The following is a 176,194-nucleotide window of genomic DNA, read 5'->3' on the forward strand; positions in this document are numbered from 1 at the left end:
TACACTACGGCCTGCCGCAATTTTTCTTTCACGTAACCACCGCCTATGGCATCTTGAGAAATCAGGGTGTTGAGATAGGAAAAATGGATTACATGGGAAGAATTCCCTAGTCCCGGTTTATTTATAGTCACCGGCTAATGAAAGATAGATTGGTTGGCAGATGAAGTTGTCTTCAACGAAATCCTTGTGTCAGGATTTATTCCTTTTGCTGGTTTTTGCAGGTTGGGCGCCTCGCCCAACAGCGCCTGCTCATCACAGATCGGGGCAAGGGCGCGACCTGTGATGAGCAGGGGGTCTGATATCACCATAACGCAATCCCCAGGCAATCGCTTCGGCCATGTTTTTACAGTCGAGTTTTTGGAAAATTTTGTCAGGGTGGGTTCTGGAATGCCACCTTGCAAGCATGTTCTGCAAGCATTACAGAACCCTTGCATCTCACACCATAATCCATTGTTCCTTTTATTTTTTAGTCAGTTACCTACTCGCGTCAGCTATCAATTTTACGCCAGAAACAACCGTGGAAAACCGCAGAGAAGAACTTTTTTCAAGCCGCTTTCACACGCACTTTCCTCGAACAGCATTTATAGATAAAGTGTTGATATCCTTTTTTCACCGAATCAGTGAAGAATCTCCCCGGAATTAGGAGAGCTCCCACTGCGTTTGAGATAACGCCGGAGTGAGTTACAAGTCTATGTACCATTTTTATCGCACCTTTTTAATCACAGTAATTTGGCTTTCCCTATTGACCGTACCTTATATGGTTGTTGCTTATGCCTGTTATGCAGGCTTATGCGGTGGCTCCGCAGCAACAGAAATTAGAAACGAGCATCCGCACTCTATTTCAATCATCGGCTATTCGATCTGGCTCTACCCACTGATCGCTCTTTATGCGCTCTATCACTCTCGCAAATTGGCTGAAAATGCTTATCGTTCTACAGCTATCTTATGGCTTCCTTTACTTTGCCTGCTTCCTTTTATTGGCGTGATGTATAAAACCAAAGAGATAGAGGCTCAAAAGAAACAGCAGAGAGAAGCTTACTATCGTGCCCAACCTAACGATTTCGTCTGCGCTCCGGGGAAATTTATCCGTTTTGATCCCTTACAACCTGAACACACCTATTTTTTTACGGGAACCCCCGATGGGAAAGGGTCAACTGTCTCTTATTTTTATAAAACTGACGAGTTAAACGCGTTTTTAAAAAACAACAAGATAGATGGTTCGCAATGTAAAAATCAAAAAGGAATTCCATTCAGCAATTTTATCAAACCCTAAAGCGTGGGGCTCAGCAGGATACCCTGCATAAAGGATGTCAGGTAAATAAACCCCTGGTTTTTTGCTTATACTTCCAATTAGACTTAAGTTTTTGTTACCGTTAACCCTAGCGTTCGGGCAGAGACGGCGCATAGCGCATCCCAAGCCCGAACGCTATGGGTTAGTAATTTAGACCATTTAAACTGCCCTTGCCCTCAGGTCATTATGAAAAATAATACACAGCAATCACTCACTCAATTTATCGTTAGTCTTTTAAAGCCTTATAAAAGTTATCTGGCCATTTTTGCCTTTGTCGCCCTCGTTTGGGCAATAACAAATACCCTGCTGCCTTATATTCTTAAAATCATTATTGATAAGGCAGTGGCAACGGCTGGCGATCGCTCATCCTTTGCTCTAATTCAACCTTACATTTTTTTATATATCGCGGTATGGATAGGCCTATGCCTTGATATGCGCCTTTTGGACTGGGTCAAAATGAAGTTGTTCCCCAATCTTCGCCAGGACACCATGGAAAAGATGTTTGCCTACTTAAACCAGCATTCTCACCAATATTTCCAAAACAATTTTGCTGGTAGTTTAATTAATAAAATTTCCGATATGCAGGGTGGAATTATTGAAATTCTTACTACTCTCGATGATATGTATGCCCAATTATTAGGCCTTATCATCGCTATCACTACCTTACTGCTAATTCATCCTGTCTTTGCCTTCATTTTGATTGCCTGGGTTATCAGTTTTCTACTCATCACTTTTTTATTTTTAAAACCGATTGAAAATCTTTCCCATGTCTTTGCCGAAGCACGTAGTTCTGTAGTCGGTAAAATGGTAGATAGCATCAGTAATATTGTGAATATTCGGTTGTTCGCCAAACATGCTTATGAAAACTGTTATATCAGCAGAGCCATTGTTGACACCGTACAAAAAGACAGGAAGATGCAGGCGAAGATCATCCACATGAGAATTTATTGGGATATCAGTATCGTTGCCTTATTAGGCTTCAATCTTTGGTTATTAGGGCGGATGTACAGCCAAAATCTGGTAACGGTAGGCGATTTTAGTTTTATTATTAGCTTATCCATCAGTATATTATGGAATCTCTGGTTTATTGCCGGTCAATTCGTTGCCTTTTCCGAGCAAATCGGTAAATGCAAGCAGGCCCTTTCTATCATTAATGCCGTTCATGACATTGTAGACGTTAAGGATGCAAAACCCCTGGTTGTTCATCAGGGTGAAATCCAATTTGAAAATGTCAGCTTTCATTATGATAAAGGATCGCGTCTTTTTAAAAATAAGACGATTGTGCTTCATCCTAGTGAAAAGGTAGGCCTTGTTGGTTTTTCAGGAAGCGGCAAAAGTACTTTTGTAAACCTCATTTTAAGACTATTTGCGGTTGAATCCGGCCGGATAACTATTGATCAGCAAAATATTAGTGAGGTCACGCAAGAGTCATTACGAGAAAACATTGCGTTAATACCTCAGGATATTTCTTTATTTCACCGTAGCTTAATGGAAAATATTCGCTACGGACGTTCGGATGCCAGTGATGACGAGGTCATTAGCGCCTCTGAAAAAGCCCATTGCCATGAATTTATTAGCCAGCTTTATGAAGGGTATCAATCGATGGTGGGAGAGCGGGGCATCAAATTATCCGGCGGGCAACGCCAGCGCATTGCGATTGCAAGAGCAATATTAAAAAATGCACCCATTCTCATTTTAGATGAGGCCACTTCAGCACTTGATTCGGTAACCGAAAAATACATTCAGGATGCCTTACACCGTTTGATGCAAGGAAAAACGACCCTTGTTATTGCTCATCGCTTATCCACTCTCTCTGCAATGGATAGAATCCTGGTCTTTGATAATGGCCAGATTATTGAAGATGGAACTCATCAAGAGTTAATCGGGCTAAAAGGACATTATGCCAAAATGTGGCAAATGCAGGCCGGGGGGTTTTTACCAGAAGAACCGCTAGGGTAATCACCAATAACGCCAGAGCCCCCCTCGATGAGGGGAGTTTTTGGACAAAAATTATGAATTGGTAGGGCCAAGACCGCTACTAAGGTTCTGCTGTTGTTCATCTTCATCAGGGTCTTGAACTGCAACAAACGGTGCAATAAAACCTGACTGGTTCAATGCTTTTGTTGGCGCGCTAGAAACATCTTGGAAGAAATTACTTTTTCTTTGAAAAGTATCAGAAAGAGAAATTCCAATAACAACTAAAACGCTCGAAATCGTAGCAAGAAAACTATAAAAAGCAGATTTAATTTGCGCATCGCTTTCGATAGCGTCTTTATGCATTGAACATACAAGATTTATTTTTCGCTCAAAATTCGCAAACTCTTTGATTTGCGCCTCAGGGGACAATGTAAAATGCTGGTCAACGATTGCTGTTAATTTAACAAAAGCACTCTCTAATTCTTGCAGATATGGATTTGCCCCAGCTTTTAATTGTTGGATGCTTGCATCGATTAAATGTAATTTATCTCGCGCAACTTGCTCAGGATTAATTAAGTTATTTCTCAAGTACATCTCTAGAGCCATATTTAAAGCATGAAAGGCCTGGTATTCTTCTGGTTCATCCGCGAAGCTTATTTCACGTTTAAATGAGTCTAGAATCTTTCCAAGCTCCGGATGTATTTTAATTCCACTAACTGCCGGCTTAATAATGCTATCCATATGCGCCAAATATTTATCAGGCTCATAAGTAGATTTCTCGAGGGACTCTCTAAGTATTGCAACTGATATCGCAGTTAACTCTTTTTGATTCACTGCATTATCAGGATTCTTCAAATACTTTATCAGCGATGCTCTGAACTGTTGGGTCAATTCTTTAGACATAATTTACAGTTATTAATTTATTTAAAAATAAGCATAGCAAGTGAATATTAAGACAATGTTAAGAAAAGACCAGTTTGCCACTTAAAAGGACTGCATGTGGATAAAAATTTGGCGCGATCCCCGCAATACGTCTGTTTGCACAGGACTCTTGCGGGGGTAGCAGAAAAATGAGATTAATTTTCCTGAAATTTGGTTATCAACCATTTTTGAGAGGAATCACTATCCTTAGGCACGGGTTCTACAACAATCGTTTGGACTAACGGCGGGTTAAAGGGACCGCTCGAAGTAGCCCATTGATAAGTAATTTGAAATTGCCAGACATTCTTAGCTTTTGACGTCTCTTTAATTTCATAAGAAGTAATCCAGGGACTGGATGTCCCAGATACCCAATAAGGCCAATTGTCTTTGTAGTTATTTTTTAGGGGCGGAGAAAACAACATAAATTGCACAGCACCATTGCGATCTTTATTGGCCTTGGCAAATAAAGCAGCGACGTTAGCTGGGCTATCAGGTGCCAAAGCTTTTTCCAGCATTGCAATGCGAGCAGCATCGGACTCCGACTGCGAAACGGCCTCGGCAGCATTAACTGGGAAACAAGAAGCTAGAATAACCGTGCAGAAAAAAATGAAGGGCAATTTTGAGGTTTTCATAACGATCCCAGGCAAAAACATTCAAATTGTCCACCGAGTTTATCCGTTTAATGATGGCTATTCTACCGATATTTCTGTATTAATTACGGGATTATGATCAAGGTGCTGCAATCCTTCGCATTACCTCAACTGCAGTGGGAAATCGCTGGAGATTGAACCCTGCACTAGTTTTCTAGCTTATGCCCAAGAGGTAGTATTTTTCATCATTTTCCCGTAAAATTCCCAGCCATTGGATTGAATGGGGCATTTACTGTTCCTACAGGACGTAGGCATGCCATTGCAAAATAATTAACCTATTATTGGAGTTCATGATGACAAAACTTGTTCAGCCTATTTTTGAGGAAAAAGACCAGGAATTACTTCAATCCACAAAACATCGTTTTTTTACTATGTTTACTCCTATCCAAGGATATAAAGATCAAAGTGGTAAAAAAGTAAAAGAGTCTGATTTCCTTGCATACCTGGCAAATCCAGTTATTGATACTTATTTAGAGCCTCTCTTCGCACTTGACGCTGCAATTCATCTTGCAAATGCTATTGTCTCTTTAGCTAAAGGATTTTATACCTGGTCACTTAATCAGCAAAAAACAAAAGAGCTCGTCGATAGAGATTCCGCAAGAGAATTTAGTGAAGCGTGGTCAAGCACATCGCATGCAGGGTCAATGATGATAGCTCAAACTTTAAATACCCTTTTCAGCATCATTAGCCTCTTTACTCGTCCAGTAGCCTCTCTTGTTCAAGAAGTTATTGACGATACGTCTTCCTACTCACCTCGTTACTCATCATAAAAAAAACCCGGATGCTATTCACTGCATCCGGGATATCCCCCTTGCTCATCGATCCGTTGTTTCGGACGCCGCTACAACCGTTTTACAATAAATCCAGAACCAGGATAATCCTTAACAGTTACTTGGATTTCTTAAGGCATTTTTCAAGCACTTTATTAGCTTGTACAGCATTGCGGAGATCTCTGGATTTAACCGCTGCGAGCAAATATTCCGATATGATACGTATCGGCTTAATGACTCCTACCATCTGCTTCAAGGCTGCCATCGTAGCCGGCGAAGCATTCTTCGCATAGATTTGAAACAGGTGATCGAGTACCGAATACTCTTGCTTGCAATAGCGCGCTACACTACAAAAGAACAGCCAGATATCTCTTGCCTGTGCTTGCGCGAGGCTCATTACTGCCACAGGATTTTCTTCCAAATCAATCAAGAAGACCGTGTCGTTTTGCAAAGTCATATCGCGTAAAGAAGGCCGGCCATGACATAAATTAGCCTGGTGTAAATGGGCAAGTGAAGACATTGCTTTTTCAAACAAAGCAACTCGTTCTTCGCGATCGGTGAGTTGCTCTGCTAACTGCTGTAAATTTAAACCAACATCACTGGTAATAATGTAACCGGACGTTGATGCTAAAACCTCCGGTACTGGCAAGCCTTTTGTAGCAAATAAACGCAGGCGCTCTGCTTCCTGGACCAGACTATCCGATTTATCTGTCACCACTGTAGGATAAAAAGTAGCGATGGGAATTAGGTAAGTTAGCAGCGAGGCCAATCGGTGCCACTTCGTTTTTTTAGAGGGTGGACGGCGTTTTATCCAGATGGTTTGACCTTCCACGTCGATACGACTTAACAATTCTGAAGGATGCTTTTTTATATACTCATCCGCTATTTGAAGAACTTGCATTGTTGACTGCATTTTTTTACACCAATATAACTGGCGAGTACTATATTTAATAGTCACTAAATTTGCAAATAAACTCTTGGTATCCACAACTGCATCAGAGAAATCTTTCTTGGGGTCTTCACCTCGAATTTTAACCGCCGGTTTTCCACCCTTATTTATCGTCATTTTTTTAAGAAAAATAGCTCGCGATTTATTCTTTATTCATGAAAAAGAAAATTATGTCATCCAATGAATCCTTTGTTAGGCAGGGAAATCCCGACCTATTTTGCACAAACGAGTTTTAGGGCTATAGGCTTTTAATTTGCCGATTTAATCCAAGGCGGGAACCACCAGATTCCCGTCTGCCGAAAAGGATAAACGTTGTCTTCCTGCGCAATGTGGCCAGTAGATAAGTTGGGCGCATCGCCCAACACCATGATGCCTAGGATAAACAGCCTCTATTTTTTTGCCATGGATGCGAAGAAGGCCTCGGCCCGCTTCCCAATTTCATGCTGGGTCAAATCTTCTTTATGTGTCGCGATCATCCAGGAATAACCAAAAGGATCTTTAAGATGCCCGGCACGATCCCCCCAAAACATATCGGTTACTGGCATGGTCTCCTTGCCCCCGGCAATAACAGCCTGCTTGAAGAATTCATCCACATTAGTGACGTAAAGAAAGAGTCCTACTGGTGAGTTACCCAGTGTTTCGGCACTTTTTGCACAATTTTCCCCACCATTCATCTCATCACCCATCATAATAATCGAATTACCGATTTTAATTGTGGCATGCATAATTCCTTTTCCGTCAGGATTAGGAAAAAGATCAACAATTTGGGCATTAAATGCTTTTTTGTAGAATTCAATGGCTTTTTGACTGTCTTTAAAAGTGAGGGTTGGTGTAACCGTATGAAATCCCTCTGGAACTGCCTGGGTCATGTTTCTTCTCCTTCCGTTTTTATAAAATTCCGGGCCAACGTTGTACGTTCGCCTAAACGCTTAATCTGATAAACAAAATAGCTTAAAACATGAAGAATACAAAGTCTTGATGCTCTCATCCTGCCAACAATTAGCGCCCCGCTTGCTTCCAAATCCAGATTAACTCCTGTTGCTATTCATTAAAAACTCCGCAGTGAACCAATAAACAAGGTTATCCGGCTCCTACCTTACCTGATTTTAATTTTTTAAAAAGATTACCTATACTCCAATAACTAACCCCATTGGAGGAACTGTAATGGAATGCACCTGCAACAAATGCGGAATGGGTGTAAAAGGCTTAACCTGCAGTAAATGCAATACGTCCTTGGTTAAGGATACAATTAACAAAGATAACCATAAAATACAGGTGGCAAAATGCCCGAAAGGCTGTGGCATGATTAAATCACCCGTCTGCTGTGGCCAAGACATGACTTGCTCAAGCTAAGCGCCAGATGAGACTCTTGCTGGCGAATAAATGGATTGCTGCCAGGGTGGCCTAAAAATTTTTAGGCCTCTTTTGGCATAGCCTCCATATCGGTATAAAGGGTCCCAGCACATACCTGCGACAACACTTGCCTAAATTAGGCTGTTTAGCAAGGTTGCTAGTGAATTGCTAAAGCAATATTAACGGATCTATAAGAAAATTGGCGTCCCAGCCTCATAAAATACTTTGTTGTTCTCCTGATTCACGCCATTACGTGCGCAAGTCACCTAATAATTTGCCAAAAATATTAACTATGAAAAACATTTCTTTGATACCATTATTTCTCAAATTCTTGACTTAACCAGAGAAGGCCAATGAGCAAATTTTTTAAACGTACCAAACTACAATTAGTTGGTGATGTTACTGTTGGCGCTATTGGCGGTGCAAAAAATGGTTTTTTTGGCAGCCTTTTGTTGGCCGCCGGAAACCATATGGCTACTGTTGAATCACTCAGTACCCTGGCTGGGGCATGTGCCCTTGGGGGAGCACTAACGATCATTCCAGCGATGATCGCCCACAACTGGTTATTTGCTAATAAGAAAAGTGATACGTCTTTTCTTATGCAGATAGCAACAGTGGGCTTCAGAGGAAGCTTTGCTTTTATTTCAGGTTGTACCGGAGCAGCTATTTTAGGATTGGCTATTATGCCTACCGGGCTAACCTCCCTTACAGCGTCGTTAACGTTTAGTTTACTTGTCTTAATGACTCGGATGATTGTGGAAGCGACTGCTCCAGCTCTACAGTCCCAAACAAATAAAAATACAGCTATGAGCATTGCTTATTAACTATTTTTCTTTGTCGGGTACGCGTGTTTTATTATAAGGAGGCCTTGCGAATTCCCTAGCCCCCTCTCTTCTTACTAACGGATTTCTGAAAGAAACTTGCCATTCCTCCACAGCAGGGTAATATAAATGTTAGGGAATTGACTGAGGGAATAAAGATGCCAACTATTAAAGCCAATGGTATCGATATTTATTATGAGTCACATGGTAAAGGCGAACCATTGGTCTTGATTGCCGGTTATACCGGAGATCATACGTTTTGGCGCTTGATAGTGGATGAATTGGCAGAGCAGTTCCAGGTTATTATCTTTGATAACCGCGGCGTAGGCCAAACAAAAGATAGGGGTTTATCCTTTACCCTGGATACGATGGTAGAAGATACCATCGCCCTAATACAACAATTAGGCCTTGTACGACCGCATATTATAGGACAATCAATGGGTGGAGCGATTGCCCAGGGCATTGCCAGAAGACATGCCGACAAGATCAACAAGTTAGTCATTCTTAATTCAACATCCCAATTTACTCGCCGTTCAATGATGGCAGTCGAAACCTTCTTACATTTTCAGCAAGAAAATCTATCTTTGGATTCGTTTGCAGAAAGCTGTATGACCTGGTTTTTTTCGAGTACCTATCTGAGTCAACCGGAAAATATTGCCGCGTTTAAAGAACTGTTGAAAAATAATCCCTATCCTCAATCTCTTGCAGATCAGAAACGTCAATTTGAAGTTTTATTATCATTTGATTCCAGTAAATGGCTACACGAAATAATCTCCCCCACTCTGGTTATTGCCGCAAAGGACGATATCATCACGCTGCCTACGGAGGGTGAGTTCCTGGCAAAGGGGATAGCGAAGGCACAATTTAACCTGATACCTGGCGGCCATTCCAGCCCGGTAGAGCAAGTCCAGGAAATGAACAGGATTCTAATTAAATTTTTAACCTCTTAGGTCAAGCTACACGTTCGATGAATCCTCTTTTTGTCCAGGGCAAAGATTATGGTCTTTGAGTGCTTTGACAATCGCATAATTAATTTCGCTTGAAACGACCCGTTTTAAGTCGACATTTTTAATGAAATACCACAAATCAATAACAACATATAAAATACTATGCGACGGCGTTAATTCAAAGAGCACCACAGGCTGATGGGGAGGCTCCTGGATAACATTAGGATTGTTCTTGACTACCTCAAGTAAAAGTTGCTTGGCTAGCTCAAAATCACTGTTACTATCAAGAATAATCTGGCTATTCATGCGACACATTTTATTGTTATGGTAGGTATAATTGGTAAAGGATTTATTAATCAGACTCGAATTGGGAATAATGACATCAGCATGGGTTAAAGTCGTTATTTGTGTGGATAATAAACGTATTTTTTTTATGTAACCTTCCGTGTCATCAATGATGACCAGATCACCCGGTGTAACTGGTTTACGCATTAGCAAAATGATGCCGCTGACAAAATCACTGACAAGATATTGTAAACCAAAACCCATTCCAATAGATAAGGCACCCGCAATGACGGCAAGGCTCATGAAATTAACACCAGCCATTAGCAGGCCCGATATAACAGCAATGACAAAAACAATATAAGTAATAAGCGTTGCAATCGTATCCTGGCGATATAATTCACCTTTAAATGCGCTACGGCGTGCCACATAAGTGGACAAGGCCCTACCCAACATAATCAGTATACAGAATAGAATGGCGCCTCTTACTATTCGTTTTGGCCAGATGGAAATATCAGCAATAGTGAAGCCATTAAAGTAAAGTGCTTTACCCGTATCAATGTAATATTGTGAAACGCCCCATATCTTCATAAAAATGAAGAGCATAAATAAAATGAAGCCCGCATTCAGAATCATTCTTATAGTGAATAGTTCAATGAGTTTTTTGTGGGGCTTTAACCCCATCCAGGCATGAATTTTTTGCGAAAGAGGTTGTTCAGGAGCACTTAATAAAAAATAGACCTTTCCAAATAATTGCGTCACCTTCCAGGTGACCCATATCAACAAGATGCTGGCAAAGACGTTGGGGAAAAAATGAATGGCAAAATTAATATAGCCTAGCCAAGCCATAACAATAGTAAATAAGCTCATACCGGCTAATAAAATTTTAGCCAATTTAGCTTTAAGAGAAGAGATTGTTTTAAAAAAAGGAGGCCGCAAAATAAGCCATCCTAACCAACAGGCAGCCAGGCTAAGCAAGGTAATGAAAAGAGTAATGCGTAGCTCTAAAAGTTGAGGGGGAACCCATTGCCCCCGTATTAAAATGGCGCCTATAGCCCCGCAAAGCAGTAAAGTCATCAGAACAGTATAGCGTTTCAGTAAAACCGCTCTTAGACTGTCCGTCATATAGCTTAAATAATTTGCGCCTATAAGTAGAACGAATCTTAACAGGGCAATAGCAAGCAGATAGTAGAATAATGCATTGAATAATAAAATAACGCCTGGATACGGTACCACTCCCGCCAAAACCCAATGAAGATATAAATTAGCTAGCAAGACAGGAAAAAGGAACGATAACGGCCATTGAAGGATAGGAATTACCTCTTTGATAAAAAATGGTTTTTTAATATTATTCCTGATAAAATTAATGCTAACTAAAACAAAAAAAATGCCGCCCAGCAAGATACTAATCAATACGACAAGATGGGTACTATTCAACTGTTGAATGCCACTATACTGATAGAACGTTTGCTCATTGAGCGGGAGTGTGAAAAATTGGCTATCAATTTTCTCCCAAATCGGCGATGTTCTGGTTAGAAGGTTGGATAAGCGGGTTTTAGACATTCTGGTATTAATTTCATTAATTACCTCCTGAGCCCTATAATCAAAAAAAATACATTCTGCAGTTAGTTTTTCATTGAGACTTCTCTGGTTAATTAAATATTGATAGCGCGTATCTTTTTCTTGCTTTAAAACCGTCAATACGGAGTTATTTTTCAGCATCCCATCAATTTTTTGTAATTCTGATTTTCCTTTTGATATGCACTGATTAGCGTGCTCTTTGAGTACATTAATCGTTTTGACCGCCTCGTATAACTCACTATAATTCACCTTCGTTGCCAATTCGCGATTTATCTCTTCAAGCTGGGTAAGAGCCTGGGGTGCATTAAAGCCGATGTTAGACTGAAATTGCGATTCGGCCGCATGGGCAGCAGATAAGAGTAATAAAACAAAAAGCAGAATAAATACCGTTATTCTATATATTGGCATTGCTGCTTACTCCAACTCACCTATAAGCTCGCGGGTTACAACAAAAATCTGTTGCCATTGCAAACAAAGTGAAGCAAACCAGTCCCTGTTTCTAACAAAGTATCGCTTTGGGTTGCTTCAAGGCTCACCATGACGACAGTTACATACCCTGTGAACGCTTACACCCGCCGTTAAGATCTTATTGTAATAATAGCAGTTAGAAATATAGATAAAGCAAAAACTTAGGATTTGAAGGTTAATCGTTCATTGAGAGAGATTAAACGTTAAAGGACACACAAACAGGCAAAATACCGACTAAACCGTTTTCTCCATCATCCTCGTGAATAGAAAATAAAAACCCTCACAATGAGGGTTTCTAAGATAAAACTCTAGTTTTTATGCCTCTCTTATAGGCCAATGCTCTTTGGTGGACAGATATAGGCATTACCCATATTGGTAACATTGGTTTGGGACATATGGCCACTCATGTTACCGTCAAAACCACTCATTGAACCGGTATTTCCGGCACGATTGGTAATGATTTGAATATAGTTGGCTCCCAAACGGCTTGCCTTATTTTTCAAATCATTCATTGCACCTTCTTCAAGATTTTTATTGGACGTCCAATCCCCGGTGAAGAAATTACCTTGATTTCCAACCACCTGCCCTACGTATTTACACCCTTTAGGCGCTGCATTGGGTGATGCAATGACACGTGCCGCTTGTGGCTCCAGTTTTATAGATGCACAAGCACTCATCAGTACAGAAACCGCAATAATAGAGCTCATTTTTTTCATTTAGAACGCCCTCACAAGGTTAAATGAAGGACAATTCTAAATACAAATAAAATTCAAATCAACTTGTTCAATTGAAGATTATTCCGCCCGTATAAAAGCCAAGGCCCCGTTTTAATGCTAAAGCAAAATGTTCTCTCTTTACTCCATTTTTAAACCTCTTTGTGGTTCCACTTCTTCGTGACCTTTTATCGCGTTCAATTGGCTTTTCATGTTTTGGACTGTTCCAGCGGCAGTGAAGACTGGTTTACAGTCAAGAGCCCTGCAAATATCATTAATTAACCCTTTAAAGCCCGAAGTAACGGGTACTTTTGTTTCCAGCTCTCTCGCGGATGTTAAATGCCCTGCTATCTTATCTTTATGATTTTTTATAATCTCTTCGGGTGTAGTTACCGCCACTCCTGCCCCGGTTGCGGAAGGTGCAGTTAAAGCGGCCAGAGTCGTTTTAATTTCCCTACTCAACGAATCACACAGACTATTTACAACTTGTTTCTCTGCCGACGAAAGTTTTGGATCGTTGTTGGTTTTTTCTTTATAAGATTTAATTTCTTCGAGCTGATCTAAGTATTTATTAAGAACATCCGGTTTTACTTTATTCGTTTGTAATGAGGCGAATATCTGGTTGGCATACCGTTGTTCACTTTCCAGGATAGGTATCTCTTTTTCAGAGATAGGTCTTCCTGCATCGATCATCGTTTTATAGGATTCTGCTGTTTGTAAAATAGTTTCTAAAAAGCGTTTTTCGTTTGGATCCTCGGCTGTAACACCTTTGGTTTTTAAAATCGAAATAAGCTCTTTTAATCCCTCTCGAGTTGTATTTGCTGCAATCACAAACGAGGAAATTTCATTTTGTTCATCTGCAAATTGATTGAATCGATCCAAGGTTCCATTAAGTTGCTCTTTAGCTCTAAGCCTGTTATTTAATTCTACCTGGCTCTGTGCCATTTGCAGTTTGTATTCCGTTCTGGGTATCGCTCCTCTCTGCAATAAATCATCGAGTCCCTCTTCCATGGTGAAAATGGTATCATTAATGATCTGATCATTAACTTCTTTGACATCCTTAAGATTTTTAATGGTAGGTTGTATCAAGGCTTGAACAGCTTGTTTGGCCAGTTTTCTTGCTGAAAAAGGCATAATCTCTCGTAAATGATGAACCGTTTATTTTTTTACTATAGTTCACCCAACAATTAGCTGCACAATTTTTAATCAAAACCTCCTCCTGTCCGTTCCTTCGCCTTTAAAAACCACTCCCCTGCTTCAATCTAGACCATATTCAGGCTACCATTAGCTAACGAACTATTAATTGAGACTCCTATGCGCCATTTAAGCGTGTTTGAAAATTTGCTATGCGGGATCGATGCAGCCTTGCGCACCCTGGTTCCTCCTGCACAGAGGATTAGCAAACGGAATACACCCGGTGCAGAACTTGCCATACCAGCATTGGCAGTAAAAGAACAGCGTCATGTTGCAGGGTTAATGCGGGTTAACCATGCAGGCGAAGTATGCGCTCAGGCCTTGTATCAAGGCCAAGCGTTGACAGCGCAACTAGGAAATATCAAAACCCAGATGGAGCAAGCAGCTGCAGAAGAAATTGACCACCTGGCCTGGTGTGAAGAGCGCCTGCATGAATTAAACAGTCAACCAAGTCTGTTGAATCCTTTGTGGTATTTTGGTTCCTTTATGATTGGTGCGTTGGCCGGCTTGGCTGGCGATCGCTGGAGCCTTGGTTTTGTGGCTGAAACCGAATTACAAGTCTCTGCCCATTTGCAAAAGCATTGGCAGAAATTGCCCATTCAGGACACAAAAAGCAAAGCCATCCTGACACAGATGTATGAGGATGAAATGCACCATGCCGATGTTGCCAAAGAAGCCGGTGCGGCAGAATTACCTTTTGTTATTAAAAAACTAATGCAGGGAGTATCTAAACTAATGACTCACTCCAGTTACCATATTTAATTATGAGTAATTTTCTTCTCATTCTTGGTGGCTTTGCTCTCGTTCTATTGAACGCTTTTTTTGTTGCCGCTGAATTTGGCATGGTAAAACTGCGCCACACACGAGTTGAGGCAATTAAAACGCAATATCCCTGGCGCGGCAATATTTTAGCAATGGTGCATCAACAGCTCGACGCTTATTTGTCGGCTTGTCAGCTGGGTATTACCCTGGCTTCTCTAGGTTTAGGCTGGATCGGGGAGCCCGCCTTTACTCGTCTACTCTCGCCACTATTATTTAAATTAGGCCTTGTCCAACCTGCTTTGGTTGAATTTATTAGTTTTGTTATCGCCTTTTCGCTCTTATCTTTTCTTCATATTGTTGTCGGTGAATTAATGCCAAAATCACTGGCTATTCGCCAAAGTGAGCAAATTTCATTGTGGACAGCTGTGCCCTTGTATTTTTTCTATTGGTTAATGTATCCCGTCATTTGGTTACTTAATTCTTGCTCCAATTTTCTTCTGAAACGTTTGGGATTGGACATTATCCATCCAGGTGAGCAATTCCATTCCAGTGAGGAAATCAAACTAATCTTACGTTCCAGTCAGATCCATGGTGAACTGACCCTGCAAGAAAGCAGTATTCTGGCCCATACGCTAGAATTGGGCGACCTGCGTGCTATGGATGTTATGCGTCCCTATGATGACATGATTATGCTTGATAGCCACATTGCCAGTGACCAATTAATTGAAGTCTTAAATCGCTATCGCTATAGTCGCTATCCAGTCTATGATAGAGCAAAGAAACAAATTATTGGCATCCTTCATGTGAAAGACTTACAACCACTATTACACGAAACACAAGCCAATAGGGAGTTGTCTTTAGAGGAATTAATAAGACCTGTGCCCAAAATTTCCTACCGACAACCTGCCTTGGCCTTATTACGCCAGTTTCAAGAGGGAATGCCTCATTTTGCTTTGGTTTATGGTCGTCAAGGGGCTATCGTGGGTTTTTTAACCCTGGACAATTTATTGCATCTGGTTATCGGTGTTATCCAAGATGAATTCCACAAAACCCATGATGCCTGGGTAAAACAGCGAGATGGCAGCATCATCGTGCGAGGAGATTGCACCCTCCATGCCCTTGAGCGCGCCTTACATCATGAATTAACATTAAGTATCGAAGAGGAAGAAGAGGAAGTTGCTACCGTAGCTGGTCTGATATTACACCAGGTAGGTTCGGTCCCGAAAGAAGGAGACAGGGTTTCGTTCCCTGACTTTCTTGCCATCATTGAGCGCATACAGGGAGCCCGTATTAAACAGGTAAGAATTATCCCTAAACACAGAGAGCATGCCAATTAAGTTTAAGGACAAATCATGGCGTCTGGTACTTCATTTATCTTGTTTGTTATTGTGATTGCCTTTGTCTTTGATTTTATTAATGGCTTTCACGACGCCGCAAATTCAATCGCCACTATAGTCACTACCGGCGTTTTGACGCCGCGCCAAGCTGTTCTATGGGCTGCCTTTTTTAATTTTATTGCCTTCTTAATTTTTAACTTAATGGTTGCAAAAACCATCGGCAGCGGATTGATTGACACCCATATCGTAGATGCGCCTCTTATTTTAGCCGCGTTGGTAGGTGCGATTTTCTGGAATTTAGTAACCTGGTACTATGGTCTACCATCAAGCTCTTCGCATGCCCTAATCGGTGGCCTTGCTGGCGCAGCACTTGCAAAAGCCGGGATCGGTGCCCTCAAGCTTTCTGGCTTTGTTAAAGTTGGTATTGGTATTTTTGTTTCCCCAGCGGCTGGACTATTGATTGGTTTTTTTCTTATCTCTCTCTTTGCCTATTTATCAAAGTATCAAGCTGAGGCCGCCCTTAATAGAATGTTCAAAGGCTTCCAACTAGCTTCCTCAGCCTTGTTAAGTCTGACTCATGGTGGAAATGACGCGCAAAAAACGATGGGGATCATTGCCGTTTTATTATTTTCTACCTCCTGGCTCGGCGATACTTTTTATGTGCCCTTTTGGGTTGTTATTTCTTGTCATTTGGTTATCAGCTTGGGGACTTTAGCGGGGGGCTGGCGCATTGTGCACACCATGGGCACAAAGATCACTGAACTTAACACCATGCGCGGCTGTGCAGCAGAAACAGGGGCAGCCATCATGATTTTTGCAGCCACCGAGTATGGTATTCCTGTTTCCACAACACATACAGTCACTGGTTCAATAGCTGGTGTCGGACTAATCAACGGTGTTAATGGCACCTACTGGCCTGTTTTAAAGCGAATTTTTCTCTCCTGGTTATTGACTGTTCCAGCCGCCGGAATAGTAGCCGCTGGTCTTATGCTAACCCTTCGCTAGGTGAAAAAAATAACAAAAATTTCTTCTATTACATTGGCAAGTAAAAACAAATACAAAGAAGTAGCACAATAGGCGATAAATAATAACAACCCATCCTTTTCCGATAATCCTAATCCAAATAAAATAATTAAGAGCGCAAGTACAAAATTACTGAAAGGAATTGGTAACATTAATAGCAATCCTAATCCCAGTAAAATAATACCGTGTATTCGCTCCATCACTGGCGAAGAAAGAAACTGCCAACGGGGTTTTAACAAAAGCTCTATGCGTTTTAAATAAGGGGTAGTTCTATGAACGATATTGGCCAATTTCTCAGCCTCAATACGTTGTCTTGCCAGCACTACGGGTAACCACAAAGAAGGCCTTGCCATAATAATATGTACCGCAATAAAAATAATGGGCAAGCTAAAAATAAAAGAGACGCCAGGAAGTGCTGAAATTGGTAAAGCACTGGGTAGCGCAAAAAGAATAATTATTAAGCCGTAGGCCTGCTCACCCATGGCTTTAACGAGAGTTTTATAAGTCAGTAGCCCTTCCTTGTGTGTCTTTACAAGACGCTGTAACAAATAAGAAATACTGGTACGTTTCTGTTTTCTCACAATAACCTACGTACTTTCCTTGTGATTGAGTACACTGTTAAAACGGCCGTAGAACCAATAAAGGCCTATGCCAATCACCATCCAGACAATAAAACGGAGCATGGTAAACCAGGGCAAATTAATCATTAGGTAAGCACAACTGATCACACCTAGAACAGGGATTAAAGGCATGAAAGGTGTTTTAAAGGGTCGAGGTAAATCGGGATGCGTATAACGTAAAATAATTACTCCGATACAAACTGTGATAAAGGCAAAAAGAGTCCCTATATTGACTAACTCGGCCAAATCAGCAATAGGTATAAAGGCCGCCAGAATGGCCATCAAAGTTCCACAGGAGGCAATAATACGTATTGGTGTCTTAGTATGTGAATTAATCGAAGCAAAAAATTGTGGCAAAAGCCCATCGCGAGCCATCGCCAGGAACACGCGGCTAAGACCATAAAATAACACCAGCATGACGGTGGTCAAACCGGCTATAGCGCCAACGCCAACTAATGCAGCAGCTATTTTATGCCCCAGCATCAATAAAACATAACTGATGGGAGAAGAAACATTGAGTGTGCTGTAATGAGCCATCCCTGTTAACAACCCGGAAACAATAATGTATAAAACAGTGCAAATAGACAGAGAACCTATAATACCTATAGGCAGATCCCTTTGCGGGTTTATAGCCTCTTCTGCCGCAGTGGATACAGCATCAAAACCAATGTAGGCAAAGAAAATTAGGGATGCCCCCTCAATCACGCCACGCCAGCCGAAAGGCATAAAAGGCTTCCAATTATGTGGATTAATATCAATCAGTGCTATCCCAATAAAAAGGAAAATAACCAGTAGTTTCACCAGCACCATTAAATTATTAAACCGAGAACTTGTTTTTACTCCATAAACTAATAAGGCAGACAAAATCAAAATAATAGTAAAAGCCGACAAGTTAAATATTCCACCATCGGAAGGACCATGCAGGAAATAGGGAGGTAAATTAATTTTTAATGCTCGTAAAAAATCATTGAAATAGCCGCTCCAGCCAACTGAAACTGCAGAAACAGAGATAGCATATTCGAGCAATAGATCCCAACCAACAATCCAGGCAATACATTCACCAAAACCAGCATAAGCATAGCCATAAGCACTGCCGCAACCTCCAATGGCAGCGGCTAATTCGGCATAAGAAAGGGCGGCAAAAGCACAGGCAAACCCTGCTACAACATAGGATAAAATGATTGCCGGACCCGCTTGCGTTGCGGCAACAATACCGGTTAACACAAAAATTCCCGCGCCTATGATGGCACCAACACCCAGGAAAACCAAATCAAAAGCTGACAAGCACTTAGCCAAATGCGAATCAGTATCGACCGAATCATGAATAGCTTTTTTGCGAAACAAGTCCATGTTAGTATGCTCTCGACTAGGTGACGTTATAAATCGTATTAGGCTATAGCCCGTCATCAATGATGTCTGAATCACTTTAGCATTAAACCAAGTGGTGTAGAAACCCCGGACATATTGAACCCAGATGAAAAAAATTTTTATTGGCCTGTTACTCTTAATGATGACGAATATTGTCAGGGCAGAAAATGACGCAACGTGTTCTACCTGGCATGCGTGGTTTAAGCCTGTCTGTATCAGCCATCGCTTAAAGCAAATATGGACAGAAGGCAATAATGAACTATACCTAACTGGCTATGCCTGGCATAACCGTTATACCTATCCACCTGAAAAGATTAGAACTTATAATGAGCTTGCCTGGGGCGGTGGTTTAGGTAAGGGCCTGTATGATGAAAACGGTGATTGGCATGGGCTCTATGCCTTCGCTTTTCTTGATTCACATAAAAATGTCGAGCCAGTGGCTGGCTATGCCTTCCTTAAAGTTGCGCATTTAAGTGACAACATGCGAGTTGGCGCAGGGGTTGCCGCCCTGGTTACGGCACGTCCGGATCTTAATAAGGGTATCCCCTTTCCAGGAGTTCTCCCCTGGCTATCATTTAATTACCGTCAAGCGACCCTCTCGGCTACCTACATTCCTGGCATGTCAAAACGTAATGGAAATGTCCTGTTTTTATTAGGGAAATGGACCTTTGATTTGATGTAATTTCGAGACGTCTACTGATCTTACAAATTATTCTTGCCAGAAAGAATCGCGCTTGCTAGTCTGGCGATTCTAATCCACATATGCCAAGGAGATTATTACATGACGTTAAAATCCCTTTTTATCGCTTTCGTTAGTGCATTGGTAATTTCTGGCTCTTCGTTCGCGTTCAACAGTCCTTCCAGTTGCCCGGATGCCAATTTAATAAAAAGCACCAAGATGGCGCTGGCTCAAACATTATTACGTGATATGTACTTAACTTATAACCTTAGCAAATACGGCACTCAAAATTCCTGGCTTTTTACAATGGGGCCTATTCCTGCTGAATCCGCAGAAAAAGCTGTCGCTGAAGGGAATAAGCTATTGGTCAATCTCTCTGGAAACCCTGTACCCCAACAGGATGAAGAGGAGATCTGGGTTTGTGTTTATAACATGAGAGATGATCACACGCTTGCAGTGGCTTTCCAGTCTGACTCCATGCTGTCTCCACTCAAAGTAAAACAGCTCCTCAATACTAGACATTAATGAACACGGAAGCGTTGCTTCCGTCTATTAACGGTAATGACTATGACACGATGCGCCTGGTGCACTAAAGATCCCCTCTATATCGCCTACCATGATGAGGAGTGGGGCGTTCCTGTTAGAAAACGGGAAAAACTCTTTGAAATGGTTCTTTTGGAGGGCATGCAGGCAGGCCTAAGCTGGTTTACTATTCTCAAAAAAAGGGAAGCCATGCGCAAAGCGTTCTTGGATTTTTCACCAGAAAAACTGGCTATACTGACCGACAAAGAACTGGAATTGTTACTCCATAGCGAAGGTATTATCCGTAATAAATTAAAAATTAAGGCGGTTCGTACTAATGCCATCAGTTTTTTACACGTAGAGGCGCGAGAAAATATTGTTGATTATTTCTGGCAATTTACCGATGGACAAACTATTCAAAACAGCCGGCAAAGTCTCACTGATGTTCCAGCAATTACTCCGGCTTCGATTGCAATGGCCAAACAATTAAAAAAAGATGGTTTTGCTTTTATGGGGCCAACGACCTGCTATGCGTTCATGCAATCTGTAGGCATGGTAAATGATCATGTTAAATCCTGCTTCCGTTGGCAGCAACTGCAATCCTAAATTGGAAGCCAGGGATATTGGCTTCTTATCCTCCATACTTTATTCCACTGAATGAAACGGTTGAATTGGCAGATCTGCAATCTGCGGCGGCCAATAACCATTGGGGTTGACCCTGGTGATGAATTGGTTTTTAAGAGGGAATAACCGTATCAATAACTCCTCATTGGATATAGCAATGGGAGCTGATTTCTTTTAGACAAACCCGCTCAATCTTCGTTATTCGCGCCGTTAAGTATTCAATTTGTGACTATAATTTGAAAAACATTTCAATTAAATGAATTGATTATATAAAGAGTTAGGATCTGTTTGCATTGATAGGTAAACAGGCCCTATGTAGCTATCAAAGGATGGGAGCCGCTGCGATGAAAATCAAACTACTTTATGTATTAGTGGCACTGATTGTCTTTAGTCCATTAAGCTTTGCCAAGAAGGTTATTATTCATGGTTTTCCTGTCCAACTTCATGCCAATGGTAATTACTACGATTTCCCGGATTACTATTTCTATGACCATCCCGAGAGTAACTATCACTTTGTGATTTTAAACGGGGTAAAGCGCGTTTGTTATTTGTCTATCAAGAGAGAGTTTGCTGCCCTCGATAGAGTGCGCATCCTTCTTGAAATTAAAGAACAAACCTTACCCTGGAATTGTTATGCCTTTAATCCGCAATTTTTTGAAGTAGATTATTGAGGAAAGGCTTCTAGCAAGAATTACCAATTGTCGCTTGCAGCAGCTATTGGCTTACTCCATCCGTCTTATGCATGATAGAGCGCTTGAAAGCCGTGATATGACGATAAGCGTCATCAATTCTGCTTGCATTAATCTTACCGGTTTTTACCCTGGCTTCAATAATATCAATCACTACCTTGGGATCCTGAGGGGACTCAGAGAGCTGATTGCCAAAGATGAACATGTCTGCGCCAGCATTGATGGCCAGTGTTAACGCATCTTCCAAGGCAAAATTAGCACTAATCGCTTTCATTTCCATGTCATCAGTAATAATGACGCCATCGAAATGTAACTGCTCCCGTAGCAGATCCGTTAACACCTGATGAGACAAAGTAGCAGGTAACCCCGATTTATCAAGGTTCCGATTGACAATATGGGCTGTCATAATCATGCCACAAGTCCCATTACTTTTGGAGAGTAATTTAAAAGGCTCCAATTCGGACGCTTGCCAAGTATCAGTAACATCGACAAAGCCTAAGTGAGAGTCGGCATTGGCACTACCATGCCCAGGAAAATGTTTATAGGCACACTGAACACCGTGTTGTAAAAAATAATGGGAAAAAATCCTGCCATAACGTGTGACTTCAGCTGGATTAGCAGAAAAACTACGTTTTAATTTGGCGATAATGGGATTGTCTGGATTAGTATTAACATCAAGATCCGGCGCAAAATTTAAATTGAATCCGGCAAGTTCTAGTGTTGCCCCCATCGTGTCAGCTATCTGCCCCGCTTTCTCCAGACCCATTTTACCAACAAGCTCCGCTGCAACCGTTCCGGGAAAACCGTAATCTTTACTTAATCTATCGACTTCGCCTCCTTCATAATCAACTGAAATTAGTAGAGGCAATTGCGGACGATGATGCCTTTCATTGGCACGCCAATTACTCAATTGCAAATAATGGTTTAATTCTTTTACCTGAGTTGGACTGGCTATATTTTTATCAAAAATTTGTGTGCGCTGGTTATAATCAAATAAAATAACACCACCAATGTTATCCTCATTAATCGCTTTGATGACCGGCGAATCTCTGTCTACGGTCTTGCCATCAAATCCTATGATTAGCATTTGGCCAATCTTATCGCGTAAGCTAACTTCATCAGCAATGGCCGAATGAGTAATAAAGAGAGCACAAATGACTGCTAAAATCCTAAAGCATTTCATAGATTAGCCTGCTAATTGAAAGCGAGAATGATAACAATTTATCCAAAAAGAATCAATATTGATTTTTTTGACTCAAAATTACCAATGCTGATAACATGGATTGGTAGTTTAATTCAGACTATGCTACTTTTTACTTTAAGCCCTTTCAGGATGATTACGATGAAACCATTTATTGAGCAAGCTCAATTTTATGCTGGATACCATCAAAAACCTATCACTCGCTATACGCATTTTGCCGGTATTCCCTTGATCATTTTTTCCTTAATGATTTTTCTCGGTTTTTTTCATCTGGTTATTCCAGGAATACTCGACACCAACCTTGCCGGAATAGCGACTATTGTCTTACTTGTTTATTATTTCCGTCTTAATTGGCGCCTGGCATTAGCCCTTACCCCTATTCTCTTCTGTTTATTATGGATAGCTGATGTTATTAGCTATGCAGGTCCAACAAGTGGGGCCCTATGGACTTTTATCATTACTTTTGTTCTTGGTTGGGGGTTACAATTCCTTGGCCATTTTCTAGAAGGAAAAAGACCTGCGTTTATGGATAATTTCTGGCAGGCACTGATTGCTCCATTATTTCTAACCGCCGAGGTATTTTTTATGGCCGGCCACATGCAGGAATTAAAGGAACAAATTTATGGCAACCCTGAAGAGCCACAGCCTCAGGAGCCAGTAAAAAAATCCGATTAACCCCTAATTATCAGCCTTGGTAATGAGGAAACACTGGTGGATGCGTTTATTACGCTTGAAATCCAAATCAATGGTTTCAGCGCTAATATCCACTACCTTATATTTTTCGTTAACCTGAGGCGCTAGCTTGAATTGTCTTAAATTGGTGGAAAAATACAAACTACCACGAGGATTGAGTAAGGACATGGCCGCATCAATTAAATCTTGATGATCACGTTGTATGTCTAAGGTAACCGTCATCCGTTTTGAATTGGAAAAACTGGGCGGATCCAGAAAAATCACATCAAACCGATCTCGTGTGAGTTTAAGCCACTCCATGCAATCGAAATGAATAAATTGGTGCTTGGACAAATCAAGGTGGTTAAGCTTGAAATTATCTTCAGCCCAGCTTAAGTAAGTTCTTGATAAATCAACATTTGTCGTCAATGCGCCGGCCAAGGCAGCCTGTACACTGGCACTGGCTGTGTAGCAGAAGCAATTAAGAAAACGGGTCCCGGGCGCTAATTGGGCAAAGCGCATACGCAAGAGTCTGTGATCAAGAAATAGCCCTGTATCCAGATAGTCATACAAATTCACTTTCAACTTGGCAGAGCCCTCCTGTACCGTCATCGTTCGTTGAGTCTGATTCATTTTTTGGTATTGGTTAGAGCCTTTTTGTTGTTTACGCTGTTTAACTACCAATTTATCGGTCGCAATACCCAACGCGCGCGGAACGACCTGAATAACTTCCAGACTACGCTTTTCAATTTTATGCGCAGCAATGGATGCTGGCGCGGCATATTCCTGCAGGACGGCATGATCATTATAAATATCAATAGCATAAGCATATTCTGGTAAGTCGGCATCATAAATACGATAGCAACTTATCTGATTACGCTTTACCCATTTTTGCAAATGCTGGAAATTCTTCGCTAGACGGTTGGCGAGCATCTGGGCTCCTGATGACAAAGAACCATCCTCACTGCTTTTTAACTGGTTCTTGGCATCAAGGACAAAACAATATAACTTGCACTCCAAAGCCCCATTAAACAAGGTATATTGTTTACTGGCACGTAAACCCAAGGCCTTGGCAAGCATTGGGTTAGACGTTAAAACAGCCGCTTGCCATCCCTGATAATGAGTATGGATAGTAGTGCCTAATTGTTGGTAGAGTGGAACCAGGTGTGTCGCTTCACCCAAACGCTCCCCATAGGGCGGGTTGCAAATCAACAAGCCCTGGGCATCAGAGGGCTGGCAATCTTTGACAGCCTGCACAGCAAACTCGACTAAAGGCAGCACGCCAGCCCGTTCAGCATTTGCTTTGGCAGCTGTAATTAACCGTTGATTATTATCCGTTCCCTTCAATTTTACTTTGATGGGTTTTACCTGTTGTAAGGCATGCGCTCTCATCTTTTCCCATAAAGAGGGTTGATGCTGTGCCCAGTATATCAACGATTGATCATGGCGTAATAAGCCAGGTGCAATATGACCAGCCATCATTGCGGCTTCAATAACCAGGGTGCCAGCACCACAGAAAGGATCATGCAAGGCGTAACCATTAGCAGCTAATTGTGGCCATTTTGCCCGTATTAACATGGCTGCGGCGATATTTTCTTTTAAGGGAGCTTCGCCGGCCTGGGTTCGATAGCCACGCTGGTGCAAACTATAACCCGTCAAATCAAAACTTACTGTGACGATGTCATGTTTTAAATGAGCATGCAGGCGAATTTGCGCTTTTTCACGATCGATCGAAGGGCGCATCCCTTTAAATTGGCGAAAATGATCAACAATGCCATCTTTGACTACTTGTGCGCCAAACATGGAATTTCTTATATGTGTTGAAGAACCATGAAACTCAATAGCCAGCGTTTTATCAGCGGAAAATACCGTTTGCCAGGGAAACTGATTACAAAGCTGATAAAGAGTCTGCTCATTATGGGCTTGACCACTAAACAGGAGAAGCTGCACACGATTAGCCAGGCGGGACCACAAGCACAACTGATAAATCACGGCTAAATCAGCTTCCCCGTAAACACCCTGCGGGCTCACACGAGTAATCCGTAAACCCAGCGCCTTAACCTCTTCTTCCAGCAGGTATTCCAAACCCTTCGGGCAACTAATAAATAAGGAATAATTCATTATAAACAAGCTCTTAAAAAACGAAATAGGGCCTTTGAAGCACCAGTATGTTTGCCGCTGTTTTGTTCGTCGGCTGCTTTCTTTACCAATTGGCGCAACTGCTGCACATCAGTGGGTTGGTAAGCAGCTATAAATTCAGTGAGGGCTTCTTTCCCCTCATTAATCAGGCGATCTCGCCATTGTTCCAACTCATGAAAAGCAGCCGTTTGGGCGCTATCTTCAGCGATAATTGTTTCATAGGCAGCCAGTATAGCCTCGCTATCAGCAGCTCGCATAAGTTTACCAATCAGTTGTGCTTGCCGTCTTATCGCACCATGGCTCTTGATGGATTTAGCATCAATAATAGCCTGACGCAAATTGGGGGGTAATGGCAACGTATCAAGTTTAGTCAAACTCAACGCGATTAATTTGACGCCTACCTTTTGCAAAGCATCAGCGTCACGCTTTTTTTGTGATTTACTTTTCGGTTCTTCCATCAAACGACCCTTTAAAAACTAATCTATACACTCGGTCTGAATGCTCGTTTCATCGTACTCAATGTGTGATTGCTCCATCCAGGTGAAACTTACAGGGAACCCAGGAGAAGAAAAACAGTATTTCTTATTTTAGCATCTTTGCTGCTTTCTCCGACAGTGTCTCTACCAGGGTCTGCTGACATTTCGATGGCCTTGCCCAAGAAGCGTTGATTGGCCGGCATTGCGACGCTCTTCACAGGAGAGTACGGCCGGCAAAGTATTGGAAATTAATCCGCTGTAACAAGAGGAATCGAGGTTGGCTGATAGCCGTGGCTCTTTATTCGAGAGCGCAGATAAGTTCGACTAATAGCGAAGAGATTATAAACCAGTATGACTAGTAGTAGAGAATGTAACCAGGTCACTGTTAAATGAATAAAAATCGGAACTGTAACAAAAACACCTATACAACCACCCAGGCTCAGGATTAAGGTCTTTTTTAAAGGAATTTTATTTTGCTGAACAAATACTAAAGTAGTTAAGGGTTGCTGCATAGCCCCAGCCGTCATCATTATAGGGAAAGCAACGACAGGCGACACATTCAGTAAAAATAACACGGCTTGCACCATCACAAATAGGCCAATACCCACGGAAGTTAAAGCGCCACAGATAATCATTGCAAAAAAACCAATAAAAAGTTTGCCAGAATGCAACGCGATCAGCTCACCACCAGCAGGTATTAAGCGTAATTGATGACAGATTAGCAGGCCGATGATAATCACAAAACAACACATCATTGCCAGGCGGATAGCTTGTTTACTTAAGTGCGTCACAATGACCCCGCCAACCAATCCCCCAAAACAAGTCCCCATTACCAACGTGACCAGTGTAGTAAGATCGACATCGATCAATTGCATGAAAAAGAGAGACTCTATCGTCCCTGGAATAACCTGAGCACCATTGTTTACCGCAGGTAATTCATCATCGGGAAAAGTCCTCAGTATTTTAGCCAGGGTAACGTTTACAGCAAAGCTGCCAACACCAAGCGTATCCGCAATAAAGGCAATAACCCCGCTCACCGTGAGCTTTACATAATCAAAAATAGATAAGCGCACGGGAGGTTGTTTTCTTAGTTTGTACAACATGGCTATTATACAAACAAAAGTTAAAATTAATATTGCCACTATTATCAAAGAGATAGCCATTCGATTCCTAGCATACTGTTCGTTTTATGAACCCCAGAAGCATTGTGCACTGACACGTCTAGTCTGTGGCCCCTTTAGGGTGAATGCAGAAGGGTGAACACTGATTATACATCATTAATTCTTTCGGGCAAGCAAAAACAGAATAAATAAAGGTCTTTTTGTTTATATAATATTCAATAGGAGTTTTTATTAGTCTGCCAAGGGGGAGCATACCCTTTTTTAACTCATTCAATAAATTGAAAAATTACGCAAAAAACTCCCATTTATTCCATACAAGCAATAAGATGGGAGAAAGGGATAGCGCTTGTTAAAAATTTAAAGCTGCTTTGTACCAAATAATCGTTTAGCAATGCCAGCCACATGTCGGCCCTGAAAGCGGGCTATTCGTCGTTCAACGTCACTTGGCATACGACTACCATCAGCCCCTGCTATAGTACCAGCCCCATAGGGTGAACCACCTCGCATAGCACTCAGATCAGTTAATCCTTTTTCAGAGTAAGGAGTACCCACCAGGATCATGCCATGATGCATTAATGTATTCCAAAAAGATAAAATCGTTGACTCGTTGCCACCGCCAGTACCCGTGGATACAAATACACTACCAACTTTACCAATTAAAGAACCGTTTACCCACATCCCGCCCGTTTGATCAAGGAAATTACGCATTTGCGCGGCCATATTACCAAAGCGAGTAGGTGTTCCAAAAATAATAGCATCGTAATCGGCAAGTTCTGCCGGAGTGGCAATAGCCGCTTTTTGATCCAATTTAATACCCGCTTTTTTAGCAATCTCCTCGGGCATTGTTTCTGGTACCCGTTTTATTGCAACATCGACTTCCTTTACCTCTAAGGCCCCACTAGCAACTTCCTCCGCCATCATTTCTACATGGCCATAACTAGAATAATAAAGCACGAGCACTTTTGTCATTGGTCTCTCCTGGGTCAAAAACGATTATTGCGAAAATCGTCCCAAGCCTGCATCACTTCATCCTGTGTATTCATCACGAAGGGACCAAGCCTGGCAATAGGTTCTTTCAGTTTTTTTGCTGCAATGAGCAAGCACCGACTCTCTTTATCTCCACCTTGTAACAACAACTGCTCTCCGGCACTTAATATTGCTAATACGCCCTGCTTAACCCCTTGTCCCTGAACCATCACTTCGCCTGATAAAACATAAAGCATGGATTGATGGGTAACAGGGATGATTTGTTGTAATTTTTGCTGATTTGGAAAACTAATATCAAAAAACAACGGCGAGGTTGCAATACCACTAATGGGAGAGGACGTTCCCATGCTGGTCTTTCCTGCAATCACCTTAATCGTGGTACCCGAGCTATGTTTTTCTACGGGAAGTTGCATGGCTGTATATTCTTGGTAATGTGGCTCGGACCATTTGCGTTCAGCAGGCAAATTAAGCCATAGTTGCAAGCCGGTTAGACGGCCACTTTGCTGTCTGGGCATTTCGGAATGAATAATACCTCGCCCGGCAGTCATCCACTGCACATCCCCAGGACCAATCGTACCTTGATGCCCCTGATTATCCTTGTGCGCCATTTGACCATGCAACATATAGGTGATTGTCTCAAAACCACGATGAGGATGCTCTGGAAAACCAGCAACATAATCCATTGCCTCGTCGCTATCAAAAAAATCAAACAATAAAATAGGTTCGTAATTATTCTGTCTATCCGCACCAATATAGCGTTGAAGTTTGACCCCAGCTCCTTCTCTCATCAAGGTTCCGGTAAGTAACTGCTCAATTTGTATGGTATTCATTGGGTTAACTCACAGAAATAGAGAAATAAGCATAGTTGAAAATAACGAGTTTGCCCATGCATTATTTGTTCTATCGCAAAGCATAGTAAAATTAGCCTTCCACCCGAAGTAAAAATTATCCCTTAAGAAATAGTGGAGGGATTGAAACCTTGTCTCGAATTATAAAGAATGTGGTAGAATGGCAAAAATTTATTCTATGGGGTGAGGCGTGTTTCGCTTAAAGCTGGTATTCGCTATAGTTGTTTATTTTGGGATTGTCCTCTTGGGACATGCTGGTGAAATCGTCTTGAAAGATGTTAACGGCAAGCATATTCCTTTTTCCAGTTTGAAAGGTAAGTGGATATTTATTAATTACTGGGCCAGCTGGTGTAATCCTTGTCTGGATGAAATTGCCGAATTTAATCGTTTTTATCGTAATAAGAAAGATAAGGTGGCCCTCTTCGCAGTTAACTATGACATGCTGCCTGTAGAAAAGCAGCTGGATTTAATCAGGCAATACAATATTCGCTATCCAAGCCTGCAACATAATCCGGCAAGAGAGCTTCATTTAGGAAATATTCGTGGTGTACCAGTAACGTTTGTATTTAACCCCCAGGGGGAATTAAGCGAGACCTTGTATGGCGGACAAACCTTAGCCAGTTTGAATCGGGTCATTAAGAACTCTTAGTACCTTCCATTACAGGGAATAAACGCGATTTTTGTGCCTCTGTTAAACGCACTTTTAACTGCCATCCGCCCTCTTCAGAGGTTGTTTCACTCAGCACAGCGCCTAATTGATATAATTGAGCGCGCAACTTTGCAGCACTGGCAGCAAGCAGGATTTCTTCTTCAATAAGGTCACCCTGCAATTGGGTGGCAATGGCCTCACGAAGCAAATCAAGGCCCGCGCCTGTTTTTGCAGAAACCCAAACTTTACAGCCTTCTTCTTGTCTGTCCAGTTTTGGTTGCCAGGCTTCTTGTTGATCAATTTTGTTAAAAACCTGAATAATAGGGATCTCTTTTACCTCCAGCTCATCCAGGACCTGCTGAACAGCAAATACCGTATCCCGCCAATGTGGATCAGAAATATCAATCACATGCAGTAATAAATCAGCCTCTTGTGTTTCTTCAAGAGTGGCACGAAAAGCTTCTACTAAATGGTGAGGCAAATCACGAATAAAACCGACTGTATCCGTTAAAATAGCAGACGCAGCGCCAGGTAACTCCAATTTACGCATCGTCGGATCCAGAGTCGCAAACAACTGATCAGCAACATAAATCTGTTCACCGGTCAGCGCATTGAATAAAGTAGACTTTCCAGCATTAGTATAACCAACCAGTGAGACAGTAGGCATAGCAAGCTTACGTCTGGCACGGCGATTTTGATCACGACTGCGCCTAACTTTTTCTAAACGTTTATGAATCGAACGAATGCGTTCACGCAATAACCGTCTATCTGTTTCTAACTGGGTTTCTCCAGGCCCGCGCAGACCAATTCCACCTTTTTGCCGCTCCAGGTGGGTCCAACCGCGCACTAAACGGGTCGATAAATGCTGTAACTGCGCTAATTCAACCTGTAATTTCCCCTCAAAGGTACGTGCCCGTTGTGCGAAAATATCCAGAATCAAACCGCTTCTATCCACTACACGGCACTGAAACAAGCGCTCCAGATTCCTCTCTTGTGAGGGTGAAAGTTCATGATTGACCAAAACAAGCTCTGCTTGCTGTTCTTTTACCAGTTGCTGAATTTCCTCTGCCTTACCAAGACCAACATAATATTTGGCCTCAGGTGTAGCGCGCGTGCCGAGCACGCAAGCCAGCACTTCAGCTTGCGCCGAAACCGCCAATTCCTTAAATTCAGCCAATGCCGTTCCGGCATCAACCCCAGGAAGCGCTAATTGCACGAGAATAGCGCGCTCACCACCTTGCGGACGTTCAAACAACTGCATTTTCCGGTAAAAAGAAGAACTTTAGTCTGCCATATTTCCCTCTTCCTCACCAGCAGAAAAATTCACCAAACGTGAGGGAACTACGGTTGAAATGGCATGTTTGTATACCATTTGCGTCACCGAGTTTTTCAGCATCACAACATATTGATCGAAAGAATCAACAATACCATGTAATTTAATACCATTGACCAAAAACACAGAGACCGGGACCTTTTCCTTACGTAATGCATTTAAGAAAGGATCTTGTAGAAGATGATTTTTAGACATTGCCCACTCCTTATTATTATTTTCAGGCAACCACGTTCATTAGTATAGTCGTCATTTCACAATAAAACTTTAAGGTTTTGCAGCAACGAGATGATCGCGTTGCATCCACCCTGGTTTTCGTTACTATAACAAAGGTTGTCCCAGTACCAATACAACATCTGCTGCACCATTAATAAGGAGAGATTTAAATGCCTAACTATTCCAGGGAAGAATTGCTAAAAATGGACCGACCTTATGAGCGCCTGGTTACTGATTTCGCTTCAATGTCGGCAAGTAGTGAGGGGTTAGCACAATTATCGCGCAAGGAAAAACTTCATTTAGTGACAACAATGGTTTTGCAATGCCCAGCTGATGAACTTAATACGTTTAAATCCAAGCTTGAACGTTTAGAACCAATTACTGCCATTCACACCCTAACGACACAGGCATTGCAAATACGCACCCTTATTGAGGCACTGAGCGAGCCTGCCACGACCCAGGCACACACACTGCTTTTAGACAGTTTTAACGCCGACCTATTTAACCAATTCCAGTTTTTAAGCCATACGCTGGTTAACCAACATCCTACTTTGCTGGCTAGTTCTTTAGTGGATAACCTGCCGCAAGAGCAAGAACATGAATTAATGACTAAACTGCGTTCAGCATTTTGCAATACACCCTTTTTGGAAACAATGGGGCAGGCTTTACTATTAAGACGACAACTCGACTTATTAAAAGGGGAAACACCTTCCGAACTATTAAAAAGCCCGGAGTTTAACGTTGATTTGTTCCATAAATTCCATGTCTTGGTAACTCGTCACTTGGCATCAAAAACAGAAAGTATCGCTAAAAAATTAGCCATGGCACCACGAGGGGAGCTTTCCCAAATTGGCAGACATTTAGAAGGATTAACAAGAATGAGTCATGATACCGCTGGTTTATTTAGAGAACTAAGTTCTTCCTTCAGTGGATTTGCTGAAAGTCGTCGTCAAGAGATAGTGACTGCACCTGTTTCTATTGGAGCCAATTTTAATAATAGGTATGCAGAAGAGGCACGGAGAAGAAATCGAACTCCATCAGAAACAGACATGGAAATCGCTCATGCCGAATCACAACTCTCTTCGCCCACGTCATTTCAGTGACGAACAAGAGTTCCTGTAGCTGCTCTGCCTTGCGGAGCAGCTCTCTTTTGAACGAAAAATAGGGTATCCTATTGAACAATTAGTGTAACGAACGCCAGAGAAACGATGAAAAATGTATTTATTGCATTGTTAACCGTTCTATTCTTTCCTGTCGCTGCGCTCATGAGCTTTGCACTGATTGCTCTTACACTGGCAGCCGTAATTCTCTTTTCGCCATTGCTTGTTTTAGGTGGCTCTATTTCATCAGGCTCTTACCTCTCGGAAAAAATTACTGACTGGCTTTTCCCGACAGTGCCTATCTCTATAGAGGAATTTAGAAAACGAGGAAATACTCCCTTATTTACTTCACTGGGATTAACACTGCTATTGATTCCCTTAGCAGCGCTACCGGTAGCCGCATTCGGGGTCGTCGTTGGCGCCTTGGTCACGGTATTATCAATTCCTATATTGGCTTTATCCGGGGCTTTTTGGACAGCAGAACAGATTGTGAATCTTATCTCTCCCGAGCCTGTTGTTGAAGCGCCGGTTGAACATAGCTACCATCAACTTGCTCCAATAGAAGAATCTCTTTACAAACCATCCGGGAGGAAGCCTCTTGACCATGCCAAGGAAGAAGAACCGTCTTCTCATTATTCAAAAGGCTTACGCTTTTTTGCTCCCTTATTGAACTGTTTACGATCTCTTGGAGGGTATGCGGATTCGGCAGATGTGGAATGCGCCAAGCGCAAAGGACCATCCCCATAAAGAACCCGGAATTAAAGATAACATCCAGATAATATCGTTATTCCTTTAAGATATTTCTTACAAATCACCCAGCAAATTCCACCATGACATCCTCTCGGGACGCGCCTATACTTGATCACATAAGGAACGACATGGACAGTCTGACAGGATGTCGATTAAATGGACCAGCACACTGGACGTGCTTCGCCGCAAGGATGCGGCTTTTTTTTATCTTATCTACCCCAGATACAGACTAACCATTCATCTCTCCTCTTTTCTTTAAACTAACAAGCAGGTCCCTATAAGGGCAAAATTTGCAGGGAAACTGGCTTAAAGAGATCGCGGCTAACGAGTTTACTGACTAACACCAGATTCACCAGCGTCATAGCCTGAAAGTAACATTTGCCAGAGACTTCTTAGTCGAGGCGAATGATTTAAATCCGTGTTTGATAATTTCTCAATCGAGTGTCTTAGTCTTTGCAAATTACTTTTTTTCCATGACTGCCCTCTCCTAAATCGCCCCTTATCAAAATCAATTAGATAAACTCCTGATTCTGAAATCAAAATGTTATGGCAATTTAAATCGGCATGATAAACACCATAGTCATGGAACTGACGAATAAGGCGGCCTACTTCAAACCATAATTTCCCGTTAGAGCTTCCTAAGAGTTGAGCAAAAGACTTGGCGTGAGGAACACGCTCAATAATAATTTCAGCGTGATACCAGCCATAGGCCACTTTCCGATAGGCCGCTGCAATCGGCCTAGGTACGTTCAGACCTGCCTGATGGAGTTTGGTCAGAAGACGCAATTCACGAAAAGCGCGAACGAAATACTGATTAAGAAATAAATGGGCTCTCTTGGTAATATGCACGACTAATCCGCCACGCCCATAAAGGCGTAAAACCCAGTCACCTTCTGGTCGCGCAATAAACCACGCCATACCCCGTCCACCAGCCATTATCGGCAAGGCATCTTTACCCCAAAAAGAGGGCTGAAACCAAAGGGGGTTTATTTTATCGACAAATTCCTCACACACCAGCATTGTAGCGTTAGATTGTTTCATCATTAGCGGATCGGCGTACTGCACACTCATCATTGGCAAACATTTATCAATAAAACAGACTGATTTTGGCCATCATAATTGCACCTTCGTTCCGGCAAGTAAATATTTTAAATACGTGTTACGTGTTTGCACTTGCCTAATCAATGGAAATAAGCGATAAGAACACTATTTTCATAACCGGTTGGCCTGAAAAAATGAAGCCTGTTAATATTTTGTGTATTAAATGGGGGCAGAAATACAGTGCAAACTATGTAAATGTTCTGTATTCAATGGTTAAGCGTAATCTAAGACGCCCTTTTCGCTTTATTTGTCTAACCGATGATAGCAGTGATATTCGCCAGGAAGTAGAAATAAAACCAATTCCCCTGGTTGGTTTTTCTGATTTTGATCAACGGAAAAAATGGACCTTACAACATGGCTGGTTAAAATTAACCTGTTTTGCCAACCCTCTCTATGATTTGGAAGGAGAAACCTTATTTCTTGATTTAGATATTGTTATCGTGGGCAATTTAGACGATTTTTTTACAGTTGAGGGAGATTTTTTAGTCATCAGGGAATGGGATAAATCGGATGGAACCGGGAATACCTCTGTCTTTAAATTTACGATAGGCCAACATCAAGATCTCTTGGAATCCTTGCAAAGGGCTCCTTATGGACTTAAAAAAGTCCGTAATGAACAAGAGTACTGTACTCAGTTTATCGCCAAACAAGGTAAATTAAGTTATTGGCCTCTTGGATGGTGTCAAAGCTTTAAACGTCATTGCCTGCCATCATTTCCCAGCAGTTTTTATAGGCAGGCACAATTGCCAAAAGAAGCCAAAGTCATTGTTTTTCATGGCAAGCCCAATCCACATGAAGCAGTTCTTGGCAAAAGCGGTAAATGGTATCGTAAGGTTCTGCCCGTTAGTTGGATTGAGGAGTATTGGTATTAAGAAACAGCTAGCATGAGTTGGATTACAGTTTCCAGCGTCTATGCGACCATAACCACTGTTCAGGATGAATCAAAATGAGTTTCTCCAAAATCTGATTATAAAGTCGGGTATTATAATAGATAGCCTCTTCCGGAACTGTATATTGCAACCATTCCAATTGCGGATAGAATTCCAGGACATGCTTCCCATTCTTCAGGCGGGAACAAGCCAAAGGGACAACAGGCGCACCACTTCGATGTGCCAAAGAGGCCAGACTGCGGTATGTACCCGCTTCTTTTGTAAAAAATTCCACGGCAATCCCCTGCTTGCTCTCAAGAGGCCCATGCTGATCCATCGGAAAAAGTACGGCGTGGTTTGCTGCCAACGCCCGATAGATTTTGCGAAGCCCCCCTTTTTTGTCAATCACTTTCAGACCATTTCTATGCCAACGTCGAAACAAAAGATTTTCTAGAAATTTATTCTTTATCTTTTTGCGAATAACATAGAATTCCCCTTTAAAGCCGGGAATAGTTTGAAGCCCTATAACGGGGGTAAACTCCCAACTACCCAAGTGCCCCGTCAATAGGAGAATACCCTTTTGTTGCTTGGCTGCCTCTAACAAATGGTTAATACCACGAATTTCAATTTTTCCTTCCAATTGAGTCCTGCTTTGAAAGGATAATAGAAAGAATACTTCCTTAATAATCTTTGCGAGATGGGCATAAAAGGCCAAGGCCAACCGCTTTTTTTCTTTTATCGAAAGGGTTTGCTGAAATACCAAATCAATATTTTGTCTTACAATTTTTCTTCTAATAGGAAGGCAATAATAAAGAAAATAACCCGCTAAACTGACAGGCAACTGACCACGATCTTTTCCTATTTCTACCATTCTTAAGTACCATGGCTATTTTTTAAGTTTTTATAATTCCAACGCTTATAAGGCCAAATCCATTGTTCCGGACGACGCATTATTATTTTTTCTAAAACCTCATTATAAATCTGTGTATTATGATTGATAGCCTCATTTTTGTCTGAATATTCTTGCCATTCGACCTCCGGATAAAATTCGGCTATATGCTTGATTTTACCAAGACGGTAGAAAGCGACTGGAATCACCGCAGCACCCGTGCGCCGGACTAAGGTAGCCAGACTACGATAGCTACCCGTTTTATGGCCAAAGAAATCGACCATAACTTTTGTTCTTACATTTTTACGCCCTTGTTGATCCATGACAAAAAAAATAATTCCATTCGCCCCAAGAACCTTACGTACCCGATGCATCGCACCTTTATTAGGGATGATCTTTACTCCCCCCTTTTGATAGCGCTGAAATAAGATTTTTTCGAGCCATTTGATTTTTAAGGCCTTGCGAATACAGTGGATTTGACTATTAAATATTTTAAGCTTAGGAAAAGAGATTAGTGGGCCAATTTCACAATTGCCAAGATGAGTACACAGCAGGAGTACCCCCCTTTGCTTTTCAATGGCTGTTATAAGATGCTCAACACCATGCATTTCAAATTGCTCTTGCAAACGCTTCTGCATAAAAGGAAACAGGATAATTTCCTTAAAAGAACGCACAAAGTGTGAATAGTAGGCCATTGCCATACGTTTTTTTTCTTTATGGTTTAGTGTGCGTTGGAAAACCAACTCAATATTCTTTACGACCACCTTTTTTTTATAGGGGAGAAAATAATAAAGAAAGCGACCTGTCCAACTGACTTGCGGCTTATCAAATTCCTTTTTTATTTCAATCATTTTGACTTCCATAAATCTAGTAATCCGTTTCCCTGGATGGTTTTTTTAAGTTTACTAACTTTTTTAAAAAAGCAACCTGCCGGTGCCAACTCCATAAAGGCACAGCGGGATATCCGGCCATCTTTGCCCCCGGCTCAACATTTTTGGTTACTAAACTTTTTGCAAAGATAGTTGCACCATCACCTATCTTCAAGTGGCCAATAACTGCAACCTGCCCGGCCAGGGTCACGAACTGACCTAACTCGGTACTGCCAGCGACACCTACCTGGGCAACCAGAACGGAGCCTTTACCAATTTTTGCATTGTGCCCAATTTGCACCAAATTATCGAATCTACAGAGATCCTCAATGACTGTATCATTGAGAGAGCCACGATCAATGCAGGTATTTGCGCCTATTTCAACATCATTTCCGATAATGACCCGGCCTAAATGAGGAATCTTATAATGCCCGTCTCTATCACTGGCAAAACCGAATCCATCCTGACCTATCCTTGCCCCAGGATAAATGATCGTTTTGTTTCCTATGATGGCATTAGTAATACTGACATTATTTTCAATAAGACACGCTTTACCAATTACAACCCCATCACCAATATACGTGTTTACCCCTATTTTAGAGCCTTTACCAATAACCACTTGCTCACCAATATAAGCACCAGGTTCAACGATACATTCTTCGCCAATAATGGCAGTAGCAGAAATATAAGCCTTCTCTGAGATAAACCCCTTTTTCTCATCATCAGGTAAATAAAGTGCTTGGGCAATCAAAGCATAGGCTTTGTAAGGATTCTCATGGACAAGTAAACGCATAGTCTTTGGTGCTAAAGCAACATAGGCAGGCGAAATAATACACGCCCCAGCTGCAGAGTTTTTCAAAGCATGCAGGTATTTTTTATGGTGCAAAACACAAAGTTGCGTTTCATTGGCTTCGCTTAATGAGGCTAATCCCTGTACCACAAAGGAAGAGTCCCCAGCTTGAATATTAAAAAGTTGTGCACCAGAAATGGTTGCTAACTCCTCAAGAGTTAAAGCTTTACAATCTCCATTCAATTTTTTACATCTCATAAACTGGTTCTCTTCCAGGGGAGTCATTTAACCTATCAACGGTAAATTCCCCGATTGGCATGACGCAGGAATTGCAGCAAATAGTCGATATGTTCACTGTTAGGTAATTCCTGTTCCATTAGTTCAATGGCTTCGTTTAAAGTTAACCCCGAGTTATAAAGAATTTTATAAGCCCGTTGAATTTGCATACGCTCTTCTGACGTAAAATCATTTCGTCGTAACCGGGTAAAATTAACCCCATAACATTTTGCTGGATTCCCTTTTACTAGCGCATAAGGCGGCACATCTTTCGCTATCATGCTATTAGCGCCGATCATGGCCAAACGTCCAAGTTTGACAAATTGATGAATGCCACTCAAAGCACCAATGGTCACCCAGTCCTCCATAATAACGTGACCACCAATTCCTGCAGCATGAGCTAGAACATTATGAGCACCTATGTGCACATCATGAGCCACATGCACATAAGACATAATCAAATTATTGTTACCGATACGGGTTTCGCCGCCACCACCTGTTGTACCGCGACTAATCGTGGCATATTCACGAATGATATTGTCATCACCGATAGTCAGTTTACTTTTTTCTCCATTAAATTTTAGATCTTGGGGAACATTACCGACTATCGCACCATGGTAAATCTGATTTCGCTTACCAATAGCAGTCCAACCTTCAATGACTACGTGGGCACCAATACTTGTACCCTCATCGATACAGACATGATCGCCGATAATTGTGTAAGGGCCGATCTCAACATCTGCCGCAATCTGTGCATGACGTGAAACAAGTGCTGTTGGGTGAATTTTAGGATACATAACCACAACATTGTCACGATGATGTGCCTGATCTAACGGACTCATAAGCACGGTGTCACCTCCTTTACAACGCTACACTTCACCCAGAAAGGCAAAAATCATTCATGTAAACTCAGAAATTTTATCGCTATTGTTTGATGGAAGAAGTGGAGCATGGCTCGATTGATCAAGCCATGCTCAAGTATGATTAACAAAAATAGCTAAGTTTTATAAAAATATTTCTTACCATAAAATGCTGATTTATACGTAATTTATTGGCATTTTCGGGGTGTGAATAAGAATCAGCATTTAACTGGGGCAAATATTGCTCTGAACCAATCCCCCCCTCGATTTGGAAGATACTGTTATTGGGTATATCAAAATTACCTGCGACAGAGATATTACCTGCTAAAACAGGTGCGATCCAAACGTTAGAGTCTGTTGCTTGGTTAAATTGATAAATACCGTTCGCAGGCAGGGAACCTATGGGAAAATTAGTTGTCAGTGTTTCGCGCCACTCATTATCATAAGCACCAACCAGCAAAGAAGCTGAAACATCACCACCTAGACTTATATAACGGTTAAAAAACCATCGCGCACCCATACCAATCCGCGGACCGATACCATAATATTTGGCCTCGTAATTAATCCCATCTCGAACAGGCTCGCTAGCGCCAAAATTCGGTATTATGGTCCCCGCGTAAACAGCATCAAACCGTTTGGTAAAATAGGCCGCCTTAATACCAAAAAATCGGGAAAATTGAATATTTTCGTAATTTTCTGCATTAAAAAACCGACGAGTAATTAAATCACCTGTTTGGTAGGAGAATTTTGTCTTCACTGAAGCCACTGCTGCGCCATTTAAGTTCTGAGCACCAAAATTGGCAATCTGCGATAAAGTATTAACGAGTACTCCGGGCGTTGTTGTGTTGTAAACATCCCTTCGCCCTCTCGTTGATAAATAAGAATAACTTAAAACAACATCATTAAATGGGTTGAAGCGATAACCTGCACTAGCAGCAATACCCCAATTGGAATCGTTATCAGGAAAATGGGTTTTTACATAAGTGGTATTATTTCCGCTACCAATTGTTTTTGCCATATATAATTTGCGAATCCCCTCATCATTAATTGCACCGTAGAAAGGGGTCACGCTCAAAGAATATCCTGGGGGTGCTGGTTCCTTTTCTACGTTTCCGACTGTCCCAGCGTACAAATTTGTGGTGTTTAGCGCAGTTAAAAGCAACACAGAAAAAGTGCTTAACTTACTGTACATATCTGATTTACTCCTTTAATTCAGTCAAAATAACAAGTCTAGATCCCGGAAAGGCTTAGGCATCATAGCAGCTTTATTTTTTCTATCCAACACTCTTTTTCTGCGCGAAAACTGGCAGGGTGACAAAATTAAATCGCTGATTAATTTTCTTTGTTAATAACTACTTTGGCGCTATGCTCTAGCTCTTTCAAAGGGCTGCATACACCTGTCCGATTTAGTCGAGCTTAAGAGGAACATTCATGCGTTCTAATCGTCAACCAGAAATTATTGACGCGGTGATTACTTGGGTTAACGGAAATGAACCTATTTATAAGCAAAAGCTCCTCCATTATTTGACGCAAACCACATTCGTTCATGAGGAAGCAATAAGCCCAACGCGCTTTGGAGAGGTCGGTGAACTCGAATTCTGTCTTGTTTCGCTGTTTCGTTTTGCACCCTGGCTAAGGCATATCTACTTGGTTACTGATAACCAAACACCGGCATTACTTAGCAAATTTGCCGGGACTGACTATGAGCATCGAATTCATCTTATAGATCATAAAGTAATTTTTTCTGAATTTTCCGAAGCGCTGCCTACTTTTAATAGCAGGACAATAGAGTCTCTGCTCTGGCGTATTCCTGGGTTAGCGGAAAAATTTCTCTACCTCAACGATGATTTTTTTCTTATCAGACCGGTCTCCCCGGAGAATTTTTTTCACCATAACAAGGTGGTATTGCGCGGTGAGTGGAAAAAGCAACAACCGCATAGCTTGTATTACCGAATACGAATGGCATTGAAAGCGTTTAAACAAAAATATCGTCCGAAGAAGGTACATGTTCCTAAACACTCATTAGCACAAATAAAAGCAGCTCAATTGCTCGGCCATACAGAGAACTATTTCTACCTCTATCACAGCCCGCATAGTCTTCGCCTTTCGACGCTGGCAAATTATTTTTCTAACCATGTCGAACCATTAGTGTTTAATATTAATTTTCGTTTCCGCCATGCCGAACAATTTCTGACAACGGCCCTTGCTTCTCATCTTGAGATTGCAAAAAATAATGTTGTCTTTGAAGATAAATTACGTTGTTTGCAGTTGAAATTATCCGCACAATCCCTGCGGCATGTAAAACAGCAACTTGCGGATGCTGACAGGGATAACAATGTAGCTTTTGTTTGTATACAAAGTCTCGATAGCGTGCCTTTGTTAACACAGAACACCCTTTTTTCCTGGCTTGACAAAAGAATCGGCTCTTTGGATTCCTTCCTGGCTAACCAACCGATGGAAGCGTGTATTCCAGATTAATTGCTTACTGGCTTAGAGAGTCAGTTAAAATTTCTAAATGCCTTTGCAGAAAGGTGTGTAGCTTGGGAATGATTAGTTCAGGGAGATAGTGTTCATAAAGCTGAAGACTCTCTTGTTTTAATCGTCGATAGGATTTGTTGTTAATTAGTTCTGGCTTAAAATCTTCCATACTAATGGATACATTTCTAATGCCATCTTCAAAGGTAGCCCAATCTTTTTTGGAGATTGCGGGTGAAAAAATTGAAAACGAGGGTTTATTGAGTGCTTTGGCTATATTAACAGCCCCTCCTTCATTTCCCACAATCAGATCGCATTGGTCCATGATAATAATAAACTCCCTTAAATCTTGCCCTATTAAATTAAAAGAAAGCTTTGCTTTTGTAGTCTTTGTACAACCGTTATAAACGTAACTTGCCTGGCTAGCTTGTTGGGGAAGGTAGTTGAATAAAATATTCACATCATAGTTTTTTGCAATTTCATTAATTAAGACAAGCATAGAATCTAATGGATACGTTTTCCTGGCAGAACTACCCAGCAAACTAACCATAATTGTTTTTCGCGTTATTTTTACTTCATGTTTTATAAACAGTTCTTCTGCTTTTTTTCTTTCATTGGGAGTCAAAAAAATTTTGGGTACTGGATCCAAATCAATATTCAAGGATAAGGGATTGAGTAAGGATAGCTTTTTCTGAATGATCACGCCGAGATGAGGATGAGAAAATCGCGCAAAGGGGACAGGATCGGTATATAAAAAATTTCTTGCCCTTTTTTTGTGTGAAATGCGTCTATTTGCCCCGCTAAGCAGAACAATAATCCAGCTTTCCAGTTTCGAATAAGCATCAATGATTAAATCATAATTTTGTTTTCTTATCGCAAATACTAATTTTAAAAACTCTATTTTGCTTTTTCTGTGTTTGCGTCTGAAAAGGACTAAGCGATCAATACTTTTGTTACCACGTAATACTGATTCCGTCGCCTCATGAATTAAATAGTCTATTTTTGCTGTAGGAAGTCCTCTACGCAAATTATCGCAAAGTATACTGCCAACTAATACATCACCGATTGCTTTGTGCTGTATGACCAATATCTTCATAGGAAATTTTTTATTATGCGCTGTGTTTTTTTAAAGATCCAAAAGCGCCTGAGCTTAGTGAATTTATGTAATAACTGTTCTCTTTGCGGGTCTAAAGGTTCTTCACAAAGTAACTTCCAGCATTTATAAACACCTGAAATATCAAAATTTTCCAATACTGTCCGTAAGTTCTTAGGCAGGTAGTTCGTTCTTAGACTGGATTGAAAGTCAATTAGATAGGGTGCTCCATCTTCTCCATGAATAACATTACCCAGATTTCTTAAATCTAAATGCACTTGACCTCTACAATGCATGGCCCGCACTCTCTTTTCCATTTCTATGAAAAAACTTTTTGGGAGGCGTTGCCTATTTCTATGAATCTTTCTAAGAGACTCACCGGATATATAAGAAAAAGCGACTGTGTATCCATCAAGAAGTAAAACCCTGCTCGTAATACCAGCGAGTCCCATAAGCCGATTTAAACAATGATATTCAATTCTGGCAACTGTTCTCGCCACTAAGCATTTTATCCACCAGGGACAATGCTCAAAACTCTTTATTGTTAGCTCTACCCCTCCCTTGGTATACCTGAATACACGGGCATTCGTATAGCTACCACTGCGTAGAAGTATTAATTTCTCTTTGGGTATATTTGGCCAATAGAGTGGGTCGTTTTTATCCTTAATACGCATACTATCGTTTTAAGCCATCTCAATTGTGAAAACCAGCCATGACGTAGGTCAATTTAACCTGGATTGCCAATAGATTCATACCATTGAAGAAATTGGCAGAAGGTTGCTATAAAAACTACTCTCTGCCTGGTACAGGTATCTTTTACACATCAATATTTTCGGCATCCAACGCATTGCTTTCAATAAATTCTCGTCGCGGCTCAACATTATCGCCCATCAAGGTCGTAAAGATTTCATCAGCAGCGACAGCATCTTCGACACTCACTTGTAGCATACGTCTAACTTCAGGATCCATCGTCGTTTCCCAAAGTTGTTCTGGATTCATTTCCCCAAGACCTTTATACCGTTGTACGGTTTGTCCTCGTTTTGCTTCATCCATCAACCAGTTGATAACCTCTTCAAAAGACTCTATTGCTTGTGTCCGTTCACCACGCTTGATCACAGCACCCTCTTCAATGAGAGATACCAGTTTTGTTCCCAAGCTGGACATTTCTTTGTAGTCCTTCGAGAAGAAAAATTCGGTATTTAGCAAAATGGGATTGACGAGGCCATGCTGGGTAACCATCACGCGAGGGACGTAATAGCCATTTTCGTTATTATGAATGACATCGACAGCATATTGGTGAGTTTTGCTTCCTAACTGCTGTAAACCCGTATGGAGTTGTTTTGCCCAGTTACTAATCATTTCTTGATTGTTAAAATTATCATGCTGCAATGCGGGTAAATAAAGTATTCTTTTGAGAATTTCTGCACTATAACGCCTTGCTTGACGCTTTATAATTTTCTCAACCCGTCTATATTGCCGCACTAACTCTTCCAGAGCCTGGGATGAGATTGCAGGAATCCCTTTGCCCGGGAAAAATTCAGCATTATCCAATGCCGACTGGGTTAAGTATTCAAATAAGGCATCATCATCTTTAACATACTGCTCTTGCTTACCGCGCTTAACTTTATATAAAGGGGGTTGGGCGATATAAATGTAGCCGCGTTCAACCAGCTCCGGTGTCTGGCGGTAGAAAAAGGTCAGCAATAGGGTGCGAATATGCGCACCATCGACGTCGGCGTCAGTCATAATAATAATACGGTGATAGCGAATTTTATCCGGATCGTATTCATCAGGACCGATACCACAGCCTAATGCTGTGATAAGTGTAGCCACTTCCTGGGAAGAGAGCATTTTATCAAAACGTGCTTTCTCCACGTTGAGGATTTTACCCTTAAGCGGCAGAATTGCCTGGAACTTTCGATCACGGCCTTGTTTTGCAGATCCGCCTGCTGAATCTCCCTCAACGATGTACAATTCAGAAAGGGCGGGATCTTTTTCCTGACAATCAGCTAATTTCCCAGGTAGACCAGCAATATCGAGTGCACCCTTGCGTCGAGTCATTTCACGTGCCCGACGCGCTGCCTCGCGAGCTCTTGCTGCATCAATAATTTTACCAACAATCGATTTGGCAATTGCTGGGTTTTCTAAAAGAAAATCATTTAATTTTTCAGCCACCAGCGATTCTACCGCTGCTTTCACCTCCGATGAAACCAGTTTGTCTTTGGTTTGTGATGAAAACTTTGGATCAGGAACTTTGACAGATAATACGGCAGTTAGACCTTCACGAGCATCGTCACCAGTAGTGGTTATTTTTGCTTTTTTAGCAAACCCTTCATTCTCTATATAGGTATTCAGTGTCCGTGTTAATGCAGCTCGGAAGCCTGCCAAATGCGTACCACCATCGCGCTGAGGAATATTGTTGGTAAAGCAAAAAATAGTTTCCTGGAACGAATCATTCCACTGTAGCGAAAGGTCTACACTAATGTTGTCTTTAATACCGCTTAGTGAGAAGACGATCGGCATAATAGGTGTTTTATTACGATTCAGGTGTTCAACAAAAGCTTGAATTCCTCCTTCATAGCGGAAAGTATCCTGCTTTTGAGACCGTTCGTCGTAAAGGTAAATGCAGACACCAGAGTTAAGGAAAGAGAGTTCTCTTAAACGCTTGGCAAGTATATCGTAATGGAATTCAATATTGTTAAAGGTGTTGGCACTTGGTTTAAACCAAACTTGTGTCCCTGTTGCAGTTGCATCCCCTGTCACTGCAAGGGGTGCGTCAGGAACACCATTACGGTAGTGTTGTTCGTGCAACTTTCCATTACGGCGAATCGATAAATGCAATTCTTCTGAAAGGGCATTAACAACAGAGACCCCTACGCCGTGAAGTCCGCCAGAAACCTTGTAAGAGTTATCATCAAATTTTCCACCTGCATGTAAAATTGTCATGATAACTTCTGCCGCTGAACGGCCTTCCTCTTTATGAATATCAACCGGAATTCCGCGACCGTCGTCTTTAACAGTGATTGATTCATCGGCATGAATGGTGACGCGGATTTCCTTGCAGTGGCCAGCCAAGGCTTCATCAATGGAGTTATCTACAACCTCAAAAACCATATGATGCAAACCAGTGCCATCGTCGGTATCACCTATGTACATACCTGGACGTTTTCTAACTGCATCCAGGCCTTTTAAAACTTTGATATTCGACGAATCGTAACTGGCGTCAACGCTCATAAAGATCCTCTTTACCTATAGCTGTAACAAATTGGCTATTATACCACTAGTTGAAGCCATTTTGTATGATTCATCTTGCCATACTTATGCTGAGTTTCCCCCAGCCATTTTTCTGTTTCACGTGAAACAACTTACTATTCCCTCCCTGCCCAAATTAGCAATTTAGCTAAATTGTTAAATTACTCTCTGCTTCGTCCCTGCGAACGATAGTAGATCCACCTGCCAGTGAGTTGGTTGGTGCAAAGAGAGAATCAACGCACAAGGTTGGCGAGGGAAGTACCTTTAATCGCGGCAAACCCAATTTTGCCATTGCGTTTTCAACAAAACTGGTAACATGATCTGTCAGTACCTTTAAGCTAACTTTTTCAATAGTATGGAAGGGGTGCTCAGGATCACTCTGATAACGATGGAGTAAATGCAACTTCATTTTGTTATCGTGGAAAACAGAGATAGTCAGTCTGCTATGAATTTTATCCTGCAAAAAATTGGCTATGGCAGTGGCAGCAGGCAAGTTATTGATACCTGCAAACCAGTGTCCATAGGAGTCTATAACAAGGCAGTTACCCCAACTGGAAACGTCATTCAGTGTACTCCCTGCTGCTCGTTCAAAGACAACAAATTCATGATTATAGGGGGTACCGTGAATCTCAAGCATTGTATTTTCAACATGAGGCCCCTTATTAACACCATAAAGGCTCAATAGCGCCAAACTAACCAGGGTGGCATGTTCCTGACAGCCATTAAGTCCCTGCCGAAATGCACTCATGACGCAAAGGACTAAAGCTTCGTAGGTGCAAATTGCTTTGATTGCTAGATTGATATTCTCTAGCAGTTCAGCTTTCTCATTTTTCAGATTGACTCCCTTATATCTTGTGGGCAAATTTCCACTCATTCCCAACACGGCTTGTTGTGCTTCAGCTACTTCCGAAGCAAGTTTTCTGGAAATGGATAACGTCAAAGAGTCGTGTAAGCCATACACTTTTTCTCTGGCTTTCGTATCATTTTTAATAAGCCGTGCTTGAAGGAAATCAAATAGTTCCTTTAGTGATGCTAAATCAATACTCATGATATCACTTGTGGTTAATGCACCAAATTCACTATTTTGCCTCAAATTTCCGTACATGTGAAATGGCCATTTTTAATAGAAAAAATGTTGTAATCAATCCATTTGTTCTCAACAAAAAGGCTGTCAAAATTAATGCAGGTAATGAAGAATTGTCCCGGAATTGTTTTAATTAGTTTAAATAAATTATTAATATGTGATTGATCTAATTCCGAAGAAATATCATCGCAGAGATAAAGACAACGTTTAGTTATTAATTTTGCCTGTGCCAGTTTTAATGCAAAGAGAATAATTTTTTGTTGCCCACGTGACAGATACTGCTTCGCTTGCAAATTATCACAATTCACAATCAGATCGGCTTGATGTGCCCCGTACTGCGTAAATTGTCGATATAGGTCACTCTCATAGCTATCAGTTAGGACGACTGATAAGTGTTTGCCGCTCCCTCGTCTATCCCATCCTTTATAGTAAGCCAGGGATGCTTTAAGATCTGTCAGCTGGCTTAATAAAAATTGGAACTCTCTATTGAGTTCAACAAAATATTGCCCGCGTAAGTTGTCTAACTGTTCAGAGAGCGTTACCAGCAGGTTATCCCAGGGTACTAGCTGCCTTGGGGATGCTTTTTGCCGTAACAGACTATTTCTTTGTTTTAGTACTCTTCGAAAATCTTTCCATAACGAATGATACGCTTGTTTCACGTGAAACAATCCCCAATCCAATAAACTACGACGGATAGATGGACCGGCATCAATAATCTGAAAAATATCCTGGTAAAAAACCTGACAAGGCAAAAAATAAGCTAATTCACTACTACTCTGACAAGGAGATGAATTAATACGAACTTGTGTTGGCGAAAGAAGAGATTTCTGTATACTGACCGTTTGTTCATCATCCGCTCTGGCAAAAACCGTCAGACAGTCAGATGACTCTCTCACCAGGGGTGAAATTTCTCTTGTGCGAAAAGAGTGGCCACTGCCCAAAAGGTAAATAGCCTCTAAAAAAGAAGTCTTTCCACTACCATTAGCACCAACAATAATATTGAGATGAGGGTGAAGATCTAAACGTGCAGATTCAATATTACGAAGGTTGTTGATCTGCAAATGGGCAAGACTCATAATTTCATAGGCATGATAACATATTGGTAATGTTCATCCTGTACTGACTCAACCAAAATACTACTATCAGTAGTCGACATTGATAAACGTATCAATCCTTCAGGAACAAAATTTAAAACATCAAGCAGGTAGCCCGCATTAATTCCAATTTTTAATTCATTACCATCGGTGTGAGCTTCCAGTGACTCCATCGCTTCTTCTTGTTCCTGATTATTTGCAACTAACGTAAGGAGAGCCGGTTGAACATGCAGCAACACAGCACGCGACTTCTCATGAGCCAGAATAGCAATTCGAGCGAGTGCCCTTTTAAGCACATCACGGTCTAATAGCACAAATTTATCTTGTTCTTTAGGAATGGCCTTGGCATAGGGAGGAAAGCGGGCTTCAATCAGTCTGGATTGGAAGGTATATTCCTGGCTAGACAATTTAAAGTAATTCTTGCCGGCAGCAATGCCTATTTGCTCATCTGATATATTATTGAGCAATCGAAGCATTTCCTGGACACCCTTCTTGGGTAGTAAAAAACGATGATGCGACACGATGGAATCACAAGGTAAACGGCATACTGCCATGCGATGACCATCAGTAGCAACCGCAGTGATTGCATTTGCATCTAACTCAAGAAGCAATCCATTTAAAAAAACTCGTACATCCTGTTGCGACATAGCAAAATGGGTAGATTGCAGCAAATGAATGAGATCGGTACGCGATAAGGAGAATTCAACCTCGCTAACTTCATTCTCGCTCGAGGGAAAATCATCCGCAGGCAACGTGGCAAGTTTAAATTTACTGCGCGCAGCACTAATAACGACGGTGCTCTCCTTCATCGTAATCGTTGGGCAGGCATCATCATCAAGCGAACGAATAATATCAATAAATTTTTTCGCAGGAACCGTTATCTTTCCTGTGGAGTGACTCATATTGCAGTTAATAAGCGCTGTAATTTCCATCTCTAGATCAGTCGCTGTTATAAACAAACGATTATCATTCAAGGAAAGCAAAAAATTAGACAAAATAGCCAAAGATTGTTTCTTATCAACCGCACCGGCAACTGTCAACAAAGGAGTAAGCAGTTGTTCTTTAGTAAGAGTCAGATCGAACATGGTTAATCCCTAATCAAGATGACAAAGTACGCATTAAATTCTTGTAGTCTTCGGCAAAATCAGTTTCATCCTGAATTAATTCTTTGACTTTACGGCAAGCATGAATAACAGTGGTGTGATCGCGCCCACCAAAATGATCGCCAATTTCAGGTAAACTGTGATTAGTCAACTCTTTTGCCAAAGCCATGGCCATTTGCCGCGGACGAGCGATCGAACGACTCCGTCTTTTGGATAATAAATCAGCAACTTTGACCTTATAGTACTCTGCAACTGTTTTTTGAATATTCTCAATGGTAACTAATTTATCTTGCAGCGCAAGCAGATCACGTAAAGCTTCATGTACAAAATCAATAGTAATCGGTTTGCCAGTAAAATGAGCATTTGCAATAACACGACGCAACGCACCTTCCAACTCACGTACATTGGAACGAATACGTTTCGCAATAAAAAAAGCAACTTCATAGGGAAGTTCAATATTAGATTGCTCTGCCTTGCTAATTAAAATAGCGACTCGCGTTTCAAGTTCTGGAGGCTCCACAGCAACAGTTAATCCCCAGCCAAAACGGGATTTAAGACGCTCTTCAACCCCTTCAATCTCTTTTGGATAACGATCAGAGGTAAGAATAATTTGCTGCTGTCCCTCCAATAAGGCATTGAAAGTATGAAAAAACTCTTCCTGAGATCGATCTTTGCCAGCAAAAAATTGAATATCATCGATTAATAGTGCATTGAGAGACCGGTAAAAACGCTTAAATTCATTAATTGAATTCGTTTGTAATGCCTTGACCATATCAGCCACAAAGCGCTCGGAATGGAGGTAAAGAACCTTGGCTTCAGGATTATTTTTTAAGATAGTATTACCAATGGCATGCATTAAGTGAGTTTTACCTAAGCCCACTCCACCGTAGATAAATAAAGGATTATAGGCATCACCAGGACGCTCAGCTACTTGCAGGGAAGCAGCACGGGCTAATTGGTTTGAGTTACCTTCAACAAAACTATCGAAAAGGAACTTCTTATTAAGGTAGCTGTTCTTATAATCAGCCGCTTTCTTTGGTATTACCTTGGCAGTATTTGTCTGTGTTTTTAAAGGTTGAACATCCGTATCAACAGGCTGGGCTACTTTAGTACCAATCTCTATACTAACCATCGAAACAGTATCACCACCAAATTGGCTAACCAGCTCTTTGATTCTTGAATAAAAATTTTTCTTTACCCAATCGACTACAAAACGATTGGGAGCCAGCAACACAAGACCATTATCCTGTATTTCCGCTTGTAGGGGGCGTAACCAGGTATTGAATTGCTGAACGGGGTATTCCTCTTTTAACAGCCCCAAACACTTCTGCCAAACATTTGCAGACACAAAAACTCCTCAATAGGCTAAAACAATATCACGCAAGCACAATCAAATAAAATATTGCCACTGAATGTACCAGGGGAGCAAGGGAAATACTTGCTCAGGAAATTTAAAGATTGCCTCCATCAAACCGACAACAACAAGCCAATATGAATCAAGAGCAAAATTAAATTTGGGTAAAATCAGATTTGCAAGGGCGTCAATTATACTAAGCAATGAGTAAAAGAACAGAGTTATCCACAATAACAATAAAATACCAGAATGAAAATATCAAATTGATGAAATCAGGAAATAGCGTGTGCAATAAAGACAACGACGAGGATAGATAAACAATGGTATAGCCTTCGGGATAAACTGGTTAAAAGAGAGGAATAAGTTAGGTATAACAAAATTCTCTTTTAAAAAAATGATCTTATAAAGAAGTTATTAGGCCGAATAAACAAAGCTTATCTACAACAAAAAAATATCGTAACTAGTTGTATTTGCTTTAGATATAGAAAGAACCAACAGATTTTAATGACTATATAAAAGTAATAAGCTTTTAAATAAATAACTTTATAGTTATTAGTGAACAACCAAACCCTGGTTATTTTTATGCAGTCACCTCTTGCTTGACTGTAACAATCCAAACAATGATGTTAGTAATATTAGAACTAGTACTAGTAAAATAAGTGGATAACTTGGCTTGCAAGAGAAGGGCTATTAACTTATGGACACATCATCGAAAGCATATTGAGTGGTTTTGAACAGCAAAACATTTATGTAACCAGTTGTATTTAAAATAAAAAACAAAACTTTCAACAGAAATTGTCCACATAAATATAAATAAAAATTCTAAAATATCTTTTTTATTAATTATTAGCAGCGCCCCAAGCAAATAAAAATCGTGCTTTATTCTTCCAACATGGTTTGACAGCCGATGTAAAGTTTTCTATCATTGCCAACCTCAAAAATTAATTAACAACAGGTTCATCATGAAACGCACTTTTCAACCAAGTAATCTGAAGCGCAAACGCGATCATGGTTTTCGTCAACGCATGGCAACCAGAGGCGGCCGCTTGGTACTAAAACGTCGTCGTGCGAAAGGACGTAAGCGTTTATCAGCCTAAGTGCACTGTTTTGGCAAAACACGTCGGTTATTAAACAAGAGCGATTATGACCACGTGTTTGAGCAGGCAAAGAAGATAGTTACCTCAGAGTTCATTATCCTATACCGTAAAAATTCTCTGGGGTACTCTAGGCTTGGGTTGGCATTATCAAAAAAAATGATACCCAAAGCACATGATAGAAATCGAATCAAACGTTTATTACGTGAAGGATTTCGAACTACTCAGTTACCTGCGATAGATATGATATTTTTGGCCAAACACGGTGTAGCAAAGGTAGAAAACAAAACAATAATTGCCAAATTAGGTACAATATGGAACAAATTAACCGCTTCATACGCAATCTAATTTGCTTGCCTATTGTTATGTACCAATTTCTATTACGTCCTATCATGAAACCCTGTTGCCGTTATTACCCGAGTTGTTCAGAGTATGCCTTAGCTGCCATCAAACATTTTGGTGTTTTAAAAGGAGGCTGGCTTACCTGTCGACGGCTACTGAAATGCCATCCTTGGTCTGTTGGTGGCTATGACCCTGTATTACCTAACAAAGAGAAGCCTTGATGGATATACGTCGTGTAGTTTTATATGCAGCGCTAGCGCTGATTGTTTACTCTCTGTGGACCAGTTGGCAGCATGATTATCCGCCAGTCCATCCCCAACAAGTAGTTAGTGAAGAGAAGGCCACAGAAGCCAAAGATAGCCAATTGCTACCTAACATAGGAATCAGTAGTACTAATCAACCGGAAACAAAGGTTATTACTGGATCCGAGGAAACGATAAATGAAAACGCTGCTTCTCAGCTAGTTCGCGTTAAAACAGATGTGCTCGATTTACATATTGACACACGCTATGGTGATATTGTTAAGGCGCAATTACTGGACTACCCGGAAAGCCTTGAAGATAAAGATAACCCTATTACCTTGTTACAAAATCGTACGAGTGAACGATATGTGGCGAATAGCAGCTTGCTGACTGGCTCAGGACAGTCAGTGCAGACTCTTAATCTCAATTTAACCTCAGACAAAGAAAAATATGAATTAAAGCCAGACGCAGAAAAACTAACGGTTGTTCTTAATGGCAAAACACCGGAAGGTTTAGACGTCAAAAAAGAGTTTGTCTTTACCAGAGGAAGTTACCTAATTCAAGTCAATTACTTATTGAATAACCAGAGTAAAGACGCTTGGACTGGCTATATGAATACGCAACTCTTGCGTAGTTCACCGCAAGAGGATCAATCAAGTATCTTCCATGTTGGATCTTACACGGGTGCATCTTACTCCAATCCCCAGCACCGTTATCAAAAGGTTACTTTTAAAGATATGACTAAAACCAATCTGGAGACAAAATCTCAAGGTGGTTGGATTGCAATGCAACAGCATTATTTCTTGAGTGCCTGGGTACCGAATGCGATCAGTAACAACTTGTTTTATACGCGCGTTGCTAATCAGGATTACACGATTGGTTCAGTCAGTGAGCCAATTGAGGTTGCGCCAGGAACAGAGAAAAAAATCGGCTCCAGTCTTTATATCGGTCCTGAAATTACCAGTGTGTTGAAAGGGATTGCTCCAGGACTTGATTTGACAGTGGATTACGGTTGGCTGTGGTTTTTGTCTTCCCTATTGTTCTCATTAATGAAAGCCATTCACTCGGTAGTCGGTAATTGGGGATGGTCCATTGTTTTAGTTACCGTATTAATTAAATTAGCCTTCTACCGCTTATCAGCCACCAGTTATAAATCAATGGCGAGTATGCGTAAGTTACAACCTAAATTACAGGCTTTGCGTGAACGTTATGGTGATGACAAGGCCAAAATGAGTCAGGCAACCATGGAGTTGTACCGTCAGGAAAAAGTTAACCCCTTAGGTGGTTGTTTGCCTATTATTATCCAGATCCCGGTTTTCATCGCCCTTTATTGGGTTTTACTAGAAAGCGTTGAATTACGACAGGCGCCTTTTATTTTCTGGATTAAAGATTTAGCGGTTGCCGATCCATACCATGTATTACCCATCATTATGGGCGCTACCATGTTGATCCAGCAGCGCTTGAATCCTGCGCCACCCGATCCAATGCAAGCCAAGATAATGATGTTCTTGCCGATCCTCTTTACCGGCCTATTCTGGAATTTCCCCGCCGGTCTGGTTTTGTACTGGATAGTGAACAACGCTTTATCAATCTTGCAACAATGGTATATCACACGTAAGTACAGTGATGACAGGCCAAAGAAAACTCTGGTTTCTGCGAAGTAAATGTCATCGGATACTATCGCAGCAATTGCCACTCCTCCTGGACGCGGAGGAGTGGGTGTTATACGCCTCTCGGGTCCGCAAGCCTATTCCATCGCTTTACAATTGAATGGGAAAAAGAGTTTAACTCCCCGTATCGCAAAATATGGCTCTTTTGTTGATCGACATGGCAATGTTCTGGATAACGGCTTGGCTATTTACTTTAAAGCCCCTCATTCTTTTACCGGCGAAGATGTGGTGGAGCTGCAAGGACACGGGGCCCCTATTGTTTTGGATTCTCTACTAAAAGAATGCATTACTCTGGGAGCACGATTAGCCAAACCGGGAGAATTTTCCGAACGTGCCTTTTTGAATGATAAAATGGATTTAACTCAAGCTGAGGCGATAGCCGATCTTATTAATGCCAGCTCACAAACAGCCGCTCGCATGGCCCTAAGATCACTGCAAGGTGATTTCTCAAATAAAATCCATGAATTAAACGAAAACATAATTCACTTACGCCTTTTTGTGGAGGCCGCCATAGACTTCCCAGAAGAGGAAATTGATTTTCTTAGCGATGGTAAAGTGGCGACGATGCTGGCAGATGTTTTAGCATCGCTGAAGACTATTCGTAACAGTGCATCGCAAGGTGCCATTATTCGAGAGGGTTTGTCGATTGTCATTGCTGGTCGTCCGAATGCTGGAAAGTCAACGCTTATCAATTGCCTGGCTGGCCGAGATGTGGCGATAGTAACCGATGTGGCCGGTACTACGCGTGATGTTATGCGCGAGCATATTTTGCTTGATGATATCCCTTTGCATTTGATCGATACAGCAGGTCTACGCGAAAGCGAGGATCTGGTAGAGAAAGAAGGAATTAAGCGGGCCTGGCAGGAGGTAAGTCGTGCCGATTGCTTATTGATGGTAATCGATATTAACAAGACCGATTGTAGCAGTGAGCTCAGTGAAACCATTCGCAATACCTTACCCCCCGGTGTTCCTGTGATTCAGATTTATAACAAGATTGATTCGGCGGGCCTGACTCCCAAAACAGAAGAACAGGCTGTCTACCTTTCCGCTAAATCAGGTGCTGGCCTGGAGTTGCTAAAAGACAAAATTAAAGAGGTTGTCGGTTATCAGCCAACGGAGGGTTTATTCTTAGCTCGAAGGCGCCATTTAGATGCCTTAGATAGGGCAAAAGAGTTACTACTCGCCGGGCAGCAACAGTTGACTACGCAAAGAGCTGGCGAATTACTTGCTGAAGATTTGCGTCTTGCTCATCAGGCTTTGGGGGAAATTACAGGGGAATTTTCCTCTGATGATTTACTGGGTAGAATTTTTTCCAGTTTTTGCATCGGTAAATAAAGTTAATATTTTTTGCAAAGATGTTAATTGAGTAGGCAAAAAACCCTCAGTATCAATAAAAAATTATTATAAATCAAAATGTTATCATTAAATGACATTCAGTAGGCAATATGAAAAAAATAAATACAAAATAGCTTGCTTTGCGAATCACACTAATGCTAAGTTTGTATTTTTAACTTATTGCACATTTTTTTGATGGATTAGATTATGGTTTCCTATTCAGCTCAATACCAATTTTTTGCTCGCGACAAACAGGGCTTTTTGACATCAGAAATTAATAGTACTGCGGATGCTCGTCGATGGGCTGAAGGGGGAGAAGATGACAAACGCCGCTACAAATTCCTGGCAGATAATAAAACATTGATTGAGCAAGAATTTAACCAATTGTATGCCAGCCTGAGAAAGAAGGCGATTGCTAATGATGGTGCTGGAAAGAAATTCTGGCTTTACTGCTATAGTTGCAGCATTATGCTGAAAAATTATTATGAAATTCATGACGGAGAAGGGAAACCTAATGCAAAACAGTTCGCTGATTTGGCTGAAGCAATAAGAAAGCGTTGTGATAATGAAGATGACGCTAAAATTGGCCCAAAGGATGAAGGATTTTTAAATAAACTGGGCGCAGACATAGGAGCGAGTTTAAAGGAGCTTAGAGCGACCCCTTTCAGTATCTCTAAAATCGTAAGTAATGTTGGTTTTGCTAATGTAAGCCGTATTTACTGGACTTTCTGCCGACTAACCATGAAAAATTCACTTTTCCTGGCTCGTGAACTTCAATGGATAGAAAAACTGGGCAATATCCTGGGCAAAGAGATTGATGTTGATGCTATTGTTCATACTTGGGAAAAACCTAATCATATCTTTCGTGCTTTGAGCGTGGGCTTTTTTGTGGGCCGCATGATTCTTAATATGGGAGTTGCGCTTAAACATGCGCTTTCCCCAACATCAACCGATGAAGAGGCTTTAACTACCTGGCGGCGTTTCACAGATGAACTTTATGATCGTCGACTCACTTATCTAAACGATATAGTTTGGGCTACCGTTAACGGTCTCACTAATTATAACGACTATTTTGGTATTTCTAATCCTGTGGCCGGTTGGGCAACAGCAGCATTCTTGGTCTTCGACGTCTGTCTGCTTTTATATCGTCGCGAACTTGCTAAAGATGCTTATTTAACTAAAAGAGCGGAATACAAAGAAGAACAAATTTATCACGAATCAGAATTATCTCTTGGTCGTCCAGGCCATGAGACTGCTCTGATAATATTAGCAGAGCAAATTCAGCAGCTTGATAACAGTTGGGAAGTAGAAAGCGCCACTTACCTGTTTAATGCTACAGGTGCTTTATTATTAATGATGGGTTTTTCAGCGTCTATGTTACTGACACCAGCTGCCTTGATCGCAGGTTCCTATTTGGTATGCACCCTCGGGGTGGCAATCTACTTATCTGACGGGGCTTACAGCAACTATAAGGAAAAGAGTGTTGCTCTTCGTACAGCAGAATTAGAAAGCGCAGGCCCAAAAACGATTGGATTGGCTCAATGGGAACAGAAAACGGCGAGCGATAATTTTTATTTTACATTAGGTAAAAATGCGGTAATGCCGGCTTTGTTTATGACTACTATGGCGATCTCTTTGCCCGCTGCTTTAGTAATGACAGCGACTTACATGGTATACAGCTTGGGGAGCTCTTATCATAAACATAATCAGGATAAAGCTACGCAGCTTAGTATCAATTCTCTAGACGATGCTCCGCGAGCATTTTCCTTTACATAAGAATCCCTCTCCTGCAGCCTGCTATTCGCGTAGTAGGCTGCCCACCTTCGGAAACGTTACTCCAGAGTGAATGGCTGGGTCGATAAGGTGCTCGAAATCTCATGTACTTTCGTTTCCCTCTTGCACCTCTCTCTAGCGAGCTTCCGAAGAAGCCAATCGATAGATTGTTGTTAATAGTCGTTCGGATACATCGCATTAATTGCCGCAATGTCTTTATCGCTTAAATAATTTCTTTGGCCTATTTCGATGCCATCCATTAAAGGTTCAATCGTTCTTTTGCCGTTCTTTGAAAAAGCATAGGCCCCATAATGCATGATTGATTGGTAATCATAACTACCAAAATCTTCACCATCCGTTAAATGTTGGTCAAAGTTAAATTTATGATCCTCTTCAATATTTTCCCAAAGGATGCGAATAAATTCTGCGCGATCGGCACGGGATTGCTCATGCCATAAGCCGAGAGCATGGCCAATTTCATGGACTGTATTCATAGCAGTACAACGGGTTGACAAGTTAATTTCCTGCCGTCCACCTTGCTTTCCTACGTAAGAGGAACACGTTGTGCCTTCCGCTGGAACAAAAACAACATAATCCCGATAGATGTGGCGATTTTTACTCGTTAATTCGACCAGTTTGATATTGGTTTTTTCTTGCCAATGGGCAATCGCCTGCAAAACAGCTAATTTATTTTTGAAAGGTAAATCTTCTGCAATTTCGTAAGGAATAATGCCGTCTGGCCACCTACTGCCACCAATTTTATGTCTTATTACCGCACGAAATCGCCGTAAATCAGTAATTTTGGCAACAAGGATATCGCCTTCAACAACAGCAAAACCATTAATTTGTTCATAAATGATAGAGCGACTGCCGACAAGGGGGTCTGCAACAACAACTCGACCTAAAGTAATTGCAGAACTAAGCGAACAAGATAATAACAAAGGTAAAAAACAAATTTTAGGCAATTTTGGCATGATTAATATCCTTATTAACACAACCATACTCACATTCTATACAGATCAAAATTGATTTTTAAGTAGCTGATATTTTATCAATTAAATCTGATCAAGCTGTTCTACATAGAATGCATGTTGTGTCTTACGGTATGTAAAAAATAATCTTTATGCTTGTAAAATATGACTTCATCTGCAGCATAAACCAGCTATGGTAAAGGTTTTCAATAGCATCATCTGCCATTTTCTAACATATCTAGCCCCTTTTTATAGAGTTCATTTTTAGAGATTTTTGTTAATAAACTCGCAATTTTTACTGCCTGCTTTAAAGGAAGTTCCTCAAGTAAAATTGCTAAAATTTCTTCTCCTTTTGTGTTGGCTGTAGCGGCAGGTTTTGCAGGAAGAATAAGAACAAACTCACCCTTTGAGTGGTTATTGTCCATCAGTAACCAATCCTTTATTTCCTGCACCGTCCCTCTAATAAAGCGTTCAAAAACTTTAGTTAATTCTTTGGCTAGTACCATTTCATAATGTTGACCATAAACTTGCATAATATCATTAATACAATCAACAATTCGATGTGTAGATTCATAAAAAATTAAGGTATGTTCGGAATTTTGTAGCGCATTAAGCTTATTTTTTCTTGCAACCGGTTTCGCTGGAAGAAAACCAGCAAAGGTGAAACTATCACAAGGAACACCCGCAGCACTAAGTGCTGTTATTAAAGCACAGGCTCCAGGAACCGGAACAACGGGAATTTCTTTTTCTTGTGCCAGCCGAACGAGCGGAAAGCCTGGGTCACTGATTAATGGCGTCCCGGCATCACTAATTAGAGCAAACGATTTTCCTTGCTGCAGGGCACTAAGAATTTGCTCACTTTTGTCATTTTCATTATGCGCATGTAATGAAAGCAAGGGTTTATGAATCCCTAAGGCATTCAGTAATTGCAGAGAATGGCGGGTATCTTCGGCCAGTATGGTATCAACCGATCTTAAAACATCCAGGGCCCGCAAACTAATGTCATCGCGATTACCAATCGGCGTGGCAACAACATAAAGAGTGCCAACAATGGTTGCTGAACTTTTTACCATAGTTTATCCTATTCCGTTCCAGCGCTTCGGACGTACCTCCATGTTACCAAATTCATTAGTATTAAAATTAGTATCGCTAATCGTTTCAGTCATTTTGCTTTCTCAATGCACGAAAGTTGCTGAAAATCAAAATACTCCGCCACGCCCTAACAAGCAATCCGCCATTCCTTATACTATGCCTGCAAGTGCATACCTTGCTTTGGCAAAAAATCAGGGCGGTGATGAGCAACAAAATCTTCTGCTCATGGCTGCCGGCCGTTTTATCTACGATGGCCAGTGGCGAGAGGGTATAAAAACGTTAGCTCAAACCAATAATTTATCACCCGAACAGACTAGTGAAAAAAATATTTTACTCGCCAAAACCGACTTGATTCGTGAACAGCCAAAAGCTGCTGTCGCCAGGCTATCAGGCGTGCGTGAAATTAACAGCTTGCCGTCTTTTTATCAAGTTCAATTTCATGAAATCCTGGCTAACGCTTATGAGTCCATAGGGAATGCCAGTGAATCGGTTATTGAACGCATTAAATTGGAACGCCTTTTAACGGATGAGGTTGCACAGGCTAATAACCGTCGTATTTTGTGGCTTACTTTGACCAAACTACCTGTTGCTGAACTGAATACCCTGGCAATCGAAGCCCAAGAAGGATCTGATTTGCAGGGATGGATGGAGTTAGCACTTATCCCACGCCAGAATTCTGCAAATGCTGAGGCTACTTATGCTCGTGTTGAACAATGGCAACAGCAATATCCTGGGCATCCTGCGAATGGTATTTTGCCCTCCCCTTTGTCTGCCGTTAAGCCTTATTTGCATCGAACACCGCGTCAAATGGCTCTCTTACTCCCACTAACCGGGCCTCTAGCTGGACCAGGCAATGCGATTCGTGATGGTTTTGTCAGCGCAGCGGAAAGTAATCCTGCTTCAGAAGCGAAAATTCGGTTATATGATACGGCGGCAGGAAATGTTGCTGATTTATATCAGCAGGCAGTAGCAGATGGTGCCGATTATGTTGTTGGTCCTCTAAGTAAAACAGATGTTGCCAGTGTTGCTGCCATGGATCACCCTGTTCCGACCCTTTTGCTGAATGATATGGAAACTGGAACTAATACGAATGCTTACCGTTTCGGGCTGTCACCTTCTAACGAGGCAAGGCAGGTTGCAGTCAAGGCACGCAAAAGAGGGTTAAGACGAGCCTTAATCATTGCTCCAAAAGGAATTTGGGGCGACGAAATTGTTGCAGCATTTTCATCTCAGTGGCGCTCGAGTGATGGGATCATCTCTGATCAATTGAGATATGCCAATAATGAGGATTTGAATATTGCGGTACGGGATATTCTTCATATTTCTGATAGCCAGGTACGGGAAAAGAAACTTAAACAACTATTGGGCAGCAATATTCAATCAGTTCCTGCGCGACGACAAGATTTTGATATGATTTTTATGCTTGCTTACCCTTCAAAAGCACGGCAAATCATGCCTCTTCTAAAATATTATTTTGCTGGTGATGTCCCGGTTTACGCTACTTCCACCGTCTATAGTGGAAGTTTGAACATCATGAAAGATAAGGATTTGAATGGCATCATTTTCTGCGACATGCCCTGGGTCTTTGCTCATCAGTTGGGTAATAAGAACTGGCCCGAACAGCTTAACAGTTATAATCGTTTATATGCTTTAGGTATGGATAGTTATGCCTTAGCTAATCAACTGAATCAGTTATTACTCTTCCCAGCGATGGGTGTTAATGATAAAAGTGGGGCTCTTTATCTGAATCGGGCACAGCAGGTTGCAAGAATTCCTGCCTGGGGACAATTTAGAAATGGGGTAGCTGTGGCGATGGCCGACTAATACAGGCGTATAGGTAAGACAATGTCGCAAAGGATTGGGTATATCGAAGAGCAGCAGGCACGGATGCATCTTTCTGCTCAGGGATTGAAATGGGTGGCGAGTAACTACCGCTGTCGCTGGGGAGAAATAGATTTAATAATGCGAGAAGGTGCTTATCTTGTTTTTATCGAAGTGCGTGCTCGTGCCTCACTTTCATTTGGAGGTGCTGCAGCCAGCGTGACTTACAGCAAACAGCAAAAACTTTTAAAAACGGCTACCCATTATTTACTTACAAATAAAATTAATGAAACACAACCCACACGGTTTGATGTACTGACTTTAGATGGCAAGCCTGCAAAGATTGGGTGGATAAAAAATGCTTTTGGTTTGGGCTTTTAAAATAATACAAATAAATTGGGAAATGAAAGATGACACAGATGGAAGACAGAGTTAGGCAACTCTTTGGTATTAGCATCGAAGGGAAAATAGCTGTTGCTGATACGATGTCTGCGCTAATAGCCAAGGCAGGATTACGCTTGGTTAACTGCCTTCTTAATGATGGGAAAATATTGTTGTGTGGCAATGGTGGCTCAGCTGCAAATTGTTTGCATTTTTCTGCTGCCATGCTCAATCATTTCGAAGTAGAACGGCCTCCTTTACCTGTTATTGCTTTGAGTACAGATATGGCCTCGCTAACATCCGTTTCCAATGATCATCATTATGATCAGATTTTTGCTCGCCAGATCCATGCATTAGGGCAGGAAAAAGATGTCTTACTCGCGCTTTCAACCTCAGGTAATTCGGATAGTATTTTGCATGCTGTCAATGCAGCAAATGATCGTGGGATGGATACCATTGCTTTAAGCGGGCGAGATGGTGGGGTTCTTGCTAACCACCTCGGACCTGAAGATATCGAACTAAGGGTGCAGGCCGATAGTGCAGCACGTATTCGTGAAACACATTTATTCATCTTGCATTGTTTTTGTGATTTGATAGATCAATCGTTGTTTGGTCAAATGTTGGGGTAAGTTATGAAGATTCGCTCAATAATTTTTTTACTCGTTAGTTCATTGCTGACAGGCTGCGTTGCAGCAGTGGTAGCCGGCGCTGCCGCTGGTCTTGTGGTTTATGATCGCCGCAGCGTTGTTACCTTAGAAAGTGATGCCCGTATTTTTCATAAGGTTCATACTGCTATAGTTACCGATCCTCGTTTTCGTGACTCACGCATTTTAGTAAGCAGCTTTAACGGTGTTGTATTGCTTGTTGGACAAACACCAACTGCCTCGCTAAGAGTGGTAGCGGAAAAAATCGCGCAAAATACACCGAATGTGAGAAGAGTCTACGATGAGATTTCGGTTGATTATCCCCTGCCTATTAGTCAACGAACAAAAGACACCTGGATAACTAGTCAGGTACGTAGCTTAATGTTAACCAAGAAAGGTTTGGAATCTGGCTCCATTCGTATTGTGACCGAAAACGCTGTTGTTTACTTAATGGGAATTGCTACTCGCGAGCAAGCCAATTTGGCGGTCAGTGTTGCCAGACAGGTACAAGGTGTTCGTAAAGTGGTTAAAGTCTTCCAATATATTGTCTAGGAACTATGAGAAAACAGGGATGTTTTGCTGTCATTTTTTTAAGCTGCAGTCTTTTGACTGGTTGTCTTGGTGGCGTATGGACCGGGGCTACTTTAGTTTATGACCGCCATAATGTTTATAAAAAACTCAGTGATTATGAGCTTTCTGCAGAAGCACATCGAGTCTTGTATGAGGACAACGTTTTTAAAACAGAGGGTTGCGCAATCGACCTGGCCGTTTTTAATGGCGATATTCTGTTGGCAGGTCATGTCCCCAGCCTGGAACTGCGCGAGACAGCGATTAAACGGATATCGGCACTATCGGGTTATCGTCGTCTGTTTAACCAAATGGATATTAACCAACAACCAAGTAACACCTTAGAGGATAGTTGGATCACAACTAAAATTCGCAGCCAGATTTTTGCTGACTCAGCGATTGATCCAAATGCGTTTAAGGTGATTACTTCTGATCGTATTGTTTACCTAATGGGAGATGTGAGGCCAGCTCAAGCCGCTGTTGTAATCAATATTGCCAGGAATACTGCCGGGGTCGAGCGAGTCGTTAAATTACTCAAATACTACAATTTAAGCGGGCAGCCTGTAAAAGATGTCTAATCTGCACTAAAAGAGTGTGGCCTGAGTAGACTCAAGCCACTGTGCGCAGTTCCAAACCAGGAAGTGGCTAACCTGGAGGATACCATTACTTTATCAATGGATGCGACCTTTATCCAGTCGTTTACGAATTTTTCTTAATTTAAAAGCACGCAACAATCCCGTCGATGAATTTGCTTCGTCTTCTTTGCTATGTCCGTTCATTAGTTGTACAGGGTGAGATTTACAATGTTTTCGATAGGGGTTATGGTTTTTATCATGTTTGTGGTGAAGTTCATCACCGTACCGATTGAGCATTTTTTCCCGCATACTGGCAGCGGTGCGTTGTTGCTTTTCTGACATATCATAATTCCTTACTTCGAGGTAAACACTATTGGTGTAAATAATAAGTACACCTATTATAAAATATAATCAATATATGCCTAATATTCCAGCGCAGCACGCGGTTAGGTCGATTACAGATTAGTTACACCAAAAAAAACCACCTGGATTTTAAATAATTAATAAGATCAATAAAAATTCAATTTCGAAACTAATTGATTTAGCAAAAAAAAACAGCAAATAGAGACTTAACTTGCTGCTGATGTTTGCTTATCCAGCTTGATTACTTTATAATTCGCGCGTTGAAAGATGGGTGAAAATGTGAAAGATAGGCGGAGCGTACGAGGCGTGATAGGCTTGATGGGAGCTCAGCTGGCTACCAGTGTAATAATAGCATTGGCTTTTCTGCTGACTTTCGGAACAAAAGAGGCGATATCCGCAATATTAGGGGGACTGGTAGCAGTCATACCTTCTATCTTGTTCGCAAGAAAACTGTTTCGCTACCAGGGCGCCAGAGCGGCTCGGCAAATAGTCAAAAGCTTCTATATTGGTGAGGCGTTGAAAATATTGTCGTCTGTTATCCTGTTTACGCTGGTGTTTGTCCTGTTTAAAGTAGCCCCTCTTGCGTTTTTTTTCACTTACATTATGGTGTTGATGAACCATTGGTTCGCACCACTGATTTTTGCTAACAAACAAAATAGGCCAGAAAGTGACTGAAATGGTATCAAGCACCCAATATATCAAACATCATTTAACGTATCTCACCTTTAACCTCAAAACGATGAGTTTTGGTTCGGGTGGTTTTTGGACGGTCAACCTCGATACACTGTTTTTCTCTGTTGTATCAGGGGTTTTTATTCTGGCGTTGCTATACATTGGCGCACGTAGGGTAACGACAGGGGTCCCCGGCAAGTTACAGAATTTTGCTGAATTAATGCTCGAATTTGCTGATAATCAGGTTAAAGACTGTTTCCACGGAAAAAATAAATTAATCGGACCCTTGGCGCTGACGATTTTTGTTTGGGTTTTTCTGATGAATTTTATGGATATTGTTCCCGTTGATGTGCTGCCTATTCTGGCTCAATCAGTTGGTATTCATTATCTAAAGGTCGTACCTACGAACGATCTGAATCTAACTTTTGCCATGTCGATATCCGTTTTCATGCTGATTATTTTCTATAGTGTGAAAATCAAAGGTGTCAAAGGTTTCGCAAAGGAATTAGCCTTACAGCCTTTTAATCACCCCGCATTTATTCCTTTCAACTTGTTGTTGGAATTGGTGGGATTGATTGCTAAACCGATTTCGCTTGCACTGCGTCTATTCGGAAACTTATATGCTGGTGAATTGATCTTTATTCTGATAGCCTTGCTAACCTTGAATGCAACTGTAACCTCATTGGCTGGAACAGTTACTTTGGGCGTAGCACAGTTTTTATTAGCTTTGGCCTGGTCAATATTCCACATTTTGGTGATCACGTTGCAAGCGTTTATTTTTATGGTACTGACTATTGTTTATCTCAGTCTGGCCCATGAAGACCATTAATCATTTTTTAATTTAAACAATTGTCCATTAAGGGGATTTATATGCAAGCTGCAAGTTTGATAGCACAAGTTCAAGGTATGACTGTTATCGCAGTCGCCCTGCTGATAGGTTTAGGTGCTTTAGGTACCGCGATTGGGTTTGGTTTATTGGGTGGAAAATTCCTTGAAGGTTCTGCACGCCAACCTGAAATGGTTCCTATGTTACAAGTAAAAATGTTTATTGTTGCAGGCTTACTTGATGCGGTAACAATGATTGGTGTGGGTATTGCGTTGTTCTTCACTTTCGCTAACCCCTTCCTCAGCAATTTAGGTTCTTGATAACACTAAATGGGGGCGATTTTGCGCCCCAAATGCTACAGGAGAAATTACCTTGGATATAAATTTGACCTTGATTGTTCAAATGTTGGTTTTTGTCGCGTTTGTCTGGTTTACCATGAAATTTGTTTGGCCACCGTTGGCTAAAGCAATGGAAGAGCGTCAAGACAAAATCGCTGACGGCTTATCCTCTGCAGAGCGTGGCCGTAAAGAATTGGAACTGGCTCAACATCGTGTCCGTGATGAATTAAAACAAGCCAAATCACAAGCTTCAGAAATTATTGAGAAAGCAAATCACCGTGCTGCTCAACTCATTGAAGAAGCGAAAGAAGAAGCGAAACTGGAAGCACAAAAACAGGCCAAAATAGCACATGAGCAATTACTGCAAGAGATAAATCGTGCAAAAGAGAACTTGCGCAAGCAAGTCGCTCAGTTGGCAGTGGCTGGTGCTGAAAAGATTCTTATGCGTGAAATCGATAAACAAGCGAATAGCGCGTTATTGGATAACCTGATTAAAGAGATTTAACATGGCAGATACCACAACGATCGCTAGACCTTACGCAAAAGCAATTTTTGAGCACGCGCTGGCTGTCAAAAAACTTAGCCAATGGTCTGAGATACTGCATAGTTTGGCAATATCGGTGTTGGATGATAAAGCAATGCAATTTATTACCAATCCTGCAGTAACAGAAAAACAACAGACAGAACTATTAATGATTCCTTTTGCAAAAGCTAGCGATAAAGAAGCAACAGCAATAGAAAGTCTGATAGCCTTGTTGGCTTATAATAAGCGCTTAATGCTATTGCCTGATATTAAAGTGTTGTTTGAGGTATTGCGTGCGGAGCAAGAAAAAACGCTGGTAGTCAAAGTTCATAGCTTTTCAGAACTTTCAACTGAGCAACAACAGCATTTAATCAGTTCACTTAGCCAACGGCTACAACGCCAGGTCACGCTTGATGTTAATGTTGACCAATCACTGCTGGGCGGTGCGGTTATTCAAGCTGGCGATTTAATTATTGATGGCTCGGTGCGAGGCAAATTAAGTAAGCTTATCACCGATTTAGCCGCCTAGAGAGAGGATAGATTTCATGACAGAACAAGTAGCGTTAAACCCATCTGAAATCAGTGAATTAATCAGAAAGAAGATTGAAGAATTCAACGTTGTTTCCGAAGCACGAAATGTAGGAACCATTGTTAGCCTGAAGGATGGTATTGTTCGCCTCCACGGCCTTGCCGACGTTATGCAAGGGGAAATGATTGAATTCCCTGGCGGAGTCTATGGCTTGGCATTGAACTTGGAGCGCGATTCAGTCGGTGCGGTAATCCTCGGTGATTACTCAAGCCTGTCTGAAGGCCAAAAAGGAAAGTGTACTGGTCGTATTCTTGAAGTTCCTGTAGGTAAAAGTCTCCTTGGACGTGTCGTCGATGCACTTGGTAACCCAATTGACGGTAAAGGACCTCTTGAATCCACCAAGATGTCTCCCATTGAAAAAGTGGCTCCTGGTGTAATTGCTCGTCAATCAGTTGATCAGCCAGTACAAACCGGCTTGAAAGCTGTTGATGCGATGATTCCAGTCGGACGTGGTCAGCGTGAATTGATTATTGGTGACCGCCAAACTGGAAAAACAGCTATCGCTATTGATGCGATTATTAACCAGAAGGGCACTGGAGTTAAATGTATCTATGTAGCCGTTGGCCAAAAAGCATCTTCTGTCGCAGCCATTGTGCGCAAGCTGGAAGAGCATGGTGCTATGGAGCATACCATTGTGGTCGTTGCCGGCGCTTCTGATTCGGCTGCCCTCCAGTTTATAGCTCCCTACGCCGGTTGCACCATGGGTGAATATTTCATGGAGCGCGGTGAAGATGCTCTAATTGTTTATGACGATTTAACCAAGCAAGCATGGGCATACCGACAAATATCCTTGTTACTCCGCCGCCCACCAGGACGCGAAGCTTACCCTGGAGATATTTTCTATCTGCATTCACGTTTACTCGAGCGCGCAGCAAGAATCAACGCGAAGGAAGTCGAGAAATTGACCAATGGTGAAGTAAAAGGCAAAACGGGTTCACTTACCGCGTTGCCAATTATTGAAACGCAGGCAGGTGACGTATCTGCATTCGTACCAACCAACGTGATTTCCATTACCGATGGACAGATTTTCCTTGATGTCGATCTATTCAACTCTGGTGTCCGTCCTGCGATCAACTCCGGTTTATCGGTATCCCGGGTTGGTGGTGCAGCACAGACAAAGATCATGAAAAAGCTGGGTGGTGGTACGCGTTTAGCCCTTGCACAATTCCGTGAGTTGGAGGCATTCTCACAATTTGCTTCTGATTTGGATGATGCAACACGTAAGCAACTGGAGCGTGGACAACGTATTACTGAGTTAATGAAGCAAAAGCAATACTCACCCCACTCCGTAGCCGAAATGGCTGTGTCTCTTTTTGCCGTAGAGAAAGGCTATCTGGATGATGTTCCGGTTACCGAGGTTAGTGCATTTGAATCAGCATTACATGGCTTTATGCAAGCTTCACATGCGGCACTTTTGCACAAGATCAATGAATCTGGTGCTTATGATGGTGATATTGAATCCGAATTAAAGGCAGCTGTCGAAGACTTCAAACGCACTGGTAGCTGGTAAATTGACTAGCCACCTTTACCAAGTAGAGGTGGCTTAATTGATTACGCAGGTTTTTCTAGCAATGAATCTGTTAATTAAAGGCGAAGCAAGATATGGCTGGAGCGAAAGAGATCCGTACAAAAATTGCGAGTATTAAAAACACGCAAAAAATAACTCGCGCGATGGAAATGGTTGCCGCAAGTAAAATGCGCAAAACGCAGGATAGAATGCGAGCATCCAAGCCCTATGCAAACAAAATATATAAAGTTGTTAGACATCTGGCTCGCGCGACCTCTGAATATAGGCATCCATTTATGACAGTGCGTGACATTAAGCGTATTGGTGTCATTGTCGTAACGACGGATAGAGGTTTGTGTGGTGGTTTGAATGCAAATTTACTGCGCGAAACAATACGCCACATGCGCCAGTGGCAGCATGAAGGCAAAGAAATCGATGTTTGCGTTATTGGCAGGAAAGGGCAAGCCTTTTTCAAACGGGTTGGTGGAAATATTATTGCTTCTATTGATCAGCTGGGTGATAAACCTAGCGTAAAAGATTTGATTGGCGTGGTAAAAGTCATGCTGGACGCCTTTGATAAGGGTGAAATAGATGCTTTGCATATTGCGTATAATGAATTTGTTAATACCATGACGCAAAAACCAACCATTAAACAGCTTTTACCCTTACCTGCTTCTGAAGAAGATAGTAAAGAGCTTGGCCATCATTGGGATTATATTTACGAACCCGATGCCAAGGAATTATTAGACGCCTTGTTGGAACGCTACATTGAGTTGCAGGTTTATCAGGCGGTTGTGGAAAACATTGCCTGTGAGCAAGCTGCAAAAATGATTGCAATGAAGAGTGCAACTGATAATGCAGGTGAGTTAATCAAAGAATTTCAATTGGCGTATAACAAAGCCCGACAAGCTGCTATTACTCAGGAATTGGCAGAGATTGTTGGTGGTGCGGACGCTTTATAAGAGGGCATATGATGAGTTTAGGAACTGTAGTTGAAGTTATTGGCGCGGTTGTCGACGTTGAGTTTCCTCGTGATAACGTTCCCAAAGTTAACGATGCGTTAAAACTCGTTGAAGGGGATTTGGTATTTGAGGTGCAACAGCAATTAGGTGATGGTGTTGTTCGTACTATTGCCATGGGTACCACTGATGGTTTGAAACGCGGAGTTCAGGCTAAAAATACTGGCGAACCAATTCAAGTGCCTGTCGGTAAGAAAACCCTGGGTCGTATTATGGATGTTCTGGGACGTCCAGTCGATGAAGCTGGTCCTATCGATGCTGATGAGCATTGGGCAATTCATCGTAAGGCACCAAGCTATGAAGAACAAGCTGGTAGCCAGGAATTGTTGGAAACCGGTATTAAAGTGATTGATTTGTTATGTCCTTTTGCCAAGGGTGGTAAAGTGGGCTTGTTCGGTGGCGCCGGTGTAGGTAAAACCGTTAACATGATGGAGTTGATTCGTAACATCGCTATTGAGCACAGTGGTTATTCTGTATTTGCCGGTGTGGGCGAGCGTACTCGTGAAGGTAACGACTTCTATCATGAGATGAAAGATTCTAATGTTCTGGATAAAGTATCATTGGTTTATGGACAAATGAATGAGCCACCAGGAAACCGATTACGTGTAGCCTTGACTGGTTTGACCATGGCGGAAAAATTCCGTGATGAAGGACGGGATGTACTGTTATTTATCGATAACATTTATCGTTATACGCTTGCCGGGGTTGAAGTATCTGCATTACTTGGCCGGATGCCATCTGCAGTGGGCTACCAACCAACGCTGGCTGAGGAAATGGGTATGCTGCAAGAGCGTATCACGTCCACCAAGACAGGTTCCATTACTTCTATTCAAGCGGTCTATGTTCCTGCGGATGACTTGACGGATCCTTCACCTGCAACCACCTTCGCGCATTTGGATGCGACAGTCGTTTTGTCTCGTCAAATTGCCGAGTTGGGAATTTATCCCGCAGTAGATCCACTAGACTCTACTTCACGCCAATTGGATCCATTGATTGTTGGTCAAGAGCATTATGATACTGCTCGTCGGGTTCAACAAACATTACAGCGTTACAAGGAACTGAAAGATATTATTGCAATTTTAGGTATGGATGAGTTGTCTGAGGAAGACAAGCGTGTTGTTTCCCGTGCCCGTAAAATTCAGCGTTTCCTTTCCCAACCGTTTTTCGTTGCTGAAGTATTCACTGGTTCTCCCGGTAAGTACGTATCACTAAAAGATACTATCAAAGGATTCCAAGGTATTTTGGCTGGCGAGTACGATGATTTGCCTGAACAGGCATTTTACATGGTTGGTAGCATCGAGGAAGCTGTTGCTAAAGCGAAAACCCTATGAGGCAAACAAACATGGCAAGAACAACGCACTTGGATATCGTTAGTGCTGAGCAGGAAATTTTTTCGGGTGTCGTCGAAATGGTTATCGCCACGGGCGAATTGGGTGAGATCGGAGTTGTTCCTGGTCACGCCCCTTTGTTAACCGTGCTTAAACCTGGAGAAATTCGTATTACACGCCAAGGCGGTGCACAGGAAATCTATTATGTTTCTGGTGGTATGCTCGAAGTTCAGCCTCATTATGTAACCGTGTTGGCTGATACAGTAGAGCGTGCGGAAGAAATAGATGAAGCTGCTGCCCTGGCTGCAAAAGCACGCGCAGAAGAGGCGATTGCTAATAAAGGCGCGGAGCTGGATTATTCAAGAGCAGCGTCAGAATTGGCTCGTGCAGTTGCACAGATACGTGCTATTCAAAAATTACGCAAGAAAACTAAATAACTGTTCATTCAGATTTTTTGCCATTCCCACAGGTAGGACGCTCATGAGATTGAGCCAAACCAAAACTAACTTCGCTGTAGAGGTTAGTTTTGGTTGGCTGATTAGCTAATTTTTTAACTTGATCAATTAATCTTCCTGGACGTTTACTGTATAGGTTTTTTGTATTTGTTTACAAAAAGTTATCCTTTTAATTCACAAGGTTATCCACAGATTAGACGTGGCCTAGAAGAAAATATCTTATTCAAATCTTATTTAAATCAATAAGATATAGATTTTTGTTATAATTTCACAAAAATTTATTAACAGGTTATTCATTCGTTTAGTTCGCTCTAATTCCAATTAGTTGTTAAAATAGCTTTGCCTTATTAACCCTATTTGCACTACGATGATAGTTATTAGCAAATTGAAGTATAAAATCCCAGTGTTATGAATGATGCCATAGAACGTAAACCACTTACTGAATTTACTGAAAAAGCCTATCTTGATTATTCCATGTACGTTATTCTCGATAGGGCGCTACCCCATATTGCTGATGGTCTAAAACCCGTACAGCGACGAATTGTCTATGCTATGTCTGAATTGGGTTTGAAAGCCAGCGCAAAGCATAAAAAATCAGCACGTACCGTGGGGGATGTCCTTGGTAAATTCCATCCTCACGGCGACTCTGCCTGCTACGAAGCAATGGTATTGATGGCTCAACCTTTCTCTTACCGTTATCCTTTTGTTGATGGGCAAGGTAACTGGGGTTCTGCAGATGATCCTAAATCATTTGCGGCAATGCGATACACCGAAGCGCGTTTATCAGCATACGCAGACTTGCTTTTAGCGGAGCTGCAGCAGGGAACTGTCGATTGGATTGATAATTTTGACGGCACGCTACAAGAGCCTTCGTTATTGCCGGCCAGATTACCCAATGTACTGCTCAATGGTGCAACAGGAATTGCTGTAGGGATGTCTTCTGATATCTTGCCTCATAACCTTACCGAAGTTGCTAATGCCTGTATTCACTTACTTGATCATCCCAATGCCGATTTGACGGATGTGTGCAAACACATTAAAGGCCCTGATTTTCCTACAGAAGCAGAAATTATTACACCCGGCCATGTGATTCGCACGATTTATGAAACGGGTGGGGGATCCATAAAAATGCGGGCGATTTATCGTCTGGAAAAACAGGATATCGTGATTACAGCGTTACCCTACCAGGTTTCCGGCGCAAAAGTAATAGAACAGATTGCTGCACAAATGCAGCAAAAGAAACTGCCCATGGTTGAGGATTTGCGGGATGAATCGGATCACGAACATCCAACTCGTCTTGTTATCGTACCGAAATCAAATCGTGTGGATGCCGAAGGGTTAATGTCACATTTGTTCGCTACGACCGATTTGGAGCGCAGTTACCGCATTAATTTCAATATGATTGGTTTGGATGGCAAGCCGCGTGTTAAAGGGCTACTAACCATTTTACAAGAATGGTTAACCTATCGTCTGTCAACCGTTAAAAGACGTCTGCAGTTTCGCCTCGATAAAGTACTTGAACGGATCCACATCCTGGAAGGCTTGCTGATAGCCTACCTGAATATTGATGAGGTGATTGCCATTATTCGGGAACACGACCATCCTAAACAAGAGCTTATTGCACGGTTTAAATTAAGTGAAAGGCAAGCGGAAGCTATTCTGGAGATGAAATTACGACATCTCGCCAAGCTGGAGGAAATTAAATTACGTGCAGAATTGGATGATTTGAATAATGAACGTGATTCCTTGCAGACAATTTTAGCCAATGAAAAGCGGCTAAAAGCCCTGGTGAAAGATGAAATTACTGCTGATCGTAATCAATTCGGGGATGCCAGACGAGCGCCATTGGTTGAGCGCCAGGATTCTCAGGCACTGAAAGAAGAAGATATTCTTCCTAATGAACCCATCACGGTGGTGCTTTCACAAAAGGGATGGATTCGGGCCGCGAAAGGCTATGATATTGATGGCCGTGAATTAAGTTATAAAGCGGGCGATGAATTCAAAGCGCAAACGAATGCCAGATCTAACCAGCAAGTTGTGTTTTTTGATAGTGAAGGAAAGGTTTATACGTTGCCCGGACATGTTTTACCTTCTGCACGCGGTCAAGGAGAGCCCTTGACTGGTAAGTTAAATCCCAGTGATGGTATGCATTTTGAAGCCCTTGTTAGTGGTGAGGCAGAGGATTGGGTATTATTAGCCAGTGATGCCGGGTATGGTTTTGTTACCCAATTGAAAGAACTCTATGTTAAAAATCGCAACGGAAAAGCCTGTATTAAATTGCCTGAAAACAGCCGGGTACTCCCTCCACGCTTATTTGCAGCGAAAGAATCGCAATTGATCGCCTGCGTTACCAATGCAGGACGGTTACTTGTGTTTTCAGCCAGTGAGTTACCGGAACTTTCCAGAGGCAAAGGGAATAAATTAATTAATATCTCTTCTGCCAAGGCACAGCAACGGGAAGAGTTTGTCATCGATCTACAAGTATTATCTGCTGATGATTCCTTAACCGTATATGCCGGTAAGCGTCATTTCACCCTGAAAGCGACTGATCTTGGTCATTACCAAGGTGAGCGAGGCCGTCGTGGCAATCGCTTGCCGCGTGGCTTGCAAAATGTGACTGCCATGCAGGTATCTGGTAATACCACAGGTGCGTAAGCCTCCATGAAATTATCGGCTCGCATGCTCCATGTTATTTTGAATTGCTGGCCGCCCTTTTGGGGGGCTGGGATCAAAGTAGAGAAAATTGCCAAGGATTTTTCTTTTGCCCAAGTCTCTCTGGCTTTCCGTTGGTACAATAAAAATTACATGCGTACTCAATTTGGCGGCAGTTTGTATTCAATGACAGATCCTTTTTTTGCTCTCCTGCTGATCCATCGTTTAGGATCTGATTACGTCGTGTGGGATAAAGAAGGAGAAATTAACTATATCAAGCCAGGAAAAGGCCGCGTTTATGCTGATTTCACATTGGATAATGAACAACTGGATGCCATAAAACAGGCTCTGAATGAAAATAATGGTAAAACATTACCAATTTTCCATACTCAGATTTATGATGAAAGCAAACAAATCATTGCGACGGTCAAAAAAACGCTTTATGTGAAGCGTATTCAGAAAAAGGTCGATTGAAGAAGTCCGGCCTTCTTATCTTAGACGTCCTTTTCTAATAAGACAGTCAACGCGTTCTTAAGTGTGGTGTCTAAATCAGTTATTGGTAGTGTAGCAAGTGCAGCATGGCGATAGAGCTCATTTGCAAAGCAATTTTTCAAAGCCTTTAAATGCCTGTTAATAGTATTTAGATCGCCACGGGCCAAGGGACCGGTAAGTGCATTCTTTATCTCACTGGCTTGTTGCACATTATTAAGGCTGCTTGTCATCAAGTTTACGATCATTTGTTGAGCCAGGTTGGCCTCAATACCTGATTCTTGCAGTAAATCAGCGGCAGTAGCAGCCAACGTTACCAGATAATTAGAAGCAATGACGGCAGCCGCATGATAAATAGCCTTACCATCAGCATTAATGGGAATAATCCTTGCCCCCAATTTTGTGAATAGCGGGGTAAGTAATTCGACCGCCAGCTCATCACCTTCAATGACACAATCGCAATGCATAAAGGCACCTTGATCCAGATTCCCTTCGCTAAATGCTTTTAATGGATGGAGACTGGCAATATGACAGCCACGGGTTTTTAGCGGCATTAATTCAGCAGAACTCAAAACACCACTGCAGTGCACAATAACGCTATCTGTCGGTACTTGTTCCTTTAATTGCTCGGCAATGGAGAAAATAAGATCATCGGGTGTTGTAATAAACGTTAAATTCACTTTCGGCAGCTCCGCTAAATGGGGAACTGCAAAGCCTGAACCTATTTGCTGGATTGCCTGTTCAGCGCTGTCGAGGGTGGTGTTGCAAACAGCGGCAAGCCGTGCCAAACCCGAATTAGTCAGAGCTAAAGCAATATTTTTTCCTAAGCGACCAGCGCCAATAACATTAAACCGCATAACAACGTTTCTCACTAATCAAATCTATTTCTACGCTTTGTCAAAGAAACAGTTAAGATGAAGGTTTTTTATTCTTTTTGCAAGTATTGATGCTTGTGTTGGGTGACGAGAGAGAAGAGCTTAGTCCGTCTTTACAAATGATGTATAATGGCAACAACCTGATGCAAAAACCTACTTACCTTATATTGTCTGCATGAAGCGAAAAGCCTTAATCCTTGTTTTAGCGCTCGTTTTTCTAGAATGGCTAGATTTCAGTCTTTATCTTTATTTAGCTAAATCAGTGTTTGCGGTGAAATTTTTCCCGCCTTCTGCGTATAGCCTGGAACTGACTTTTGCTTTGTTTGCTGCAGCCTATTTTGCCCGTCCTGTGGGTGGTTGGCTTTTTGGTTGTAAAGCTGATTTGAGTGGTCGTCGTAATCCGATGGTATTTTCAGCTGCACTGATGGGTTTGGCTACATTGGGTATCGCACTTTTGCCGGATTATGCACAAATAGGCTTATGGGCTACTTGGGGTTTACTTTTATTACGCATGGCACAAGGTTTAGCGTTGGGAGGCGAAATAAATACGTCTGCCATGTTTTTAGTCGAGCATCATCCTCATAGAGTGTTGTTAGCGGGTGCCTTGGTTGCAGCAGGCGGTGCTTTCGGTATGTTTATAGGCAGTGCTTTAGCAACGTTGTTGCAGTACATTTCTTTACCGGAAGTTTGGCGAATCATTTTTGCTTTGGTCGGTTTTGTATCCTTATGGGTTTGTCATTTACGTAAACAATTACAAGAGTCGCCTGAGTTTCGTAAAAATCAATTGCCGATGGCAGGTATTTGGCGACGTTACTGGCGAGGCTTTGTAAATATTGCTGCCATTGCTTTTTTTGTGAGCATAACGGTGTATATCTGCAATGTGTTTTGGGTGTCTTTTGCAATTGACAGGCAGTTGTGGAGTGAAAAGGCTTGTGCATGGACTGGTTCGCTGGCGCAATTGGCTTCAGCCTTATTGGCTATACCGATTGCCTATTTTGCCAGGCCTACACAGGTGTATCATTTGATGCGCGCAGGCATGTTGCTGGCAATTATCACTGCTCCGGCTCTTTTCTATTTTACTCTAAAAGCGAAGACGGTCGGGGTTTTAATTGCCATTACCGGTTACGCACTCACTAATGCATTAATTTGCGCCTCACTATATTATTTACTTTATCTTCAACTACCCGCCCAATACCGTTGCCGTGGTGTCTCCACCATCTGGGCAATAGCCGCTGGCCTTGGTGCAGTCGGACTCCCTATTGCAGAGCAAGCAATCATAATGAAAGTCTTTTGGTTACCGGGTTTATTAGTCGCTATGACCGTCACTGTATGTTTCATTCTTTTATCCAACTATCAATACCAGTTTGGGTATTCGACCAATGATAAAATGACGGAGGGACTTTAATAGCGAACAAGATACTAGCCCTTTAGGTGGCTATTATTTTTAATACTCAGATAGGACAGTAAAGTTACGAACATCATCGTTAAAATAGTAATTAAAGCCATGGGCCCATAAATTTCCATATGACTTGAGGCACTGAAAGGCTCCAGTATTTGTGTCAAACTTTGGATCCCATAAATTGCAACGGCTTCCAACCAGAAAAATCGATTAGAAAAGACATTTACTTTGCTTGTTTGGTCAAGATCATATTTAGCAATATAAAGAGCAAAAAATTGAAAAATAAGATAAACGACTAGAAACCAGCCAAAATAATTTTGTAAAGGGACACCAAAATAACTTCCCGTCTCTTTCCATACCCATAATGAACCAACAGTCGATGCCAGGGGATCCATACAGAGATCCCACATAACCATAATGAATGCTGCAATCAAGGGAATTAAAACGAGTTGTTTCCCTTGAAGTCTCTTAGCGTATTGATCAAGCAATATATGGGATAAAATCCAGGAAGCATAGCCCGTTCCAAAATAAGCCAACATGATAATAAGAGGGACTTGAAATAAACGTGGCCCCGCTAATTTATCGTAATGGTAATAACTAAAAGGAAAACCGGTTTGAATACTAAGGGCCTCAAAAAAATGACTGACAAACCAGGTAATGATAAAAAATATCAGCAGATTTTTTATCCCATAACGTTCTTTGCCATGTAGCGAGACCGCAATAAAAATAGAAAAGACCAGTACGATGGGTACAATATCCCAAGCCAGCGGGGAATGCCAAAAAACAGAGCTAACAGTAAGAATAAGATAAATAACAATAAATGCCCATCTGACCGGGTTAAAGCCTTCCATAGGGGTTTGTTTGTTAACCATAAAGTACTTCCCTTTTAATAACGAATGTCCTGAATCAGGTCTGGTTACCTATCTTGATTTCTAATACTTATCTTATAGGACTATGCTGAGGATAGGAATCTTTGTGTTTATTGTATTGGATAACGATAAAAATGATCTCTTAAACCAATGCGATTAACGGAAATTAAGAGCAATCTAAGGTTTAAATTTTAAGTTAATTGTTTTTTTAAAATCTTATTAGTTGTAAATTAAACCTTAAGTGATTTTGTTATCCTTAAAGCTAAATTTAATTTCACAAAGACTTTTTGTAACTCAAAAAGACAACTCAACGAGTCCATTAAATCATCAAATTAATTTATGACGATTCAATATTGTCATAATAATACCATTGAACTGGGTCTCCATTTCTGCTTAATATGAATATTCCTCTGGAATCGGACTCTAAGGAATGGATCAATGACCCTGCCAGTGAAGGCGTTACGTTATAAACAGTTAAAATTTTTGGGAGCTACAACGCCCTCTGGTCATGAGGTTTCGGAAGTTGAATTTGTTGATGTTGATGGCCAAACAAAGACTGGATTTTTCAAACCTTTGGATAGCACTTATCCAGCCTTACTTGCCAAGTACTCTGTTGCTGTCAGTGTAGCACTTCGTCTTGCACTCGGTGATCGTGCGGCGGAGGATCGTCTTGTTTTTGATGATGAGGGTAAAATTGTAGGTTCAATATCGATTAGTTTACCCAACTTTAAGCCCTTGCTTTGTTCACTGGAAACAATTCCTGCTGATCCACAAAAGAGGGAGCAGGTATGCCCTTCTGTGGCTTCGTTACTGCGCTACAATGTAGTTGAATGGCTGGTCGCGGCCTTCCACTACAAATGTGATGATCGTCATCCTGGTAATATTGGCCTCGTCGGCATGATTGATTGGGATATGTTTCTTTACCATATAACGTCTATTATTAAAGGCCAACGCTTGATTGATGGCATTCTCAAGGAGGCGCCGGAAAAAGGAATGAGGTTAAAGTCGACGAATTTGGATAATTTTCCAATCCTTGACGATAGAACACATTGGCCTTCTAATGCGCTCCCGGGCAATCTTAATGTTAATAAACGTTGCATGTCTTACGCTGCATTTCAAGCCTTAGCCGAGAATCCGTCTACAGAAATTAGTGACAAGACGGTTCATTTTCAAGAGCAGCTTTTTGCGGCTTTATTAAAGGAGTTGCTCACTTTTGACCCGAGTGTGTTGCGTGCGCGTTTAGAAGAGTATTTGGGCGATTTACCTTTAGATTATTTTTCTCTTGGCGATGAAAAGAAAGGGAAGCTTCAAAAAAGCCATCCTCAATTATTTACGGAACAAGCCGATAAGCAATTGTTTATTGATCACATGCTGGCAGTTTTACAAGAGCAATATGATGAGTTTTATCGTGCTGTAGTATTCTATATTGGCTGTGATAAGAACAGAAGTGGTGTGCCTGTCGTCCCTTTTAGCAGTTTTTTACGTAATAGACCGTCGGCTTATCATGAGATTAAGGACTGGGCAACGTGTCAAAATAAAAGGATGGATCATTGTTGGAGCCAGTATCAATCGAAGAAATCCACTACTACAACCATAACGCCAGAAACCGGTGATGCGAGACCTTTGGATGCCTATTGTGTAGGTCCCGAAGGACGATACAATTTGGAAACGCTGGAACAGCGCTACCATAAAATCTGGCGCGATGCACATGTGCTTCAATTGAATAACATTATTCTTGAAGCGCGTATTTTAGCCCATGAATTAGCCAATAATTTGTCAACCGAGTCTTTGCCTTTAGCACTAGGTGAGTCGGTGATGATCGATGAGTTGAGTTCATTAACAGAAGCTTGGCAGCTCCTTGGTGAAACAGCATCTCTTAGTGAATCAAGGCGGATAGAATGCGATTCAAATAGTAGCTTACGTCAAGGGTTATATATTCTGGAACAATTCATTGAGCAATTAAATAAATATGCTCATCAGTACTATCGTTTAAATTTAACGGAACTGACGATAGAAAATAATCAGGCTTTTTGCGATGGTTTGGCAAAAATAATCAGAGACCACGAAAAAGATATTTATAAGACTTTCGGTAGAAGTACCTGGGCGTTTAAATTTGTTAAAATTGTTGAAGAGTTACAGCGTTACTATGGTGGATTGCATTTTCAACGTCATTTGCGTTCTACCGATGCAGAATTGTTCACTAGCGTAAGACATGATTACCCTGCTTTACTGAAGCGTTCCCATACAGAAGAAGAAATCGTTAATGCTTGTTTAAGTGCTTTATTTGATTGGGCCAATGCGCTGGATAAAAAGATTCTTGAAGGCCATATTTTGGCAATTATTAAGGAATGCTATCAGCCCAGTCCATGGAATATCGTAGCAAACCGTTCACGGGCTGAAGAGGTGCAGCTTTATTTAAAAGACTGTGACGAAGACGGTGCTAATTGCCTGGCTTCTATTTTAAGTGTAGGCGGACATGAAACCACCTCTTTGAATACGCTGCTCATTACTCATTTGATCCCTGAAATGCTCAAAGACACGATTGGTCAGGTGGATGTTAATCTGATGGGTGTGCGTGATGCTTGTGAGCGCGGTGAGTTTGATGCGCTTGTTTATACTTGTAGCGCAACAAAGTTTGCACGCAATGATGAGCGTTTTACGCATGTTTATACGCATAAAAATATGGCCCAATTTAATAGCGCGGTCTATAGGTGGATTAACAGTATGGATGTAAGCGCTTTTCAAAAAATGGTTGAAGCTGCCCTGGGAGAATATGAGCCTTACAGGCTTAATTTTCTAAGTCAGAAAAGAAGAGGACCCGAGGTACGAGGTTATCTTTATGACCAACAGAGTCCCAGTAATCGTCAAGTTCTTGCCAATATTTTTGCCAATGGAAAGGTCAATGAGAATTCATTAAACACGTTCTTATTTAAAAGAGTTATTAAGGCAATGCAGGAAGATTTTAGTCGTTACAGAAATGAATTCCCACCAGGATACACTACGATAATGAAAATGGATAAGCTGAATAGGCAGGTTTTTCTTAATTCTTTGGAGGCATACGCAGAAATTTATAAGAAAATGAATGAAACGACACCCAATGTCGCAACATCTTGCCAATAACCTATAGTAGTAATCCATCATTTAAGTATCAAGGCTATGATAATGACAGTCTTTCACGGTATTATTCGCAACTGATTTTTATTTTACTTGCTTCCTATGGTTAATGACTATTTAAAAACGTTGCCCCAATATTTGATACCAAAACCAGGTCTTACCCATTTGGCGGGCTTCTTGGCGAATGTACGTACTCCTGCCATTAAAAATACGCTGATTCGGTGGTTTATCCAAAAGTATGGTGTGGATATGAAAGAGGCAAGAGAAGAAGATCCCAATCATTACGCTTGTTTTAATGACTTTTTTATTCGCCATTTAAAGCCTGAATGCCGGCCTTTTGCCAAAGCCGATATTATTTCTCCGGTCGATGGGGTTATCAGTGAGTTGGGGGGTATAGAAAGAGGACAGCTCTTCCAGGCCAAAGGACACTATTACACGACAACAGAGTTATTGGCCTGTGAAGAAAGCTTGAGCGCGCAATTCTCACAAGGCCGGTTCGCCACGCTTTATTTGTCACCAAAGGATTATCACCGCATTCATATCCCTATTGATGCAACGTTAAAAGAAATGATTTATGTGCCGGGAAAATTATTTTCTGTCCAGCCTTCTACGGTGCGTGTTATACCTCAATTGTTTGCTCGTAATGAGCGTTTAGTTGCTTTTTTTGATACCAGGGCTGGTTTAATGGCAATGGTTTTAGTCGGTGCGACCATTGTAGGCGCTATTGGTACCCGCTGGAGTGGGGATATCAAGCGTTCCGTGGAAAAACAATATTTTTCCGCCAATCAAATCACCTCCAGTAAAAATATACGGCAAGGTGACGAAATGGGATATTTTAAATTGGGCTCTACGGTGGTGCTTTTATTTGCTGATGGTCGGCGTGTGGATTGGCTGGATACTCTGCATGCCGGAACAAGCATGCGTTATGGCGAAGCGTTGGCTGGAGTGAAGGATTAAATTGATTACAGCGCAGAAGATGCCTGACAATACAGATAATGATAGTTGAATTGCCGATTTTAGAATGTTAAAATCCAACCGCCCCAATGTGTTCTAGACTATTGCCAGGCATGATGCGTATACACTGCTATGGATTTTTTACCTCAACATCCAAGAGTATTTAACTTCTCCCCACGCAAGATAAGGAAATCAAAATGCAAAAAGGTACAGTATCGAAAACACATCTAATCACTATCAGGGCTTCCCACGTCAATACAGGGACAATAGCTCGTCAAACGTGGTTCCCAATTATAAGTGCGAAATGTCAAATCCAAATTGATAAGCTGGCGCTTGCGGGAGACAAATTCAGTCAGGACAAAGCGACTCAAATTAGGTTGGCACTTGTTCGACTCGATGATTTAATTACGTTGAAGGAAGCTATATCACAACCTGGGGTTACTAGTGTTGACCAGGAGAATGGCGGGGAAAATATGAGAAAATTGTCCCGGGCAGATTTTTCTGATCTCGGAACATTAATACGTTATCAATCCGAAAAGTGGACTTGGTATGGACCGTATCCAGGGGCTAATAATCCGATAGACCTAAAGGATGAATACGATAATGATCGTACCGATAGGTTTGATAAACTCCATTCAATTCAGGATGCGGTCAATATTTCCTATACGAATATATTTAACCTGGGTTTTTTCAAAATGCATGCCTATTATGGTCCGTTATGGGGTAAAACAACGATGCTTGCTGAATTCGAACACGACATGTCAGCAGAGCAAACGCCATCGGGCAATCTACAGTATTAAATTAATTGAGCACTCCCCCATGGCATTCTATCGGATCGATGGTCTCCAGGGGGGCTTAGCGTTGACCTAACTTGGAAATGCTAAAGGACCTAGGTTGAAATCCTAATAGGAAAAGCGGGTAATCCTGGTCTTATCACTGAAAAACAGTGTTTTAATGGTGAGTCTCATACACGTTCCCATTGCGGAGAACAGGCCTTCCTACAGAGTAATACCAGGCAAATTGTGCTTCTTGTACCTGGTACCAATCCAGGCAGTTGCGGCCATCGATGAGAGGGGCATTTCGAAGTGCTTGTGCCAGGACCTTTAAGGGAATTTGTTTAAATACAGGCCATTCCGTAGCAATGACTAACGCATCAAGGTTAGGGTTCAAAACAGAGTCAGCATCGTCACACCATACAATGGCGGACTCTGCCGTGAAAAGGATTTTTGCAGCGTCCATGGCTGCTGGGTCATAGACCCGTACCGTTGCGCCAGCCTCTAGGAGTGCACGTATTAACTCTAAACTGCTTGCTTCCCGCATATCATCAGTGCCTGGTTTAAACGCCAGCCCCCAGATACCAATGGTTTTATTCTCGAGGCCCTGATCAAAATGCCTGGATAATATATCAATGGCCCATTTTTTTTGTACTTGATTAATCGCTTCGATTGCTTCCAATAGGCTTGTCTCGGCCTGAATGGCTTTTGCCGTGTGGAGTAAGGCGCGAGTATCTTTGGGAAAACAGGAGCCGCCATAGCCGATGCCCGCTTGTAAAAAATGGGGGCCAATACGGTGATCTAATCCTATTCCTTGTTGAATGTCATCGATATGAGCCCCCATTTTTTCTGCAATACTGCTAATTTGATTAATGAAACTGATTCGGCAGGCAAGCATGGCGTTGGCTGCGTATTTCGTCAATTCGGCGGAGCGTCTACTCATACAGAGAAGAGGGATGCCTTGATCGGTCAGCGGTTTATACATCTCTTGTAATGGTATGAGTGCAGATCTTTCTCCGCCAACTACAATGCGATCGGCATATAGAAAGTCATTGACAGCACATCCCTCCCGTAAAAACTCAGGGTTGGAGACTACTTGAACACGATAGGACGCATGGCGGCGCAATAACCCATCAGAAATTCGCTGTTGTATCCTATCGCCGGTTCCTACAGGGACAGTGGATTTGATTATTAATGTTGCGTCTGAGCAAATTTCATTAATAAAAGAATCAATTACTGAGAATACCTGGGATAAGTCCGCACTTTTGTCAGGCAGCTCAGGCGTTCCGGTTGCAATTAGATGCAAACTGCTTTGTTGTATTGCCTGTGTTAATGAGGTGGTAAATTGTAAGCAGCCGTTTCGCAATTGTTCTTGTATCAATTCAGGAAGTTGTTCTTCATAAAGAGGGCACCGGCCTTCTTGCAAATCACGAATACGCTGGGTATGAATATCAACACACAGAACCTGATGCCCAATTTTTGCAAGACAGGCCGCAGAAACCAAGCCGACATATCCCGCACCATACACTGAAATAATCATAGACCTGTCCTCTTGGATTTTTGTGGAAGATATTCATGCTGAATTAGAACAAATTTGTATGGATAACTACTTCTGCAATTAGCGTATTGTCATTAAACCCTTTGTATTGCAGTAGTCCTGCAATTGCTTGAGGCTGGATAAAATAATAGGACGCCAAGTTTTGCTTTATGTGCAGAATCTCCTGGAGGTATAGCTTACAAGAAAACACGTCTTTTAACATTAGCTTTTTAGGGGGATTTGAGTTAAAAAGAAACGGTTAATTCTAAGCTCTTAAATCGCAGCAGCATGATTCATTTTACGTTTGGTCTTGGCAACGCCAGGTTGATCAAAGGGATTAATGCCCCAAATAACACCCTGCGCAAAAATTTTATGTTCATATAGGGCAACCAGTGCGCCAATAGTATAGGGTGAACACGAATCTAAATGGAGGTGATTCATGGTCATATTTCCGGGAGTAAAATCAGAATAATTATCAAAACCAGTTTCACCTTTAGCCAATAAGGTCATCTTTAAATTACATAGTTCATTAATAAGTTGCCCGTTATTGGGTTTTAAGGAAATAAAATCGGCTGTAACTTTATGTGTGCCTTGAGACAGTAATTGGTAATAGCTATGTTGCGCTTGATTACCTAAGCCACCCCAGACGATAGGACCCGTTTTGTAATTGACTATACGTCCATGTATGTCAACAGATTTACCATTGCTTTCCATGTCGAGTTGTTGAAGATAGGGAACAAACAGTTCAAGATTTTTGGAATAAACCCAAAAGAGTAAATTGTTAATGTGTAAAAAATTATTATTCCAGATACCTAAAAGTGCCAGTAGTATGGGTAAATTCGTTGAAATAGGACTGTATTGAAAATGGTTGTCCATCTCATGAGCTCCTGAAAGAAGCTCGCTAAACAGGTCAAAGCCAATACCAATAGCGGTGATTAAGTTAATTGCGGAACACAGTGAGTAGCGCCCCCCTACCCATTCCCAAATTGGGATAATAGTCTTAATCCCATAGTGAGCTGCTTCTTCCTGATTAGCTGTTACGGCTATTACGTGTTTTGCAACATATTGTTTGTTTCCTAGCCACTCTATGGCTTTTTTAGCATTATAGAGTGTTTCTTGAGTGCTAAAAGATTTTGAAGAGATAATAAATAAGGTGGTTTCTGGTTTCAAATTGCGAAGTGTATATTGAAAGTTAGAGGGGTCAGCGTCTGATATAAAATGTAGGCCCAGGCTAGGGCTAATATATTCTGTTAGGGCATTAACGCAAAATCGAGGGCCTAAATCTGATCCACCGATGCCGATGTTAACGATATCTTTTATAGGCTCCCCAGAAAAACCAAGCCATTGTTTGCTTCTAATCTTCTCTGCAATATGCTGTATAGTTTGGCGCGCTTTTAAGATCTCAGGCATCACATCCTGTCCATCTACAAAAATAGGGGTACCAGCGGGTGCTCGAAGCGCGGAATGCAAGGCTGGTCGGTTTTCGCTTCTATTAACTTTTTCTCCTTGAAACAGCCCCTTTATTTTGGTGAATAACTCCCGCTCTTTGGCTAAGTCAAAGAGAAAAGGTAATGTTTCTGTAGTGATGTGTTGATAGGAATAATCAAGTTGGATGCCACAGGTTTTCGCCATAAAATCCTGGGTAGGTAGGCTGGAGTTAAAATCATTTAACAGTCTAAATTTATGAGCATCGGCATGTTGCTGTAATGCCTTCCAGCTGCTGGTAGAAGTAAGTTGCATTATGTAAAAATATCCATATTTTGAGACTTGTCGTATTGATTTTAAAAAAGCATAGTGTACTTTAAAAGCTACTGAAGAAAAAGATCACTTTATTTTGAGAGAACGCGCTCGTGAGCGCTTAAACGGTTTAACATTAATATGGTACCGAGAAGAGGACTCGAACCTCCACGGGGTCACCCCCACTAGCACCTGAAGCTAGCGTGTCTACCAATTCCACCACCTCGGCATAGGTCGCTAAAATACTCAAGATCAGTTAAGCTGTCAATCTTTATTGGGCCTGCTCTTAAAAATAGATCAATTAATTTGGTCTATGAGGTGAAGTCTGGTAGAAATTTTAGTGGATACTCTTGCGGGCGTATGAGATGGCTATACTTAATTTAATTGAAAAATCGGTTGATTGTTGTTTTGCTTTTCTACCACGAAAAAAACCAGATAAGAACATACTGTCAGAGGTTCGCCTTATTGCCCATCGGGGTGCACATGATAAAAAACTTCAATTAATAGAAAATACTGACGCCGCCTTTCAACGCGCTTTGGCCTTAGGATGCTGGGGTATCGAACTTGATATTCATGCGACAGCAGATGGTGTTTTGGTAGTCAACCATGATCCTACCCTAAGGCGGCTTTGGGGCAAGGATCTCGCCATCAGAGACTTAACTTTTACGGCTTTGCGTAAATTGGTCCCTACTCTGCCGAGCCTTGCCGAAGTGATTGATCGATATGGCAAACGGCTTCATTTATTTGTTGAGCTTAAGGCGCCTTTTACTGAGGAAGCCGCGTTGATTTCTACCTTAAGGCCATTGACCCCCTGCATTGATTATCATCTACTTAGTTTGAATGAACCCCTCTTTGCTTCTTGTTCAAAGTTGCCACGTGAAGTGATGTTGTTAGTTGCGGCGCATAACAATGTTACCCAGTTCTGCCAGCTCAGCTTAAAGAGGTGTTACGCTGGGGTCTTGGGTCACTATTTACTATTGAATAATAATAAAATTAAACAACTGCGCTCAGCTAATCAGCGGGTTGGTGTGGGTCTTGTTGATTCAAAATTTGGCTTATATAGAGAGTTAAATCGTGGTCTGCATTGGGTGTTTAGCGATAATGTCAGCTTGCTTCGTTCTTGTTTACAGGAGTTAGAAACAGGAAATCGAGGGTGAAATAAACCGGGTTAGCAGCTTGTTGTTTCTGTAATCAATGACACTCAGGCCTGGCCTGAGTGTCATTGAAATGGACCACTTAGCGAGGATTTACCATTTCTTCAGGTTTAACATAGTCATTGAATTGTTCAGCTGTTAAAAATCCCAGTTTTACGGCTGCCTCTTGTAATGAAATGTTTTCATGATGAGCGGTTTTAGCAATTTTAGCTGCTTTATCATAACCAATATGCTGATTTAAGGCGGTTACCAGCATGAGAGAGTGGTGGAGGTAGTAATCAATGGTGGTCTTATTCGCTTGTAAACCTTCCACACAAAACTCTTGGAATGAATGGCAGGTGTCGGCTAACAGGTTTAATGAATGCAGGACATTAAATATAATCACTGGTTTAAACACGTTTAGCTCAAAATTACCCTGGCTGGCAGCAATAGCAACCGTCGTATCATTGCCGATTACTTGAGCGCAAACCATGGTCATTGCCTCGCATTGGGTAGGGTTAACTTTGCCAGGCATAATCGAAGAACCAGGCTCATTTTCAGGTAGAATCAACTCGCCAATGCCGCAACGTGGACCTGAACCCAGCCAACGTACATCATTAGCAATTTTCATTAATGCACAGGCTAGGGTTTTCAGTGTGCTATGGGCTATTACCAGGGGCTCATGTGAAGCCAAGGCTGCGAATTTATTGGCGGCAGATATAAAAGGCAGTTTGGTAATGGTGGCGATATGGGTTGCCGCTTTAACTGCAAATTGGGGATGGGTATTTAAGCCTGTACCGACAGCGGTGCCGCCCAACGCCAATTCATACAGTTCAGGCATTACCCCTTCGATGCGATGGATACAAGCGTCCAATTGCGCGACATAACCAGAAAATTCTTGTCCCAGGGTTAGTGGTACAGCGTCTTGTAAATGAGTACGGCCAATTTTTACAATGTCTTTGAAGCTGTTCATCTTGGCAGCCAAGGCATCACGCAAGTTACGTACCGCAGGCAGTAGTTTTTTATGAAAGGCAATTGCCGCGGCAATATGCATCGCAGTGGGGAATGTGTCATTTGAGGATTGTGACATATTAACATGATCATTAGGATGGATTGGTGTTTTACTGCCTTTGATGCCACCTGCCATTTCAATCGCGCGATTGGAAATAACCTCGTTAACATTCATATTGGATTGAGTGCCGCTACCCGTCTGCCAGACATGGAGCGGAAAATGTTCATCTAATGAACCGCTGCTAACCTCCTCTGCTGCTTTAACAATTAAATCAGCTTTATCTTTGGGCAATTTGCCAAGCTCAAGATTAGTAAGCGCTGCTGCTTTTTTCAAAATACCGAAGGCGTGTGATACTTCAATTGGCATAATATCGCGGCCAATATTGAAATGATGCAAAGAACGCTCTGTTTGCGCTCCCCAGTATTTATCGGCGTCAACAGCAATTTCGCCCATACTATCTGTTTCGATACGCGTGCTAGCCATCGTCATTATTTCCCCTTAGATAAAAGCAAAATTCTAGCATAGAGCATCCGGTCACTTAATTAATTTTTATAAGAATAGGTAATTAAATTGATCCTTCACCTAAGAGGATGGAATGGAATGCATTTTTAAATACGGCCTTCCGGACCATGCTTTAACTCCATGAAATCTGACGTATACTAAGGCAAAATGGCTTGCTGTGAGTGAAAGTGAGAGTTGTTCGTATTTATCAACCTGGACCTTATCATTGTGGTCAGGAGTTCGAGTTATCCGCTGAGGCGGCACAACATGTCGGCGTGGTGTTGCGTATGCAGCCAGGCCAACAAATTGTCCTGTTTTGTGGGGATAATCGTGAGTTTGATGCAACGATTAGCAGTGTGCACAAAAAGAAAGTCCTTGTTACTGTGCTAACAGAACGAATGGTTAATAGGGAGTCGCCACGAATTATTCATTTAGCCCAGGCTGTTTCTAAGGGTGAACGTATGGAGCTTGTCGTGCAAAAAGCAGTGGAATTGGGTGTTACTGCGATTACTCCTCTCATTACGGCGCGCTCGGTTGTGAAATTAGACAAAGAGCGAATGGAAAAGAAGCTTGCACAATGGCAGGCGATTGCGGTTTCCGCTTGTGAACAATCAGGACGGAATCAAATTCCTGTTATTACACCGACTCTCTCTTTAGACGATTATTTACAAAAAGAGCAGGCTTCCTTGAAATTTATCTTATATCCTGAGGCGGCAAAGACCTGGCGAGATTATAATTTTGCCCAGGCAGATATTGCTTTGTTAATCGGACCTGAGGGGGGATTTAACCAAGAAGAAATCGAACATATTTTTTCTTTTAATTTTAGGCCGCTATGTTTAGGGCCACGGGTATTACGTACAGAAACAGCGGCAATTGCAGCGATTAGCGTGTTGCAAGCTATCGGCGGTGATCTATAATGCTAGTCAGACAATTTAATCAAGAGGTTTTTCATGAGCGATAATATTAAGACAGTCACTGATGGCAGTTTTGAGCAGGATGTATTGAATTCTACCAAGCCTGTGTTAGTGGATTTTTGGGCTGAGTGGTGTGGTCCTTGCCGTGCATTAACACCAATCCTGGAAGAGGTGGCAGCTAGTCACAGCGATAGTATCAGTTTTGCCAAAATCAATATTGATGAAAACCCACAAACGCCTTCTAAATATGGCGTTATGAGTATTCCAACACTTATTTTATTTAAAAATGGCCAAGTCGAAGCAGTAAAAATGGGTTTGCTTTCCAAGTCGCAATTAAGTGCTTTTGTTGAGAGTAATGCCTGATTTTAATCAATTCCATCTTCTCTCCAGCTTATAATTAAAGATGGAGAGATAAAAAAACAGTGGATCTCTTGGAAAAGCTATGTTAGGCTCTTAGTTCAATATGTGGCTATACTCAGAGCCGCCACTTCAAGTTAACCCAATTTAGTTTTATAGCGCTACTAATATTGTTGCTGTATAGTATAAGATGGGTAAAGTAAGTCTGGCGAACTTAGAGTGATGCCAAGTTGTCCTTCCTAAAATTATCTCGGAAATCCATTTCGTTTAACCAACACATCAAGTGAGAAGTATGAATCTTAGTGAACTTAAGCAATTACCCATTGCCGATCTTGTTAATATCGCTCAAGAAATGGGGGCTGAAAATACTGCCCGCATGCGTAAACAGGATATTCTTTTTGCCATCCTCAAAGCGCATTCGCACAAAGGAGAAGATATTCTTGGCGGTGGCGTTTTGGAAGTATTAACCGATGGTTTTGGCTTTTTGCGATCTGAAGACGGCTCCTACCAGGCAGGGCCCGATGATATTTATGTTTCTCCCAGCCAAATAAGACGGTTTGGTTTGCGGACTGGAGATACCATAACAGGCAAAATTCGACCGCCTAAAGACAATGAGCGTTATTTTGCTCTGCTGAAAGTCGATCAAATCAACTTCGACTCCCCAGAAAGCGCTAAACGTAAAATTTTATTTGAAAACTTGACGCCTTTATTCGCCACCCAGCGGTTGGTCATGGAACAAGGAAATGGCAGTACAGAGGACCTGACGGCTCGTGTTGTTGATCTTTGCGCTCCTTTTGGCCGTGGTCAGCGTGGCCTTATTGTGTCTCCACCGAAAGCGGGTAAAACATTAATGTTGCAGAATCTTGCCCATTCGATTGAGAAAAATTACCCTGAATGTTATCTGATTGTGTTATTAATTGATGAACGTCCAGAGGAAGTTACCGAAATGCAACGTTCGGTAAAAGGTGAAGTGGTAGCAAGTACCTTCGATGAGCCAGCGAATCGCCACGTACAGGTTGCGGAAATGGTTATCGAAAAAGCAAAACGTCTGGTCGAACATAAGCGGGATGTGGTTGTTTTACTGGATTCTATTACCCGGTTAGCACGTGCTTATAACACCGTTGTTCCTTCATCAGGAAAGGTGCTGACAGGTGGTGTGGATGCTAACGCTTTACAGCGACCAAAGCGTCTTTACGGTGCTGCACGTAATATCGAAGAAGGTGGTAGCCTAACTATTATAGCAACAGCGCTGGTGGATACTGGTTCCAAGATGGATGAGGTGATTTACGAAGAGTTTAAGGGAACCGGTAATATGGAAATCCACTTAAGCCGTAGTATCTCTGAGCGCCGTGTATTCCCTGCCATTAATATCAATCGTTCTGGTACACGTCGTGAAGACCTGTTATTAAGTCCGGAAGAATTACATCGTACCTGGATTCTGCGTAAGATTCTGCAATCGATGGATGAATGTGATGCCATTGAGTTCTTACTAGAGCGCATGAAAAATCACAAGACAAATGCAGAATTTTTTGAAGCGATGAAACGCCAGGAATAAATGTGGTTTCGGTGTTGCTGGGAATCGCTATTTGCGTAGCCCTGCTTCACCCCGCTCCTGCGGATATACAGGCGACTTAGGTTTACCCTTTGTTTTTGTATGAAGTCGCCTGTACCCTAATCAACGCAATTAATTTTCCCGAATTCTTACTCATGAAATATGCTGATCTTCGTGACTTTATCGAGCAGTTAGAAACTCGCGGCTTATTGCGGCGTATCGCTTATCCTGTATCGCCAGATCTTGAAATGACGGCTGTCAGTGATAGGGTTTTGCGAGCTGGAGGGCCCGCATTACTGTTTACTCATCCTAAGAACAGTACGATGCCTGTATTGACCAATTTGTTTGGTACCGTTGAACGGGTAGCACTCGGTATGGGTGAAGAAACTATTACAGCCTTGCGTGAAATAGGCAAACTTTTAGCGGCATTAAAAGAGCCTGAACCACCAAAGGGTTTTAAAGATGCATTCAGTAAATTACCGCTGCTCAAACAAGCGTTGAATATGGCGCCCAAATACGTCAATAGCGCAGCATGCCAGACTCATGTTTGGGAGAAAGATGAGGTCGATTTAGCTCGCTTGCCCATTCAAACCTGCTGGCCGGGTGATGTTGCACCACTTATTACTTGGGGATTAGTCACTACTAAAGGGCCCCATCAGCCACGTGAAAATATAGGCATTTATCGCCAACAAGTAATCGGCAAAAATAAACTAATAATGCGCTGGTTGTCACACCGTGGTGGCGCTTTGGATTATCAAGCCTGGCAGAAAGCCTATCCCGGTGAGAGATTCCCTGTTGCGGTAACGTTGGGTGCTGATCCGGCAACCTTGCTGGCAGCTGTTACGCCTGTCCCTGATACGTTGTCAGAATACGCGTTTGCCGGTTTATTGCGAGGTCAACGTACCCAACTTACTACCTGTATTGGCAGTGATTTACATGTGCCGGCCAGTGCCGAAATTATTTTGGAAGGGTTTATTGAGCCGGGCTTAGAGGCTGATGAAGGCCCGTTTGGTGATCATACTGGTTATTATAATGAAGTGCAGTCTTTTCCTGTATTAACTGTTGAACGAATTAGTTATCGCGATAAGCCTATTTATCACAGTACTTACACGGGTCGGCCTCCTGATGAACCGGCGATTTTAGGCCTGGCTCTCAATGAGGTATTTATTCCTTTACTACAAAAACAATTCCCAGAAATTGTGGATTTTTACTTGCCTCCAGAGGGATGTTCTTATCGCTTAGCGGTTGTCACCATTAAAAAACAATATCCTGGCCATGCAAAGCGAGTAATGATGGCAGTTTGGTCTTTTTTAAGACAATTTATGTATACCAAATTTGTTATTGTCTGTGATGACGATATTGATGCACGGAATTGGCAGGATGTAATTTGGGCTATAACTACTCGTATGGACCCTTTGCGCGATACGGTAATGGTTGATAATACACCGATAGATTATCTTGATTTTGCCTCTCCAATTTCTGGTTTGGGTTCGAAAATGGGAATGGATGCAACCAATAAATGGCCAGGAGAAACTCAGAGAGAATGGGGTACGGCAATTACTATGGATAGAGCGGTCTTAGAACGAGTCGATAACTACTGGTCTCAATTGGAATTGGATACATGAGTAGTACTGTTGTTAGTGCACGAATAGAGAGTATCACTCCCCTCACCGATACTATTTTACAAGTTATTTTGCTGCCTGAGCGGTATGTTGATTACCAGGCAGGACAGTATTTGCAAATTTTATCTGGCGGTGAAGAATTAAGTTATTCAATTGCTAATGCCCCCTTAGGTTCCTGCAAATATGAATTACATATACGTCATAGCCAGGGTAATGCCAGTAATCAACGGCTACTTGCTGAAATCAGGCAACGCGGGGTAGTGACCATTCGGTTACCACTGGGTGATTGTCACTTGGACAAATTACAAACTACACGGCCTATTTTATTTATTGCCGGAGGTACAGGATTTGCGCCCATTAAAGCAATGATAGAGCAGTTGCTGGCAAGTGGCGATAAACGGTCCTTTGAGTTATTTTGGGGTGCACGTTCGCAAAGCGATTTGTATCTCGATGAGAAGGTTATACAATGGCAGGCCCATGTGGAACGCTTTCGTTATTTTTCTTTATTGTCTAACACCAATAAAGAAACACTAATCTCTAAAGTACTCGAGCATCACCCTAACGACCTGAGTAAATGGCAGGTGGTCATTGGCGGGCCTTTTGATATGGTTTATACCATCAGAGATTTTTTAGTGGCTGCTGGGTTACCACGTACACAACAATTCGCAGACGCGTTTAGTTTTGAAGAAAAAGGAAGCTAGTAAATGGAAACGTTATATCAACTATTAGGATTGTTAGCTGCAGGGTTAATTGTCTGGGTGTTATATCGCAGTATCAAAGGTCGTCCCGAGCAATTTAGTCGTGAAAATCTCAGTAAAAGCTTTTCCACGATGGGTTTATTAGGTGTTCTGCTCATTGGCTTTGTTGCTTTATTAGTTTTTATACTAAGACATACCTAGATAGTGCAAAAGCAAAGCCTGTCCAGGACCGGTTGACGTTACGCTAGCTTGAGTCGAAAAACGTTAATTTACGAGCCTCGCAGCGCGGAAAATTAGCGTTTTTCGGCCAAGATAGTAGACAGGTCACAGACCCTAATGACGGCTTGCATTACTGTAATAGTTCCCTTGTCGTTCATTCAGGTAATGACCAAGAAGAGGATTATTAATTGCTGAAGAGTTAGGGGCTTTCCTTAGTAAGCATTCTTCTACATACGTTATCAAACTGCTCTCATCAACCAATAAGCGATACCAAGGATTCCGGGTCGCAAAGGCCCGCTTAACGGCCTGTGGATTATAACGGCCAGACGCTTGGAAAAGTGGATCGACATCGATAATAACAGCACGATAACCCTGTTGTGTATGAATTACCTGCTCACCAACATTAAATTTTGCTGTTTTATTCATCGCGTTCTCCTGGTTTCAGCCAGTCCTTGCGTTTTTACTCTGATATCGGTTAGCCTCGATAAATCTTGAATTTGCTGCAATAAAAAGTATGAATAAGGATATCGCGCGCTATAAGATGCATTTTGTAACGGTTGCCCTCCTTCTTAGTTATGCTTACATTCATACCACCCTTACGGGGGTCTATACTGAAGCACCACTTACGGAATTAATCGATTTTTCGGTTCGCTTGCCTTATGGACAGCGAATGTTAGTCCCTGCCTTGGCTCATTTTCTTGCGTATATGCTGCCCATGGAAATCGATCAATTATTCTTTTTACTGGAATGGCTGTTTGTGAGCCTTTTCTATTATGCCCTCACTAAATTACTTGCTTATGAATTTGAGCCACGGGTAGCCCAGTTACTAAGTTGGCTATTTATTCTGCTTTTGCCTTTGATAACAGTCATTAATTACCGTTTTAACAGTGATGGCGATGCGACTTTTTTTTACCCTTGTGATTCTGCCGCGCTTTTTTTTATGGCTACAGGCTTTTTATTGTGTCTGCGTGCGCAATGGGTTTACCTAATCCCTTGGGTGTTTTTAGCCACTTTTAATCGCGAGAGCAGTATTTTGCTGGTTTTATTGATTCCTGCACTTTATTGGCAACATCCACGGACAATTTTTAAACCCTTATTGTTTGCGATCTTGGCTTATTTCTCGGCACGCTTTCTTATTGTGATGAGTTTGCAGGACATTCCGGGGCAGTTAATGGAATGGTACTTTCGTGGTTCTTCCTACACTTATTTTGAAGTTAATTTGCTATGGTTGTTCAATGAGCAGCATATTTTTTTATTTATCTTTTGTTTTGCGGGGTTACCCTTATTTTGGTTTGCTTTTTATGACTTTATCCCCCCGCAATATAGACCCATTCGTTATGTTAGCCTGTGTTATTTTCTTGGTTTATTACTGGTTGGTAGTTTCATGGAAGCAAGGATCTTTAGTGAAATTATAATTCTTCTTTATTTGCCGGTTTGCGTAGCCATCCGTTGTTGGCTTATTTCAGCAGAACCCACTTATGCCCCTGTAAGAAATTTTGCTTACTATCTTAATCGATATAGTGTGCTTGCTATTTTAAGTGTTGTTTTGCTATTTAGTCCGACCTGGAACAAATGGGTTATTTGGCTATCTCATCATAGTTACTAATTACTTTGTTTGGGGTGTATTTTGCCAAAATAATGCCTAGCTCATATAAAAGGCAAAGAGGAACAGCCAGCATAATTTGGGATAAAACGTCGGGCGGGGTCAACAGCATGCCTATGGTAAACGCAGCGACAATGACGTAAGGCCTCACTTTTTTCAATACCTGAATATCAAGCCATCCCAAACGAACCAGGGTTAAACAGAGAAGTGGTACTTGGAAACAAAAACCAAAGAGTAATAGCATTCGGGTAATAAAATCGAGGGCATAAGTCATATCAGGCATAAATTTAACGCCTAAAGGGACTGCTTTGGCAAAAAACTGAAACATAAAGGGCAAAACCAAATAAAAACAAAATAAAACCCCCAAACAAAATAATAGAAGACTACTTGTCAGTGCCCCGCGTAAATTGTAACGCTCATGACGATAAAGCCCTGGGGCGACAAAACACCATAATTGCAAAAGCGCAAAAGGTGCGGTGCACAACATGGCGGCATCCCCTGCAAGTTTGATAGGGGTTAATACCGGAGAGGTAATTTGTGTGGCGATTAACGAATTTTCTTTTGGTAAGGCATTGATTAACGGAGAGATAAGAGCATGAAATAAATCATTTGCACAGAAAAAAAACAATAAAAAAAAAGAGAAAAAAGTAATAATAATATGTAGTGCACGTTTACGAAGCTCTAACAAATGACTTAACATGAGCCCTATTTCTCTTCTCGATACCTAACTCAGTAACCTAACATGGCTATTCGCCAAGTGATAGTTTTTTATTGATTGGCAAGCAAAAAAATGATTTTAAGGATAAACTAGGGTCCACTAAAAAATGTTAATATAGTTTTTCTTTGTTTTAGGTGAAGAAGTGAACCATCGCCCCCGTAAACGGTTTGGCCAGAATTTTTTAAAAAACAGGCATATTATTAGTGATATTTTAAATGCTGCGCATTTGCATCAGGACGATAAGGTCGTTGAAATTGGTCCAGGGCTAGGTGCATTAACGCAGCCTTTATTAAAACAGCTCAATCATTTAACAGCGATTGAAATCGATACTGATTTACAAGCCCATCTGGCTACTTTGCCTACGGCTACCGAAAAATTGGATATAGTGCCTGCCGATGCTTTAACGGTTGATTATAGTCAATGGGGTAAAGAGCTGCGCATTTTAGGTAATTTACCGTATAATATCTCCACCCCTCTACTGCTTCATCTTCTTGATTATGCGCAATGGATTGAGGATATGCACTTCATGTTGCAAAAGGAAGTTGTTATGCGCTTAGCGGCGCAGCCTGGAACGAAAGCCTATGGACGACTAAGCGTTATGGTACAATATCATTGTGACGTGGAGCATTTGTTTGATGTGCCGCCAGAGGCGTTTCACCCTCAACCTAAAGTGGATTCAGCCATTGTGCGTTTAACACCCTACCGATCATCCCCTTATCCAATAGTGGATACTAATAGGCTTGAACGGTTAGTCGCACAGGCATTTTCCATGCGGCGTAAGACGTTGGCAAATAATTTAAAACCCTTATTTAGCGCAACCCAAATAACAGAATTAGGGCTCGATCCTCTTTCGCGTCCCGAACAAATAGCAGTGATAGATTACGTACGACTAGCGAAATTTATGGTCAATTAGTGTAAAATATTAATAAATGCTGAATTTGGAGGTTGATTTGTTTCATCGTCCCGGAAAAAAGGCAGGATCGTTGAATGCCAAACCACTCAAGGATTTGACGCGTATTACGCCTGCCGCGCTCATGTTAGCGGAAGAAAAGCGCAAGACCCTCATGTTGCAAATTCGTGAGGCGAACGCTCTGGAAGAGGTGCGCTTCGACAGCCTGTGCTTGAGTCTCGTGCATAATCTAATTAATCATTGCCAAAATTTGCCTGACACTTCTAATAGTTACTATTCGCAACAAGGTGGTTTGCTGGATCACGCATTAAATCGCACGGAAGCGGCGCTAAGTCTTTTTCGCCAGTACCTTGTACAAGAAGGCGGAGCCGAATTATCAGAGGAGCAGAAATTGTGGCAATACGCGCTGTTTTCTGCCGCTATCTTACAAGGTGCAGGTAAACTGTATATCGATTATAGCCTTGATTTATATGATAACAATGGCCAGTTTTTAAAGCAGTGGAATCCCTTACTGGAAAGCCTTGTGGCGGTGGGGAGTCATTATAGCTATGAATTCCAAAAAGAATCGGATGATGAGTTTCGTCGTCGCCTTAATATACTGATAGCGCGATTGTTAATGCCTGCTGGTGGTTTCGCCTGGATTGCTGCAAATCCGCAAGTATTGGCTGTATGGCTTGCTTTGCTCAATGAAGACGTTCATGCCGCGGGAACGTTGGGGGCGATTCTAATCCGTGCAGATGCAATTGCTATTCAGCGGTATTTTAACCAAATGATGCTGCGGAATTATGGTTCACGTGGTAATCGCTATGGACGAGTGGGTACTTTTACCGGTGGTGCACCTGAATCAGTGGCTGAAATAGAACAGCAGATTGGCGTAGAGTTTATTCAGTGGCTCACCAGAGCTTTAGAGGCAGGTCGTATTCATGTCAATAAAGCGCCTTTATTCATGGTGCCAGGTGGTATGTTGATGACACCAGAGATATTCCAACTCTTTGTGCGAGAACATCCCGAATATAAGAATTGGCAGGCGATACAAAAAGGCTTTTTATCTTTAGGCTTACATAGTGTGGCGGCGGATGGCAGTGTTTCCACGCGTTTTGAGCAAACCTCTAATCAACAAATGCATAATGGTATTGTTTTTGTGAATTATGCTGTTGCGCTTCCTGCCCAGGTTCAGTTGCATAACTTGAATACCGGTAAATCGGTGGCGATTTCGGCAACTGAATTGATCAATCAGGCTCAATTTAATAACCATTTTACCCGACAACAAAATGCACATATTGCCAATGCTTTACAGCATTTGACCCTTGCGGGCCAATGGCAGGCAGCACCAGTCGCCTCTCCTCCACAGGTTTCGATACGCCCAGGGGTACTTAACGGTGCCTGATTATGTAATAGGCGATGTACAAGGTTGTTATGAACCCTTACAACGCCTACTTGCTCATGTCGATTTTGATGAGAAGGTTGACCGTTTATGGTTTGTGGGGGATTTGGTCAATCGTGGGCCGGAGTCCCTGGCTGTTTTGCGTTTTATTAAAAATTTACCTCTTTCTGCGCGGATTACGTTAGGTAACCATGACTTGCATTTGTTAGGTAAGCTTTTTGGCGGTCATCCCGGGAGTAATCATGATGATACGTTGCATGATATTTTAGTTGCTAGTGATGTTGAGGAACTTGGGCATTGGTTACGCCAGCAGTCAATTTTATACCACGAACCGGAATTAAATATTGTCATGTGTCATGCAGGGATTGCTCCTGTTTGGGATTTAGCGTTGGCAAAATCCTGTGCCCTGGAGTTAGAACAGGTTTTGTCTGGTGCCGATTATCGTAGCTATCTAGCCGAAATGTATGGCAATGAACCTAATTACTGGTCATCAGATCTGGCAGGTATTGAGCGATTACGTGTTATTACCAATTATTTTACCCGTATGCGGTTTTGCGATAATCAGGGGCGCCTTGTTCTCAATTACAAAGGAACCATTGCCCAGGCTCCTGCCGGGTTAATTCCCTGGTTTGCTGTACCAGGCCGTAAAAAGATTGATGCGGATCTTGTTTTTGGTCATTGGGCTGCATTGGGCGGACGGTGTTCGGAGCCATCGATTTATGCTATTGATACTGGGTGTTTATGGGGTGGCCAATTAACGGCATTACGTTTGCAGGATAGACAGCGCTTTTCTGTTCCCGGTCTTAAATCCTGACTAAGGACAGCATTAGATTTCTTGTGATACGACCTGGTTTTTTCCATGCTCTTTTGCTTTATAAAGCATTTTATCAGCTGCTGAGAAAATTCTGTTCAGATCGGGCTTATGTCCGGGGACAATACAGATAATACTCATACTTAGGGTGATATTGAGATGTTCATTTTTTTTGGCAAACGCGTTTCTTATGGAATGACATAGATTCTTTGCCTGTTGCATACCCATATTTGCCGCAATAATAGCAAACTCATCACCTCCCAGACGCATAATAAGATCGTTGGCGCGGCGTAAAGAGTTCCTTAGCACGCCTGCAACCAAACATAAAAATTTATCCCCGTAAGGGTGGCCAAAGGTATCATTAAGGTATTTAAAATTATCAATATCAAGCAAGATAAGAATTAGAGGGTAAGAGTTACGTGTAGCACGATCCAATTCTCTAGCCAGGGCAGTATCAAAGTAACGTCTATTGAATAAACCGGTTAAGGCATCGGTAACTGACATGGTCCGAATTTCCTTATTTGATTTTTCTAATTTTTTATTAGAGATAGATAATTCATTAATCAGAAAATCTTTTTGAGTATTTAATTGAAAAACGCTATTCACTAAATGGTAATTAATTCTGGCAATAACAAGGAGCATCACAACAAATAATAAAAACATGGTTGCCAAAATACTTCTTTCGGTTTGCAGAAAGGAATAGTTGTAAATGATAACCGGTAAAAACATGGGTAATATATAAACGTAATAAGCAGGGAGAAAAGCCGATAACGATGCGACTCCTCCAGCGGCCATACCACCTAGCACCAAAATAAGCACACCTTCATGAACTCCGGTAAGAAGAGGTAAAAAAATTAAATAACTTGATCCCCAGACACAGCCGTTTAGAAAGGTAAGGGCTAAAAAAATAAATAGGGAATGGTTTGGCCCTGATAGATATTGTTTTTGTTTGAGTGCTTTTTTACAGTAAGCAAAGCGGATTACACTGGTGATGACTACTGCAATAAACCAGTAAAGGATGAAGGAAAATGGAATTTGGTTGTAAAATAAATCAAAAGAAAGCAGAGCTGCTACCAAGATATTAAATGGAATGGCATGTAAAGAGTTCTCTAATAGTAACAAATAGTTATCTATTTTCACTGAGGGTGGTTTTAATCTATCCATAATAAAACCAAGTCTATCCTTATACTGATCACTATAGTTTAGTGGCCAATTTTTTGCCAAACCCGATCGTTTCTAATCGACAGTGCATAGAATCTCCTGACAGTTTTCACCCCCATAAAGCGCATGTGATATACTCGCGCCGCGGTAAAGGATTTCGTAAATTTTTGGAGAGCTATATGAAGCTAGCACGACTCGCTGTTTTATTGATGGCAGTAAGCGGTAGTTTAGCCGCTGAAGATGTTAAACTCGTAGGAACAATTACCAAAATAGTTAAATCAAACTCGTCTTCCCCAGTGACCATGAAAACTACTCGACGCGCAGTAGTAATACCAAAACCCCAGATAAAAAAAATTACCTTACTCAAAGTAAAACTTTCCGAACGTGCCAGGCAAAAGCTTGTCCATAAGGCACAAAATGCATTGGCTGATACCAAGCAATTGGTTCCTTCCGCCGAGGAACCTATAGCGGCTAACTACCCTATGCAGATCCAACTTGGAATGAATAATGTGCCAGTATTAAATCAGGGGGTCCATGGTACCTGCACAATGTTTGCCTGCACAGCAGCAATCGATGCTGCTTTAAACAAAGGAGATTACATTAGTCAATTATGTCAGTTACAGCTGGGTAGTTACCTGGAAAAATCAGGTTACGCTATCAGTGGCTGGGAAGGGGCCTTTGGGCGTACAGTCATGAGCCAAATAGAGATTTTTGGTATAGTGAGCAAGGAGCAACAGGCGGCTCATAGTTGTGCTGGTATGTTAGAGTATCCTCTTTATGAAAATGCTCCGGCAGAATCTACAATGAATGTTGAGGATTTTCATCAAATTAGTGAGCGTTTGGATGAAAAGAATATTGTTTGGTCGCCGATATTAGATGTTTATCAAGCCTTTACGGATCGTACTGATAGCAGGAAAACACTGAATGACGTGAAAGCCAGTCTAAGAGCCGGTGATCGATTGGTTTTGGGCGTGTTGTTAGTAGATCTTGATATAGGGACAATAGGGGCGGTAGGAACTCATAAAGCTGCACAGGACAGCTGGGTATTAACACCTGAAATTGCTCTGGATATTTTGCTGAACCCCAGTTTTGCCGGCCATCAGATGGTTATTACTGGTTATGATGATAATGCGGTGGCTGTTGATAATAGAGGGCACGAGCATCATGGCTTACTGACATTGCGTAATTCCTGGGGTGATAAAATCGGTGATCAGGGCGATTTTTATATGTCGTATGACTATTTTAAATTGCTGGTTACGGAGGTCCTGCGTATTCGCAGTGCTTCACTATAATGGTCTTCGTCATTAGCAGCCTTAAATAAGGCTGCTAGACGCTCTTCTGGCGATGGAGGTAAATTCGGTTTCAATTTCATCTGCCATGGCTTCTGTGGATGACTTGCGGGTGAGTAGTTTGCCTAAAAAGCTTTGTTGCCTTAGTTGGCTAATGACATCCTTATAAGTTGCTCTCCACTGATGGATACTCCTAAGGGCATCAGTAATATTATCATCTGAAGAAAAACCCGCTTGCTCAATATACAATTCTTTTAACGCTTTAAATTTATCCCTGGTGTTTTGTTCGTAGGGTGCTTTCGTTAAAAGCGCTTCCATTCGAGTATATATTTTGGTTAATAATGCCGTTTTTTCTTTCCCCGCTTTATAGGCGGCGGGAGGAAGAGGGAAAACGTAAAAAGGATCAGCGGGGTCGCCGCCTGTGAAAGTGGATGCTAAGGGTAGTCCCCAAAAAAAGAATCTGGAAATATTATCTCTTAACTTATTTATTCCCAAAACATAGGCAATTAATTCAATGGCTGTGTGCCTGCAGGTATTGGCTATTTTTAAATTATGAGTAGAGGCAATTAGTCTTTTTTCTTGCTCGGTGTTTTCTGGGCCAAACTCATCCTGTTGGATAATTTTACTAAATTGCAAAATACTCGTTGTCCCTACCTCTCTGGCCGGTAGATAGCATCGAATAGCTTTGGATCGTTTACCATCGTTCTCTTTCCGATGTACTAAGGCCATGAGTTTAGTGAATTGCAAGTATTGGTTGTAGCTTATCGCATAGGCTGCATAACTGATTTTTCCATAGGGATGGAGTGATTCTTTGCGTAATTCAGCTTCGGCTTGTGAAAATAATTGTTTCAGTGCCAATTTACATTGTGAACCAAAATTCTCATCATAATCTTTATCGACGGCATTCGTTTTTCCCACTCGAGCAAGAATTTTTGGCTTGCTATCTTGCATGATACCAAGCATAACAAAAGAATGAATGCCCTCTTGACACAGTGCGATAAAAAAATCACCACTCGCTTTGTCAACAGCAATTTCGCCCTCAGCCAGGGCTAGCGGGTCTCTTAATGGCTCTGCAGAGGCCTCTACAGGAGGGACTGCAGGGAGAACTGGTAAGTCTGCTAAGACATTAATTTGTAGAGCATTAGCAGGTTGCTCCGTATTTCTACCCGGGGTAGACATTATGAGACCTCTGAATACTATAATGGGGTCGATTATAAAGACAGCCCATTAATAAATCAAAATGTCTCTCATAAGCCCTATGTGCTTTGCCTGTAAAATTAGCTCAGTCGTCGCGAAGACGAAGATGCAAGCTTTAAGTCTAGATAAGCAAGTAGGCAAATTTTAGTTGGTTTAACTTAACGAGCGAATTGCTCTTTGCTGTAAGCGACTCGTGCGGCAACAGACTCTTGTCCTTCTGCTGCACGAGCTTCAATTTGTCTGTAGCGTTTAAGGCCGCCTTCGCGGTTGGCGATTTGAATGTTTAAGCCGGGGCGAGCGTTGAGTTCCAGCATAAGCGGCCCATGTTCTTTGTCAAGGACAATGTCAACACCTAAATAACCCAAGCCAGTTAACTCATAGCAGCTGGCAGCAATTTCTAAAATCTTGTCCCAATAAGGTACCGTAATATCAACGATGGGGGCCAGGGTGTCGGGGTGGAAGTCAATCGCGTCATTGTGAAATACACCGCCCAGCGTTTTGCCTGTGGCCAAATTAATACCTACTCCGATGGCACCCTGGTGCAGATTCGCTTTACCGCCTGATAAACGAGTAGGCAAACGCGCCATGGCCATGGCTGGATAACCTACCAGGGTAATGATACGAATATCAGGGATCCCTTCGTAACTCACTTCTTTAAAGACAGGATCAACAACGACACGATGTTCTATAATGGCGTAATCACTGTGGCCGCCTAAACTATAGGCGCCCGATAATAAGCAGGATAAGTGATAACTCATTTCCTGCACGGTAGTTAATTTGCCATTAATTTGGCGATATCGTCCAAAAACGCGATCAGTCACCACCAGGATGCCATCGCCTCCTGCACCATGCGCTGGTTTAATGACAAAATCTTTATAGGGTTGCAAAATTTGCTCAAGATTCTTTATTTGATGTTCGCTTTCAATCGTTTCATATAAGCGAGGCACTGCTATTCCGGCTTGCATTGCCAGTCGCTTGGTTTGCAATTTATCATCGACCAGGGGATAGCGTTTGCGTTCATTGTATTTGAGAACGTAATCACTATTTCGTTGGTTGATACTCAGGATGCCGCGCTGGGATAAGCGGCGGTACAAATTCCACATTAGTGTTCCCCGCCAAGTACTTTAAAGCGAAACAATTCCGTAACTCGGTACCCGCGGTATTGGCCAAACCATAAAATCAACGCCAGAAGAACCAGTAATAATTCAGGGAAAGCAAAAATTAAATACTGCATGGGGGGGTAATTCATTGCACCAAAAGCAATCACCGCTGCAATAAGGCTGCCTACCCCTGATTTAATTGCATCGGAGGCTCCGCGCTCATCCCAGGTTATACACATGCGTTCAATGGTCATGGTGAGAATAACCATTGGGAATAAAGCCACGGATAAACCAGAATCCAAACCTAAATTTTGGCATACCACCGAGATAAAAATCATGAGCAAAATAACAACAGTAAGAATAGCGGCTAATCTTGGGACCAAAAGGAGACGGAGTTGATCGAGGTAAAACCGTGCCAGTAAGCCAAATGAAACAATAATAGTAAAAAGAGTGATTCCCCAAACCACGTGTGTTTCACGAAACGCGAGCGCAATCAATACGGGCATGAAGGTTCCGAACGTTTTCAAACCCACAAAGTTACGCAGTAACAAAATGATAAAAGCGCCAATGGGTACCGTAAGTAAAATCTTATAGGTTTCCTGGACATTAACGGGTAATTGCAACAGGGAGAAACGGAGTAGCTGCGAATCAGTTTGCAGGCCGCGTGCCTTGGCAATGGTTAAAGCATTAATAGGAGTAGGAGAAACCGTCAAACTAAAGATTGGTTTTTTACCGCCAACCACTTCAAAGAGTGGATCAAAGCCATACTGCCAGACAAGGAAATTTTTGGGAAAACCAGCCCCACCTGTGCGAGGGTTGATGTAAACCCAATCTTTTCCATTGTAAACCACCATAAACAACTTAAAGTCAGCTTTATTTTGTTGATTCAAATAAATGCCTTTGACTGGCATGGCATAGATTCGGGCCTGATTTAAGATGGTAATCGCAGCTTTTATAACGTTTTCATCATTAAATTCATTGCCCACCAATAATCTTGCATTACCGTCTTTCTTATTTAATTCCTTAATGGTTCCTTGAGCAAAGGTTTGAATGTCAGCAGAGGATTGACGTACTTGATTGGTAATGGTGTCAACGGCCGACTTCTGGTTTTCAAGAAGCGGTTGCGCTTTTACTATAGGTGGTTTGCCTAATGAAGTCTCATTGTTATCTATTTCGCGAAAGATAGCGCGATAGTAAAGAGATTGTGCCCCGCTACTACGTCTGAGCGACCATACTGTTTGACGGTTATAACCATTCAGATTCGTCGTTACCCCATAATTATGGGAAACGAAATATTCATCCAGAATCGCAAAATAGGGAGGCATATAGGGAATGGTAAAGCTTGCCTTAACCGGTGTATTACGTTCCGCTGTGAAACGCAAATTGGCTTCCACCATCCAACTATTCACTGTTTCTGTATCAGTTAAAGGAACATCCAAGACAAGATGACGGTAAAAGAACAGCCCTATTCCTACTAAAAAGAGGGTGATGATTAAGCCATAAACATGGCGTTTATTTGACTTCATTTTTTTCTACTTTCTCGGTTCTCATCATAAAGGCATGACTTGGGTCAACCAGTCCATTAAAAGCAATAATTGCGTCTCTACCAAGAAGTAGTGGGTAATTAAAGCGTTTGCGATTGGTTAAATTAACAGGTATCGCACGAATTTTTTCACCAATTTTAACATTTATCAAAACGATCGGCCGCTTGATTGGCTCTGCGGCTAAATTTTCCCCAGCACGCACTTTTATTCTAACTTTACCCAGGTATTCGCAGGTAAATTCGACTTCACCCTCTTTGCCGGGAACTTTAAAGCGCAAATAGGGTTTGCCGTTTTTTTCTACTTCATGAATATCAATAGCGCTAAGGGAAGCAGATTTCGCTCCGGTATCTAATTTGGCTGATAAAGTCATGTTTTTATCGATCAGAGTCGCTTTTTCAACATAGCCATAAATCTTTTTTTCATCTGCTGCCATGGAGCATCCCGCTAAGATTGATAAAACTAGAACAAATAAATTACGCCAACGCATTAAAAAAACCTTTAAATAATCGTGAAAAATACCCGCAATACTAGCAGATTTGTGGGCTTACGCCCAGAGCTAGATCGTGCAAATGCAGAGCAAGTAGTAGTATACGGATTTTTGCTCGGAAATCTACCATGATGTGCAGTATAGATTCTTTCTTGGGTCGTTAAAAATAAGCTGTCTATTAATTTGGGTAAGACTCCTCAAGGCCCAGTAATCTTCTGGACACAATAAGTCGGTTTGAGACAACCATTAAGCGTTAAAATATCTTTGATAGGCGTTTTAACCACCTCATCAATTCAGCCTATATAGATGAACTTATTTCTAAATTAACCTCCTGGAACAGCATGAAATTATCCTTAATAAAGACGGTATCGAAAGGCAATTATTCTTTTAATCCCTTAAGCAAAAAACTGGATTTTAAAATCACCGCATCAATATAAACCTTAGGACTTAGTTGAAGAAGATAATGAATGGTTTCAATGATATCCTGGCAGAGAATTTTTTCTTCATCTGGGAAATCAGGCATCGTTTTAGTCATATCGGTGTCAATAACGCTGGGGCAAATGGCTGTGACTCTAATGTTGTCTTGACATAACTCAAGACTTAGGGATTGGCTATAACCTACTACACCATACTTGGTCATGCAATAAGCACCTGAACGTGCGACAGGCCGCTTGCCTGCGTAGGATGCCATGTTAAAAATATAGCCTGATTGTTGTTTTTTCATGTAAGGAACAAGGGTATGTACCATATTATAAACGCCACGCAGATTGACATCGATCATGGCATTAAATTCATCGGGTTCGATTGCACTACCACCAAGGGACCAACAGCCGGCGTTATTAAATAAAACATCGATAGTTGGATAGTGTGAGGCAAGGTGCTTACTGCATTTGGAAACGGCGTCATAGTCGCTTACATCGAGAGCAAATACGCTGGTCTTGATAGCAAATTTGTCAGTTAATTCATTACTGACTTTAGTCAATAACGCTTTATTTCTGGCAATTAAAGCCAAATCAAAACCTTGTTCGGCAAAATAATAGGCGGCATGTTTCCCGATGCCTCTGCTTGCGCCAGTAACGATTGCTAATTTATTCATAGAATTAATCAATGAGGAAAGGCAGAATGGTCAAGCTACTCGATTACAAGAATTTGTGCAAGATTGTTAGTCATTATGAAGACAAACAGGTAAATTTAGTTGCATAATTTGCCATGAGGTCTCATGGTCGATAATCGTCGCTGCCCCTTTCTTAGCGGTATGTGCTATATAGACTATAACAAGATTAATTTTTTTAGCTTTTTCAGGACTTATCCCTATTAAGTTACTGGCAAACTAAACCCTGGTTGTGAAAGCCTGAAAGTAACTGGACAGCAGTAATCATGAATACCATAGAATTGTTAGATGTTTCACTGAGAGATGGGGGGCATAGAACTAACTTTCATTTTAAAAAAAATGAGCTGCAAGCCATTTTAACATCCCTCGATAACTCCGGTATTGAGTATATTGAAATTGGTTACCGCAATGGATCGATTGCTCCTATTGAGAATATTGGTCAAGCAGGGTTATGTGGAAAGGATTATCTTCTTTTTTGTACTTCCCTGCTAAAAAAAGCAAAAACTGCCGTAATGGCGCACCCTAAGAATGTAACGGCAGACGATATTAAGGAATTAAGGGACTGTGGTGTCCAATTACTCCGAATTTGTGTTGTCAAAGGGGATGTGGAAGAGGCTTGTCCAATCATTGATATGGGAAAACAATATGGTTTAGCAACCTCAGTCAATTTTATTCATACCTCACATTATAAAGAAAATGAGTTGGATGAAGTCGTAGCGAGAGTTAATCCACACAAGCCAGATATGATTTATTTCGCTGATTCAAATGGGAGTCTATTGCCTGCAAGAGTTGACCAGATTTACCGTAAATACAGCGGGGAATATTCGATTCCTTTGGGTTTTCATGCCCATGATAATTTAGGATTGGCCCAGGTTAATACGTTGGCAGCAATCAATGCTGGAGCACACTATATCGATGCGTCACTTGCTGGTATGGGCAAGGGTATAGGCAACTTAAGAACCGAGTTTTTTACGGCGTATCTACATGCCATCAATATTAAAAAATACCGATTGGCTCCTGTTTTAATGGCAGCAAATTATGTGCGTAAGGTTCTGGGGATCGGTAGTGAAGAGATTGAAATGGACGAATTCATTCGTGGCATTTCTGATTTTTCAACGGCAGAAATGAAGAAATTTAAAGAAACTACCGATACGCTGAATTTATTGTAGTCGGGGAAAACAGGCTGGTAAATAAACATTTCCTGTCAAATCAATCGCTATTTTTATATGCTCTGCTAGCTTAATCTAAATTTGGGATTAATATGAGAAAAAAAATATTAACTATTGCTCCGGTTATGCCCCAGCAATCTGATATTGAATCTATTGCCAGTACGCTTTCCTTTTTAGAGGTAGTGTACCAGATCGATTTTATCGACCCATTAGCAATCAACGAGACGTTTTCTGTCACTACTTCCAATGAAGTTTATTATCAGCTTTGGCAAGATCATCTCAAAAAATGGTTAGCAAATTATGATGCATTCTTTGGGTTCTCTTTTGGCGGGGTTATTTTGCAGCAATGTTTTCCCTTATTTGCTAACAGCAAAAAACCCATTATTTTATTTTCTACCCCGACTTTTGCTGATAAGGCACTGCAAAAAAAACTGGGTGATGTTATTGCGCTTTGTAAAGCAAATCGAGTAAATGATGCTCTGATTTCTTTATATAAAGACGTTTTTTCCCCCTATGAGGCCCCTTTGCAAGTTCTTCCAGAAAACAGGGCGATGAATGCAGCTAATCGGTTGATTTTCGGTTTGCAACGTGTTTTAGATACCGATGCAACCGCAATTTTAGAACAAACGACGGTTGATCATTTACATTTGATAGGTGAATGCTCAGCGTTAGTCAATAAGGAAAATGTTTTGGCTCCAAGAATAGGTGATTTATGCATTGTGCCACAGGCAGGAATGCGTGTTTTACAGGACAATCCCTCTTATTGCAAAAAACTAATCTTGGAGAGATTAAATAGTGAAACCTAAGAATGTACTCAAGATAGCAGTGTTACCAGGTGATGGAATAGGTGTTGAGGTTATTGAGGCAGCAATACCTGTCTTTACAGCCCTTCAGATCCCGGTGGAATTAAATTTTGGTGAAATTGGGTGGTCCTTTTGGCAACAAGAAGGGAATCCCCTTCCTGAAAGGACATGGAAACTAATTAACCAGTCAGATACCACCCTGCTTGGGGCGATTACCAGCAAACCAAAACGGGAGGCTCTACAAGAACTAGCCCCGGAGTTTAAGCAGGCTAATCTCAATTATGTATCTCCAATTATCCAATTAAGGCAAAAACTGGATCTTTTCGCGAATGTTAGACCTTGTTTTAATATTAAGAGGGATGTAAAGGATTTTAATTTTTGTATTATTCGTGAGAATACGGAAGGCTTGTATTCTGGTTTTGACTATTATCCGTTGCCTACCCAATTGCATAGTCTCTTGGATGAAAATAAACATTGGCAAAAAATTGCAAAAAATGAAATTAGCTGTACGTTGCGTTTACAGACCAAGGTAGGATTAATACGTTTGTTTGAGTTTGCCTTCAAATACGCAAATGAGCAAGGGATCAAACGAGTAACCTTTGCGGATAAACCCAATGTTCTACGCCAGAGCAGTGATTTTGCCCGCGAACTTTTCGAGGCGGTATCCAGCCAGTATTCAGACATTACAGCCGACATTTTAAATATCGATGCAATGGCTTTATGGCTGGTGAGACGGCCAGAAGAATTTGGCGTTATTGTTGCAGAAAATATGTTTGGTGATATTTTATCTGATTTAGGGGCCGGTGTAATGGGCGGTCTTGGTTTTGCGCCAAGTGCGAATATTGGTATCAAAGGTTGTTATTTTGAACCAGTACATGGTAGTGGGCCCCGCATCGGGAGCAACCGGGCAAATCCGAGTGCAATGTTTTTAACGATTGGTTTGTTATTGAATCACTTTGGTTACACGGAAGCCGCAGAAAAGATTAAGCAGGCCGTTGCAGCCATTGTGCGGCAAGGTAAATTTGTAACGTATGATGCAGGTGGTCATGCCACTACCCAGGAGATGGCACAGGCTATTATTGAGCACTGCTTAAACCAAGCCCAAGAAACTGACATGCCAAAGAAAGAACAAGCTCCCCGTATTCGAGCAGTAGAGCGAAAGCAACAGATCGAGGCATTGAAGAGGTTTAACTCTGCCGAAATTGCGGATGCACTTGATGCTTGTGGTGTGGAGGGGGCTATAACCAATCTTAAACCGTTATCCCCGGGCGTGAAGGTAATAGGTCCTGCTTATACCATTAAATATCTACCTTACGAGCAGCAGCCAGATGCATTTAAGGGGGCAGCAAATTATATCGATGCGGTTCCTGCTCAATCAGTCATTGTTATTGATAATCAGGGACGAAATGATTGTACCACCTGGGGGGAGATTTTAACCCAGGTTGCCCTAAAAAAATCCATTAGTGGGACTATAGTGAATGGTGCCGTCAGAGATGTGAAGTTTATTCGCGATGCCAGCTATCCGGTATTTTCTACGGGTTACTTTATGCGCTCGGGTAAAAATCGTGTATACATGGCAGATGAACAATGCCCGTTGAACATTAACGGCATCGCAATCAAGCCCGACGATATTATTTTTGCTGATGATAATGGTGTTTTGGTTATCCCTGCTTATTTAGTGACAGAAATCATTGAGAAAGCTCACAATATAAAAATTACGGAACAACGAATTAATGCGGCCGTTCAAAGAGGAGTCAGCCTGGAGCAGGCACGTAAGGATTATCGTTATGATCAACCTTGGCTAAAACATAGTGATGAGTAAACTTTTGCAGAAGTTGGCAGATTACCAGTTTATAGATATTCATTATCATGCTGAGCCCGATCTTTATCAGCGGCGTTTAACTGCGCTTGAGGCAGGAAAAATTTACCAGTCTTTACAAGGAATTGTGGTCTTAAAGAGTCATTTGGGGGCTACGAGCGTTCAAGCAACCCTGGCACAAAGACAAGGATTACCAGTTCTACCCTCTTTAGTTTTAAATCATATTGCCGGGGGGATAGATTATCGCGTTATTCTGAGGGCTCTGGCAGAGTATCAACCGTTGATACCTGCTAAAATGATCGTGCATTTTCCCACAATTACAGGCCGCAAATTTCAATCGAAATTACCTCGGCAATTGGTTCATCCGGCTTTAAGTGAGCAGTGTTTTGTTGGAGAAACAGTCTTTGATGAGAGAAAACGCCTCAGGCGAAAAGTCATCGACGTTTTGAAAATGACACGGGATTATCCCCTTGTTTTATCGACAGGTCATGCTTCCAAGGACGAAACCTACGCTTTGCTTGATGCTTGCGTCAGGTATAGGGTTCCTGCGTTATTACTAAATCAGCCTGCCCACCCCTTAACGGCTTTAATTGCTGAAGAATTACAAGAAATTAGTCAACATGATTTTGTTTGGATTGAACAAACGGTACTTACTTATTTACTGGGTCATCAGGATAGCGATGATCTGGCAAAGGTTTTACGCCAGGTACCGCGGGTTATTTATAGTTCTGATCTTGGACAAACCAGTCAAATGGATATTACTGACTGGATTAATTATTCGGCAAATCTTTTTGCTGAATTGGGGTTATCAAGCGAGCGAAAAGAGGCTCTGTGTCGTACTAATGCGTTGGCTTTACTAAGTTTATGACAATTAGGGGTTGTTGACAGCGCTTTTGACTCAAGCTGGCGAAATGCCAACAGACTCTGGTTAACTAACCTTGGTGTAGCGATATAAAAAACAGGATCTATTTTTTATATCGAATTCACATTAATTCGCAAATAGTTCGTTTAAAAATAACTCCATACTGATCCAGGAACGGCGATCGGCGGTTTCATTATAATGGAGACCCATCTCATCGTCGTTCGCTTCTGGATTAGTGAAGGAGTGGGCAGTAAGGCCATACATATGGATTTGCCAATCGGCTTTTCTTGTTGTCATTTCCTGAGCAAATTGATTGACTTGTTCAGGTAAAACCAGAGGGTCGTCATAGCCATGTAAAACCAGAATTTTGGCTTTAAGTTTTTTCCGCTCCTCCTCTTCTTCTGGTGCGGTGAGTATCCCATGAAAGCTAACGACTCCTTTTACATCAGCGCCAGTACGAGCCAGGTCCAATGCGCATAAACCACCAAAACAATAGCCTATTACTGCGATTTTTGTCTTATCCACCTGGGGTAATTGGGTCGCTGTAGTGAAAGCCGCAAGGATACGGGCAGCCAATTTTTTGCGATTTTGTACAAGTGGTGTCATTAATGCTCTTTTTTCTATCTTGTCCTGACCCAATTGTGCTTGGCCATACATATCGATAGCAAAGCCAATAAAACCCATTGTGGCTAATTTTTGGGCTTTATTGCAGGCATCTTCATTACGCCCTCCCCAATCATGGGCAACCATCACACAAGGTTTTGGATTTGTGAGGTTATTATCATAGGCGATGAAACCACGACAAATGGTTGCGTGATCTTGATAGGTAATTTCCCTGCTTAGAATCATATTAACTTAGTTGGGTCTGAAAAAATTGCCTAACTGTAATAGAAAAAACGATTGATATACAAGTATCTGCTCCGGTAACCGGCCAATTGTTTGGCGCTCGGGCTGTTTTATTTTTTTGCTGCCAGGGTTGGTTGATTCTCTGTGCCTTAATTTCAAGCAAAAATGAAAATTTAAGTTGTTATTTAGCAGTTAATTACGTAGAATTCTGTCATCTTAGCCGTTATCCATGGTTAATCATGACGCGCGAGGCTATTTTCGGTTGTTCAGCAAACAAGTTCCATTTTTTATGGATCTTAGCCCATGAGTAATAAACGCCCAGTAGAGTTAGCAGCTCGACTGCACAACGCAGGCGCTGTCTATGTTTTTTATGGGGCCATAGATGGCTTGAGCCTCTCCTACAGCATGATCAAATATCTTTTTGATCTTCTTTTTACTACCGGTGAGATTTCCTCTGCAGACGCGATGCGTGACTGGATGATGTCGCAAGAAGGGATGGAGGCAGTTGCGGCAACCTCAGTAAGTCTCGTTGTGTTTTCCATGCTGGCTAATCACTTCAGCGATAACGATGCCAATTTATTTAAGCGCTATATAGCGGTAGTGTGGCCTTATGGCCGTGATGCCATGAAAGGGCTAAAAAATGCTTACAAAGGGGTGCGTAGCACTCTTATGGTCTTTGAGCTATTAAATTTAACCCAGGATTTGAGCCATCTTATCGTTCCTGTCGGCCTGTTATTAGGCGGTTTGTCAGTACTTAACCGCTTGTGGTTCCGCATGCTGGTCGGTCAAGACCGTAAAGACATGACGAAAGCGAATACCACATTAGCTTCGGCGATCCAGAAAGGTCCCGGATTATCTGAAGAGGGGATGGCTGCCGAACGCAAGAAAATAAACAAGCACTCTGAGCGGGTGCGGACAATGGCTTTACTCTCAGCCGGTTATGGCGGCATTGTTGACGGCCTTTATCTCTATGTTGGTGTTTTGGGTATTTGTAGCTTGGCGCCTGCTGTGCTGGAAGCGATGAGCGTATTTTGTGCGATCTATTTTCTAGCTTGTGTAGCAACACGTATTTATGAAGAATATTATTTTCAACAGTTACTCTCTATCTCCGAGCTAAGGGTTGAGTTGGCCATACAAGGTAAAGGGATAGAATCGTTAGTGAGCCAGCTTGCGTCTTTAAACACAGACATTTCCAAAGCAAGGGAAGAGGAAGTTGCAGATCTTGTCTTGCGACGAAAGAAACTTGCTGAGGGTATTACTGCAGCGGTGGAAAAGTTTAGAAATCAGCGTGAGGAACTTCGTTCTTTATCTTCTTTATCCTATCCCGCTGCCGTTTTAGCCGGATTAAGAAATGGTCTGGCAGCTTATGGTGCGCTTGCCAGCGCCATGTTTGCTGTATCAACGTTGCTTGTTTTATCCTCAACGGCTTTTCCGCCAAATTTACTGGTTACTTGCATCCTATTGGGCATGATTTGTCTTGCGGGTTTTGTAGCACAGTCGCTAGAGGTTGCCCGTAACCATTATGCTATAAAGCAAGAAGAGAAGCTCTTTGACGACAAGCTTCTCGATATATCGAAAATATTGAGTCAATTCAAAGAGGAAAACAACCGTCTTTGCGACGTAGGAAATTTAGACAGGGTTCAGCAAGTTGTTGCGGATGGGCAGAAAGTGGAAGGTCTGCCTCAGTCTTTGATTCTGGCATTGTTTGAGGTTGGACGCTCCTTTTTTTCTGGTATAGGTAAAGGGACTAAGGCAATAGGATTTGCTCTCTATGCGTTACAAGAAGTAGATGAGCAAGGCCGTTATCATGATACGCCAATCATGATGGGCTTAATGATGGTTAGTGCTATTGCCCATGCCCTAATACTGGCTCTTCGAGCTTTTGCGCGCGGGTTAGGTCGCCCGCCGGTCGATGCTGATCCTGAGGAGCAAGCAACGCCAAAGGATTCCGCTATGGCTGATCAACAGAAACTTGATGTTGGTAGTGAGCCTCTTGATAAAATTAAAACCGCTGTGGCTGATGGAAAATCAGAGTTGCCTGATGCGGGTAGCGGGCATCGTCATAGAATGTCAATATTCGGCCATAATTATGCCAATGTAAGAAGGAGTATGACTTTCTTCTCTGCTTCTGCCCCTGACCTGCTGGCTACCGATCTAACGGCGACGGTTCCTAATGCTGATTTATCCTCAAATAAGGTTTTGGCTCCTGAAGTGCCCCCTCGTACAACTACCCAGCTTCCCCGCCTTATACGCGCAAAAAGTTATTCCAGTTTCTTCTTCGAAGAGCACCCGGCTAGCGATAATGTGCCTCTTCGTGCCTCTGATGATTTAATCCTGCCGTCACCTTACCGTACTATGTAAAGCTCAGGATTTAATGCAGGGTCGTTATACATTTTAAATTGATGGTATACTCTAAACGTTCGTAGTTTGCCGTTTATTTCTTTTAGCAGCTGCTGTAAACAGTTAATCAGTTGTTTTTGCTGTTCAATAATGGTTTCCCATTTGCGTTGGCAATTTTGACGATGAGTATCATCAACATCCATGCGTTTGCTTTGTAAAGCCATGTGGTAAGCTTTAAGTGCGAGAATAGATAGGCGGTCGATCATCATGCCTGGTGTTTCAGAATGCACAGGACACTCCGTGGGACTGGCGGGTTGTAAGGCAGTAAATAACCATTCATCCATCGCTTCCATACGATTATTGCGTTGTTGATTAAAATGATCAATTTCTCGTTTGGCACGATAAACAAATTCATAGCCTGCATCATCGCGTCTGGCTTTATCTTCTGCCAGCCACAACTGGTAATTGAAGGCGTGATTTTCTTCTACCAGACGTAAAAAACCGTGTTGAGTCAAGACAACACCACTTGCTTTCCAACGTACAATGCTATCTTGCTGTAGGGTGGCAATTTCAGTAACCTGGATTAAATTGCTCATGACACACTCCGCCAGAGGTAATTCAAAAAGAGGGTATATTAACATGCATTTAAAAGGAGTGCTTGTCTGTTGACTTTTCTGTTTATCTTTAAGTTAGAAAAAGGAACGATTAGATTATTTTTTTTGGGCTAGAATTCGGTCTAGGGCATTGGCAAAAGAAGCTTTCTCTTTGGCACCATAGGTTGCAGGCCCTCCAATGTTAGCGCCCCCCGAGCGCAGTTGCTCCATCATGTCCCGTATGCCCAGACGCTGTTTAATATCATTAGCAGTATACAAGTCTCCCCGCGGATTGAGTGCAAGTCCCTTCTTGGCAATAATGGCAGCAGCTAGAGGGATATCAGCAGTAATGACCAGGTCATTAGCAACTACTTGCTGCACGATATAATTGTCAGCAGCATCAAACCCTTTTTCAACGCGAACAGTGGTAATAAAGTGTGAGCGTGGAATTATTAAAAACGTATTAGCCACTAAAATTAAATGAGTTCTTGTTCTTTCTGCTGCTCGAAAAAGAATGTCTTTAACAGCGTTGGGGCACGCGTCGGCATCAACCCATATTTTCATTAACAATATTTAACCAAAATAACGTTTATAGATTTTTAGATAAGAACCGTCTGCTTCAATATCCAAAAGTAATTTATTAATTGTTTCAATTAACTCTTTATGCTTTTTATTAGCCATTATGCCATATCCTATACCAATAGGTATCTCATTGCCTACTAACTTAAATAGGTGACTATTGCTTACGACCCAATATTTTGCCGCCCCTCCATCTGCGATCACAATATCTATCTTGTCATCTGCCAGAGCTTGAAACACTTCAGCAAGCGTTGGGTATTCGATAATGACCACTTCATGATTAAATTTTTCCAGGACTATCGCTTTAAATAGGCTTCCCTCTACAGAACCTACCCGTTTATTGCGAATATCATCAATGCCGTGAATTTGAGAGTCAATCTTGGTAATAAATTGCCCTGTACTTTTCATATAGGGTAAAGAGAACAAGTAATTAATACGCCGTTGTTCTGTGATACTAATGGCACCAAGCCCCAAATCTATTTCATTGGCTAGAAGTTTCGTGAATATCTCAGCGAATGTTAAGGGTATATAATGACAATCAGTTTGCATACGCTTACAAAGTTCCATCATGATATCAATTTCAAAACCAAAAAAATGATTTTTCTGATCGGCCTCCATTTCAAAAGGAGGGTTATAGGGTAAGATGCCAATATTAAGTGTTTGCGCGTATAGAGGAGATAATAGAAGAACGGTGAGCAATAAAATAATTTTTCTCACATTGAAATCCTTTAATTTTTAGAAAAGATTACTTTACTTAGGTATGATTGCCAAGGTAGCTTTTGTAAAAGTCAGTATATTGGGAGGTGGTATGAGATTTGTTTTTTCTCTGGTGCTTGTTTTATTAATGAATACAGCAAATGCTGATGAAAATATGCCCGTATCTTGTAAACCTATAACCGTAGACGGTGAGTCAGTGATGCTTTCTGCGGAAAAACCAGTTTTAGTTATGATTCATAATCAATCTAAAACGGATTTATGGATCACTCATCCGGTTTCCGATCCCAGTGCCAGTGCGGGATGGAGCAGTCGTTTACAGGCTGGTAATTGGTCGGCCCTCGCTCTCGATAAAGAATCATTTGAATTGACTTGCATTGAATCAAAACCAGGTCATGAGCAGCAAGTTCCCTGTACCGGGGTTATTTCAGCCTGTCGATGGTCATCAATTACGATGCCCGCACAGACAACGGGTACTTTTTGGGCTGGTGAAGATATGAGCATATCTGCGTTAACTGCTCATTTAGGTAGTCGTGGTTTTGAATTACCAGCTTCGTCGCAATAAGTGATAAACTCAAATTAATTTCTATAAAAAAGTGGTGAATGTGAGTAAAAAATCGAAAGATCCTTTCTATAAAAGGGAAAAAGAAAAATACGCGATACCTATACCTAGTCGTGAATTGATTATGCAGGTACTGGAAGAATTTGGCCGCCCAATGTCGCGTAATCAATTAATCTCCAAACTTGAGGTAGAGGAGGCTAGTGAACAGGAGGCCCTGGGGTTCCGCTTAAAAGCCATGTTACGCGATGGTCAAATCATGCAGGATCGCCGCGGTCGTTTTTGTCTTTTGCGACGTATCAATTTGCAACGTGGTACCGTACAAGGTCATCCAGACGGTTTTGGTTTTTTCATCCCTGACGATGAAGGGCAGGATATGGTCTTGTCTGCAAAAGAGATGCAAACAGTGATGCATGGTGATTTGGTTCTCGCGTATCAAACCGGTGTTGATCGACGTGGACGTCCTGAAGGGAAAATTCATGAGGTTATTCAGCACGCAAATTCAACTGTTGTAGGGCGTTATTTTACCGAACACGGTGTGGGCTTTGTTATTCCTGATAATAAGCGGTTGACGCAAGATATTTCCATTCCACTGGAATTTGCTGCGAATGCTAAAAATGGACAAATGGTATTAGTGGAAGTGATTGCTTTTCCCAGTAAGCGTAATCAAGCGATTGGTAAAGTGATCCATATCCTTGGTGAGCATATGGCACCAGGTATGGAAATTGAAGTGGCTATTCATGCGCATGGCATTCCTGCTGAATGGCCTGATGATGTTATTGCAGAGGTCGCTAAAATTCCACAGCGGGTGAGTGAAGAGCAATTAAACGGACGTGCTGACTTAAGGGAATTAGCTTTTGTCACGATTGATGGCGAAGATGCCAAAGATTTCGATGATGCAGTCTATTGTTATGCCAAACCCAAAGGTGGTTATCAGCTTTATGTGGCAATTGCTGATGTCAGTCATTACGTAGAGCCAGGCTCTGCTTTGGATAAGGAAGCGGCAAGGCGTGGTAATTCAGTCTATTTTCCTGGCCAGGTCGTTCCCATGCTGCCAGAAGCGTTATCCAATGGTATTTGTTCTCTTAACCCCAAAGTGGATAGACTCTGCGTAGTTGCGGAAATGGCCATTTCCGCCGACGGGAAAATAACCCGTTCGCAATTTTATCGTGCTGTTTTTCATTCACAGGCTCGTCTTACTTACACGCAAGTAGCGCAATGGTTACAAGAAGGAAAGACGGATGAACAACATCAAGGGCTATGGCCGGCATTACAAGCATTAAACAACCTTTATAATGTTTTATTGCAGGCACGTAAAAACCGGGGGGCAATCGATTTTGAGACGACGGAAACACGCATTGAATTTGATGAAAATAGGAAAATACAACAAATTGTGCCAGTCATCCGTAATGATGCACATCGTCTGATTGAAGAGTGTATGTTGGCGGCTAACGTGGCTACGGCGCGTTTTCTGGAAAAAGCAGAAATCCCTACACTCTACCGTGTTCATTCATTGCCAGATGAAGAGAAGATTGCTGCGCTGAGATTATTTCTTGGTGAGCTTGGTTTACAGCTTGGTGGTGGTAAAAAACCTCATCCTAAAGATTTTCAAAAAACAATGGCTGCCATACAGAACAGGCCAGAGAAACATATTATTGAAACGGTCATGTTGCGCTCATTGAAACAAGCACAATATGTTGAAGAAAATGATGGTCATTTCGGTCTGGCTTATCCAGCATACACGCATTTTACTTCACCTATTAGGCGTTATCCGGATTTATTGATTCATCGTGCTATTACCCATCTGATTGATAATAATAGTGTGGAAGAATTTACTTATAGTGACGAAGACATGAGTCGTTTAGGTAAGCATTGTTCTTCTACTGAGCGGCGTGCTGATGAAGCAACAAGAGAGGTCGTTTCCTGGCTTAAATGCGAGTACATGCAAGATAAGTTGGGACAAATTTTTCAAGGGACCATTTCGGCTGTGACAGGATTTGGTATTTTTGTTGAGTTAGATGAGATCTACGTGGAAGGTTTGGTTCATGTGACGTCGTTACGAAATGACTATTATGCGTTTGATCCAGTAAAGCATCGCTTAATTGGAGAGCGCGGTGGGCAGGTGTACCGTTTAGGTGACAAAATGACGGTGTTAGTGGCACGCGTTGATTTAGACGAACGAAAAATCGATTTTGAGCCCGCAGAAACAGAGGCCGTAGATGACTGAGCATTATATTTATGGCGTACATGCGGTCACGGCTCTCCTTAGCAATCGCCCGAAAGCAACTAAAAAATTAATTATTAATCAGGAACGTATTGATAAGCGCCTGGAAGAAATACTTGATTCAGCGGTCAAATACCAAATTCCCGTAGAAAAATTATCAATCCAAAAAATGAACCAACGTTTTACGGATTTTGTTCATCAGGGGGTGGTAGCTATTGCGGCGAATTTACCTGATTATGGCGAGAACGATTTACCCGCCTTACTGGCAGCAAGTAAACAACCTTGCCTTTTATTAATTTTAGATGGGGTGACTGATCCACATAACTTGGGTGCCTGTTTGAGAACAGCAGATGCTACTGGAGTGGATTTTGTCATTATTCCAAAGGATAAGAGTGCAACGATTACTCCTGTTGTCAGCAAGGTTGCCTGTGGCGCAGCAGAGTCTGTTCCAGTCGTACGGGTCACCAATCTTGTTCGTGCCATGGAAACGATTAAACAGGCAGGGGTTTGGATCTATGGTGCGGCTGGCGAAGCAAGTGAGAGCCTTTATGCAACAGATTGTAAATCATCAATGGCAGTAGTAATGGGGGCGGAAGGCACCGGTATGCGTCGCTTGACTCGCGAACACTGTGATGGTTTATTTTCTTTACCCATGCTCGGGGCTGTAAGTAGTTTAAATGTATCCGTCGCAACAGGTGTTTGCTTGTATGAAGTAGTGCGCCAACGCAAACAGTGATAATAGATTGAATCAATCCTCTGCTTTCTTCAGTTTTGGCGATACATAGAAATTTGATGGCGTGCCGTCCTGAGGGTAATTGGTCTAATATAAATCAGCATTCTATAATAATGTTATGTAAAACTTGAGGTTGACTCATGCGCTCAGCGGAAAATTTTACTAATGCTGGAAAATTAAAAAAAATTAACTGGGCAGCTGAAAATACACCTGCGCATTGGCTAAGGGGCGAGCCGTTTTTAACCTATTTGGGTAATACCTACATTATAGTGACTGCCGACGTTGAACGTTTCACGATCAAGGCTGGATTATCACTTAAAGATAAAATTAAGGATGAACAGCTTAAGTTGGAATGGGCCCAACTGATTGATGAAGAGATTGCTCATGCCTATCAGCATACTTGTGTTACTAATGATCTAAAGCGTCATAAATACCCTATTAAATTTATGATGAAATACTCAAAAGGATTATTTTGGTTAATATCCAGGCTAAGTATTAAAAGTAAATTGGCTTTTGTTTTAGCGATGGAATTTTATGCACATGAATTAGCTACTTCTGCGTTGGAGAACAATCTTTTTCCAGTCGATGAATTGGCAATCTATGATTTTTTAAGATGGCATGCATTAGAGGAAATGACTCATTCCAGTGTTTGCTTCAGAGTATATAAATATTTCGGTGGCGGTTATATTCGACGTGTAACCATCCTGCTTTTTTTTACTTTTTATGCTTCGTTTACAACCCACTTTTTTTTGCCGCTATTTTTCTTTGCTGATCTTGCTCAAAAGCGTAAAGTTAAGTTTAAAAATTTTAATATGGCTTATAGGTTTATGTATGGACGCAAAGGTGCGTTATGGGGAAGACTAAAAACTTATTTAGCTTTCTTTAATCCACGATTTAATCCCTGTGGCACTAAAGAGTTAAGTCTAAAAAAAGAAGGAACTAAGGATAATGTCTAAAGGATCGCTGCCCTATTTTGATTTTCTTATTTCGGAATTGGCGCAAAGAGAACCGTCAATTGAAAAGAGTTTTGGTAAGCATGTGCATTGGGGCTATTGGCCTGATCCATCGCAAGCGCAGTGTAATGATGATGATTATTATTTGGCAGCTCAAAATTTAACAAAGAAAATCTGCGCGATTGCTGGTATCAAAAATGATCAAGCCATCCTGGATGTAGGTTGCGGTTTTGGTGGCACCATTTCCGAGTTGAATAGTGATCATTCGGGTATGGTCTTAACGGGATTAAATATAGATAATCGGCAACTTGCCCGTGCTAAAAAACTGGTAAAGGCATCGGGTAATAATAGCGTTAACTTCATAGAGGGAAATGCTTGTACCCTCCCTTTTAAAGATAGTGAGTTTGATAACATACTGGCTATTGAATGTATTTTTCATTTCCCTTGTAGAAAAACGTTCTTTCAAGAGGCTAATCGCGTACTGAAACCTGGGGGTAGCATCACTTTATCAGATTTCATACCGCATCTATTGTTCCTTCCTAACTGCTGGGCAATGAATTTACCTTTCATTAGAAAATTTAATTTTTTTGGATCGTGCAATCTTAACTATACCCTTAATAGCTATAGACGCCTGGCATCCGCGCATGGTCTTAAGATGGAGGTTTGTGATATAACAAAAAACATATCGCCAACCTACCAGTATTTACGCAACCTGACTAAATCTGTCCGTTTAGAGGAGCCTTATAAAAGCCTGGTAGGTAGTTTTACGTTGGGTATGCGATTTTTATCGTGGACGCACCTATTAAGTTATAAAATACTTTCTTTTAAAAAACCTAATTAACATCAGGAGGATAATCAGTATTATTATCCTTTTCTTTTCTGATATTAATTCATAGCCTTCATAGAAAGTGACCGCCTTTCAATATCCATGACCCTGCTCGGCGCGAATTTGAATGGCGGTGATAAGCTTACTGTCCGACAAATTGCCTGATAGTCCTTGTTAATCGCAGGACAAGTTCATCAATTTCTTTTTCGTTAATGATAAGAGGAGGTAATAGCCGGATCACGGTATCAGCAGTTACATTGAAAAGTACCCCATTCGCAAGACCAATCGTTCGTGCGTCAGTAGCGGGTCTATCAAGTTCGATTCCTAACATGTAGCCTTTGCCACGGATTCCACGCACATTGGGATGCTCGCCTAACTCTAGCATTAATTTCTCTTTAAGCAGGGCAGAGTGATGAGTCACTACATCGCAGAGTTTGTCACGTTCTATAACATTTAAAACAGTCAATGCAGTAGCGCAAGCAAGCGGATTGCCGCCAAAAGTTGATCCATGATTACCTGGTTTAAACAGGTCGCTGGCTTTCTTATTCATCAGGCAGGCACTAATAGGGATACCATTGCCTAACCCTTTGGCAGTAGTAATGATATCCGGTTGAATATTGGCATGCATGTAAGCAAAAAATTTACCTGTACGGGCATTACCGGTTTGGATTTCATCAAGGATAAGAAGCCAGTCATGCTCCTTGCAGAGTTGCGATACCGCGCGTAAATAAGAATCCTCTGCTGCATAAATCCCGCCTTCCCCTTGGATGGGCTCAAGCATGATTGCGACTACATCATCACGGTTTGCCGCAATGGTGCGTATAGCATCAATATCATTGAAGGGGGCGCGGATAAAACCAGGAACTAGTGGTTCAAAGCCAGCCTGCACTTTACGGCTCCCTGAGGCGGTTAGCGTCGCCATGGTACGCCCGTGAAAGGCGCGCTCCATAACAATAATGGAGGGTGTTTCAATCCCTTTTTTGTGGCCATAGAGGCGAGAAAGTTTGATGGCTGCTTCATTGGCCTCTGCCCCCGAATTAGCAATAAAGATTTGCTCCATTGCACATAGGCTAACTAATTTTTCAGCCAGTAATTCCTGCTCTTTAATATGAAAGGTATTCGAGGTATGCAGTAATTTTGCTGCTTGCTGTTGAATGGTACGGGTTACATCTGGGTGAGCATGCCCCAACCCGCAAACCGCGATACCGCTTAATCCATCTAAATAGGCTTTGCCTGCGTCGTCGTACAACCATACCCCTTCACCATGAGTAAAGGTTACCGGCAAAGGGTTGTAACTGGTAATTAATGCCATCAAAAACTCCTTTATTAGGCTTCTTTCGAAACGCTACTGCATTGGCGCATTAGGTCGTCGATACGGTGCTCGAATTCCTGGGTATTAACAGGGATGCCCGATCATCCAAAACACTGATCGAGCAATCCTAGCGTGTTACTTAACGCATGTTACTCTCAACAAAATCCCAATTTACCAGGGACCAAAACGCCTTGATATAATCCGGGCGTACATTGCGGTAATCAATGTAATAAGCGTGTTCCCACACATCACAGGTTAACAAGGCCTGCTGTCCTGCAGTCATCGGAGTACCGGCATTACTCGTGCTGGTAATTTTTAAGTGACCATCTTTTTCTTGTACGAGCCAAGCCCAGCCAGAACCGAAAGTTGTTGCCGCAGTTTGGGTAAATTGTTCCTGGAAGGCTGCGAATGAGCCAAAATCTTTTTTAATTGCATCAGCCAGTTTTCCAGTTGGTTCACCCCCACCATTAGGACTTAAACAATGCCAGTAGAAAGTATGATTCCAGACTTGAGCCGCATTATTAAATATGCCGCCAGAGGATTTTTTGATAATCTCTTCCAGGCTTAAGTTTTCGTACTCGGTACCAGGAATAAGTTTATTGAGATTAGTAACATAGGCATTATGATGTTTACCGTAGTGGTATTCCAAGGTTTCCTGCGAAATATGAGGTTCTAGTGCATTCATTGCATAAGGTAATTGTGGTAAGGTAAAAGCCATTTGGAAACTCCCTATATTGATTGAGTGCTTAAGTTTAGCAGGATGGTAGACATATTCAATGTTGATAACTCAAGGGATTGTCCTCCTTATCCCAGTGGCTTTAGTTGCTGATTGGTCTTATTTTTGCCATAATTAAAGCTGTTTTTTTATATTTTTTAAATAGGTGTCTAAGTGGATACAATTGATAAGATTAAACAACAGATTAGCGAGAACGCTATACTATTATACATGAAAGGCACCCCTAAAATGCCTCAATGCGGATTTTCAGCGCGTGCTGTACAATGCATCGATGCTTGTGGTGTCGATTTCGCTTATGTTGACGTGCTAGCCAATCCAGATATTCGCCAAACCTTACCTCAATATGCTGATTGGCCTACATTTCCGCAATTGTACGTGAAAGGTGAGTTAATAGGTGGTTCAGACATTATTTTAGAGCTTTATCAGCAAGGTGAGCTTGAGTCATTATTACGAGATGCGGTTGCCCTTTAAAGTTGGTTATTGATATGCGTATCTGGTGATGCGCACCATTAAGGAGAATATAGATGAGCGTTTTGGTTGGACGTAAAGCCCCTGATTTCACAGTTCCTGCTGTGCTAGGCAATGGCGAAATAACAGATAAATACAATTTGCACGAAGCATTGAAAGGAAAATATGGTGTGGTGTTTTTCTATCCACTCGATTTCACTTTTGTTTGCCCCTCAGAATTAATTGCTCTTAATCATCGTATGGACGAGTTCAAGAAGCGTGGTGTTGAAGTGGTGGCCGTATCTATTGATTCGCAATTCACACACAATGCTTATCGCAATACAGCGGTGAAAGAAGGTGGTATAGGTCCCGTACAATTTACCATGGCGGCAGATATGACTCATACGATTTGCCAATCTTATGGGGTTGAACACCCGATTGCCGGTGTTGCTTTTCGCGGTGCATTTATTATCGATAAAAATGGTATGGTGCGTTCACAAATTGTGAATGATTTACCTATTGGCCGTAATATCGATGAATTGATACGCATCATTGATGCCGTACAATTTTTTGAAGAGCATGGTGAAGTTTGCCCTGCTGGTTGGCAAAAAGGCCAGGCAGGAATGAAAGCCTCTCCTAAAGGAGTGGCTGAGTACCTCGCTGCCCATTCTGACAATCTTTAATCCTATTGCACATGCCAGTTTAAGAACTGGTATGTGCATCACGCCATGTGTTCAACATAGTACAAAATAATTCTGCTGTTTTCTCGGCATCGTAAATTGCTGAATGAGCTTCATTGCTGTCGAAAGCGATTCCTGCTGCTTGAGCCGCTTTTGCCAATACAGTTTCACCATAGATAAATCCGGCCAGTGTCGCAGTATCAAAACAAGTAAATGAATGAAATGGCGATTTTATTTCTGTTCGTTTGGCGGCTTCTTTTATAAATAGTAAATCGAACCAGGCATTATGGCCAACGAGGACAGCACGCTGGCATTTGCTCTTTTTTAAAGCTTGATTAATAGGAGCAAACAATGTTTGTAAAGCCTGTTTTTCATCAACGGCAAAGCGTAAGGGTTGGAAAGGATCAACTTGAATAAACTCGAGTGATTTGGCATCCAGTTCGGCACCTTCAAAAGGTAAAATATGCTCAAAATAGGTGGCCGTTGGTATAAAGCAACCCTGCTCATCAAGATCGATTAATACGACACACATTTCTAATAAAGCATTTTTATAAGGATCGATGCCAGCGGTTTCTACATCAACAACAACAGGCAGAAAACCACGAAATCTACTCTTTAATTGTGTTCTTAGGGCAACATCACGTGGGCTCATACGGACTCCATTGTAATGTTTCACCAGCAGCAACGGGGACCACCGAGTCCTGTCCGAGAGGTAATGTATCCGGTATGTGTTGAACCTCTTTTCTTAGTATAAGCTGAGTTTGATTAATCGGCAGATGATAAAATTCAGCACCAAAGCGCCCCATAAAGGCATCGAGTTTTGCAAGTCGATTTAATTCATCAAAAACCTGGGCATACATAGCGACAGCAAAGGGGGCGGAATAAATGCCAGCACAGCCACAAGCATTCTCTTTGTTGATTTTAGCATGGGGTGCGCTATCGGTACCGGCAAAAAATTTTTTATTACCGCTTATGGCCGCTTGTTGCAAAGCACGTTGGTCGCTTTCGCGTTTTAAGATAGGTAAACAATAATAGTGGGGTCGGATACCGCCGGCCAACAATTGATTACGATTATATAATAAATGATGGGGGGTTATGGTTGCTGCGACGGTTTCAGGTGCCTGTTTAACAAATTCTACCGCCTCTTGGGTAGAAATATGTTCCAGCACTACACGCAGTTTAGGAAAATTTTTAATGAGGGGGCTAAGGCAACTGGTAATAAATTCAGCTTCACGCTGAAAAATATCACCTTGAGTCACTTCACCATGAATTTGCAAGACCAGATCCTGCTGTTGCATGACTTCTAATAAAGGATAAATCGCCTGAAGCGAGCGTGCCCCTTCCTCAGAATTAGTAGTGGCGCCAGCAGGATATAGCTTGGCTCCCAAAATATAAGGCTGCTGTTTAGCTTGTGCCAAATCGTCGGGGAGTACTTGCTCATTTAAATATAAAGTCATAAAGGGGGTAAAATTTTGTTTGCCCAATGCCGCCATGATGCGTTCACGGTAGGCTAACACAGCAGTAACTGAGGTCAGGGCGGGTTTCAGATTAGGCATGACCAGTGCACGGGAAAAATGTTGTGCTGTTGCCGGTGCAGTATGCTGCAGGAGCAGGTCATCGCGAAAATGGACGTGCCAATCATCCGGGCGAGTAATCGTTAAAGTTTGCAAAGTAAAGGTTCCTCTAAAAATGCCGATACGAAAGCATATCATGGTTTAGTGGACTGGATGAGCAAAAAATGGCATTTAAGCGCTTCATCACATCAGGAGTTTTAGGAAGTATTTTCCTTTACTGTTGGCCCATTAATGGCTGCCTGGCTGGTATCAGTGTCCACTATGAGAGTCCTATGGGCGATGAAAACTGGCGAATGAGTGGCAATCGTTTACGGTGTGGATTGTCTCTTACTGTCCCCAATTATGGTATTGCCTACTTTGAACAGTACGCTGCAAAGCCAAGTCACTTTATTCTAAGTAAATGGCAACAAGTGGAACGACGATTACCGGCTGTAGTATTTGCTGCCCCTCCGGTTTGGAAACCAGGAGGCAATTCTTATCTCATTGCAAAAACGTCAGTAAATCCTGGTGAATATGGTCTTTATCTCCCACGCGATCCAGCGATCAAATTATTAACTTATTTGGCACAAGGATACCAAACACGATTTCAATATCAGTCAGAACAAGGCTTTGCAGTGACTGTTTCGTTGTCGCCAGCAAACTTCCAAAAAGTGTATGCAAAATATCAGCGTTGTTTGGGGAATCTTCTACCCTTTGATTATGCCAGTGTGCGGGAAAGTATATTACTCTTTAATACGGACAGTGATGAGTTAAGTGATGCGGCAAAACAACAATTAAAGAAAGTTGCTGAATATTGTCGCGCTGACCCTTTGGTTAAACGAGTGAAAGTTGCAGGCTATACAGATGACACCGGTAGAAAATCGTATAATAACGCTGTGTCAGAAGGACGGGCTAAATCAGTAGCAAATTACCTGTTAAGCCTTGGTGTGCAGCAGAGCCGTTTATCAGTTACCTGGTATGGCGTGCAAAATCCGGTAGCTCCAAATGACACTGAAGAAGGAAAAGCTGCAAACCGTAGAGTGGTCATAAAGATATACAAATAAATCAAGCTAACAGCCTCCCTATCCTCAGAAAAAATCATTGCGCTGAATACACTTTATCTGATAGAGTCAACTAACCTTAGCCAACCTATTGATTCAAGATATTTAATGTTCTCTATAAAACTATTTTTTATGATGAATATTAAAATTTGGTTTGCTAGACGAAAGGCTTTTTTTCTTTATTGTCACGCATAATTAATTTGCTACTTGAAATAAGTGATAGTGAATTAATTAGTGTGGTCATAAAAGAGTCATTGCCGTGTTGTAAAGCAAATTATTTATCGAATTAATAGCGAAATTTTGTAGAAATAGTGTTGACTTTGATAAAGTAGCGCTTGATAATTTGTCCATGTACGTTCTCGGATAGAGCGATGATTGCGTACTGTAGTCAACACCAAGTTGTGGTTTGACGGCTAAACGGGAAATTAATAATAAAAAAGTGGAGATGAAGCATGTTAAATTTGAAGAAAACAGCGGTAGCTGTTCTTGCTTTAGGTAGCAGTGCAGTATTTGCTGGAACCATGGGTCCAGTTTGTACCCCTGGTAACGTCACCGTTCCTTGCGAAAGAACTGCATGGGATTTCGGTGCATATGCCCTGTACCTTGAGCCCGTCTATGATGCTGACTTCGGTTACCGTCGTCTGAATCCTTCTGTTGTTGACGGCGTTTCAACTCGTTTTGGTGATTTAGATCCTGATTGGGGATGGGGCTTCAAGATTGAAGGTTCTTACCACTTCAGCACTGGTAACGATTTGAACGTTAACTGGTACCATTGGGAACATGAAACTACTCACACTTATGCTGGTGCCTTCTCATTTGGTGGTGCTAACTTCGGTCCTTTCAGTGTTTACAACCGTTTCGAGCCTAAGTGGGATGCTGTTAACATTGAGTTCGGTCAACACGTAGATTTCGGTGAGTTCAAAAACATCCGTTTCCACGGCGGTTTCCAATACGCTCGTATCGAAACTGACTACAGAGATGCTGTTACAGGCGTTTTCTTGAACTCAACTAACCACAGATACAACGGCTTCGGTCCTCGTGTTGGTATGGACATGTCTTATGACTTAGGTAATGGTTTCGCTATCTATGGTAACGGTGCAACTGCTATCCTGGTTGGTGACAGCAAGTTCAACAGCAACGTTGCTGTATTCCCAGCTTCTTTCAGCTTCTCTGGTTCTAAGACAGCTATTGTCCCTGAATTAGAAGCTAAAGTAGGTGCTAAATACACTTATGCTATGGCACAAGGTGATTTAACCCTGGATGCTGGTTGGATGTGGGTTAACTACTTCAACGCTAACCACTTCGTAAATGCAACTGACGTTAGAGAAAGTGACTTCGCTGTACACGGTCCTTATGTTGGTTTGAAGTGGGTTGGTAACGTGTAATTTGTCAACCGACAATGTTTTATTAAAGCCCATCACTTGTTGATGGGCTTTTTTTTGAGATAAATGGAGTGATCATGCTGAAAAAAACAACCATAGCTATTCTTGGCTTGGCAGTCAGTAGTGTTGCCACGGCGGGAATGTATTCAACTCCTCCAGCGCCTTCTTGCGCTCCTGGGGATGTCACCGTTCCTTGTGCAGCAAGTCAATGGGATATTGGCGTGCAAGCTCTTTATTTAAAGCCAATTTATGATGCTGACAAAGGTTATGATTATAACAGCACAACAACCACGAATGGCGTTAAGGAATGGGATGGTGATTGGGGTTGGGGCTATCGTTTGGAAGGTTCCTATCACTTCAATACTGGAAATGATATTACTATGACTTGGATGCACTATGACGTGGATACAAGGAATAGTGGTTATTTTGGAGTAACACCTTTTTCTGCCACGAATGTTCCTTATAATTTGTTTCTTGACAACAAATTCGATCAAGTGAACTTGGTCCTGGGGCAACATACCGATATGGGGCTGTTAAAAAATGCCCGCTTTTACGGTGGCTTACAGTACGCAGACATTCGAATTCATGCTGTAAATAACTATACAGCAACACCTGCGGCAATTGCTGCGCTTGCTCCTGCTGGTTTCCGCCAAACCCGTGATTCCGAGTTTAACGGTGTGGGTCCTGTTGTTGGTGTTGATTATGCCTATGACTTGAATTCAAGTTTTAGTATAACTGCCAATGCAGCTACCTCTATTCTGTATGGTTCAAGTCGTTATACTACTGGCTTTGTTTTAGCTCCAAGCGGTTTGGTGCGTAATGATGTCTATGCAAGTAAGAAATCGATTGTTCCAAGTCTTGAGGCCAAAGTAGGTGTTAACTATGCCTATGAATTGGCGCAAGGTGTGCTCAATCTTGAAGGTGGTTACCAGGTTGTTAATTATTTTAATGCCTTAGCAACTAGAAAATTTACGGTTAACGGAGTTGTTCCTGGCACTATCCGCATTCCAACAAACAGCGATTTTGGTCTTTTTGGTCCCTACTTCGGTTTGAAATGGGTTGGTAATGCCTAAAATTGATAGTTAATACTCCTTCCGAGGCCCATGAAAATGGGCTTTTTTTTTGCCTGCTGTTTTTAATGTTTTCTATTCATAAGTCCATAAGAATCAAACAATAAATATTGTGCACAATCACTGGCCAATAAGTTCAATGCACGATATAATCGCCTCGCCAAACTATCCAGGAAGTAAAAAAAACATTCAGGAGTACTCCTCGTGAAACATAAAGTATTAATAATGATCGCGCTCGCGATTTTCTCAGGCTCGCTTTTTGCTGCAAATAATGAACAACTGCAGCGCGAAATTTTACGTTTACAACGCCAGACACAGGCACTACAGACTCAATTAAACCGTTTGCAAAAACAGTTAGTGACTCAATCTGTGAATAAGCCTGCGGTGAAGAAGGCCAGTAAACCCAAGCAAGCTGGCAAAACGACATCAAGCAGCAAGCCTGTACGGGCAAGACAACCTGTACCAGTTAAAAAGAGAGTAATCAAAAGGCCGATAGAAGTAGGCCGATCTCAGTCTGCAAAGCCGCCTGCGCGGCATAGCGATGAACCAATTAAATCGTATCATACAAGCGCACTAACGGTTCATACAGTAGATGACAATCGGGATTCAAGTAATTTTTACCCTACAGCCTTACTTGCTGATGGAAAAGTAATTACCTTCATTGCAGGAACTCCGGTAGTAACCGCTCCTTATACAGGTGATAGACCTGCTTTTGATGGTTCAGATTATATCGTCAATATTTCAAGTATTAACCGAGATATTCGCTTAATGCAGCAACGACGCCGTCTTTACCGTGCATATGAAAGTATAGGATACCCGGTTCCTAATGTCCCTATTATTGCTTTAAGTGGAAAAGCTGAACCTGTTGCCAACTTTAACCGCTCCTATGCAGGCAACACCACTGGTGATATCGATTTAGGTTCTAGTGAGTTTGATGTTGCAGCAATGTTGAATGATAAGGTAGAAGCATTTATGTCTGTTGCTTACGATGAAACACCACCTTTGGTGAGTGGTCCCCGCGTTAGCAATTCGGCTTTCCAATTAAACATGGGGTTTGTCAATATTGGTGATTTGGATCAATCCCCCTATTATTTCACTGCGGGACAATTATACGTACCCTTTGGCCGTTACTCCAGTGCAATGATCAGTTCTCCTTTGACCTTACGATTGACCAGAACAAAATCTCGGCCTTTCATTCTCGGTTATAAATCGCAATATGACTCTGGACCTTACGCCGCTGTCTATGGTTTCCGATCAGATACTACACTGGGAAAATCGGGTGTAGGCGGGGTCAACCTGGGTTATACGATCAAATCAGGTGATATGGCTGGAGAAATTGGAGCGAGCTATATAGGTTCGATTGATGATTCAGCAGGAATGCAGGATACTGGTTCGTCTCCTGGTACAACCTTTGGTGGTTTTAGTTCGATAACCAATGGTAATGAGCGAGTAGGTAAAGTACCGGGTTTAGGTGTTCATTGGAACATGAATATCGATCGCTATAACTTTACTGCCGAATGGGTGGGCGCTACAAAGGCCTTTAGAACACAAGATTTAAGTTTTAATGGCCGAGGAGCAAAACCACAGGCTATCCAGTTAGAGGCTGGCGTAACCTTTATGAGTTTTTGTAAGCCCTCATCGTTCTCAATCGGTTATCAGTGGACCAAAGACAGCTTGGCCTTAAATTTACCCAAGCGGCGGTTGGCTGGCGTATATAGCATTTCGATATGGAAAGATACTGTTGAAAGCCTTGAATACCGTCATGACAACGATTATAGAATCAACCAATTCGCTAATGGTGCATCACCTCCAGACGTGGTCAACCAAAATACAATTGGTACTGGTCGATCTTCCGATACTATACTTGCCCAAATCGGTGTGTATTTCTAAAAAAGAGTGAAAGCAGTTTTATTACCGCGCAGTCAATTGCGCGGTAACCTTTTTGACAGTCATCCTTAAAATCCTATAGAACACGGCTTATCCCCCAAAATCCTGCTATGCTTAATCAAATAAGTGGTAGAACAGGATGTTTTATGCGAATTCTACATACCATGCTGCGGGTTACAGACCTGGACAAATCCATTGCTTTTTATACCTCCGTGCTAAATATGAAATTAATAAGCCATAAGGAATATCCTGAAGGGCGTTTTAGCTTGGTCTTTCTCGGCTATCCCGATAGTCCTGGAGGAGCACAGTTAGAGCTTACTTATAACTGGGATAAGACCAGTTATGAGAAAGGTGATGCATACGGACATATTGCGATTGCCGTGGACGATGTCTATCAAGCTTGTGCCCGCATTAAAGCCCAGGGCGGGAACATTGTCAGGGATGCAGGCCCCATGAAATATGGCGATATTATTTTAGCATTCGTTAAAGATCCAGATGGTTACCTAATCGAGCTTTTGACTGACAAAGGTACGATGTGATGAGCAGGAAACTGATACATCGTGTAGTTGTCTTGTTAAGTTTACTGGTTATTCTATTGCCCGTGATTGCAGCACCTGGGAAAGTGATTGAACTCAACATTAATGGGGCAATAGGCCCTGCAACAGCCGACTATTTGTCACGTGCTATCCATGATGCACAAAATGGCACAGGCCTTATTTTGATCCAATTGGATACCCCGGGTGGTTTGGATAAATCAACTCGCCAGATCGTACTGGATATTCTTTCTTCCAAAGTACCCGTTGTAACGTATGTTTCACCTAATGGAGCCCGAGCGGCCAGTGCAGGGACTTTTTTGCTTTATGCCAGTACGGTGGCGGCCATGGCACCCAGTACCCATTTAGGAGCAGCCAGTCCTGTCAACCTGTTGGGTGATATTGATAAGACAGATAAGACGACAAAGCAGAAATCAACAATGGACAACAAGGTAACGAATGATGCGGTTGCCTATATTCGCTCCCTTGCCCAACTACGTGGTCGTGACGCCGTATTTGCACAAAAAGCAATTCTGGATGCAGCGACATTAACTGCAAATGAGGCTCTTAAAGCCGGTGTGATTAATATCGTCGCTAAAAATCGCGCTGATCTTCTAACCCAATTAAATGGTTTAATCGTGATCCAGGATAACCAACGAATTCAGTTAAACACAGAGGAAGCAGAGGTAGAGAGCATAACTCCCGATTGGCGAACACGATTTCTACAGATCATTACAGAGCCGACAGTGGCCTATTTGCTTTTACTTTTAGGGATATACGGTATTTTTTTTGAATTGATGAATCCAGGATTTATGCTCCCTGGTGTTGTTGGTGCCGTAGCAATTTTATTGGCTTTATACGCCCTGCAACTCTTGCCTGTCAATTATGCGGGCCTTGGCCTGATTATTCTCGGTATTATACTGATTACCGCAGAGGCATTTACTCCAAGTTTTGGGACTCTCGGTTTGGGAGGGACGGTATCTTTTATTATTGGTTCTGTGTTGCTTATTGATAGTGATCATACCAGTTATCAAATTGCCTGGTCAGCGATTTGGGCGATGGCAGCAGTCAATATAGTGTTTATATTTGCCTTGTTTACGATAGCGATTAAATCAAGAAAACAAAAAATACAACACGGCGTTGATATTCTACTCGGGGCTGAAGGCCGAACTTTAGGAATCGTTGATCCCTGTGGTCAGGCAGTCATTAGAGGCGAAATTTGGAGTGTGCATGCAAGCCAACCTATTCCTGCGGATAAACGCGTAAGGGTGGTTGCTACCAAGGGTCTACAATTACAGGTAGAAGAGATCAATCATGACGCTGATTGCAATATCAGCAGTAAGGATGCCTAAGGGGAAAATCATGGCTTCATTCTTCGGGTTCTTTGTAATTCTTGTCATTTTCATACTTCTGGCTGCGTTTCGTGTACTTAGAGAATATGAACGGGGTGTCGTGTTTATGCTCGGCCGCTTTTGGCGGGTTAAGGGACCAGGACTGGTGATTATTATTCCTGGTGTGCAACAAATGGTTCGTGTTGATCTACGGACAGTGGTAATGGATGTACCTAGCCAAGACGTTATTTCGCGCGATAATGTTTCTGTTCGTGTTAATGCGGTACTTTATTTCCGGGTTGTTGACGCCCAAAAGGCAATTATTCAAGTAGAAAATTATTTTGAGGCAACCAGCCAATTGGCACAGACTACTCTGCGTTCTGTTCTAGGCCAACATGAATTGGATGAAATGCTGGCAGAACGAGAACAGTTGAATAGTGATGTACAAAAAATATTGGATGCTCAAACGGATGGTTGGGGTATTAAAGTGTCTAATGTGGAAATCAAGCGTGTCGATTTGGATGAAAGTATGATTCGCGCCATTGCGAAACAAGCCGAAGCGGAACGGGACAGAAGGGCAAAAGTTATTCATGCAGAAGGTGAATTACAAGCCTCAGAAAAACTATTACAAGCTGCGCAAGTGCTGGTGAAAGAACCACAGGCTATGCAATTACGTTATTTGCAAACGCTCGCCAGTTTAGCAGGAAGCAATACTTCGACGGTTGTTTTTCCCATGCCGATCGAACTGGGAGAATTTTTACGAAAAATGAATAACAAATAATGTAAGTTCGATTGGTAGTTTTACTGGCGTGTGTCGACAGGAGAGTAAATGTAAAACTGCCCTAATGACCTGTTTTTGGCAAACATTCATACTGATATTCGTATTCATAGGCTGTCTTCTTGTGTAGAGGGGACGAAAAATCGATAACTCCGCATCCGTATCCATGAGCCTACGTTTTCTTGATGAAAATTCGGGTTCTTTGCTCTTTCCTTTTCCCTTTCTGCGGTGTCCACCTCTCGCTTGTATCTGAGAACGATTTCTGCGACGTCGCAGTATTTGAACTGCTTATCGTCTAATGGGATGTCCATTCTTTTCCATTTCACTAGCAAAATGGAGTTTGAATTTTTCGTTACTGGACCCTGGGGAGGGATTAAAGATAGGAATGCTAATATCCAGTTTGCCCTCGGGATCGGTTTGGCAAATTACTTCCGCAAAAAAGGTTGCAGCGAGTTCAGGATCCCAACCATACACACCAATGCCTAACGGTTGAATAAACAGAGGGCGTTGCAGGAGCAAGGCGTCTCTTACTGCTCCTCTAATTGCTTCCTTATATTGTGCTTGCAAATCTTGTTCAGAGAGAATTTTGGCAAAGGTCAATCCTTTATGCCCGAATTGATCAGGTACGGTGGCTACACCCCCAGGGTCTTTTCATGACTATAAATTAGTCAGCTATTCAGTATAATCGCGTAGTTAATTGAACTGACGAAAGAGACAGATGACCGAAGTATTAGCCTTTTTATCTACAGTTGAAGACGTACGAGAACAAGAGAAAATCATTTATCCGTTATCTTCCCTGTTATTCATGTCTATATGCGCTATATTTTGTGGTGCAGAAAGTTGGGATGATATGGTTGTATTCACTGAATCACGAAAAGACTGGTTGTCAAATTATATAGATATGTCGCCAGGAATCCCCTGTTACAGCACGTTCCGCCGTGTATTTTCAGTGATTGCCCCCAGTTCATGGAGCGCTTTGATTGAAGGAACCTTAGGAATAGTCATTAAAGATAAAGCACCGGAAGATCAAATACCTATTGATGGTAAAACATTAAGAGGAACTCGTTGTTCATCCAAGGAAGTACGAGCCATCCAAATGGTAAGTGCCTGGAGTGTTTCAAATAAAATATCACTTGCAGATATCAGAACGGACAGTAAATCAAATGAAATAAAAGCGATTCCCTTGCTTCTTGATTTACTTACAGTAGAAGGTTGCACGATATCAATCGATGCCATCGGTTGTCAGGAAGAAATCTTAAAAAAGATAATTGAGAAAGGCGGTGATTTTGTTATTGGTTTGAAGAAAAATCAGCCTTCTTTATATCAAGCGGTTCATGATTATTCAAAAGAACATGGAGAAAAACCCTGTAATTTGATTGAGGATGCTTTTGATGAAAGCCATGGTCGGTCAGTACGACGGCGCTATTTTGCTTATCCTTTACCGGAAGAAGCAAAACCTTTTGCTTTTACTGGAATAAAAACCATTATTGCCACTGAAACCATAAGCTCTACCACAAATACCCCTGAAGTCATTGCACAATGGCGTTATTACGTTACAAGCCATGATGCGGATAACCCAAATCTAAGTCGTTATGTACGCGACCACTGGTCGATTGAAAATGAATATCACTGGCAATTAGATGTCCATCTTAATGATGATAAAGATAAAAAATATGATGATGTAGCAGCTGAAAATTTTGCAAGAACTAAACGGCTATTGCTAAACTTAGTAAAAATAAAACAGCCTGAGGGTAAGAAACGCAGCGTACGATCCAGGCTGAAGCGTGTTGCATGGGATCTGGATTATTTGCTGACCTTGCTTGCTTTATAATCTTGTGTAATCAATATCATTGAATATACTGGAATTAATAGTCCGGTTCGTCTGCATCCTGAATAAGATTACTTATTTACCATTTAGAATAAACAAAAATCACCATCTAAATTCACCAAATCTTTCGTCGACTGTTGGCTAAAAAATAGTTGGACAATGGTTGGTTTATTTCTAGTCATGAAAAGCCCCTGGCTACACCCCCAAGATAATCATCTTGTCTTGCAAGACGACTATAAGCGGGCATTTCTTGTTTTTGCTGATGAAAATTATCCAATTGTAACTGCAAGGCAGCAACCCAACCACCAGGTCGATTTTCGTGATGAAGATTCTTGTCAAAATACGCTTTAAAGACCGTGAAACCTGCTCCCATACTGGATACGGTGTGGCAGGTTACTGTGCCCGCACAGACAATAAGAGAATTTTTTTTGGGTTTGGCATTAATGGGTGTTTGGATGGGCATAAGATGACTCCAAATAGATGCAAACTACCTTGATAATATAATAATAACTGTAATTTTAAGGCGAGATATTCTTTTTACGGTAAAAATAATATACAATCCCGGGTTATTTTGTAACCCAGTTTATAGTTAAAGATTAGGGAACAATCAATGAAATTTAATAAACATCTTTTGGCATCCTATTTGTTTCCAATTGCAAATCGCCTTTTATCTCCTCTTAATCTGAAGTTGTCAACCAAGAATACTCCAAATAGAGATTTTGGCTCCTTTATTGGCCATTTGAAAAGACTTAATTTTCATATTAAAACCGTTATTGATGTCGGGATCGCTTATGGTACGCCCGCGCTTCATAAATTTTTGCCAGAAGCAAAGTTTTATCTGGTTGAGCCTGTACCTCACTGTTTACCTTTACTTAAAAAGCTTGAGAATACGATTGGTGCTACTACTCATAATGTGGCTGCAGGTGCAGAAGATAGTGAAATTGAATTTTTTCTCCACGATGACATTTCTGGCTCAAGTTGCCTACGCCAATGGGAGGGGGAATCGTTTGACGGGAAAAAAATTACAGTGCCTTTGAGACGATTAGATACGTTGATTCCCCAAACAATAGCACGTCCAAGCTTGTTGAAGATAGATACACAAGGTAATGAGTTAGAAGTATTGAAAGGCTCTAAAGAGCTCTTGGATAAAATTGATATTTTAATTATCGAAACCTCTTTTCATGAGTTTCGTAAGGGTGCTCCTGAAATTCATGAAATTATTTCAACCATGGTTGATTTAGGTTATCGCTGTTATGAGGTATTAGAAGGCCATTATCGCGCCATTGATAATGCCCTGGCGCAGGTTGATATTGCATTTGTTAAGCATGATTCGCAGCTTCGATCTTCAAAATGCTTTTTTAGTGAAGAGCAATTGGAAGACTATTTATCAAAGCCTAATCCACAAGCACTAATTAATATTTAATAAGTTGGTTATGAGCCTTCCTTCTAAGCAAGGAAGGTTTTGTACTTGTACTAATAAAATGCAATGTCAGCGTGATTTTCTCTGATTGATGGGGCCTGCCCATCAATCCTGTTACTGTGGATATCTGAATGTTTAAAAATCTTTTTATTTTCCCCCTGATTCTGATCTGTGCTGAAATGGCAGTTTTTCTTTCAACGGATATGTATCTGCCTGCTTTACCCGATATGATGCATGATTTGGATGTCTCTACCAGCCTTGTCCAGCTCACTTTGTCTGCTTGGTTTTTAGGCGGTATGTCGATGCAATTATTTATAGGACCTATTTGCGATCGAGTTGGCAGACGTCCGGTTTTTATAACGGGTATGTTAATTTTTGTGTTATCCACTTTCGTATGTGCAATCGCACCTAACATTAGCATTTTGATTGCAGCGCGTTTTTTTCAAGGGTGTACAATCTGTTTTATCATCGTTCCCGGATATGCCAGTATCCATGAACTCTATGACCAAAAGAATTCGGTTCGCCTTTTAGCGACAATGAGCAGTATTACGGTTCTTGCCCCTGCTTTAGGTCCTTTCCTCGGCGGGCTTTTGGCGACATTAACAAATTGGCGGTGGATTTTTCTATCTTTATTTGTTTGGGGTCTATTAATTACGGGTTGGGTTCTGGCGCGTATGCCAGAAACCCTGGCGGCTGACAAACGCACACCACTCAATCTCCCTTTTGTGTTAGGTCAGTATAAAAGTATCGTGACTAATTGGCAGTTTATGCATTATTTATTGCCCTATTGGCTTATGTTTTGTGGTTTCATGAGCTGGCTAGTTTGTGGACCTTTCCTGGTCACTAACGAATTTCATTATAAGCCACTTTATTTTGGAATTTTTCAGTTACTGGTTTTTGGTTTTTATATGGTTGCTAACCGATTAGTACGGTTTCTTGTAGACAAAATGAGGCTTAATCAGCTAATTGAGCTGGGATTGTTTATTCTATTGGCAGGCAGTCTTTTTTCTATGGCCACGTCGTTGATCTACCCCTCGCATTTATTTGGGCTAATTGGCGGCATCATGCTTTTTGCTTTTGGTTTTGGGCTTTCTTCCGCATCGCTGCAACGCTTGGCGATTGAATCATCCGATGCCCCTATGGGTTCACGAATGGCTGTATTGTCAACTGGCCTTGGCATATCGGGGTTATTAGCCACGGGGTTAGTGAGCCTGACTTATCATGGCAAATTAAGCTCACTTGCTTCTATCCTTTTTGCAACGGCCGTAGGTGCTTCCATATTGTATCGAAGTGGTAAACGCTACCATTTAAGCAGTATTGATAATGAAGAGCCCCTGGTAAATGAGGGATGAAAAATGATTGGAGCAAAAAAATTTAGGTTGTTTCTGAAAGCTCAAGGCTATTTTTCCGGGGAGAAAAAGCCAGATTTGTTAACCAATTTTTACTAGGTACTTCGTACCATTTATAAATAAAATAGGAAATAGATAGCAAGCTTAGTAAGGCAATGAAGAAAGTTTCAGTTTTATTGAACAAAGTGAATTTCCTGGTTAAATAGATAACGCAGGTATAGACGGGAAATTGGATTAGATAAACACTGTAGCTGATATCACCTAACATGATTAATTTTTTTCTTAACCAAGTGCTCTTTATCTCAATAAAGGGCGTGAGGCTTATAATAGCCAGGGTTAAAAGCGAATAACAAAAACGTCCAAAACCATAACTTGGATTTCCAACAATTTTATCCAATACCATATAAATAACGAGTAAAATCAAAATAATCTTTACTAGAAGTTGCTGTTTTTGACGCAACTGTGTCCGATAACGCTCATAGACGATGAATAAAAGAATTCCTGCCATAAAGAAATAGAAGTGATTGAGCGGGTTTGTATAAAGGGGCCAATTGGCTACTAATTCCTGGACATGTTCGGTTGAATTATAGGTATAAAGATTAGTATTGTTTAAAAACTGGTAATCCACTGCCAAAAAAATTGTAAATAAAGTAAGAACAGTTAAATACTTGAGATCATTTCTGGTTAAACAGAGAATAAAAGGCAACAAAAAATAGAAGACATATTCGATACCGATAGACCAACCCCCTCTCACCGGAGTTAAATTAGTATTAATAAAGCCAAAAATAAACAATAAATTATTGGCATTCATTAATTTTTCACTGGGGTTGGTTAAAGGAGTGACCAGTTGTATTAGCAGAATGAAAGTGATTATTAGGAAAGGATATTTTAACAAGGATGGCGCTTTTTTCTCTCCAACCAAACCAACTAGAAATAAACTAGAAACAATTAGCAGGATTATTGGTGCTTGGAGAGTATTAAGCAACATACAAAGGTAGAATAAGGGGGCTATTCGAGCAAAACGTTTATAAAAATAAGTTCCTGCATTCTTGATATTACTAAAATCTGTTTTATGATAACTGTAAAACAAGGCAAAGCCGCTAATAGCGAAGAAGCCATCGACGCTTGCTATTCCTGCCGTCATAATGCCATGAAACTGTTTTAAATAATTGAGATCTAAAAACTGAATATAATGATAAATTGCAACCGATAGAGCTAACAAGCCCCGTGTAATATCAATCCCATCAATTCTTTTCATGCGTAAATAGATTTTAAAATAACCACTATACTTGAGATCCTTCGTTGATTAAATCTTTGAAAAATATTTTTCATTTGAAAGAAAAAATAAAAAACATATTGACTTTCTTTTTGCCAATTTATTGTTGTTAATTATTTTGCCAGTCATTAGACGATATAAATTTACCTTTCTCACCCTTAATTTATCTCTAAATGAAGAACTCACTGGGGAACCTGCGAATAAATGCAGACGGCACAGTTTTTATTAAACCGCGCAAATGACTTTCCCCTTCCCCTCCAAATGTGTTTGTGGTAGAAAGTGCTTTTTGTTAGCAAAATATACACGGGGCATTACATGTCAATAAAGTCAGATCGCTGGATAGAGAAAATGGCATTGGAACATGGGATGATTTCACCTTATCAACGCGGACAGGTGCGTGAGACAGATAAAGGCCGAATCATTTCTTATGGGGTTTCCAGTTACGGTTATGATGTGCGTTGCGCGGATGAATTTAAAATATTCACCAATATTAATTCCGCTATTGTTGATCCAAAAGCGTTTGATGCGAATAGTTTTGTAGACGTAAAATCCGATGTTTGCATCATTCCTCCCAATTCTTTTGCCTTGGCTCGTACAGTAGAATACTTTCGTATCCCGCGTAATGTATTAACGATTTGTTTAGGTAAATCAACCTACGCACGTTGCGGTATCATTGTGAATGTCACACCGTTGGAACCTGAATGGGAAGGTCATGTGACCCTGGAGTTTTCCAATACCACGCCACTCCCCGCTAAAATCTATGCTCATGAGGGTGTGGCGCAGATGCTCTTTCTGGAATCCGATGAAGTTTGCGCGGTATCTTACCGCGACAGAGGTGGAAAATATCAAGGGCAGACTGGCGTTACGTTACCGCGCACCTGATTCCATACGGCGTTTAGTCGTCGGTGTCTTTGAGCGGGATATGGCCTCGTGATGCGTCAACCCGCTCTCTAAGCTCTTTTCCGGGCTTGAAATGAGGACTATATTTCGCCTCAGTAACTACCTTTTCGCCTGTTTTAGGATTATGGGCATTGCGTGGTGGACGATAATGTAGTGAGAAGCTGCCAAAGCCCCGGATTTCAATGCGTTTGCCATCAACAAGCGCTTCACTCATTAACTCAAGAATTCGGTTAATACCATCAGTAACCTGTTTTTCAGGAAGATGTGTCATTTTTGCAGCAAGGTTTGCAATGAGTTGCGATTTAATCATACCCACCTCGGTTAGCCGCGTTGTTAGGGTGTCAGTACCAAGACACAACAGGTGCCGACTTTCTTTATTCTATTTAAGTATAGACGCGAAAAGAAATTATTCAATGTTATCAACTAACTGTAATAATATTCTAAATAGTAACGCATTGTTATCCATCTTATTAAATAATTTACCTTTTGCAACTAGGGAAAACATTAGTTTACCTTGATTTTTGCCAGTCCTGCCCGGGTGACGCTTGATCTTGGCGTTGTTGGATATAGGCTTTAACAATGCCCCAGCTCATTTTTACCTGGGTTACTGTCTCTAAGGTAAACAAATCCGAACGGAGTGTTTTACTGGTAGTAATGACCAGGGCTCCTGGTTGAATTTGCTCAACAAGTTGACTAATGGCCAACCAGGTTTCGCCAAAAAAAGCGGTGGCATTAATAAAAATAAGATTGGCATCGGCAACACTGGTTTCGAGAAAGTTACCCTGTATGAATTTAATGCGGTTAGCCTTGGTTTCATAGTCTCGAATGCATGTTAGGCGTTGCTGTTGCTGTTGGGCACAGTGGTGTAACGATGAAAAAAGCTCAATGCCACAGCTTTTTTTTACGTCAAACACCATGATGCAAGCCAATACTGCCTTCCCTACACCACTGCCCAAATCATAGAAGACAGTGGATGGCCCTGGTTTGCCTAAGGATAGCAGTGCGATAAAGGATTCAAAGTCTATTTCTCCATAGACATATTCCGGTGCATCTTGCTTGGTCCTTTCTACTTTAGATAAGGCAAAACCATCGACATTTGCATACAATTGTCGATAAACCTTGTAGTGCTTATTAAGGCTCAAGCTTTTTCGCCAGCGTTGTAATTTAATTTGCCGTCGCCAGAGGGGCAAAAATAAAAAAAGAGAGCAAATCACAATAAGGGATGCAAGTAACATATTAAATTAGGTAGTCCCTGGCCTGTGAAGTATCGGTGTGTTTTGAGGCGTCATACCCTCTCCCATTCGTTCCCTTAATACAGTGTATAACTTTATTAGAGTGAAATGGTCTATTTTATGCTTTTTTCGCTTATCCGCCTGTATGTGCTTAAAACGGTTTTCCGATGCTTAAACACGTGATCATTACTATTCTCTTCGTTTTTCTTATTGCGCTGCTAATTATTTATTATTGGCAGAGGAATTTGATCTACTTTCCAGCAAGGGAACAGCCTGAGCGCCATGCCTACCAGGCAGGTGATATGCAGCAAATCACGCTACATACAGTGGATGCATTAAGCTTAAACGCTTGGTACAAACCCGCCGCCTCAGAGCAACCTACCTTGCTATTTCTACATGGTAATGCAGGGCATATTGGCCACCGAATGCCTTTCGTGCGGCAATTTCTAGCGAGCGGTTTTGGTGTATTGTTACTGGAATATCGGGGCTATGGAGGTAATCAGGGCCAACCCACAGAACAAGGGCTCTATCAGGATGGCCGTGCAGCCGTTCAATTTCTGCTAAATCAAGGAGTTAGAAACAGCCAATTGATATTCTATGGGGAATCATTGGGCACTGGCGTGGCAACTGAACTGGCTACGGAGTTCCCCATTTGCGCGCTGATTTTACAATCACCCTACACGTCAATGTCAGCAGTCGCACGATTTCACTACCCTTGGCTTTTGATATCACCATGGGATAAATACGATTCTCTGGCGCGTATTCAAACTATCCACGCCCCTCTATTGATCCTGCATGGTAAGCAAGATCGCATTATTCCCTATGAGCAAGGATTGATCCTTTTCGAACAGGCAAATCAGCCCAAGCATTTAGTGAGTATTGCTGATAGAGGCCATAATGATTTATGGAGCCCCTATTTTACGCAGGAAATAAAGAACTTTATCAGCACTAATTGCCATTAATAAGATCTTAATGGGCATGATTCGTGCATTCTATTGTAAATTTAATGTTAATATTCCCTTAACCTTAATTGATTAGAATGGAATCATAACTATAGCGTGGAGAACATTGTGCCTACTTTGTCTGTTACATCGACACCAGGCTTTTTTACGCGCCAACTTGGCAGTGTTGCAAAGCCCATTGTCAAAACCTCTTCAGAGCCAGCTTTTGTCAATGTGGGTGGAACTGGCGATTGTGGTTTTAGGTCGATTGCAGCTTGTCTAATTGATGATTATTTATTTAAGAGAAATGTTGATAATCAACAGATTCTTGAAAGACTGCTTGCGCGTTACTTCGAATATTTTCCTCATCCACAGCCTTTTGGCCGTACGGCAAGAGATCGCTTGGAAAGTATGACTAGAAGCCCTCTAGCGATAGCGGAATGTACTCGTCGATTGGCTTATGTTTTACGCCAGATCGCGGTTGATGAATTATGTGCACATCCAGAGAAATATCGCGGGGCCTTTGCTTCTTTCGAGGATAATGATCAGCATGCCAATGAAGATAAGGAAGCAACGCCAGAACGGATGCGCCAGGAAACAACCTGGATTGATGAGAGTGCTATTGCAGCATTGGCTAATGCTCTGAAATTGCCTATCGAAGTACATGTGGTGACAAAGAATAAAGAGTTGCCTATGCGCCTGCAATATAATGCTTCTTCTGATAACACAGCAGAGGTTGTAATGCAGTTACAGAATGGACATTATATACCCCGCGTAAGTCAGCCAGCTCGCTTTATGAATATTAGTGAGCAACAAAAGAATATGGGACCGTTACAACCTGTCACTCAAACTGTTCAGGATCCTCCTTTGTCTGAAATTCTGGCTAAAATTGCAGCAGAAGATCAGCGTTTGCTGGAGGAATTTGAAAATACTGTCAATCAACTCACTGCAAGTGTCATTGCAGGTGAAGTGACCAAAGAAGAATTGCTTGAGATTTATGTTAAAGGCATGGCAAAGAGTGATTATTTGCAGGGCCGGGTAAAATATGTAGGTCTTGAACACGGGAATCAACGCTTTTTCGAAGCCATTGAGAGTGCGAAACCTGGAGCGAAAATCAAAGCAGTCAGGTTGGGTTCTGATAGCCATGATAAGCAAGTCGTTAAAGAGCTGGTACATGCCATTGCCCGGGCAATCAGTATTGGCCAGTTGGATCCAGGGGTGGTCTTTGCCAAGATTGAACACGATGACGATTTTAGAGTAGCTATGCCGGCACTTAAATAAAAGTGTATGACATTGAAACGGCCACCTTGTGTGGCCGTTTTTTTAAATGGCCCTTAAAGGAAACCCTGTTCTTTCATCCACTCATCATTGGCATGTTTAGACATGTAATTACGGATGGAGTCCGGCAAAATAACCAGACATTTTTGTCCTTCGCGAAGAGAACTTGCCGCTTGCAATGCACCCCACATGGCAGCGCCGGAAGAGCCGCCAACTAATAATCCCTCTTCACGAATCAATTCTCTTGCAACTCGAAACGAATCGGCATCATTTGTTTTAACGTAGGTATCAATTAAGCGGTTGTCCAGCACATCAGGAAAGAAATCATACCCTATTCCTTCCACGTGGTAAGGCTTAATTTCGTCACCACCACCCAGAATAGAGCCAACAGGATCGATACCCACAATTTTAATTGCAGGGTTATATTCTTTTAGTCTTCTGGCAATCCCTGTTATCGTTCCTCCGGTACCTACACCGGCGACTACCATATGTAAATCCTTACCAAAATCGTCAATGATTTCCTGAGCAGTACCCTGATAATGCGCATTGGGGTTATCTGGATTGGCATATTGATCAAGGATATGTGAATTAGGAATTTGACGTTGTAAGTCTTTGGCAAGTGAAATATGGCTATCGGGGTCATTCCATGCTGCTTCAGTACGAGTACGATAAATGGTGGCTCCCAGGCGCTCTAAAACAGATTGTTTCTCCTGACTCATTTTGTTGGGCATGGTAATAACCACGTTATAACCCATGACTGCACCTGCCAGAGCGATCCCAATACCTGTATTGCCTGAAGTGGGTTCAATTAACGTATCGCCTGGTTTGATTCGCCCTTCACGCTCTGCGTTCTTTACCATTTCATAACCGATACGGTCTTTAACGGAGCCGCCTGGATTAAGAAATTCGCATTTAGCATAAAGTTCACAGGCAAGTTTGGCGCCCAGTCGATTAATTTTTACCACAGGCGTATGTCCTATAGTGGCGAGAATGTTTTGATAAATCATAGGTAGTCCTTGTAATGATTTGTCATTCAGTATACGACAGAGCCTAAGGCTTGCCCACCTCTATGCCTACTATTTACATTGGACTTCATCGGGAACTCTGTCAGCGGGAGAATTGCTGTGTCCATGCGAATACTCGTGTGCTCCATGTTTGTTCTATTTTTACCTGCCGTTTTCTTGTTTGGTGGTAAATTGCAGGTTGATTTTACAAGTGGGCTTGCAGCAGCTAGAATGGCTAAACAGATGTTAAATCACTCAATTTCAAGGATGACAGCATGAAAAAAATTGTTTCTTTTGCGAATCTGACTGTCGCTGTATTATGTACAGCTCCCTTACTATTAACCGGATGCCAGGGTATCGAAGAACTTTTTAGCGATTCTTCCCAGCGCTCCTACGAACCAGGCCATCATACAGGGGCCGGTTATGGCAGGGCGAATAGATCACAATCGCAGTCGCAATCGACTCAATATACAACGTCTACTAGTGGTTCTACTTCAACAGGGAAAGCGTCTGTAACACCAGCTACTCAATCAACCACTACCAACGCCAGTGTTCCTATTGAACCACCTACTGTCCCTACTATCGCGCCGACCACAGCAACATCGACAACTACGCCAGCAGCAACAACCAGTACACCTCCCAGCGGTATGGCTCCACCGACTGTTAGTCAATAAAGACCAGGGCCTGTTGACATCTCTACTATCTTGGTCGAAAAGGGTTGATTTCCTGCGCTTCGCTGCTCATTTACTCTCATGTAAACTGTGCTGCGATGCTCGTAAATCAACCCTTTTCGACTCAAGCTAGCGAAATGTCAGGTGGGGTACCAGGACTTTACTACCACAATTCAGTGGTCATTAAATTTTGTCAGGTATTGGAGCTTGAAGCGGAATAATTGATCGTCTTCACGGACCAGATATCCTCGTGTATGCTCGCAGCAAAAGACCAATACGATTTCCAATCAATTTTTGTTGAGTGTAATAAATGAATACATTGAAAGCACAAGCTGCAAAGGCTGCATTAGCTTATGTGGATGATAATATGATAATCGGAGTGGGTACCGGCTCAACAGTCAATTACTTCATTGATGAGCTGGCAACCATCAAACATCGAATCGATGCTTGTGTGGCTAGTTCAAAGGCAACCGAGAGTCGGTTACGTGCCGCTGGTATTCCCGTTATCGATTTAAATTCAGCAAGCGATTTACCCCTTTACGTCGATGGGGCTGATGAAGTGAACGAAAGGTACGAAATGATTAAGGGGGGAGGTGGCGCACTGACCGGCGAAAAAATTGTTGCTACGGTAGCGCGTCAATTCATTTGCATCGTTGATGAATCAAAACTGGTAAAGCATTTAGGTTCTTTTCCTCTGGCTGTCGAAGTGTTACCGATGGCACGCAGTTATGTTGCGCGTGAAATTGTTAAATTAGGGGGGGATCCGGAATATCGCGAAGGTTTCATTTCTGACCATGGCAACATTATTCTTGATGTTTATAACCTGGAAATTACTGATGCAAGGCGGTTAGAAGACACAATCAATTGTATTCCCGGTGTCGTGGAAAATGGTTTGTTTGCTAAACGACTGGCGGATAAGGTTTTGGTTGCCAGCGAAAATGGCGTCAAGATCATTGGATGAAACAGACTTGAACGATTTGAGTCAATCACAAGAAGTTATCAACTGTTAGGAAAGGAATAAAAGGGAATACAGGGTTATGAACTTTACCAAAATTTTATTGCAAACTATTGTTAGCAGGGCAGTTAGGTCAGTTTTCTCTATCTTTCTTTTGATAGCTGGATCACTATTATCCATGTCGTCGTTGGCAGGCGGCATGAATGAGGTTGCAATGTCTGGCAAGCGGGAACTAAGGCCTTGGTCAATAACAGGAAGTCTGGGGTACACGGATTACCAAAATATGTACAAAGCCGATGGTCAAACGGGGATAGGCCGATTTGCTCTTGGCCGAGATTTGCTGATTTATAAGCAATGGATCGTGGGCTTGGAAATAGGAATACAAAATGGCAATGACATGCGCCTTGGTCTTTCCCAGGCTACGCTAAATGAACTTGGCGGTCTTCCGATTCAATCGACGGTTAAACCTGTCCTTGATTTACTCGCCACATTAGAAGCCCCCCTGTGGGATACAAGGGCGCTTTTTGGCCAACTCAAAGGAGGCGTTGCCTATCGTCGCTGGCAATTTAACAATCGCGACAGTATTAACGACAAGTCGCAATTGGCTGGGGAAGTCCAGGCGGGTTTGGCTTATTCAATCAGTGAGTGCACCAGTTTGAGTTTGTTGTATCAGGGAATTTTTGGCAGTAACCCCCATTTTCGTGTTAATGCACTTCAGCAGACAGGTCAGGTCGCTAATATTCCGATACAACAGGGGGTATTGCTTGGTTGTTCAGTGAGAGTTTAATCCATACAAATCATAGGGATTGTGATGAATAAAAAACTAACAATGGTGGGTATTGGTATTGTTTCAGCGGTGAGTCTTACAACGGCAGTCTATGGAGCAAACCCTGCTTCAACACAGTACGTTGATCAAAAAGTTCAGCAAGCGGTCAGTCAGCTTGAGTCGCAAATTGCCAGTATTTCCGGAACACCTGGCCCCCAAGGTCCGCAGGGTCCAAGTGGTGTCGGTATTCCTGCGGGAGGGATTGCAGGACAGTTGCTGGCAAAAGTGACGAATGTTGATTATGACACTCAATGGATTGATGGACCAGTTACTTATGCTGTTGGCCAGCAGACGATGGGGGGCGTCGTGTTCTGGGTGGACTCCTCCGGTCAGCATGGGTTAATTGCTGCCAGTGCGGATAATGAAGGAGGAGGAACGGTCACGTGGCGAAATAGTACTGATGTACTGACCAGAGCCATTAGTGACGGGATCTATGGTGGAAGGCCTAATACGGGGCAGATTATGGCTCTGCAGGTTCCGGATGGCAATAATATTTTCGCAGCCCGAGTGTGTTATAATTATGCCATTCAGGCCGATGGTACTAGCGCTTGCGCCGATCCGGGTGCTGCTGGCGCCACGTGTTATGCGGACTGGTATCTCCCTTCAAGATTTGAGCTTAATCAACTTTATTTACAAAGAGCTACCGTTGGCGGCTTTACCACTAATAGTTATTGGAGTTCTACCGAGACTTCGGCAAACGACGCCTGGGCCCAGAGTTTTATGAATGGTAGCCAGAATTTTGTTTTGAAGGATTTTCTGATACAGGTACGTTGTATCCGGGCTTTTTAACCCGCTTATTCTTAATTTTTTCTTAAGTTATACTCGATATACTTCCTTTATCTGAAAAGGGAGTATGCGATGCGTGTATTAATTGTCGAGGATGGTGCTTTTAATGCGTTTTGCCTAACGCGTTTGCTTGAAAGTGTTTGTCAGCAAGCGCAAGTCACTGTAGTAGGAGATAGTCTTAGTGCCCTCAATGATCTTAGGCACAATACCCCTGCTTTGGTGATTGTGGATGGTCATTTAAGGGCTGGTGATGGGCTAAAATGTAATGGTCCTGCGCTGGTTGATGCGCTATGGCAAACCAATCCACATCTTCCTGTGATAGCCTGGTCAGATTGTGAGACCATGCGACATGCTTTTGCTGAAATCTTCAAACAATATAACAAGCCTTTTAACGAGTATACTTATTGGCCTAAAGTGGTCAATTATGAGCGTATCCGTATGTCTTTGTCGTATTTATTGCGCGCTGCCTCGGATTCTTTTGAACCCCTGCAACACCGTGAAAGGGTAGAAATACTCCATGCTTAATTGATGTTGCTTGGCCTGGCATAACCCAAAGAGATGAATTTTCACTTTGCGGTGCTTTTGTTTAGTGCGCTTCATCCCAATCATGGCCGACTCCAATCGAAACGATTAACGGTACCGATAGTTGCACGGTATGTTCCATCAATTCCCGAATGGTTTGCGTTGCATAATCAATAGCAGATTCGTGAATCTCGAAAACAAGTTCATCATGCACTTGCATCATCATTCTTACAGGTGGTTTTCCCGAGGAGTTTTGCCAATTAGCAATTGCAAGCATCGCTTTTTTTATGATATCTGCCGCTGTACCTTGCATGGGAGCATTGATTGCAGTGCGCTCGGCGGCTTTTTGCCGCATTAAGTTGCGTGCATTAATCTCCGGCAGATAGAGGCGGCGGCCAAACAGCGTTTCGACATAACCTTGTTGATGAGCTTGCTTGCGGGTACGCTCCATGTAGGCAAGTACGCCGGGATAGCGGGTGAAATAAACATCAATGTAATATTGAGCGTCCTGGCGTTCAATCCCCAGTTGCTTAGCGAGGCCAAAAGCCGACATCCCGTAGATCAAGCCGAAGTTGATCGCTTTGGCACGGCGACGTTGTTCGCTAGTGACCTCAGCCAAATCAACCTGAAAAATTTCACTGGCAGTAGCTGAATGAATGTCCCAACCACTGGCAAACGCTTTAAGCAGATTTTCATCTTGCGAGAGATGCGCCATGATGCGTAATTCAATTTGTGAGTAATCCGCTGCCAATAAGACATGATTAGGTGGCGCGATAAACGCTTTGCGAATTAGGCGCCCTTCTTCGTTTCGTATAGGGATATTTTGTAAATTAGGTTCGCTGGAAGACAGACGTCCAGTTGCTGCCACTGCCTGATTATAACAGGTATGTACCCGCCCTGTTTTGGGATTAACACGTTTAGGCAAGGCATCAATGTAAGTAGAGACCAGTTTGCTTAAGCTACGGTATTCAAGAATAACTGCTGGCAGGCGATAGTCAAAGGCGAGTTCTTGCAGGATTGCTTCTGCAGTGGATGGCTGTCCGGTTGGGGTTTTAGCCAGAGCCGGTAGCTTTAACTCATCAAAAAGAATTTCTTGCAATTGTTTGGGAGAATTTAGATTAAAAGGTCTACCCGCTAATTGTATGGCTTCTTGTTCCAGCAAAATGATGCGTTCTTTAAGGCGATGGCCATGTTTTGCCAAAGTCTCCAAATCGATAAGAACGCCACCGTATTCCATATTGGCAAGCACAGTAAGTAAAGGTATCTCAATGTCATGTAACACGGTTTTCAACCGTTCATCAAGCATGGGATAGATTGTGTTATGCAATTTTAAAGTGACATCAGCATCTTCTGCAGCATAGGGGGCTGCTTTGCTAACAGGGATTTGATCAAAGCGTAGCTGCTTTGCACCTTTGCCTGCAATGTCCTCAAAACTGATGGTCTTATGTCCTAAATATTTTAACGCCAGGGAGTCCATATCGTGCCGCCCTGCGCTGCTGTTTAATACATAAGACTCCAGCATGGTGTCGAAAACAATACCTTGCAGGCTAATACCATGGTTTTTAAAGACGTTATAATCGTATTTTAAATTTTGACCAAGTTTCCCTATAGCTGGATTTTCAAGAATTGGTTTTAAGCGGTTTAGTACCGAGTCACGAGATAACTGCTCACTACCATCGTTGTGTGTCAAAGGAATATAGACCGGGTTGTTTTCAGTAATGCTTATGGCTATACCGACAATTTCTGCATCCAGCGAGTCGAGACTCGTTGTTTCAGTATCAACACAAAACAGATCACAAGCCTCTAATTGACAAAGCAATTCATTAAATTGCATTTCGGTGGTGATGACACTAAAGGCAGCTTGTTGTCTTTGTATGGTGGGCGTCGGACTGGATTGTTGTAAGCGCTCTTCCTGCTCTAAAAGTTCTTTTAACCAGGTTTTAAATTCCAACTCTTTGACAAGGGCAATTAATCGTTCTCTATCCGCTGTTTTAGGGCTGAGATCGGAGAGCGTTAATGGCAATTCTACATCTGTTTTGATAGTGACAAGTTTTTTAGATAGCGGTAAATAATGAAGACTTGAGCGTAAATACTCTCCAATTTTGCCGCTAATTTTATCTGCTGCATCAATTAGATTATCCAGTGTTTCGTATTCCTGTAACCATTTGGCTGCCGTTTTAGGACCACACTTCGTGACCCCTGGTACGTTATCTACACTGTCACCAATTAAAGTTAGATAATCAATAATCTGCTGTGGACTGACACCAAATTTCTCTTTGACACCATCGATATTCAGTAGTTGATTGCTCATAGTGTTGATAAGAGTGACCCGCTCATTAACCAATTGAGCCATATCTTTATCACCAGTTGAAATCAAGACGTCGAGACTTTGTTCGACGGCTCGGTGAGCGAGAGTGCCAATCACATCATCTGCTTCAACGCCTTCGATAATCAATAAGGGTAAACCCATCGCTTGTAGCACATCAATCATGGGTTTAAATTGATCGTGTAACTCCTGGGGCATGGGGGGGCGGTGAGCTTTATAATCCGGGTACCATTCATCCCTAAATGTTTTACCTTTAGCATCAAAGACAACCGCGATTTGCTGAGGCTGATAGTCTTTGATTAATCGTTTAACCATATTGGCAACACCATAGATGGCGCCAGTAGGTTGCCCTTTAGAATTGGTAAGTGGCGGTAATGCATGAAAGGCGCGAAAGAAATAAGAAGAGCCATCTACCAAAATTAAGGGTGCAGTCATTATTCTTGAGCCTCGTACTGATCCAGACGTGCGTTCAATTCTGCAACTTTTTCACCCAATCCTTTCAAGTTTTTGCGCATTATAGGAATACGAGTGACAGAGAGTTCCTGTTCAATTGCTTTATCTTTAGGACGAGCTGGATTTCCTAAATAGATATTGCCTTGCTTTAAATGTTTTTTGGGAGGTACACCAGCGCGAGCACCTAGAATCACCCCATCATCAATCCGGACATGATCACTGACACCCACGTTAGCTGCAAAAATGACATGGCTACCACTCGTTGAACTTCCTGCTATACCAGTAAAGGCACAAAGAATATTATGTTGGCCTAGCTTCACTGAGTGTGCTATTTGAACCAGGTTGTCAATTTTCGTCCCTGCCCCAATAACCGTTGCGTCTAAGGTGGCTCGATCGATCACTGTATTTGCACCAATTTCAACATCGTCTTCAATAATTACCCGACCTATGTGAGGTACTTTCAAATGCTGACCGTCAGTAAAAGTATAACCAAATCCATCTGAACCAATCACTGTGGAGGCATGAATGGACACACGGGAGCCAATTTGGCATTGGTGATAAATGGTTACATGCGGGTGTATGGTGGTATCGGTACCGATGATTACGTCATAGCCAATATTGACATGCCCTTTAATAACCGTGTTATCCCCAATGACAGATCCTGCTTCGATGGTTACATAAGGACCGATAGAGACGTTTTTGCCGAGGGCGACATCTTGCGCAATCACCGCTGTAGGATGTACACCAGGGGTTGCCTTTCTCGGAGGATGGAAATGATTTAATAATTGAATAAAGGCTTTAAAAGGATGCGATACGCGTATAAGAGCTTTGCTTTCACTATTATATTGGCTATTAACTAAAATGGCTGCAGCATCTGATTTTTCAGCGAGTTGGAAATTATCATCACTATCTGCAAAAACCAGCGAGCCTGCAGTAATATTATTGATCGGGGCGAGAGAGGTAATAATAATTTTTTCATCACCAACAACAACACCTTGAACTAAATTAGCTATCTCATACAACGAAGCATTCATTAATGGGCCTTATAATTACGCAAAATAGTTCGATTATACTCCGATGCGGCTTCAGTTGCGAATCATGTTTCAGAAGAATGTTGAGGAAACGAGTTCCTCAACGACAAGAAAGACCATTTTTTGCTCAAATTGGTTTGCTAATATCGACGCAATAACAAGGCTGCGTTCGCACCGCCAAAAGCAAAGTGATTGGACAGGGCAATATCAATGCGTTTCTTACGTGCATGGTTTGCCACATAATCCAAATCGCAAGCCGGATCAGGCTCGTGCAGGTTAATTGTTGGCAAGAGGGTATCGTGTTGTAAGCTTAAAACGGTAGCAATGATTTCCATTGCTCCCGCTGCCCCAATAGCATGGCCCGTCATAGCTTTTTGTGCTGTGACAGGGACTTCGTAGGCGCGATCGCCAAATACGGTTTTGATAGTTTCCGTTTCAGTAACATCATTGAGTTGGGTGCCGGTACCGTGAGCATTAATGTATTGCACATCGCCTGCCGCCAGTTTTGCATCATCCAGGGCTGTTTGAATAGCACGAACCTGTCCTTGCACAGTCGGTGCAGTGACATGATAGGCATCACAACTGGCGCCGAAGCCAATAATTTCCGCATAAATTTTAGCACCACGAGCTTTAGCGTGCTCCAATTCTTCGACAATTAAAATGCCCGCCCCATCAGCCATGACCATACCATCACGATTTTTATCAAAAGGACGACTAGCTAAAGCAGGGTTTTCATTTTGCGTTGACATGACGCGAAGTTTGCACCAGGCAGCCATAATGGTTTCCCACAGCAATGATTCGGTTCCGCCACAAAGGGCAAGGGTGAGACGTCCATTAGCGATTTGGTGATAGGCGTTGCCTATTGCTTCTGCAGAAGAGACACAAGCATTGGAGATCGTGGAATTAGGTCCGCCAAGACCAAAGGCGATAGCCACATGATTAGCTACGGAATTGGGCATGCCGCGAATGACACTTAAGGCAGGAATTTTCTTCCACCCTTCACTGTAGAAGGATTGATAAGCTGCCTCAAGTTCAGGTGTTCCGCCCAGGCTTGTACCGATATAAGTCGCTGCCTGTTGTAGCTCAGTTGCTGTTAAGCCAGAGCGTTCTATGGCATGGTGAGCACAGTAGAGTGCATATTGGGCCACACGTGGATAGCGCTTGCTTTTATCAAATTCGGGCAAATGAGCCAGGGACAAATTGGTAATTTCACCACCAATTTGAGTGGGATAAGGGGTTGGATCGTAGCATTGGATACGCTTTATACCACATTGACTATTTGTTGCAGCTTCCCAGAAGGACTCCAGCCCGTTACCGATGGAAGAAATGATCTCCATCCCCGTGATGACAACCCGTTTTTTCATTCCATATCCTCTTAGCCCATATCCACTTGGCGTCGTCCTGCAACACTAAAACGCAATACTAAAGGGACGACAGAAAATCTGTCAAGGCGAATCCTCAGCTTTTTCGTGATCCCATGCCTTCTTTACAAATCAACGTATTATCCTGTTTAAGGATTTGTTGATAAAGCACTTCAACCAGCAAATGGGCGTGATCGTTTTCACCATTAGTAGCACTGTTAAATAAAGCGCTAATAATAACCTGATTGCAGGGTACATAGATATACAAGGCGCGATAACCTAAGGTTTGTCCCTCATAGCGCCAGTAATGACCTATTTTGCTATCATAAATTTGTACAATACCTAAACCAAAACCCTGTGGGTTTTTGACATCCGTTTTAGCCAGTGGAGAACCGGTCGGAATAGCAATGAGCGTTTGCATTTTCTTTTTCTGGGCTGGGGTCAGCAATTTACCATCAATAAACAAATGCTCTATCCAATGAACGACATCCTCACTATTAGCCACCAGGGCTCCCGCAGCGCCAGCCCAACTTAGATTATTCTCGGTTACATCCTGCCCCAGTAATTCAGGATTCTCGTAAACATTATAGGAGTATCCTCTTACCAGGCGTTGCAAGACCTCGGCAGGATAATCAGGTAGAGGATAAAAAGTATTTTGTAATTTTAGAGGGGTGAGAATTTTATCGCTTAATAAATTTTGAAAAGGGGTGTTATAGACTTTACTAAGAATCATATCTATTAAAGCATAGCCGGTATTACTGTAAAAATAGCCCGGTTTGAGGGGAGGGTTAAACCGGGTGGAGTAAACTAAATTAATCAGGTCTGACTGACTCCAATATTGCCGGAGATTTTTACTCGTTAAATAATTAAAACGAGGTGCGTCGGAATAATTGGGAATACCGGTGCTCATATTAAGTAAGGCGTCTAATCTTAATTGGCCCCAATGGGAATAAGCAGAAAGATAATTATTGAGCCGGTTCTCAAGTTTAAGTTTCCCTTCACTTTCAGCCATCACTGTAAGGGCAGCAGTAAATGATTTAGTAATACTGCCAATATTAAAAAGATCATCTGCGCTGACAGGTTGACTGTCTGCCTCAAGCGAGCGATTACCCGCTGTATAAGTACTGATTTTATCCTTCGTTCTAATAGAAACCTGGATAGCGGAAAACATTTCTTGTGGTCCGTATTGACGTAGATGCTCTTTGATAAGGGTGTCAGGAGTAATCGTTTCATTTGTTGCAGCGCTGCAACTGATTACAGCAAATTGAACAGAAAGAGCTAAAAATACAGTCAATAATTTTTTCATAAGGCCGTAGTCAGTAGAGGAAATTTATCCATGTTAAAAAACTTGTTTAAACTAGCATGTTTAGGAAAGCGTACGCAACTTATCAATGGAAATAGCCCAGTAATCATTCGCATCCTTCGTTTTAAAACCATGGCGCGTGTAAAGATTAAGAGCACCCTGATTCGAGGTTTCCACATCGAGTGCCAAATGGGTTTTTCCCTGAGACAGGGCATTATTAATACACCAGGCTAACAATTCACTGCCCAGGCCTTGGCGTTGATAAGCAGGCAAGATTGCTATGTCAGACAAAATAGCATCATCGGATTGCCAACGGATGTGTGCTTTACCAACCGGTTTTTCCTGCAGTGAAGCGAGGAAGATGACGTAATTATTATCATTGAGCAGGCTGTTAAAACGTGTAGCCATATCAGTTTCTTTGGCAGCCTCAAAACAGGCTTCATCGATCACTGATAAAATGGGAATATCCGCCGCAGTTGCTGGCCGCATCGTAAGCTCACGGCGGGAAATTAAAACAGGCTCATAACTGTGTCGTTGCATATGGTATTCACTACTTTGGTAATGAAAACCGAGCCTCGATAACCATTCATCATTGAGCTTTGCCGGTGTCGAAAAAATGACTGTATTGATTTGCTTTGTCAATAACAGGGGGATGATGCTTTGCAGCATTTGTGTAGCAATACCCTGTCGGCGATAAGTGGGGTCAACGATAATACTTATTTCACAAGCATCTTCATAGAAAAAATAAACACTCAAAAACCCCGCTAAATGATTATCCTGGTAATAGAAGACATTATTGTCTGTCGCTCTTTTTTCAATGAGCAAATGACGATAGAGTGGAGGCACTCCGCCGTCTGCTGCACGGCATAGGGCAGCCAGGTCATCAATAGCGCTTAGTTGGGTGTCACTTACATGATTATTACAGATCAGCATGGTTTTCTGGGTAATAAATAAGTTAACGCATATCTTGTCAGATTTTTTAAAATTGTCCTAGGGGCTGTTTACATTTCTACGGTCTTGGCACCTATGGCTTGATTTTCTGTGCCTCGTTATTCACCTACCCGTGTCGATGTTCCGTTGCGATGTTCGAATACCAAGCCCTAGGTATTCAAGCTAGCGAAAAGTAGCAGCCCCCTCATCACAGAATTATTTTTTCTGGCTATAATTGCCTGGTACCCAACGAGGCTCCTGGCATACAGGTTGCCCGAGAAATAACAGGAGAAGCGCATGAAAACCAGAGGACGGTTATTAGCTGCCATCGCTGTTTTCTTCTGGGGAGCGGCTTATGTGTGGGGCAAGCTTGCTATGGATTGGTTATCCCCTTTTGCAGCATCAACGGCACGCTTTGGTTTTGCGGCATTCATTATGTTGATTATCACCGTATTCATTAACAAACCCAGTCGTTCTCTATTCAAGGGCCACTGGCTGCATTACTTTTTACTGGGGTTTATTGGTATTACCTGTTTTCAGGGTTTTCTCTTTTTGGGTGTGTATTATTCGTCACCTGTCAGTGCCGCTGTTATCATGGCGCTGTCGCCTGCGTTGACGGCGATTCTAGAGGGTTTAATAACCAGGCAAATGCCTCCCGCAGCGACGATATTCGGGATAGTGATTTCAATAATTGGTGCGGTCATTGCTATTTTGGGCGCTAGTCCGCAAGGGTTAAGTCATTTTCATTTGAATGGCGGGGATCTTTTTGCTTTGATTGCTTCTCTCTGTTTTAGTTTCTATACCGTTGCTTCGCGTCGATGGTTAATCAAACAAGTTTCATTACTGGTTAACGTTACTCTTATCGTCACTATAGGAGCAATTTTTTTATTACCTCTGGGACTTAGTTTCTTGCCGGATAGTTTTCCGCCATCAATGACGCCTGTCTGGGCATTAGTAGGACTAATCCTTGGTTCTACGGTTAGTGCTTATCTCTGTTGGACGCTGGCGATTGATCAACTTGGTGTATCGGAGCCTAATTTGATGTTTAATTTCATGCCAATTGTGACAATAGGTTTATATTCACTGCAGGGCAATCTACCCACGCTGTTGCAACTGACGGGGGCTTTTTTAGTAGTTGCCGGTGTGAGTTGGGCGATGTTACCAAACAAAAAAAGCAGTTGACATGCTTACAATCTTGGCACCTATGGCTTGATTTTCGCTGCTCAGCATACCAGTAGGATTGCTCCGCTGCCATGCTCGAAAATCAAGCCCTAAAAATAAAATAGGTTATCTAACTAATCATAAAAAAGATCACAAATACGATACTTAAAATAATTAATAAGTGATTCACCGCCTGGCGCGTCAGTAATTTAAGGAGGGTATAGAGAATGATCCCACCGCCTATACCATCAGCAATTGATGCTGTAAACGGTATCATCATGATGGTAATCATGCAGGGGGCTGTTTCACTAAAATCAGTGAGTTTTAATTCACCCAAATGTTTCATCATACAACAGGCTACATAAAGCAATGCAGGGCCTACCGCATAAGTGGGGATCATTTTTGCCAATGGAAAAAAGAACAACATTAAAATGAACCCTGCGGCAATCACCAGCGCGGTTAATCCTGTGCGGCCGCCTGCTTCAATACCTGCTGCGGATTCAATAAAAGGAGACGTGCTGGCGGAACCTAGCAATCCTGCTGCTATGGAGGCTGTTGCATCAGCGGTTAAACTTTTGCTGAGACGATGCTGATAATCGGGTTGATGTTTAAAAATAGATGGATTGAGCAAACCAATTAAAGTGCCCGTTGCATCGAATACAGCAATGAGAAAAAAGGTAAAAATTGCTTTAAGTGCAGTTACATTCGTTAATCCTGAAAAATCAAGTTTCAGGAAAGTCGGCGCTATGGAGGGAGGTAAGGCAACCAAACCTTGCCAGGTGGTCAAGCCCAGCAGCAAACTCAGAATACTGATACAAAGGATCCCAATAATGATTGCTGCCGGAATACGGTAATAATCCAATACCAGAATTAATAGAAAACCAGCAAAGAAAAGTCCACTTTGCGGGCGACTAATATCGCCGAGATGCATCAACGTATATTTGTTGCCAATAATAAGCTGGTTAGATTCCAGGGCAATTAAGGCAATCAACAAACTAATCCCAATTAAGATAGCAATTTGCAAATTATGGGGAATTGCTTCAATTAAGAGGCGCCGTAAGCGGGTCAGACTGATAAAAAGAAACATGACTCCCGAGATAAACACCATGGCTAAAGCGTGTTGCCAATCGACGCCTAGTCCTTGCACAACACTGTAAGAAAAATAAATATTAAGAGCCATACCAGGCGCTACTCCTATGGGAGTATTAGCCAGGAGACCGGTCAGGCCACACGCAAAGGCGGTCACCAGACAGGTCGCAGTGAAAACAGCACCTTGGTCCATACCGGTATGTTGTAAGATGCTTGGGTTCACAAAGGCGATGTAAACCATCGTTAAAAAGGTAGTGGCTCCTGCTAAAAATTCTTTTTTCAGCGAGGTATTTTCCAGCAGACGGGATTTTAAGGTATTCATGGTGGCTTTGCTTGAGGCAAAAGGAGATCCTACAAAAGATAAGGGAGAGTTACTAGGGGGTGTTGGCATTTCGCTCGCATGAAGTGTCAACAACCCTACTGTTCTCAGTGTTTTACTTGGAGTGATCAGACATGGATATTGAGAACAGCAAGAACAATTTCAATTGTAATTAAAATAATAATAATAATTTCTAACGTATGGGAATGACGTGTTTCCAGATAATCGTTAAACATATTGAAAATTTCATTCAAGGTATCTAAACGATGGTTAATTGCATTGACGCGGCGTTGAATATGTAAATAACGTTCCATCATGATGAAATATTCTTCGAGCGTCGGATGCTGCCAGAAATATTTGGGATGGTAGAAGAAGTTAGAAATTAAATTGGTTTCGCTTTTTGCCCCCAGAATTTCTCCGATAACCTGGATTATCTGACTGCGGCTTATAGGCATTTTTCCCTTATTTGAAAGACTTTGAATCATTGGGTTGTATTTTTCAATCAGTGCTTCAATGATGGTTTCAAAATACTGCAGTTTGGCTGATTGGGAAAATCCATAAGACAGGCTTAATTTTAGCTCATCACTATCAGTATCTATAGTTAAACAATCGACATCAAAAAAATCATGGGGTTCTATGGCGGTTTTATCGCCGATTTTATAGCTGAATTCATCTCGCACTAAAAATGGAACGGGTTTTTCACCAAACCTTTTAATGATATTAAGATAGGTGTCGATTTGATGGCGTTTGATTCCCCAGGAAACGACGGTGCCATTTTTAAAGACGAAGATTACATGATTATTATTTTTACTGTTATGGCCAAACTTTAAGATGTCGCGAGTTTTATTGGAATGATAATCAACCAGGGACGTTTTGATGTAATGATCTAAACGTGTTAAATCAATTGAGTTGGCAATGCAGTAAGTTAAGCATTCCATGATTATAAATAGCCTTTTGGAAGTAAATTATAGCTTGTGATATCAATAGGGAGTCTGATATCACAAGTCAGCGAACTAGTATGATTATAACTGAAGTACAAGGAGACTACACGCTTTCTGTTTCGCGACCAGTCTCTGTTTCGCGGCCACCTGTTTCTGTTTCGCGCCCAGGATAGGCTTTTTTTCTATCGGTTACGCCGCTCAGCCATTTTGGGCAAACCTCCAGCACTTCAGCAATTTTATCCAGTTGCTCTGCAGGCGGTAATAGATGGCCAAAAATCATTGCATTGGCCAAATGGCGTGTGACGCCAAAGACCTTCGCAACTGCTTTTGTTTTTTCCGCTAATTCCTCGGGAAAACCCAGCAATGATAGCTCACGGTTAAATCGTTGTGAAAACACTTTACTGTTCACTTTTCACTCCATGAAAAAAATTGTTTTATCAGCCTTCCAGGGCCTGTGGGCATTTCGCTCGCTGAGTCGAAATGCATTGATTGACGAGTATCGCAGCACCGTTTACAGGGTAGTAAATGAGCAGCGAAACGCAGGGGATCAATGCTTTTCGGCCACGATGATAGAAACGTCAACAGACCTTAGTTGATAAGCCGCGCCCTTTTTCATACCTGTCAGTCCCTGATACAGGTAAGTCTGTTATAACTTATTTTTTTTCTGACGCAAAGTATTTTCTATTTATTTTAAAAACAATTAGTTACCTTTAGCAGGCTTTGGTCATTTTTAATAATTAGTTGCTTTTTTTTTGTTCATTTGAACGGGTTTGAAAGAGGCTTGAAAAGCCATTGCGATTATTTTTAACGTATAACGGCCATGACGGTATTCGCATAGTCAATTCCATTTAAATAGGCCTGGCTATAATCCTGTGCTGTAAAGGTAGTGTAATCAAGCAGATCAAAGCGGCCCTGTTCATAATGTTGGGTTAGCAAGAGCAATTGACCGAGAATGCCGCGTTTGTGGAGTAAGGCCTCATTGAGTTCTTCACTAAGGGGAATCTTACTGAGTAAAGAGGCCATGGGTTCATTTAAAATAGTGTCGAGTGCGGAAAACATCCCCACAGTATAGGCTTGCTGCGAATTCACCAGGCCTGAAGAGCGAGCCAATAGTTGGCACATTTTCGCCCGAATTAAAGTGCGCTCTAGTAAATCATAAGTAACCTCATCCAGACTTGATACTAAAATCAAACTGATCCAGTTGCGTATTTGGACAAGACCGAGCTGCTGAATGGCTTCTAACAACGAGTCGATTTTTTTTCCTATATACATTGCTGGTGAATTAGCAAGGCGCAGAATGCGGTAACTCAATTTCGGGATCTGCAGAATGATTTCTTCCACGCGTTCCAGTTTCACATCAGGGTGATGCAGTTCCGCTAATAATTTTAGTAAGTAAGCTTTGCTCTCTGATAATTCCTGGCCTTGAATGGGGCGTGGGAAATTGAGAAAGAATCCTTGGAAATAGTGGAAACCAAGCTTTTTGCACAGTGACAGTTGTTTCTTATCTTCAATTTTTTCAGCTAACAATCGACCCTTAAAGTTTTTAAGTAAAGCCAACTGTTTTTTGATCTCGCTCTCATTTAAATTAAGGACATCGATTTTTATTATCTGGGCTAAGTGAATTAAAGGGATTAGGTCGTCACGAAAAACGAAGTCATCAAGGGCAAATTTGAATCCCTCTTTAACCAGTAATTTAATGGTGTCCAAGAGTAGTTCGTCAATAACCGTATGTTCCAACAACTCAATAATGACTCTATTTTGCGGCAATAGCAGTGGAATTTTCTGTAAAAGATGGTTGCGTGTAAAATTGATATAGCACGGAAGGTTACCGACCACTGAATCCAAACCCAGGTTAGTAAAAAGATGAGACAGAACAAACGAGGTTGCTTTGTCTCCTGCCAGATTATCCAGCGGGTCAATATTAGACTGCAAATCATCGCCATTGCGATACAGGAGTTCGTAGGCGCAAACGGAACCTGCTGCATCATAGATTTCCTGGCGTGCAAACAATATTGGAGTCAGTTGTTGAGTCAAATTAATAACTTATTGCTAGGGTCGTATTTTAAGTATAATCAAATAAATAGCGCTTATTATGGTTTTGTGATGAATATATTTTTTAAGTGCTTTGAATGGTGGAAAAATTCAAGGGCTGATTTGCTCAACAGAGGTTGTGCCTTGCTGAATCAGCCCTTATAAGGAATTGGATAAGCTTAATGCTTTCTATGAGTCATGATGGCCATAATAATTCAAATCCAATTCCCTCGCTGCCTTGACATCATCCAAACGTTTAACAGGCAGGCTATGAGGTGCATCTCTTAATAAGTCTGGATTTATTTGTGCTTCATGACGAATAGCTTGCATGGCGCTGATAAAACCATCTAATTCTTCTTTGCATTCGGTTTCAGTGGGTTCAATCAATAAACATTCCGGCACTAGTAAAGGGAAATAAGTTGTTGGCGCATGAAAGCCATAATCCAATAACCGTTTCGCCAAATCCATTGCCGTAACGCCAAACTCTTTTTTCTCCTGCCCCATAGTCAGAATAAATTCATGGGAAGCACGCCGGCCAGGATAAGCGGGTTTAAAACCGGCTTGGGTTAGTTGGGAAAGTAAGTAGTTGGCATTGAGAGTAGCAAACTCAGAGACGCGCAATAAACCTTCCTTACCAAGAACACGGGTATAAAAATAAGCGCGTAATAAAATAGCGGCATTACCCATAAAGCAGGATAAGCGGCCAATACTTTGCGGGTAGTCTGTTCTCGTTGCCCAGCGGTAGGCTTCTTTTTCTTTTACTACAACAGGGAGCGGTAAGTAGGGAAGCAGGCGTTTTCCGACTGCTACAGGACCTGCCCCTGGCCCCCCGCCGCCATGGGGGGTGGCGAACGTTTTATGCAAGTTTAAATGCATGACATCAAAACCCATATCCCCAGGTCTTACTTTACCCAAAATAGCATTCAGGTTGGCGCCGTCATAGTAAAGTAACCCGCCCGCCTGATGGACAATTTCAGCAATTTCTTTAATCTGGCGCATAAATAAACCAAGCGTGGAAGGATTGGTTAACATAATGCCCGCTGTTTTGGGACCTACTTTAGAGCGCAGCTGTTCGAGATCGATATCACCATCTTTTGCTGTAGGAATTTCAACGACTTTAAAACCACACATCACGGCCGAAGCGGGATTAGTGCCGTGTGCCGCATCAGGGATAAGGATCTCTTCACGGAGCGTATCACCACGTGATTGATGATAGGCCTTAATCATTGCTACACCAGCAAACTCGCCCTGTGAGCCAGCCATTGGTGTTAAAGAGACACCAGCCATCCCGGTAATTTCGGTCAGATAAAGTTGTAATTCATAAAGCGCTTGCAGAAAGCCCTGGCTGCTTTGTTCCAAGGCTAGAGGATGGCGATTACTGAAGCCGGGAATAGAAGCCGCTTTATGCACCCCGCGAGGGTTGTATTTCATCGTACAGGAACCCAGGGGGTAAAAATTAGTATCAATGGAAAAATTTTTCTGTGACAAACGGGTATAGTGGCGTACTACCTGTAATTCAGAGCAGGCTGGCAGACGCGGTGGTGTTTGGCGTAAAAAATGAGCTGGAATAGCAAATTGCTGTTCGGTGCCTTGGGGGGCCTGGGCGGTTGCCTGGCGGGTAGCTTTAGAGCGTTCAAAGATTAACATAATTTGCCTTCCGTTTCTTGAATGAGGTCTTTGAGTTCCTCACGATGTTTTACAGGAGTAAATTCAATAATCTGGTAGTCTGCAATTTCAGCAAGGTAATAAGGGTCTTGCTGCAACATGGATTCCAAATGCGCTTTGTCCCTGGTTGTAGCAATAAGAATACTGCCTGTGCGCGGTTTCATTGGCCCAGAAGCCAGCAGTAAACCCTGCTTGTAATGGTAATCCAGAAATTCGCGATGTGCCTGCAAATACTTATCTACTTCACTTATCGCTGCTTTGTAGGTTAGCTGTACAATAAACATCAACTACCTCGCTTAGACATAATTTGTCTGAGTGAATTGGCATAATAAGCAATTTCCTCCTCTGTACGGAGCTCCGTCGCACAAACCAGTATGGTATTTTTTAATCCCGGATAATGAGATTCGACGGAATAACCACCAGCAATGCCTGCGTCATGTAACTGCTGGAGTACCGAAGCAGCGGGTTGATTAAAACGTAGAAGGGTTTCGTGAAAACAAGGTGCTGAAAATACTTTGTCTACGCCCTCAATCTGGCTCAGTGCTGCGACCAGGGTTTGGGTGTTATGATGGCATTGGCGGGCAACCTGTTGCATGCCGTCAGCACCAAGAAGACTCATATGAATGGTTGCGGCAGTAACCAGCAAACCTTGATTGGTACAGATATTGGAAGTCGCTTTACCCCGTCTTATATGTTGTTCGCGGGCTTGTAAGGTAAGACTGAAGCCCGTTTTGCCGTCTTTATCGAGGGTACGGCCTATTAGACGCCCTGGCATTTGACGAACATGCTCCATGCGGGTGCTAAAAAATCCAAAATAAGGGCCGCCTGAGGCAAGTGGAGAACCAAAGGGTTGGCCTTCACCACAAACGATATCGACACCACGAGAACCCCATTGCCCAGGTGGTTTTAAGAGGGCAAGCGAAATTGGATTAACACAGGCAATGCTCACTGTGCGATTCGCATAGGCCCAATCACTCATTGCGTCGACTTGTTCCAGGCAGCCAAAAAAGTTGGGCTGGGCAATAATTAAGGCCGTAATATCCTCGCCTTGATACTTGTCCAGGGCAGATAAAGCCGTGATCCCTTCTTTTTCATCAAAAGGCAGTGTGATGACTTCAATATGTTGCGTACGCACCACAGTTTCCAGCGTTTCACGATATAAGGGGTGAACAGTACCGGCGACCAGAACGCGATTGGTTTTACTGTGTTTATTCACACGCACTGCCATCAAAACCGCTTCAGCGAGCGCCGTGGCTCCATCGTACATCGACGCATTGGCTACATCCATCCCGGTTAATTCGGCCATCATCGTTTGGTATTCATAGAGTAACTGCAATGTTCCTTGACTGGCTTCTGCCTGGTAAGGCGTATAGGCAGTTAGAAATTCACCGCGTGATGCAATATCCCACACTGCAGCCGGGATATGATGCTCATAGCTGCCTGCACCAATAAAACAAATACCATTTTGGTTTTTATCTGCTAAACGTTGGGCTTCTTTTAGCATCGCCATTTCGCTGAGGCCGGCAGGTATATTTTTTAGTTCGCCATAGAGCAAAGACGAGGGAATTTCATCAAACAGGTCTTGTGTTTGTTTGGCTCCAATGCTCGCCAACATGGCTTGCGTATCGTCGTCTGTGTGTGGAATATAAGGCATTATTAGTGTTCCTCTGCTATCTCGTTTTGATATTGTTCGGCATTCAACAATTCATTTAACTCAGCTGGATTATGCGCTTTTAATTTGACTAGCCAACCAGCTCCATAAGGGTCGCTGTTAACCAGTGCTGGATTAGCACTCACTTCCTGATTAACCGCTACAACGATACCGCTTATTGGTGCATAGAAATCGGAGGCCGCTTTGACAGATTCAACAACGCCCAATTCATCTCCGGCTTTAAATTCATCACCTGTTTCAGGTAGCTCTACAAAGACCATATCGCCCAGCAGTTGTTGAGCATGTTCAGTGATACCGATGGTATATTCATCCTCGCCACTTTTTAGCCATTCATGGGTGCGGGTAAATTTTAAATCTGTCATTATCCTTTCCTCATTATTATTCTTAAATTATAAACGTTAGCGATGAAGTCAATCGCCCTACAATATTTTTCCACGCTTAACAAATCGCGGCTTACCCACTTTCGCGGGAATTAATTTACCGCGGATGTCAACCATGACCTGTTCACCGGTATTTGCAGGTACGCGCGCCAGGGCAATCGATTTTCCCAGGGTGGGTGAATAAGTGCCGCTAGTAATCACGCCGTCACTTTGTCCGTCGACCACAACACGTTGACCGGTACGCATAATCCCTTTATCTTGCATAATCAAGCCGACCATTTTGCGTTTAACGCCCTGCTGCTTTTGTGACAATAAAGCGCCCATCCCGATAAAATCGCGATCTTCTGGCGGCCATTTTACAGTCCACTCCAAACCGGATTCCAACGGGGTAGTGGATTCATCCATATCTTGGCCATATAGCAGCATGCCAGCTTCTAATCTTAGGGTATCGCGTGCAGCCAAACCGCAGGGTTTAACGCCAATTTGTAAGAGAGACTGCCAGAGATTAATTGCTGCATCGTGGGGCAGAATAATTTCAAAGCCGTCTTCACCGGTGTAGCCCGTGCGGGCAAAAAACCAGCTATCGACATCAACACATTCGAAATTGGTTAGTGTAGACACACCGTCGCTTTGGGCCGGTGTCAGAATAGACATTATTTTGGTTATGGCTTCCGGGCCTTGGACAGCCAGCATGGCGAGTTCGTTTCGTTCTTGCAGGCCTACAGAAAAGCCTTCGCTTTTGGCGCGGATCCAGGCCAGATCACGTAAACGGGTTGCTGAGTTTAAGACAATACGATAATTATCAGAGGCGCGTTGATAAACAATTAAATCATCAATGATTCCGCCATGTTCGTTACACATACAACTGTAAAGTGCACGTCCGGTATGCTCGAGTTGATCGACATCATTAGTCAACAACTTACGCAAAAATTGTCGTCCGCCCGCGCCCAGTACATCAACAACAGTCATATGAGAAACATCGAACATGCCGGCGTGTTGACGAACGTAATGGTGCTCCTCCAGTTGTGAGCCATAATGCAAGGGCATTTCCCAGCCATGAAAATCAACCATTTTAGCGCCAAGTGCCAAATGATTAGCATGCAATGGTGTTTTTGCAATCATATAATTCCCTCTTTTCTGCGCGTTGGTGCGAATGATTATACCGAGATGAGTTATAACGACAAGTGGATGATACACATCATTAATCTTATTGTTTAAGAGCGCCATCATTTTTCGCAGTTTGCAGATAGAAAATAATCGGATAATCCATTATTCTTCTTGCGCGCTTATCATTAGACAGGGGATTAAAGAATGTCATTCAAACAGTTAGGTTATGCCGCATTACTAGGTCTATCAGTGGTCAGTCAAGCTGGCTTCGCTGCAGATGCTATGGTTTTTAAAAATGAAAAGGGTTCTGTTTTAGAATTAACTGTTGCGAAAGAAGGTAATGTAACAGGCTATTTTACTACCGCTGTTGCTTCGAAAGAATGTCAGCAAGCCATTGGTCAAAAACGTCCTCTGGTTGGTTATCTGACAGGGAATGCTTTTACTATCAGCGTTGATTACCCTGACTGTGGTTCAGCACTCAGTATTATTGGCAATATGGCTGAAAATAAGAAATCACTCGACACAACCTGGGTTGTCGCCCACCAGGCACAGAACAATCAGCAGCCAAACCTGGGAGCACGTTTCATTGGTCATAATTCTTACACACGGGTCAATTAAGTTTGACATTCTCTAAGTAGCACGGAGCCAGGTACTGGAAATGCCTGCTCCGTGGCTTCTCGGGCATATTTTTTGCGTGTGAAGAGCAGAGTACTTATCACTCGGGCAGCGATGGAGTTGATTCAGGGAGGATTGAGATGACAGAAGAAATCAGTACGCGTTCCTGGGGTAGCCGTATAAAAGACGCTTTTATAGGTATTTTTTCCGGTATTCTTTTAATTATCGGTTCTTTTGTCCTCACCTTCTGGAATGAAGGCCATGGCTTGCACAGGGCTCAATCGCTAGTAGAGGCCCAACGCGTATTAATTTCTGTTCCTAATGCCCCTATTGATAATAAAAATAATCTTCGGGTTGTCTATTTCAGTGGTTTGGCAACGACCAACGATATTCTGACCGATTCTTTCCTTGGCATTAAAGAAAACGCCATTGGTCTCACGAGAACTGTAGAAATGTATCAATGGAAAGAATATACAGAAACGAAAACTGAATCGCAGATGGGCGGCTCAGAGAAAACAATAAAAACGTATAATTACAAAAAAATCTGGTCACAGAAACTGCTTGATAGTTCGTCGTTTAACGATCAGGCTGGGCATCAGAATCCTGCGGCAATGCCCGTTGAGTCCCAACAGCAATATGCTCAGACAGTCACTGTGGGAGATTTCTTCCTTCCACAAAGCCTGATTAGTGAAATTAGTGAAACAAGTCCTGTTAACCTTTCCAAAGTGAATCTCTCCGCGATCCAGAAACAAATCAATAAACCAGTCCATTATGTCAATAATCAACTCTATGGGGGACAGGATTACCAAAATCCGCAAATTGGCGATCTACGCATTAAGGCAACAGCGGTTTTACCGCAAACGGTTAGTATTATTGGCCAACAGACAGGAAATACCTTACAACCCTATATGGCTAAAGCTGGACAAGAGGTGATACTCCTGACTTCCGGACAAGAATCACCGGACCAAATGATTCATGATGCGCTGGTTGAAAATCGAATTATCACCTGGATCCTGCGTCTGGTTTCCTTGCTGGCGATGGTTGCTGGATTTTCCCTGGTATTAAAGCCGTTGGTTGTCCTGGCAGATGTACTACCCCTATTAGGTTCTATTGTCGGATTTGGTACGGGCTTGATTGCTTTTGTTTGCGGTTTTATCCTTTGGTCAATCGCAACGGCAATAGCCTGGTTCGCTATCAGGCCCTTTTGGTCTCTGGGTATCATCATCGTTGCTGTAGTGGTCAGCTACCTCTTTATTATGCGTCGACGTCAAACGCAAGCATTAAATAAAACCACTCAGCCAGCAGAGGTGGCTATTAACGATGATCCCTCAAAATGACTTTCATTGGACGACATAAAAAGCACGAGGCTTTTTATGTCGAACCGATTAATTACTGCGTTTTTTGCAGTGTTGAGCTTGATGGGTTTTTTATAGTCGCCTTTGGCCTTTTAGGAACAATAGGTGCTTTCATGCCTGCTGGCGCTATCCCTTGCAACAATATTTCATTGGTGCTTGGTCTGCCTACGCCATTAGCGTCTTTACAGCGTTGTGTGTGACATTTAATTTTGCAATTGCCGTCAACGCAGCCGTAGCAACCCCAATCAGGCCAGCAGCAAGCCCAATTACCTGTTTCTGAACCGGTCCAGTTACCGCCGGACAATTCGCAAACCCCTTTGAGATCTTCTCCACCGCCGCTACCACCTGATTGCTGCGCAAGCGCGTTGAAGGATAAGCTGCTGCTGATGAGTATTAAAATAGTAAATAGTCTATGCATGATTACTTCCTCCGCTGAAGTTGAACTGCCTAAGCGGTTAGATAGTCCATTACCACTCATATCAAGCATAGTCCTCCAGTTGTGTGCTTGTAAATAAGCAGAATGGCTAAAAATAGCAATGTATTTCTTCAGAAACTCGCTAGCGAATCCTTTGCTTAACTTGGGTATTTGCTCTAGGATAAAGTATCATTGCTCATAGGAATATCCGTGACGAATTGGCTTGTGTCCTGGCATTGGCTGCTTGATCTTCTTTGGTTACTTTTTTTACTGGTTTTGTTGCGGCATTTCTGGCGGGATCGGCAATCGTTACAGCAAACCAAATTCTGGCTTATTACTAAAGGACGTATCACACGTTTTGTCTGGACTCGTGAAGGACACCAGTTGTGGCCGAAAATAGAATATACTTATCAGGTTTTTGATAGGGATTTTATTGGTGAATACCTCTTTTTGGACACGTCACACAATAATCCTAATAGTAAATATGCGCGTAAAGTGGCTTATCGTGCGGCGATCGCCTTCGAAAAAGACGAAGAAATTGACATTTTTTATAATCCCAATCATCCGGAGCAGGCCGCGCTTGATATTACCATGCCCCGCAAATTAAATTTGATTATTATCTTACTTTTTTTACTAATTATTGTGCACCTGGGGGTGATTGGGTACCACTTGTTGTAGCGGTGCTATCCACTTCTTGCTGACATTGGCAAGGCGGCGTTATTACCTGGGCCTGCAGACTACTGATAGCAAAACCTCGTACACCTTGACCTGATGGTGCCCGGTTAAAGTTAACGGTGACCCGTAAGTTTTGTTTTTGTTGGTATTGAGGGTTTCTATAAATAACGAGTAAGGGCATGACAGCTTGCCACTGCGCGGCATTGATCACCTTGATTTCAGGGGGTAATGTTGCTACTGCACTGACGAAATAAGAATTTTTTTGCACTGCATCAGGGAGTTTGGACGCATTGAGTGCTGCACTGTAGGCCGTCCAGCCTGTCGCCGTAAAATATTTGGCGATTTCTCGTTGCCGCTCGATAAAATTTTTATAATTAAATGTATAGGTAGCGACAATGGCTTCGTTGACCCATACAGCCATCTGGGTATCCTCCGAAGCGGGTGCAGCCCATGTCAAAGAGCAGGAAAAAAGGGTGATTAATACGGCATAGCGCTTAATGTGTCGCACGGTATTCTCTCGTAAAGATTTTTAGTTAATTGTAGACGGGTTTAAAACACAAAAAAACCCCGGCTGAAAGCCGGGGAAAACGGGTGTCCGACATTCTCGTACGGACACTACTCTGCATAAAGAGGGGAACGCAGAGTAGAGCACTCGGGGGAATGCTCACTTATTAGACACATTTGTTTGAAAAAAGTTCATCCGAAATAAAATAAATTATTAAATTTAATGGGTTCGCAAGGACAGACTATATACCGATAAGCCGGTATTTATGTTATTTTATGCGGTTTTGGGTTATTCAATAAGTGACTTAGGCCTTTTGCAAAATCCATTTTTTAATCGCCAATCAAAATTCAGGTATCTCTTTTGATTGGATAAGGTATAGTTCGGTTCAATGGCGTGAATATAATGAGGGGGCATTGTGCGCAACAGTCGTTTTTACTTTGCCAACCGCGAAAATGTCAGTCGCTTTATTAACCGCTGGGATCTGTTGCTCCTGATTCTTATTTTCTCTGTGTTATTTTTTCTTGGTTGGGCAGGCAAACAGATGGCAAGCCCCTATCAATTGGGGGATCCGCTACCCATTTCGCTTGAGCCATCAAAATTACCTTTTTATGCTTTGCGTACCGTGTTGCGGATGTTTATTGCCCTGGCCTTGTCGATTATTTTCACGTTTATCGTCGGTACCTTGGCAGCAAAAAACAGGCGTGCTGAGCAAGTTGTTATTCCGGCAATCGATGTTTTGCAATCCGTGCCAGTATTAAGTTTTCTATCCATTACCGTTACCGGTTTTATTCATCTCTTCCCCGGCAGTTTATTAGGGCCAGAATGTGCCTGTATTTTCGCTATTTTTACGGCGCAGGTATGGAATATAATTTTTGGCTTTTATCAATCGTTAAAGACCTTGCCTCATGACTTGAAAGAGGCTTCGGCCATGTTCCAACTATCTGCCTGGCAGCGTTTTTGGAAGGTTGAAGTCCCTTTTTCCATGTCCAGTTTGTTGTGGAATATGATGATGTCTATGTCCGCAAGCTGGTTTTTCGTTGTTTTATCAGAGGCAATTGCTGTCGCTCATCAGGATATCCGTTTACCTGGCGTGGGCTCTTATATTGCCCTGGCTATCGAGCGGCGTGATTTGCATGCGGTAGGGTATGCTATTTTAACCATGGTTATTGTTATTTTTCTCTATGATCAGATTCTGTTTAGACCACTGATAGCCTGGTCAGAGAAATTTAAAATGGAACAGGCACCGGATGAAGAAGAATATCAATCCTGGCTCATTGATTTGCTGCGCGGCAGTCGATTGACCAAGCGCTTTGGCAAAGGGCTCAATATTGTCAAAGATAACTTTGTTAATGCCCGGTGTTTTCGCCGTAGAGGACCGAAGGTGGTGAAAGAAGTCGATTTTCACCGTCAAAAACACCTTGATTGGCTATGGTATGCAATCGTTTGGTTGGTCATTATTGGGAGTGGTTGGTTATTGCTGGAATTCATTCTTGCTGAACTGAAGGTCAGCGAGATTGTTCACGTGTTTCTTCTTGGGGCTGCTACCGGTACCCGCGTCATTGTTTTGATTATTATCAGTTCGTTCATTTGGATTCCCGTGGGAGTCTGGATAGGGTTGCGGCCGCGCCTGGCGCAAAAAATACAGCCGGTCATCCAGTTTGTTGCCGCATTTCCTGCTAATTTATTCTATCCTTTATTTGTAATTGCCATTGTACGGTTTAATTTAAGCGTGGAAATTTGGGTAACGCCACTGATGATTCTGGGTACGCAGTGGTATATTTTATTTAATGTGATTGCTGGGGCATCAACCATTCCGCGAGATCTTTATTTGGCAGCTGATAATTTTGGTGTGAAGGGATGGCAATGGTGGAAACGACTGGCGTTACCCGGTATTTTCCCCTTTTATATCACTGGCGCAATTACTGCTGCAGGCGGTGCCTGGAACGCCAGTATTGTGGCAGAATGGGTCAGCTGGGGGAGCACCACGTTAAAGGCAACCGGTTTGGGGGAATATATACAAGCCAGCACGATTGCCGGTGATTTTCCGAAAATTGCGTTAGGTACGGCAATGATGTGTTCCTATGTCTTGGCGTTTAATCACCTAATTTGGCGCCCGCTCTATCGTTTGGCGGAAGAGCGCTTTCATTTTAATTGAGGCATCGATGTCAGAAACCATTATTGCTCTTGAAAATTGTCGTAAATCCTTTAAGAAAGCATCTGAGCAAGATTTATTGGTGCTTGAGGATGTCAATTTTAAATTACAGGAAGGCGAAATTGTCGCCATGCTGGGTAAATCGGGCTCCGGAAAGTCAACTCTTTTGCGTATTATTGCGGGGTTGGTACCACCCTCGGCAGGAAAAGTAAGCTATCGCGGTAAAGCCGTCACAGGACCTGTACCGGGTATTGCGATGGTTTTCCAATCCTTCGCGCTGATGCCTTGGCTGACTGTATTGGAAAATGTGGAGCTCGGTCTGGAAGCTCAAGGGGTAGGTCGAGAGGAGCGTCGTCATCGCGCTATTGAAGCGATTGATACCATTGGTTTGGATGGTTTTGAGTCGGCTTTTCCCAAGGAGTTATCAGGCGGAATGCGGCAGCGGGTAGGTTTTGCACGGGCTCTGGTGACTAATCCCGATGTGTTATTGATGGATGAGCCTTTTTCTGCGCTGGATGTGTTGACAGCAGAAAACCTTAAATCGGATTTACTCGAATTATGGCAAGAGAAAAAGACCAACACGAATGGTATTTTGTTGGTCACGCACAATATTGAAGAAGCGGCAACCCTTGCTGATCGCATTGTTATTTTTGGTTCTGATCCGGGTTACATTCGCGCTGAATTACAGGTTACATTGCCGCAACCGCGTGAGCCTGACACGCCGGAGTACCATGCGTTGGTTGATAAAATTTATACCTTGATGACCACTGGTCCCAAGGAAAAGGCAAGGCGTGCCCAACGCGAGCGGCAAATTGGCCTCGGCTATCGTTTGCCGGATGTAGAACCTTCAGAATTATCAGGTCTTATCGAAACGATGAAATCTTTTGAGGAGCGTATTGATTTACCAGAGCTTGCTGATGAGTTAATGATGAACATTGATGATTTGTTCCCTATCCTCGAAACACTGGAAATTCTGGGTTTTGCCAAAGTTTCCGATGGGGATATCCAGTTGAGTGAACTGGGCAAACAATTTTCTGAGGCCGATTTGCAAGAGCGTAAGCAATTATTTGCCAGACGTTTATTGGAAAAAGTACCTCTGGCACGTTATATTCGCCGCGTCCTGGATGAAAAGATAGGCCATCGCGTTTCCGAGGAACGCTTCTTAAGCAAGTTGGAAGATTATTTGAGTGAAAAGGAATCAGAGCGGGTATTGCGTACCATGATTGACTGGGGACGCTATGCGGAGATTTTTGCTTACGATTTTACCAGCGGTATTTTAAGTTTGGAAAATCCAGGTATCTCAGGCTCTACTAAAATTAACTAACCCGCGTTCGATATAAAACAGAATTCTGTTTTTATAGCGCTGGTGAAATAGCTATAGGAAGCCACCGGAAAATCCGGTGGCTGGTGGTACATCAAGCTGTTTTTTGATGGGCTTTCGCTAACAGAAAATCAAGAATTTTAAACAAACGTTCTTCACTTTTTGCCATTTGCAAATCAGTCTTGTATTGGTTATTGATAACAACAGCCGGTACGCCGTTAATACGGAAACGAGCCATAGAGGCTGTTCCTGCAGTCACTTTCATATCAATGGTGGTTGAGTTTTCAAAAGCACTTTTTGCAGTCGCATTTGCTACACCTTGGGCTGTGAAAAAATCAATCATGGCTTGATTGGTATTCAGTGACTGCTTATTGTCCTGGATAGCCTTAAACAAAGCCGGGTTGAGTTTTGCTTCCAAGCCTAGAACATGAGCGGTGTAGTAAGCCTTGGCGTAATAACTCCAATCTTTATGAAACACGACCGGTACGCGGGAGAATTGAATTTTATTTCCCTGTTTCTTTACCCAGCCCGCCAATGTAGGCTCGATACGATAGCACCAAGGGCAGCCATAACTAAAAAATTCTGTTACAGCGATTTTATTCTTGGGTTGTGTTGTTGTATTGCCGTTGACTAATTCATAGTCTTTTCCTGCCACAAAATCGTCAGCGAAAGCTAACGCGGGCAGTAATAAAGCAATTAATAAAAAACGTTTTAACATGGTTTCTCACTTCAAAATGTTTGAGAACGTGCAGTTTACATGAAACCCAGGTGTATTTGTATTTTTTCGAACTAATTAGAGAGCTATCCATTTCGCTGGCTTGTGTTTATAGTCAGGTAAGTCGGGCCCCTGACCCGACGACATATGTAGCGTGGATGAAAGCCGAAGGCTGTAATCCGGGATTTTAAGCTATGAGCCCAGGATTAATGCAAACCCTGCATGTAATAGGCTACCGCAGCCATATCGTCTGGACTCATACGTGCACTTATATCACGCATAATGGAATTCAAATCATTTTTGCGCTTTTGATCTTTAAAGGCTTGAAGTTGCTGTATCGTATAAAGCGCATGTTGCCCTGATAACACGGGGAATCCCGCCTGCTCATTACCTGTCCCTCTGGGGCCATGGCAGGCGATACAGGCAGTAATATGTTTATCGAAGTCACCGCCGCGATACAATTGCTCACCCCGTTTTAAATATTTTTTTGGTACAGAGCCTTCTGGCAAAGGGAGTTTGGCATAAAATTCAGCCAATGCTGCCATATCCTGTTCATTGAGGTTGGCAAGGATTGCAGTCATCGTTGGCGCATTACGAGTGCTGCCTTTTTTGAAATCGATCATTTGTTTGAGCAGGTATTTTGCATGTTGCCCCGCAAGGCTTGGCCACTCAGGATTAGTGCTAATTCCTTTTGCACCATGACAGGCAACGCAGAGAGCCGCTTTTTCTTCAACCGAAGAAGCCACTTCAGCAGCCTGGATCGCGCATGTGCAGAATAGTACAACCGCAAACACGATTTTTTTCATTCTTTTTCCGAAGGTTTTATCTCATTTAATGGTACACTGCCTGAGCAAAAATCCCAAAATGAAATTGAAAAATAATGTTAAGAAATCCATACACTCAGGCCAGTTTTTTAAAAAGCGCAGCGCGTGTTGAGCATCTCCCTGCTGACGAGGGCTTTGAAGTCGCTTTTGCTGGACGCTCGAATGCTGGTAAATCCAGTGCCCTTAATTGCCTAACCGGCATCAAACAACTCGCGCGGACCTCGAAGACACCGGGGCGTACCCAATTAATCAATCTCTTTACCCTGGATGACCAACGGCGTTTGGTCGATTTACCCGGTTACGGTTATGCCCAGGTTGCCCAGCAAGTGAAGCTGGATTGGCAGAAAAATTTAGCGCATTACCTTGAAGTGCGCCAATGCCTAAAGGGCTTGGTGTTGCTAATGGATTGCCGCCATCCGTTGAAAGAGTTGGATAAGATGATGGTTGACTGGTCTTTAAACCGCGAATTACCCGTCCATATCCTACTGACCAAGGCAGACAAATTAAGCCGTGGTGACGTTAAAAATGCGGTGATAAAAGTGCGTCGCCATTATCAATTGATGGACGAGTTTGTCACGGTACAAGCCTTTTCTTCATTGAAGAAGGAAGGGGTTGATGAGTTGATTACGAAGTTAAATGAGTGGTTTGATTGGTAGGTCGGGTCATGACCCGACAATCTCTCATTAATGATAATTAACGCGCTATTAGGTGATGTGCTCAACTTTGTAGAAAATTTTTGGTTATGGCAACAGCCTGATTAATTCAACTACAACATCGATGCCTCCGTCTGGCCTGGAGATAATTCTTATATTTTCAAAATTTTCCTTTTGAAAATCGCCATCATATATACGCCTTTTTATACTATTGAGAATATTACGTGCAGGTGAGTTTGACAGGGTATAAATGGGTTTACCGGATAGGCCGGGGGAGGAAATTTTGCCGTTGATTCGGGCAAATCCTACTTATGAAAGGACACCCATTATTGTGATTTCAGCGCATGTGGATGAGCCTTTGGGGAAACACTGTTTGGCGATGGGGCGAATCATGTTTATGTGAAACCCTTGTTGCCGACCATGTTGCGGCGCATGGTGGAGAGTACGTTGATTTAAAGGACTATTGCGGATTGCTACCTTATGTAGGTT

General features: G+C 42.1%; 175 protein-coding genes and 1 tRNA gene (1 of these 176 cut by a window edge). 94 read left to right on the forward strand and 82 right to left on the reverse strand.

What is annotated here, in order from left to right:
- Positions 1–110, forward strand: partial view of a DUF1993 domain-containing protein gene (locus ACN4Z1_RS01310; protein WP_058446439.1) — the end only. It extends 409 nt beyond the left edge of the window; the window shows 110 of its 519 coding nt (coding positions 410–519); its start codon lies beyond the left edge, outside the window; it ends in the stop codon at positions 108–110.
- A 24-nt stretch (positions 111–134) separates the two neighbouring features.
- Here the strand turns inward: ACN4Z1_RS01310 and ACN4Z1_RS01315 are convergent, their stop codons facing one another.
- Positions 135–308, reverse strand: coding sequence for a hypothetical protein (locus ACN4Z1_RS01315; protein WP_419387977.1), 174 nt, complete (start codon positions 306–308; stop codon positions 135–137).
- A gap of 383 nt (positions 309–691) precedes the next feature.
- Between ACN4Z1_RS01315 and ACN4Z1_RS01320 the strand changes: the two genes are divergently transcribed.
- Both ACN4Z1_RS01320 and ACN4Z1_RS01325 read left to right on the forward strand, forming a co-directional pair.
- Entirely contained in the window at positions 692–1,273 is a 582-nt protein-coding gene (locus ACN4Z1_RS01320; protein ID WP_228363559.1) for a hypothetical protein, read from the forward strand.
- 204 nt (positions 1,274–1,477) lie between these two features.
- Complete coding sequence (locus ACN4Z1_RS01325; protein ID WP_228363558.1) at positions 1,478–3,250, forward strand: ABC transporter ATP-binding protein; 1,773 nt, start codon at positions 1,478–1,480, stop codon at positions 3,248–3,250.
- Positions 3,251–3,301: 51 nt separating this feature from the next.
- On the opposite strand, the gene ACN4Z1_RS01330 is transcribed toward ACN4Z1_RS01325, so the two are convergent.
- Together ACN4Z1_RS01330 and ACN4Z1_RS01335 are read right to left on the reverse strand one after the other, a co-directional pair.
- Entirely contained in the window at positions 3,302–4,111 is an 810-nt protein-coding gene (locus ACN4Z1_RS01330; protein WP_228363557.1) for a hypothetical protein, read from the reverse strand.
- Between the two features lie 173 nt (positions 4,112–4,284).
- Positions 4,285–4,761, reverse strand: coding sequence for a hypothetical protein (locus tag ACN4Z1_RS01335; RefSeq protein ID WP_228363556.1), 477 nt, complete (start codon positions 4,759–4,761; stop codon positions 4,285–4,287).
- A 308-nt stretch (positions 4,762–5,069) separates the two neighbouring features.
- Between ACN4Z1_RS01335 and ACN4Z1_RS01340 the strand changes: the two genes are divergently transcribed.
- Complete coding sequence (locus ACN4Z1_RS01340) at positions 5,070–5,549, forward strand: hypothetical protein (protein WP_228363555.1); 480 nt, start codon at positions 5,070–5,072, stop codon at positions 5,547–5,549.
- 118 nt (positions 5,550–5,667) lie between these two features.
- On the opposite strand, the gene ACN4Z1_RS01345 is transcribed toward ACN4Z1_RS01340, so the two are convergent.
- From ACN4Z1_RS01345 to ACN4Z1_RS01355, 3 genes are all read right to left on the reverse strand, one after another.
- Entirely contained in the window at positions 5,668–6,615 is a 948-nt protein-coding gene (locus ACN4Z1_RS01345) for a phosphotransferase (protein ID WP_228363554.1), read from the reverse strand.
- A 272-nt stretch (positions 6,616–6,887) separates the two neighbouring features.
- On the reverse strand, positions 6,888–7,367 hold the full coding sequence (locus ACN4Z1_RS01350) for a VOC family protein (RefSeq protein WP_228363553.1): 480 nt from the start codon (positions 7,365–7,367) through the stop codon (positions 6,888–6,890).
- Between the two features lie 258 nt (positions 7,368–7,625).
- Complete coding sequence (locus tag ACN4Z1_RS01355) at positions 7,626–7,835, reverse strand: hypothetical protein (RefSeq protein WP_181879285.1); 210 nt, start codon at positions 7,833–7,835, stop codon at positions 7,626–7,628.
- 369 nt (positions 7,836–8,204) lie between these two features.
- On the opposite strand from ACN4Z1_RS01355, the gene ACN4Z1_RS01360 reads away from it, so the two are divergent.
- On the forward strand, positions 8,205–8,675 hold the full coding sequence (locus tag ACN4Z1_RS01360) for a hypothetical protein (protein WP_228363552.1): 471 nt from the start codon (positions 8,205–8,207) through the stop codon (positions 8,673–8,675).
- A gap of 155 nt (positions 8,676–8,830) precedes the next feature.
- Positions 8,831–9,622: an alpha/beta fold hydrolase gene (locus ACN4Z1_RS01365; RefSeq protein WP_228363551.1), complete on the forward strand. Its 792-nt coding sequence runs from the start codon at positions 8,831–8,833 to the stop codon at positions 9,620–9,622.
- Between the two features lie 6 nt (positions 9,623–9,628).
- Here ACN4Z1_RS01365 and ACN4Z1_RS01370 read toward each other — a convergent pair whose 3' ends face one another.
- The 3 genes from ACN4Z1_RS01370 to ACN4Z1_RS01380 all read right to left on the reverse strand — a co-directional run bounded on the left by ACN4Z1_RS01370 (position 9,629) and on the right by ACN4Z1_RS01380 (position 13,797).
- Positions 9,629–11,890 (reverse strand): mechanosensitive ion channel domain-containing protein, encoded by a 2,262-nt coding sequence (locus tag ACN4Z1_RS01370; protein WP_228363550.1) that lies wholly within the window; start codon positions 11,888–11,890, stop codon positions 9,629–9,631.
- Between the two features lie 386 nt (positions 11,891–12,276).
- Complete coding sequence (locus ACN4Z1_RS01375) at positions 12,277–12,666, reverse strand: DUF4156 domain-containing protein (RefSeq protein WP_115219970.1); 390 nt, start codon at positions 12,664–12,666, stop codon at positions 12,277–12,279.
- A gap of 138 nt (positions 12,667–12,804) precedes the next feature.
- A complete protein-coding gene (locus ACN4Z1_RS01380) occupies positions 12,805–13,797 on the reverse strand; it encodes a hypothetical protein (protein WP_228363549.1) in 993 nt (330 codons plus the stop codon).
- A gap of 180 nt (positions 13,798–13,977) precedes the next feature.
- On the opposite strand from ACN4Z1_RS01380, the gene coq7 reads away from it, so the two are divergent.
- From coq7 to ACN4Z1_RS01395, 3 genes are read left to right on the forward strand one after another with little or no spacing between them, the layout of a single operon-like run.
- Positions 13,978–14,619 (forward strand): 2-polyprenyl-3-methyl-6-methoxy-1,4-benzoquinone monooxygenase, encoded by a 642-nt coding sequence (gene coq7, locus ACN4Z1_RS01385; RefSeq protein ID WP_115219968.1) that lies wholly within the window; start codon positions 13,978–13,980, stop codon positions 14,617–14,619.
- Positions 14,620–14,621: 2 nt separating this feature from the next.
- Entirely contained in the window at positions 14,622–15,956 is a 1,335-nt protein-coding gene (locus ACN4Z1_RS01390; RefSeq protein WP_228363548.1) for a hemolysin family protein, read from the forward strand.
- A gap of 15 nt (positions 15,957–15,971) precedes the next feature.
- Positions 15,972–16,961: an inorganic phosphate transporter gene (locus ACN4Z1_RS01395; RefSeq protein WP_228363547.1), complete on the forward strand. Its 990-nt coding sequence runs from the start codon at positions 15,972–15,974 to the stop codon at positions 16,959–16,961.
- Here the strand turns inward: ACN4Z1_RS01395 and ACN4Z1_RS01400 are convergent.
- Positions 16,958–17,560 (reverse strand): exopolysaccharide biosynthesis protein, encoded by a 603-nt coding sequence (locus ACN4Z1_RS01400; protein ID WP_228363546.1) that lies wholly within the window; start codon positions 17,558–17,560, stop codon positions 16,958–16,960. The genes ACN4Z1_RS01395 and ACN4Z1_RS01400 overlap by 4 nt on opposite strands.
- 6 nt (positions 17,561–17,566) lie before the next feature.
- Positions 17,567–18,949 carry an amino acid permease gene (locus ACN4Z1_RS01405; protein WP_228363545.1) on the reverse strand — a complete coding sequence of 461 codons (1,383 nt, stop codon included), beginning with the start codon at positions 18,947–18,949 and terminating at the stop codon, positions 17,567–17,569.
- Between the two features lie 124 nt (positions 18,950–19,073).
- On the opposite strand from ACN4Z1_RS01405, the gene pagP reads away from it, so the two are divergent.
- The 4 genes from pagP to ACN4Z1_RS01425 all read left to right on the forward strand — a co-directional run bounded on the left by pagP (position 19,074) and on the right by ACN4Z1_RS01425 (position 21,463).
- Entirely contained in the window at positions 19,074–19,649 is a 576-nt protein-coding gene (gene pagP / locus ACN4Z1_RS01410; protein ID WP_228363544.1) for a lipid IV(A) palmitoyltransferase PagP, read from the forward strand.
- 99 nt (positions 19,650–19,748) lie between these two features.
- Positions 19,749–20,171 (forward strand): DUF4949 domain-containing protein, encoded by a 423-nt coding sequence (locus ACN4Z1_RS01415; RefSeq protein WP_228363543.1) that lies wholly within the window; start codon positions 19,749–19,751, stop codon positions 20,169–20,171.
- A gap of 42 nt (positions 20,172–20,213) precedes the next feature.
- On the forward strand, positions 20,214–20,774 hold the full coding sequence (locus tag ACN4Z1_RS01420) for a DNA-3-methyladenine glycosylase I (RefSeq protein WP_370634550.1): 561 nt from the start codon (positions 20,214–20,216) through the stop codon (positions 20,772–20,774).
- Between the two features lie 362 nt (positions 20,775–21,136).
- Complete coding sequence (locus ACN4Z1_RS01425; RefSeq protein ID WP_115219961.1) at positions 21,137–21,463, forward strand: hypothetical protein; 327 nt, start codon at positions 21,137–21,139, stop codon at positions 21,461–21,463.
- Between the two features lie 43 nt (positions 21,464–21,506).
- Here the strand turns inward: ACN4Z1_RS01425 and ACN4Z1_RS01430 are convergent, their stop codons facing one another.
- Positions 21,507–22,664 (reverse strand): glycoside hydrolase family 3 protein, encoded by a 1,158-nt coding sequence (locus tag ACN4Z1_RS01430; protein ID WP_228363541.1) that lies wholly within the window; start codon positions 22,662–22,664, stop codon positions 21,507–21,509.
- Between the two features lie 159 nt (positions 22,665–22,823).
- Between ACN4Z1_RS01430 and ACN4Z1_RS01435 the strand changes: the two genes are divergently transcribed.
- Entirely contained in the window at positions 22,824–23,357 is a 534-nt protein-coding gene (locus tag ACN4Z1_RS01435; RefSeq protein WP_228363540.1) for a DUF962 domain-containing protein, read from the forward strand.
- A gap of 3 nt (positions 23,358–23,360) precedes the next feature.
- Here the strand turns inward: ACN4Z1_RS01435 and rlmKL are convergent, their stop codons facing one another.
- The 5 genes from rlmKL to ACN4Z1_RS01460 form a co-directional block, all read right to left on the reverse strand.
- Positions 23,361–25,475 carry a bifunctional 23S rRNA (guanine(2069)-N(7))-methyltransferase RlmK/23S rRNA (guanine(2445)-N(2))-methyltransferase RlmL gene (gene rlmKL / locus ACN4Z1_RS01440; protein ID WP_419385777.1) on the reverse strand — a complete coding sequence of 705 codons (2,115 nt, stop codon included), beginning with the start codon at positions 25,473–25,475 and terminating at the stop codon, positions 23,361–23,363.
- A complete protein-coding gene (gene yjgA / locus ACN4Z1_RS01445) occupies positions 25,475–25,951 on the reverse strand; it encodes a ribosome biogenesis factor YjgA (protein ID WP_228363538.1) in 477 nt (158 codons plus the stop codon). The genes rlmKL and yjgA overlap by 1 nt, the downstream gene beginning before the upstream one ends.
- 266 nt (positions 25,952–26,217) lie before the next feature.
- On the reverse strand, positions 26,218–27,132 hold the full coding sequence (locus ACN4Z1_RS01450) for a sulfite exporter TauE/SafE family protein (protein ID WP_228363537.1): 915 nt from the start codon (positions 27,130–27,132) through the stop codon (positions 26,218–26,220).
- 315 nt (positions 27,133–27,447) lie between these two features.
- Positions 27,448–28,059, reverse strand: a complete 612-nt coding sequence (gene wrbA, locus ACN4Z1_RS01455; protein ID WP_228363536.1) for an NAD(P)H:quinone oxidoreductase — start codon at positions 28,057–28,059, stop codon at positions 27,448–27,450.
- Positions 28,060–28,073: 14 nt separating this feature from the next.
- Entirely contained in the window at positions 28,074–28,907 is an 834-nt protein-coding gene (locus ACN4Z1_RS01460; protein WP_228363535.1) for a pirin family protein, read from the reverse strand.
- A 208-nt stretch (positions 28,908–29,115) separates the two neighbouring features.
- On the opposite strand from ACN4Z1_RS01460, the gene ACN4Z1_RS01465 reads away from it, so the two are divergent.
- Positions 29,116–29,574, forward strand: coding sequence for a TlpA family protein disulfide reductase (locus ACN4Z1_RS01465; protein ID WP_228363534.1), 459 nt, complete (start codon positions 29,116–29,118; stop codon positions 29,572–29,574).
- On the opposite strand, the gene hflX is transcribed toward ACN4Z1_RS01465, so the two are convergent.
- A complete protein-coding gene (gene hflX / locus ACN4Z1_RS01470) occupies positions 29,561–30,829 on the reverse strand; it encodes a ribosome rescue GTPase HflX (RefSeq protein ID WP_228364080.1) in 1,269 nt (422 codons plus the stop codon). The genes ACN4Z1_RS01465 and hflX overlap by 14 nt on opposite strands.
- A 27-nt stretch (positions 30,830–30,856) precedes the next feature.
- Positions 30,857–31,102 carry an RNA chaperone Hfq gene (gene hfq, locus ACN4Z1_RS01475; RefSeq protein WP_115219951.1) on the reverse strand — a complete coding sequence of 82 codons (246 nt, stop codon included), beginning with the start codon at positions 31,100–31,102 and terminating at the stop codon, positions 30,857–30,859.
- Positions 31,103–31,290: 188 nt separating this feature from the next.
- Here hfq and ACN4Z1_RS01480 point away from each other — a divergent pair, with 188 nt between their 5' ends.
- On the forward strand, positions 31,291–32,223 hold the full coding sequence (locus ACN4Z1_RS01480) for a hypothetical protein (RefSeq protein WP_228363533.1): 933 nt from the start codon (positions 31,291–31,293) through the stop codon (positions 32,221–32,223).
- 105 nt (positions 32,224–32,328) lie between these two features.
- Positions 32,329–32,967: a hypothetical protein gene (locus tag ACN4Z1_RS01485; protein WP_228363532.1), complete on the forward strand. Its 639-nt coding sequence runs from the start codon at positions 32,329–32,331 to the stop codon at positions 32,965–32,967.
- Positions 32,968–33,300: 333 nt separating this feature from the next.
- Here the strand turns inward: ACN4Z1_RS01485 and ACN4Z1_RS01490 are convergent, their stop codons facing one another.
- A complete protein-coding gene (locus ACN4Z1_RS01490) occupies positions 33,301–34,044 on the reverse strand; it encodes a 3-deoxy-D-manno-octulosonic acid kinase (protein ID WP_228363531.1) in 744 nt (247 codons plus the stop codon).
- 161 nt (positions 34,045–34,205) lie between these two features.
- Here ACN4Z1_RS01490 and ACN4Z1_RS01495 point away from each other — a divergent pair, with 161 nt between their 5' ends.
- Positions 34,206–34,943, forward strand: coding sequence for a hypothetical protein (locus tag ACN4Z1_RS01495; RefSeq protein ID WP_228363530.1), 738 nt, complete (start codon positions 34,206–34,208; stop codon positions 34,941–34,943).
- 22 nt (positions 34,944–34,965) lie between these two features.
- Here the strand turns inward: ACN4Z1_RS01495 and ACN4Z1_RS01500 are convergent, their stop codons facing one another.
- The 5 genes from ACN4Z1_RS01500 to ACN4Z1_RS01520 form a co-directional block, all read right to left on the reverse strand.
- Positions 34,966–35,811 (reverse strand): lysophospholipid acyltransferase family protein, encoded by an 846-nt coding sequence (locus ACN4Z1_RS01500; RefSeq protein ID WP_228363529.1) that lies wholly within the window; start codon positions 35,809–35,811, stop codon positions 34,966–34,968.
- Between the two features lie 2 nt (positions 35,812–35,813).
- A complete protein-coding gene (locus tag ACN4Z1_RS01505; protein ID WP_228363528.1) occupies positions 35,814–36,680 on the reverse strand; it encodes a lysophospholipid acyltransferase family protein in 867 nt (288 codons plus the stop codon).
- A 16-nt stretch (positions 36,681–36,696) separates the two neighbouring features.
- The gene (gene lpxD / locus ACN4Z1_RS01510; protein ID WP_228363527.1) at positions 36,697–37,746 is read right to left on the reverse strand and encodes a UDP-3-O-(3-hydroxymyristoyl)glucosamine N-acyltransferase; all 1,050 of its coding nucleotides are present in this window, start codon (positions 37,744–37,746) and stop codon (positions 36,697–36,699) included.
- Positions 37,747–37,781: 35 nt separating this feature from the next.
- On the reverse strand, positions 37,782–38,612 hold the full coding sequence (gene lpxA / locus ACN4Z1_RS01515) for an acyl-ACP--UDP-N-acetylglucosamine O-acyltransferase (protein ID WP_220271763.1): 831 nt from the start codon (positions 38,610–38,612) through the stop codon (positions 37,782–37,784).
- A gap of 136 nt (positions 38,613–38,748) precedes the next feature.
- A complete protein-coding gene (locus tag ACN4Z1_RS01520; protein WP_228363526.1) occupies positions 38,749–39,816 on the reverse strand; it encodes an Lpg1974 family pore-forming outer membrane protein in 1,068 nt (355 codons plus the stop codon).
- A gap of 239 nt (positions 39,817–40,055) precedes the next feature.
- On the opposite strand from ACN4Z1_RS01520, the gene ACN4Z1_RS01525 reads away from it, so the two are divergent.
- A complete protein-coding gene (locus ACN4Z1_RS01525) occupies positions 40,056–41,102 on the forward strand; it encodes a Stealth CR1 domain-containing protein (protein ID WP_228363525.1) in 1,047 nt (348 codons plus the stop codon).
- A gap of 4 nt (positions 41,103–41,106) precedes the next feature.
- Here ACN4Z1_RS01525 and ACN4Z1_RS01530 read toward each other — a convergent pair whose 3' ends face one another.
- The 7 genes from ACN4Z1_RS01530 to dnaA form a co-directional block, all read right to left on the reverse strand.
- Positions 41,107–42,195 carry a glycosyltransferase family 9 protein gene (locus tag ACN4Z1_RS01530; protein ID WP_228363524.1) on the reverse strand — a complete coding sequence of 363 codons (1,089 nt, stop codon included), beginning with the start codon at positions 42,193–42,195 and terminating at the stop codon, positions 41,107–41,109.
- On the reverse strand, positions 42,192–42,866 hold the full coding sequence (locus ACN4Z1_RS01535) for a hypothetical protein (protein WP_228363523.1): 675 nt from the start codon (positions 42,864–42,866) through the stop codon (positions 42,192–42,194). Before ACN4Z1_RS01535 ends, ACN4Z1_RS01530 begins: the two co-directional genes overlap by 4 nt.
- Positions 42,867–43,008: 142 nt before the next feature.
- On the reverse strand, positions 43,009–45,426 hold the full coding sequence (gene gyrB / locus ACN4Z1_RS01540; RefSeq protein WP_228363522.1) for a DNA topoisomerase (ATP-hydrolyzing) subunit B: 2,418 nt from the start codon (positions 45,424–45,426) through the stop codon (positions 43,009–43,011).
- 166 nt (positions 45,427–45,592) lie between these two features.
- Positions 45,593–46,549 (reverse strand): hypothetical protein, encoded by a 957-nt coding sequence (locus tag ACN4Z1_RS01545; RefSeq protein WP_228363521.1) that lies wholly within the window; start codon positions 46,547–46,549, stop codon positions 45,593–45,595.
- The gene (gene recF, locus ACN4Z1_RS01550) at positions 46,534–47,604 is read right to left on the reverse strand and encodes a DNA replication/repair protein RecF (RefSeq protein ID WP_228363520.1); all 1,071 of its coding nucleotides are present in this window, start codon (positions 47,602–47,604) and stop codon (positions 46,534–46,536) included. The genes ACN4Z1_RS01545 and recF overlap by 16 nt, the downstream gene beginning before the upstream one ends.
- Positions 47,601–48,707, reverse strand: a complete 1,107-nt coding sequence (dnaN, locus tag ACN4Z1_RS01555; protein WP_115219936.1) for a DNA polymerase III subunit beta — start codon at positions 48,705–48,707, stop codon at positions 47,601–47,603. Before dnaN ends, recF begins: the two co-directional genes overlap by 4 nt.
- 13 nt (positions 48,708–48,720) lie before the next feature.
- On the reverse strand, positions 48,721–50,073 hold the full coding sequence (gene dnaA, locus ACN4Z1_RS01560) for a chromosomal replication initiator protein DnaA (RefSeq protein WP_115219935.1): 1,353 nt from the start codon (positions 50,071–50,073) through the stop codon (positions 48,721–48,723).
- A 968-nt stretch (positions 50,074–51,041) separates the two neighbouring features.
- Here dnaA and rpmH point away from each other — a divergent pair.
- From rpmH to ACN4Z1_RS01590, 6 genes are all read left to right on the forward strand, one after another.
- Positions 51,042–51,176 carry a 50S ribosomal protein L34 gene (gene rpmH, locus ACN4Z1_RS01565; protein ID WP_019215662.1) on the forward strand — a complete coding sequence of 45 codons (135 nt, stop codon included), beginning with the start codon at positions 51,042–51,044 and terminating at the stop codon, positions 51,174–51,176.
- A gap of 54 nt (positions 51,177–51,230) precedes the next feature.
- Positions 51,231–51,521, forward strand: a complete 291-nt coding sequence (gene rnpA / locus ACN4Z1_RS01570; protein WP_245954034.1) for a ribonuclease P protein component — start codon at positions 51,231–51,233, stop codon at positions 51,519–51,521.
- Positions 51,488–51,736: a membrane protein insertion efficiency factor YidD gene (yidD, locus tag ACN4Z1_RS01575; RefSeq protein ID WP_082646613.1), complete on the forward strand. Its 249-nt coding sequence runs from the start codon at positions 51,488–51,490 to the stop codon at positions 51,734–51,736. The genes rnpA and yidD overlap by 34 nt, the downstream gene beginning before the upstream one ends.
- A complete protein-coding gene (yidC, locus tag ACN4Z1_RS01580; protein WP_228363519.1) occupies positions 51,736–53,421 on the forward strand; it encodes a membrane protein insertase YidC in 1,686 nt (561 codons plus the stop codon). The genes yidD and yidC overlap by 1 nt, the downstream gene beginning before the upstream one ends.
- Complete coding sequence (gene mnmE / locus ACN4Z1_RS01585; RefSeq protein WP_228363518.1) at positions 53,422–54,762, forward strand: tRNA uridine-5-carboxymethylaminomethyl(34) synthesis GTPase MnmE; 1,341 nt, start codon at positions 53,422–53,424, stop codon at positions 54,760–54,762.
- A 207-nt stretch (positions 54,763–54,969) separates the two neighbouring features.
- Positions 54,970–56,538 (forward strand): hypothetical protein, encoded by a 1,569-nt coding sequence (locus tag ACN4Z1_RS01590; protein ID WP_228363517.1) that lies wholly within the window; start codon positions 54,970–54,972, stop codon positions 56,536–56,538.
- Between the two features lie 170 nt (positions 56,539–56,708).
- On the opposite strand, the gene legP is transcribed toward ACN4Z1_RS01590, so the two are convergent.
- A complete protein-coding gene (legP, locus tag ACN4Z1_RS01595) occupies positions 56,709–57,509 on the reverse strand; it encodes a Dot/Icm T4SS effector Zinc-dependent metalloprotease LegP (RefSeq protein WP_115222592.1) in 801 nt (266 codons plus the stop codon).
- Positions 57,510–57,721: 212 nt separating this feature from the next.
- Positions 57,722–58,579, reverse strand: a complete 858-nt coding sequence (gene rsmI / locus ACN4Z1_RS01600; RefSeq protein ID WP_228363516.1) for a 16S rRNA (cytidine(1402)-2'-O)-methyltransferase — start codon at positions 58,577–58,579, stop codon at positions 57,722–57,724.
- Here rsmI and ACN4Z1_RS01605 point away from each other — a divergent pair.
- From ACN4Z1_RS01605 to ACN4Z1_RS01625, 5 genes are read left to right on the forward strand one after another with little or no spacing between them, the layout of a single operon-like run.
- Positions 58,557–60,422 carry a penicillin-binding protein activator gene (locus ACN4Z1_RS01605; protein WP_419387978.1) on the forward strand — a complete coding sequence of 622 codons (1,866 nt, stop codon included), beginning with the start codon at positions 58,557–58,559 and terminating at the stop codon, positions 60,420–60,422. The genes rsmI and ACN4Z1_RS01605 overlap by 23 nt on opposite strands.
- A gap of 21 nt (positions 60,423–60,443) precedes the next feature.
- Positions 60,444–60,800, forward strand: a complete 357-nt coding sequence (locus tag ACN4Z1_RS01610) for a YraN family protein (protein WP_228363514.1) — start codon at positions 60,444–60,446, stop codon at positions 60,798–60,800.
- A gap of 29 nt (positions 60,801–60,829) precedes the next feature.
- Complete coding sequence (locus tag ACN4Z1_RS01615) at positions 60,830–61,429, forward strand: D-sedoheptulose-7-phosphate isomerase (protein WP_058445979.1); 600 nt, start codon at positions 60,830–60,832, stop codon at positions 61,427–61,429.
- A 3-nt stretch (positions 61,430–61,432) separates the two neighbouring features.
- A complete protein-coding gene (locus ACN4Z1_RS01620) occupies positions 61,433–61,996 on the forward strand; it encodes a BON domain-containing protein (protein WP_115222588.1) in 564 nt (187 codons plus the stop codon).
- A 5-nt stretch (positions 61,997–62,001) separates the two neighbouring features.
- The gene (locus ACN4Z1_RS01625) at positions 62,002–62,589 is read left to right on the forward strand and encodes a BON domain-containing protein (protein WP_228363513.1); all 588 of its coding nucleotides are present in this window, start codon (positions 62,002–62,004) and stop codon (positions 62,587–62,589) included.
- Positions 62,590–62,682: 93 nt separating this feature from the next.
- Here the strand turns inward: ACN4Z1_RS01625 and ACN4Z1_RS01630 are convergent, their stop codons facing one another.
- Positions 62,683–62,928, reverse strand: a complete 246-nt coding sequence (locus ACN4Z1_RS01630) for a hypothetical protein (protein WP_115222586.1) — start codon at positions 62,926–62,928, stop codon at positions 62,683–62,685.
- Between the two features lie 300 nt (positions 62,929–63,228).
- On the opposite strand from ACN4Z1_RS01630, the gene ACN4Z1_RS01635 reads away from it, so the two are divergent.
- From ACN4Z1_RS01635 to ACN4Z1_RS01685, 11 genes are all read left to right on the forward strand, one after another.
- A complete protein-coding gene (locus ACN4Z1_RS01635) occupies positions 63,229–63,624 on the forward strand; it encodes a F0F1 ATP synthase subunit I (RefSeq protein WP_181879432.1) in 396 nt (131 codons plus the stop codon).
- 1 nt (position 63,625) lies between these two features.
- Positions 63,626–64,450 (forward strand): F0F1 ATP synthase subunit A, encoded by an 825-nt coding sequence (atpB, locus tag ACN4Z1_RS01640; protein ID WP_115222585.1) that lies wholly within the window; start codon positions 63,626–63,628, stop codon positions 64,448–64,450.
- A 41-nt stretch (positions 64,451–64,491) separates the two neighbouring features.
- The gene (gene atpE / locus ACN4Z1_RS01645; protein WP_058445973.1) at positions 64,492–64,767 is read left to right on the forward strand and encodes a F0F1 ATP synthase subunit C; all 276 of its coding nucleotides are present in this window, start codon (positions 64,492–64,494) and stop codon (positions 64,765–64,767) included.
- A 52-nt stretch (positions 64,768–64,819) separates the two neighbouring features.
- Positions 64,820–65,290 carry a F0F1 ATP synthase subunit B gene (locus ACN4Z1_RS01650; RefSeq protein WP_058445972.1) on the forward strand — a complete coding sequence of 157 codons (471 nt, stop codon included), beginning with the start codon at positions 64,820–64,822 and terminating at the stop codon, positions 65,288–65,290.
- A 1-nt stretch (position 65,291) separates the two neighbouring features.
- The gene (locus ACN4Z1_RS01655) at positions 65,292–65,837 is read left to right on the forward strand and encodes a F0F1 ATP synthase subunit delta (RefSeq protein WP_228363512.1); all 546 of its coding nucleotides are present in this window, start codon (positions 65,292–65,294) and stop codon (positions 65,835–65,837) included.
- 16 nt (positions 65,838–65,853) lie between these two features.
- Positions 65,854–67,407, forward strand: a complete 1,554-nt coding sequence (gene atpA, locus ACN4Z1_RS01660; RefSeq protein ID WP_228363511.1) for a F0F1 ATP synthase subunit alpha — start codon at positions 65,854–65,856, stop codon at positions 67,405–67,407.
- A gap of 92 nt (positions 67,408–67,499) precedes the next feature.
- On the forward strand, positions 67,500–68,366 hold the full coding sequence (atpG, locus tag ACN4Z1_RS01665) for a F0F1 ATP synthase subunit gamma (protein ID WP_115222582.1): 867 nt from the start codon (positions 67,500–67,502) through the stop codon (positions 68,364–68,366).
- 11 nt (positions 68,367–68,377) lie between these two features.
- On the forward strand, positions 68,378–69,754 hold the full coding sequence (gene atpD, locus ACN4Z1_RS01670) for a F0F1 ATP synthase subunit beta (RefSeq protein WP_115222800.1): 1,377 nt from the start codon (positions 68,378–68,380) through the stop codon (positions 69,752–69,754).
- 11 nt (positions 69,755–69,765) lie between these two features.
- A complete protein-coding gene (locus ACN4Z1_RS01675; protein ID WP_228363510.1) occupies positions 69,766–70,188 on the forward strand; it encodes a F0F1 ATP synthase subunit epsilon in 423 nt (140 codons plus the stop codon).
- Positions 70,189–70,614: 426 nt separating this feature from the next.
- Positions 70,615–72,861, forward strand: a complete 2,247-nt coding sequence (parC, locus tag ACN4Z1_RS01680; protein WP_228363509.1) for a DNA topoisomerase IV subunit A — start codon at positions 70,615–70,617, stop codon at positions 72,859–72,861.
- Positions 72,862–72,867: 6 nt separating this feature from the next.
- Complete coding sequence (locus tag ACN4Z1_RS01685; protein WP_115222580.1) at positions 72,868–73,332, forward strand: DUF4442 domain-containing protein; 465 nt, start codon at positions 72,868–72,870, stop codon at positions 73,330–73,332.
- Positions 73,333–73,352: 20 nt separating this feature from the next.
- On the opposite strand, the gene ACN4Z1_RS01690 is transcribed toward ACN4Z1_RS01685, so the two are convergent.
- On the reverse strand, positions 73,353–74,204 hold the full coding sequence (locus tag ACN4Z1_RS01690) for a Rossmann-like and DUF2520 domain-containing protein (RefSeq protein ID WP_255673170.1): 852 nt from the start codon (positions 74,202–74,204) through the stop codon (positions 73,353–73,355).
- 193 nt (positions 74,205–74,397) lie between these two features.
- Between ACN4Z1_RS01690 and ACN4Z1_RS01695 the strand changes: the two genes are divergently transcribed.
- Positions 74,398–75,627: an MFS transporter gene (locus ACN4Z1_RS01695; protein ID WP_228363507.1), complete on the forward strand. Its 1,230-nt coding sequence runs from the start codon at positions 74,398–74,400 to the stop codon at positions 75,625–75,627.
- Between the two features lie 14 nt (positions 75,628–75,641).
- Here ACN4Z1_RS01695 and ACN4Z1_RS01700 read toward each other — a convergent pair whose 3' ends face one another.
- On the reverse strand, positions 75,642–76,493 hold the full coding sequence (locus ACN4Z1_RS01700; RefSeq protein WP_115222577.1) for a carotenoid biosynthesis protein: 852 nt from the start codon (positions 76,491–76,493) through the stop codon (positions 75,642–75,644).
- A gap of 435 nt (positions 76,494–76,928) precedes the next feature.
- Between ACN4Z1_RS01700 and ACN4Z1_RS01705 the strand changes: the two genes are divergently transcribed.
- From ACN4Z1_RS01705 to ACN4Z1_RS01715, 3 genes are all read left to right on the forward strand, one after another.
- On the forward strand, positions 76,929–79,610 hold the full coding sequence (locus ACN4Z1_RS01705) for a hypothetical protein (RefSeq protein WP_228363506.1): 2,682 nt from the start codon (positions 76,929–76,931) through the stop codon (positions 79,608–79,610).
- A gap of 96 nt (positions 79,611–79,706) precedes the next feature.
- Positions 79,707–80,561: an archaetidylserine decarboxylase gene (gene asd / locus ACN4Z1_RS01710; RefSeq protein WP_228363505.1), complete on the forward strand. Its 855-nt coding sequence runs from the start codon at positions 79,707–79,709 to the stop codon at positions 80,559–80,561.
- A 194-nt stretch (positions 80,562–80,755) separates the two neighbouring features.
- Positions 80,756–81,358: a hypothetical protein gene (locus ACN4Z1_RS01715; protein WP_228363504.1), complete on the forward strand. Its 603-nt coding sequence runs from the start codon at positions 80,756–80,758 to the stop codon at positions 81,356–81,358.
- Between the two features lie 151 nt (positions 81,359–81,509).
- On the opposite strand, the gene ACN4Z1_RS01720 is transcribed toward ACN4Z1_RS01715, so the two are convergent.
- From ACN4Z1_RS01720 to ACN4Z1_RS01730, 3 genes are all read right to left on the reverse strand, one after another.
- Positions 81,510–82,871, reverse strand: coding sequence for a UDP-glucose dehydrogenase family protein (locus ACN4Z1_RS01720; RefSeq protein ID WP_228363503.1), 1,362 nt, complete (start codon positions 82,869–82,871; stop codon positions 81,510–81,512).
- Between the two features lie 270 nt (positions 82,872–83,141).
- Positions 83,142–84,611, reverse strand: a complete 1,470-nt coding sequence (gene pgi / locus ACN4Z1_RS01725; protein ID WP_370634575.1) for a glucose-6-phosphate isomerase — start codon at positions 84,609–84,611, stop codon at positions 83,142–83,144.
- Positions 84,612–84,747: 136 nt separating this feature from the next.
- Positions 84,748–84,834: transfer RNA gene (locus ACN4Z1_RS01730), tRNA-Leu, on the reverse strand.
- A gap of 136 nt (positions 84,835–84,970) precedes the next feature.
- Here ACN4Z1_RS01730 and ACN4Z1_RS01735 point away from each other — a divergent pair.
- Positions 84,971–85,762: a glycerophosphodiester phosphodiesterase gene (locus ACN4Z1_RS01735; protein WP_228363501.1), complete on the forward strand. Its 792-nt coding sequence runs from the start codon at positions 84,971–84,973 to the stop codon at positions 85,760–85,762.
- Positions 85,763–85,841: 79 nt separating this feature from the next.
- Here ACN4Z1_RS01735 and fumC read toward each other — a convergent pair whose 3' ends face one another.
- Positions 85,842–87,233 carry a class II fumarate hydratase gene (gene fumC, locus ACN4Z1_RS01740; RefSeq protein ID WP_228364079.1) on the reverse strand — a complete coding sequence of 464 codons (1,392 nt, stop codon included), beginning with the start codon at positions 87,231–87,233 and terminating at the stop codon, positions 85,842–85,844.
- A gap of 206 nt (positions 87,234–87,439) precedes the next feature.
- On the opposite strand from fumC, the gene ACN4Z1_RS01745 reads away from it, so the two are divergent.
- The 6 genes from ACN4Z1_RS01745 to ACN4Z1_RS01770 all read left to right on the forward strand — a co-directional run bounded on the left by ACN4Z1_RS01745 (position 87,440) and on the right by ACN4Z1_RS01770 (position 92,595).
- Positions 87,440–88,168: a 16S rRNA (uracil(1498)-N(3))-methyltransferase gene (locus tag ACN4Z1_RS01745; RefSeq protein ID WP_370634574.1), complete on the forward strand. Its 729-nt coding sequence runs from the start codon at positions 87,440–87,442 to the stop codon at positions 88,166–88,168.
- Positions 88,169–88,201: 33 nt separating this feature from the next.
- Positions 88,202–88,528 carry a thioredoxin gene (trxA, locus tag ACN4Z1_RS01750; RefSeq protein ID WP_115222569.1) on the forward strand — a complete coding sequence of 109 codons (327 nt, stop codon included), beginning with the start codon at positions 88,202–88,204 and terminating at the stop codon, positions 88,526–88,528.
- A gap of 286 nt (positions 88,529–88,814) precedes the next feature.
- Complete coding sequence (gene rho, locus ACN4Z1_RS01755; protein WP_115222568.1) at positions 88,815–90,077, forward strand: transcription termination factor Rho; 1,263 nt, start codon at positions 88,815–88,817, stop codon at positions 90,075–90,077.
- 152 nt (positions 90,078–90,229) lie between these two features.
- Positions 90,230–91,699 carry a 4-hydroxy-3-polyprenylbenzoate decarboxylase gene (gene ubiD / locus ACN4Z1_RS01760; protein ID WP_115222796.1) on the forward strand — a complete coding sequence of 490 codons (1,470 nt, stop codon included), beginning with the start codon at positions 90,230–90,232 and terminating at the stop codon, positions 91,697–91,699.
- Entirely contained in the window at positions 91,696–92,397 is a 702-nt protein-coding gene (locus ACN4Z1_RS01765; RefSeq protein ID WP_228363499.1) for an NAD(P)H-flavin reductase, read from the forward strand. Before ubiD ends, ACN4Z1_RS01765 begins: the two co-directional genes overlap by 4 nt.
- Positions 92,398–92,400: 3 nt before the next feature.
- Entirely contained in the window at positions 92,401–92,595 is a 195-nt protein-coding gene (locus ACN4Z1_RS01770) for a hypothetical protein (protein ID WP_115222566.1), read from the forward strand.
- Positions 92,596–92,727: 132 nt separating this feature from the next.
- Here ACN4Z1_RS01770 and hspQ read toward each other — a convergent pair whose 3' ends face one another.
- Positions 92,728–93,039 carry a heat shock protein HspQ gene (hspQ, locus tag ACN4Z1_RS01775; RefSeq protein WP_115222565.1) on the reverse strand — a complete coding sequence of 104 codons (312 nt, stop codon included), beginning with the start codon at positions 93,037–93,039 and terminating at the stop codon, positions 92,728–92,730.
- Positions 93,040–93,127: 88 nt separating this feature from the next.
- Between hspQ and ACN4Z1_RS01780 the strand changes: the two genes are divergently transcribed.
- On the forward strand, positions 93,128–94,219 hold the full coding sequence (locus tag ACN4Z1_RS01780; protein ID WP_228363498.1) for a hypothetical protein: 1,092 nt from the start codon (positions 93,128–93,130) through the stop codon (positions 94,217–94,219).
- Here the strand turns inward: ACN4Z1_RS01780 and tatC are convergent.
- Complete coding sequence (gene tatC, locus ACN4Z1_RS01785; RefSeq protein ID WP_115222563.1) at positions 94,191–94,916, reverse strand: twin-arginine translocase subunit TatC; 726 nt, start codon at positions 94,914–94,916, stop codon at positions 94,191–94,193. The genes ACN4Z1_RS01780 and tatC overlap by 29 nt on opposite strands.
- A gap of 160 nt (positions 94,917–95,076) precedes the next feature.
- Here tatC and rsmA point away from each other — a divergent pair, with 160 nt between their 5' ends.
- From rsmA to ACN4Z1_RS01800, 3 genes are read left to right on the forward strand one after another with little or no spacing between them, the layout of a single operon-like run.
- Positions 95,077–95,847 (forward strand): 16S rRNA (adenine(1518)-N(6)/adenine(1519)-N(6))-dimethyltransferase RsmA, encoded by a 771-nt coding sequence (gene rsmA / locus ACN4Z1_RS01790; RefSeq protein ID WP_228363497.1) that lies wholly within the window; start codon positions 95,077–95,079, stop codon positions 95,845–95,847.
- Positions 95,848–95,863: 16 nt separating this feature from the next.
- Positions 95,864–97,231, forward strand: coding sequence for a conjugal transfer nickase/helicase domain-containing protein (locus tag ACN4Z1_RS01795; RefSeq protein WP_115222561.1), 1,368 nt, complete (start codon positions 95,864–95,866; stop codon positions 97,229–97,231).
- Positions 97,224–98,042, forward strand: a complete 819-nt coding sequence (locus tag ACN4Z1_RS01800; protein WP_115222560.1) for a symmetrical bis(5'-nucleosyl)-tetraphosphatase — start codon at positions 97,224–97,226, stop codon at positions 98,040–98,042. The genes ACN4Z1_RS01795 and ACN4Z1_RS01800 overlap by 8 nt, the downstream gene beginning before the upstream one ends.
- 12 nt (positions 98,043–98,054) lie before the next feature.
- Here ACN4Z1_RS01800 and ACN4Z1_RS01805 read toward each other — a convergent pair whose 3' ends face one another.
- Complete coding sequence (locus ACN4Z1_RS01805) at positions 98,055–99,203, reverse strand: GGDEF domain-containing protein (RefSeq protein WP_228363496.1); 1,149 nt, start codon at positions 99,201–99,203, stop codon at positions 98,055–98,057.
- Positions 99,204–99,379: 176 nt separating this feature from the next.
- Between ACN4Z1_RS01805 and ACN4Z1_RS01810 the strand changes: the two genes are divergently transcribed.
- On the forward strand, positions 99,380–100,492 hold the full coding sequence (locus ACN4Z1_RS01810; RefSeq protein ID WP_228363495.1) for a C1 family peptidase: 1,113 nt from the start codon (positions 99,380–99,382) through the stop codon (positions 100,490–100,492).
- A gap of 21 nt (positions 100,493–100,513) precedes the next feature.
- Here the strand turns inward: ACN4Z1_RS01810 and ACN4Z1_RS01815 are convergent, their stop codons facing one another.
- From ACN4Z1_RS01815 to ACN4Z1_RS01835, 5 genes are all read right to left on the reverse strand, one after another.
- Complete coding sequence (locus tag ACN4Z1_RS01815; protein ID WP_228363494.1) at positions 100,514–101,668, reverse strand: hypothetical protein; 1,155 nt, start codon at positions 101,666–101,668, stop codon at positions 100,514–100,516.
- Between the two features lie 176 nt (positions 101,669–101,844).
- Positions 101,845–102,789: an alpha-L-glutamate ligase-like protein gene (locus ACN4Z1_RS01820; RefSeq protein WP_228363493.1), complete on the reverse strand. Its 945-nt coding sequence runs from the start codon at positions 102,787–102,789 to the stop codon at positions 101,845–101,847.
- Complete coding sequence (locus tag ACN4Z1_RS01825; protein ID WP_115222556.1) at positions 102,789–104,312, reverse strand: inactive transglutaminase family protein; 1,524 nt, start codon at positions 104,310–104,312, stop codon at positions 102,789–102,791. The genes ACN4Z1_RS01820 and ACN4Z1_RS01825 overlap by 1 nt, the downstream gene beginning before the upstream one ends.
- Positions 104,299–104,817 (reverse strand): ATP-dependent zinc protease, encoded by a 519-nt coding sequence (locus tag ACN4Z1_RS01830; protein ID WP_181879429.1) that lies wholly within the window; start codon positions 104,815–104,817, stop codon positions 104,299–104,301. Before ACN4Z1_RS01830 ends, ACN4Z1_RS01825 begins: the two co-directional genes overlap by 14 nt.
- A gap of 379 nt (positions 104,818–105,196) precedes the next feature.
- On the reverse strand, positions 105,197–105,913 hold the full coding sequence (locus tag ACN4Z1_RS01835) for an SDR family oxidoreductase (protein ID WP_419387979.1): 717 nt from the start codon (positions 105,911–105,913) through the stop codon (positions 105,197–105,199).
- A 281-nt stretch (positions 105,914–106,194) separates the two neighbouring features.
- Between ACN4Z1_RS01835 and ACN4Z1_RS01840 the strand changes: the two genes are divergently transcribed.
- The 4 genes from ACN4Z1_RS01840 (at position 106,195) to ACN4Z1_RS01855 (ending at position 110,587) form a co-directional block, all read left to right on the forward strand.
- Positions 106,195–107,097, forward strand: coding sequence for a 4-hydroxy-2-oxovalerate aldolase (locus ACN4Z1_RS01840; protein ID WP_228363491.1), 903 nt, complete (start codon positions 106,195–106,197; stop codon positions 107,095–107,097).
- A gap of 92 nt (positions 107,098–107,189) precedes the next feature.
- Complete coding sequence (locus tag ACN4Z1_RS01845) at positions 107,190–107,903, forward strand: hypothetical protein (protein ID WP_228363490.1); 714 nt, start codon at positions 107,190–107,192, stop codon at positions 107,901–107,903.
- Complete coding sequence (locus ACN4Z1_RS01850; protein WP_228363489.1) at positions 107,893–109,722, forward strand: isocitrate/isopropylmalate family dehydrogenase; 1,830 nt, start codon at positions 107,893–107,895, stop codon at positions 109,720–109,722. The genes ACN4Z1_RS01845 and ACN4Z1_RS01850 overlap by 11 nt, the downstream gene beginning before the upstream one ends.
- Positions 109,715–110,587: a DUF6282 family protein gene (locus tag ACN4Z1_RS01855; RefSeq protein WP_228363488.1), complete on the forward strand. Its 873-nt coding sequence runs from the start codon at positions 109,715–109,717 to the stop codon at positions 110,585–110,587. Before ACN4Z1_RS01850 ends, ACN4Z1_RS01855 begins: the two co-directional genes overlap by 8 nt.
- 120 nt (positions 110,588–110,707) lie before the next feature.
- Here ACN4Z1_RS01855 and ACN4Z1_RS01860 read toward each other — a convergent pair whose 3' ends face one another.
- Positions 110,708–111,430 (reverse strand): dienelactone hydrolase family protein, encoded by a 723-nt coding sequence (locus tag ACN4Z1_RS01860; RefSeq protein WP_419387980.1) that lies wholly within the window; start codon positions 111,428–111,430, stop codon positions 110,708–110,710.
- Positions 111,431–111,730: 300 nt separating this feature from the next.
- On the opposite strand from ACN4Z1_RS01860, the gene ACN4Z1_RS01865 reads away from it, so the two are divergent.
- Positions 111,731–113,788: a hypothetical protein gene (locus ACN4Z1_RS01865; protein ID WP_228363486.1), complete on the forward strand. Its 2,058-nt coding sequence runs from the start codon at positions 111,731–111,733 to the stop codon at positions 113,786–113,788.
- On the opposite strand, the gene ACN4Z1_RS01870 is transcribed toward ACN4Z1_RS01865, so the two are convergent.
- The 3 genes from ACN4Z1_RS01870 to ACN4Z1_RS01880 all read right to left on the reverse strand — a co-directional run bounded on the left by ACN4Z1_RS01870 (position 113,773) and on the right by ACN4Z1_RS01880 (position 115,656).
- A complete protein-coding gene (locus ACN4Z1_RS01870; protein ID WP_228363485.1) occupies positions 113,773–114,363 on the reverse strand; it encodes a DUF4254 domain-containing protein in 591 nt (196 codons plus the stop codon). The genes ACN4Z1_RS01865 and ACN4Z1_RS01870 overlap by 16 nt on opposite strands.
- 114 nt (positions 114,364–114,477) lie before the next feature.
- Positions 114,478–114,924 carry a YaiI/YqxD family protein gene (locus ACN4Z1_RS01875; protein ID WP_228363484.1) on the reverse strand — a complete coding sequence of 149 codons (447 nt, stop codon included), beginning with the start codon at positions 114,922–114,924 and terminating at the stop codon, positions 114,478–114,480.
- 9 nt (positions 114,925–114,933) lie between these two features.
- Positions 114,934–115,656, reverse strand: a complete 723-nt coding sequence (locus tag ACN4Z1_RS01880) for a transporter substrate-binding domain-containing protein (protein WP_228363483.1) — start codon at positions 115,654–115,656, stop codon at positions 114,934–114,936.
- A gap of 91 nt (positions 115,657–115,747) precedes the next feature.
- On the opposite strand from ACN4Z1_RS01880, the gene ACN4Z1_RS01885 reads away from it, so the two are divergent.
- The 5 genes from ACN4Z1_RS01885 (at position 115,748) to ACN4Z1_RS01905 (ending at position 120,963) form a co-directional block, all read left to right on the forward strand.
- Positions 115,748–116,218, forward strand: coding sequence for a hypothetical protein (locus ACN4Z1_RS01885; protein WP_115222793.1), 471 nt, complete (start codon positions 115,748–115,750; stop codon positions 116,216–116,218).
- A gap of 40 nt (positions 116,219–116,258) precedes the next feature.
- Positions 116,259–118,439: a ribonuclease R gene (gene rnr / locus ACN4Z1_RS01890; RefSeq protein WP_228363482.1), complete on the forward strand. Its 2,181-nt coding sequence runs from the start codon at positions 116,259–116,261 to the stop codon at positions 118,437–118,439.
- On the forward strand, positions 118,432–119,172 hold the full coding sequence (rlmB, locus tag ACN4Z1_RS01895; RefSeq protein ID WP_115222543.1) for a 23S rRNA (guanosine(2251)-2'-O)-methyltransferase RlmB: 741 nt from the start codon (positions 118,432–118,434) through the stop codon (positions 119,170–119,172). Before rnr ends, rlmB begins: the two co-directional genes overlap by 8 nt.
- A 137-nt stretch (positions 119,173–119,309) precedes the next feature.
- A complete protein-coding gene (locus ACN4Z1_RS01900) occupies positions 119,310–120,125 on the forward strand; it encodes a metal-dependent hydrolase (protein ID WP_115222542.1) in 816 nt (271 codons plus the stop codon).
- On the forward strand, positions 120,118–120,963 hold the full coding sequence (locus ACN4Z1_RS01905) for a class I SAM-dependent methyltransferase (RefSeq protein WP_228363481.1): 846 nt from the start codon (positions 120,118–120,120) through the stop codon (positions 120,961–120,963). The genes ACN4Z1_RS01900 and ACN4Z1_RS01905 overlap by 8 nt, the downstream gene beginning before the upstream one ends.
- A gap of 127 nt (positions 120,964–121,090) precedes the next feature.
- On the opposite strand, the gene ACN4Z1_RS01910 is transcribed toward ACN4Z1_RS01905, so the two are convergent.
- Both ACN4Z1_RS01910 and sodB read right to left on the reverse strand, forming a co-directional pair.
- Positions 121,091–122,260, reverse strand: a complete 1,170-nt coding sequence (locus ACN4Z1_RS01910; RefSeq protein WP_228363480.1) for an aspartate aminotransferase family protein — start codon at positions 122,258–122,260, stop codon at positions 121,091–121,093.
- Between the two features lie 139 nt (positions 122,261–122,399).
- Complete coding sequence (gene sodB / locus ACN4Z1_RS01915) at positions 122,400–122,978, reverse strand: superoxide dismutase [Fe] (RefSeq protein ID WP_115222539.1); 579 nt, start codon at positions 122,976–122,978, stop codon at positions 122,400–122,402.
- Positions 122,979–123,149: 171 nt separating this feature from the next.
- On the opposite strand from sodB, the gene grxD reads away from it, so the two are divergent.
- Together grxD and ACN4Z1_RS01925 are read left to right on the forward strand one after the other, a co-directional pair.
- The gene (gene grxD, locus ACN4Z1_RS01920) at positions 123,150–123,467 is read left to right on the forward strand and encodes a Grx4 family monothiol glutaredoxin (RefSeq protein ID WP_058445881.1); all 318 of its coding nucleotides are present in this window, start codon (positions 123,150–123,152) and stop codon (positions 123,465–123,467) included.
- Between the two features lie 53 nt (positions 123,468–123,520).
- Positions 123,521–124,126 (forward strand): peroxiredoxin, encoded by a 606-nt coding sequence (locus ACN4Z1_RS01925; RefSeq protein WP_115222538.1) that lies wholly within the window; start codon positions 123,521–123,523, stop codon positions 124,124–124,126.
- Positions 124,127–124,145: 19 nt separating this feature from the next.
- On the opposite strand, the gene rnt is transcribed toward ACN4Z1_RS01925, so the two are convergent.
- Both rnt and pyrC read right to left on the reverse strand, forming a co-directional pair.
- Positions 124,146–124,775, reverse strand: coding sequence for a ribonuclease T (gene rnt / locus ACN4Z1_RS01930; protein WP_115222537.1), 630 nt, complete (start codon positions 124,773–124,775; stop codon positions 124,146–124,148).
- Positions 124,762–125,793, reverse strand: coding sequence for a dihydroorotase (gene pyrC, locus ACN4Z1_RS01935; protein WP_228363479.1), 1,032 nt, complete (start codon positions 125,791–125,793; stop codon positions 124,762–124,764). The genes rnt and pyrC overlap by 14 nt, the downstream gene beginning before the upstream one ends.
- A 68-nt stretch (positions 125,794–125,861) precedes the next feature.
- Between pyrC and ACN4Z1_RS01940 the strand changes: the two genes are divergently transcribed.
- From ACN4Z1_RS01940 to ACN4Z1_RS01970, 7 genes are all read left to right on the forward strand, one after another.
- On the forward strand, positions 125,862–126,740 hold the full coding sequence (locus ACN4Z1_RS01940; protein WP_115222535.1) for a flagellar protein MotY: 879 nt from the start codon (positions 125,862–125,864) through the stop codon (positions 126,738–126,740).
- Positions 126,741–127,189: 449 nt separating this feature from the next.
- Positions 127,190–128,122, forward strand: coding sequence for an Lpg1974 family pore-forming outer membrane protein (locus ACN4Z1_RS01945; protein ID WP_228363478.1), 933 nt, complete (start codon positions 127,190–127,192; stop codon positions 128,120–128,122).
- A 74-nt stretch (positions 128,123–128,196) separates the two neighbouring features.
- On the forward strand, positions 128,197–129,192 hold the full coding sequence (locus ACN4Z1_RS01950) for an Lpg1974 family pore-forming outer membrane protein (protein ID WP_228363477.1): 996 nt from the start codon (positions 128,197–128,199) through the stop codon (positions 129,190–129,192).
- Between the two features lie 201 nt (positions 129,193–129,393).
- Positions 129,394–131,079 carry an LbtU family siderophore porin gene (locus tag ACN4Z1_RS01955; protein WP_228363476.1) on the forward strand — a complete coding sequence of 562 codons (1,686 nt, stop codon included), beginning with the start codon at positions 129,394–129,396 and terminating at the stop codon, positions 131,077–131,079.
- Positions 131,080–131,222: 143 nt separating this feature from the next.
- Positions 131,223–131,615 (forward strand): lactoylglutathione lyase, encoded by a 393-nt coding sequence (gene gloA / locus ACN4Z1_RS01960; protein ID WP_228363475.1) that lies wholly within the window; start codon positions 131,223–131,225, stop codon positions 131,613–131,615.
- Positions 131,615–132,961, forward strand: a complete 1,347-nt coding sequence (locus ACN4Z1_RS01965; RefSeq protein ID WP_228363474.1) for an NfeD family protein — start codon at positions 131,615–131,617, stop codon at positions 132,959–132,961. Before gloA ends, ACN4Z1_RS01965 begins: the two co-directional genes overlap by 1 nt.
- A gap of 10 nt (positions 132,962–132,971) precedes the next feature.
- A complete protein-coding gene (locus tag ACN4Z1_RS01970) occupies positions 132,972–133,721 on the forward strand; it encodes a slipin family protein (protein ID WP_228363473.1) in 750 nt (249 codons plus the stop codon).
- Positions 133,722–134,006: 285 nt separating this feature from the next.
- Here ACN4Z1_RS01970 and ACN4Z1_RS01975 read toward each other — a convergent pair whose 3' ends face one another.
- Positions 134,007–134,318, reverse strand: coding sequence for a hypothetical protein (locus tag ACN4Z1_RS01975; protein ID WP_228363472.1), 312 nt, complete (start codon positions 134,316–134,318; stop codon positions 134,007–134,009).
- 118 nt (positions 134,319–134,436) lie between these two features.
- On the opposite strand from ACN4Z1_RS01975, the gene ACN4Z1_RS01980 reads away from it, so the two are divergent.
- On the forward strand, positions 134,437–135,549 hold the full coding sequence (locus ACN4Z1_RS01980) for an ISAs1 family transposase (protein WP_228363471.1): 1,113 nt from the start codon (positions 134,437–134,439) through the stop codon (positions 135,547–135,549).
- 175 nt (positions 135,550–135,724) lie between these two features.
- Here ACN4Z1_RS01980 and ACN4Z1_RS01985 read toward each other — a convergent pair whose 3' ends face one another.
- Positions 135,725–136,009 (reverse strand): hypothetical protein, encoded by a 285-nt coding sequence (locus tag ACN4Z1_RS01985; protein ID WP_228363470.1) that lies wholly within the window; start codon positions 136,007–136,009, stop codon positions 135,725–135,727.
- A gap of 147 nt (positions 136,010–136,156) precedes the next feature.
- On the opposite strand from ACN4Z1_RS01985, the gene ACN4Z1_RS01990 reads away from it, so the two are divergent.
- Positions 136,157–136,969 (forward strand): FkbM family methyltransferase, encoded by an 813-nt coding sequence (locus tag ACN4Z1_RS01990; protein ID WP_115222527.1) that lies wholly within the window; start codon positions 136,157–136,159, stop codon positions 136,967–136,969.
- 128 nt (positions 136,970–137,097) lie between these two features.
- On the forward strand, positions 137,098–138,318 hold the full coding sequence (locus tag ACN4Z1_RS01995; protein WP_115222526.1) for a multidrug effflux MFS transporter: 1,221 nt from the start codon (positions 137,098–137,100) through the stop codon (positions 138,316–138,318).
- Between the two features lie 22 nt (positions 138,319–138,340).
- Here ACN4Z1_RS01995 and ACN4Z1_RS02000 read toward each other — a convergent pair whose 3' ends face one another.
- Positions 138,341–139,573: an acyltransferase family protein gene (locus ACN4Z1_RS02000; RefSeq protein ID WP_228363469.1), complete on the reverse strand. Its 1,233-nt coding sequence runs from the start codon at positions 139,571–139,573 to the stop codon at positions 138,341–138,343.
- 333 nt (positions 139,574–139,906) lie between these two features.
- Here ACN4Z1_RS02000 and dcd point away from each other — a divergent pair, with 333 nt between their 5' ends.
- Positions 139,907–140,473, forward strand: a complete 567-nt coding sequence (dcd, locus tag ACN4Z1_RS02005) for a dCTP deaminase (RefSeq protein WP_058445856.1) — start codon at positions 139,907–139,909, stop codon at positions 140,471–140,473.
- Positions 140,474–140,486: 13 nt separating this feature from the next.
- Here dcd and ACN4Z1_RS02010 read toward each other — a convergent pair whose 3' ends face one another.
- Positions 140,487–140,849 carry an integration host factor subunit beta gene (locus ACN4Z1_RS02010; RefSeq protein WP_162262677.1) on the reverse strand — a complete coding sequence of 121 codons (363 nt, stop codon included), beginning with the start codon at positions 140,847–140,849 and terminating at the stop codon, positions 140,487–140,489.
- 151 nt (positions 140,850–141,000) lie between these two features.
- Positions 141,001–141,726 (reverse strand): hypothetical protein, encoded by a 726-nt coding sequence (locus ACN4Z1_RS02015; RefSeq protein ID WP_228363468.1) that lies wholly within the window; start codon positions 141,724–141,726, stop codon positions 141,001–141,003.
- Between the two features lie 164 nt (positions 141,727–141,890).
- Between ACN4Z1_RS02015 and ACN4Z1_RS02020 the strand changes: the two genes are divergently transcribed.
- Both ACN4Z1_RS02020 and ACN4Z1_RS02025 read left to right on the forward strand, forming a co-directional pair.
- Positions 141,891–142,685, forward strand: coding sequence for an alpha/beta hydrolase (locus ACN4Z1_RS02020; RefSeq protein WP_228363467.1), 795 nt, complete (start codon positions 141,891–141,893; stop codon positions 142,683–142,685).
- A gap of 108 nt (positions 142,686–142,793) precedes the next feature.
- Positions 142,794–143,945: an OTU domain-containing protein gene (locus ACN4Z1_RS02025; protein ID WP_228363466.1), complete on the forward strand. Its 1,152-nt coding sequence runs from the start codon at positions 142,794–142,796 to the stop codon at positions 143,943–143,945.
- A gap of 53 nt (positions 143,946–143,998) precedes the next feature.
- Here the strand turns inward: ACN4Z1_RS02025 and ACN4Z1_RS02030 are convergent, their stop codons facing one another.
- Positions 143,999–144,949 (reverse strand): pyridoxal-phosphate dependent enzyme, encoded by a 951-nt coding sequence (locus tag ACN4Z1_RS02030; RefSeq protein WP_115222383.1) that lies wholly within the window; start codon positions 144,947–144,949, stop codon positions 143,999–144,001.
- Between the two features lie 272 nt (positions 144,950–145,221).
- Between ACN4Z1_RS02030 and ACN4Z1_RS02035 the strand changes: the two genes are divergently transcribed.
- From ACN4Z1_RS02035 to ACN4Z1_RS02055, 5 genes are all read left to right on the forward strand, one after another.
- Positions 145,222–145,620, forward strand: a complete 399-nt coding sequence (locus ACN4Z1_RS02035; protein WP_228363465.1) for a hypothetical protein — start codon at positions 145,222–145,224, stop codon at positions 145,618–145,620.
- 307 nt (positions 145,621–145,927) lie between these two features.
- Entirely contained in the window at positions 145,928–146,578 is a 651-nt protein-coding gene (gene rpiA, locus ACN4Z1_RS02040; RefSeq protein WP_228363464.1) for a ribose-5-phosphate isomerase RpiA, read from the forward strand.
- A gap of 76 nt (positions 146,579–146,654) precedes the next feature.
- Positions 146,655–147,359, forward strand: a complete 705-nt coding sequence (locus ACN4Z1_RS02045; protein ID WP_228363463.1) for a hypothetical protein — start codon at positions 146,655–146,657, stop codon at positions 147,357–147,359.
- A 24-nt stretch (positions 147,360–147,383) separates the two neighbouring features.
- The gene (locus ACN4Z1_RS02050) at positions 147,384–148,187 is read left to right on the forward strand and encodes a DUF1566 domain-containing protein (protein WP_228363462.1); all 804 of its coding nucleotides are present in this window, start codon (positions 147,384–147,386) and stop codon (positions 148,185–148,187) included.
- A gap of 69 nt (positions 148,188–148,256) precedes the next feature.
- Positions 148,257–148,709, forward strand: coding sequence for a response regulator (locus tag ACN4Z1_RS02055; protein WP_228363461.1), 453 nt, complete (start codon positions 148,257–148,259; stop codon positions 148,707–148,709).
- A gap of 61 nt (positions 148,710–148,770) precedes the next feature.
- Here the strand turns inward: ACN4Z1_RS02055 and polA are convergent, their stop codons facing one another.
- From polA to ACN4Z1_RS02080, 5 genes are all read right to left on the reverse strand, one after another.
- Positions 148,771–151,467: a DNA polymerase I gene (gene polA / locus ACN4Z1_RS02060; RefSeq protein WP_228363460.1), complete on the reverse strand. Its 2,697-nt coding sequence runs from the start codon at positions 151,465–151,467 to the stop codon at positions 148,771–148,773.
- Positions 151,467–152,519 carry a UDP-3-O-(3-hydroxymyristoyl)glucosamine N-acyltransferase gene (gene lpxD, locus ACN4Z1_RS02065; RefSeq protein WP_228363459.1) on the reverse strand — a complete coding sequence of 351 codons (1,053 nt, stop codon included), beginning with the start codon at positions 152,517–152,519 and terminating at the stop codon, positions 151,467–151,469. The genes polA and lpxD (ACN4Z1_RS02065) overlap by 1 nt, the downstream gene beginning before the upstream one ends.
- 137 nt (positions 152,520–152,656) lie before the next feature.
- The gene (locus ACN4Z1_RS02070; RefSeq protein ID WP_115222391.1) at positions 152,657–153,880 is read right to left on the reverse strand and encodes a beta-ketoacyl-[acyl-carrier-protein] synthase family protein; all 1,224 of its coding nucleotides are present in this window, start codon (positions 153,878–153,880) and stop codon (positions 152,657–152,659) included.
- Between the two features lie 94 nt (positions 153,881–153,974).
- Positions 153,975–155,183, reverse strand: coding sequence for a serine hydrolase domain-containing protein (locus ACN4Z1_RS02075; protein ID WP_228363458.1), 1,209 nt, complete (start codon positions 155,181–155,183; stop codon positions 153,975–153,977).
- Between the two features lie 60 nt (positions 155,184–155,243).
- Positions 155,244–156,113 (reverse strand): GNAT family N-acetyltransferase, encoded by an 870-nt coding sequence (locus tag ACN4Z1_RS02080; protein WP_228363457.1) that lies wholly within the window; start codon positions 156,111–156,113, stop codon positions 155,244–155,246.
- A gap of 294 nt (positions 156,114–156,407) precedes the next feature.
- Here ACN4Z1_RS02080 and ACN4Z1_RS02085 point away from each other — a divergent pair, with 294 nt between their 5' ends.
- On the forward strand, positions 156,408–157,292 hold the full coding sequence (locus ACN4Z1_RS02085) for a DMT family transporter (RefSeq protein WP_228363456.1): 885 nt from the start codon (positions 156,408–156,410) through the stop codon (positions 157,290–157,292).
- 109 nt (positions 157,293–157,401) lie between these two features.
- Here the strand turns inward: ACN4Z1_RS02085 and ACN4Z1_RS02090 are convergent, their stop codons facing one another.
- From ACN4Z1_RS02090 to gcvT, 9 genes are all read right to left on the reverse strand, one after another.
- Entirely contained in the window at positions 157,402–158,682 is a 1,281-nt protein-coding gene (locus ACN4Z1_RS02090) for an NCS2 family permease (protein WP_228363455.1), read from the reverse strand.
- Positions 158,683–158,807: 125 nt separating this feature from the next.
- A complete protein-coding gene (locus ACN4Z1_RS02095) occupies positions 158,808–159,617 on the reverse strand; it encodes an RMD1 family protein (RefSeq protein WP_115222395.1) in 810 nt (269 codons plus the stop codon).
- Between the two features lie 106 nt (positions 159,618–159,723).
- Positions 159,724–160,029, reverse strand: a complete 306-nt coding sequence (locus ACN4Z1_RS02100) for a hypothetical protein (RefSeq protein ID WP_115222396.1) — start codon at positions 160,027–160,029, stop codon at positions 159,724–159,726.
- Positions 160,030–160,424: 395 nt separating this feature from the next.
- A complete protein-coding gene (locus ACN4Z1_RS02105) occupies positions 160,425–161,654 on the reverse strand; it encodes an EAL and HDOD domain-containing protein (protein ID WP_228363454.1) in 1,230 nt (409 codons plus the stop codon).
- Positions 161,655–161,840: 186 nt separating this feature from the next.
- On the reverse strand, positions 161,841–163,298 hold the full coding sequence (gcvPB, locus tag ACN4Z1_RS02110; RefSeq protein WP_228363453.1) for an aminomethyl-transferring glycine dehydrogenase subunit GcvPB: 1,458 nt from the start codon (positions 163,296–163,298) through the stop codon (positions 161,841–161,843).
- A complete protein-coding gene (locus ACN4Z1_RS02115) occupies positions 163,292–163,600 on the reverse strand; it encodes a YciI family protein (RefSeq protein WP_115222399.1) in 309 nt (102 codons plus the stop codon). Before ACN4Z1_RS02115 ends, gcvPB begins: the two co-directional genes overlap by 7 nt.
- Entirely contained in the window at positions 163,600–164,970 is a 1,371-nt protein-coding gene (gene gcvPA, locus ACN4Z1_RS02120) for an aminomethyl-transferring glycine dehydrogenase subunit GcvPA (RefSeq protein ID WP_228363452.1), read from the reverse strand. Before gcvPA ends, ACN4Z1_RS02115 begins: the two co-directional genes overlap by 1 nt.
- Positions 164,971–164,972: 2 nt before the next feature.
- Positions 164,973–165,350, reverse strand: coding sequence for a glycine cleavage system protein GcvH (gene gcvH / locus ACN4Z1_RS02125; protein ID WP_228363451.1), 378 nt, complete (start codon positions 165,348–165,350; stop codon positions 164,973–164,975).
- Between the two features lie 57 nt (positions 165,351–165,407).
- Positions 165,408–166,490 (reverse strand): glycine cleavage system aminomethyltransferase GcvT, encoded by a 1,083-nt coding sequence (gene gcvT / locus ACN4Z1_RS02130; RefSeq protein ID WP_228363450.1) that lies wholly within the window; start codon positions 166,488–166,490, stop codon positions 165,408–165,410.
- Positions 166,491–166,679: 189 nt separating this feature from the next.
- On the opposite strand from gcvT, the gene ACN4Z1_RS02135 reads away from it, so the two are divergent.
- The gene (locus tag ACN4Z1_RS02135; protein ID WP_419387981.1) at positions 166,680–167,093 is read left to right on the forward strand and encodes an avidin/streptavidin family protein; all 414 of its coding nucleotides are present in this window, start codon (positions 166,680–166,682) and stop codon (positions 167,091–167,093) included.
- Positions 167,094–167,230: 137 nt separating this feature from the next.
- Positions 167,231–168,427, forward strand: coding sequence for a TMEM43 family protein (locus ACN4Z1_RS02140; protein WP_419387982.1), 1,197 nt, complete (start codon positions 167,231–167,233; stop codon positions 168,425–168,427).
- Between the two features lie 52 nt (positions 168,428–168,479).
- Here the strand turns inward: ACN4Z1_RS02140 and ACN4Z1_RS02145 are convergent, their stop codons facing one another.
- Entirely contained in the window at positions 168,480–168,863 is a 384-nt protein-coding gene (locus ACN4Z1_RS02145; RefSeq protein WP_419387983.1) for a hypothetical protein, read from the reverse strand.
- 207 nt (positions 168,864–169,070) lie between these two features.
- Here ACN4Z1_RS02145 and ACN4Z1_RS02150 point away from each other — a divergent pair, with 207 nt between their 5' ends.
- Positions 169,071–169,538 (forward strand): DUF3592 domain-containing protein, encoded by a 468-nt coding sequence (locus tag ACN4Z1_RS02150; RefSeq protein WP_245954015.1) that lies wholly within the window; start codon positions 169,071–169,073, stop codon positions 169,536–169,538.
- Here the strand turns inward: ACN4Z1_RS02150 and ACN4Z1_RS02155 are convergent.
- On the reverse strand, positions 169,498–170,043 hold the full coding sequence (locus ACN4Z1_RS02155; protein WP_419387984.1) for a DotI/IcmL family type IV secretion protein: 546 nt from the start codon (positions 170,041–170,043) through the stop codon (positions 169,498–169,500). The genes ACN4Z1_RS02150 and ACN4Z1_RS02155 overlap by 41 nt on opposite strands.
- 412 nt (positions 170,044–170,455) lie before the next feature.
- Between ACN4Z1_RS02155 and ACN4Z1_RS02160 the strand changes: the two genes are divergently transcribed.
- Positions 170,456–172,195 (forward strand): ABC transporter permease, encoded by a 1,740-nt coding sequence (locus ACN4Z1_RS02160; RefSeq protein ID WP_228363443.1) that lies wholly within the window; start codon positions 170,456–170,458, stop codon positions 172,193–172,195.
- 7 nt (positions 172,196–172,202) lie between these two features.
- A complete protein-coding gene (locus ACN4Z1_RS02165) occupies positions 172,203–173,516 on the forward strand; it encodes an AAA-associated domain-containing protein (protein ID WP_115222407.1) in 1,314 nt (437 codons plus the stop codon).
- 91 nt (positions 173,517–173,607) lie between these two features.
- Here the strand turns inward: ACN4Z1_RS02165 and ACN4Z1_RS02170 are convergent, their stop codons facing one another.
- Both ACN4Z1_RS02170 and ACN4Z1_RS02175 read right to left on the reverse strand, forming a co-directional pair.
- Positions 173,608–174,231 carry a thiol:disulfide interchange protein DsbA/DsbL gene (locus ACN4Z1_RS02170; RefSeq protein ID WP_115222408.1) on the reverse strand — a complete coding sequence of 208 codons (624 nt, stop codon included), beginning with the start codon at positions 174,229–174,231 and terminating at the stop codon, positions 173,608–173,610.
- Between the two features lie 203 nt (positions 174,232–174,434).
- Positions 174,435–175,034 carry a c-type cytochrome gene (locus ACN4Z1_RS02175; RefSeq protein ID WP_228363442.1) on the reverse strand — a complete coding sequence of 200 codons (600 nt, stop codon included), beginning with the start codon at positions 175,032–175,034 and terminating at the stop codon, positions 174,435–174,437.
- A gap of 74 nt (positions 175,035–175,108) precedes the next feature.
- Between ACN4Z1_RS02175 and yihA the strand changes: the two genes are divergently transcribed.
- Positions 175,109–175,708, forward strand: coding sequence for a ribosome biogenesis GTP-binding protein YihA/YsxC (gene yihA, locus ACN4Z1_RS02180; RefSeq protein ID WP_228363441.1), 600 nt, complete (start codon positions 175,109–175,111; stop codon positions 175,706–175,708).
- Between the two features lie 306 nt (positions 175,709–176,014).
- On the opposite strand, the gene ACN4Z1_RS02185 is transcribed toward yihA, so the two are convergent.
- Positions 176,015–176,194: hypothetical protein (locus tag ACN4Z1_RS02185; RefSeq protein WP_419413438.1), on the reverse strand; the 180-nt coding region annotated here is incomplete at its 5' end.

This window comes from Legionella sp. ST3F1, from assembly GCF_048553315.1.
Lineage (GTDB): Bacteria > Pseudomonadota > Gammaproteobacteria > Legionellales > Legionellaceae > Tatlockia > Tatlockia donaldsonii.

What these genes read in the sequence shown, in the direction of transcription:
- ACN4Z1_RS02070 (WP_115222391.1), bottom strand. Translation starts at nt 153,880, where the DNA reads ATGAAAAAACGGGTTGTCATCACGGGGATGGAGATCATTTCTTCCATC.
- ACN4Z1_RS01315 (WP_419387977.1), bottom strand. Translation starts at nt 308, where the DNA reads ATGGTGATATCAGACCCCCTGCTCATCACAGGTCGCGCCCTTGCCCCG.
- ACN4Z1_RS02165 (WP_115222407.1), top strand. Translation starts at nt 172,203, where the DNA reads ATGTCAGAAACCATTATTGCTCTTGAAAATTGTCGTAAATCCTTTAAG.
- ACN4Z1_RS01980 (WP_228363471.1), top strand. Translation starts at nt 134,437, where the DNA reads ATGACCGAAGTATTAGCCTTTTTATCTACAGTTGAAGACGTACGAGAA.
- ACN4Z1_RS02035 (WP_228363465.1), top strand. Translation starts at nt 145,222, where the DNA reads ATGAAAAAAATTGTTTCTTTTGCGAATCTGACTGTCGCTGTATTATGT.
- ACN4Z1_RS01330 (WP_228363557.1), bottom strand. Translation starts at nt 4,111, where the DNA reads ATGTCTAAAGAATTGACCCAACAGTTCAGAGCATCGCTGATAAAGTAT.
- ACN4Z1_RS01350 (WP_228363553.1), bottom strand. Translation starts at nt 7,367, where the DNA reads ATGACCCAGGCAGTTCCAGAGGGATTTCATACGGTTACACCAACCCTC.
- ACN4Z1_RS01945 (WP_228363478.1), top strand. Translation starts at nt 127,190, where the DNA reads ATGTTAAATTTGAAGAAAACAGCGGTAGCTGTTCTTGCTTTAGGTAGC.
- ACN4Z1_RS02090 (WP_228363455.1), bottom strand. Translation starts at nt 158,682, where the DNA reads ATGAATACCTTAAAATCCCGTCTGCTGGAAAATACCTCGCTGAAAAAA.
- recF (WP_228363520.1), bottom strand. Translation starts at nt 47,604, where the DNA reads ATGAGTCTTGCCCATTTGCAGATCAACAACCTTCGTAATATTGAATCT.
- ACN4Z1_RS01390 (WP_228363548.1), top strand. Translation starts at nt 14,622, where the DNA reads ATGAGTAATTTTCTTCTCATTCTTGGTGGCTTTGCTCTCGTTCTATTG.
- gloA (WP_228363475.1), top strand. Translation starts at nt 131,223, where the DNA reads ATGCGAATTCTACATACCATGCTGCGGGTTACAGACCTGGACAAATCC.
- atpD (WP_115222800.1), top strand. Translation starts at nt 68,378, where the DNA reads ATGAGTTTAGGAACTGTAGTTGAAGTTATTGGCGCGGTTGTCGACGTT.
- ACN4Z1_RS01460 (WP_228363535.1), bottom strand. Translation starts at nt 28,907, where the DNA reads ATGAATACCATACAAATTGAGCAGTTACTTACCGGAACCTTGATGAGA.
- rsmI (WP_228363516.1), bottom strand. Translation starts at nt 58,579, where the DNA reads ATGGTAAAAAGTTCAGCAACCATTGTTGGCACTCTTTATGTTGTTGCC.
- ACN4Z1_RS01815 (WP_228363494.1), bottom strand. Translation starts at nt 101,668, where the DNA reads ATGTCTACCCCGGGTAGAAATACGGAGCAACCTGCTAATGCTCTACAA.
- ACN4Z1_RS01395 (WP_228363547.1), top strand. Translation starts at nt 15,972, where the DNA reads ATGGCGTCTGGTACTTCATTTATCTTGTTTGTTATTGTGATTGCCTTT.
- atpA (WP_228363511.1), top strand. Translation starts at nt 65,854, where the DNA reads ATGACAGAACAAGTAGCGTTAAACCCATCTGAAATCAGTGAATTAATC.
- ACN4Z1_RS01820 (WP_228363493.1), bottom strand. Translation starts at nt 102,789, where the DNA reads ATGTGGAATTTGTACCGCCGCTTATCCCAGCGCGGCATCCTGAGTATC.
- ACN4Z1_RS01690 (WP_255673170.1), bottom strand. Translation starts at nt 74,204, where the DNA reads ATGCGGTTTAATGTTATTGGCGCTGGTCGCTTAGGAAAAAATATTGCT.
- ACN4Z1_RS01545 (WP_228363521.1), bottom strand. Translation starts at nt 46,549, where the DNA reads ATGTACGGAAATTTGAGGCAAAATAGTGAATTTGGTGCATTAACCACA.
- ACN4Z1_RS02175 (WP_228363442.1), bottom strand. Translation starts at nt 175,034, where the DNA reads ATGAAAAAAATCGTGTTTGCGGTTGTACTATTCTGCACATGCGCGATC.
- ACN4Z1_RS01805 (WP_228363496.1), bottom strand. Translation starts at nt 99,203, where the DNA reads ATGGATAGATTAAAACCACCCTCAGTGAAAATAGATAACTATTTGTTA.
- ACN4Z1_RS01780 (WP_228363498.1), top strand. Translation starts at nt 93,128, where the DNA reads ATGAATAAGGATATCGCGCGCTATAAGATGCATTTTGTAACGGTTGCC.
- ACN4Z1_RS02015 (WP_228363468.1), bottom strand. Translation starts at nt 141,726, where the DNA reads ATGTTACTTGCATCCCTTATTGTGATTTGCTCTCTTTTTTTATTTTTG.
- ACN4Z1_RS01520 (WP_228363526.1), bottom strand. Translation starts at nt 39,816, where the DNA reads ATGTACAGTAAGTTAAGCACTTTTTCTGTGTTGCTTTTAACTGCGCTA.
- ACN4Z1_RS01940 (WP_115222535.1), top strand. Translation starts at nt 125,862, where the DNA reads ATGGCATTTAAGCGCTTCATCACATCAGGAGTTTTAGGAAGTATTTTC.
- ACN4Z1_RS01830 (WP_181879429.1), bottom strand. Translation starts at nt 104,817, where the DNA reads ATGCGTTGGCGTAATTTATTTGTTCTAGTTTTATCAATCTTAGCGGGA.
- ACN4Z1_RS01905 (WP_228363481.1), top strand. Translation starts at nt 120,118, where the DNA reads ATGTCTAAAGGATCGCTGCCCTATTTTGATTTTCTTATTTCGGAATTG.
- wrbA (WP_228363536.1), bottom strand. Translation starts at nt 28,059, where the DNA reads ATGACAAAAGTGCTCGTGCTTTATTATTCTAGTTATGGCCATGTAGAA.
- ACN4Z1_RS01735 (WP_228363501.1), top strand. Translation starts at nt 84,971, where the DNA reads ATGGCTATACTTAATTTAATTGAAAAATCGGTTGATTGTTGTTTTGCT.
- ACN4Z1_RS01860 (WP_419387980.1), bottom strand. Translation starts at nt 111,430, where the DNA reads ATGATTCTAAGCAGGGAAATTACCTATCAAGATCACGCAACCATTTGT.
- ACN4Z1_RS01840 (WP_228363491.1), top strand. Translation starts at nt 106,195, where the DNA reads ATGAATACCATAGAATTGTTAGATGTTTCACTGAGAGATGGGGGGCAT.
- gcvH (WP_228363451.1), bottom strand. Translation starts at nt 165,350, where the DNA reads ATGACAGATTTAAAATTTACCCGCACCCATGAATGGCTAAAAAGTGGC.
- ACN4Z1_RS01985 (WP_228363470.1), bottom strand. Translation starts at nt 136,009, where the DNA reads ATGCCCATCCAAACACCCATTAATGCCAAACCCAAAAAAAATTCTCTT.
- ACN4Z1_RS01605 (WP_419387978.1), top strand. Translation starts at nt 58,557, where the DNA reads ATGGTTGCTGAACTTTTTACCATAGTTTATCCTATTCCGTTCCAGCGC.
- ACN4Z1_RS01530 (WP_228363524.1), bottom strand. Translation starts at nt 42,195, where the DNA reads ATGAAGATATTGGTCATACAGCACAAAGCAATCGGTGATGTATTAGTT.
- ACN4Z1_RS01490 (WP_228363531.1), bottom strand. Translation starts at nt 34,044, where the DNA reads ATGATGAGTGTGCAGTACGCCGATCCGCTAATGATGAAACAATCTAAC.
- ACN4Z1_RS02135 (WP_419387981.1), top strand. Translation starts at nt 166,680, where the DNA reads ATGTCATTCAAACAGTTAGGTTATGCCGCATTACTAGGTCTATCAGTG.
- ACN4Z1_RS01325 (WP_228363558.1), top strand. Translation starts at nt 1,478, where the DNA reads ATGAAAAATAATACACAGCAATCACTCACTCAATTTATCGTTAGTCTT.
- yidC (WP_228363519.1), top strand. Translation starts at nt 51,736, where the DNA reads ATGGATATACGTCGTGTAGTTTTATATGCAGCGCTAGCGCTGATTGTT.
- ACN4Z1_RS01535 (WP_228363523.1), bottom strand. Translation starts at nt 42,866, where the DNA reads ATGCGTATTAAGGATAAAAACGACCCACTCTATTGGCCAAATATACCC.
- ACN4Z1_RS01845 (WP_228363490.1), top strand. Translation starts at nt 107,190, where the DNA reads ATGAGAAAAAAAATATTAACTATTGCTCCGGTTATGCCCCAGCAATCT.
- hspQ (WP_115222565.1), bottom strand. Translation starts at nt 93,039, where the DNA reads ATGAATAAAACAGCAAAATTTAATGTTGGTGAGCAGGTAATTCATACA.
- hfq (WP_115219951.1), bottom strand. Translation starts at nt 31,102, where the DNA reads ATGTCTAAAAATCATCTTCTACAAGATCCTTTCTTAAATGCATTACGT.
- ACN4Z1_RS01615 (WP_058445979.1), top strand. Translation starts at nt 60,830, where the DNA reads ATGACACAGATGGAAGACAGAGTTAGGCAACTCTTTGGTATTAGCATC.
- ACN4Z1_RS01970 (WP_228363473.1), top strand. Translation starts at nt 132,972, where the DNA reads ATGGCTTCATTCTTCGGGTTCTTTGTAATTCTTGTCATTTTCATACTT.
- ACN4Z1_RS01835 (WP_419387979.1), bottom strand. Translation starts at nt 105,913, where the DNA reads ATGAATAAATTAGCAATCGTTACTGGCGCAAGCAGAGGCATCGGGAAA.
- rnt (WP_115222537.1), bottom strand. Translation starts at nt 124,775, where the DNA reads ATGAGCCCACGTGATGTTGCCCTAAGAACACAATTAAAGAGTAGATTT.
- trxA (WP_115222569.1), top strand. Translation starts at nt 88,202, where the DNA reads ATGAGCGATAATATTAAGACAGTCACTGATGGCAGTTTTGAGCAGGAT.
- ACN4Z1_RS01695 (WP_228363507.1), top strand. Translation starts at nt 74,398, where the DNA reads ATGAAGCGAAAAGCCTTAATCCTTGTTTTAGCGCTCGTTTTTCTAGAA.
- ACN4Z1_RS01415 (WP_228363543.1), top strand. Translation starts at nt 19,749, where the DNA reads ATGACGTTAAAATCCCTTTTTATCGCTTTCGTTAGTGCATTGGTAATT.
- ACN4Z1_RS01855 (WP_228363488.1), top strand. Translation starts at nt 109,715, where the DNA reads ATGAGTAAACTTTTGCAGAAGTTGGCAGATTACCAGTTTATAGATATT.
- atpE (WP_058445973.1), top strand. Translation starts at nt 64,492, where the DNA reads ATGCAAGCTGCAAGTTTGATAGCACAAGTTCAAGGTATGACTGTTATC.
- ACN4Z1_RS01870 (WP_228363485.1), bottom strand. Translation starts at nt 114,363, where the DNA reads ATGAGCAATTTAATCCAGGTTACTGAAATTGCCACCCTACAGCAAGAT.
- ACN4Z1_RS02020 (WP_228363467.1), top strand. Translation starts at nt 141,891, where the DNA reads ATGCTTAAACACGTGATCATTACTATTCTCTTCGTTTTTCTTATTGCG.
- ACN4Z1_RS01435 (WP_228363540.1), top strand. Translation starts at nt 22,824, where the DNA reads ATGAAACCATTTATTGAGCAAGCTCAATTTTATGCTGGATACCATCAA.
- ACN4Z1_RS01885 (WP_115222793.1), top strand. Translation starts at nt 115,748, where the DNA reads ATGAGATTTGTTTTTTCTCTGGTGCTTGTTTTATTAATGAATACAGCA.
- rpiA (WP_228363464.1), top strand. Translation starts at nt 145,928, where the DNA reads ATGAATACATTGAAAGCACAAGCTGCAAAGGCTGCATTAGCTTATGTG.
- ACN4Z1_RS01715 (WP_228363504.1), top strand. Translation starts at nt 80,756, where the DNA reads ATGCAAAAAGGTACAGTATCGAAAACACATCTAATCACTATCAGGGCT.
- ACN4Z1_RS02075 (WP_228363458.1), bottom strand. Translation starts at nt 155,183, where the DNA reads ATGAAAAAATTATTGACTGTATTTTTAGCTCTTTCTGTTCAATTTGCT.
- ACN4Z1_RS01705 (WP_228363506.1), top strand. Translation starts at nt 76,929, where the DNA reads ATGACCCTGCCAGTGAAGGCGTTACGTTATAAACAGTTAAAATTTTTG.
- ACN4Z1_RS01335 (WP_228363556.1), bottom strand. Translation starts at nt 4,761, where the DNA reads ATGAAAACCTCAAAATTGCCCTTCATTTTTTTCTGCACGGTTATTCTA.
- coq7 (WP_115219968.1), top strand. Translation starts at nt 13,978, where the DNA reads ATGCGCCATTTAAGCGTGTTTGAAAATTTGCTATGCGGGATCGATGCA.
- legP (WP_115222592.1), bottom strand. Translation starts at nt 57,509, where the DNA reads ATGCCAAAATTGCCTAAAATTTGTTTTTTACCTTTGTTATTATCTTGT.
- ACN4Z1_RS01795 (WP_115222561.1), top strand. Translation starts at nt 95,864, where the DNA reads ATGCTGAATTTGGAGGTTGATTTGTTTCATCGTCCCGGAAAAAAGGCA.
- rho (WP_115222568.1), top strand. Translation starts at nt 88,815, where the DNA reads ATGAATCTTAGTGAACTTAAGCAATTACCCATTGCCGATCTTGTTAAT.
- rpmH (WP_019215662.1), top strand. Translation starts at nt 51,042, where the DNA reads ATGAAACGCACTTTTCAACCAAGTAATCTGAAGCGCAAACGCGATCAT.
- lpxD (WP_228363527.1), bottom strand. Translation starts at nt 37,746, where the DNA reads ATGAGATGTAAAAAATTGAATGGAGATTGTAAAGCTTTAACTCTTGAG.
- ACN4Z1_RS01405 (WP_228363545.1), bottom strand. Translation starts at nt 18,949, where the DNA reads ATGGACTTGTTTCGCAAAAAAGCTATTCATGATTCGGTCGATACTGAT.
- polA (WP_228363460.1), bottom strand. Translation starts at nt 151,467, where the DNA reads ATGACTGCACCCTTAATTTTGGTAGATGGCTCTTCTTATTTCTTTCGC.
- ACN4Z1_RS01875 (WP_228363484.1), bottom strand. Translation starts at nt 114,924, where the DNA reads ATGAAAATATGGGTTGATGCCGACGCGTGCCCCAACGCTGTTAAAGAC.
- gyrB (WP_228363522.1), bottom strand. Translation starts at nt 45,426, where the DNA reads ATGAGCGTTGACGCCAGTTACGATTCGTCGAATATCAAAGTTTTAAAA.
- ACN4Z1_RS01480 (WP_228363533.1), top strand. Translation starts at nt 31,291, where the DNA reads ATGCCTAACTATTCCAGGGAAGAATTGCTAAAAATGGACCGACCTTAT.
- pagP (WP_228363544.1), top strand. Translation starts at nt 19,074, where the DNA reads ATGAAAAAAATTTTTATTGGCCTGTTACTCTTAATGATGACGAATATT.
- yjgA (WP_228363538.1), bottom strand. Translation starts at nt 25,951, where the DNA reads ATGGAAGAACCGAAAAGTAAATCACAAAAAAAGCGTGACGCTGATGCT.
- sodB (WP_115222539.1), bottom strand. Translation starts at nt 122,978, where the DNA reads ATGGCTTTTACCTTACCACAATTACCTTATGCAATGAATGCACTAGAA.
- ACN4Z1_RS01370 (WP_228363550.1), bottom strand. Translation starts at nt 11,890, where the DNA reads ATGCCAATATATAGAATAACGGTATTTATTCTGCTTTTTGTTTTATTA.
- ACN4Z1_RS01630 (WP_115222586.1), bottom strand. Translation starts at nt 62,928, where the DNA reads ATGTCAGAAAAGCAACAACGCACCGCTGCCAGTATGCGGGAAAAAATG.
- ACN4Z1_RS01450 (WP_228363537.1), bottom strand. Translation starts at nt 27,132, where the DNA reads ATGGCTATCTCTTTGATAATAGTGGCAATATTAATTTTAACTTTTGTT.
- ACN4Z1_RS01765 (WP_228363499.1), top strand. Translation starts at nt 91,696, where the DNA reads ATGAGTAGTACTGTTGTTAGTGCACGAATAGAGAGTATCACTCCCCTC.
- ACN4Z1_RS01485 (WP_228363532.1), top strand. Translation starts at nt 32,329, where the DNA reads ATGAAAAATGTATTTATTGCATTGTTAACCGTTCTATTCTTTCCTGTC.
- ACN4Z1_RS01610 (WP_228363514.1), top strand. Translation starts at nt 60,444, where the DNA reads ATGTCGCAAAGGATTGGGTATATCGAAGAGCAGCAGGCACGGATGCAT.
- ACN4Z1_RS02080 (WP_228363457.1), bottom strand. Translation starts at nt 156,113, where the DNA reads ATGCTGATCTGTAATAATCATGTAAGTGACACCCAACTAAGCGCTATT.
- ACN4Z1_RS02140 (WP_419387982.1), top strand. Translation starts at nt 167,231, where the DNA reads ATGACAGAAGAAATCAGTACGCGTTCCTGGGGTAGCCGTATAAAAGAC.
- mnmE (WP_228363518.1), top strand. Translation starts at nt 53,422, where the DNA reads ATGTCATCGGATACTATCGCAGCAATTGCCACTCCTCCTGGACGCGGA.
- ACN4Z1_RS01525 (WP_228363525.1), top strand. Translation starts at nt 40,056, where the DNA reads ATGCGTTCTAATCGTCAACCAGAAATTATTGACGCGGTGATTACTTGG.
- ACN4Z1_RS01375 (WP_115219970.1), bottom strand. Translation starts at nt 12,666, where the DNA reads ATGAAAAAAATGAGCTCTATTATTGCGGTTTCTGTACTGATGAGTGCT.
- ACN4Z1_RS01365 (WP_228363551.1), top strand. Translation starts at nt 8,831, where the DNA reads ATGCCAACTATTAAAGCCAATGGTATCGATATTTATTATGAGTCACAT.
- ACN4Z1_RS01625 (WP_228363513.1), top strand. Translation starts at nt 62,002, where the DNA reads ATGAGAAAACAGGGATGTTTTGCTGTCATTTTTTTAAGCTGCAGTCTT.
- ACN4Z1_RS01505 (WP_228363528.1), bottom strand. Translation starts at nt 36,680, where the DNA reads ATGATTGAAATAAAAAAGGAATTTGATAAGCCGCAAGTCAGTTGGACA.
- ACN4Z1_RS01950 (WP_228363477.1), top strand. Translation starts at nt 128,197, where the DNA reads ATGCTGAAAAAAACAACCATAGCTATTCTTGGCTTGGCAGTCAGTAGT.
- asd (WP_228363505.1), top strand. Translation starts at nt 79,707, where the DNA reads ATGGTTAATGACTATTTAAAAACGTTGCCCCAATATTTGATACCAAAA.
- ACN4Z1_RS02030 (WP_115222383.1), bottom strand. Translation starts at nt 144,949, where the DNA reads ATGATTTATCAAAACATTCTCGCCACTATAGGACATACGCCTGTGGTA.
- ACN4Z1_RS02050 (WP_228363462.1), top strand. Translation starts at nt 147,384, where the DNA reads ATGAATAAAAAACTAACAATGGTGGGTATTGGTATTGTTTCAGCGGTG.
- atpG (WP_115222582.1), top strand. Translation starts at nt 67,500, where the DNA reads ATGGCTGGAGCGAAAGAGATCCGTACAAAAATTGCGAGTATTAAAAAC.
- fumC (WP_228364079.1), bottom strand. Translation starts at nt 87,233, where the DNA reads ATGGCTAGCACGCGTATCGAAACAGATAGTATGGGCGAAATTGCTGTT.
- ACN4Z1_RS02115 (WP_115222399.1), bottom strand. Translation starts at nt 163,600, where the DNA reads ATGTTTATTGTACAGCTAACCTACAAAGCAGCGATAAGTGAAGTAGAT.
- ACN4Z1_RS01910 (WP_228363480.1), bottom strand. Translation starts at nt 122,260, where the DNA reads ATGGCATTAATTACCAGTTACAACCCTTTGCCGGTAACCTTTACTCAT.
- ACN4Z1_RS02095 (WP_115222395.1), bottom strand. Translation starts at nt 159,617, where the DNA reads ATGGAATGCTTAACTTACTGCATTGCCAACTCAATTGATTTAACACGT.
- ACN4Z1_RS01345 (WP_228363554.1), bottom strand. Translation starts at nt 6,615, where the DNA reads ATGACGATAAATAAGGGTGGAAAACCGGCGGTTAAAATTCGAGGTGAA.
- ACN4Z1_RS01720 (WP_228363503.1), bottom strand. Translation starts at nt 82,871, where the DNA reads ATGATTATTTCAGTGTATGGTGCGGGATATGTCGGCTTGGTTTCTGCG.
- ACN4Z1_RS01810 (WP_228363495.1), top strand. Translation starts at nt 99,380, where the DNA reads ATGAAGCTAGCACGACTCGCTGTTTTATTGATGGCAGTAAGCGGTAGT.
- gcvPB (WP_228363453.1), bottom strand. Translation starts at nt 163,298, where the DNA reads ATGTTAATCTTTGAACGCTCTAAAGCTACCCGCCAGGCAACCGCCCAG.
- ACN4Z1_RS01965 (WP_228363474.1), top strand. Translation starts at nt 131,615, where the DNA reads ATGAGCAGGAAACTGATACATCGTGTAGTTGTCTTGTTAAGTTTACTG.
- ACN4Z1_RS01700 (WP_115222577.1), bottom strand. Translation starts at nt 76,493, where the DNA reads ATGGTTAACAAACAAACCCCTATGGAAGGCTTTAACCCGGTCAGATGG.
- ACN4Z1_RS01620 (WP_115222588.1), top strand. Translation starts at nt 61,433, where the DNA reads ATGAAGATTCGCTCAATAATTTTTTTACTCGTTAGTTCATTGCTGACA.
- ACN4Z1_RS01340 (WP_228363555.1), top strand. Translation starts at nt 5,070, where the DNA reads ATGATGACAAAACTTGTTCAGCCTATTTTTGAGGAAAAAGACCAGGAA.
- ACN4Z1_RS01675 (WP_228363510.1), top strand. Translation starts at nt 69,766, where the DNA reads ATGGCAAGAACAACGCACTTGGATATCGTTAGTGCTGAGCAGGAAATT.
- rlmB (WP_115222543.1), top strand. Translation starts at nt 118,432, where the DNA reads ATGACTGAGCATTATATTTATGGCGTACATGCGGTCACGGCTCTCCTT.
- ACN4Z1_RS01590 (WP_228363517.1), top strand. Translation starts at nt 54,970, where the DNA reads ATGGTTTCCTATTCAGCTCAATACCAATTTTTTGCTCGCGACAAACAG.
- ACN4Z1_RS02055 (WP_228363461.1), top strand. Translation starts at nt 148,257, where the DNA reads ATGCGTGTATTAATTGTCGAGGATGGTGCTTTTAATGCGTTTTGCCTA.
- parC (WP_228363509.1), top strand. Translation starts at nt 70,615, where the DNA reads ATGAATGATGCCATAGAACGTAAACCACTTACTGAATTTACTGAAAAA.
- ACN4Z1_RS01770 (WP_115222566.1), top strand. Translation starts at nt 92,401, where the DNA reads ATGGAAACGTTATATCAACTATTAGGATTGTTAGCTGCAGGGTTAATT.
- ACN4Z1_RS01900 (WP_115222542.1), top strand. Translation starts at nt 119,310, where the DNA reads ATGCGCTCAGCGGAAAATTTTACTAATGCTGGAAAATTAAAAAAAATT.
- ACN4Z1_RS01655 (WP_228363512.1), top strand. Translation starts at nt 65,292, where the DNA reads ATGGCAGATACCACAACGATCGCTAGACCTTACGCAAAAGCAATTTTT.
- ACN4Z1_RS01865 (WP_228363486.1), top strand. Translation starts at nt 111,731, where the DNA reads ATGAGTAATAAACGCCCAGTAGAGTTAGCAGCTCGACTGCACAACGCA.
- ACN4Z1_RS01995 (WP_115222526.1), top strand. Translation starts at nt 137,098, where the DNA reads ATGTTTAAAAATCTTTTTATTTTCCCCCTGATTCTGATCTGTGCTGAA.
- ACN4Z1_RS02170 (WP_115222408.1), bottom strand. Translation starts at nt 174,231, where the DNA reads ATGTTAAAACGTTTTTTATTAATTGCTTTATTACTGCCCGCGTTAGCT.
- ACN4Z1_RS01380 (WP_228363549.1), bottom strand. Translation starts at nt 13,797, where the DNA reads ATGCCTTTTTCAGCAAGAAAACTGGCCAAACAAGCTGTTCAAGCCTTG.
- yihA (WP_228363441.1), top strand. Translation starts at nt 175,109, where the DNA reads ATGTTAAGAAATCCATACACTCAGGCCAGTTTTTTAAAAAGCGCAGCG.
- ACN4Z1_RS01360 (WP_228363552.1), top strand. Translation starts at nt 8,205, where the DNA reads ATGAGCAAATTTTTTAAACGTACCAAACTACAATTAGTTGGTGATGTT.
- ACN4Z1_RS02145 (WP_419387983.1), bottom strand. Translation starts at nt 168,863, where the DNA reads ATGCATAGACTATTTACTATTTTAATACTCATCAGCAGCAGCTTATCC.
- lpxD (WP_228363459.1), bottom strand. Translation starts at nt 152,519, where the DNA reads ATGAATGCTTCGTTGTATGAGATAGCTAATTTAGTTCAAGGTGTTGTT.
- ACN4Z1_RS02085 (WP_228363456.1), top strand. Translation starts at nt 156,408, where the DNA reads ATGAAAACCAGAGGACGGTTATTAGCTGCCATCGCTGTTTTCTTCTGG.
- ACN4Z1_RS01430 (WP_228363541.1), bottom strand. Translation starts at nt 22,664, where the DNA reads ATGAAATGCTTTAGGATTTTAGCAGTCATTTGTGCTCTCTTTATTACT.
- ACN4Z1_RS01825 (WP_115222556.1), bottom strand. Translation starts at nt 104,312, where the DNA reads ATGAAGTCAAATAAACGCCATGTTTATGGCTTAATCATCACCCTCTTT.
- ACN4Z1_RS01500 (WP_228363529.1), bottom strand. Translation starts at nt 35,811, where the DNA reads ATGGTAGAAATAGGAAAAGATCGTGGTCAGTTGCCTGTCAGTTTAGCG.
- ACN4Z1_RS01355 (WP_181879285.1), bottom strand. Translation starts at nt 7,835, where the DNA reads ATGTCTTGGCCACAGCAGACGGGTGATTTAATCATGCCACAGCCTTTC.
- yidD (WP_082646613.1), top strand. Translation starts at nt 51,488, where the DNA reads ATGGAACAAATTAACCGCTTCATACGCAATCTAATTTGCTTGCCTATT.
- ACN4Z1_RS01685 (WP_115222580.1), top strand. Translation starts at nt 72,868, where the DNA reads ATGAAATTATCGGCTCGCATGCTCCATGTTATTTTGAATTGCTGGCCG.
- ACN4Z1_RS02045 (WP_228363463.1), top strand. Translation starts at nt 146,655, where the DNA reads ATGAACTTTACCAAAATTTTATTGCAAACTATTGTTAGCAGGGCAGTT.
- ACN4Z1_RS01425 (WP_115219961.1), top strand. Translation starts at nt 21,137, where the DNA reads ATGAAAATCAAACTACTTTATGTATTAGTGGCACTGATTGTCTTTAGT.
- rlmKL (WP_419385777.1), bottom strand. Translation starts at nt 25,475, where the DNA reads ATGAATTATTCCTTATTTATTAGTTGCCCGAAGGGTTTGGAATACCTG.
- ACN4Z1_RS01420 (WP_370634550.1), top strand. Translation starts at nt 20,214, where the DNA reads ATGACACGATGCGCCTGGTGCACTAAAGATCCCCTCTATATCGCCTAC.
- ACN4Z1_RS01925 (WP_115222538.1), top strand. Translation starts at nt 123,521, where the DNA reads ATGAGCGTTTTGGTTGGACGTAAAGCCCCTGATTTCACAGTTCCTGCT.
- gcvPA (WP_228363452.1), bottom strand. Translation starts at nt 164,970, where the DNA reads ATGCCTTATATTCCACACACAGACGACGATACGCAAGCCATGTTGGCG.
- dnaN (WP_115219936.1), bottom strand. Translation starts at nt 48,707, where the DNA reads ATGTTCGATCTGACTCTTACTAAAGAACAACTGCTTACTCCTTTGTTG.
- gcvT (WP_228363450.1), bottom strand. Translation starts at nt 166,490, where the DNA reads ATGATTGCAAAAACACCATTGCATGCTAATCATTTGGCACTTGGCGCT.
- ACN4Z1_RS01495 (WP_228363530.1), top strand. Translation starts at nt 34,206, where the DNA reads ATGAAGCCTGTTAATATTTTGTGTATTAAATGGGGGCAGAAATACAGT.
- atpB (WP_115222585.1), top strand. Translation starts at nt 63,626, where the DNA reads ATGGTATCAAGCACCCAATATATCAAACATCATTTAACGTATCTCACC.
- ubiD (WP_115222796.1), top strand. Translation starts at nt 90,230, where the DNA reads ATGAAATATGCTGATCTTCGTGACTTTATCGAGCAGTTAGAAACTCGC.
- dcd (WP_058445856.1), top strand. Translation starts at nt 139,907, where the DNA reads ATGTCAATAAAGTCAGATCGCTGGATAGAGAAAATGGCATTGGAACAT.
- tatC (WP_115222563.1), bottom strand. Translation starts at nt 94,916, where the DNA reads ATGTTAAGTCATTTGTTAGAGCTTCGTAAACGTGCACTACATATTATT.
- ACN4Z1_RS01320 (WP_228363559.1), top strand. Translation starts at nt 692, where the DNA reads ATGTACCATTTTTATCGCACCTTTTTAATCACAGTAATTTGGCTTTCC.
- ACN4Z1_RS02000 (WP_228363469.1), bottom strand. Translation starts at nt 139,573, where the DNA reads ATGAAAAGAATTGATGGGATTGATATTACACGGGGCTTGTTAGCTCTA.
- ACN4Z1_RS01990 (WP_115222527.1), top strand. Translation starts at nt 136,157, where the DNA reads ATGAAATTTAATAAACATCTTTTGGCATCCTATTTGTTTCCAATTGCA.